184 protein-coding genes, 30 pseudogenes and 1 riboswitch (1 of these 215 cut by a window edge) are annotated in these 230,686 nt (G+C 54.2%); of the genes and pseudogenes, 100 read left to right on the top strand and 114 right to left on the bottom strand.

Annotation, left to right across the window (positions count from 1 at the left end):
- Window positions 1–85: 85 nt before the first annotated feature.
- The 3 genes from KDW_RS29095 (at window position 86) to KDW_RS29085 (ending at window position 2,566) form a co-directional block, all read left to right on the top strand.
- Entirely contained in the window at window positions 86–952 is an 867-nt protein-coding gene (locus tag KDW_RS29095; protein WP_151759405.1) for an inositol monophosphatase family protein, read from the top strand.
- Window positions 953–1,034: 82 nt separating this feature from the next.
- On the top strand, window positions 1,035–2,147 hold the full coding sequence (locus tag KDW_RS29090; RefSeq protein ID WP_162005721.1) for a L,D-transpeptidase: 1,113 nt from the start codon (window positions 1,035–1,037) through the stop codon (window positions 2,145–2,147).
- Between the two features lie 194 nt (window positions 2,148–2,341).
- Entirely contained in the window at window positions 2,342–2,566 is a 225-nt protein-coding gene (locus KDW_RS29085) for a hypothetical protein (protein ID WP_162005720.1), read from the top strand.
- A gap of 36 nt (window positions 2,567–2,602) precedes the next feature.
- Here KDW_RS29085 and KDW_RS29080 read toward each other — a convergent pair whose 3' ends face one another.
- Complete coding sequence (locus KDW_RS29080) at window positions 2,603–3,112, bottom strand: tetratricopeptide repeat protein (RefSeq protein WP_151759402.1); 510 nt, start codon at window positions 3,110–3,112, stop codon at window positions 2,603–2,605.
- A gap of 43 nt (window positions 3,113–3,155) precedes the next feature.
- Window positions 3,156–3,680, bottom strand: a complete 525-nt coding sequence (locus KDW_RS29075) for a DinB family protein (RefSeq protein ID WP_162005719.1) — start codon at window positions 3,678–3,680, stop codon at window positions 3,156–3,158.
- Between the two features lie 314 nt (window positions 3,681–3,994).
- Here KDW_RS29075 and KDW_RS29070 point away from each other — a divergent pair.
- Both KDW_RS29070 and KDW_RS29065 read left to right on the top strand, forming a co-directional pair.
- Window positions 3,995–4,732: pseudogene (locus KDW_RS29070) on the top strand (zinc ribbon domain-containing protein); the annotation flags it as partial.
- Window positions 4,733–4,764: 32 nt separating this feature from the next.
- Window positions 4,765–5,639 (top strand): annotated as a pseudogene (locus KDW_RS29065) (sigma-70 family RNA polymerase sigma factor).
- A 304-nt stretch (window positions 5,640–5,943) separates the two neighbouring features.
- Here the strand turns inward: KDW_RS29065 and KDW_RS29060 are convergent.
- The 4 genes from KDW_RS29060 to KDW_RS32070 all read right to left on the bottom strand — a co-directional run bounded on the left by KDW_RS29060 (window position 5,944) and on the right by KDW_RS32070 (window position 8,235).
- Window positions 5,944–6,693 (bottom strand): class I SAM-dependent methyltransferase, encoded by a 750-nt coding sequence (locus KDW_RS29060; RefSeq protein ID WP_151759399.1) that lies wholly within the window; start codon window positions 6,691–6,693, stop codon window positions 5,944–5,946.
- Between the two features lie 50 nt (window positions 6,694–6,743).
- Window positions 6,744–7,376, bottom strand: coding sequence for a tetratricopeptide repeat protein (locus tag KDW_RS29055; RefSeq protein WP_151759398.1), 633 nt, complete (start codon window positions 7,374–7,376; stop codon window positions 6,744–6,746).
- A gap of 60 nt (window positions 7,377–7,436) precedes the next feature.
- Window positions 7,437–7,751 (bottom strand): hypothetical protein, encoded by a 315-nt coding sequence (locus KDW_RS32075; protein WP_162005718.1) that lies wholly within the window; start codon window positions 7,749–7,751, stop codon window positions 7,437–7,439.
- Between the two features lie 118 nt (window positions 7,752–7,869).
- The gene (locus tag KDW_RS32070; protein ID WP_162005717.1) at window positions 7,870–8,235 is read right to left on the bottom strand and encodes a hypothetical protein; all 366 of its coding nucleotides are present in this window, start codon (window positions 8,233–8,235) and stop codon (window positions 7,870–7,872) included.
- A gap of 383 nt (window positions 8,236–8,618) precedes the next feature.
- On the opposite strand from KDW_RS32070, the gene KDW_RS32065 reads away from it, so the two are divergent.
- The 9 genes from KDW_RS32065 (at window position 8,619) to KDW_RS29015 (ending at window position 16,203) form a co-directional block, all read left to right on the top strand.
- Window positions 8,619–8,990, top strand: coding sequence for a hypothetical protein (locus KDW_RS32065; RefSeq protein WP_162005716.1), 372 nt, complete (start codon window positions 8,619–8,621; stop codon window positions 8,988–8,990).
- The gene (locus tag KDW_RS29040; protein ID WP_151759396.1) at window positions 8,914–9,537 is read left to right on the top strand and encodes a hypothetical protein; all 624 of its coding nucleotides are present in this window, start codon (window positions 8,914–8,916) and stop codon (window positions 9,535–9,537) included. Before KDW_RS32065 ends, KDW_RS29040 begins: the two co-directional genes overlap by 77 nt.
- 28 nt (window positions 9,538–9,565) lie before the next feature.
- Window positions 9,566–9,970 carry an NUDIX hydrolase gene (locus tag KDW_RS29035; RefSeq protein ID WP_151759395.1) on the top strand — a complete coding sequence of 135 codons (405 nt, stop codon included), beginning with the start codon at window positions 9,566–9,568 and terminating at the stop codon, window positions 9,968–9,970.
- A gap of 178 nt (window positions 9,971–10,148) precedes the next feature.
- Entirely contained in the window at window positions 10,149–10,355 is a 207-nt protein-coding gene (locus tag KDW_RS29030; protein WP_151759394.1) for a hypothetical protein, read from the top strand.
- Window positions 10,356–10,557: 202 nt separating this feature from the next.
- The gene (locus tag KDW_RS33350) at window positions 10,558–11,043 is read left to right on the top strand and encodes a phytochrome family protein (protein WP_198925664.1); all 486 of its coding nucleotides are present in this window, start codon (window positions 10,558–10,560) and stop codon (window positions 11,041–11,043) included.
- Window positions 11,043–11,381, top strand: a complete 339-nt coding sequence (locus KDW_RS33345; RefSeq protein WP_198925663.1) for a GAF domain-containing protein — start codon at window positions 11,043–11,045, stop codon at window positions 11,379–11,381. Before KDW_RS33350 ends, KDW_RS33345 begins: the two co-directional genes overlap by 1 nt.
- Entirely contained in the window at window positions 11,372–12,793 is a 1,422-nt protein-coding gene (locus KDW_RS33340) for an ATP-binding protein (protein ID WP_198925661.1), read from the top strand. The genes KDW_RS33345 and KDW_RS33340 overlap by 10 nt, the downstream gene beginning before the upstream one ends.
- A 1-nt stretch (window position 12,794) precedes the next feature.
- Window positions 12,795–13,250, top strand: coding sequence for a response regulator (locus KDW_RS29020; protein WP_151759393.1), 456 nt, complete (start codon window positions 12,795–12,797; stop codon window positions 13,248–13,250).
- 7 nt (window positions 13,251–13,257) lie between these two features.
- Complete coding sequence (locus tag KDW_RS29015; protein WP_162005715.1) at window positions 13,258–16,203, top strand: PAS domain S-box protein; 2,946 nt, start codon at window positions 13,258–13,260, stop codon at window positions 16,201–16,203.
- A 317-nt stretch (window positions 16,204–16,520) separates the two neighbouring features.
- Here KDW_RS29015 and KDW_RS29010 read toward each other — a convergent pair whose 3' ends face one another.
- Together KDW_RS29010 and KDW_RS29005 are read right to left on the bottom strand one after the other, a co-directional pair.
- Window positions 16,521–17,354 (bottom strand): PLL family lectin, encoded by an 834-nt coding sequence (locus KDW_RS29010; protein WP_162005714.1) that lies wholly within the window; start codon window positions 17,352–17,354, stop codon window positions 16,521–16,523.
- Complete coding sequence (locus KDW_RS29005; protein WP_198925659.1) at window positions 17,252–17,605, bottom strand: hypothetical protein; 354 nt, start codon at window positions 17,603–17,605, stop codon at window positions 17,252–17,254. Before KDW_RS29005 ends, KDW_RS29010 begins: the two co-directional genes overlap by 103 nt.
- A 297-nt stretch (window positions 17,606–17,902) precedes the next feature.
- On the opposite strand from KDW_RS29005, the gene KDW_RS29000 reads away from it, so the two are divergent.
- On the top strand, window positions 17,903–18,307 hold the full coding sequence (locus tag KDW_RS29000) for a hypothetical protein (protein ID WP_151759389.1): 405 nt from the start codon (window positions 17,903–17,905) through the stop codon (window positions 18,305–18,307).
- 250 nt (window positions 18,308–18,557) lie between these two features.
- Window positions 18,558–19,019: a hypothetical protein gene (locus tag KDW_RS28995; protein ID WP_151759388.1), complete on the top strand. Its 462-nt coding sequence runs from the start codon at window positions 18,558–18,560 to the stop codon at window positions 19,017–19,019.
- Window positions 19,020–19,031: 12 nt separating this feature from the next.
- Here the strand turns inward: KDW_RS28995 and KDW_RS28990 are convergent, their stop codons facing one another.
- From KDW_RS28990 to KDW_RS34530, 4 genes are all read right to left on the bottom strand, one after another.
- Window positions 19,032–19,295 carry a hypothetical protein gene (locus tag KDW_RS28990; protein ID WP_151759387.1) on the bottom strand — a complete coding sequence of 88 codons (264 nt, stop codon included), beginning with the start codon at window positions 19,293–19,295 and terminating at the stop codon, window positions 19,032–19,034.
- A 153-nt stretch (window positions 19,296–19,448) separates the two neighbouring features.
- Entirely contained in the window at window positions 19,449–19,805 is a 357-nt protein-coding gene (locus tag KDW_RS28985) for a transcriptional regulator (RefSeq protein WP_151759386.1), read from the bottom strand.
- Window positions 19,806–19,807: 2 nt separating this feature from the next.
- The gene (locus KDW_RS28980) at window positions 19,808–19,996 is read right to left on the bottom strand and encodes a hypothetical protein (RefSeq protein WP_151759385.1); all 189 of its coding nucleotides are present in this window, start codon (window positions 19,994–19,996) and stop codon (window positions 19,808–19,810) included.
- Window positions 19,996–20,166 (bottom strand): hypothetical protein, encoded by a 171-nt coding sequence (locus KDW_RS34530; protein ID WP_233097987.1) that lies wholly within the window; start codon window positions 20,164–20,166, stop codon window positions 19,996–19,998. Before KDW_RS34530 ends, KDW_RS28980 begins: the two co-directional genes overlap by 1 nt.
- 304 nt (window positions 20,167–20,470) lie before the next feature.
- On the opposite strand from KDW_RS34530, the gene KDW_RS28975 reads away from it, so the two are divergent.
- Entirely contained in the window at window positions 20,471–21,061 is a 591-nt protein-coding gene (locus KDW_RS28975) for a DUF11 domain-containing protein (RefSeq protein WP_151759384.1), read from the top strand.
- A 55-nt stretch (window positions 21,062–21,116) separates the two neighbouring features.
- On the opposite strand, the gene KDW_RS28970 is transcribed toward KDW_RS28975, so the two are convergent.
- The 3 genes from KDW_RS28970 to KDW_RS28960 all read right to left on the bottom strand — a co-directional run bounded on the left by KDW_RS28970 (window position 21,117) and on the right by KDW_RS28960 (window position 23,684).
- On the bottom strand, window positions 21,117–22,019 hold the full coding sequence (locus KDW_RS28970) for a DUF4097 family beta strand repeat-containing protein (RefSeq protein WP_151759383.1): 903 nt from the start codon (window positions 22,017–22,019) through the stop codon (window positions 21,117–21,119).
- Between the two features lie 216 nt (window positions 22,020–22,235).
- The gene (locus KDW_RS28965) at window positions 22,236–23,189 is read right to left on the bottom strand and encodes a DUF4097 family beta strand repeat-containing protein (protein ID WP_151759382.1); all 954 of its coding nucleotides are present in this window, start codon (window positions 23,187–23,189) and stop codon (window positions 22,236–22,238) included.
- Window positions 23,190–23,393: 204 nt separating this feature from the next.
- A complete protein-coding gene (locus KDW_RS28960) occupies window positions 23,394–23,684 on the bottom strand; it encodes a hypothetical protein (RefSeq protein ID WP_151759381.1) in 291 nt (96 codons plus the stop codon).
- A 362-nt stretch (window positions 23,685–24,046) separates the two neighbouring features.
- Here KDW_RS28960 and KDW_RS28955 point away from each other — a divergent pair, with 362 nt between their 5' ends.
- Together KDW_RS28955 and KDW_RS28950 are read left to right on the top strand one after the other, a co-directional pair.
- Complete coding sequence (locus KDW_RS28955; protein ID WP_151759380.1) at window positions 24,047–25,324, top strand: serine hydrolase domain-containing protein; 1,278 nt, start codon at window positions 24,047–24,049, stop codon at window positions 25,322–25,324.
- A 121-nt stretch (window positions 25,325–25,445) separates the two neighbouring features.
- Complete coding sequence (locus KDW_RS28950) at window positions 25,446–26,306, top strand: SDR family oxidoreductase (protein WP_198925657.1); 861 nt, start codon at window positions 25,446–25,448, stop codon at window positions 26,304–26,306.
- Here the strand turns inward: KDW_RS28950 and KDW_RS28945 are convergent.
- Together KDW_RS28945 and KDW_RS28940 are read right to left on the bottom strand one after the other, a co-directional pair.
- Window positions 26,283–26,564 carry a hypothetical protein gene (locus KDW_RS28945; RefSeq protein WP_151759379.1) on the bottom strand — a complete coding sequence of 94 codons (282 nt, stop codon included), beginning with the start codon at window positions 26,562–26,564 and terminating at the stop codon, window positions 26,283–26,285. The two genes, KDW_RS28950 and KDW_RS28945, sit on opposite strands and share 24 nt — an antisense overlap.
- Window positions 26,565–26,716: 152 nt before the next feature.
- Window positions 26,717–27,973 (bottom strand): MFS transporter, encoded by a 1,257-nt coding sequence (locus tag KDW_RS28940; RefSeq protein ID WP_151759378.1) that lies wholly within the window; start codon window positions 27,971–27,973, stop codon window positions 26,717–26,719.
- Window positions 27,974–28,163: 190 nt separating this feature from the next.
- On the opposite strand from KDW_RS28940, the gene KDW_RS28935 reads away from it, so the two are divergent.
- Window positions 28,164–28,460 (top strand): hypothetical protein, encoded by a 297-nt coding sequence (locus tag KDW_RS28935; RefSeq protein WP_233097986.1) that lies wholly within the window; start codon window positions 28,164–28,166, stop codon window positions 28,458–28,460.
- 56 nt (window positions 28,461–28,516) lie between these two features.
- Here the strand turns inward: KDW_RS28935 and KDW_RS28930 are convergent.
- Window positions 28,517–28,732, bottom strand: a pseudogene (locus tag KDW_RS28930) (ribbon-helix-helix domain-containing protein); the annotation flags it as partial.
- 130 nt (window positions 28,733–28,862) lie between these two features.
- Window positions 28,863–29,363 carry an ArsR/SmtB family transcription factor gene (locus tag KDW_RS28925; RefSeq protein ID WP_151759375.1) on the bottom strand — a complete coding sequence of 167 codons (501 nt, stop codon included), beginning with the start codon at window positions 29,361–29,363 and terminating at the stop codon, window positions 28,863–28,865.
- 265 nt (window positions 29,364–29,628) lie between these two features.
- Between KDW_RS28925 and KDW_RS28920 the strand changes: the two genes are divergently transcribed.
- Entirely contained in the window at window positions 29,629–30,186 is a 558-nt protein-coding gene (locus tag KDW_RS28920) for a YIP1 family protein (protein WP_162005713.1), read from the top strand.
- Window positions 30,187–30,296: 110 nt separating this feature from the next.
- Here KDW_RS28920 and KDW_RS33335 read toward each other — a convergent pair whose 3' ends face one another.
- The gene (locus KDW_RS33335) at window positions 30,297–32,168 is read right to left on the bottom strand and encodes a hypothetical protein (RefSeq protein ID WP_162005712.1); all 1,872 of its coding nucleotides are present in this window, start codon (window positions 32,166–32,168) and stop codon (window positions 30,297–30,299) included.
- 400 nt (window positions 32,169–32,568) lie between these two features.
- Between KDW_RS33335 and KDW_RS33330 the strand changes: the two are divergent.
- Window positions 32,569–33,523 (top strand): annotated as a pseudogene (locus KDW_RS33330) (LLM class F420-dependent oxidoreductase).
- Here KDW_RS33330 and KDW_RS28900 read toward each other — a convergent pair.
- Window positions 33,513–34,544, bottom strand: a complete 1,032-nt coding sequence (locus KDW_RS28900) for a Gfo/Idh/MocA family protein (protein ID WP_151759371.1) — start codon at window positions 34,542–34,544, stop codon at window positions 33,513–33,515. The pseudogene KDW_RS33330 and the gene KDW_RS28900 overlap by 11 nt on opposite strands.
- Before the next feature lie 38 nt (window positions 34,545–34,582).
- Window positions 34,583–35,380 carry an SDR family NAD(P)-dependent oxidoreductase gene (locus tag KDW_RS28895; protein ID WP_151759370.1) on the bottom strand — a complete coding sequence of 266 codons (798 nt, stop codon included), beginning with the start codon at window positions 35,378–35,380 and terminating at the stop codon, window positions 34,583–34,585.
- 195 nt (window positions 35,381–35,575) lie between these two features.
- Window positions 35,576–35,726: riboswitch (FMN riboswitch) on the top strand.
- 214 nt (window positions 35,727–35,940) lie between these two features.
- Here KDW_RS28895 and ribD point away from each other — a divergent pair.
- The 5 genes and pseudogenes from ribD (at window position 35,941) to KDW_RS28875 (ending at window position 39,535) form a co-directional block, all read left to right on the top strand.
- Window positions 35,941–37,086 (top strand): bifunctional diaminohydroxyphosphoribosylaminopyrimidine deaminase/5-amino-6-(5-phosphoribosylamino)uracil reductase RibD, encoded by a 1,146-nt coding sequence (gene ribD, locus KDW_RS28890; protein ID WP_233097985.1) that lies wholly within the window; start codon window positions 35,941–35,943, stop codon window positions 37,084–37,086.
- Between the two features lie 26 nt (window positions 37,087–37,112).
- Complete coding sequence (locus tag KDW_RS33325; protein ID WP_198925653.1) at window positions 37,113–37,628, top strand: 3,4-dihydroxy-2-butanone-4-phosphate synthase; 516 nt, start codon at window positions 37,113–37,115, stop codon at window positions 37,626–37,628.
- A pseudogene (gene ribA, locus KDW_RS36285) lies at window positions 37,588–38,375 on the top strand (GTP cyclohydrolase II). Before KDW_RS33325 ends, ribA begins: the two are co-directional and overlap by 41 nt.
- Before the next feature lie 36 nt (window positions 38,376–38,411).
- A pseudogene (gene ribH / locus KDW_RS36280) lies at window positions 38,412–38,893 on the top strand (6,7-dimethyl-8-ribityllumazine synthase).
- A gap of 27 nt (window positions 38,894–38,920) precedes the next feature.
- Entirely contained in the window at window positions 38,921–39,535 is a 615-nt protein-coding gene (locus tag KDW_RS28875) for a riboflavin synthase (RefSeq protein ID WP_151759368.1), read from the top strand.
- Window positions 39,536–39,782: 247 nt separating this feature from the next.
- On the opposite strand, the gene KDW_RS28870 is transcribed toward KDW_RS28875, so the two are convergent.
- Window positions 39,783–39,980 carry a hypothetical protein gene (locus tag KDW_RS28870; protein WP_151759367.1) on the bottom strand — a complete coding sequence of 66 codons (198 nt, stop codon included), beginning with the start codon at window positions 39,978–39,980 and terminating at the stop codon, window positions 39,783–39,785.
- A gap of 268 nt (window positions 39,981–40,248) precedes the next feature.
- Here KDW_RS28870 and KDW_RS28865 point away from each other — a divergent pair, with 268 nt between their 5' ends.
- From KDW_RS28865 to KDW_RS28855, 3 genes are all read left to right on the top strand, one after another.
- Window positions 40,249–41,025 (top strand): helix-turn-helix domain-containing protein, encoded by a 777-nt coding sequence (locus KDW_RS28865; protein ID WP_151759366.1) that lies wholly within the window; start codon window positions 40,249–40,251, stop codon window positions 41,023–41,025.
- Between the two features lie 23 nt (window positions 41,026–41,048).
- Window positions 41,049–42,509 carry a tetratricopeptide repeat protein gene (locus KDW_RS28860; protein WP_162005711.1) on the top strand — a complete coding sequence of 487 codons (1,461 nt, stop codon included), beginning with the start codon at window positions 41,049–41,051 and terminating at the stop codon, window positions 42,507–42,509.
- 347 nt (window positions 42,510–42,856) lie between these two features.
- A complete protein-coding gene (locus tag KDW_RS28855; RefSeq protein WP_162005710.1) occupies window positions 42,857–43,117 on the top strand; it encodes a hypothetical protein in 261 nt (86 codons plus the stop codon).
- Window positions 43,118–43,147: 30 nt separating this feature from the next.
- Here KDW_RS28855 and KDW_RS28850 read toward each other — a convergent pair whose 3' ends face one another.
- The 3 genes from KDW_RS28850 to KDW_RS28840 form a co-directional block, all read right to left on the bottom strand.
- Window positions 43,148–43,936 carry a class I SAM-dependent methyltransferase gene (locus KDW_RS28850; RefSeq protein WP_151759363.1) on the bottom strand — a complete coding sequence of 263 codons (789 nt, stop codon included), beginning with the start codon at window positions 43,934–43,936 and terminating at the stop codon, window positions 43,148–43,150.
- A gap of 706 nt (window positions 43,937–44,642) precedes the next feature.
- Window positions 44,643–45,539 carry a LamG domain-containing protein gene (locus tag KDW_RS28845; protein WP_151759362.1) on the bottom strand — a complete coding sequence of 299 codons (897 nt, stop codon included), beginning with the start codon at window positions 45,537–45,539 and terminating at the stop codon, window positions 44,643–44,645.
- A gap of 175 nt (window positions 45,540–45,714) precedes the next feature.
- On the bottom strand, window positions 45,715–46,320 hold the full coding sequence (locus KDW_RS28840; protein ID WP_162005709.1) for a TetR/AcrR family transcriptional regulator: 606 nt from the start codon (window positions 46,318–46,320) through the stop codon (window positions 45,715–45,717).
- 321 nt (window positions 46,321–46,641) lie between these two features.
- Here KDW_RS28840 and KDW_RS28835 point away from each other — a divergent pair, with 321 nt between their 5' ends.
- Complete coding sequence (locus tag KDW_RS28835) at window positions 46,642–47,538, top strand: ABC transporter ATP-binding protein (protein WP_151759360.1); 897 nt, start codon at window positions 46,642–46,644, stop codon at window positions 47,536–47,538.
- Between the two features lie 68 nt (window positions 47,539–47,606).
- On the top strand, window positions 47,607–48,437 hold the full coding sequence (locus tag KDW_RS28830) for an ABC transporter permease (RefSeq protein ID WP_151759359.1): 831 nt from the start codon (window positions 47,607–47,609) through the stop codon (window positions 48,435–48,437).
- On the opposite strand, the gene KDW_RS28825 is transcribed toward KDW_RS28830, so the two are convergent.
- From KDW_RS28825 to KDW_RS28815, 3 genes are all read right to left on the bottom strand, one after another.
- Window positions 48,427–48,708: a hypothetical protein gene (locus tag KDW_RS28825; protein ID WP_151759358.1), complete on the bottom strand. Its 282-nt coding sequence runs from the start codon at window positions 48,706–48,708 to the stop codon at window positions 48,427–48,429. The genes KDW_RS28830 and KDW_RS28825 overlap by 11 nt on opposite strands.
- An 18-nt stretch (window positions 48,709–48,726) precedes the next feature.
- The gene (locus KDW_RS28820; RefSeq protein ID WP_151759357.1) at window positions 48,727–49,896 is read right to left on the bottom strand and encodes an alpha/beta hydrolase family protein; all 1,170 of its coding nucleotides are present in this window, start codon (window positions 49,894–49,896) and stop codon (window positions 48,727–48,729) included.
- A gap of 209 nt (window positions 49,897–50,105) precedes the next feature.
- The gene (locus KDW_RS28815) at window positions 50,106–50,486 is read right to left on the bottom strand and encodes a hypothetical protein (RefSeq protein WP_151759356.1); all 381 of its coding nucleotides are present in this window, start codon (window positions 50,484–50,486) and stop codon (window positions 50,106–50,108) included.
- A 740-nt stretch (window positions 50,487–51,226) separates the two neighbouring features.
- Between KDW_RS28815 and trhA the strand changes: the two genes are divergently transcribed.
- Window positions 51,227–51,919, top strand: a complete 693-nt coding sequence (trhA, locus tag KDW_RS28810) for a PAQR family membrane homeostasis protein TrhA (RefSeq protein WP_151759355.1) — start codon at window positions 51,227–51,229, stop codon at window positions 51,917–51,919.
- Between the two features lie 57 nt (window positions 51,920–51,976).
- Window positions 51,977–52,213: a hypothetical protein gene (locus tag KDW_RS28805; protein ID WP_151759354.1), complete on the top strand. Its 237-nt coding sequence runs from the start codon at window positions 51,977–51,979 to the stop codon at window positions 52,211–52,213.
- Window positions 52,214–52,492: 279 nt separating this feature from the next.
- Here KDW_RS28805 and KDW_RS33315 read toward each other — a convergent pair whose 3' ends face one another.
- Window positions 52,493–53,581, bottom strand: coding sequence for an alpha-amylase family protein (locus tag KDW_RS33315; RefSeq protein ID WP_198925651.1), 1,089 nt, complete (start codon window positions 53,579–53,581; stop codon window positions 52,493–52,495).
- Window positions 53,582–53,619: 38 nt separating this feature from the next.
- On the bottom strand, window positions 53,620–54,591 hold the full coding sequence (locus tag KDW_RS33310) for an alpha-amylase family glycosyl hydrolase (RefSeq protein WP_198925649.1): 972 nt from the start codon (window positions 54,589–54,591) through the stop codon (window positions 53,620–53,622).
- Between the two features lie 291 nt (window positions 54,592–54,882).
- Between KDW_RS33310 and KDW_RS28795 the strand changes: the two genes are divergently transcribed.
- Both KDW_RS28795 and KDW_RS28785 read left to right on the top strand, forming a co-directional pair.
- Entirely contained in the window at window positions 54,883–56,004 is a 1,122-nt protein-coding gene (locus KDW_RS28795) for a S53 family peptidase (protein WP_151759353.1), read from the top strand.
- 416 nt (window positions 56,005–56,420) lie between these two features.
- Window positions 56,421–56,684: a hypothetical protein gene (locus KDW_RS28785; RefSeq protein WP_151759351.1), complete on the top strand. Its 264-nt coding sequence runs from the start codon at window positions 56,421–56,423 to the stop codon at window positions 56,682–56,684.
- Window positions 56,685–56,754: 70 nt separating this feature from the next.
- Here KDW_RS28785 and KDW_RS28780 read toward each other — a convergent pair whose 3' ends face one another.
- Window positions 56,755–57,357 (bottom strand): class I SAM-dependent methyltransferase, encoded by a 603-nt coding sequence (locus tag KDW_RS28780; protein WP_151759350.1) that lies wholly within the window; start codon window positions 57,355–57,357, stop codon window positions 56,755–56,757.
- Window positions 57,358–57,785: 428 nt separating this feature from the next.
- On the opposite strand from KDW_RS28780, the gene KDW_RS34515 reads away from it, so the two are divergent.
- From KDW_RS34515 to KDW_RS28770, 4 genes and pseudogenes are all read left to right on the top strand, one after another.
- Complete coding sequence (locus tag KDW_RS34515) at window positions 57,786–57,929, top strand: hypothetical protein (protein WP_233097981.1); 144 nt, start codon at window positions 57,786–57,788, stop codon at window positions 57,927–57,929.
- Window positions 57,926–58,335: pseudogene (locus KDW_RS34505) on the top strand (response regulator). Before KDW_RS34515 ends, KDW_RS34505 begins: the two are co-directional and overlap by 4 nt.
- A gap of 17 nt (window positions 58,336–58,352) precedes the next feature.
- On the top strand, window positions 58,353–59,030 hold the full coding sequence (locus tag KDW_RS34500) for a sensor histidine kinase (RefSeq protein WP_233097976.1): 678 nt from the start codon (window positions 58,353–58,355) through the stop codon (window positions 59,028–59,030).
- Between the two features lie 213 nt (window positions 59,031–59,243).
- Window positions 59,244–60,644, top strand: coding sequence for a glycosyltransferase 87 family protein (locus KDW_RS28770; protein ID WP_162005708.1), 1,401 nt, complete (start codon window positions 59,244–59,246; stop codon window positions 60,642–60,644).
- A gap of 151 nt (window positions 60,645–60,795) precedes the next feature.
- Here the strand turns inward: KDW_RS28770 and KDW_RS28765 are convergent, their stop codons facing one another.
- The gene (locus KDW_RS28765; protein ID WP_269822556.1) at window positions 60,796–61,413 is read right to left on the bottom strand and encodes a dienelactone hydrolase family protein; all 618 of its coding nucleotides are present in this window, start codon (window positions 61,411–61,413) and stop codon (window positions 60,796–60,798) included.
- 708 nt (window positions 61,414–62,121) lie between these two features.
- Here KDW_RS28765 and leuA point away from each other — a divergent pair.
- Window positions 62,122–63,808, top strand: a pseudogene (gene leuA, locus KDW_RS28760) (2-isopropylmalate synthase).
- A gap of 71 nt (window positions 63,809–63,879) precedes the next feature.
- Here leuA and KDW_RS28755 read toward each other — a convergent pair.
- Genes KDW_RS28755 through KDW_RS28745 form a run of 3 tightly spaced genes read right to left on the bottom strand, consistent with a single transcriptional unit; the run spans window position 63,880 to window position 65,782 of the window.
- Window positions 63,880–64,242, bottom strand: a complete 363-nt coding sequence (locus KDW_RS28755; RefSeq protein WP_151759347.1) for a response regulator — start codon at window positions 64,240–64,242, stop codon at window positions 63,880–63,882.
- Window positions 64,239–65,057 carry an RAD55 family ATPase gene (locus KDW_RS28750; protein WP_151759346.1) on the bottom strand — a complete coding sequence of 273 codons (819 nt, stop codon included), beginning with the start codon at window positions 65,055–65,057 and terminating at the stop codon, window positions 64,239–64,241. Before KDW_RS28750 ends, KDW_RS28755 begins: the two co-directional genes overlap by 4 nt.
- Window positions 65,042–65,782 (bottom strand): RAD55 family ATPase, encoded by a 741-nt coding sequence (locus KDW_RS28745; RefSeq protein WP_151759345.1) that lies wholly within the window; start codon window positions 65,780–65,782, stop codon window positions 65,042–65,044. The genes KDW_RS28750 and KDW_RS28745 overlap by 16 nt, the downstream gene beginning before the upstream one ends.
- 359 nt (window positions 65,783–66,141) lie before the next feature.
- On the opposite strand from KDW_RS28745, the gene KDW_RS28740 reads away from it, so the two are divergent.
- A complete protein-coding gene (locus KDW_RS28740) occupies window positions 66,142–67,152 on the top strand; it encodes an LLM class flavin-dependent oxidoreductase (protein ID WP_151759344.1) in 1,011 nt (336 codons plus the stop codon).
- Window positions 67,153–67,422: 270 nt separating this feature from the next.
- Here KDW_RS28740 and KDW_RS28735 read toward each other — a convergent pair whose 3' ends face one another.
- The 6 genes and pseudogenes from KDW_RS28735 to KDW_RS28715 all read right to left on the bottom strand — a co-directional run bounded on the left by KDW_RS28735 (window position 67,423) and on the right by KDW_RS28715 (window position 72,742).
- Window positions 67,423–68,628, bottom strand: a complete 1,206-nt coding sequence (locus KDW_RS28735) for a macrolide family glycosyltransferase (protein ID WP_151759343.1) — start codon at window positions 68,626–68,628, stop codon at window positions 67,423–67,425.
- Between the two features lie 35 nt (window positions 68,629–68,663).
- Window positions 68,664–68,792: pseudogene (locus KDW_RS36275) on the bottom strand (lanthionine synthetase LanC family protein); the annotation flags it as partial.
- Window positions 68,793–68,951: 159 nt separating this feature from the next.
- Window positions 68,952–70,028: pseudogene (gene lanM / locus KDW_RS28730) on the bottom strand (type 2 lanthipeptide synthetase LanM); the annotation flags it as partial.
- Window positions 70,025–71,179 carry a DUF4135 domain-containing protein gene (locus tag KDW_RS28725; RefSeq protein WP_151759341.1) on the bottom strand — a complete coding sequence of 385 codons (1,155 nt, stop codon included), beginning with the start codon at window positions 71,177–71,179 and terminating at the stop codon, window positions 70,025–70,027. The gene KDW_RS28725 and the pseudogene lanM, both read right to left, overlap by 4 nt.
- The gene (locus KDW_RS28720; protein ID WP_151759340.1) at window positions 71,158–71,877 is read right to left on the bottom strand and encodes a hypothetical protein; all 720 of its coding nucleotides are present in this window, start codon (window positions 71,875–71,877) and stop codon (window positions 71,158–71,160) included. The genes KDW_RS28725 and KDW_RS28720 overlap by 22 nt, the downstream gene beginning before the upstream one ends.
- 280 nt (window positions 71,878–72,157) lie before the next feature.
- Entirely contained in the window at window positions 72,158–72,742 is a 585-nt protein-coding gene (locus KDW_RS28715; protein ID WP_151759339.1) for a GNAT family N-acetyltransferase, read from the bottom strand.
- A 251-nt stretch (window positions 72,743–72,993) separates the two neighbouring features.
- Between KDW_RS28715 and KDW_RS28710 the strand changes: the two genes are divergently transcribed.
- A complete protein-coding gene (locus KDW_RS28710; protein WP_162005705.1) occupies window positions 72,994–73,509 on the top strand; it encodes an Rv0361 family membrane protein in 516 nt (171 codons plus the stop codon).
- A gap of 30 nt (window positions 73,510–73,539) precedes the next feature.
- On the opposite strand, the gene KDW_RS28705 is transcribed toward KDW_RS28710, so the two are convergent.
- Window positions 73,540–74,136, bottom strand: coding sequence for a cytidylate kinase-like family protein (locus KDW_RS28705; protein ID WP_151759337.1), 597 nt, complete (start codon window positions 74,134–74,136; stop codon window positions 73,540–73,542).
- Window positions 74,137–74,421: 285 nt separating this feature from the next.
- Here KDW_RS28705 and KDW_RS28700 point away from each other — a divergent pair, with 285 nt between their 5' ends.
- Both KDW_RS28700 and KDW_RS28695 read left to right on the top strand, forming a co-directional pair.
- The gene (locus tag KDW_RS28700) at window positions 74,422–75,102 is read left to right on the top strand and encodes a hypothetical protein (RefSeq protein ID WP_151759336.1); all 681 of its coding nucleotides are present in this window, start codon (window positions 74,422–74,424) and stop codon (window positions 75,100–75,102) included.
- Between the two features lie 153 nt (window positions 75,103–75,255).
- Window positions 75,256–75,519 (top strand): hypothetical protein, encoded by a 264-nt coding sequence (locus KDW_RS28695; RefSeq protein WP_151759335.1) that lies wholly within the window; start codon window positions 75,256–75,258, stop codon window positions 75,517–75,519.
- Window positions 75,520–76,120: 601 nt separating this feature from the next.
- On the opposite strand, the gene KDW_RS28690 is transcribed toward KDW_RS28695, so the two are convergent.
- The gene (locus tag KDW_RS28690; RefSeq protein WP_151759334.1) at window positions 76,121–76,996 is read right to left on the bottom strand and encodes an aminotransferase-like domain-containing protein; all 876 of its coding nucleotides are present in this window, start codon (window positions 76,994–76,996) and stop codon (window positions 76,121–76,123) included.
- A gap of 97 nt (window positions 76,997–77,093) precedes the next feature.
- Entirely contained in the window at window positions 77,094–77,411 is a 318-nt protein-coding gene (locus tag KDW_RS28685) for a hypothetical protein (protein WP_151759333.1), read from the bottom strand.
- Between the two features lie 779 nt (window positions 77,412–78,190).
- Between KDW_RS28685 and KDW_RS28680 the strand changes: the two genes are divergently transcribed.
- Window positions 78,191–79,102: a VOC family protein gene (locus KDW_RS28680; protein ID WP_198925647.1), complete on the top strand. Its 912-nt coding sequence runs from the start codon at window positions 78,191–78,193 to the stop codon at window positions 79,100–79,102.
- A 2-nt stretch (window positions 79,103–79,104) separates the two neighbouring features.
- Window positions 79,105–79,287 (top strand): hypothetical protein, encoded by a 183-nt coding sequence (locus KDW_RS33305; protein WP_198925645.1) that lies wholly within the window; start codon window positions 79,105–79,107, stop codon window positions 79,285–79,287.
- A gap of 70 nt (window positions 79,288–79,357) precedes the next feature.
- On the opposite strand, the gene KDW_RS28675 is transcribed toward KDW_RS33305, so the two are convergent.
- The 8 genes and pseudogenes from KDW_RS28675 to KDW_RS28640 all read right to left on the bottom strand — a co-directional run bounded on the left by KDW_RS28675 (window position 79,358) and on the right by KDW_RS28640 (window position 89,709).
- Entirely contained in the window at window positions 79,358–79,642 is a 285-nt protein-coding gene (locus KDW_RS28675) for a hypothetical protein (protein ID WP_151759332.1), read from the bottom strand.
- Between the two features lie 37 nt (window positions 79,643–79,679).
- On the bottom strand, window positions 79,680–79,907 hold the full coding sequence (locus tag KDW_RS28670; protein ID WP_151759331.1) for an MbtH family protein: 228 nt from the start codon (window positions 79,905–79,907) through the stop codon (window positions 79,680–79,682).
- Between the two features lie 617 nt (window positions 79,908–80,524).
- Window positions 80,525–80,773, bottom strand: a complete 249-nt coding sequence (locus tag KDW_RS34490; protein WP_233098024.1) for a PEP-utilizing enzyme — start codon at window positions 80,771–80,773, stop codon at window positions 80,525–80,527.
- Between the two features lie 1,434 nt (window positions 80,774–82,207).
- Window positions 82,208–83,135, bottom strand: a pseudogene (locus tag KDW_RS34485) (PEP/pyruvate-binding domain-containing protein); the annotation flags it as partial.
- A gap of 14 nt (window positions 83,136–83,149) precedes the next feature.
- A complete protein-coding gene (locus KDW_RS28660; protein WP_162005704.1) occupies window positions 83,150–83,890 on the bottom strand; it encodes a TetR/AcrR family transcriptional regulator in 741 nt (246 codons plus the stop codon).
- 223 nt (window positions 83,891–84,113) lie between these two features.
- The gene (locus KDW_RS28655; RefSeq protein WP_162005703.1) at window positions 84,114–85,019 is read right to left on the bottom strand and encodes a WD40/YVTN/BNR-like repeat-containing protein; all 906 of its coding nucleotides are present in this window, start codon (window positions 85,017–85,019) and stop codon (window positions 84,114–84,116) included.
- Window positions 85,020–86,122: 1,103 nt separating this feature from the next.
- Window positions 86,123–87,916, bottom strand: a complete 1,794-nt coding sequence (locus tag KDW_RS28645) for an ATP-binding cassette domain-containing protein (protein WP_151759327.1) — start codon at window positions 87,914–87,916, stop codon at window positions 86,123–86,125.
- Window positions 87,916–89,709 (bottom strand): ABC transporter ATP-binding protein, encoded by a 1,794-nt coding sequence (locus KDW_RS28640; RefSeq protein ID WP_151759326.1) that lies wholly within the window; start codon window positions 89,707–89,709, stop codon window positions 87,916–87,918. The genes KDW_RS28645 and KDW_RS28640 overlap by 1 nt, the downstream gene beginning before the upstream one ends.
- A 391-nt stretch (window positions 89,710–90,100) precedes the next feature.
- On the opposite strand from KDW_RS28640, the gene KDW_RS32055 reads away from it, so the two are divergent.
- Window positions 90,101–90,259, top strand: a complete 159-nt coding sequence (locus KDW_RS32055; RefSeq protein WP_162005702.1) for a hypothetical protein — start codon at window positions 90,101–90,103, stop codon at window positions 90,257–90,259.
- 249 nt (window positions 90,260–90,508) lie between these two features.
- On the opposite strand, the gene KDW_RS28635 is transcribed toward KDW_RS32055, so the two are convergent.
- The 3 genes from KDW_RS28635 to KDW_RS28625 form a co-directional block, all read right to left on the bottom strand.
- A complete protein-coding gene (locus KDW_RS28635) occupies window positions 90,509–91,309 on the bottom strand; it encodes a GNAT family N-acetyltransferase (RefSeq protein ID WP_151759325.1) in 801 nt (266 codons plus the stop codon).
- A 133-nt stretch (window positions 91,310–91,442) separates the two neighbouring features.
- The gene (locus KDW_RS28630) at window positions 91,443–93,215 is read right to left on the bottom strand and encodes a fatty acyl-AMP ligase (protein WP_198925643.1); all 1,773 of its coding nucleotides are present in this window, start codon (window positions 93,213–93,215) and stop codon (window positions 91,443–91,445) included.
- Between the two features lie 233 nt (window positions 93,216–93,448).
- Window positions 93,449–94,240, bottom strand: coding sequence for a helix-turn-helix transcriptional regulator (locus KDW_RS28625; RefSeq protein ID WP_151759324.1), 792 nt, complete (start codon window positions 94,238–94,240; stop codon window positions 93,449–93,451).
- A 399-nt stretch (window positions 94,241–94,639) separates the two neighbouring features.
- On the opposite strand from KDW_RS28625, the gene KDW_RS28620 reads away from it, so the two are divergent.
- Complete coding sequence (locus KDW_RS28620; RefSeq protein ID WP_151759323.1) at window positions 94,640–95,410, top strand: helix-turn-helix transcriptional regulator; 771 nt, start codon at window positions 94,640–94,642, stop codon at window positions 95,408–95,410.
- 415 nt (window positions 95,411–95,825) lie between these two features.
- Here the strand turns inward: KDW_RS28620 and KDW_RS35480 are convergent, their stop codons facing one another.
- The 22 genes and pseudogenes from KDW_RS35480 to KDW_RS28475 all read right to left on the bottom strand — a co-directional run bounded on the left by KDW_RS35480 (window position 95,826) and on the right by KDW_RS28475 (window position 140,557).
- Window positions 95,826–96,410 carry a thioesterase domain-containing protein gene (locus KDW_RS35480; protein WP_151759322.1) on the bottom strand — a complete coding sequence of 195 codons (585 nt, stop codon included), beginning with the start codon at window positions 96,408–96,410 and terminating at the stop codon, window positions 95,826–95,828.
- 5 nt (window positions 96,411–96,415) lie between these two features.
- Window positions 96,416–99,865 (bottom strand): non-ribosomal peptide synthetase, encoded by a 3,450-nt coding sequence (locus KDW_RS28610; protein ID WP_151759321.1) that lies wholly within the window; start codon window positions 99,863–99,865, stop codon window positions 96,416–96,418.
- Window positions 99,866–99,911: 46 nt separating this feature from the next.
- Entirely contained in the window at window positions 99,912–101,363 is a 1,452-nt protein-coding gene (locus tag KDW_RS28605) for a condensation domain-containing protein (protein ID WP_269822554.1), read from the bottom strand.
- A gap of 71 nt (window positions 101,364–101,434) precedes the next feature.
- Window positions 101,435–102,181 carry a non-ribosomal peptide synthetase gene (locus KDW_RS35475; RefSeq protein ID WP_269822543.1) on the bottom strand — a complete coding sequence of 249 codons (747 nt, stop codon included), beginning with the start codon at window positions 102,179–102,181 and terminating at the stop codon, window positions 101,435–101,437.
- The gene (locus tag KDW_RS34475; RefSeq protein WP_151759318.1) at window positions 102,094–104,856 is read right to left on the bottom strand and encodes a condensation domain-containing protein; all 2,763 of its coding nucleotides are present in this window, start codon (window positions 104,854–104,856) and stop codon (window positions 102,094–102,096) included. The genes KDW_RS35475 and KDW_RS34475 overlap by 88 nt, the downstream gene beginning before the upstream one ends.
- A pseudogene (locus KDW_RS36270) lies at window positions 104,787–110,926 on the bottom strand (amino acid adenylation domain-containing protein). The gene KDW_RS34475 and the pseudogene KDW_RS36270 overlap by 70 nt, the downstream one beginning before the upstream one ends.
- A gap of 148 nt (window positions 110,927–111,074) precedes the next feature.
- A pseudogene (locus KDW_RS35470) lies at window positions 111,075–115,208 on the bottom strand (non-ribosomal peptide synthetase).
- A gap of 48 nt (window positions 115,209–115,256) precedes the next feature.
- Window positions 115,257–117,490, bottom strand: a pseudogene (locus tag KDW_RS36265) (non-ribosomal peptide synthetase); the annotation flags it as partial.
- A 63-nt stretch (window positions 117,491–117,553) separates the two neighbouring features.
- Window positions 117,554–117,994 (bottom strand): annotated as a pseudogene (locus KDW_RS36260) (phosphopantetheine-binding protein); the annotation flags it as partial.
- 2 nt (window positions 117,995–117,996) lie between these two features.
- Window positions 117,997–119,133 carry an amino acid adenylation domain-containing protein gene (locus KDW_RS34460; protein WP_233098020.1) on the bottom strand — a complete coding sequence of 379 codons (1,137 nt, stop codon included), beginning with the start codon at window positions 119,131–119,133 and terminating at the stop codon, window positions 117,997–117,999.
- 206 nt (window positions 119,134–119,339) lie between these two features.
- A pseudogene (locus KDW_RS28540) lies at window positions 119,340–120,638 on the bottom strand (condensation domain-containing protein); the annotation flags it as partial.
- A 41-nt stretch (window positions 120,639–120,679) separates the two neighbouring features.
- A complete protein-coding gene (locus KDW_RS28535) occupies window positions 120,680–121,684 on the bottom strand; it encodes a TauD/TfdA family dioxygenase (protein ID WP_198925641.1) in 1,005 nt (334 codons plus the stop codon).
- 28 nt (window positions 121,685–121,712) lie between these two features.
- Window positions 121,713–122,222 (bottom strand): annotated as a pseudogene (locus KDW_RS28530) (condensation domain-containing protein); the annotation flags it as partial.
- A 55-nt stretch (window positions 122,223–122,277) separates the two neighbouring features.
- Window positions 122,278–123,350, bottom strand: a pseudogene (locus KDW_RS28520) (condensation domain-containing protein).
- Complete coding sequence (locus KDW_RS34455) at window positions 123,347–123,874, bottom strand: AMP-binding enzyme (protein ID WP_233098019.1); 528 nt, start codon at window positions 123,872–123,874, stop codon at window positions 123,347–123,349. Before KDW_RS34455 ends, KDW_RS28520 begins: the two are co-directional and overlap by 4 nt.
- Window positions 123,875–124,020: 146 nt before the next feature.
- Window positions 124,021–125,454 (bottom strand): annotated as a pseudogene (locus tag KDW_RS36255) (AMP-binding protein); the annotation flags it as partial.
- A gap of 27 nt (window positions 125,455–125,481) precedes the next feature.
- Window positions 125,482–126,195, bottom strand: a pseudogene (locus KDW_RS28500) (condensation domain-containing protein); the annotation flags it as partial.
- Window positions 126,093–126,374: a condensation domain-containing protein gene (locus KDW_RS36250; RefSeq protein WP_162005697.1), complete on the bottom strand. Its 282-nt coding sequence runs from the start codon at window positions 126,372–126,374 to the stop codon at window positions 126,093–126,095. The pseudogene KDW_RS28500 and the gene KDW_RS36250, both read right to left, overlap by 103 nt.
- Window positions 126,284–127,549, bottom strand: a complete 1,266-nt coding sequence (locus tag KDW_RS35455) for a condensation domain-containing protein (RefSeq protein WP_269822552.1) — start codon at window positions 127,547–127,549, stop codon at window positions 126,284–126,286. The genes KDW_RS36250 and KDW_RS35455 overlap by 91 nt, the downstream gene beginning before the upstream one ends.
- 5 nt (window positions 127,550–127,554) lie before the next feature.
- Window positions 127,555–128,058 (bottom strand): condensation domain-containing protein, encoded by a 504-nt coding sequence (locus KDW_RS35450; protein ID WP_151759298.1) that lies wholly within the window; start codon window positions 128,056–128,058, stop codon window positions 127,555–127,557.
- Window positions 128,055–134,609 (bottom strand): non-ribosomal peptide synthetase, encoded by a 6,555-nt coding sequence (locus tag KDW_RS28480; protein WP_151759297.1) that lies wholly within the window; start codon window positions 134,607–134,609, stop codon window positions 128,055–128,057. The genes KDW_RS35450 and KDW_RS28480 overlap by 4 nt, the downstream gene beginning before the upstream one ends.
- Window positions 134,531–140,557: a non-ribosomal peptide synthetase gene (locus KDW_RS28475; RefSeq protein ID WP_151759296.1), complete on the bottom strand. Its 6,027-nt coding sequence runs from the start codon at window positions 140,555–140,557 to the stop codon at window positions 134,531–134,533. The genes KDW_RS28480 and KDW_RS28475 overlap by 79 nt, the downstream gene beginning before the upstream one ends.
- A 1,028-nt stretch (window positions 140,558–141,585) precedes the next feature.
- Between KDW_RS28475 and KDW_RS28470 the strand changes: the two genes are divergently transcribed.
- Window positions 141,586–142,506: an AfsR/SARP family transcriptional regulator gene (locus KDW_RS28470; RefSeq protein WP_151759295.1), complete on the top strand. Its 921-nt coding sequence runs from the start codon at window positions 141,586–141,588 to the stop codon at window positions 142,504–142,506.
- A gap of 38 nt (window positions 142,507–142,544) precedes the next feature.
- A complete protein-coding gene (locus tag KDW_RS28465; RefSeq protein ID WP_233097963.1) occupies window positions 142,545–143,699 on the top strand; it encodes an AAA family ATPase in 1,155 nt (384 codons plus the stop codon).
- Here KDW_RS28465 and KDW_RS28460 read toward each other — a convergent pair.
- From KDW_RS28460 to KDW_RS28430, 7 genes and pseudogenes are all read right to left on the bottom strand, one after another.
- Window positions 143,696–143,956: a hypothetical protein gene (locus KDW_RS28460; RefSeq protein ID WP_198925639.1), complete on the bottom strand. Its 261-nt coding sequence runs from the start codon at window positions 143,954–143,956 to the stop codon at window positions 143,696–143,698. The genes KDW_RS28465 and KDW_RS28460 overlap by 4 nt on opposite strands.
- A 525-nt stretch (window positions 143,957–144,481) precedes the next feature.
- Window positions 144,482–145,478, bottom strand: a pseudogene (gene sbnA, locus KDW_RS28455) (2,3-diaminopropionate biosynthesis protein SbnA).
- A 7-nt stretch (window positions 145,479–145,485) separates the two neighbouring features.
- Complete coding sequence (locus tag KDW_RS28450) at window positions 145,486–145,872, bottom strand: 4'-phosphopantetheinyl transferase superfamily protein (RefSeq protein ID WP_233098016.1); 387 nt, start codon at window positions 145,870–145,872, stop codon at window positions 145,486–145,488.
- A gap of 68 nt (window positions 145,873–145,940) precedes the next feature.
- Window positions 145,941–146,276, bottom strand: a pseudogene (locus KDW_RS36245) (4'-phosphopantetheinyl transferase family protein); the annotation flags it as partial.
- A complete protein-coding gene (locus tag KDW_RS28440; protein ID WP_151759291.1) occupies window positions 146,273–147,076 on the bottom strand; it encodes a thioesterase II family protein in 804 nt (267 codons plus the stop codon). The pseudogene KDW_RS36245 and the gene KDW_RS28440, both read right to left, overlap by 4 nt.
- A gap of 276 nt (window positions 147,077–147,352) precedes the next feature.
- Window positions 147,353–148,423: an ornithine cyclodeaminase family protein gene (locus tag KDW_RS28435; protein ID WP_151759290.1), complete on the bottom strand. Its 1,071-nt coding sequence runs from the start codon at window positions 148,421–148,423 to the stop codon at window positions 147,353–147,355.
- Window positions 148,424–148,425: 2 nt separating this feature from the next.
- Window positions 148,426–148,995, bottom strand: a complete 570-nt coding sequence (locus KDW_RS28430; RefSeq protein WP_151759289.1) for a response regulator transcription factor — start codon at window positions 148,993–148,995, stop codon at window positions 148,426–148,428.
- 773 nt (window positions 148,996–149,768) lie between these two features.
- Between KDW_RS28430 and KDW_RS35445 the strand changes: the two genes are divergently transcribed.
- The 7 genes from KDW_RS35445 (at window position 149,769) to KDW_RS28395 (ending at window position 155,862) form a co-directional block, all read left to right on the top strand.
- Window positions 149,769–150,425, top strand: coding sequence for an MFS transporter (locus tag KDW_RS35445; protein ID WP_151759288.1), 657 nt, complete (start codon window positions 149,769–149,771; stop codon window positions 150,423–150,425).
- A complete protein-coding gene (locus KDW_RS35440; RefSeq protein ID WP_151759287.1) occupies window positions 150,400–151,116 on the top strand; it encodes an MFS transporter in 717 nt (238 codons plus the stop codon). The genes KDW_RS35445 and KDW_RS35440 overlap by 26 nt, the downstream gene beginning before the upstream one ends.
- A gap of 695 nt (window positions 151,117–151,811) precedes the next feature.
- Complete coding sequence (locus KDW_RS28415) at window positions 151,812–152,936, top strand: D-alanine--D-alanine ligase family protein (protein WP_151759286.1); 1,125 nt, start codon at window positions 151,812–151,814, stop codon at window positions 152,934–152,936.
- Window positions 152,937–153,645: 709 nt separating this feature from the next.
- Window positions 153,646–153,978, top strand: coding sequence for a hypothetical protein (locus tag KDW_RS28410; protein WP_151759285.1), 333 nt, complete (start codon window positions 153,646–153,648; stop codon window positions 153,976–153,978).
- A 355-nt stretch (window positions 153,979–154,333) separates the two neighbouring features.
- Window positions 154,334–154,906, top strand: coding sequence for a hypothetical protein (locus KDW_RS28405; RefSeq protein ID WP_151759284.1), 573 nt, complete (start codon window positions 154,334–154,336; stop codon window positions 154,904–154,906).
- Between the two features lie 316 nt (window positions 154,907–155,222).
- Window positions 155,223–155,441 (top strand): MbtH family protein, encoded by a 219-nt coding sequence (locus tag KDW_RS28400; protein ID WP_151759283.1) that lies wholly within the window; start codon window positions 155,223–155,225, stop codon window positions 155,439–155,441.
- Window positions 155,442–155,592: 151 nt separating this feature from the next.
- Window positions 155,593–155,862, top strand: coding sequence for a phosphopantetheine-binding protein (locus KDW_RS28395; protein WP_151759282.1), 270 nt, complete (start codon window positions 155,593–155,595; stop codon window positions 155,860–155,862).
- A 97-nt stretch (window positions 155,863–155,959) separates the two neighbouring features.
- On the opposite strand, the gene KDW_RS28390 is transcribed toward KDW_RS28395, so the two are convergent.
- Window positions 155,960–156,217 carry a hypothetical protein gene (locus tag KDW_RS28390; RefSeq protein ID WP_151759281.1) on the bottom strand — a complete coding sequence of 86 codons (258 nt, stop codon included), beginning with the start codon at window positions 156,215–156,217 and terminating at the stop codon, window positions 155,960–155,962.
- A gap of 348 nt (window positions 156,218–156,565) precedes the next feature.
- On the bottom strand, window positions 156,566–157,786 hold the full coding sequence (locus KDW_RS28385; protein ID WP_151758276.1) for an IS110 family RNA-guided transposase: 1,221 nt from the start codon (window positions 157,784–157,786) through the stop codon (window positions 156,566–156,568).
- A gap of 348 nt (window positions 157,787–158,134) precedes the next feature.
- On the opposite strand from KDW_RS28385, the gene KDW_RS28380 reads away from it, so the two are divergent.
- On the top strand, window positions 158,135–158,362 hold the full coding sequence (locus KDW_RS28380) for a hypothetical protein (RefSeq protein WP_151759280.1): 228 nt from the start codon (window positions 158,135–158,137) through the stop codon (window positions 158,360–158,362).
- A gap of 43 nt (window positions 158,363–158,405) precedes the next feature.
- On the opposite strand, the gene KDW_RS28375 is transcribed toward KDW_RS28380, so the two are convergent.
- A complete protein-coding gene (locus KDW_RS28375; protein WP_151759279.1) occupies window positions 158,406–160,208 on the bottom strand; it encodes an ABC transporter ATP-binding protein in 1,803 nt (600 codons plus the stop codon).
- Window positions 160,205–161,956 (bottom strand): ABC transporter ATP-binding protein, encoded by a 1,752-nt coding sequence (locus KDW_RS28370; protein WP_162005696.1) that lies wholly within the window; start codon window positions 161,954–161,956, stop codon window positions 160,205–160,207. The genes KDW_RS28375 and KDW_RS28370 overlap by 4 nt, the downstream gene beginning before the upstream one ends.
- A gap of 916 nt (window positions 161,957–162,872) precedes the next feature.
- Between KDW_RS28370 and KDW_RS28360 the strand changes: the two genes are divergently transcribed.
- From KDW_RS28360 to KDW_RS28300, 14 genes are all read left to right on the top strand, one after another.
- Window positions 162,873–163,886 (top strand): beta-ketoacyl [acyl carrier protein] synthase domain-containing protein, encoded by a 1,014-nt coding sequence (locus KDW_RS28360; protein WP_151759276.1) that lies wholly within the window; start codon window positions 162,873–162,875, stop codon window positions 163,884–163,886.
- Window positions 163,841–165,604 carry a ketoacyl-synthetase C-terminal extension domain-containing protein gene (locus KDW_RS35435; RefSeq protein WP_151759275.1) on the top strand — a complete coding sequence of 588 codons (1,764 nt, stop codon included), beginning with the start codon at window positions 163,841–163,843 and terminating at the stop codon, window positions 165,602–165,604. The genes KDW_RS28360 and KDW_RS35435 overlap by 46 nt, the downstream gene beginning before the upstream one ends.
- Complete coding sequence (locus KDW_RS28350; RefSeq protein ID WP_269822550.1) at window positions 165,601–168,903, top strand: non-ribosomal peptide synthetase; 3,303 nt, start codon at window positions 165,601–165,603, stop codon at window positions 168,901–168,903. Before KDW_RS35435 ends, KDW_RS28350 begins: the two co-directional genes overlap by 4 nt.
- Window positions 168,858–178,283 (top strand): non-ribosomal peptide synthetase, encoded by a 9,426-nt coding sequence (locus KDW_RS28345; RefSeq protein ID WP_307767769.1) that lies wholly within the window; start codon window positions 168,858–168,860, stop codon window positions 178,281–178,283. Before KDW_RS28350 ends, KDW_RS28345 begins: the two co-directional genes overlap by 46 nt.
- A 14-nt stretch (window positions 178,284–178,297) precedes the next feature.
- On the top strand, window positions 178,298–179,893 hold the full coding sequence (locus KDW_RS34430) for a condensation domain-containing protein (protein ID WP_151759272.1): 1,596 nt from the start codon (window positions 178,298–178,300) through the stop codon (window positions 179,891–179,893).
- The gene (locus tag KDW_RS28335; protein ID WP_233098013.1) at window positions 179,778–181,421 is read left to right on the top strand and encodes a condensation domain-containing protein; all 1,644 of its coding nucleotides are present in this window, start codon (window positions 179,778–179,780) and stop codon (window positions 181,419–181,421) included. The genes KDW_RS34430 and KDW_RS28335 overlap by 116 nt, the downstream gene beginning before the upstream one ends.
- A gap of 72 nt (window positions 181,422–181,493) precedes the next feature.
- Complete coding sequence (locus tag KDW_RS32050; protein WP_162005694.1) at window positions 181,494–181,649, top strand: hypothetical protein; 156 nt, start codon at window positions 181,494–181,496, stop codon at window positions 181,647–181,649.
- Window positions 181,646–182,548, top strand: coding sequence for a TauD/TfdA family dioxygenase (locus KDW_RS28330; protein WP_151759270.1), 903 nt, complete (start codon window positions 181,646–181,648; stop codon window positions 182,546–182,548). The genes KDW_RS32050 and KDW_RS28330 overlap by 4 nt, the downstream gene beginning before the upstream one ends.
- A 233-nt stretch (window positions 182,549–182,781) precedes the next feature.
- The gene (locus tag KDW_RS28325) at window positions 182,782–183,105 is read left to right on the top strand and encodes an RNA polymerase sigma factor (protein ID WP_151759269.1); all 324 of its coding nucleotides are present in this window, start codon (window positions 182,782–182,784) and stop codon (window positions 183,103–183,105) included.
- Window positions 183,106–183,121: 16 nt separating this feature from the next.
- Entirely contained in the window at window positions 183,122–183,832 is a 711-nt protein-coding gene (locus KDW_RS28320; RefSeq protein WP_151759268.1) for a hypothetical protein, read from the top strand.
- A complete protein-coding gene (locus KDW_RS28315) occupies window positions 183,832–184,038 on the top strand; it encodes a hypothetical protein (RefSeq protein WP_151759267.1) in 207 nt (68 codons plus the stop codon). The genes KDW_RS28320 and KDW_RS28315 overlap by 1 nt, the downstream gene beginning before the upstream one ends.
- Window positions 184,011–184,241, top strand: a complete 231-nt coding sequence (locus KDW_RS28310; RefSeq protein WP_151759266.1) for a hypothetical protein — start codon at window positions 184,011–184,013, stop codon at window positions 184,239–184,241. The genes KDW_RS28315 and KDW_RS28310 overlap by 28 nt, the downstream gene beginning before the upstream one ends.
- 23 nt (window positions 184,242–184,264) lie before the next feature.
- Window positions 184,265–184,615 carry a hypothetical protein gene (locus tag KDW_RS28305; RefSeq protein WP_151759265.1) on the top strand — a complete coding sequence of 117 codons (351 nt, stop codon included), beginning with the start codon at window positions 184,265–184,267 and terminating at the stop codon, window positions 184,613–184,615.
- Between the two features lie 106 nt (window positions 184,616–184,721).
- Window positions 184,722–185,624 carry an ABC transporter ATP-binding protein gene (locus tag KDW_RS28300; protein WP_151759264.1) on the top strand — a complete coding sequence of 301 codons (903 nt, stop codon included), beginning with the start codon at window positions 184,722–184,724 and terminating at the stop codon, window positions 185,622–185,624.
- Between the two features lie 86 nt (window positions 185,625–185,710).
- Here the strand turns inward: KDW_RS28300 and KDW_RS32045 are convergent, their stop codons facing one another.
- Entirely contained in the window at window positions 185,711–186,085 is a 375-nt protein-coding gene (locus KDW_RS32045) for a hypothetical protein (protein ID WP_162005693.1), read from the bottom strand.
- A gap of 422 nt (window positions 186,086–186,507) precedes the next feature.
- On the opposite strand from KDW_RS32045, the gene KDW_RS28285 reads away from it, so the two are divergent.
- The 6 genes from KDW_RS28285 to KDW_RS28265 all read left to right on the top strand — a co-directional run bounded on the left by KDW_RS28285 (window position 186,508) and on the right by KDW_RS28265 (window position 190,953).
- Entirely contained in the window at window positions 186,508–186,771 is a 264-nt protein-coding gene (locus KDW_RS28285) for a hypothetical protein (RefSeq protein WP_151759261.1), read from the top strand.
- A gap of 179 nt (window positions 186,772–186,950) precedes the next feature.
- A complete protein-coding gene (locus KDW_RS33300; protein WP_198925637.1) occupies window positions 186,951–187,316 on the top strand; it encodes an ATP-dependent Clp protease ATP-binding subunit in 366 nt (121 codons plus the stop codon).
- 14 nt (window positions 187,317–187,330) lie between these two features.
- Complete coding sequence (locus tag KDW_RS28280; RefSeq protein WP_198925635.1) at window positions 187,331–188,983, top strand: AAA family ATPase; 1,653 nt, start codon at window positions 187,331–187,333, stop codon at window positions 188,981–188,983.
- Between the two features lie 8 nt (window positions 188,984–188,991).
- The gene (locus KDW_RS28275) at window positions 188,992–189,915 is read left to right on the top strand and encodes an ABC transporter ATP-binding protein (RefSeq protein WP_151759260.1); all 924 of its coding nucleotides are present in this window, start codon (window positions 188,992–188,994) and stop codon (window positions 189,913–189,915) included.
- 64 nt (window positions 189,916–189,979) lie between these two features.
- A complete protein-coding gene (locus KDW_RS28270) occupies window positions 189,980–190,219 on the top strand; it encodes a hypothetical protein (RefSeq protein WP_151759259.1) in 240 nt (79 codons plus the stop codon).
- Window positions 190,216–190,953 (top strand): ABC transporter permease subunit, encoded by a 738-nt coding sequence (locus tag KDW_RS28265; RefSeq protein ID WP_151759258.1) that lies wholly within the window; start codon window positions 190,216–190,218, stop codon window positions 190,951–190,953. The genes KDW_RS28270 and KDW_RS28265 overlap by 4 nt, the downstream gene beginning before the upstream one ends.
- Before the next feature lie 179 nt (window positions 190,954–191,132).
- On the opposite strand, the gene KDW_RS28260 is transcribed toward KDW_RS28265, so the two are convergent.
- Window positions 191,133–191,729, bottom strand: a complete 597-nt coding sequence (locus tag KDW_RS28260; RefSeq protein ID WP_151759257.1) for a hypothetical protein — start codon at window positions 191,727–191,729, stop codon at window positions 191,133–191,135.
- A 164-nt stretch (window positions 191,730–191,893) separates the two neighbouring features.
- Between KDW_RS28260 and KDW_RS36240 the strand changes: the two are divergent.
- Both KDW_RS36240 and KDW_RS36235 read left to right on the top strand, forming a co-directional pair.
- Window positions 191,894–192,184: pseudogene (locus KDW_RS36240) on the top strand (glutamate--tRNA ligase family protein); the annotation flags it as partial.
- A 1-nt stretch (window position 192,185) separates the two neighbouring features.
- On the top strand, window positions 192,186–192,452 hold the full coding sequence (locus tag KDW_RS36235) for a hypothetical protein (RefSeq protein WP_371876291.1): 267 nt from the start codon (window positions 192,186–192,188) through the stop codon (window positions 192,450–192,452).
- Window positions 192,453–192,787: 335 nt separating this feature from the next.
- On the opposite strand, the gene KDW_RS32040 is transcribed toward KDW_RS36235, so the two are convergent.
- Window positions 192,788–192,946 carry a hypothetical protein gene (locus tag KDW_RS32040; RefSeq protein ID WP_162005692.1) on the bottom strand — a complete coding sequence of 53 codons (159 nt, stop codon included), beginning with the start codon at window positions 192,944–192,946 and terminating at the stop codon, window positions 192,788–192,790.
- A gap of 357 nt (window positions 192,947–193,303) precedes the next feature.
- Here KDW_RS32040 and KDW_RS28245 point away from each other — a divergent pair, with 357 nt between their 5' ends.
- The 3 genes from KDW_RS28245 (at window position 193,304) to KDW_RS28235 (ending at window position 195,009) form a co-directional block, all read left to right on the top strand.
- Window positions 193,304–193,498 (top strand): hypothetical protein, encoded by a 195-nt coding sequence (locus KDW_RS28245; RefSeq protein WP_151759254.1) that lies wholly within the window; start codon window positions 193,304–193,306, stop codon window positions 193,496–193,498.
- Window positions 193,499–193,741: 243 nt separating this feature from the next.
- The gene (locus KDW_RS28240; RefSeq protein WP_151759253.1) at window positions 193,742–194,488 is read left to right on the top strand and encodes a hypothetical protein; all 747 of its coding nucleotides are present in this window, start codon (window positions 193,742–193,744) and stop codon (window positions 194,486–194,488) included.
- Window positions 194,489–194,568: 80 nt separating this feature from the next.
- A complete protein-coding gene (locus KDW_RS28235) occupies window positions 194,569–195,009 on the top strand; it encodes a TolB-like translocation protein (protein WP_162005691.1) in 441 nt (146 codons plus the stop codon).
- Window positions 195,010–195,113: 104 nt separating this feature from the next.
- Here KDW_RS28235 and KDW_RS28230 read toward each other — a convergent pair.
- Window positions 195,114–196,592 (bottom strand): annotated as a pseudogene (locus tag KDW_RS28230) (aldehyde dehydrogenase family protein).
- Between the two features lie 123 nt (window positions 196,593–196,715).
- Window positions 196,716–197,528 carry a hypothetical protein gene (locus KDW_RS28225; RefSeq protein WP_151759251.1) on the bottom strand — a complete coding sequence of 271 codons (813 nt, stop codon included), beginning with the start codon at window positions 197,526–197,528 and terminating at the stop codon, window positions 196,716–196,718.
- A 489-nt stretch (window positions 197,529–198,017) separates the two neighbouring features.
- Between KDW_RS28225 and KDW_RS28220 the strand changes: the two genes are divergently transcribed.
- Window positions 198,018–199,064 carry a hypothetical protein gene (locus KDW_RS28220; protein ID WP_233097960.1) on the top strand — a complete coding sequence of 349 codons (1,047 nt, stop codon included), beginning with the start codon at window positions 198,018–198,020 and terminating at the stop codon, window positions 199,062–199,064.
- A gap of 43 nt (window positions 199,065–199,107) precedes the next feature.
- Here KDW_RS28220 and KDW_RS28215 read toward each other — a convergent pair whose 3' ends face one another.
- From KDW_RS28215 to KDW_RS28200, 4 genes and pseudogenes are all read right to left on the bottom strand, one after another.
- Window positions 199,108–199,326 carry a hypothetical protein gene (locus KDW_RS28215; RefSeq protein WP_151759250.1) on the bottom strand — a complete coding sequence of 73 codons (219 nt, stop codon included), beginning with the start codon at window positions 199,324–199,326 and terminating at the stop codon, window positions 199,108–199,110.
- 217 nt (window positions 199,327–199,543) lie between these two features.
- Window positions 199,544–200,047: a hypothetical protein gene (locus tag KDW_RS28210; protein WP_162005690.1), complete on the bottom strand. Its 504-nt coding sequence runs from the start codon at window positions 200,045–200,047 to the stop codon at window positions 199,544–199,546.
- A 26-nt stretch (window positions 200,048–200,073) separates the two neighbouring features.
- A pseudogene (locus tag KDW_RS36230) lies at window positions 200,074–200,220 on the bottom strand (zf-HC2 domain-containing protein); the annotation flags it as partial.
- Between the two features lie 64 nt (window positions 200,221–200,284).
- Window positions 200,285–200,884: an RNA polymerase sigma factor gene (locus KDW_RS28200; RefSeq protein WP_269822549.1), complete on the bottom strand. Its 600-nt coding sequence runs from the start codon at window positions 200,882–200,884 to the stop codon at window positions 200,285–200,287.
- 1,286 nt (window positions 200,885–202,170) lie between these two features.
- Here KDW_RS28200 and KDW_RS28195 point away from each other — a divergent pair.
- The 3 genes from KDW_RS28195 to KDW_RS28185 all read left to right on the top strand — a co-directional run bounded on the left by KDW_RS28195 (window position 202,171) and on the right by KDW_RS28185 (window position 203,825).
- A complete protein-coding gene (locus KDW_RS28195; protein ID WP_151759247.1) occupies window positions 202,171–202,959 on the top strand; it encodes a YncE family protein in 789 nt (262 codons plus the stop codon).
- Window positions 202,960–203,036: 77 nt separating this feature from the next.
- A complete protein-coding gene (locus KDW_RS28190) occupies window positions 203,037–203,573 on the top strand; it encodes a hypothetical protein (RefSeq protein ID WP_162005688.1) in 537 nt (178 codons plus the stop codon).
- A 36-nt stretch (window positions 203,574–203,609) separates the two neighbouring features.
- Window positions 203,610–203,825, top strand: a complete 216-nt coding sequence (locus KDW_RS28185) for a hypothetical protein (protein ID WP_151759245.1) — start codon at window positions 203,610–203,612, stop codon at window positions 203,823–203,825.
- Window positions 203,826–204,629: 804 nt separating this feature from the next.
- Here KDW_RS28185 and KDW_RS28180 read toward each other — a convergent pair.
- On the bottom strand, window positions 204,630–206,291 hold the full coding sequence (locus KDW_RS28180; RefSeq protein ID WP_151759244.1) for a restriction endonuclease: 1,662 nt from the start codon (window positions 206,289–206,291) through the stop codon (window positions 204,630–204,632).
- 332 nt (window positions 206,292–206,623) lie between these two features.
- Here KDW_RS28180 and KDW_RS28175 point away from each other — a divergent pair, with 332 nt between their 5' ends.
- The gene (locus KDW_RS28175) at window positions 206,624–207,214 is read left to right on the top strand and encodes an FAD-binding oxidoreductase (RefSeq protein WP_151759243.1); all 591 of its coding nucleotides are present in this window, start codon (window positions 206,624–206,626) and stop codon (window positions 207,212–207,214) included.
- A 154-nt stretch (window positions 207,215–207,368) separates the two neighbouring features.
- On the opposite strand, the gene KDW_RS28170 is transcribed toward KDW_RS28175, so the two are convergent.
- Window positions 207,369–207,560, bottom strand: coding sequence for a hypothetical protein (locus tag KDW_RS28170; protein WP_151759242.1), 192 nt, complete (start codon window positions 207,558–207,560; stop codon window positions 207,369–207,371).
- A gap of 327 nt (window positions 207,561–207,887) precedes the next feature.
- Between KDW_RS28170 and KDW_RS28165 the strand changes: the two genes are divergently transcribed.
- Window positions 207,888–208,544 (top strand): polysaccharide deacetylase family protein, encoded by a 657-nt coding sequence (locus KDW_RS28165; RefSeq protein ID WP_151759241.1) that lies wholly within the window; start codon window positions 207,888–207,890, stop codon window positions 208,542–208,544.
- A 149-nt stretch (window positions 208,545–208,693) separates the two neighbouring features.
- Here KDW_RS28165 and KDW_RS28160 read toward each other — a convergent pair whose 3' ends face one another.
- Together KDW_RS28160 and KDW_RS28155 are read right to left on the bottom strand one after the other, a co-directional pair.
- Window positions 208,694–209,332, bottom strand: a complete 639-nt coding sequence (locus KDW_RS28160) for a DUF1684 domain-containing protein (RefSeq protein ID WP_151759240.1) — start codon at window positions 209,330–209,332, stop codon at window positions 208,694–208,696.
- Window positions 209,333–209,519: 187 nt separating this feature from the next.
- Entirely contained in the window at window positions 209,520–210,110 is a 591-nt protein-coding gene (locus KDW_RS28155; protein ID WP_198925633.1) for an RNA polymerase sigma factor, read from the bottom strand.
- A 293-nt stretch (window positions 210,111–210,403) separates the two neighbouring features.
- Here KDW_RS28155 and KDW_RS28150 point away from each other — a divergent pair, with 293 nt between their 5' ends.
- From KDW_RS28150 to KDW_RS36220, 7 genes and pseudogenes are all read left to right on the top strand, one after another.
- Window positions 210,404–210,994 carry a rhodanese-like domain-containing protein gene (locus KDW_RS28150; protein ID WP_151759238.1) on the top strand — a complete coding sequence of 197 codons (591 nt, stop codon included), beginning with the start codon at window positions 210,404–210,406 and terminating at the stop codon, window positions 210,992–210,994.
- 38 nt (window positions 210,995–211,032) lie between these two features.
- Window positions 211,033–212,474: pseudogene (locus tag KDW_RS28145) on the top strand (rhodanese-like domain-containing protein).
- A gap of 90 nt (window positions 212,475–212,564) precedes the next feature.
- A complete protein-coding gene (locus tag KDW_RS28140) occupies window positions 212,565–213,335 on the top strand; it encodes a sulfite exporter TauE/SafE family protein (protein WP_151759237.1) in 771 nt (256 codons plus the stop codon).
- A 511-nt stretch (window positions 213,336–213,846) separates the two neighbouring features.
- Window positions 213,847–214,617, top strand: coding sequence for a hypothetical protein (locus KDW_RS28135; protein WP_151757620.1), 771 nt, complete (start codon window positions 213,847–213,849; stop codon window positions 214,615–214,617).
- Window positions 214,605–215,246 (top strand): hypothetical protein, encoded by a 642-nt coding sequence (locus tag KDW_RS28130; protein ID WP_233097816.1) that lies wholly within the window; start codon window positions 214,605–214,607, stop codon window positions 215,244–215,246. The genes KDW_RS28135 and KDW_RS28130 overlap by 13 nt, the downstream gene beginning before the upstream one ends.
- A gap of 309 nt (window positions 215,247–215,555) precedes the next feature.
- Window positions 215,556–216,415: pseudogene (locus KDW_RS36225) on the top strand (amidase); the annotation flags it as partial.
- Between the two features lie 96 nt (window positions 216,416–216,511).
- The gene (locus KDW_RS36220) at window positions 216,512–216,925 is read left to right on the top strand and encodes an amidase family protein (protein ID WP_371876290.1); all 414 of its coding nucleotides are present in this window, start codon (window positions 216,512–216,514) and stop codon (window positions 216,923–216,925) included.
- A gap of 125 nt (window positions 216,926–217,050) precedes the next feature.
- On the opposite strand, the gene KDW_RS28120 is transcribed toward KDW_RS36220, so the two are convergent.
- The gene (locus KDW_RS28120; protein ID WP_162005687.1) at window positions 217,051–217,203 is read right to left on the bottom strand and encodes a hypothetical protein; all 153 of its coding nucleotides are present in this window, start codon (window positions 217,201–217,203) and stop codon (window positions 217,051–217,053) included.
- Between the two features lie 138 nt (window positions 217,204–217,341).
- Window positions 217,342–218,478 carry an outer membrane protein assembly factor BamB family protein gene (locus KDW_RS28115; protein WP_162005686.1) on the bottom strand — a complete coding sequence of 379 codons (1,137 nt, stop codon included), beginning with the start codon at window positions 218,476–218,478 and terminating at the stop codon, window positions 217,342–217,344.
- Between the two features lie 506 nt (window positions 218,479–218,984).
- On the opposite strand from KDW_RS28115, the gene KDW_RS28110 reads away from it, so the two are divergent.
- On the top strand, window positions 218,985–219,239 hold the full coding sequence (locus KDW_RS28110; protein ID WP_151759234.1) for a sigma-70 family RNA polymerase sigma factor family protein: 255 nt from the start codon (window positions 218,985–218,987) through the stop codon (window positions 219,237–219,239).
- A 447-nt stretch (window positions 219,240–219,686) separates the two neighbouring features.
- Here the strand turns inward: KDW_RS28110 and KDW_RS28105 are convergent, their stop codons facing one another.
- From KDW_RS28105 to KDW_RS28075, 6 genes and pseudogenes are all read right to left on the bottom strand, one after another.
- Window positions 219,687–219,866, bottom strand: coding sequence for an HAD family hydrolase (locus tag KDW_RS28105; RefSeq protein ID WP_151759233.1), 180 nt, complete (start codon window positions 219,864–219,866; stop codon window positions 219,687–219,689).
- 56 nt (window positions 219,867–219,922) lie between these two features.
- Window positions 219,923–221,375, bottom strand: a pseudogene (locus tag KDW_RS28100) (RtcB family protein).
- Window positions 221,376–221,488: 113 nt separating this feature from the next.
- Complete coding sequence (locus KDW_RS28095) at window positions 221,489–222,511, bottom strand: RNA ligase (ATP) (protein ID WP_151759232.1); 1,023 nt, start codon at window positions 222,509–222,511, stop codon at window positions 221,489–221,491.
- A 244-nt stretch (window positions 222,512–222,755) separates the two neighbouring features.
- Window positions 222,756–223,174 (bottom strand): annotated as a pseudogene (locus tag KDW_RS35605) (archease).
- A 308-nt stretch (window positions 223,175–223,482) separates the two neighbouring features.
- Window positions 223,483–224,892: a pyridoxal-phosphate dependent enzyme gene (locus tag KDW_RS28080; RefSeq protein WP_233097956.1), complete on the bottom strand. Its 1,410-nt coding sequence runs from the start codon at window positions 224,890–224,892 to the stop codon at window positions 223,483–223,485.
- A 217-nt stretch (window positions 224,893–225,109) separates the two neighbouring features.
- On the bottom strand, window positions 225,110–226,000 hold the full coding sequence (locus KDW_RS28075; RefSeq protein WP_151759229.1) for a LysR family transcriptional regulator: 891 nt from the start codon (window positions 225,998–226,000) through the stop codon (window positions 225,110–225,112).
- 313 nt (window positions 226,001–226,313) lie between these two features.
- Between KDW_RS28075 and KDW_RS28070 the strand changes: the two are divergent.
- Window positions 226,314–226,981: pseudogene (locus tag KDW_RS28070) on the top strand (type 1 glutamine amidotransferase domain-containing protein).
- A 130-nt stretch (window positions 226,982–227,111) separates the two neighbouring features.
- Window positions 227,112–228,014, top strand: coding sequence for a DMT family transporter (locus tag KDW_RS28065; protein ID WP_151759228.1), 903 nt, complete (start codon window positions 227,112–227,114; stop codon window positions 228,012–228,014).
- Between the two features lie 142 nt (window positions 228,015–228,156).
- Here the strand turns inward: KDW_RS28065 and KDW_RS35425 are convergent, their stop codons facing one another.
- From KDW_RS35425 to KDW_RS28045, 4 genes are all read right to left on the bottom strand, one after another.
- Entirely contained in the window at window positions 228,157–228,834 is a 678-nt protein-coding gene (locus KDW_RS35425; RefSeq protein WP_269822541.1) for an MFS transporter, read from the bottom strand.
- Between the two features lie 19 nt (window positions 228,835–228,853).
- Entirely contained in the window at window positions 228,854–229,396 is a 543-nt protein-coding gene (locus KDW_RS35420) for an MFS transporter (protein WP_151759226.1), read from the bottom strand.
- A 307-nt stretch (window positions 229,397–229,703) separates the two neighbouring features.
- Window positions 229,704–230,009, bottom strand: a complete 306-nt coding sequence (locus KDW_RS28050) for a hypothetical protein (protein WP_151759225.1) — start codon at window positions 230,007–230,009, stop codon at window positions 229,704–229,706.
- A gap of 207 nt (window positions 230,010–230,216) precedes the next feature.
- On the bottom strand, window positions 230,217–230,686 hold the final stretch of the coding sequence (locus tag KDW_RS28045; RefSeq protein WP_162005683.1) for an SIS domain-containing protein. Its footprint extends 538 nt past the window's final position; only the last 470 of its 1,008 coding nucleotides appear in the window; the start codon falls outside the window, past its right edge; the stop codon is at window positions 230,217–230,219.

Below are 230,686 nucleotides of genomic sequence, written 5' to 3'. Positions count from 1 at the left end.
TCAGAGCGCCAACGCCGGTCAGTCTTTGCAGGTACCGCAGCAATGCTGAAACAATAGTGCAGCGAGAGTAAGGCAAAAAACAATTATGTTAGAACTTCTGGAACAGCTTTTTCGACAGGTACGAGCTTACACACAGGCAGAGCGCTATGATCGTAAGCAGGTCTATGCACGTTCCCAAAAGCATACGACCATGCAGTTTGACCGTGACGCTGAAGATCTGATCATCAATGGTCTGACCGAGAGCGGACTGGGCTTTGAGATTATCACAGAGGAACGCCCGACCTTCGCCACCTCCGAAAATCCACAATATCGGATTGTTGTCGACCCAATCGACGGCTCCACCAACGTCGAGCGGGGCGTCATGGTCGCCGCAGTCGCCCTGGCCGTCCTCCCGATCGATGCCGCGGTGATCCCGGAGAATGTGCAGTGGGCCCTGGTGGGAGAACTGTATACCGGAACCGTCTTCGAGGCCCAGAAGGGCGGCGGGGCTTTCCGCAACGGCCGGCGCTGTCAGGTCAGTAGTACCACGGCCATGAAAGACTGCGTAGCAGGACTCAACCTGGACGGGCGCAACGGCGATACGCTACGGGCCCTGCTGACCGAGAGCCCGCGCCTGGGCGTGGTGCGCCGCACCGGTAGCTCGGCCATCGATAGCGTCTATGTGGCCAGCGGCACTTACGACGCCTACATTGATATTGGCGACGAAATCACCGGCGAATCCTTCCTGGCCTCCGCCAGCATCGTTCTTGAAGCCGGAGGCATCGTCACCGACCACGAAGGCAAAGCCTTACGTCCTATCAACACACTCAATGACAAGTATTCCCTGTCCTGGCCGGTAGCCAGAAGCTCCATCAGGACATTCTGGCTAAAATCCAGCGCGGCAGCATGGCCTGAAAGGTGTGTAGGCTTGACAGTTATGTTGCAGGGTATATTATTATTAGTATATGTTTAGTCATCAATAAGTCCTTCCCTGTATGTATATGAGCAAGCAAGGATGTCTTTTCACTAATCATAATTTGCAAAGGATATTACATATGTATATCAAGCAAAACATTTCTAAAACCTCTATGCAACGATCACGGTTATCCTCCCTGCTCAGTGGATTGGTACTTTGCCTGGTGCTCAGCGGTTGTCAGATGGCTACTGAGACAAAAGCTGCGCCAATACCGACACCAACACCCACGCCGGCCATTAGCGCCAGCTTACAGCAACAGGGGACGCAGGAGCTTCAGTCGCTACAGCAATGGATCAACACCATGAAACAATATGGTGGACAGACGGATACTTATCAACAGCAATATAATAGCGACCAGCAAGCACTACAGAACGCCAGAACAGCCACCACCTACCAGGCCGCGTTAGACACCACCCGTGGCCATGTTGAAGATATCAAGATGCCCGCGATCAAGGTCGAGCAGCAGAGCCTGCAACAGCAACTCCAGACACAGGCCGCCGCCTGGGAGAAGGATCATCCACACCTCGACACCTTCAACAACACCACCTACAAAATGGGCTTTGAATACGACGACCAAACCGGCATCGGCACCTGGATCAAAGACGACGTTTCAGCCGCCAAAACCTTCGCCGACTACCAGCAGATCGTCGAAAACACCAAAATGTACCTCAACAACTTCAAGGCCATGACCCAGAACGCCGGCGACAAGACCGCGTACAACCAGCCTCACCAGGCCGACATGGACCTGATGAAAACCTACGGCAAGACCGATGGCCGTGTGCTGGTCGTCTCACTCGGCGAGCAATCCATGCGCGTCTACGACAAAGGCACCCTGATCAAATCCTTCCTGGTCACCACCGGCCAGCCCGACAAACCCACCCCTCCAGGAAGCTGGTGGGTCGAAAGTCACCAGACGCACATCACCTTTAAATCCATCGCCCCCAAAGGCGATAAATACTGGTATCCCGACACCCCCATCAACTACGCCATGCAATATCATAGCGACGGCTACTTTGTCCATGACAGCTGGTGGCGTGCCGAATACGGACCCAACACCCAGTTCCCGCACCAGGACGTCTCTGGCGACACCGCCGCCGACGTCGGCTCACACGGCTGCGTCAACATGTCCAAAGACGACGCCCACTGGGTCTATGACCACGTCCAACTCTTTACCGGCATCATCATCTACTAGTACCGGCAGCCTTCAAGGCCAATACGTTTCGGTGAAGCGCATTTGTGACCATAAAAAACATGGTGGAGAAAAGCAGCGGATCGTCCGTGGAGAGGGCGCCACACGCGGAGGCCGGCATGCGGCGTGATGGTGGAGCGAGGGGCTCAACGAACATCGCATGCCTGTGGCGCCTCCACCGAGACGGATCCTGTTTCGTGATCCTCTTCGAGAAGGTACGGGGAGGATCCACGCGCTCTCCAACCACGTTGCTGCGCGAGCAGGCGACGGCACACACGATCCCTGTAGGCGCCACAGCACTGCGAAGTCGTGCTTGCACGCTGGCCTGCGCAAACGCAGCAGTGCGGCCTCCGCGTGTGGCGCCCTCTCCACGTACACATGGCTTGCTGGTCACGTCGAATCTTCTCTCAACATATCGCTAAGTGAAAAGTATTAGCCTTCAAGGCTGCCGGTACACTTTATTCCCAGCTTTCGTCGAGGTGTTGGGTATAATAGAGCAGGCCGCGCTTGAAATATTGGAGTTTTTCGTCGGAGGTGGTTTCGAGCAGATTGGTCAGGACGATCTCCATGGCCTCTTTGTAGTTCTGGGTGTTGTAGAGGGCCATGGCCAGGAAGGTCTGGATGGCTCGGTTGGCAGGAAACTCTCTGGCACCCCGGCGCAATATTTCAATCGCTTTGTCATATTCCCCCATGGCCCGATAGGTGCTGCCCAGGCCCATTAAGCCCCGTTCAAGATCTGGTCCGCTCAGGCCCTGTTCAAAGGACCGCAGGTAGTAGCGAATGGCATCCTGTTCGAGTCCCATGTTGTCGTGGTTCACCGCGAGTTGATAGGTGATCTCGGCATTATCTGGATCGGCGGCACTCAGCTCTAACAGGCGCGTGCGGGCCTGCTCCAGGATCACCAGGTCCTGCCTGGCGCGTCCCTCTTCACGCAGTTGGATCGCTTCGTCTAATTGTTCTCGCGTCATTGCTATGTATCAATTCCTCTCTATACTGCTCGCTTATGCAAGTCTATTGCATGAGTTGTTCGATCCGGGCACAGTGTTCTTCTTCGTGGGAGACCAGGTCGCGCACAATGCTGAGCAGGGTCTGGGTGCCATAGGTTTCGTGCTGGCCGCTGCGCTGCCAGTCCTCGGCAAATAGCTGGCGTAGCACGGTGACAAACTCGATGCGGCGTAGCGTGAAGAGCGTCATCGACTGGTGGATGTCGCGCTGCAGATAGCGCGCCACCTCGGCCCAGCGCCGCTCGTCAAAGGAGACCAGTGGAGCATTGTCCCGGGATAGAAGCATATAGATACGCGTGGTGACTATGTCGTCCACGGCCCGCATGTGGGCAAAAATCTCCAGCACCGTCCACTCCCCCGCAGCCGGACGATACAGAAACTTGTCCCGCGGCTTATCGGTCATTGCCCGCACCAGTCGCTCCGGAATCGCCGCCATATGCTGTACCAGCGCCACAATCTCTTCCTGGTTATCGTACGCCATCGCCAAAGTCCCTTTCACAAGAACGCGTCCATGTCTACATGAAATAGCCATCGACGCCAACCCAAACATCCCGGCAATTGTACTGTACCCACCCGGAGAACGCAAGCGCTTATCTTACCCACTCTGCGGAAACAAACTGGTCAAGAAAAGTGGAACTGATCACAGACAAAGCGACACAGCTTGATTAAAATGTATAGTATAACTCTATGTATATTATTGGATAGACACACACATATAATCCATCTATAGAAATATGCATGTACAGGGGGGACGGTGGGAATGACAAAAAGTTCTGGCCAGCACTCGCTTGAAATCGATTGGTTGATGCCACAGACACGTGAGATCCTTTTTCATGCCGGCAAGAGGCCAGGCAGGCCGGGGCCGCCTCTATTCAATTGGAGCATCTCCTGCTAGGGGTGCTCGCTGAGGGCAGTAGCCATGAGGCAACGCTGCTAAAGAATTGTGGCTTAGATGTGGATACGCTGCGCGCCCATATCGATGCCGTCTATGCCAATACTCCTTTGTCCAGGGAAGATGATCCCCCACTCTCGCGCCAGGCCGAGGAGTGTGTGCAGAACGCCATCGCGATGATCACCTATTATCTGACCCGCCATCGCCCATCCGCCAAAGTCGCACCCAACCAACTCATCCTCAGCATCATCGCCCATCCCGGCAACCTGCGACTCCAGACGGCCTATCCCATCCGAGTCGCCACGCTACGCCAGCAGCTCATCGCCGACATGGAACCCGAATTCTTACGCCATAGTGATAAACTGCTGTTATCCCTACGCTCCCAACCTGCCAGAGCATCCCAGGAACGCCATACTGAGATCCATCATAAACACCATACCAGCCAGGAGAATGCAGTCGACAAAAGCGAGCTGACCTGTAGTGCCTGCCAGCAGCCTATCCAGGCCGCCTGGAAATATTGTGCTTATTGCGGCCACCAACCCGCCAAAATCTGTCCTCACTGCTCTGCCCCTCCGTGGCCGGGGCCAGATTCTGCATCGAGTGCGGCCATAAACTCAATTAAGGCACCCACGCTGTCACATCAACCAGGGCTGGCTCGTCACTACTATAACACAACAAATAGGGCCGATTGAGACCACACTATTTCAGCAAGGGAGCTTGTTTTATGGATAAAAGTATATCGAGCAAAGAACATGAATGGTTAGGCGAGCAGTTCGAGAGCCATCGAGGACATCTCCGGTCCGTGGCCTACCGCATGCTCGGCTCCTTGAGCGAGGCCGAGGACGCGGTACAGGAGTCGTGGCTGCGCCTCAGTCGCTCTGATACCAGCGAGATCGAGAACATCGGTGGATGGCTCACGACCGTGGTTGGACGCGTCTGCCTCGACATGCTGCGCTCCCGCAACTCGCGGCGCGAGGAACCCCTGGATGAGTATACGCCCGAGCCGACAACGAGCGCCGAGATCGATCCCGAGCAAGAAATACTGCTGGCCGACTCGGTCGGGCTGGCGCTGTTGGTGGTACTCAACACCCTGACTCCTGCTGAGCGGCTCGCCTTCGTGCTACACGATCTCTTTGCCATGCCATTCGAGGAGATCGCGCCCATCGTGGGACGCACCGCCACCACCACCCGGCAACTCGCCAGCCGCGCACGCCGCCGCGTACGGGGCACAGACACCGAACAGGACACCGATCTCACCCGGCAAGGTGAAGTAGTCAAAGCCTTCCTCGCCGCCTCACGAACCGGTAACTTCGACGCCCTGCTCGCGTCCTTGATCCAGATGTCGTGTTCCGCGTCAACCGTGCAACCAGGACCAGAGAGGTCCATGGTGCCACAGCCGTCGCCAAACAATTCTCAGGCCGTGCCCGAGAAGCACAGGTTGCACTCATAGATGGAGCCATCGGAGCCGTCGTAGCCCCACTTGGACATCTGGGACTCGTCTTCAAGATCACCATCACCCACAACAAAATAGCCGAAATCAACGTCATCATCGACCCCGAACAACTCAGCCAGCTCGAACTGGCAATACTCGAAGAGTAGCGGCAGGTCTTGTGCCCAATACGTTTCGCTTAAGCCCAGAGACGGTTTGATCCCTAGAGGAGATGAACGAAAGTAGGTTCGACCCTTTGGGTCGATTGGTTCCCTGCATACTATCCTTGCTTGACCATGAGTAAGCTATGCCATGTTAGGCAATGCGTTCGTGTGGGGGGAGACAATCGACCCAAAGGGTCGAACCTACCATTTGTATCTTTCTTGATCATTTTTGTATGCGTTGCTTCATGATCATGCCACCATTGTAGCCATTCCATCCATAACCGAAATGTATTAGGTCTTGTGCCTGCCGCTACGTGAGGGGGCGCAGGTGGGCGCGGAACTGCATCGCCTGAGAAAGCGGGACCCGGGCTGTCCAGGTGCCGGTATCATAATCGAGGGCCCCGCCAGCTTCTATATGCTCCAGGATCAGCCCTGTACCTTCGAGCAGCAGGCGCAGATCCTGGGGCGAATAGCAGCGCAGCGATTGGGTGACGCGCTCACCGGGCTCCTGAGGTGACCACCAGTGATCGAACAACCGGCATGCGTCGGCGTCAAAGTCATATTGGCGCACAAAGGTAGCGCGGGACATCTGACGACCCGCAGCCCTGGCCCAGTACCACGGTGTATTGATATCAATCAATGCTGTTCCAGTTGGAACAAGCCAGTCAGCAATACGCCGGAGGAGCACACGCTGATCCTCATCGCTGCCAACCCCAAAGCCATCCCAGTAGCAGACAAGATCAAAGGTCTCTGCAAGCGTCAGCGTATAAAAGCTTCCCTCAAGTACGCGTAGACTCCCAGGATCCGCCCGGGACGCCAGGCTGCGCGCATGGGCGGCGCTCCCGGGAACAAGCTCGATAGCCGTAACATCATGTCCACACTGCGCGGTCGCCTGCGCACTCTGACCACCACCGGCCCCAATCTCCAGCACCCGTCCCGGCTGTCCATCCAGAGCAGCCGAAATGATATGGGCCCGCTCACGATCCTGGTCCGCCATGGGACCACTATAGACACGCGCTAACTGATCTTGCCGAGCGTAAAAAGCTTCAATCCATTCCATTGTTTGATCATCCTTCCTCTGCTTAAAATCGACCGCAAAGTAGGCCAGATCTACGCGTTGACGGTGCCAACATCAACAGGACAGAGTGGGCCGACATTCGCGTGGTGGAGTGGAACCAGGGTCAGGTCATTATATCTAAAGGCTACGTGTTCGGTACCGTTGACATTCTGATACCAGAGCAGGTCATAATTCCCCTGAGGAATTCCTGTGAAGGTGAAATCTCCATTGGCGTTCATGTCCGTCTTCAGCGTGGTGTGGTCCCAGAGACTAAACATTTGATCACTGGTCATATGGCCACGCAGGCCCTTGACGAGCGACATGCGAGTAAAGTGCCGGTCTGGCACGTCGTTGACAAAATGGCCCGTGACATTTTGCGGCTGCTTCAACGCATTGTGGGCATTCTTGCCTTCGGTTGTATCAGCAAAGTCTTTGTCGAGCCGTTGATAGGTAGTCACCGCCATGCTGCACGCGTTGGTCAGTTGGTCCTTGCCAACATTCCAGAGGGACGTGGCATCCAATCCCTTCACTTCTTTCTGGCAGGCCGCATCACAATAGGAAAGCGTTAAGAGCTTGTCGAAGCTCTGCATGGCATCACTATATTTACCCTGCTGGAAATTCTGCTTGCCAATGGCTACCCTGGCCTGTACTTCACCTTGATGCGCCCGCTGCAACTGATCGGTCACAGTCGGGAAATCTGTGTAGACCGTCGTAAACCGGGTGAGGCCTGGGTATACAACCCGGCTTTATTCAGGGCCAGTCCCCATGAGGTGTAGGTGCGCGCTAACGCCTGACTGTCTGGTTTTTTTCTCGCCGGCCAGCGTATATTGATCGATCGCGTCGTGCCACTGCTCATGATTTTCAAAGTAGCTCCCCTGCAGCATATGCAGGTTGGGTTGAAGCACATAGGTGAGAAGTGAGCCAGCGAGCAGGACCACAATACAGAGAATCGAGACGATGCCGCGTGCCATGTTGGTGGAGAATGCGAGGCGGCCCCGCGTACGCCCGACCAGACGATCGGCAGGAGCAGTCCGATGATCAACGCGACGATACCAACCCATGCGGCACCGGCGGCCCAATCGCCTCCCCCCAGAAAAAAACAGATCGCTAAAACGATCACGATCAATACAATGCCACCGCTATATGCCCATAACGGCATTGGTCGCCCCATATTACTGGCTAGCGGCGAGGGAGCAGTATTATGCGCTGGTGGCGTCGGCCACTGATTGGCCGTCGTGTTCCCATAAGTATCAAAATACCCCCCTGTCGGTGGTGGGGGCGGCGGCGGCGCATAGCTCGCGCCAGACATATACGCTGGCGGAGGATAGTCTGCTCCCGATTGAGGAGGATAATTCGGCGGCGGCGGCGCATAGCTCGCTCCCGGCGCTCCCGCATAGGGCGGATAACCGGGCATATTCGGCGCTGGCGGATAGCCCTGCGGGGCAGACCCGCTCCCGATGAGCGCGATGGCATGGTGGGTCCATTATTATCTTTATTCATCTCAAATGGCGTTAATGGTTGTTCATTATCATGAGAAGAGTCCATTCCTGATAAAACCTCCATGTGATCGGATAAAAGAAAAGAAAAATACCTTTACGGGTGTATGACGTGTGCCTGAATAATGGGTAACGCTGCAAGGAAGTTCATCTTATCACATTCAAATTCATCTCTAATTGGTTATCATAACAGCTTACACAGAATTATAACTGTGAAATGGTTCACACTCTAAAAAAGTGTCACGAGCAACCATCCAGTGTCGCCCGACTTGCCTGATTGTGCGATACTTAAGAAGGTAAAGTGAGAAAGGATAGACTGAAAGATGGATCTTCAACTATTAATCAAGGATGAACTGCAACGCTGGAATAATCCTTATCCACTGGAACAGATTTTTCGGACGGCGGATCCAGCTGCGGTAGTGGAGCAGATCGATGCGTTCTGTGCGCGCGAGTTGGGTAGCGGATCGCGGATACGCTGTTTTATGCGCTCAGTATTGGCGTGGTCTGTGGTCTCCAGTTGCAGAATGGCACACAGATCGTGTTGAAGTTGCTGGTCCCACCGCCTCACTGGCACATTTGCAGGATGTGGTACGCGTCCAACACTATCTACTGTCCGAGGGCTATCCCAGCACGCGTCCAGTCTACGGCCTGCACGACTGCTGGATGGCGTGGCGCTGGTCGAGGAGTTCGATGATCAGGGTGAGTATCATGATGCCCATGAGCCACAGTGGCGGCAGAAGATGGCCGAGTTGCTGGCCTGGCAACTACAATTATTGCGCCAGCCGGACCGGATTGCTGGCATAGATGTACGGCATTTCGATTTCCGCCTGCACCCGGTACACTCTGGGGCAGGCCGCACAGCAATATCTTTGATTTCGAGGCCACCACACAGGGAGCCGAGTGGATCGACGAGCTCAATAGAGCGGCCCGAGCGATCATGGATCATGGTGCCGGCCAGTTACTGCTTGGTCACGTGGATTGGAGCGCCAAGCATATCCGCTATCTCGGACAGCGAGCCCACGTTGTCTATGACTGGGATAGTCTGAACCTGAACAAGGAACCGGTCCTGGTGGCCCATGCAGCCATGACCTTTACCTACATTCCCTTTTTGCCGGATGTCGCCGACTCACCAACCCGTGAGGAATCCCTGGCCTTTATCGCGGACTACGAGGTGGCCCGTGGCTCGGCCTTTAGCGCCGCCGAGCGACAGACGCTGGGAGCCGCCATGACCAGTACCATGGCCTATGGTGCCCGCTGCGAACACAGCCTGGCACCCACTGAGCGCAACTATCCAGCCGGCAGTCGCCGCGCTATCCTGGCCCACTACAAAAACGGATTTTTACACGCTTAACACAGCAAGACACGACAAGGATGCAACTATGTCACGAACACGCGGAGCCGCCGCAGTCTTACGCAACAACAATACAGAAATACTCCTCGTCCTGCACCACTGGCGCAAAGGCGGATCCTCATGGATCCTGCCAGGAGGTGGCCTGATGCCCGGCGAACATCCCAGTGATGCCGCGGTACGCGAGCTAGCCGAAGAGACCGGACTGCACGGCAGGTTGGTACGCTTCCTCTTCACCATCCCCTATGATATCGGCATCTCCTGGACCTATCTCGTCGAGGTCGAGCCAGATGCCCAGATCAGCCTGGGCCATGATCCCGAGGACATCAAATCCAAACACAAAATGCTCCAGGACGTAGCCTGGTTTCCCATCGCAGAGGTTGCCCACTATCCTGAGATCCAGAAAGTTATGCAGGCCCTGCAACACATGCCATAAAAATTGCGCTTTTTACCTGTCGCTGTACCAGGGTTGCAAAAAGCTGTTGTGAAAAAAAGCAGCGGATCGTCCGTCGAGAGGGCGCCACACGCGAGGCCGGCAGGCGGCGTGATGGTGGAGCGAGGGCTCAACGAGCAGCGCATGCCTGTGGCGCCTCCACCGCGACGGATCCTGTTTCGTGATCCTTTCCGCACCGGTACGGGGAGGATCCACGCGCTCTCCCACCACGTTGCTGCGCGAGCAGGCCACGGCACACACGATCCGTGGAGGCGCCACAGCACTGCGCGTCGTGCTTGCACGCTGGCCTGCGCAAACGCAGCAGGGCGGCCTCCGCGTGTGGCGCCCTCTCCACGTACATGACGCTACGCCATACAGTCACCATTGACGTTTTTGCGCGTTCTTTTTTTCTCATCCTTTTTCTATTTATCAGCTTGCTTGCTGCTCCTGACAGGGAATATACTCTAAACATATATCAACCAGCGCAAAACTCCGCCATTCAGGCTATGTATATGTATAGGAGGAAATTAGCGATAAGGGAACAGGTATATGCAAGAGCAACACGCGGCACTGGTGGCCGATCTGACTCAATGCGACCGGGAACCAATCCAGGTTCCCGGAGTATTCAACCACATGGGGTGTTACTGGTTCTACAAGAACCAGACTTTGTGATCCTTCAGGTCAGCGCAACAACACAAGAGATACTCGGTATAGCACCGGAAAGTCTGCTGCATGTTCCACTCAGCATTCTTCTCGATGCTGATCAGCTTATGTCATTCAAGGCCTCGCTTACCCGGGTAACGTTAGGAAATAGTCCACTCTATCTGTTTACGATGAAATTAAAGGGCCAGAAACACCTTTTTGATGGCATCGCTCACCGCAACAATGGTTTCCTCATTCTTGAACTAGAATGCGCGCCCGATGTCGCATCATTTCAGGCCAAACAACAATTTTCACCGGAGATTTTTCACTCTATCCAGTCAGCCTTCACCAGACTTCATCAGGCTGCGACGGTAAACGGTTATAGTCAGATGATCGCGGAGCATGTGCGTGACCTGACTGGCTTTGACCGGTAATGGTCTATCGCTTTGAGGAAGATGGCCACGGCATAGTAATCGCGGAAGACAAACGCGACGATCTGGAAACCTATCTACACCTGCATTATCCGGCCTCAGATATCCCACAGCAGGCGCGCCGCCTCTATCTGCTCAACTGGCTACGCCTGATTGTCGATGTCAACTATCAACCGGCCCCGATCATACCTGAGCTTAATCCTGCCACAGGCAAGATACTCGATATGAGCTATGCGGCATTGCGCAGCGTTTCACCCGTCCATGTCCAATACCTCAAGAACATGGGGGTCCAGGCCTCGATGTCGATCTCTATTGTGCGTAATGACCGGCTATGGGCCTGATCGCCTGTCATCATATGACGCCACACTTCGTGTCCTATGGTCTGAGATGTGCCTGCGAAATTCTCGGACGCGCCATGTCGCTACAACTGCCAAACGTGGAGGCGCAAGAAGATGCCAGCGAGATCATCCAGGCGCAAAAGGTACAGGCCACGCTGATTGAACTCCTCTCTGGCGAAGAAACATTGATTCACGGTTTGACCAGACATATGCCCACCGTGCTCGACCTTGTGCCCGCAGCGGGGGCCGCAATCTGTATTGACGAAGACACTCATCTGCTGGGGAAAACGCCACCGGCACTCGTCATCAAGAAAATCCTGGACTGGATTCTGAAGCAGCCAGAACGTGAAATATTCGCCACCAGTTCCCTCTCCCATCTTTATCCTGAAGCCAGGCCATGGCGAAAAGAGGCCAGTGGGGTTGTGGCCCTGCTCCTCTCAAAGTCCCACCGCCAGGCCATCCTCTGGTTCCGCCAGGAAGTCGTTCAAACCATCGAGTGGGCGGGCAATCCCGATAAACCCGTTAAGATAGATGGACAGGAAACCCTCACACCACGTAGCTCATTCGAGGCCTGGAAACAGACCGTGAAAGGCGTGGCCCATCCCTGGAAACGGAGTGAAGTGGATGCCGTCCACGACTTTCGCAATGCCTTGCTGCACGTCGTGCTGCGCAAATCTGAAGAACTGGCACGTGTCAACGCGGAACTTGAACAGAGTAATGCTCAATTAGATATTTTCGCCGATATTGCCTCGCACGACCTGAAAGAGCCACTGCGCGGCATCCACAACTACGCCCACTTCCTGATAGAGGACTATCCGATTGGCGTTCCATTGGATGAGGAAGGCATTGCCAAACTGCAAACATTGATCACCCTGACCCAACGGATGGAAGACCTGATTAACTCGTTGCTCCATTACTCACGACTGGGCCGGACCGAACTGGTGCTGCAGGAAACAGACCTCAACGAGGTCGTCCACCAGGCATTGGAGATGCTCCATCTACGGCTACGGGAAACCGAGACCCGCGTGAAGCTTCCCGCTCCACTGCCCGTGGTCTTCTGTAATCGCGTCTCTATGGGAGAAGTCTTTTATAACCTCTTAAGTAATGCGATGAAATACAATGACAAGGCCGAAAAATGCGTGGAAATTGGCGTCCTCCCCTCCAGGAAACCAGGCAAGGTCCCGCCAACCTTCTATGTGCAGGATAATGGCATCGGAATCTCACCCGAGTATTATGAGTCGATTTTCAGAATGTTCAAACGCCTGCATGGACGCAGCGAATATGGCGGTGGCACCGGAGTTGGACTGACCATTGTTAAAAAAATCGTTGAACGGCATGGGGGAAAAATCTGGCTGGAATCAGAGGAGGGAAAAGGCACGACCTTTTATTTCACTTTAAGTCCAGAGGTGAAATAATATGAGCCAGCACAACACAAAACATACCATCCTGGTAGCTGAAGACAGCGAGGAAGATTTCATCACCCTGACGCGCCTATTCAAGAAATCAGCCATGCCCTATCGCCTGTTCCGCTGTTCCAGGGGAGAGGAAATATTAGATTTCCTCTATCAGCGCAATGGCTATGCTGCCCCGGGAACAAGTATGACACCATCGCTGATCTTACTCGATCTCAATCTGATCGGACTGGATGGGCGCGTCGTACTCTCACGCATCAAAAGTGATCCATGTCTGAAACATATCCCGGTAGTCATTATCACCACGTCATCAAGTGCCCGAGAAATAGAGCGCTGTTATCAGGAGGGGGCCAGCGGTTATTTACTCAAACCAGTCAACCTGGACCACTATGCGGCCGCACTCAACAACCTGCTCAAGTATTGGTTTGAGACCGTCCAGTTGCCAGAAGCGAAAGTGTGAGGTATACATGTCAACAGCCGTCCGAACACGTACCGTATTATTGATCGAGGACAATCCTGAAGACCGGGCTATCATCCGGCGCTATTTGTCGCATGACCCCAAACAAACCTATACCCTCGTTGAGGTGAGCCGAGGTGAGGATGGCCTGCGTGCCTATCAAGAGACGCCACTGGATGTGATCCTGCTCGACTATTATCTGCCAGATATGGATGGGCGCGTATTTTTGGAAGCCCTGCAGCAAAAACAGAGCAGCGCCTTGCTCCCGGTCGTCGTGATCACAGGCCACAAAAGCGAAGACCTGGCTCTTGAATCACTGAGAAGGGGTGCCGTTGAATATATTACGAAAGATGGTCTGACGGCTGAATCCTTACGGCTGGCCCTGCATTCCGCCGTTGAGAAAGGCATACTCCATCACCAGGTCGAAAAAAAGCAGCAGGAACTAGAGCAGACAAATGCTCTACTCAGAGAACAACAGGCACAATTGTGTCTCGCGCTTGAAGCGGCGCACAAGCAAAAGCAGGCCTTCCAGATGATCGCAGAAAATTCACCGGACATCATTGCCCGCATTGACCACAATCTGCGCTACTGCTACGTCAATCCGGCCGCGACAACCATCACTGGCCTGACTGCAGCCGAATTTTCTGGCAAGAACAATCGCGAGCTAGGCATGCCTCCCACACAGGTCGAGGCCTGGGATACAGCCCTGAAGGCGGCCTTTGCGACCGGCGAGATACAAAGCATCGACTTCAATTGTCCTTCTCCCAATGGTCTACGCTGGTTCCAGGCCAAAATGGCCCCCGAACGCGACCAGACAGGAGAAGTGGTTTCCGTATTGACGGTAACGCGTGACGTGACAGATCTCTGGCAAGCCCAGGAGGATCTCCACCGTAGCGAGACACGCGCCCGCCACCTGCTGGAGTCCAATATCATCGGCGTCGCGGTCGCTCAGGGAAGAAAGATTATTGAGGCCAACGATGCCCTGCTCAATCTGATCGGTGCTCAGCGCGCTGAGCTCAATCAAGTTGGTATCGACTGGGTAGACATCACGCCAGTGGAATATAAGCCACTCTATGAGCAGGCGCTTCATGAGTTACAGACCCGCGGCGTCTGCACGCCCTTTGAGAAAGAATACATACACCGGGATGGTAGTCGGGTCCCGGTCCTGCTTGGGGCGGCCACCATCCAGCAGGATCCCTTGCAATGGGTCAGTTTCATGCTCGATCTCACGACACAAAAACAGGTAGAACATGAGCGTACACGCGCGCTGGCAGCATTCCAGGCACTGGCCGAGCACTCCCCGGACGTGATTACGCGCTTTGACGCAGCAACCTTCCGCTTACAATATGCCAATCCCGCCCTCGAACCCATCCTGGGCATACCGGTCAAGAGCATGATCGGCAAGAAATATTGGGATATAGATCTACCACGCGAGCTCTGCACATTCTTTGACCAGGCGCTGACAGAGGTCGTCACCACAGGCCAGCCAACGCAGATCACCTTCGATTTCCGCGACCGCTACTATCTGGCGCTCCTCGTTCCCGAGGAGGACGCAGCCCATCAGCTCAGTTCAGTTCTGGTCATCGGCCACGATATTACAGAGATGCAAGCAGAACATCAACAGACAGAGGAAGCCTTGCAGGCCCTGATTGCCGTGGCACAGGCACTGGTCGCCAGTCCTGAGCAGCCGAGCGAAAACGGCCCACAGGAAACACAGATGTGGGTGCATACGGCCCAACGGCTCCTCAACGTGATTTGCTGCACGTTTAACTGTACAGTAGCACTGATGATGGCACTTGTCCCTGGAATAGAGGTGATCGACAAGATCATTACCAGCGGCTTCGATCCAGCAACCGACCGCTTTCTCCAGGAAAAGATCTGCGGGCAACGCTTCTCGCAACGCTTCGAGGATGCCACGGTTCCGGCCCGCTTACGCACTGGTGAGGTCGTCGCCCTGGACGTCAGTCAGCCACCCTATCGTGAGCAACGGCTGCGCCACGATCTTTCCGCCAGCCTCTTTGTGCCGATGCGGCTTGGCCGGACGCTGGTAGGGGTAATAGTCCTCTACGCGGCCGAACAACTGCACGAATTCACCCCGGAGGAGCGCGTACAGGCCGCCGCCATGGGGAATCTCGCCGCCCTGCTGATTGAGCGCGAGCGCTTCTTCATCGCCCACGAGGAAGCACACGCACGCGAACTGGTAGCTCAGGAGGCGGCCCGACAGATGGACGCCTTTCTCGGCATCGTGAGCCACGAACTCAAAACTCCGCTCACATCCATCAAGGCCAATGTGCAGCTATCCATACGCCAGTTGCAGCGGCTGCATACACAGAGTGTGGACCAGAATCCGATAAAACCAGAGCCACTGGCGTCTATCCTGGAACTGCTGGAGCGAGCCAAACGGCAACTTGACAAGCAGAATCGCCTGGTGAACGACCTGCTCGACATCTCGCGCATCCAGGCGGATCGGCTGGAGTTGCAGGTAAGCCTGTGTGATATGGTCCAGGTCGTGCAAGAGGCCGTGGAAGATCAACGCATGCTCACGCCAGCGCGACAGATCGATCTACATACCTCCGATCTGGAACTGCCAGTCTTCGCCGATGCTGGCCGGCTGGCCCAGGTCGTCACCAACTATCTCACCAATGCCCTCAAGTATTCAGAGGCAGACATGCCGGTCGAGGTGCATCTCAGTATCGAGGGCCAGATGGCACGTGTAGCCGTGAGTGACCGTGGGCCTGGCCTGATGCCAGACCAGTTACAACACATCTGGGAACGCTTTTATCAGGTTGCCGGCATTACCGTCAAAAGTGGCTCAGGCATCGGCCTGGGACTCGGCCTGCATATCAGCAAACAACTCATCGAACGCCAGGGAGGACAGGTCGGCGTCGACAGCATCCCGGGCCAGGGCTCAACCTTCTGGCTCACCCTCCCACGCGCCTCGTCGTCGTCGCCGTAGCAACAGCCCTCGTGGCCAATACGTTTCACTTAAGCCAGGGACGGTTTGATCCCTAGAGGAGATGAACGAAAGTAGGTTCGACCCTTTGGGTCGATTGGTCCCCTGCATACTATCCTTGCTTGACCATGAGCAAGCTATGCCATGTTAGGCAATGCGTTCGTGTGGGGGGAGACAATCGACCCAAAGGGTCGAACCTACCATTTGTATCTCTCTTGATCATTTTTGCATGCGTTGCTTCATGATCATGCCACCATTGTAGCCATTCCATCCATAACCGAAACGTATTGGACCTCGTGGCTGCCGTTACGATAAAAAGGTTAAAAGAGGTTGAAGACGCCGCCGAGGGATTCCCAGCCATTGGACCAGTTGGAGCCGTTCCAGGCTTTATGGTACATGGCGTTGTCGGTTCCCAGTCCGAAGATGTCTAATCGATTGGATCCCCACGAGACGACTCTGGCAGGACTATTGAAGACACCACCCAGGCCTTCCCAGCCACTGCTCCAGTTGGAGCCGTTCCAGGCTTTATGGTACATGGCGTTGTTGGTACCCAGTCCGAAGATGTCCAGCCGATTGGGGCCCCAGGAGACGGCAGTGGGTTGACTATTGAAGACACCACCCAGATTCTCCCAGCCACTGGACCAGTTGGAGCCGTTCCAGGCTTTATGGTACATGGCATTGTTGGTGCCTAATCCGAAGATGTCTAACCGATTGGGGCCCCAGGAGGCCACGCTCGGAGCGCTGTTGAAGATGCCACCGAGCTTCTCCCAGCCACGGGTCCAATAGGAACCGGTCCAGGCTTTATGGTACATGGCATTGTCGGTTCCCAGTCCGAAGATGTCCAGCCGATTGGGGCCCCAGGAGACTACACTCGGTGGACTATTAAAGATGCCACCCAGGTTTTCCCAGCCATCCGTCCAGTAGGAGCCGTTCCAGGCTTTATGGTACATGGCGTTATCAGTACCCAGTCCAAAGATGTCCAATCGATTCGGGCCCCAGGAAACCGCACTCGGTGGACTATTAAAGACGCCACCCAGGCCTTCCCAACCACTCACGGAAGGAAACCATTGGGAGCCGTTCCAGGCTTTATGGTACAGACTATTATCGCTACCCAGGCCAAAGAGATCCAACCGATTCGGACCCCAGGAAGCCACACTTGGAATACTGCTAAAGACGCCACCAGACCCTCCCAACTACTGACAAAAGGCGACCAATGGGCACCGGTCCAGGTTTTATGATACATGGCATTATCAGTGCCGATACCAAAGACATCCAGGCGATTCGCGGCCCATGTTGAGGCCCCCGCACTGGAGGCGCGCGGATGCGCCGCAGCCAGAGCAATATCATCAAACACAGGTAAAGCATGGAGTGCCAGCATCGCACCAGCGACACCCGCCATCATCATACGCCGGGATATCTTATTACCTGTCAAGTTGAATAAAGACCAAAGGTGAGATTCATACTTTTCCATTAAAATCGAACCTCCTATATCAATACAAGTACATTTTTGTTCTTACTCTATCTTTATTGTACTGATACACCCAAGGAGGCATACTAATACTATCCGAGGCCAGACGAGCAACCAGCGGATCGATTTTCCTGGCCTGCTGGCAACGATAGCTCGGGAACAAATTGGTGGCGGAGAACGTCATTGATGGTAGAAGTAAGTGTTTTTTGAAAAACATGCAAGGAGTTCTCAATTATGCAGAAAAATTATCGCGGGCTTTTACTCAGCCTGCTCCTGCCAGGGCTTATCTTACTACTCAGCAGTTGTGGCAACCAGGCGCAGTCCACGCCTGCCGCTGCGGCACCAACGGCTACCAGTACACCAGCACTGGCCAAAAAAGTCGTACCCGCCCCGGATCAGATCCAGATCAAGATCACGCAAGCCGGCTCGAATGCGTTCCGACCAATGCTGCTGCTGGCAGACAAAGCACAGGTGCTGAAATTCTATGCACTGATTAAGACCTTGCCTGTCATGCCCGTTGGCCGGACATTGTGTGTACGCACCACCGGACCATCGTACCGCCTCGTGTTTCAACAGGGTGCCACAAAAGTAACCACGCTAAAAAGCCGATCGCTTTGGCTGCAAACCCGTCACCGTTGACAACGAGCAACGACCACGGGAATCCACCGATGAATTCTGGCAGCAAGTTGACCAGGCCATCCATAATGCCAAACCACAACCTCAAACCCAATCATAAAAAACCAACCAGACAAGCTATGCCGCCACCTTCCAGGCCCGAGGGTGGCGGCATTTCCATGGCCTGTGCGGAAACAACCCACGCTCTATGTGCGTCCTTTATCATGAAAATAGAGCAACATTTATCAGATAGATATAGAAGGAGTTCTCGGATATGAAACACAAACAGCGCACATTTCTCTTGAGCCTGCTCCTGCCAGCGCTCGCCCTGTTCCTCAGCAGTTGTGGCAACCAGGCAGAAGCAAGGCCGACCGCACAACCTGATCAGCTCCAGATCCAGATTATAGAAGTTGGTTCACACACGCCACACCCACTACTGACCTATAGCAACAAGCTCCAGGTCCAGAGGTTGTACACCCTGATTTATACCTTTCCGTACATGCCAGAGCACCAGCCATGTACCATGGAAATGGGACCATCATATCAACTCATTTTCAAACAACACGACTACCAACTCGTCACCATGAAAGCCGATCGCTATGGCTGCAAACCCATCACCATCGACCACGAAAAAAGAGCCGGCAAACCAATAGCCAGTTCTGGCGACTCCTCGATCAAGCCATCAACCACTCCCTCCCATACGACCATCCACACCCGTAGTACCGGCAGGTCTTGAGCCTAATACTTTTCACTTAGCGCTATGTTGAGAGAAGGTTCGACGTGACCAGCAAGCAAGGTGTACGTGGAGAGGGCGCCACACGCGGAGGCCGCCCTGCTGCGTTCGCGCAGGCCAGCGTGGGAGCACGACTCGCAGTGCTGTGGCGCCTCCAGGGATCGTGTGTGCCGTCGCCTGCTCGCTAGCAACGTGGTGGGAGAGCGCGTGGATCCTCCCCGTACCGGTGCGGAAAGGATCATGAAACAGGATCCGTCTCGGTGGAGGCGCCACAGGCATGCGCTGCTCGTTGAGCCCCTCGCTTCACCATCACGCCGCATGCCGGCCTCCGCGTGTGGCGCCCTCTCCACGGACGATCCGCTGCTTTTTTCACAACAGCTTTTGCAACCACAAAAGTGCTTCAACAAAACGTATTGGGCTCAAGACCTGCCGCTACGAGGGGTGGATGTGTTGTTGGAGGGTGGTTATGTGTTGCCAGTAGGCACTGAAGGCGGCTTTGCCGGTTGTGGTGAGACGGTAGCTGGTGGCCGGGATTTTGCCTTTGTAGTACTTGCGGATCTCAATGTAGCCGGCCTCTTCAAGCTGGCTGGCCTGACGGCTCAGGTTGCCTTTGGTGAGTCCGGTAGCCACACCTAGAAATTTAAAATCGGTTTCCTCGACGCGACTCAGGACGGCCAGGATCATGAGTCGCGCCGGTTCATGGATAATGCGATCAAGCTCTTGCACTGGCTGCAAGCCTGATTTGAGTTGTTCGGGATCCAGGGGAACACCTACCTCTGCTTCTTCCATCTTCAGACTTCTTTCCCTTCATCAGGTAGAGTCAGCTGGCGAAACTCGCGGTGCTCACGTATACCATAGACGATCATGGCGAGCGCGATTAAGGGGAAGAGCAGGGTTCCTCCGAACTGTTCAAGACTCTGGACCTTAAAACTGCCGCCAACACTATTGACGATACAGGCAACCAGCAAATAGATGCCCATCACAAACTCATCGTTCGTACGCAGGTAGCGCCAGGCAATCCAGGGGATAAACAGGATCGAAGCCAGAGCCAGGATCCAGTAGAAGGGCTGACTGTATAACTTTCCATGAAGATGGTCCAGCTACCGATCCGCTGGGCCCGCTGGATCGATTGGAGCTGCAACTCTTCCATTGTGATGGTAGCTTTCTCTTTAGCCGAAACCAGTTTACACTATAAACTCCATGCAAATATACACCGGTTCTCTGGCATTGTCAAACTTTCCTGGCGGGATAGGTTTGTGGAAAACAAACAACAGGGACGTGGAAAAATGTGCACTATATTGATGAATCATGCATGTACAACGGCTCTTGCCTCTGGTATAAAGAGATGTGACCATTGTGTCAGGCGATAGGAGAGAATGCCTTGAAAAATTCCAGGTCGGCACTTGCTTCTTTTCAGGTGGGCACTTCTCTCCTCACATCTGAAAGGAAAATCTATGCGAAATGTATTCGCTATCCGTCGAGGAAACGTAGGTATACAAAACCGCCCCCAGGCTATACTACGGGCGCTACTTTTCAGTCTCTTATTGTCAGGCGTGATGCTTGCCACTGTCTCGGCCCATCCGCAGGCGGCGACCAGACGGCATATCCTGCCTGCCGACCTGGTTATTCACTGGTCGGTGCCGCAGACATTCCAGATTTCACACGTTGGTGATACACTGCCGTTCAGTCTCATTGTCAGCAATCATGGCGACCAGCTCACGGGTCCAGTGCCCATCTGGATTACCGCAAAGATACCTGGCGGGCTCACCAATCTGCAAGTCAGGAGCAACAATAATGTCTGGCATACCACGTACACGACCAGTCACTTCACCACCATCGTCCGAGCCTACTACACCGGTATCCTTCCCTTGCGGGCAGGCCAAAGCCTTACTCCGCTTGTTATCACCGGCCGCTTCACCAATAATGCCGTACCTGACCTCACACTGCAGGCCACGGTGAGCAGTCCCGGCGACACCAATACAAAAAATAATAGCGATTCCTACACCATCGGAGTCGCACCACGCGCGATCAATCACCACCGCTAAGCCGCTACAACAAGATGGCGCCCGATGCCGGGCCGCCATCATCCTCATGATAGGTTCAGTCAGTATATTCGAGCTTGATATCACCTGTATTGGTATTGATGGTAAGATCAGGAGATGAGGCCGTGGTCGGTCCGCTGGGGGCCTGACTCACCTGTCCATTCACGGTATGCGCGGTTACCTTTGCTGGGGTTGAAGCGAGTAAACCAACATCGACATTGCCGCTATCAGTCGTAAAGGCATATGTTCCCTTTTCTGCCAGATTACCCTTAAAATGAATATCTCCACTCTTCGTCTGCAAACTCGAACCATTTTCAAAGCGGGCCTGATCCACAGTGATATCACCACTATCGGTATTGACATTGGCCTGAGCGGCAATATTATCAATCTCGACATTTCCACTCTTTGTCTGCAGAATCAGATGCTCATCGGCGGGTGCAGTGATATCAATTGTTTGATTACGGTGCTCGAACAGACCACCCCGCTGATCAACCTCGTTTAGCGTAATCGTGGTACCATCCGTGTCACCTTTAAACGTATCAGATCCAATGGAGGAGACACGCACAACGTTGCTGGTGCCAAAATGAACATGGATGTCCGCGCTCGTGGCATGCAGATTCACTGTCGTGCCTTTAAATTCCGTCACATATGAAGGTGCCTCTGAGTGCGGACTGAGGCGCGAAGAATAGTTATGATAGCCGAGCGCTCCCCCCAGAAACATGACGCCCAGAAACATGACGCCCAGCACGACTGCGATCCAGAGACCACGCCTGGAGCGTCGGCGCGGCCTGACGGACATGGGACGCAGCTTCTCGCCCTGCGTATGCGGATCATAGTGATAGCCCTGACTATAATCGGGCTGCTCGCGTGGATCATGGTTGACCTCTCTTTGGAGCGGAGGCTGCTCATACTGACCCACCGGTGGGCCATCCTCATGAAACTGAGATTGCTGCTGCGACATACTGGTCCTCCATAACCTGCCGTTATTATAGATAGAAATAAATATGCAAAATAATAAAAGCTAAAACAATACTTATACTCTATACGACTCATCAACAATGGTGTTGCAGAAGAGCCAGCGGGAGGAACTACCTGGCAAAACACAGATAGAAAACGAATAAGGGCAGAGACAACAAGAAGTGCAGTCAGGCCGTTTTTCAAAACGGCCCGCGCTCCATTATCTGGGACTTTTACCATCATACTCGACGTTGATGTCACCGCTGACAGTATTCACGGTGACATCGGGTGAAGCGGAATTCACGGCTCCACTATCACCTTTATGCACATCACCGCTCATAGTATCCGTGGTCACCTTTGCCGGGGTTGAAGCAGGTAAATGGAGCTGAACCGAGCCGCTGACGGTATTAAAATCGTACGTGCCGTGATTTTCCAGGGCACCATTAAAGTGGATATCGCCACTGGTCGTCTGCACACTGGAGCCATTGGCCAGCGTCACCTGATCAAGCTGGATATCACCATTTACAGCGGTAATATTGACTTTACCAGTCACGCCAGCAACCTCTACACTCCCACTGGTGGTCTCAATATTCATGCTCATGCTTGCAGGCATAGTGATATCAATATCTTTATTCCCATTCCCAAACAGATCTTGTCCTGAGCCTGTCTGTTCAAGCGTAATCGTGGTTCCATCCGAGCCGCCACTGAGAGGAGCGTTGCCACCGGAGTTGATTTGCACATTGCCGCTGTTGCCAGTATGGACATGGATGTTAGCGTCAATGGTGCGCAGGTCCAGCACGGTACCCTGATATTCCATCATCTTTGCAGGCGGAGGTCCTCCGGGTTTACCATCCATGTGGTAGGGACCAAAATGGGGGCCAAAATGGGGAGCTGAAATAGGTTCATGGCCATTGGCAGCGAAATGCGAGCTCATCATCCCCATAAACAAAATAAGGCCGATGACAATTGCCACCCACCACTTGCGCGAGGAGCTTTGGCGCGGCCTGGCTGCGGGCTGTAACTTCTCAGCCTGTGTGTGCGGATCATAGTAATAGCCCGGCTGTTCGCGTGGATCACGGTTGACCTCTCGCGGCATCGGAGGCTGATAGTACTGGGAACCATACGGATGCTCTGATGGGCCATCCTCATGAAACTGAGACTGTTGCTGAGACATACCGATCCTCCGTCATCAATCGCTATCATAAATAAGCTCTTATGCACGCCTTGAAAAAGTGGAACCGTTGACATGATTTATACGACTGACTATCGGCTATGTTACAAGAAGAGAAAGAAGGTTGATATATTCAGCAATAGCAGAATAGCGTAGATCACCAAAGAGGAGGAGATGGGCCGCCTTGAGAAACGGCCCACGCGGTGCTTAGAGGAGGCCGCCCTGGTCTGATGACTGGTTGCCATTGCCTGTGGCGGGACTGCCAGGATTGCCCAGGCCGCCCATGCGGTTAGCCGCCTCGGCTTCAAGCTGCTTCTGCAAACCATCCAGTATACCCGAGACCGCCTGTTTAGCTTCTGGAGTAAAGCGCTCGCCACCGGGAACGCGGCCGGCATATTGATCGATCACATCGCCAATATGGCCCTCAAGCTGCTGCCGTGCACCATGCAACGAATCACCAATAAAACCTTCTGTCTGTGGATTTCCTTGATTGTTCATCGTGTTTATTCGCTCCTTCAATAGCAAAGACGTTACTTGCCTTTAGCACGATTCGCAAGCAGAAACCGCTTCTAACAGAAAGAAGCCTATATTTTCAGTAGGTTCGATCCTTTGGGTCGAACCTACGCGTTTTCACATTTCTTGATCGTTTCAAATGAGGCCTATCTCTGGCCAGGCGACAATTTCGCCAACAGCATCCAGGGATTGAATTTACTCTTAACGTTATCATAGCACATGTTTCACTGCTTGCACATCGTCCAAATGAGCGATCTATTTTTACTGTCCAGGCAGTTATACTACGAAAGCAACCCTCGCATTCAAGCCAGCAAGATTATTTGTTCAAACACAGGAAAGGATTCGATATGCATACTGCCGAGATCGAAGCCCTGCTCACCGCCCACGTAGCTCCACATGAACCAGGCATGGCCGTAGCGCTGGTAAAAGATGGCCAGATTCTGTATCGCCAGGGCCACGGCTTAGCGAATCTGGAGTGGGAGCAGGCAGTGACGCCACAGACGGTCTTTGGACTAGGATCAGTCACCAAGCCTTTTACGGCCACACTGATTATGTTGCTGGAGCAGCAAGGCAAATTACGGCTTGATGCTCCCATCCAGACCTATCTGCCGGACTATCCACGCTATGAATATGAGGTCACCTTGACCCACCTGCTGACCCATACCTCTGGCATACCCAACTTCGTGACGCAGCCTGGCTTCTGGGAACATGGTGCTCACCTGCAATCTGTCGCGGAAATCGTAGCGAGCTTCCAGGATCTGCCACTGGAATTTGAGCCGGGCACCAGATATAGTTATTGCAATTCCGGGTATGTACTGCTGGGCTGCATCATTGAAAAAATCCTGGACCTGGACTATGGCCAGGCGCTGCAGAGCATGATTTTTGAGCCACTGGAGATGACACATTCCTCATATCTCCAACGAGAAGACATTATCCCATATCGAGCCGGCGGCTATGAACGCAATGCGCATGAATACCAGAATGCACCCTATATAGCTACGGCGGCCCATTACGCGGCGGGCGGCATCGGTTCAAGCCTGGATGATTTGTTGCTCTGGCAGCAGGCTCTGCGTGCAGGACGTTTGCTGGACCATCAACTGCAGGCACGCATGTATACCCCGCTCACCTTCAACAATGGCGAGCGTGAGAATTATGGGCTGGGCTGGGGCATCGGCAGTTATCGCGGCCACGCCTATCGCAGCCACGCCGGCGGAGTCCCAGGGTATTCCAGCTTCATCTGCTACTTTCCCCAGGACGATCTGAGCATCATCCTTCTCTCGAACCGTGGGGGCTTCAACTGCGCAGAAGTCGCCCGCCAGCTCACCAATCTGGTACTGGATCTGCCTCCGCTCGCCCGCACCACCGTTGAGCTATCGCCCGAGCGCTTCAAGACTATGGCCGGCACATATAGCGGGATGTTCGGTACGCTGGATATACAGCAGCAGGGACAGCAACTCTATCTTCAACAGTCAACCTTGCGTCCGCTGATCCCGATCAGTGAGAGCAGTTTCTATCTGGCCGAAGATCCCGATGTTGAGCTACACTTTGAGCAACCTGATGCCCATGGACATTATCGCCGCCTGCGTAAAATCCAACCTTTCTTCTGGTTCACCGTCACTCGCTAATGCCTGGAAAATCTGTCGCGTGGGAATAGAATCACCGGTCGGTTTGCTTATCATATAGGGATTTATCATGATTCTACGCTATCTATTTTCTATAGGACGCTCTACTTGAAAGGATTTACAAATGGCAAATACGAATATGCAGGGCAAGGTCTGCCTTGTCACCGGGGCTAACGGTGGCATTGGCAAGGTATCCGCGCTCGAACTGGCGAAGCTAGGCGCGACCGTGATCATGGTCTGCCGCAATCGCAGCAAAGGCGAGGAGGCCCAGGCCGAAATCAAGCGTATCAGCGGCAATCAGAACGTGGACCTGCTCACCGCGGACATGTCCTCGATCGCCTCGGTGCGCCAGCTCGCCCAGGAAGTCACAGCAAAATACCCACAGCTGCATGTCCTGCTCAATAATGCCGGCCGCATGAACAACAAACGCGAAGTCTCCGTGGACGGCATCGAGAGCACCCTGGCCAGCAACTATATTGGCCCATTTCTCCTCACAAATCTACTGCTCGACCTGCTCAAAGCCAGCGCACCCGCCCGCATCATCAATGTGAGTTCTACCGCCCACAAAATGGGCAAGATCAACTTCGATGATCTCCAGGCCGAGAAAAACTACCGTGGCTTCCCGGTCTATGGCAACAGCAAACTGGCCCTGACCCTCTTCACCTATGAACTGGCCCGTCGCCTGGAAGGTACTGGTGTCACCGTCAACAACCTGCATCCCGGCGTTATTGCTTCCGGCTTCTTCGGCACCGGCCTGCTGGGCCGCCTGGGCAGACTCGTCATGCTCACACCGGAACAGGGAGCCCAGACCTCGATCTATCTGGCCACCGCACCCGAAGTCACCACCGTCAACGGTAAATACTTCGAGAAAAGCAAGCAATCCACCTCCTCCAAAATCTCTAACGACGAGCAGCTCGGCAAACGCCTCTGGCAAGTCACCGAGGAACTGATCGCCCAGAAATCAAGCCAGACAGTCAACGCATAATCCCGACGTAGCGGCAGCCGTCAAGGCCAATACTTTTCGGTTAGCGAGACGTTGAGAGATGGTTCGACGTGACCAGCAAGCAAGGTGTACGTGGAGAGGGCGCCACACGCGGAGGCCGCACTGCGACGTTTGCGCAGGCCAGCGTGCAAGCACGACGCGCAGTGCTGTGGCGCCTACAGGGATCGTGTGGATCCTCCCCGTACCTTCTCGGAGAGGATCACGAAACAGGATCCGTCTCGGTGTAGGCGCCACAGGCATGCGCTGCTCGTTGAGCCCCTCGCTCCACCATCACGCCGCATGTCGGCCTCCGCGTGTGGCGCCCTCTCCACGGACGATCCGCTGCTTTTCTCCACCTATTTTTATGGCCACAAAAGCGCTTCAACGAAACATATTGGCCTTGAAGGCTGCCGCTACGCGAGGGCAAACCAGCCGATGAGGCCGGAGATTGAGATCAGGATGCCGCAGCTGATAAAGATGATGGGGACAGAAATAAATTGTCCCAGGTAGCCGGCGATGGCGATCGAGAGCAGGCTGGCTCCTGATGAGCTAATGTCGAGCAAGGATTGGGTTCGTCCGATCATTTCTCGCGGGGTGTTCGTGATAAAGATAGGACCAAAGCCGACCTGCAGCCCTCCCTGGGGGGCAAAGATGACAAAGGCCAGGATGATGGCGGTAATATACCAGCTCTGACAGGCATAGATGATGATACCAACGCCAAGCAGGAACAGGCTTCCGGCAAACAGCTGGCGCGCCTGCAGTTTCTTGGAGAAGAGGGCCGCCAACAATGTACCACCAAGCACACCGGCACCAGCAGCGGCCTCGATAAAGCCATAGATAGCTGGCGCCGCGTGCAGGTTTCGGTTGACAAAAACCACATCGAGCGCGTTAATAGCACCGCCACCAAGCATGGCCAGCGCCAGCATCAGGATCAGTGTGAGCAGGATGCGTGAGCCAAGCGCGAACTTGAGTCCCTCCACCAGCTCTTTCAGGACACTACCTGCTGTCGTGGCCGTCATATTTTCTGGCGTGGCTGCATAGGGATGCAGCACCTCACGCGGCGCTCGGATGTTGAAAATGCAGAGCGCGGAGACCAGATAGGACGCAGCATTGATGGCCAGCGCGAAAAATGGTCCAAAGGCAAAGTAGAGCGGAGCCGCCAGCGCAGGACCCAGAATCAGGGAGCTCGCGGAGACAGATTGACTGAGCGAAGAGGCCTGCATTAAGCCTTTTTCCGGCACAATTCCTTGCAGGAGCCCGGATTTGGCAGGCATAAAGAAGCGTCCAAAGCAACTCAGCAGGAAGACACTGCTATAGATCACCGGCAAACGCAGGTCGGCCGGTGCCAGTAAAGGCAGCAGCGCCAGCATGGTCCGACAAAGATCAGAGACCAGCATCGTGGTGCGCCGATTCCAGCGATCCACAAACACGCCAGCCAGGGGTCCCAGCACAAACATCGGAATACATTGGGCCAGCAAGACACCACTGACCGCAGTCGCCGACCTGGTCAGACTAAAGACCCAGATCAGCAAGGTCGTGCCATAGACAAAATCGCCGATATTAGAGATAGCCTGGCCACTAAACAGCCAGGCGAAATTGCGATTAACCCAAAATGGGAGTTTCTGTTCCTCATCCTGTGGCGTAACAGACCGAATATCCTCTGTGGTCATTGTATTCCCCTCCTATTGGGACGGCTATCCTTGATCAATCCATAACGACTGTTTGGCTCACAACACCTGAGTGCTCATGAAAGAGCACACAAGGGGTCGCCTCCTGGCAGGATCTATGGTATGCTTTGATCAGTTGGAAGCATTGCGATCTTCCAGAGCAAACATCATGATAACAAGCAAGGAAAGCATCATGACTGATATGCATTCAACGCTCAGACAGCCCAGCGCCTTTTTGCCAGTCGCTATGTCGCTGGTCGCCCTAACCCTGGTGCTGGGCAACATTGCACTCTTCGGTATTGCCCGTCAAGCCGATGAAGGCGCGGCAGCCCATATCTGGCAGCTCCTCATGGCGTTACAAATACCGATCATAGCCTTCTTCGCCATCAAGCATTTACCACGGCAGCCAAAGCAAGTGTCACTGGTCCTGGCGATCCAGATTCTTTGTGCCCTTATCGCTTGCGCTCCCGTTTTCTTGCTCAGACTATAGCTCCAGCCTAAAAATTCCACTGTTACTATTTGTCAGGACGGCTGCACCCATCTTTCCTATGAGAGTTTCGCTTCCAATACTTTGCGGACCGCGGGCGTAGCCTCGAGTTTGCCGATCAATTTCAGCTTCTCGATTGCTCGATCAGCCAGCTCTACTGATACGTCAGCAGCAATAAAGCAGCTCCCGACCACCAGGAGGTGCAAACGTTGTCCATCGGCCAGTATGTGCTCCAGATCCGCCTTATTATAGTGGACCACTCCGACGATAGACTTCGAGAGAACGGCATCACTCTGGGTGACTCGGTATAACTTTGCGCGGACTCCGCCACTTTTCTGCTCTGTTGTTCTAGCTGACTGGTAGACGGCACGGGATAGAGCATAAAGACGCTATGCAGGGTCTCGCCTACTTGATCGCGGCGTTGTTCATAGGGCGCAAGTAAGGCAAAGATCTGCTGATAGAGCTGCGTCTGTTCTTCATGGGTCGCATAGATCTCGACCTCAGCCAGCAAAACATTGGCCCGCTCATTCTTCTGCTCAACCGCCTGGCGCATGCCACGCAAGAAGCCATCCTTGACATCATCCAGCATCCCCCAAGCGCAGCCAGTAGATCATCGGGCGGAGTTGCCAGCAGGATCTCTGGCGGCACACGAAAGCTATGCGCAATCGGCTGATAATACTTTTCCAGAATCCCACCCTTCTCACGTGTCTCCACCAGTTGGACCAGGCCCACCTTCTCCAGCTCGCGCACATGATAATGTACCTTCGCCGGAGCCATCTCCAGATGATCCCCTAGCTGCTTGGTCGTCATCGGTCGATCACGCAAGATGCGTAAAATACTCACCCGCAACGCATCCGAGATCGCCCGCAACTGCTCCAGATTCTGGAGCTCATAAACTTCGTCCATATAACTATCCTTGATCGATTAAATTTTCTTGATCATGCAATAATAATAAATCATGCAATTCTTTTTTGTCAATAGCTGAAGCAGAAATATGCACGGTCTTTTTGACATTGCCTAGAAGTTGTCGAGAGGATGGCTTGACAATGAGCAGGAATCCCATTATATTTAAACCGGTTTATACTGTAAACTGGTTTAAATATAATGCAGAAAACGTAGCTACGATCAGATAGCTACGATGAAATTGCGAGTAACTGCAAGGAGCGCAAACATGGCAGAATCTTCTTATGAGTACGCTTCAAAACCAGGCTTTGGACAGGCTCTGGCTGCCCTGCCTGGTCAATATTTGAAAGTACTCACACACCCTGGAATCAACACCTTTGTGGCAGAAAAGAAGAAGGGCAGTTGGGGCATTGTCTGGTTTCAACTGCTACTGCTGGGTATACTCAACGCGTTAATTATAGGGGTCGCTTACGTTATAGCGCCATCCGACCTGAGTAGCGTCGCCAGATCAACAGGAATGAGTGTACAGGATCTGAAAAATGTGGTAGTTATCACGACCGCGATATTGGTTTTTGTGCTGACCCCCATCTCTTTTCTCCTGTCCGGTGGTGTTCTCTACCTGATTGCCAGGATAGTCGGCGGCAAGGGCACCTACCTGCAACAAATCTACGTCACTCTGCTCTTTGGAGTACCCCTGGTGCTCTTGAGCGCGCTACTCTACCTTATTCCTGCCACAAACACATGGCTACCATGGCTGCCACACCTCTATAGTGTGGTGCTGATGGTCCTGGCAATGATCGCGGTCCATAGCCGCAAGTTTGCGTAAAGCAGAAGCAAGCCAGCACACGTCTATCGTTCTACTACAGAAATGTGGCCTCTCAGTTCATGTCTGAGACGCCACATTTCTGTTAACTGGTCGAGTCGCAAAGCCCGATACTATGGATTCTTCGTGTCTGCATTGCCATGCAGGTTGATCTGGAAGTAGATCTCTTTGGTGAAATTGCCATAAACACCGTCGATAGTATCGCTGAGAGGATTGCCGCTTCTGGGTACAGTGAAGGTTGGAGAATGACAGAAGTCATCATCCGAGCAACCTGGCAGACTGGAGATATCAAGCTTGACCACAGGAGCAAGCTGCGTGCCATCAGTGTCGGTGTCACTACCAGGATAAATATTGAGCGTCTTACCATCTTCACTCATGGTGATCAGATAGAAGTGGCCCTTCGTATCCTGGGTGATACGCACTTTCTGACCATCGGTAATGTCCTGTTTCACGTCTTTGATGATCTTGCCACCAGCAATCACCACGTGATGTGGTCCATCATACAGGTTGTTGTAGAGGATATGGACACGATTATAACTATCGACATAGCTATCAGTGAGATAGGTTACATCGATATCATTATTATTCTGTGGCTGTACCTCAGCAACTTTGATTTCCTGCAGGACTGGATGCGACACATCTTTAATATAGAAATATTTGATGGCATTAAAGACATAGTTGAAGTTCCCCGATGCTGAGGGAAAATTCAGCTCGGTCCGCTTGACATCACGCATACCCACAATGGTCATATCATTGTGCTGGCCTGGAAAGAAGAAGGCATAGGTATAGCGATAATCGATATCGCTCTGATGGAAGGTCCACTGATGCGTCGTCACACAATAAAAGGACCACAAGAAGCTACCCGGCTTATCAGCAGCAGTCTGGAAGATAACTATGTTGCCTTTAGCATCAATACTGCTACCACTATAGCCCTGATCCTTGAGCCAGGAACCGGCTACGTTCTCGCTCTTAAAGGTCTTCCCGAGATCCGTTGAGATGAGATGGACAAGCGTCCCATTGGTCCCCGGCCAGGTAAACAGGTGCAATTCATCATGGGGTCCGCGCAAAATATTGATCGGCTCGGTTCCCGCATTACCGTGTTGCAGGTCCTCCCACGTAGCACTCGTCGTCCGGTGCAGCAGATGCCACTGCCGATTCTGCAGATTCTGGCCCGCATCGATAGTGACCGTAAAGAGATCACCGGTCGAGGTACGCACAAAGCGACTTTTCTGTACACCCCAGCTATTCGGTACATAGGTATCATTCTGTCCAAACGCCTGGTCGGTGACCTGTTCCAACCTTGTCAGGACAGGCGTCCCGGTCAGCGGCACCGGCGTCACGGTTGGGATCGGCGTTGGCGTACCTGTTTCTGTAGGGGTAACGGTTGGGGTAGCTGTGGGGGTCGGCGTTGGACTCTTCGTCGGTGCAGGAGTCGGAGTACTGGTAGCGGCAGGTGTTTTGGCCGCATTATTTTGAGTTGGCACAGGGGTTGGGGTTTCCTGACTGACTGGTGGGTTCATAGCCTGGGTATCTGTCGGCGATGCAGAAGTGTCGGGATAATCGGTTGAGGTCGGATAGGTTGTATCGGAAGGCGTCGATGTATTGCCGTCTGTTGGTGAGGTGGAAGGATCAGTAGTAGGAGTCGCGGTCTCGCTGGGTGGCTGCGTCGCCGACGTATCGGGCAGAGTAGCCTCGGGAGTAGGCAGCTCCCCACCAATATTGGCCTGCAGCCGTCGCGAGCTGGGCTGGCTGGCTTGCGCAGGCCGGACTTCACTATAGATAGAGGCCAGCGAAATCAGCAAGATCAGCAGCACCAGAAAAAAAGCGGCCATCCGTTCACGGTGTTTCCAGAATAGTGGAAAGGCCTGACGTATATTTTGTCGACTAAAAAGCTGCTTTTTGGATTGAAGGAAAGCCAAAAATCGCTTCGGTACCTGTAAAAGTTGAAGCCACGCCCTACGAATAATCAATAAAAGTGCTTTCAATGTATCAGTTTCCTTCCTTGGAGAACTTTCTTACTACTTCAATTCCATAGCGAATCTTTACCGCACAATACCCTTGCTTGCTTTTAAAAAAACCGCATAAAGCAAAAGAGTTTCTTATCCATTAAATACATTAATCTGATTATATGCCCTCAGAAGAATTCTTTCAACCTCCACATGTTTCCATTTTATTTGTAGCAACGCCGCCATGAGCACGATTATGCAATCCTTTAAGCTTAATTTTATTGTTATCCGTATTAAAATATTTTAGTGGGACTGGCAATAAGATACTCTGTGCGCCAGCATGACGAGCGCGTTTGCATTCTGATTGGAGATGGCGTAGGCTATAAAGATAAAAGATTGAATATTTTCTTTTTACAGTAGCGAAGGAGTTTCATTTACCATGGATTATGGGGTTATCGTTCCACAGGGATGGCGTATGGATCTGGTGGGGATCAGCGATCCGGTTGAGGCCTATGAGGCCATGACGCGCGTGGCGCAGGAGGCTGAGGCACAGGGCTATTATTCGATCTGGCTGTATGATCACTTTCATACGGTTCCGACGCCAACGCAAGAAGTAACCTTTGAATGCTGGACCAGCACGGCTGCCCTGGCTCGTGACACCAAACGGTACGCATTGGACAGATCGTGACCTGCAACAGCTATCGCAATCCGGCCCTGCTGGCCAAGATGGCCAGTACGGTGGATGTGCTCAGCCATGGTCGCCTGGACTTTGGCATTGGCGCGGGCTGGTATGAGCATGAGTATAAGGCCTATGGCTATGACTATCCTGATGCTCCGAGCGCCTGCGCATGCTGCGTGAGGCCCTCCAGATCATCCTGGCCATGTGGACCCAGGAAGAGGCTACCTTTGAGGGGAAACGCTACCAGGTCCGTGGGGCAATCAATCAGCCTAAGGGTGTCCAGAAGCCACATATTCCCCTGCTGATCGGTGGAAGCGGCGAGAAAGTCACGCTGAAACTGGTGGCGCAGTATGGTGATGCCTGTAACGTCGGTGGCGATATCGCCAACATCAAACACAAGCTGTCGGTCCTGAAAGACCACTGCGACGCACTGGGTCGGGACTACAACACGATCCGCCGCACCGCTATCGTCGACGCCTGCTCGATTGCCAGAACAGAGGAAGAGGCCATCGCCAAACTCACGGACAGTGAGCGTGCCAACCTCGACAACATGCGCAAATCCAGCCTGATTGGCACACCCGCCCAGATTCGTGAGCGCATCGCCGAATACGAAGAAGCAGGCATCCAGGAGCTGCTCATCCATTTCGTTGACGCCGCTACCAACCTGGAGTCCGTGCGTATGTTCGCCCAGGAATGCATGAACGTCACGAGATAATGTTGACCTTCTGGCCGCTTTCGGCGCTTTCAATAGCGCCGAAGACCATGGCCAGGCTTTTGATGTTGTCGGCGGCGCTGGTTTCGGGCCGGGTACCATTCTGGATACAGGTAAAGAATTCCCGAATCAGACCAGCGTGGCCGCCGACGTTCTGAGTTTCGTAGGCGGGGATGTCGATGTCCTGGTAGTCGGAGATGAAGCCGCCGGTGGCTTTGACGATCTGAGCCTGCTGCTGGCTTCCACCGTCCCAGCTAACACTCCCCCGCTGGCCAATGAAACGCCAATCACATTCCCAGGTAGTGGCGAGGCCGTTGGCACACCAGCTCCCACGATAGGTGTAGACAATCCCACCGGTCATCTCGAAGATAGCCATCGCGGAAGCATCGCGATCATACCAGGAGCCGCTGGGATTCCATTCATGGCAATAGATCGAGACAGGATCAGCCCCGGTTAGCAAGCGGGCCGCATCAAAGGTATGGATGGCCATATCCAGCAGCAAGACATGCTCCATATGCTCTCGGAAGCCGCCAAAATGGGCCCCGATGTAGAAATCGCTATTGACCGTCGTCAGTTCACCAATCTGTTGTGTGGATAGAAAATGTTGGATCCTGCGGATAGCCGGATCATAGCGCCGATTCTGGATCACCGCGAAGATCTTGCCTGCCTGCGTCGCGGCCGCCAGCATCTCGCGGGCGTGCACCATGGAATCGGCCAGCGGCTTCTCGCTGAGCACATGGCAACCATGCTTCAAGGCGGTCATCGTAATCTCGTAGTGGGCCTCGGGAATGGTACAGTTAAAGACCGCATCCACCTGTGTCTGCTGCAACACGCTGGCCAGATCGGTGCTGATAATGGCATCCTGCAACTGGAAATCCTGAGCCTTCTGGCGGGCCGCATCAGCAAAAATATCCACCAGGCCTACGATCTCGACCTCCCGCAACTCACGTACCGCCTGCAACCAGGCCGCGCTCATACCTCCACAACCCACCAGCACCGTGCGAATTTTATTCAGACTCCGCATACATCTTGATCCTTTTGTATATTTTCGCATTGGCAAAACTATAAGAAAATCAAAACAGAATTATCGGCTGTCAGCCCACCATCAATGACCAGTGAGGAACCGGTGACAAAGGCGGCTTCGTCGGAGGCCAGATAGAGCGCGGCATGGGCGATCTCGTCTGGATTACCCATGCGCCCGATTGGCTGGCGCGCATGCAGCTTGTCGCGTTCCTCGTCGCTGGTCGTGGGAAAGTTCTTTGCCAGGAAGCCCTCGACGAAGGGTGTGTGGACCGTGCCGGGACAGATGGCGTTGGCGCGGATGTGCTGCTGCGCAAAATCTATGGCGATCGAGCGCGTCAGGCTGATGACGGCTCCCTTGCTGGCGCTATAGGGTAGACGGCGATCGAGGGCGACCATGCCAGCGACCGAGGCAATGTTGACGAGCACCCCACCCTGCGGCTGCCGGGCCACCATCAGCCTGACAGCTTCACGCGCACACAGGAACACGCCTCGGGCGTTGACACTCATCACACGCTCCCAATCATCCAGGCTGGTCTCCAGAATATTGCCGACATGGCTGACGCCAGCATTGTTGACCAGAATGTCCAGGCAACCATGTTCCTGCACCACACGGGCAAAAACAGCCTGCACCTGAGCTTCGTCAGCGACATCAAGCTGGACCGCCTGGGCCCGGCCATCCTGTGCCGTAATCTCATTCACGACCCGCTGCGCCGCTGCTAACTGGATATCCGCGATAACGACATAGGCTCCCTGCCGGGCATAGAGCAGCGCAATCTCGCGGCCAATACCTGAACCGGCACCGGTCACCAGCGCAATTTTATGGTCTAAACGAAACATCGCATCCTCCCTGTGGCAAAACTTTTTCCTGTAAAAAAGGGGACTTATCGGACATGGGCATTGATGGCTCAACTGTTTTTTGTCAGTGTACCACATGCGAAATACGCCATAGCTGAAATACAGTTGCACGTTCCAGCATTTGAAAATACGAGTTGACAAACTGCTGTTTTTTCACTACTCTTTGTTATATACAATGATTGTCTTCGGGGCAGGGTGAGGAAATGGCTGAGTCTATTTCCAATTCCCGATCGGCGGTAAAGCCCGCGACCTTTTGTAGCGAGAGCTACATTGGTGGACCTGGGGAAGTTCCAGGGCCGACGGTATAGTCCGGATGGAGAAGACAAGACAGTAGAGGCGCTTTGCGCTCGCTTTGGGCCTCTTTTGATAGGTGTGACTGTTGCTATTGCTTGCCTGCAGGTAAGCATGTCTTTCTGCTATGCTGCGGCTGCCAGGAAGAGACCGTTGCCCCTACATGTCCTTCTCCCCTCCTGCCTTCTTTTTTACCCTTCCTGTCCCGTTGGCGTAGTGGTGCTGTTTCCAGCATAGCAAAGGATACGTCGGTGGATGATACAGAGGCAATGCAGCAGGCACTGTTGTGCGCAGCCCGGGTTGAAGGTCGAACCAGTCCTCGGCCCCCGGTAGGTGCGGTGGTTGTACGGGCGAACACAATCGTGGGCCAGGGCGCCACGGCTCCTCCTTATGGTCCTCATGCCGAGGTAGAAGCACTGCTAGCGGCAGGCTCGGCAGCGCAAGGGGCGACGCTCTATGTGTCGCTGGAGCCATGCTGCGTGACGATCCATACCCCACCCTGTACCGATGCCATTATCGCGGCCGGCATCAAGCGGGTCGTGATCGGCACCCTTGATCCAAATCCACAGATGAGTGGTCGTGGGCAGGCAAAGCTGCGGGCAGTCGGTATCGAAACCACCTGCCTGAACCTTGAGCAGGCCAGAGAGCTGGTGCGCCCCTTCGCGACCTTTATTACCCGACAACGCCCCTATGTAACGGCCAAGTGGGCAATGACCCTGGATGGCAAGCTTGCCAGCGGCCATGGAGATGCCCACTGGATCAGTGGATCGGAATCGCGGGCCTGGGTGCACGATCTACGCGATCGCGTGGATGCTATTATGATTGGTTCCCAGACCGCCTCACACGATGATCCACAGCTCACGGTCCGCCTCGCAGCATCACCGGGCGCGATCAGCAGGACCACACGCACTGGTCCGCTGCGTGTGGTAATGGCCACCCATGGTCAGTTGCCAGCCGGACTTCAACTTCTACAGGCCAGACTGGCCGGAGGCACCTGGTTTATCGTGGGCGATGACTGTACACCGGACCAGTATCACTGGCTGGAGGATTGTGGCGCGGGCGTGCATACGGTGGCCGTTGATGCGCAGGGACATGTTGATCTGGCGGCCGCCCTGCAACTACTGGCGCAACAGGGATATATGCATGTGCTGATCGAAGGCGGCTCACAGTTGCTCGGCAGTGCCTTTGATGCCCGCTGCGTTGATCGAGTCGCCGCCTTTATCGCACCCAAGATCATTGGAGGCGCAACCGCCCCACACCCGTTGGCGGCACCGGCCTGGGTGTCATGTCCAAAGCCTGGCAGCTTTCTGATCGTGAGACACACCTGTTTGGTGAGGATATCTTTATTACTGGTAATGTCCATTATACAGAAAAAAGTTAAATACACATACATATAAGACCCGGACAGCCGAGGAGTAGCAGCATGCATCATAAGCCAGAAACAACATTTTTCCATTATCTCTCAGTCCCTGAAGCCATTCAGACCGTACAGGCGGGCAAGCTGTTGTTGATATGTGATGATGAGGGGCGCGAAAATGAGGCCGACCTGTGTCTGCCGGCCCAGTTTGCCAGTCCAGAAAAGATCAATTTCCTGCTGCATGAGGCCTGTGGCCTGATCTGTGTGGCCATGGCCGGCGAGCTCCTGGATAGCTTGCGACTACCATTGATCGCCCATGAAGGCGAGCCATTACAGGGTACGGCCTTCACGGTTTCAGTCGATGCACGCCACGGCACCAGCACCGGCATCTCGGCTTCAGATCGCGCTCACACGATCCGTACGCTGGTAGATCCAACCAGCCGGCCCGAGGACCTGGCACGACCGGACATGTCTTTCCGCTGCGGGCGCGTCCCGGGGGTACGCTGGAGCGCGCGGGCATACGGAGGCGTCGGTGGACCTGATGCAGCTGGCCGGCCTGACGCCGGGAGCGGTAATCTGTGAGGTGCTGGATGAGGCCGGAAATGCGGCCCGTGGTGAGACCTTACGTGAGCTGGCGCGGCGCTGGGATATCGGGGTAATCTCGGTGGAGGCCATCGCCCGTTTCCGCCGTGAGCATCACGTCAGCCGCGTGGCTCAAACCAGGCTCCCCCTGCCAGAGGCCGAGTTCAACACCCTGGCCTATCAAGAGATCTCCACCGGCGAACAGTATCTCGCGCTCACGCTCGGGGATATCGAGGAAAAACAGGAGAAGCCACTGCTAGTCCGCCTGCATTCGGCCTGCGCCACCGGGATATCCTGGGCTCGCAGCGCTGCGATTGTCAGGCGCAACTCCATGCCTCCCTGAAAGCCATCGCCGCCGAGGGACGCGGCATCCTGCTCTATCTTCCCCATGAGGGACGTGGCATCGGACTGGCCGGCAAGCTGCAGGCCTATGCGCTCCAGGATCATGGCCTGGACACCATCGAGGCCAACGAGAAACTGGGATATCCAATTGATGCGCGCAACTATGCCTGCGCCATCGAGATCCTGCAGGACCTGCACATTAGCCATGTGCGCCTGCTCACCAATAGCCCAAAGAAGATTCAGGCGCTGACCGCCGCAGGTATTCGCGTGGAGCGCGTCCCGCTGGAGATCACGCCGACCAGCGACAATATTCGCTATCTGCAAACCAAGTCGCTGCGCATGGGACACCTGCTGAACGCGCAGGCACTCAAACAAACCTATCCAGAACACAGCACCCTTGTTTAAACATGTGGTTAGCACGAGCAAGAAAGTAAAAAGTAGATGCAAGCATCATTTTTAGGGACGCCAGCGCCCACCGAGCTGAATGGTAGTGGACTCAAAGTTGGCATTGTAGCGGCACGCTATAACTGGCCGGTCACCGGGGCCCTGCTGGCCCTGGCCTATGAAGAACTGGTCCGGCTGCATGTCGCGCCCGAGCAGATCGAGGTTGTACATGCGCCAGGAGCCTATGAGCTGGCTACAGTCGCCCAGGCCATGCTCAGCACGCCCCAGCGCTACGATGCCCTGATCTGCATCGGCTGCGTCATGAAGGGCGCCACCCGCCACGACATCCTCGTCGGAGACGCCGCCGCCCAGGGGGTCCAGCGCGTCGCCTCGACAGCGGGATCCCGATTATCTTTGGCGTCCTCTGCGCCGAGACCACCCAGCAGGCCGAGGAACGCATCCCACGCGGCACCGAGTTCGCCCAGGCCGCCGTAGAAATGGCCTGCACGATCCAGCAACTCAAATATCGCGATGCATAAAGAGAATATTGAAGGAGCAACCGAACGATGTTTACAGGTATTGTCGAAGAACAGGGCAGTTTATTAGCGCGTGAAGAGACCGGATTGGTCATCACGGCCCACCAGATATTACAGGATGTCGCGATCAAGGATAGCGTAGCTGTTGACGGTACCTGCCTGACCGTAACCGCCAAGGGCGAGGACTGGTTTCGCGTGGATACGATGCCCGAAACCCTGCGCCGCACCCGCCTTGGCAGCCTGCAACCCGGGGACAGCGTCAACCTGGAACGCTCCCTGCTCGCCAACGGTCGCATCGGCGGCCACATGGTCCAGGGGCACATCGAGGCCTGCGCCCCCATCCTGAGCACACAAGAAGATGGTATCGGGCTGGATGTCGTGATCGAACTCCCAGCAGAACTCCAGAGCTATGTCATCCCCAAAGGCTTTATCGCCCTCAACGGTGTCAGCCTGACCATCGTCGACGTCTGGACCGACCGCTTCTCCATTTCCCTCATCCCCTACACACGCCAGCAAACCAACCTCGGCCAGGCACACCCGGGTATGCTCCTCAATCTTGAAACCGATATCCTCGGCCGCTACGTCGCCCGCTTCCTGCAAACCGCACACCCACAACCGCTGGCAAACACAAACCCTGGCTACTGACAGGGCTTTCCAATTCTCGTTGCAAGCGGGGATGCAAGGGCGGCCAGCCCCTTGCCGGAGCGCGATGGCAGACATGCTGGGAGCATGTCAGTCCTCGCATCTCCTCCCTCTTCTCCCGCCGAAGGCGGGACAAAAAGAGAATTGGAAAGCCCTGGCTACTGATTAGTAGCCAGAGCCTCTGGATAGGAAGTATAATAATATAGAGCATAATTCATGTATATATAACGTTATTCGCGACAGCCAGACCTTACAATTCCAGTAACTTTTTCTGCAGCAAAGCTTTGCGCTTACTGGAGACTACAATATTGACAAGTTGCGACCGTGGCCGATGGTGCAATAAAGGATAGCGATCGACTAAACGATGGCCGATAAACTCCACCAGCAGATAGGCAACGCGCAAAACTAAAAGCAATATGTAGAGTATCATTACAAAAAACATTGGCATACGGTATTCTCCCACACGGTCGATTATCTCGGCCCACGGAACCCATCCCGCAGGTTCAAGCGGTCACATTATGGGTGGGCATAAATTGTTGTAAAACAATTTTTTCGTGCTACTATTGTATTGTATGTGGGCTATTTCTATCTGTCTAGAGAAAATTGTTACTATAATTGTAAATACTACACACCAGAGACTGAACAACTATTGGATAGTTTTAAAACAATTTTTTCATCGCTGATAACAAAAATCACCAGCTAGAAGGATAGAGCGTGTGGGCAGGAAAGATAATCCTATTAAGGTCGGTAATGAGCAAGAACAGGTGGTTGGCGCGTTCCTCAGAGAGCAACGGCAGCTCCAGAATGTGACACTTACCCAGATGGCGGCCAAAACTGGTTACTCAAAAACCTACTTGTCGGCCATCGAAAATGGCAATATTCGCGCCTCGCACAACGTGATCAAAGAATACACACGTCACCTCAACGTCGCCACAGAACAACTTCCTGGCAGTCTGGCCGTTCCAGCCGAGGTCGAGGATGAGCTCCAGGAGCGCCCCTGGAATGTGCCGTTTCAGCGCAATCCATTTTTTGTCGGTCGCAGCCAGACCCTGGAGCAGCTGCATAATCGGCTTTTTGGATCGCGGAAACTCTCCCATGTAGTAGCCATTACAGGTCTGGGCGGCATCGGGAAAACACAGTTCGTGACGGAATATGCCTATGCCTATCGGGCACAGTATCAAGGCGTCTTCTGGATCCGTGGCGATTCCAGCGAGGTCATGAGCGCGGACTTTACTTCGTTGCCGTTTACGACTGGCCTATTAACTGAGGGTGGGCAGACGGCGGATAGCACAAGCAATAACACAGGCCATTTCACCAAAAAGTGGTTCCGGCAGCATCCAACCTGTCTGCTCATTATTGATAACCTCGATGATGTCCAGGATCTGGCTACGCTGGCACGGCTGATTACCCAGCTAGGCGAGACACGCGTACTGATTACGTCACGACTCCAGATCCTCACACAGATCGCCAGATCTTTGAGCTGGACAACCTGAACAAGCAGGAGGGTACGCTGTTTTTGCTACGTCGCACCAATGTCCTGCCTCCCGATGGACAGCTGGCGGACGCTGAAACCGCTCAATGCCAGCTGGCCGCGGAAATCGCTCAGCTGATCGATGGGATTCCCCTGGCACTGGATCAGGCGGGCTCGTATATCGAGGAGACCGGCTGTGACCTGGGACACTATCTACGGCTTTTCAAGCAGCAACGCAGTCGTCTATTGAATCAGCGCGGTGGGTCCGCACTCGATCATCCAGAACCGACCGCCACCACCTGGAACCTGGCCTTCCAGAAGATCCAGCAACATAGCGAGGTCGCACGCGACCTGCTCTACCTCTGTGCCTTCCTGCATCCCGATGCCATTTACCGCGAGCTGATCCAGCAGGGTGCCCAGGCCCTCGGCTTTGCGCTCCGCAACTCCTTCAGCGATCCGGTCGCGCTGGATCAAGCCATCGCAGAATTACGCAAATACTCCATTCTGCGCAAGACCGACCACTCACATACACTCACCATCCACCGCCTCGTCCAGGACGTCATCAAGGAAAGCCTGCATCCCCTGTTACAGCACACCTGGGCGGAAAGTACGGTCCTGCTGATCAATGCCACCTTTCCAAACATCTCTGCCAGCGACTGGCTGCGCACACGGATCGTGGCGCGAAAATATTATGTTCATGCCCAGACAGCCCTGGATATCGCCAACAACTGGCAGCTTGATTTTCCCGAGGTCGCGCAACTCCTCAGCAAAGTCGGCAAATATCTGGAGGAGACCTCAGATTTTGAGGAAGCCGAGAAATGCTATCTACGCGCCATCGCCCTGGATGAGCAGCTAAACACGATTTCCGCGGACACCCTGACGCTGGATTACAATAATCTGGCCTCCCTGTATGAACACCAGGAAAAGTATCGCCAGGCCGAAGAATATTATAAAAAGGCCATCAGCTCGCGCCGTGACGAGATTACCAGCGACCGCTTCACGCCCGCGATCCTGGAAACCATCAGGAACTACACCACGTTCCTGATGAAATTCGAGCAACGCAAAAACGAGGCCAACAGACTGCGGGCACGCACCTCAAGCCAGATCAGCCAGAGCGTCCGCCGCATCACCATCAACGATGACCATCCGGATATCACCTATCATGGAAGCTGGGAAACACGCTCAGAGCAACAGGGACACAAATCTGGCGACTACGGCGGCAACACACACTACACCAATAGTGAAGGTGCCGCCTTCGAGTATGAGTTCACCGGCTTTGGCATCGCCATCCTCTCCGACACCGCCTCGGCTCAAGGCATTATCGACATCTATATTGATGATCGTTATGTACAACGCAAAGACACCAGTCAGGACCTTGAACAACAGCCCCAGACCATCATCTATCACCAGGATAATCTTGAGCCCGGCCCGCATAAGCTCAGCGGAGAAATCGTACGTGGCGCCTTCGCACTCGACGCACTCGTCATCTTCATCTACGATCAATAACCAACCTCATGTAGCGGCAGCCTTCACGGCTAATACTTTTCACTTAAGGGATTGAATGGCTGAAATGATAGCATGACGGTGAAGGAATACCTTCTCAAAGGATCAAGAGAGGTAAAACGTGTAGGTTCGACCCTTTGGGTCGAACCTACCTGTTCGCTTTTCTTGATCCTTTGAAGTCACTGGGCCTCTGATCGGCTCAGATGCTTTCGTCAATCTCGTCCAGAAAAAGGCTTAAGTGACCATAAAAATATGGTGGAGAAAAGCGGCGAATCATACGTCGAGTGGGCGCCACACGCGGAGGCCGGCATGCGGCGTGATGGTGGAGCGAGGGGCTCAACGAGCAGCGCATGCCTGTGGCGCCTCCACCGCGACGGATCCTGTGTCGTGATCCTCTTCGAGAAGGTACGGGAGGATCCACCCGCTCTCCCACCACGTTGCTGTGCGAGCAGGCCACGGCACACACGATCCCTGGAGGCGCCACAGCACTGCGAAGTCGTTCGTGCACGCTGGCCTGCGCAAACGCAGCAGGGCGGCCTCCGCGTGTGGCGCCCACTCGACGTACACATGGCTTGCTGGTCACGTCGAACCTTCTCTCAACGTCTCGCTAAGTGAAACGTATTGGCCTTCATGGCTGAAGGCTACGAGGCGATGAACAGGCCGGTTTCTTTGGTGATGTGGATTGAGCCGTGTTGAGCGAGTTCCTGATCGATCATGGTGCGCAGGGTGTCGAGCTGGTCTGCGGTGATGCTGCCAGGCGCAAAGCAGGAGAGGATGAAGGCGAGCAATGGCTCGGCTTCGGTTACCGAGAGGTTGTTCTCCATGCGCCGCAGCTCAACATGTGGGAACCAGGGTGCCAGTTGCTCGGTACCATTTTGCAGGCTAAAGGATATTGCACCAGCTGAGCCAAGGACGCCATTGAGCACGATGCCGGCACGCTCACAGAATTGTTTGATCTCACGCAGATGTTCGCTGCCATTGGTAACGGCATAGAAATGCCCATTCAGAGTGAGTACACGGCGTACCTCGGCAAAGGCGCGGGCAAGATCGGGGACGTGGTAGAGCATATGGTTGGCGATAACGGCATCGAAGGTATTATCCGCGAAAGGAATAGACTGGGCATCGACCACGGCATAATGGAAACGCTCCGTGCCCAGATTACGTCGGGTATCCTCCAACATACCCTCCGAGAAATCCGAGAGCGTGATCTGCCACTCGATCGGGATGTACACCAGATTCTTGCTCCACAATGGGCCAGGACCACTGCCGAGTTCCAGGATATTATATGGAGCCGGAATAACTAGCTGCTCAAAAATCCAGTGCTGCAAATTCCTGGGATTGGTGCTGAAGCGTTCGTGGAGCTGGATACGCGCATTGAGGCGCACGGAATCATTATACTGATTGCTCAATAAATACTGTTGATCAGACATGTGTGACAAAAGCGTAACCCGCCGCAAGCCGCTGTGGTTTAAACCCAGGCGGATAGGCGGGTTTCTCGTGGGCTTTAGCCCTTGCTTGTTGCATAGAATGCATGGTTGGATTATACTGCATAGGTGCAACGAAGGCACGACAGCACAGGCTGTACGGCCTTAGGAAGTGTTGCCAGGCAAAATCGTTCAAGAAAAGCCTCCCACTGATGCATGCATCAGTTTTCGAAAGAGAAAGGTGTTCACCCTTTCCAGGTCGCCAAACACCCGACGTTGGCTGCACACCCGTCGGGTACGGCATGAAACGGTGAACAGGCATGGCACCGCCCTTCAAGCGAGCAGATGTGTGGATCTGTGCTTGAGTGTATTCCTCACCCACTACGGTCTTCAACGAGTTGCCTCAACGAGGCACCGACTCAGGGGGCCGACTACGTAGGAGTGCAAGAAGCCGCCGCCCCTTCAGGGCGTGCGGAGTGTCACATAGATTGTTTGGACCCTGCTTTCTTCAAGATGGAAATCCACAATTACGCGTCTGGCGCGTAATTATCCAGATGCAATTATATCACCTCGCAATGCATCATCACACATGTTTTGCAAGCCGTTGACGTTGGCCGGGGCAATCGAGGGCATGCCGTGATCGCCTTGGGGCCAGATTATCATTGGTCGAGGCAATCGAGGGCATGCCTCGAACCTACGGGACACGGTGCCGTCACGGTTTAGGGGTGGCGGACGGCGTGGCTGTGGCCGTTTCCGTGGGAGTCTCGGTGTTGGGAGGTGTAGGCGTCAGGCCAGGCAGAGGATCAACGATGGATTGGACGTCCATGCTGAGAAATGAGGCCATGGCCTGATCTGATGACTGGCCGTTGTTAACAAAGAGCGCGACCTGGCCTTTGGTGTAATCATAGTCATCGGTGCTCGCGATCTCGGCTCCATTGACTTTGACGGTGATTCGAGGGCCGTTCATTACGACCTGGATATGATTTTCACGGCCAATGGGTTTCATCGACGGGATCTTGCTGATCCGGCTCAGCTCATCATTCTGCGGCAACTTATTGTCATCCAGATATTCTTTGTTGATGGTAATGGTGTTATTCCCAAAAATATCGATGCGATAATCATGGTCCAGATTGCTATCGCCGCGTAGATAGATGCCCATCTTGTCGTTTTTGTCGACCTGATCCAGTACATAGCTGAAATTAAGCACATAATCACCGATCTGGCCGACAGAGGGCACGTTCTCGATCAAGATTTTATGATCGCTGACAGCCAGTGTGAGCTTGTTGTCTGAGACAGCACGGATATAGCCAGAGGTACTCGAGATCGCCCAGCCGTTGTGATTATCAAGGAAATCTTCATGAAAAAGGGTGGTCGGTGTGGCGGTGGCCGTCACGGTGCTGCTGGCGGTGGCAGACGGTGTCACTGCTGGCGTGGTGGCAACACTGGTAACCGCTCTGGTTGCCGTTGCTCTCACGTGCGTATTCTCATCTCCATCTCCCCTGATTTTTTCAGCAAAAATGACACTACTACTTATGAGTACGAGTAGTAGTAAAGCCATCGAGACCAGAAGTTTTACATATCTCCTCTGGTACTTCTTTTCACTTCCCATAGCAATAAGGCGCTCCCTTGTTTCAATATATATAGTATAAACGAAGCTGTGAGCTTCGCGTTTCTTTTTGGCTCCTGTTGAGAATCTACGGACAGCATTGGTCCAGGGTATGCCAATGTGGACTTTAGTACGGTTCAGCTATTCTGCCTGGTACCTTAGCGATGCGGTAATGCGCTTAAAGCAGGTGGCCTGCCCCGTCTGGCATGTGCGCGACGACCTCTGGCGTGTGTAGCAGTCCTTCGGTGATGAATTGGCGATAGATGGTGATTACCTGCTGGACACTGAGTCGGCCATCGGGGCGGAACCAGGTGGCAACTTCGGTACACATAGCGATCATGGCATAGGATGCGATCTTGACATCGCTGCGGCGAAACACATCGCGCTCCATGCCATCCAGTAACAGTTCCTGGAGCAAGGCTTCATATTTGTCACGCAGGCCCAGGATATAGGGCCGGTGCTCTTCTTCCAGGGCCCGCATCTCAGTGTCAATAATAAAAAATTCCGCTTTGTAGGTCGTATGCAGACGGATATGGTTAGCGATGGCATCGTGCAGGCGTTGGAGAGGATCATCTGTCTCCTTCAAAATATATTCCAGACTGGTATTCAGACGCTGCATATGCGTCTCCATGATCTCGACCAGCAAGGCCTGCTTACTGGGATAATGATGATAAATACTCGCCGCCTGAATACCAGCGATGCGCGCGATGTCGCGTAAAGGGGCGGCATGATAGCCATATTGGGCAAAAAGTTGTACTGCTGCCGCTAAAATACTGTCACGCATGGAACGGCTCTCTGGCCGCATAAGCTCATTTCCTCGTTTCCATCAATCTGCTTACTATTGTAACAGAAATGCTGCAATCAATAAACGTTACCAGCGCCCCAATTTTTCTCATGGCCGCCGCCACCTGATCTCAGACCAACCTGACTTTTGGTAATCCTTGATCGTGTCTGAGATGCTGTTGGCGAAGAAATAGCTTTGTAGCTTATTGCCAGTTGTGCCTGACTCGCGTATTATGGGGAGAGCACATTCGCGGCAAAACCATGCGCTGGCAGATAATATATTCTCTACACAACTTTCGTATGAGGTAAAGAAAGAAGATTTATGGAAACTGAAATAGTTTTAGAGACGAATCAGCTGAAAAAACATTTTGGTGCGGTTAAGGCCGTCGAGGATGTTTCTTTGAGTGTAAAGCGAGCAGAGATCTTTGGCTTCCTGGGACCCAATGGTTCCGGCAAAACCACCACGATCAGTATGATCCTGGGCTTGATGCGTCCTACCGCAGGCGAGATCAAGATATTTGACGAGGTGGTCACACCTGAACAGAATAATGTGTTGCGCCGCGTGGGCATGATGGTAGGCTCACCGGCCCTGTTGCTTCCTTTCACCGCACGCCAGAATCTGGAAATGATGGCCACGATGCGTCCGGATTTGCCCGCCAGTCGCATCGATGAAACCTTAAAGCTGGTAGATCTCTATACCGTAGCGGACCGCAAAGCCAAAACCTTCTCGCTGGGTATGAAACAGCGCCTGGGTATCGCGCTGGCACTGCTCAATCAACCCGAACTGTTGATCCTGGATGAGCCAACCAATGGCATGGATCCTGCCGGTATGCTGGAGATTCGGCAGTTGTTGCGCTCGCTGGCGGAACAGGGCGTGACGATCTTCCTCAGTAGCCATTTGATGCATGAAGTGGAGCAGATCTGTGATCGCGTGGCGGTCGTGCAAAAAGGCAACCTGATCGCCCAGGGATCCATTGCGGAGCTCTTGAAAACAGATCCAATTGTATCTATCCACACCAATGACACTACAGCCACGGTCAAGATTCTCGAACAACTGGAAAATGCCCATTCGATCGAGACAAAGGAACAATTTGTCTATGTCCAGGGCGTGGCAAGCTCACTGGTCATCGAGAAGTTGGTTCAGGAACATGCCATACCAGAGGAGGTTTCGATTACAAAACCAGACCTGGAGAGCGTCTTCCTGACCTTAACGAAATAGTTTTTCTTGCAATTATTGATATCTATTGATCCATTGGTGACATTGGGTATAGAAAGAAAAAATAGCATATGTTCTATAACATCTTGCGTATGGAGTATCAGAAAAGCGTGCGACGTCCTTTCTTCTGGATCGAGATCGCCATTCTGGTCGTAGCAATCATACTGATCGTGGGCCTGCTCTTTATAGTGCAGGGGATATCTGAAACCACCAGAGGCGCGGCCCTGACCATCACCTGGCCACAGGGACCAGATTTCGGACTCGGCTGGCTGTCCTCGCTGGGAAAAATCCTGCTGATCATACTGGTCAGCGTGATGGTGGCCCGCGAGTTCAACTGGCGCACCATCCAGTTGTGGCTGAGCCAGGGCCTGCCACGACCAATGTTGATGGTAGCTAAATGGCTGATCCTGGTCGGCAATGCCCTGTTTATGACAGTGGTCGCGTTAGTAACTTCCAGTCTGGTGACTCTCATTTGCTCATACGCAATCCAGGGCACGTTGCATACAGAAAATCTTGATGTTGCACAGATACTGCTAAGCTATTTGCGCACATTCTATACATTATTACCCTATATCAGTCTGACCTTCTTGCTGGCCGTGCTCACGCGTTCGACGGCTGCAGCTATCAGCATCGGCCTGGTCTATTCACTGGTGATTGAATCCCTGGTTGCACAGATTGGTGGCCTGTTCAATGAGACTGTGGCGCGCATCATCGCCTATCTGCCCAGCGGGCTGGCTCAATCCATCGACACGTTAAACACCACGACGCAGACCGCCAATCCGTCCCCATTTGCGTCAACGCAGGCTTCGCCGACCGTGGCTGCGATTGGCATTGCGCTCTATACCCTGATCTTCCTCGGGCTGGCCATGTTCATCTTCCAGCGCCAGGACCTCACTCAGTAGCTTTCCTCAACGTCTGCTGGCGCAGCAGTACCAGCAGACGCGGGATCAGGAGGCTGGCCAGAATGGCGATCCAGAGGGCGGCGAAGGGTGCAAAGAGCCGTCCGAAGAGCCAGACACCCAGCCAGCCTCCCAGATACCCTGACCCACCACTGATAATCAATAGAAACGGCCAGGACGCTCTGGACCACGCTTGAGGTTGCAGGTGGGCGGCCAGACAGATGAGGCCGATAACCAGGCCGATGACAAGCCAGAGGGATGAAAGCATGAGCACGGGTGTGACGTCCTTTTCTTATGAAGCCGCATACAGCAAATCATTCAAGATACTAAAGAGATGCGTACCATCACCGATCAACTGACCAATATTGAGTCCTGAGCGCATCTCGACATGGTCAAAGATATGGAACTCGACATATTCATGGCTATGCTGCAGGCGCGTCAGTTCGATATCAAAGGCGCGAGTCTCGGTGACAGGCAGCGAGGCATCGTTGCGGTCGTGCAGCAAGAAGATCGGTGCATGAATGTCTTTGATGACGCGCCTGGGCGCTAGCTCGTCAAGCAACTGCTCCAGGTCAGGAGGCAGGGAACGCAACTCGTTATCGACTTGCGTCGGTGTATCGCCTTTCAATAAATGATAGACATCCTGAGCACCAATCGACATCGTGGCCAGTTCACTCGCACTCAGAGGCTGAGCTTTGGGAGCCAGAGCAGTTCGGATCATGTCTTGGTCGCTGGTGGAAAAGTTTTTGGTGGTCATATTGGTCAGGACCTCTATGGGTATGTCAATCGGCAGCCAGGACTCGCGCTTGCCATCGATAGTAATGCTCCTGCGACCAAAGGTCTGCAACAGAGTCCTGGTATCGAAATAGCCACCAAAGGCCGCCATATAGGCCACCTGATCCCGAATCCGCGCATCAGCAGATGCGAAACTGGTCAGCGGCACCCCGGCGCTAAAAGCAATCATGCCACTACGGCGTCCCTGCATACCTGGCAAGCTTTGAAGCTTCTCAAACGCCAGCACGGTCGCATCGGTATCCTGAACCGAAACATCATAGGCCATCAAGGTCGGAGTCGTCATACTCATCACCACCACTCCGGTACGCGCCAGAGCCTCCAGCAGATTGACCAGTTGCGGCACCTGACGATTATCCCCCACCCCCGGCACGACCAGCACCCCGCTGCGCGCACGTCCAAACACAGGCTCCGGACTATCCGGCGCATACACATCCAGATAGACCGGACCGCTGGACGCGGAGATCGTCAACTGACTATGCTTGATTGGCTCACCGCCGGCCACCAGAGCACCGGGCTGCGTCGCCGCAATCAACGCCGGCAGAATATATGCCGCACGCACCAGCGAACGTCCCCCCGGAAAAACCGAAGCACAAAATCCCAGTACAAATAACAGCAGCAACAGCGTCCGCGCCACCACCCACCGCTTCCGCAACCGCCGTCCACCCATAATGAATCCCTCCATTCGTCTTGTTCAGGGTCTCCCAAAGATTGATTACCACCAATACATATTAGATTATATGTACACCCAATCCCGCCACCCAAGGGTCATATGCCCCATCTTCCATCCTACTACCTACATGTATCGTAACGCAAAACAGGCACAACCAGTAGGTTTGGTCATGCCTGTTTATAAAAATTGTGCGGGACCAGGATCCATTATTTGTCGGGATCCATGTCATCCTCGTCCTTAATCAATCCCAGATAAACGCCCATCCAGCCGGCGATGAAGTGCGAGCGCCAGAGTCCTTGCTCGAATGCATTCAGGGTCGTGGGCACAAGATGCTCAATAATCATGGTAAATTGATTATCATCTAACGGTACAGGATTCAAGCATTCATGGTCCTCAAGAAATGTAAGGTGGGCACGAATACCGGTGCGGTAACCTTCCTCGACCGCGCTTTCATAAATCGTCTGCTCTGATAAACCAATCCGTATTCGTTTCCCAAATGGCAAGTCAGTTCCAGGCGAGTAAACCAGATCACCAATTTTTTCCAGTGGTGGTGGCGGAACTTCGTTAGGCCGTGAAGAGAAAGACATAGAGAACCTGCTTTCTGCATATGAATCGGTACGTACGATGTTACGAGGCAATACATTTTACATACTACCTGGTTAACGTAAGGTACGCCAATAAATTGAACCAATAGGTTTTTATGCTTCTATTTTTTAACAACAATATAATTAGCGCTCCCTTCCTTAGGAAAATAATTATCACATCAACCAACAGATCTATTTTACATTCAATCTATTCACAAAACAAATATCTCCACAGATCGACGATTTTTATTACTTTTTGGTCAGTTATTTTTGCGTTCTTTTTCGATAAAAAATACAAATATCTCTAGAAATTTAGAAAAAAATAGTCTCAAGTAGATACGCCATAGCACGAAAAGACTTGACTGGTTCTTTGCTTCGCGTGCTTGCGTCATTGCCTACTGGAGCGCTCCTGGCATGCAAAGCGCTGAGGCGGGTGGCTCCGTCGGGATGGGATTTTGACGCTGGATTGTTACTAATAGTGATATCCTTTTTTCATACGAAGCGTGAAATCACTGGCTCTCACTTCACCCAAATGCTGAGGTTGTTAGCTAGCAATAGTGCACTTTTTTAGAAATACCTATATAATGTAATTACTCTTCGCAGAAGCTACCTTTCAATCATGTGAACAACGTTCAGCATGCTCTTAAAAAGCAATCGTGAACGCCGCTCACTCGCGGCTAGCTTCGCTCACACGATTGAATGGCATGACTTTTTTTATATGACTAGCGAGTGGAAATAAAACAGTGAATAAACAAGATATAGCTGTGACTGAAAAAGTCCAACAAAAAATAAAGCCGCTATTACGAGGCTGGTTCCATGCCGCCGCCGCCGTGGCCGCTGTAGGTTTAACGCTGATGATGTGCTGGTATAGTCGCGCCGATCTACCACGCTTCATCTCGCTGCTGATCTTTGGACTAAGCATGATCGAGATGTATACGGTGAGCGCGATTTACCATATTGCCCACTGGGAACCGGCCAGACGCCGCATCTGGCGTGCCCTGGATCATGCCAATATCTTTGTGCTGATCGCTGGAACCTACACGCCCCTCTGCTTCAACATCCTGTCCGGATGGGTGCGCATCACCCTGCTCAGCGCCATCTGGATCCTGGCATTTGCGGGCATCATCTTCGCCCTGTTTCCCTATGCGTTACGCGTGCCCAAATGGTTCAGTGCCTCCATCTACATCCTGATGGGCTGGATCGCCATCCTGGCCATGCCAGCCTTCCTGGCCGTACTACCCTGGGCTTTCGTCATCACCATGATCGCGGGTGGACTCCTCTACACCATCGGAGCCATCGCCTACGCCACGCGCTGGCCCAACCCTTTCCCACGCGTCTTCGGCTACCACGAAATCTTCCACATCTTCGTCATCGCCGGTAGCGTCGCCTTCGCCTCCTGCGTCTGGATCTGGGCCCTCACCTTTCCCCGCCCGTAACGGCAGCCTTCATGGCTAATACGTTTCACTTAGCGATATGTTGAGAGATGGTTCGACGTGACCAGCAAGCAAGGTGTACGTCGAGAGGGCGCCACACGCGGAGGCCGCACTGCTGCGTTTGCGCAGGCCAGCGTGCACGAACGACGCGCAGTGCTGTGGCGCCTCCAGGGATCGTGTGTGCCGTGGCCTGCTCGCGCAGCAACGTGGTGGGAGAGCGCGTGGATCCTTATCGAAGAGGATCACGACACAGGATCCGTCGCGGTGGAGGCGCCACAGGCATGCGATGCGCTTTGAGCACCTCGCTCCACCATCACGCCGCATGCCGGCCTCCGCGTGTGGCGCCCTCTCCACGGACGATCCGCTGCTTTTCTCCACAACAGCTTTTGCAACCACCAAAGTGCTTAAACGAAACGTATTGGCCTTCATGGCTGTCGCCACGGTTTGTGCTTTCTTGCTTCGCCAACAAATATTCTGGGGTCCCGGTGCTCCCGGAGTTGGGTCTTCACATTCGCAAATCACACCAACCAGGGTACAGCCTGGAACACAAATGTCGTTCCAGACTGTACCCTGGTTTTATGCCTGCGCGGCGGGATCGCTGGCAAGGACGATGACGCTATGGGATGGCAGGCCGATGTGGCTGTCGCCGATGGTCGGGGCCTGCTCGCGGATCTGGATGTCTCCAGGGGCAGACTGAGCGGTGTCGATGACTTTTTTCCAGCAGCGACCTCTGGTGGGCTGGGGAATCTCAAAGTCGAGCTCAGCGGTGTCCATATTGAGCATGACGTGCAGGTCGGCATCGGCGCTGGCCTCGCCGGACCAGATGGTGAAGGCGAGTACGTGGGAGTTGGGATCATTCCAGCCCGGTTCGAGCAGGCGGCAACCGTGCCATTCGATGTCTTCTTTACCGGAACGGTCGGTGCTGCCGGTGAAGAAGCGCTCGCGCCGGACACCTGGATACTCTTTGCGGAATGCGATCATGGCTTTGACGAAGTGGAAGAGCTCGGACTGGCTTTCCAGCAGGTTCCAGTCAAACCAGGTCAGTGGATTATCCTGGCAGTAGGCGTTGTTGTTGCCTTGCTGAGTATGGCGCACTTCGTCTCCGGCCAGCAGCATCGGTACTCCCTGGGAGAGCAGCAGGATGGCGTAGAAGTTTTTGATCTGCCGCGCACGCAGGGCGTTAATGGCGGGATCCGTGGTCTCGCCCTCGACTCCATGGTTCCAACTCGTGTTATAGTTGAGTCCATCGCGATTATCTTCACCATTGGCCAGGTTGTGTTTCTCGTTATAGGAGACCAGGTCGTTGAGCGTGAAGCCGTCATGGCAGGTAATAAAATTGATCCCGTTGATCGGACGCTGGCCGGCCTCATAGAAGATATCCTGGCTGCCCGCGATACGCGACGCCACCGCCCCGATGATCCCACCATCGCCTTTGACAAAGCCACGGATCGTATCCCGATATTGTCCATTCCAGACCGCCCAGCGATAGCCGGGAAAATTGCCCACCTGATAGAGTCCAGCGGCATCCCAGGGCTCGGCGATGATTTTAGTGTCGGCCAGGATATCTGACAGTTCGATCCACCAGAGTACAGGCGCATAGTCCATCGGCTTGCCGTCGATGCCACGCGTCAGGATCGAGCCCTCGTCAAAGCGGAAGCCATCCACATGCATCTCCTGCACCCAGAACATCAAGCATTCGGTGATCAGTTTGGTGACAATGGATGATTGCAGTTAATGGTATTGCCGCACCCGGAATAATTCAGATAGGTGCGCTTGTCCTGCGGATCCAGGAAGTAGTAGATGCGATTGTCGATGCCTTTGAAGCTGATGGTCGGCTCGTTGTCGTCGCCCTCACCGCTATGGTTAAACACGACATCCAGGATCACCTCGATGCCCGCCTTATGCAGCGCCTTGACCATGTCGCGGAACTCGTCGATGTGGTGACGTCCCTCGACATCGACGCAATAGCCGGGATGGGGCGCGAAATGGCAGATCGGATCATAGCCCCAGTAGTTGGTCAGGGGCTCGCCGGTCAAAGGATTGGTGCGCGTGACGCCCGTGGGATCAAAGGCAAAGACGGGCATCAGTTCGACCGCCGTGATACCCAGTTCCTGCAAATACGGTATCTTCTCGATCAGCGCCGCGAAACTGCCTGGATGTTTGACTCCCGAGGACGTAGAGCGTGTGAAGCCGCCAACATGTAGCTCATAAATGATCGTCTCACTCATCGGCCGCATCAAGCAGCGATCACCCTCCCAATCATAATCCGAGATATCTATCACGGTACTACGCAGGGCGGTTGCCACATTATCCTCAGGACCAATCGCATCGCTACGCCGCCATAAATCGGTGGTAATGCCCCGGCAATACGGATCAATCAACACCTTGTTAAAGTTGAAACGATCACCCGTCTGCTCGGTCTGGTCCGCACCAAAGACACGATACGCATAGTACGCTCCACGCTTGAGTCCACGGACATAGACATGCCAGAAATGAAACGTACGATTCTTTATCTGGTCCAGCAGGATCGTCTGTATAGGAATAGTATCATCCCTATGCTCAAAAATGAGCAATTCGATATTGGTGGCATGTTCAGAAAAAATCGAGAAATTCACTCCCTCAGAGTCTGGCGTGGAACCTAATGGACGCGGCCGACCCGCTTCAACAGTATACATGGTGTTTTTTCCTTCTAGCGCGTAATTCCGTTCAATCGTGCAGGCACAGCAGCGTTCACGATTGCTTATCAGGAGTATGCTGACAATTATACTCCTACTAGTAATACATTACACCATTCGCATGAGTAGACAAATATTCATGAATCCACCATATAGCTGATGCCAGCGCGCATTTTTCCTTCTATACTCCAAAGAGATAGAACATCTGACACCCCACCATACATAAAAAAATCACTATATACGAAAACCTGCAAGGGTCGAACCTGCGTCACATCATGAGGGGAGTGGGTTATGAAAGCTATGCGCTGGCTGCTGGTTGGCTTGATTAGTCTGTTACTGGTCTATGGGAGCCTGGTACGTGAGTCACAGACAGCGTGGGCGGCTCTGCCTGCCCACGCGGCTCAACAGCTAGCAAAACACCCACCCACCCATGTTATTCCAGTGTACAATGAGGCGCTACCGGTGACACGAGGCTTGCCAGCCTGTTTACGGCGCATGATCCGACCGCGTTGCTATAGCCCGCAGCAGATTCGCCGCGCCTACCAGATCCAGCCCTTGCTGAATGCGGGTATCACCGGCAAAGGACAGACAATCGTCATCGTTGACTTCTTTCAGAGTCCCTCGGTCCGCAGTGATCTCCGGCTCTTCGACCAACTCTTCCACCTGCCAGAACCGCAGTTGACTATTTATGCACCCACAGGACTCACGCCATTTAATCGCAAAAGTAAGACCCAAAAGCTGGCGGCCATCGAGACCAGTCTGGATGTCGAGTGGGCCCACGCGATCGCTCCTGGGGCCGCGATTGCGCTGGTACTGAGCCGCTCAGAGGAGTACGAGGATGTCTATGCCGCCACAAAATTTGCGATCGAGCAGCACCTGGGCAGCGTCCTCTCACAGAGCTTTGGCCAGCCGGAATCCACGTTACCAATCGAGTTTGCCCGACAAGAGCATGAACTATTTGAAGAAGCACGCGCGCAAGGTATGTCTGTCTTTGCTTCATCCGGCGATCGCGGCACCTTATCGCCCATCTATGGTGGCATGCCCAGACGCGTAATCGCGATTGGACAGGGGGTAGAATATCCGGCCAGCGATCCGCTGGTGACCAGCGTTGGAGGCACCAGCCTGTTTCTTGATCCCGGCGGCAGCTATGCATACGAAAGCGTCTGGAGCAATCGCTCTGGCGCACCAGGAGGCGGTTTCAGCCACATCTTCGCCCGTCCCGACTACCAGGAGGGCATCACAGGCATCGGTAACACCAGAAGCGTCCCGGATGTCGCCTATGTCGGCGATCCCTCCACCGGAGTCCTGGTTGTGACCACCATCCTCACCGGTCGCCCAGCTACCTCCCTCTTGGAGGCACCAGCGCGGGCTCACCGCAATGGGCCGCCCTGGCCGCACTCGGCAACCAGCTAGTCGGCCATCCACTCGGCTTCCTGAATCCCGCCTCTACCGGCTCGGCCGTAGTGCCCGCTACCACAACCTCTTCCACGACATCACACGCGGCAACAACGCCTACATCCTCAAAGTCCGCCAACTCAGCTACGTCATCCCAGGATACCAGGCCACCTCCAACTGGGATCCCGCCACCGGCCTCGGCACCCCACGCGCCACGCCACTCCTGCAAGCCATGTACCGGCAGCGCTCGTCGCTGCGATCAGTTCCCGTACGAGGCGTACCGGCAGCGCTCGTCGCCAATACGTTTCGGTGAAGCACTTTTGTGGTTGCAAAAGCTGTTGTAAAAAAAAGCAGCGGATCGTCCGTCGAGTGGGCGCCACACGCGGAGGCCGGCATGCGGCGTGATCATGGAGCGAGGGCTCAACGAGCCTCGCATGCCTGTGGCGCCTCCACCGCGACGGATCCTGTGTCGTGATCCTCTTCGAGAAGGTGCGGGAGGATCCACGCGCTCTCCCACCACGTTGCTGCGCGAGCAGGCCACGGCACACACGATCCCTGGAGGCGCCACAGCACTGCGCGTCGTTCGTGCACGCTGGCCTGCGCAAACGCAGCAGTGCGGCCTCCGCGTGTGGCGCCCTCTCCACGTACACCTGGCTTGCTGGTCACGTCGAACCATCTCTCAACATATCGCTAAGTGAAAAGTATTAGCGCCTGTCGCTGCGATCAGTTCCCGTACGAGGCGTACCCGTCACGCGGGACGTCGGAGGGTCATGGATTGAAATGACCAGGCGGAATCTTGTAGGGGATGGATTTGAAGGAGACGATTTCAAAATAGGGCGCGACAGCCTGTTGCATGAATTCGTCGGTGTGGCGCGAGAAGTAGCGCGGCGGCTGATGCCAGTCTTTATCACTGATCCCTTCTTTTTCGATGCCACCATACACACCAAGGAAGAAGAGGCCACCGGGATGTAAGAGACCGCGTAGCTTCTCCAGGACGGCCGGGAGCGCGCTGGTTGGTACATGCAGCAGGCAATTTAAGGCGTAGAGGGCATCAAAGGACTCGGGCGGAAAATCCAGGCTCAGGAAATCCATCACATGGGCTTCCAGACCCTTCTCACGGCACAACGCAACCATCGCCGGAGAGAGGTCGGTGCTGATTACCTGCATACCATGCTGCTGAAAAAACAGGCTATCCTGTCCGGTGCCTGCACCCACTTCGAGCAGCCTGGATTTTCCCTCAAGCTGCAACAGATCGAGAAAGGACTGCCGCTCAGTAAGTTTCCAATCCTGCTTCCCTTCCTGATTTCGTTTGCTGGCACTCTCGCTATTGTAAGCTACTTTCAAATTCGCGATGGCTTGCTGGTAATCCATGTTCTTGATCTCACTCCTTGCTCACTGAAAAAGTAGAGTTTCTATTCCTTACGCACGTTAAAATTCAAATATATTTTACACTATATTATCTTACACTGTATCATGTGCAATTTTTTCATAAGCAACCTTTTGTGTAAAAGAAAGATCCAGGTAAGTCTGGTACTTTTGACCCAGATCAAAATGGATAAGTTTATGACTTTTTGCAGTTCAGACAGCGGCTTTTTTTCACTGTACATGTGTGTTTTACTGGATAATCGACCTGGTATACCACCTTTTAACTTAATTTGCCTGAAAAAAGAGCTGGTGACCGAATAGACAACCGGGGGCGATGCTCGTAAAATAGGCTATTGAAAGAGGATTATCCCACGAAACAAATTAATCATGGCTTTCGTATTAATATATAAACAGGTAGAATAGGTCTAGACATTATGGATGAAGAAAATAACAATTCACCAATCCTGATAGTGGACGATGATGCGGCCCTGTTACAGGCTCTTCCCCAGGTCGTAGACCTGCGTATGAAAAATGTTCAGGTGGTCACGACGGATTCGGCTCAACAGGCCTGGAAATGATCAGGGATAATGATTATGATGCGATTGTGAGCGATGTGAAGATGCCGGGCATGGATGGCATTGAGCTGCTTTCGCATATCCGCGAGCTGCGCCCGGATACCCCGTGCTGCTGATTACGGGCCACGGCGATCATGGTCTGGCGATTCGGGCGATTCGTGGTGGCGCGTACGATTATATTTTGAAGCCGATTGATCGGGATGCATTTGTGAATGCATTGCAGCGGGCCATTCAGACACGCCAGTTGAGCCGTAAAGTAATGGAGCAGCAGCTGGCACTGGCCCTGCATGCCAAGTCCCTGGAACGCCTGGTGGAGAAGCGCACCAAAGAACTGGTGGCCGCGAATGCCACCAAGGATAAATTTTTGGATATTGTTTCCAGGAACTCAAGTCTCCGCTCTCGAATTTAAAGGGCATGACCCAGCATATGCGTCACCAGCTTGAGCGTGGCGATGGGGTCACGGCGGTCCAGCAGGGCTTGCTCGATATGGAGCGCTCGATTACTCGCACCGAGGTACTGGTACAGGATCTCCTGGATACGTCGTTGATGGAGACCAATCTGTTTGCGCTCAGGCGTCAGCGTACCGATCTGGTGGAACTGTGCCGCAAGTTGCTGGATGATTATACGGCCCGCGCCGTACTTACACTCGTCAATGAAATGAAGGGTGCTCCCATCGAGGTAGAGGTGGATCGCGATCGCTTCTCGCAGGTCTTGATCAATCTGCTGTCAAATGCGCGTAAGTTCTCGAAACATGGGACCGCGATCACGGTGACGCTGCAACAATCTGGCTATGAGGTGATCGTCTCGATCCAGGATATGGGTATCGGCATCGCGGAAGAGTATCTCCCACATCTCTTTGAGCAATTCTATCGCGTGCCCGGTGTCGAGATCCAGAGCGGCTCGCGCACCGGCCTGGGGCTTGGCCTCTTTATCGCGCGCAAAATCGTTGAGCGCCATGGTGGCCACATGGAGGTACAGACCGTACTGGGTCAGGGCAGCGTCTTTAGTGTCGTGCTGCCAATCTATGTTGATCCTGACGCCACCGAGCAGCCTGATGTTCCCGCCAGCCTGCATACGCAAGCAGTCTGGACCATTACCCATTAAAATTTCTGGCTTTCCATTGAAGCATTACAAATGGCCCCCATACGGACTATGAGCCGTATGGGGCCATTTGCTGTCACATTTCGTGGCATTTTGCAGCTTGTTGTTCTGCTTAAGACACTTTATAATACACAGGATTGAATGGAATATGCTTACAAGAACCGTGAGATTGCTATCCTTTCATCAGCCGTAGCGACACAAAAGGATGACAGGCTATTGATACAGAAAAATACTATTTTTACTACATATGATAAAGCACAGAAATATTTTATCCACATCCAACATACATTACATCAACCTGGTAGCAAAAAGGGTATGTGGCTCTTATTATTGCTGACATTTCTCTTGTTTTGTGGGGCGGCCGCGCAGTGCTTTTATCCAACTACCGATCCGGCCCGCTATCAATGTGACGCCCTGGTCTTCTGGTTGGGAAGTTCTGCCACGCACTTACTACCGGCGGTCCAGTGTCAGTTTCTGCATCTCACCACGGCCCAGCAGGCCTTTCAGATGTTGCCACAGGAATATCCACCACTGACCCTACTCCTTTTTTCGTTACCGCTGCTGGCTCCCGTCGCCTTCTATCAGGTCGCGTTTGCCCTGCTGATGTCGCTCCTGGTGATCCTGGTCTATGCGCTCCTGCTACGCTATGGAATCCCGGGCGCGGCCATCGCCTTCCTCTTTTTCCTGATCATCGGAGCCTGCGCGCTGGTCCCGATGCGCTATGATCTGCTGCCAGCCGCACTGACACTGATGAGCCTGATCGCGGCCAGACGCGGTCGCTGGATGCTGGCATACATAGCCCTGGCCCTGGGTGTCCTGCTCAAAATTTATCCTATTCTCTTATTGCCAGCCCTCTTTATTGCCGAGCAGCAAAGCAAAGAACGCTTTTATCGGCCCGCAGATAGCTCGCTGGCCCAGATGCCACGCGACCTCTACCACACCCTGCGTGGCTGTACACGCTGGCAGTGGCGCAATTGCCTGCTCTTCTTTGTCATGATCATCGGCATCACCGGCAGCTTTGCCCTGCTGGACTTCAACAATGCGGTCGTCAGCCAGTTCGACTATTTTCTCAAGCGTCCCATCCAGATCGAATCGCCAGGAGCCTCCCTGCTCTGGCTGGCCCATCTTGGTGGCGTGAATTGGAGGATCGTCTACAACTTTGGCTCAATCAACATCTACACCGGACTCAACAACCTGATATCACCCACCTTCACCGTCCTCTTTCTGCTTGGTGTCCTCTATGTCTACTGGATGCAATGGCAGCAACGTCTCAACATCACCCGCACCATGATCGCCCTGACGCTTGTATTTATCAGCACCGGCAAAGTCTTCAGCCCCCAATACCTGATCTGGCTCATTCCGCTGCTGGCCTACGATGGAGCCTTCAACGCCATCTGGACCTATCTCTGGGGTGCCATCTGCCTGCTCACCACCGGCATCTACATCATCTTCTACTCCCAGATCCTGGATCCCCGGCACATCCAGTTACCCGCAGGCTTCTTCGAAGTCGTCACCATCCGCAACATCCTGCTCGCCACCCTCACCCTCGCCTACCTCTTCAACTGGTTTCAAGCCCGCCCACAACAAAAAGCAGAGCAAACCACGATCCCATCGTAGGTTCGACCCTCGCGGTCGATTACCTCGCGGTCGATTACCTCGCGGTCGATTACCTCGCGCCACATCTATTTTGCCCCGAAGGAGATCACGCTTCTTCGGGGCGATGGTGACAGTGAGGATGCCAATCGACCACGAGGGTCGAACCTACCGGTTACGCTTGTATATGGGCGGAAATGAAACGAAGGACGCGGTTCCAGGCGTCGGTGGAGGCTTCTGCGTAGTCGGTGGCTCGACGATCAAAGAAGCTGTGGGGCGCGCCGGGATAGCTGATGATCTCGTGCTCAACACCGCTCTGCTCCAGCTTCTGCTCGAAAGACTGCACCTGGTCATTAGGAATACCCTGGTCGGCGCCGCCAAACAGGCCCAGTACAGGATATTTGATCTGTCCAGCCCGGTCCAGGATGGTGCCTTCGCCGTTCAGGTTGCGTTTCATACCAGCATAGAAGCCGATGACACCGGCAAAGCCAAAGTCCTGCTGCGTACCACTGAGGAAGGAGAGCGTGCCACCCAGGCAGAAACCAACTGGAAACGTTGGTTTTTTGCCAGCCGGCGTGCTATACAGGTAGTCCTGGGCAGCCTTTGCATCGGCAAAGAAGCTCGGCAACTGTATCTGCTGCACATGTGGCATGTACTCAAATGAATCATCACGGGACGTTAAACCGGCTGTGCGGCCAAAGTAGTCGATCGCTACGGCCTGCATGCCGACTTCGGCGAAACGCAGCGCCAGCTCTTTATAAAATTGATGTAAGCCACGCACATCGGGATAGATGATGACCTGGGCCCTAAGGGCTGATCAGGATGGGCCGCGTAAGCCGCGAAACGCGTACCATCGGCCGAAGTCAACACGATATCCTCACCGCGCGCACTCCCTCCCTCACCAGGAGGCAACGGTGGACGCGCATTATCGTCATAACACATAAAAGATACATCCCTTTCTTTTATAGATATACTACCTATACACTATATCACCCGTCACACGACAACGTATAAAGGGGAACCAATCGAGCACAAGGCTCGAACCTACGGCGGGAATATGGCAATCAATCGACCACGAGGGGCGGGGAATATGGAAATTTTCGCTACTTTTTTTGGCCGACATGTGGTCTTTTTATCTTGTTGGGTATACAGGATGACTCGTCGCGCCCTCTTATATGGCACATTTATCCACATAAAGGGCAACAAGCGCATGAAATCAGGGTAACAGGCGCAAAGCCGCTGATTGCAGGGTGGTGGGCTATGCTATGATAGCAGACAATACATTCAGCGTGCTTGCAAAGCGATCCTGCTTAATTCATGTCGAGCCATCCCTTTGCGAGTTGCCGTCATATTGGCCCACCTTAAAAATATCCGCTCATGAGCATGAGCGGATACACAATATCGCTAAGTACAACGTATTGGTCACAAGGGCGTGCCGTTACAGCCGATGATGCATAAAAGGAGATTTTTGATGCTGATGAGTACGCAAACGCGTGGCGGTATGCAAAAAGGATCTATCTCAAAATATCGACCCTTTACGCCAATCGTGCTGCCAGATCGGCAGTGGCCATCGAAGATGATTACGACGGCGCCAATCTGGTGTAGTGTCGATCTACGCGATGGCAACCAGGCTCTTCCGATTCCGATGAGCGTGGAAGAGAAGCTTGAGATGTTTGATCTGCTGGTGGGTATTGGTTTTAAAGAGATTGAGGTTGGCTTTCCAGCGGCCTCGCAGACCGAGTTTGAGTTTATGCGCCGCCTGATCGAAGGAGATCGTGTGCCGGATGATGTGACGATTCAGGTGCTGGTGCAGGCGAAAGAGGATCTGATTACGCGCACGTTTGAGTCGCTGCGCGGAGCCAGAAAGGCGATTGTCCATCTATATAATTCGACTTCGGAACAACAACGGCGGATCGTCTTTGGGCTGGATAAGCCGGCGATCGTGGATATTGCGGTGCGCGGTGTACGCCAGGTCAAGGAACTGGTTGCGACCATACCAGAGACCGCGATTACGTTCCAATATTCTCCTGAAAGCTTTTCGCTGACCGAGCTTGATTTCGCGCTGGAGATCTGTGAGGCGGTGGTGGATATCTGGCAACCGACCCCTGAGCATAAGATTATTCTGAATTTGCCGACGACCGTTGAGGTCTCGACCCCGAATATCCATGCCGACCAGATCGAGTGGTTCTGTCGCCACCTGCGCGACCGTGAGTCCGCGATCATCAGTCTACATACGCATAATGATCGTGGTACCGCCGTGGCCTCGACTGAGATGGGCTTGCTTGCGGGCGCGGAGCGCGTTGAGGGGACGCTGTTTGGCAATGGTGAGCGCACCGGCAATGTTGATATCGTGACGCTGGCCCTCAATATGTATTCCCAGGGCGTTGATCCATGTCTGGACTTTGAGAACCTGCCGGCCATTCAGCAGATCTACGAGAAGTGCACGCGACTGACGGTTCCGATGCGCCAGCCCTATGCCGGCGAACTGGTCTTCACGGCCTTCTCCGGCTCGCACCAGGATGCCATCAACAAAGGCATGGCGGCACTGGAGCATTCCCGCAGCGAGCTCTGGGATGTGCCATATCTGCCAATTGATCCCAAGGACATTGGTCGCACCTACGAAGCGATTATCCGTATCAACTCGCAGTCCGGCAAGGGCGGCGTAGCGTATCTGATGGAGAGCGAGTTTGGCCTGCAACTGCCCAAGGCCATGCATATCGAGTTCGGCAAAGTCATCAAACAGCTGGCCGATGTACGTGGCTCCGAGATCCTTTCCAATGAGCTCTATACCGCGTTTGAGCAGGAATATCTGCTGCGCGGCGCTCCCTTCAAACTGGTGAGTTTCGAGGGCCGCACCGTGTTGAGTGCCAGTGGAAACGAGGCCCTGGAATGCGTGGCCACCATCGCTGTGGATACTGTCATCCATGAGATCCGGGCGAAAGGAAATGGACCAATCGACGCCTTTGTGCGCGCCCTCAATCAGCATCAACTGGCCAGTTTCTCTTTGAGCAACTATTCGGAGCACGCTCGGCGATGGCGCATCCACACAGGCGGTCGCCTATATCCAGTTGCAAACGCCGCAGGGACCCTTCTTTGGCGCAGCCATGGATACCAATATTGAGCTTGCCTCGATCAAGGCCGTCCTCTCTGCTCTCAACCGCTCCATGCAACCTGCCCCTGCCAATTAAGGCATCAGAACGACACCAAAAAACATGGCGAGCGTTGCGCTCGCCATGTTTTTTGGTGTCGTTCTGATGCCTTAAAGAGGAGCCTTCGTATATTGAGCCACCATATCCAGGACTTCATCAATATCGAAGGGTTTCGCAATCACCGCCACATATTTGCAATCATCCTGACGAAAAGATTTATGCACCGCCGTCATAAAAATCAAAGGAATCGAGCTAAAGCGCGGATTAGCGGTCATCCGCCGGCATAATTCTCGGCCATCCAGAATCGGCATCATGACATCACATAACACCAGATCTGGCTGTGCCTTCTCCATGCACTTCAAGCCTTCCTGTCCATTATTAGCAGTCATGACTTGATAGCCCTCCTCCAATAGGACATCATGCAATACTTCGATGATCGATACTTCATCATCAACCACTAAAATCATGCTCATTGGTGCTTCTCCTGCGAGGATGAAGTATCGTGGATAAATTGGCGCTGGCTCTTTGCCTCCTGTGGCTGAGCCACACCAGTCAGAATCGCCTCAGCACTATCAAACGTCGCCGCCACGTCCAGTCCTTGATCCGTAATCCGGAATTCACGTATCGAGGGATCATAACCGCTCTGGCGCATCTTGATAATGGAGATTAAGCGATAGAGCTGTGAGTACAGTTCGACATAACGCAAAAAGACAATATTCTCGACCAGGATCGCGATCTTGCTGATCCGTTCAGGGATTACAAGCGTGGGACTCAACAGATCGGCGAGCTCAATGGACCAGATGGTGGTAATGTCTAGATTACGCAAGGCCGTGAAAAGCGCGGTCAGGAAAAGCAGCAGGCGCTCCGGTGATGCGGACGTATTCTCAAAACCAACAACACCATCGATGAAGAGTCGACGCACCTTCTTCTCCCTCACCATCGCCAGGATCTGCTCACCAAGCACGTCGATGATATCCTCGGTCGGTGGCTGGGTCATAAAGGTAAGATTCTCTTTAACCACCGCGTCTTCCATGTCCAATCCCATCTGGGTCATACGCTGCTTCAACTGTGCTTCGGATTCATAGAAACCAAAGTAGAGTCCCGGTTCTCCTTGCTTTGCACCTGCATACAAAAAGTGCAAACCCAGCAGCGTCTTGCCCGTGCCGGGTGCGCCCAGCACGATCGTCGAGTTGCCAACCGGAATACCATTATTGAGCATTTCATCCAGGCGCGACACCCCAAAGGCCAGCCGCTCAGGCGGCTTCGCTGAGGTCAGTGTTGCAGGCAAAGGCCGGCTTTGCGACTTGAGCACGGCATCGATACGGGGATAGAATTCGATACCTGTGGTCGAAATGGCATACAGGTGACGACCTTCCAGAAAGCTACTGCCCGAAACTTATGCACCTGAAGCTCACGAATCCAGCGGGAATCGCTCAGATGTGAGGATAAATTGAATAAGCCATCCACCATCGTATGCTCGGGCTGATCATACGCCATTTTTTCATACTGCATGAGCAAAACAGTCGTACAACCAACTGCCTCGGTAATCACACTCAAGGAATGCAAGAACTCTTTCCGCTCACTCAGCGAGTTCGCGTTCTGCTCAATCGTGATCATACCATCAATGACCAGCAGGCTGGCCCGATGACGACGAACCTCCTTACGGATCAAGGTCAATAGAGCATCCAGGCCCTGCTGCTCCAGCGTGGAGTAGCCGCTGAGATAGGTAAGCTTATCGGCAATGGGTTCCGATGAGAAAAAGTCAAACGATTGCATATGAGACAGCATCCGGCTATGCGTCTCAGCTAAGACAGTCATATAAATAGCGCGGCCACCCGCAGCCACATGATTAAAACATAATTGGTTACCAAAAATTGTTTTGCCAGCACCAGGTGCACCCATAATAAGATAGGTTTCGCCTTTTAACAGACCACCATGTATAATCTGGTCAAATCCCGCGATCCCACTTGGTACACGTTCAATTCTGGCTAATTCATGATAATTTTCTGTCATCTACACACTCTCCCAATATAATTACGGGCCAGATACCAGAGGTCGTTTCAGCTTAGTATATTTATCATAAATTGAGCATATGTAATATAGTAACATACCCTTTCGTGGTTAATAATCAGTACGAAAAAAATCTTCAGCAGGTCTCACCAGTTTAAACGACACTCGTGGCGTGAGTTTCCCCGCAAGTGGGGTATCTTCCCCTGGACACATGAAGAAAAAATCTCTGTTCGCCCGACGAGCAAATTGTATGAAAAATCCAGCATATGAATAATTTTGGGTCCGCTACTGTTATGAATAAGAGAATGTATGCAAACTATTTTGTGCACATGGTACTCATGAAGCAAAAGGATACGATATAAATGACTCTCCCTATCTCTGTTCTGGATCTTTCTCCTGTCGATGCAGGTTCGAGCAGCGCGCAGGCGTTGCATAATACACTTGAACTGGCCCGTGTGGCGGATCGCCTGGGCTATAGCCGCTACTGGTTAGCGGAACACCATAATAGTACGATGACGGCGAGTGCCGCCCCGGAAATTATGATCGGACATGTGGCACAGGTCACCAAAAATATTCGCGTCGGCTCTGGCGGCGTGATGCTCCCGAACCATTCTCCCCTCAAGGTCGCCGAAAACTTCCAGTTGCTAGAGGCGCTGCATCCTGACCGCATCGACCTGGGACTTGGCCGCGCCCCCGGCACCGATCCCCGTACCGCGCTGGCACTGCGTCGCTCGCGCCAGGCCTTAAATGCCGATGATTTCCCTGAGCAACTGGGCGAACTCCTGGCCTTCTCAAACGCCGAGGATAATTTTCCGGTTGGCCATACGTTCCGCAACGTCAAAGCTATTCCGAGCAACATCAAATTACCCCCGCTCTGGCTCCTGGGTTCCAGCGACTTCAGCGCCCAGGCGGCCGCAGCCCTCGGCGTCGGATTTTCGTTTGCCCACCACATCAATCCCGGCTTCGCCATACCAGCGATCAAGTTGTATCGCGACCAGTTTGTGCCCTCAACCCAGTTGCAGGAACCCAGAGTCATCCTGACCACCGGCGTCATCTGTGCCGAAACCGACGAGCAAGCCAACGAGCTTGGAGCCGCCATGGCCCTGGCCTGGCTACGCCTGCGCACCGGACAGGCCGGGCCGCTGCCCAGTCCTGAAGAGGCCCGAAACCAGCAGTATAGCTACACCGAGCAGACCGTCATCGACGACACGCGCAGCCGCCAGATCGCCGGCCGTCCCGAAGTGGTACGTGAGAAACTCCTCAAACTGATCGAGCAGACCGGAGCCGACGAGTTGATGATCTCGATGATGATGTATGGCCACGAGAACCGCGTCAAAGCCCTCGAACTCCTCGCCGCCGCCTTCAACCTGTAGCGGCAGGCCCCCTTGAAAGACAATCGTGAACGCCGCTCACACGATTACAAGGTAGGGCTTGCGCCCAATACGTTTCGTTGAAGGAGAGAACCTCAACGGTATGGCGTGGCGTTGTGTACGTGGAGAGGGCGCCACACGCGGAGGCCGCACTGCTGCGTTTATGTGGAGCAACGGACTCGAAGCGTCCGCAGTGCTGTGGCGCCTACACCGCGACGGATCATATCTCGTGTGCCTGCTCGCACAGGCGGGTCGCAGGCGCAAGACATTCCGCTACGATGACGAAGAGGATGACATTGGGGCCAGTTCTCCGCGGGCATTCAATGAAAGGATGGCATCAACAGCTCTCTTATATCCTCCTTCGCTCTGGATACTACTGCGCATGGCCTGGATATTTTCCTCATAGTACGCGCGGCTATTGGTAATACGTTCAACAGCATCGCGCAACTGATCAACGGTCACGTTCTCGGGATTAAGAGCGATGCCCAGGCCAAATTTTTCGGCATTTTCTGCATTGATGGCCTGCTCCTCGATTTGTGGAATATAGATCACAGGCACGCCGGCCATGATGCTTTCAATCGTACTGTTCATGCCACCATGAGAGATGAAAATCGCGGTACGCTTCAGAAGCTCTAGCTGCGGGGCATAATTGACCACCAGGAAATTAGCGGGAACAGGTCCCAGGGCGAAGATAGTCGATTGACGACCGCGGGAGAGCACGACCTGCCAGCTGGTCTGAGCAAAGGCTTTCAGACAGGTTTTGAAGATGTCAGCGCGGTGGTTAAAGAGCGTGCCCAGAGCAATATAGAGCAGAGGACGACCGTCAAGAGCCTCAAAAGGGAAATCTCCGTTGCTGGCACGAGACTGGATTGAGGAGCCCACAAAGACATGGCGCTCATCAAAGGTCTGGGCATACGGCTGGAACTTGCGGGACATCATGTAAATATTGAGCGCTTCGTTGCCTGCAAAGACATCAAAGGGATCATCAGAGAGAGGCAGGGGCACATTGAGGAATTTACCGATCCTTGCGAATTGCGCGTAGAGAGGAGGCATAAAATATTTGGCCGAATCGTCTTTATCCTTGCCGCGCCAGATGTGGCTCTTATGCTGATGAATAGATTGCATCGAGAAATGTCTGTTATTGGCATAGGTACCACGAATGTTGATCGCTGGAATCTGCAAAGCCCTGGCAAATAGAGTTCCCCAGATGAAAAAGAAATCATAGATGATGAAATCCGTCTGCTCGGCGCGCAGGCTCTCGATGAGAATATTCGTACCACGCTCTTCATCTTCTAATGACAGCTTCCCAAAAAAGGGGAAGTCATGCCAGCGAGCGCCGGCCGCTTCAATGCTGTCTTTATGCTCACCCGTCATATAATAGTTGACGTGCTCACCACGTGAAACCAGTTCAGCCACCAAAGGTAGCGTGGGTAGCACATGTCCGTGGGCGGGAATACTGAAAAATGCGTATTTCGCCATCGTGTTTTTCTCTCCGTTTCTCTCGTGTGTGCTGATTAGCGTTGCGCTATTTTTGTGAAGGGAGGCGCTGCGACCAGGACAGATGGCACGCGTTCAGGTTCCGCGAGACGAAGCAACTCATAGCCTATGCCTGCCAGCCCGGTCATCAATCCAGGTGTTTCGATGCTTAATGCCGTGCTGCTCAATCGTGTGAGCGAAGTCGCCTGACTCGCTGTCACCTTTCTGCAATACTGATCAGCTTGCGCTTGTTGCGTTGTGGCGACTTCGCTAGCCGCGAGTGAGCGGCGTTCACGATTGCTTTTTAATGCCGTGGCAGTGAGCCAGCCATCGGTCTCGATGCTATCCAGGATGACGCCTCTAAAATAATTGAATTGTTCGTGGCACCATGCATCATCCAGGCTTTGTGTCGCGAGCAGCAACGTTTCGAGGTTTCCCAGATCGCCATGGCAGAGCGAGTGATTTCGTCCGAAGTGCGCCACCGTGGTTTTAAGTGCAACAGCTATCTCTGCGCGTATCTGCTCATCGTCGATATAGCGCAGGGAAGCAAGACGAGAAAGGGCGATGCCTGGTGCCCCATGGCACCAGGTTGCCTCCACTGACTCCTCTGCCTCCAGCAAGTCGGGCCAGTTCTGCGCCTGAGGCGAAAACACACTTCTTTCATAAGCCAGTGTCGCGAGTGCGAGCTTGTGAAAACGTTCCTCGCCACTGATGGCAGCGAGCGCGAAGAGACTGAGAGAGCAACCGGCTGTGCCATGTGACATTCCGGTGCGCGGCTCTACACCCACAGAACTTGTCCAGGCCAGCCCATCTTTGGCCGGGCGAGCATTCTCCAGCAGATGATCACCGCACATGCATGCAATACTCAGAATTTCTGCTTCCGGAAACACATGATATAAGCTCAATAAGCTGAGAATACATCCAGCAGATCCGCTCAGCAGATCGAACGCGGTATCTTTCTGAATCAGATCTGGTAGACGTTTAGCCAGCCGGTGAGCCTCAGTGAGCATACTATAATCATTCCAGATAGCGCCTAGATGCGAAAGCAGGTAGATAACAGATCCCAGACCTTCAAAAAGGCCCACGGCTTGCAGTGGCGCCTCGCAACGTACTACCTGCCGATACATCGTCAAATAGGCGGCTTCCACGACATCTGAATATTTTGTATTGCCGGTAATAATACCTAGATAGCTTAGAAAAAAGATAATGCCTGTATTCCCAGCATAGAGATCAGCCTTCGTTGCCGTAAGGAGCCACTGGTTTTCTGGAGTAAAGGTTGCCCCGATCCAGTTCACTCCTAGTGCATCACCTGTCGCGAGGGTACAGAGGCGATCTCCAATGCGACAGGCTACTGCCAGCAAGCGCTCACGCGTCACCTCTTTTCCCGCTGGAAGCGTAGCTATTGGATGTTTCCCAGAGGCAGTTCCTTCTCCATAAGCAAAGAGGAGAAAGACGCCTCGATAAACCAGTGTTGCCGCTCCAGGTCATCCTCATGCAGTCTGAGCACCGTCTGTTGCGCGATAGCTATGCCTGGTAGTTCAAAGAAATCGGTACCACTATCTGCTCTGCTGGAAAAAATGTCACAGGTGTCGGGGCGCGTAGTAAATAGAGGAATAGCACCAATCAGTAGTTCAGAGCGTTCACATACGACCAGCCGGGCGAGTTCAGGCTGTACTTTCACCGCTTGCCAGAGCTGATCAAAATAACGATCCCTCTCCAGCGCATCGCGCAGCAGATCAGGTTGGAAGCTTTCAGCAAGTAGCTGGCGATAGAAGTGTGTAGGACGAAAAGTACGACGTATTTCATCACGTTCAAAACGCGCCAGAGGACCATCAATAAAATCTTTACTCCTGGTCATTAAGAGGGTATACATGCGCTTAAAGCCTGCCACAAGGCTGGGTTGATACGCGAGCGCATCCCCATCAAGACCGGAGCCCTGTTGCCCATCCTTTGAAAATATCCCCATAGGCAACATACCAACGCGCATCACCGAAAACTGTAGCACATCCATCGATGCATCAAGATATATCGAATCTTTAGCACGCGCCTGAAAGAGCGTTTCCAGATCAAGTAAAAGAGGATGTTCGCCACTGGCGATCAGGTTCTCCTGCTGAAAATTGGTGGCATGAAGTGCATAGAGCAAGGCGAGCTGACCTCCTTGCCGCTCATAAAAGCGTTCTATCTCAGCCTGCGTCGTGCCCCCTGACACTTCAACATACTCGCGCCAGCCGTAGCCTTCACCAGGCAGGACTCTTACGGTCCTGAAAGAGGGTTGATAGCCCTGTTCATTCAGCCAGGTCAGCATTTCTTGAAAGTGCAGGTCAGTTTCCAGCGATCTTGACTTGTACAGGAGTCGCAGGCCAGAGCTGAAGCGCAACGTGATCGCACTACGCCCACCACTCGCTCCTGCCTGAGCCTCGATGAGCAGACCCGGATCTCTTTCCGGCGAGAAGGTTGTACAGAGCTGCTGCCAGTCAGAGCAAAGGTGACGCAAGAATTCCAGGGAGGTGTCCAGCCAGCGATTGATGATGATCATGATCTGGCGAGCCAGCACGGGTATTCTGCCATAAGCACCTGTAATGATTGCTTCTGACGCATCTGCTGGCTGAATTCTTGTAAGCGGTCTTCGGGTGTTTGTCCAGACAAGCGGCCATGCAAGTGCGCAACATTCAATTCAAGGACCAGCGTATGGTTGATGGCTTGAGAGAGCATCATGGTCAGGTCTGGCAAAAATAGGCTGGCGATGGTTTGAGGATCAAAAGGCAGATACGTGTACTCAGCATCCAGCGTGGCCACCCGACTCATAAAGCGGTCATGGGCATAGATACAAAAAATATTGAAGATAGGAATGAATGAATGTTGCGTTGCCAGTTGTGACTCATCTTCCATTCTGGAAACAGGGTCTACGCTGGCAAAGACTTCAGCCAGTTGCAACAGCCAATCGGGAGGTGGTGTCCGCTGTTGAACCGCTTCAATCGGCTCGCCAAGCAGTACAAGGAACTCTTCTTCAGTGAGTTGCTCGGCCGCCAGGCGTTGCGCAAAATTGACACCTTTGCTAAAAGCATCTTGCTCTTTCCATGCTTGTAATGTGCGCGCAGCGCGTTCTCTGTCACACGGCTCTGCTATCCTGGTGACCGAACATTGTGCTTGCAACGATGCCAGACGTTCCATCAATGTCATTGCATGATACCAGCATGGATTATCGAGCGCCAACGGAGAATTTTGTAGATGTTCCGGCGCAATCTCTTGCATAATTGACTCCTTGCATCAAACACCAGTACATTTAATACATTCAATGATTAAAATACATGTTATAATCCACTATCAATCTTATGGATTTTCATACTCCTGATATCATTTATTGTAACCAGTAGCCATGAAAAAACTATAGATAGGCCATAGTATTTTTTCTACGGTCATTACATGATAGCAGCATGGATTATCGCCCGCGAAACGAAACCTGCGCCGAGGAAAGATGGCCGTGTGTGCGTGCTGAAGCAAGGATATGCTGAAGGGAGAGGCTACCAGGTCTCTATGTGCTCGCCATTGCGTCGTTTTCCTGTACCGTGTTTGCCAATATTTTTACCATGCGCACATAGGGACGTTGATAGAGGGTGGTGTGTCGGGTAACCACATAGTGCAGGTGGGTATACAGATCTAATGCCGGCTTGTTCTCCTGCGCGACATTCAGCGCCATTTTAGGATAGTGGTGCTGGCGCGCCTGCTGCTCCGCAACGTATAGCAGGCGCGTACCGATGCCTTTGCGCCCCCATTTTTTGAGCACGGCAACCCCATCAATATACCACTCATCATCCTCCGCCTCGTTGACAAGCCAGTTTCCAGCGGCGGCATTGAGTCGTGCCTCATCGCGCCCACCAAAGCTCAAAACCAATCCAACCACTTCTGAAGCATATTCAGCGACCTGGATGTTTTGATAGCTAAAACGATTGCCGTCCTGACGGAAGAAGTCTTGCAAATGCTCGATAAAGCCGCCCTCGTGTTCAGCGGGCAGGGGATAGGTCAATTGTGTATGTGTATACGCAGAGGAAAGCAGGACCGCCGCGATCTCAGCGTCGGCCGGCTGTGCTGGCCTGGTCTGTAGTAAATCTTGCATCATTTCTCACTAAATGGTTGCCATCGCTATGTTTGATGGTCGGACAATCTGTACCTATCACTATATCACCCCATGCAGAAACAAGGTAGGTTCGACCCTCTTGATCTTTTCACACAAGGCGTCTTTCAGGGTGCGAGACCGGAGCCGGCGGGTATCATCATGGGAGAAATGGAGTTATCTATTTATTCATCTGTATTTATGCTAAGATATCCAAAACAGGCGTAAAAGCCGGGAAAATGTTAAAAGGAGAAATTATGTCGCAGATTGATCAGTCCGGGCAGCCAGTCGAAACGACAAATAATGTCGGGCAGAGTATTATTTCAAGTACGACAACGCGCAACACCAGACGCCGCCTCTGGTTTATGGCTATTATGGTGGTCGTATTACTTGTGGTGGTGGTGGGTGCGATTATTTTTATGACTCATGGTTCCAGCGATGATCCTCAGACAATAGTCGGAAACTATTATACTGCCCTGAAGAACAAAGATTATGATACGGCAATCAAATATATACAGGTAACAAATGCTCCCAATCCGAGTATGAATGTCACGACTGCCGGTGAATTGCAGACACAGGAACAGGCGTGGCAAGGCACCTATGCTGGCCCGATCCAAAAATACAAAATCAATAACCAGTCGATTAATGGCCAGTTCGCTTCGGTCAATGTCACCATCTCGCGCGGTACCACCTATACGATGGATGTCCAGCTGACGCAGATGAATGGCAAGTGGATGATCACTGGTGGCGGCGCACCGGGCTATCTCTATTAAGAGACACCAGCTTTCCCACATATTTATGCTTTACGCACCGGATGGATGGAAGAGGCTCTGGGCCTTGAGGTCCAGGGCCCGCAGGGCGAGTTCGGTTGAGCAGGGCAGGTCCAGGAATCCGGTATTGATCGTCAGGTCGTAGAGGTGCGCATCAGTAATCGAGCAGTGATGGAGCTCTTTGATACTCTCCTCACGTTCACGATCTTTTTTGTGGATCAGCTCTCTGGCGACGGCGGCATTCAGTCCTGCACGGTGCATCACTCGTTCAATACGCTTCGGGAGTGGAGCGACGACCCGTACGTGCAGGACATCGCGATAGCTGGCGAGCGTGAGCTGCGCACCACGACCGACAAACACGACATGGCCCAGTTCGCCGGCGGTTAGCAGGACCTGCTTGAGGGTCAGCCCATAGGTGATATCGTTGACGTTGAGGGCCGCTACATCATTCGGCAGTACCGGTGGCGAAAAATAGCTCATAGCTTCAAAGAGGCGCTGAGCAAAACCCTCCACCTGCTCGTCATGGATACAGGCCACCTCGGGACTCACCCCCAGCTTCTGAGCCACCAGCTGGACAATCTCGGCATCCAGCAACCGCCAGCCCAGGCGATCCGCCAGCCTCCTGGCTATGTCCCCTCCCCACTACCATACTCCCTGGACACGGTAATCGCACGCATTGAAGTTGGATGAAGATGCTGATTCATAGATTTTGCCTGCCTTCCTGCCGGTATGCACTCGCCAGCGTTACCATCATCTCACGTTTGGGCCACCAGAAAAGTTATCTGCGCCTCAACTGATCGCTCTCCGTGATAAGATAAAGACAACCTATATGTATAAGACGAATAAAGTAACGCCAACGCTGGCTTTTTGCATATACCAGAAAAAAATCATGTATATAAGAAGGACGTAGCTGAGATGTCACACCAACAACCCACGATGCTCCCTGCAAGCTGGCAGGAGATCGCCAACCGGCTTGCCAGTGCCACCGATCCGACTGGAGCACCGATCGATGCTGGCATTATGGAACTGGTGATCGCCCTCAATGTGCTCGGTGTCCAGACCAGTTCCTCGTGTGAAGGCCACATGGACCGAGGCTATGCCGCGCCGTGGGTGGATTTTCATGCTGTGGGAACCGAAGCAGTGCGTCGTCAGGCCTCGGAAGCCAATCGAGCCTTGCGCGAAGCCGAGGAGCAAGGAGCAGCAGCGGAGCACATTGAAAGGTTGACGCGCGAAGTATTTCGCCTCGCCAGCGCCGAGCAGGTCACCTATTACAAAGGAGCCTGGCTGGTCCATCAGGCCCTGGAGGCATTCTATGAGCAGCACCAGAGCCCTATGACCAGCAACTCTATCTGCACAGCGACAGCTTTGGCTACAGCCGCCTGCAACCGCACGGCATCGACTACCAGCCCCAGCGCCCCCGCGACCTCCAGGCAACCAAACTCACACAATACCAGCAGGAAATTCAGGCCTTTACCCATTTCCTCAAAACTATCTACCTATCCGCTCACCATTGACCGGTCCCTCTATAACAACCTTCCTTCACCCCAGCGACGGCAGGTCTTGAACCTGCGATCAGCGGACGTACGACCAAAGTAACGGCAGGTCTTGTGCCCAATACGTTTCGTTTAAGCACTTTTGTGGTTGCAAAAGCTGTTGTAAAAAAAGCAGCGGATCGTCCGTGGAGAGGGCGCCACACGCGGAGGCCAGCATGCGGCGTGATCGTGGAGCGAGGGGCTCAACGAGCATCGCATGCCTGTGGCGCCTACACCGAGACGGATCCTGTTTCGTGATCCTCTTCGAGAAGGTACGGGGAGGATCCACGCGCTCTCCCACCACGTTGCTAGCGAGCAGGCCACGGCACACACGATCCGTGTAGGCGCCACAGCACTGCGCGTCGTTCGAGCACGCTGGCCTGCGCAAACGCAGCAGGGCGGCCTCCGCGTGTGGCGCCCTCTCGACGTATACTTTGCTTGCTGGTCACGTCGAACCATCTCTCAACGTCTCGCTACGTGAAAAGTATTAGGGCTTGGGCCTGCTAGCACGCCTCCCAACGTAACGGCAGTCTTGTGCCTGCTAGCAATTCACGTACGAGTAAGCACCATCCAAAGGCGGGACATGCTATCATGACGACTACGTGTGTGAGGAACCTCTCAGAGGTGATCAGGTCGCAGGCTCAAGCCCTAATACTTTTCACGTAAGCCTTTTTCTGGACGAGATTGACGAAAGCATCTAAGCCGATCAGAGGCCCAGTGACTTCAAAGGATCAAGAAAAGCGAACAGGTAGGTTCGACCCTTTGGGTCGATTCGTGCCTGCATGATATCCGTGCTTGACCATGAGCAAGCCTCTTCACGCCTTGCTTCACCGCTTTTTCACTTGCGTGATCCTGCGGAGGTGAGGGTAGCGTGGAGGCACCCGAATCGACCCAAAGGGTCGAACCTACACTTTTTACCTCTCTTGATCTTTGAGAAGGTGTTCCTTCACCGCCATGCTATCATTTCAGCCATTCAATCCTTAAGTGAAAAGTATTAGGCTCAAGACCTGCCTTGCAATCGTGTGAGCGAAGCTAGCCGCGACTGAGCGGCGTTCACGATTGTCTTTCAAGGGCACCTGCCACTACGGTGAGGTGTGGGACCGGATGAACTGCTGAAAACGGGCAACGCCTGTTGCTATTTCCTGTTGGGTGACGGCACTAAAGGATAGGCGGACCTGGCGTTCGCGACCAGGCAGCAGGGTGAAAAATGAGAGGGGACATACAATGACATGGTATTCCTGGACACATTGTTGCAGGAGTTGCGGGGTCAACACAAATGGGAGCGTGACGGTCAGAAACAGGCCGCCATGTGGATAATTCCAGCTGACACGATCAGCCAGCACAGGATCACTGCCAAAGTGCTGCTCCAAACTCTGGAGCAATTGGTCCCGATTCGCACGGTAGTAGCGCTTCTTTTCTGTCAGCGAGCTCTTCAGCGAACAATCGTGTTCCAGCAGAAAACCACCAATCATGGCCTGCGTTACCGGTGAGGTATTGACGGATATCAGGCTTTTGACTTTGGAGAGCTCTTGCGCCAGGTATGGACCAGCCTCGCCGTCCTCGTTGGCGATCCTCTGGTCAGCCAGCATAAAGCCAACACGCAGGCCAGGAAAGAGTAGTTTGGAGAACGTCCCCAGATACACCACCACTCCCCATTGATCAAGTGCCTTCAGGGTCGGAAACGAATCGCCATCATAGGCCAGCATCCCATAGGGATTATCCTCAAAGATGAGCATGTTTTCCTCATGCGCGATACGCAACAAACGCTGGCGCTCAGCCAGCGGCAGACTGGTGCCCAGCGGATTATTGAAGTCCGGCACCAGATACAGCGCACGCGGCGTTTTCCCCTGCTCCTTGATGTGCTGGATCGCCTCCTGGAGCGCCTCCAGATCGATTCCTTCGTCCGCAGCTCCTACCGCATAGGTTTCGACACCGAGGATCGTGGCAATGCCAGTCATGCCATTATAGGCGGATCCGCAATCAACAAGACATCACGCGACCCATCAAAGAGCGCGGCCGCCAGAATAGTCATGGCTTCTTGCAGACCATTGGTAATCATGATCGCCTCTGGCTCAACCTGGATATTCTCGTCACGCGCCAGGAAACGCATACCAGTTGATTAATAATGCCATTGGTTTTACTATATTGCCCCAGTTTTTGTCGAATATGTACGGGCGCAAGCTGATCCGTTGCCTCAACACTGGCCACATAGCGACTCAACGCTTCCTGGCAACCTGCCACATCACAAAACTGGTCCGCCGGCCGACCAGGCGCAAAAGAGATAGCATCCGGATAACGCATCACAATCTCATTAAGGAAGTTCATCACATCAAGCGACTCATCACGCAACTTCACCGGTCGTGGTATCAACATATCTCTCGATTACCCTTCTATTCAGCAGTTCTAGTACTCTGTCAACGTTGATGACAAAGGCAGGGGTGCAGGGGATGCAATCCCCTGACTGGGTTCCAGGGCTGTGCCCTGGTCTCCCTCCCCCTCTCAGAATTCTAGTGCTCTGCCAACCTTGATGACAAAGGCAGGGGTGCAGGGGATGCAATCCCTGACTGGGTTCCAGGGCTGTGCCCTGGTCTCCCTTCCCCTCTCCCGCCCGCGTAGCGGGCGCACAACTCATCACACAAAGTTTGACAATGTACTAGTACCAGACATCATAGTATATAAGTATAAAGAACAAAATATTTTAAGCAATTCATTTAATACACGCTATTTATTTCTATTATCCAACTACATAAAATTAATAATGCAATAAATACTGGATAGAATTACTGCTTTTGAATATTACTTTTCTATTTTCACAGGATATAACTGCATATTTATTATTTTAATTTTTTTAGCTTGACAAGCTGATTCATTTCATTGTAATTTCTAATTAATGTATAGCTATCTTTAAATTTATTTTTCTTAAAAAATCCTTTTTTATTCAATCACAGGACTCACAGAAAAGCAACATAGATCAGCTGCTTTTCATCTATTTTATTCGTCAACAAGTTCTTTGAGAGAGGATTATTTGTGCACCCTCTTCTTTAAGGAAGCCATGGCAACAGGTTGGGATTACACTATTTTTTTGGCGGGCCTCAGTTCCAATCGCTGGAACTGGTTGATATAGCAGCAAAACCATTTGCAGGAGGATTACGATGCCAGTCATGCCTTCAGGAGAAGATCCAATTCAGTTGCAGGGAATTGATTATGTCGAGCTCTACGTTGGGAATGCACTCCAATCCGCGCATTTCTATCAGACTATTTTTGGTTTTACGCCGGTGGCCCATAGTGGTTTAGAAACAAATAGTCGTGATCGTAAATCCATCGTCATGAAGCAGGGCGAGTGTACGCTGGTGCTGACGGCACCACTCCAGGCCGATGGCCCGATTGCGGAGCATGTCCACCGCCATGGTGATGGACTCAAGGATATCGCTTTCCGTGTGGAGGATGTGGCGGCGGCTTTTGAAAAAGCGCTGGCGTTCGGAGCCCGCTCCGCGCTGCCCCCGACCGTCTTTCATGATCAATGGGGCACGATTACCAGAGCCACGGTTACCACTTATGGAGATACCACGCATTCTTTTATTCAACGCAATGATTTTACTGGTATCTTTCTACCAGATTACGCACCCCTGGAGAGGACTCCGGTCGCAACGGCTGGCTTTGCCTGCTTCGATCACTTTGCGGTCAGCCTGCCACGCGGCGAGGTCCAGACCTGGGTGGATTTTTATAAACGTGGCTTTGGCTTCGCGCAAATTCATGAAGAAGGTATTCAGACCGAATATAGCGCCATGAGCTCGATCGCCGTCCAGGATCCAGCCGAAAAGATCCGCTTTGTGTTGATTGAGCCCAAAGATGGAAAACGCCGCTCCCAGGTTGAGGAATTCCTGCAATTTTATGGCTCGCCCGGCGTACAACATATCGCCCTTGAGACCAGCGATATTATTGAAACCATCAGCGCGCTACGCAGCCGTGGACTCGGTCTGGTGACGGCGCCAGCGAGCTACTATGATCTACTCCCCAGCGGGTCGGACCTATCACAGAAAACATTAGCACGCTCCAGGATCTAAATGTGCTGGTCGATCGGGACGAATGGGGTTACCTGCTCCAAATATTTAGCCAGCCCGTGCAGGATCGTCCGACGCTCTTTATTGAGATTATCCAGCGTAAGAATGCCCGTGGTTTTGGCAGTGGCAATATTCAAGCCCTTTTCCATGCACTCGAACTCGAACAAGCCCGTCGCGGCAATCTCTAAGCAATAGAGAGGATATTACCGACTGGTAATATCCCCATTGAAAAAGAAGCAAGGCGTCAGGATACGCCCTTTAATGCGAGGTAGGGCTGGCGTCTACCTCTTCTTGAGAGGTGGCACGCAGATCGGCAGGAATCTCAAAGTGTAACTCGGACTGACAAAATGCTTGCCAGGCAGGTGTTACCTGATCAAATAAAGGTGACTTATCCTGGATCGGACTGAGGACAACCGTAAAATCATCCCAGATATAGCAGACCGTCTCATCGGTCAATGCACTATCGCCTTCCGGCTGCTGCTCAGTCCAGTCAGGATATGCACGCAATTCTTTGAGCTGATAGGCTTTACAGTATTGACGCATTGTGCCCCTTTCCTTTATGTATAGCCAGACAGGACAGTTAATTTTGCTTTGCAGCTTGCTCTTCCATATGTTTGCGCAGGCTTAAAGGTCGCATATCCGTCCACACCTCTTTAATATGGGCCAGACATTCACTCTTAGGTCCGCTTTTCCCGACTTCACGCCAGCCCAGAGGAAGCTCGCGATCAGCTGGCCAGATAGAATATTGTTCCTCATGATTGACAACCACGCTATAAATAGTGTTATCCTCTTGTTCGTCTCGTGCCATGAAAGATGCCTCCAACGTCTACACTAAAATCATTATCACCAATTTGCAATAAAAGCTTCAATAATAAGTCTTCTATTGCAAAAACCAATAAAAGCATAAGCTAAACCAGGACTTATTGTCAAGCCAAAAATATCCCAAAGGAATGCTCGAAGAAAGAGTGAAAAGCTGTAGCGGCAGGTCTCGGGCCCAATATTTTTCGTTTAACGAGTTTTGTGGCGGCGAAAGACGTTGTGGAGAAAAGCAGCGAATCATACGTGGAGAGGGCGCCACACGCGGAGGCCGGCATGCGGCGTGATCGTGGAGCGAGGTGCTCAACGAGCATCGCATGCCTGTGGCGCCTACACCGAGACGGATCCTGTTTCGTGATCCTCTTCGAGAAGGTACGGGGAGGATCCACGCGCTCACCCACCACGTTGCTGTGCGAGCAGGCCACGGCCACGGCACACACGATCCCTGTAGGCGCCACAGCACTGCGCGTCGTTCTTGCACGCTGGCCTGCGCAAACGCAGCAGTGCGGCCTCCGCGTGTGGCGCCTTCTCCACGTACACCTTTCTTGCTGGTCACGTCCAACCTTCTCTCAACGTAGCGCTAAACGAAAAGTATTAGGTCTCGGGCCGTTACGAGAGAATTTCGACGGTGCCCTGGCCGCCGTTGACGCGTACGAGGTCGCCGGTGTGCAGGCGCATGGTGGCGTTGCCACAGCCAACGACGGCGGGAATGCCGAGCTCGCGGGCAACGATGGCGGCATGTGAGAGGGGTGCGCCAACGTCGGTGACGACGGCGGCGGCGCGTGGGAAGAGCGGTGTCCAGCCGATATTGGTAACGATAGTCACCAGGATCTCGCCCGGTTGTAGCTCGTTGCCCATGTCCACGGTCGTGATGACGCGCACGCGGCCCTCGATGCTGCCTTCCGCACCGGGAAAGCCGGTGATCAGCTCGCTCGTGGATGCAGGTGTCTGGCCGCTGGCATCAAAGACATCACTGCGCCGTTGTGGGTCTGCCACCCAGCGCAAAGGATCAAAGTGGCCGCGAATGAGAGCAGGATAGGCAGGTAACGCGCTGTAGCGCTCGTAGGCAGTGCGGCGCGCTGGAATATGGGCCAGTGGAGCCTCGTCACCGGCCAGTACAGCCAGAATTTCATCCATCGACAACATGAATAGGGCCTCGCCCTGTCCACTCAGCTCGCCGGCCCGCAAGACAAACTCGCGCAACACCCAGAAGACCCGAATCACTTCCGAGCGCGCCGTTTCGCGATCGCGGAACACCACCATTGAGCGCTGAATACGGCGCTGCATCTTGACTGCCTTGCGCGGGTAACGTTGCTTGAAGCGCTCCCAGGCCGCCGTCTGAGCCTCCTGCTGACGCGTGAACAGCGTCTGGACATCCACTGGAGCTGCGCGCAAGCCGGCCAGCTGGTCATCAATCCAGGCAGGATCCTCGGCAGGCCGTGGGATTGAGACCTCGAATTCGTGTGGGCTACGGTGGCCATACTGGCGTATAAAGGTCGCACGATCAATCTCACCGCGTATCAACTGATCAAGTCCCACTAAGGGTCCCAGGCTCGCCAGGGGATTGGCGCCAGAGCTCAAGCCTGAAAGTAATACATTGGCATCGGTCTCACCCACCAGTTCACGCAGATCGCGCCGAACCATGTAGAGTCCGCTCCCATTCCCTTCCTGTCTGGTGGCAGCCTCCAGCATACTGCTGGCCTCGCGCAAAAAGGGCTCCAACTCGCTATGCCAGAGGGTAATCAGATCCACAGGATCGCTGCTGGCCCGGATGCGCGTCTTTAAAGTCTCACAGCGCGCCGCTGCCGTGGAGAAAAACTCGGGCATCTTGCGCATATTGGTTTTCACCCGTTGCTGGACGCGCAGCACGATGGGCAAGATGGACCGCACCAGATGCCAGCGCGACACCGGAATCAGTGGAATCTCCAGGCCCTCAGGAATATGGCCGAAAGCCTCTTCAATTGCCGCCTTAAAGCGCTTCTGGCCCGCGCCAAATTTCCTGGAGATGGTGGTTGTCAGGCTGATATTCATATAGAAGCGACCACCAATATTCCCGACCGGTTGATACTCACGAATGCCCGGTGCATACATCGGCGAGGTCGCCTCGGACATAAACACTTCGATCAACGACCAGGTACAGGGGGTCATCACGTCGGGCACTGCTTCACCCAGGTTGCCATTTGACCATAGATAATCAACCTTCAGGCTGTCATTCCACTCCTCGCACGGTGCATTGCTGCCACGTAGCGTGGTAATTGGACGCGCCTGCACAATAAAGAAGCGCTCAGCCTGGCGCGCCCACTCGATATCCATGGGCTGCGCATACAATTTCTCGATCTGGACACCGAGGCGCGTCAATTCAGCTACCTGCGGAGCCGTGAGCACCGCCTGCGTACACTGATCCTGCGGGACAGGTTCTTCGTGCGTGCCAGTTGGCGTGCGCACGGTCATCACATCCTTGGCCGTAATCTCCTGCTTGAGAATCGTCCCACTGGCCTTCTCCACCACAATCGTATCCGGCGTGACCAGTCCCCCCACGATCGCCTCGCCAGTCCCCAGGCTGCGTTGATCACAACCTGATTACTGCTACCAGTTACAGGATCCGCGGTAAAGAGGATGCCGGCGGCATCGGCCGCGACCAGTTCCTGCACCACCACCGCCAGACTCACGTCCTCGGACGCGATATGGTGACGCGCGCGATAGTCGATGGCCCGCGCCGTCCACAGCGAGGCCCAGCAGCGCTTCACAGCATCCAGTACCATTGCTGGCCCACGCATATTCAGATAGGTCTCCTGCTGACCGCAAACGACATATCCGGCAAGTCTTCAGCGGTCGCAGAGGAGCGTACCGCCACGGGCAACTCGTCTCCGCCCAGTTGCGCATAAGCCTGACGAATAGCCTCGGCAATATCGTCTGGCACCACACCCTGCTCGAAGAGCTGTGCAATCTGCCTGGATGCAGCTTCCAGCACGGCCGTATGATCGCCTGGCGAGGAGGAAGAAAGCGCGGAGACCGCGTCCATAATCGGCTCTTGTAAGCCGTTATGCTCAACAAAACGGCGATACGCCAGCGTGGTTATATGAAATCCAGGCGGCACCGGCAGACCAGCGGCCGCCAGTCGTGCCAGCGAAGCTCCTTTGCCGCCCACCTGCGCAAGCTGCGCGGCAGCAGCATCCAGGGCTAAAATAATGGCGGTCGCTTGCTCATTGTCCGAAGACATACTCTTCTGAAGAGTCATGATTCCACTTCTTTCTGAAATTGTGTCTGTGCCTTTTCTACTGCAAGATCCAGATAGTGCATAAAATTCTGAGAAATGGTTTGAAGTTCATCCGCAGGAACCGGGCGGTCTGCTTCAAGGGTGCGATGGACCGTCTCGGCCATCAGGTCCGCCAGTTCCTCATCGGAAAGCGTATATTCGTCTGGCATCAATGGCGCCACAAAGAAAAAACCCATAAAGATCGCGCTAAACATATATATTTGTGCGCGCAAGCTCAGATCAGTTCTGATCAGACCATAGTCGCGCAGCAATTCAAGATAGACATTGAAGCCCATCAGCTTCTCTACGTGGGCCGTACGGCTCTGCTCCCCCTGTGCCAGCTTTCCCAGCACATCAATATCGCGCATCAGGACAGCCTTCAGCAACGGACGCTGCATCAGGGCCAGCGCGGAATACTTGAGGATCCCGCGCAAGGTCGCACCTGCGGGATCCGCACTGATACGCTGGCGCAGATCCTCGGCCATCGCCAGCTTCTCGCGGCCGATCAACGCCCGAAACAGCTCCTCACGCGTCTTCCAGTGCAGATACATCGTCCCCTTCGCCACCCCGGCCTGCCTGGAAACATCATCAAGCGTCGTCTTCTGGAAGCCCCAGCGTAGAATCAAAGCCGCCGCCGCATCCAGAATACGCTCCGCCCGCTCACGCCTCCTGGACACCTCGGGCTCCCCCGCGCCCACTCCCCGAACCACCTTTGTCACCTGACTTCCTCCTCTATTTTCAAGGTTATGACTATTTAAGGTTATTCAGTCATATCCATGTATGCATTAAATATAATGTACCCGCCGCGAAAAGTCAAGAGAAGAGAACAGGCTGTCGGGGATCGGGCATATGGTCGTGGAGGGAGGCGATGGGAGGGGATCGTGGGGGACGTTCGCAGGCGCAAGACTTGCCGTTACGCATCCCCCACGCGGTCAGCCGGGTTTATTGTTGGGTGTAGGGGATTTTTTGCCACTCTTTTCCACCATCGGTGGTGTGCATGAGTGTCTGGTTGGCGATGCCCCAGCCATTGTTGGCGTCGATAAAGCTCAATGCGCCCAGGTGGTAGGGAGTATTGGAGGTATCGGTCCAGTGTTTTCCGCCATCGATGGTGCGATAGAATTTACCATTCTGGGTATCGGTTGCCCAGGCATGGAAGGTATCCATGACATAAGTATTTTCGGCCGCGATAGGGACAGGGGTAGTCTGAACCCAGTTCATGCCACTGTCCTCTGAACGATACAGGATCAACAGGTCTCCGTTCTGGGTTTTGATGACCACTGGTAAGAAGACCAGATTGCCAAAGAAGACCGGTGGCTGCGAGATATTCAAGCTCACGGTATACCCGCCCAACACATGCGGCAACGAGACAGTCTGCCAGTTCTGACCGCCATTTTGCGTCAGCAAGATCGAGGGAATAGTGTTGTCGCCGACCTCGCTCAGATTGCCGGTCGCAATACCGGTTTGCGCATCCCTGAAGGAGAGACCGGTCACATAACCCATGTTGAAACCGCTGTTATCCGTGTTCGAGGCGATTTTGGTCCAGTTCATGCCACCGTCGAGCGAGTGCCAGATGTCAATGACAGTGTGACCGGCACCAGGCGTACTGGAAGCCTCAAGCCAGCCCTGCTGGTCATTCACAAAGTGTGGAGTATCCACAATACCGACCAGTGGATCATTGATTTTCGCGCGATCCCAACTCTTGCCACCATTGTGGGTGCGCAAAATCGTGATACCCTGACCAGGTTGCTGCTGGTCAGGCGGGATCGCGATCCAGGCATCATGGTCATTACTAAAGGCCCCCTGGCAAACTGATTGAGTCCCGCATTCGCCGGCGACACATCCTTCCAATGCATGCCACCATCCACCGTCCGCAAAATAGAACTGGCAGTCAATGCCCAGCCAGTATGTTTGTCCAACATGCGAATCGCTTCAAGCGGCTGAGCAGCATTGGCGACTGCCGTACCGGACACGGTCGGAACCACGGTCCTCTTTACCACAGGAGTAGACGTGGCCGCTGCTGGCACTGAAGTAGAATCTGTGCTACCACAGGCCGCCAGCAAAGCTGTCAGCACGATAAAAAGAAATAAAGGGAGCGATGTCTTGCATACGAACTTCCTGTACGTATGTTTTCCTGACATCCATACCCTTCGATATGCATCCATGTTCGCTTCTTCTCTCCATATGATTATTCCTATACACACGAGGACACAAACGCGCTTTCACAATCTCAGGCGTTACAAATGAATTTCTTATTCATTATTATATACCAATGAAAGCATAAAATACCGCATTAACATTACATATGGTGATACAAACCACTACACTATAATTGCTTATGCAGAGATAAAAAACTAAAATATGAGCTCATTCACCAGCAGTAATTACGCAATAAAATCGACCAATGCTTAAAGCATAGTTTTTGTCTTGTTTTTCACAACTGCTAGCATATATTATTGTTATACAGAAATAGATGTATTAGCACACAGGGAATATACACAAAAACACTATACGCTTGTTGTATCTCTATTTCAAGCAAGCAAAAGAGGAGCATAAAAAGGAACACCTTCTCAAAGGATCAAGAGAGATAAAACGTGTAGGTTCGACCCTTTGGGTCGATTCGGTTGCCTCCACGATACCCTCACCTCCGCAGGATCACGCAAGTGAAAAAGCGGTGAAGCAAGGCGTGAAGAGGCTTGCTCATGGTCAAGCACGGATAGCATGCAGGCACGAATCGACCCAAAGGGTCGAACCTACCTGTTCGCTTTTCTTGATCCTTTGAAGTCACTGGGCCTCTGATCGGCTTAGATGCTTTCGTCAATCTCGTCCAGAAAAAGGCTTACGTGAAAAGTATTAGGCGCAAGACCTGCCGGTACATGGCGTTGCTTGCTCGGACGCCGACTGGTCGCTGCCTTTAAGGCTGCCGCTACGGGTCGCAGCGGCTAGCGCTGCCACTACGGCTGTTCATCTCCATAATCACCGCGCCAGAGGCGGCCCATTTCTTCGTTGGTGGCGAGTAGCTCGTCCAGGGTGCCTTCGGCGTCGATCTTACCATCTTTGAGCACAATGATATGGTCGGCACGTTGCAGAGCGGCACGGCGATGGGTGACGACCAGACAGGTGGCATCCTGACGCGCGAAACTGCGTTCCCAGAGGGCACGCTCGGTCTCGACGTCGAGGGCGCTGGAGAGGTCGTCGAAGACGAGTAGCTCGGGATCGCGCACATACATACGGGCGGCTGCAGCACGCTGTACCTGTCCTCCAGAGAGACGAATGCCTCGGGAGCCGATCAGGGTCGCTAATCCCTGCGGCATCTCCGCGACATCTTGTTCCATGACGGCGGCATGGAGCGCAGCGGCTAGATCGGTCTGCGCTGCGGGTATGCCTAGCAGGAGATTATTGCGTAGGGTGTCGCTGAACAGGCGCGGGATCTGCGCTGTGTAAGCACTGTAGGGCGGCTGGAAAAAGTTGGCCGGATCATCCACCTGCTGCTCGTTCCAGTAGATTTCGCCGGCATCCCTGGGCAGTAGACCGAGCAGGACCCGTAGCAGCGTGGTCTTGCCGGATCCAACGCGGCCGGTAATCACGGTGAAGGTGCCGCGTTTGAGTCGCAGGTCGATGGCGCGAATGCCGTTCTCGGTGCCTGGATACTGATAGGTGAGTCCCCGGACGGTCAGTTCCTGTAATTGATGGGCCGAGATTTTCTCGGTATGAACCAGGGCGGGAAGCTGTTCGCGCTCGTAGACTGGCGCGTGCTGTATCAACACGTGGGCTGACTCATCCGGGATCAGTTCGACCATGCGCTGAATAGAGACCTCCTGATACTTGTAGTCGCCCAGGAACATACCCCACTGCGCGGGCAGAGTGGTCGTAAACCAGAGGTAGTAGACGAAGAGCGCGAAATCTCCGACCGTGAAGCTTTTCGCCGCCATGGCCTGTCCCGCCAGGAGCAGGGTGATGCCGATGCCAAAGGTGACGGCGTTGGCGCTGATCGAGTCGAGCAGTTCACGGAACAATTGGGTGCGCACCATGGCCTTGCGGCGCTGATCATTGAGCGTGTGCAGGTGACGCAACACATGCTGCTCCGCATTGGCGACCTTGACAGCCTGGACCGCGCTGAAAAGCTCACCCAGAAAGCCGGTCACATTACCCGTGGCTTTGCGGCCTGCATCATAATAATGGTGGATGCGACCCCAGGCGATGCGGGCCGCGAGCAGCGTCACGGCCAGTGGCAGAAAAATGACCAGCGTGATCAGTAGATTGATGCGCGCCATAATGATGATCGCGATCAGGGCCGCAATGGTCTGTCCGATGATATAGGGTAGCCACATAGGAAAGTCGCAGGTCTCATCAATATCATTCTGGAAGCGATTAATCGCATCACCGGCCGCAACCGGAAAGGTTTTGGCTCCGGGCCGGCGCAGAATACTGGCGAACAGATTAAAGCTCAGCAAGGCACCGGTGGTATAGCGAAAGGTATAGTAGGCCCAGGTCTCACCAAAGGAGAGACTCAGCCGTACCAGTTCCGTTGAGACGTAGAGCGCGATCAAGCCCCACAGACTGACAGCAACCGGGGCCGCGCCAGTCAACGTATCAAAGACACTTTTCTCGATCAGTCCCGGTATGATCTGGAGCACAAAGAAGGTAATCCGAAAAAAGCCATAGGCCAGATAGGGCCAGGGACGATAGCTGATCAGACGCCAGTTAAAGAGCCACACTTTGATTCCACGATCCGCAGTCTGGGCCATCAGAGCACCTCCTTCATATTCTGAGCAACCACGTCGCTCTCCTGTGAATCAGTCGCCGGGTTCTCCAGTCCGGTCTGGAGCAGGCTGTAAAAACGTGAATGGGGATCGCTGGCCAGCGCGGCACGAGGTCCATACTCCACGACACGGCCCTCTTCCAGAAGCATAATCACATCGGCCCGCTGCACCGTTTGCAGGCGATGAGCAATCACAATACCGGTCCGCTGTTGCAGTAAGCGATCCACGGCCTGCTCCAATCGATGCTCGGTCGCTGGATCCAGACGTGACGAGGCTTCATCCAGCACCACCAGTCCTGGATCTTTCAAGAAGACACGCGCAAAGGCAAGCAACTGTCCCTCGCCCGCCGAGAGCGATTTTCCGCCGGCCGCCACATAGGTATCCAGTCCCTGCGGCTGCGCTTCCACCCAGCGCCATAGATCGAGTTCCCTCAGCACCTGCTCAATCTGCGCATCACTGATACTTTGCTTAAAGAAGGTGAGATTGTCGCGAATACTGGCATGAAAAAGCTGCACATCCTGCGTCACCATGCCCACGTGCTCGCGCAAAGCGGTCAGCGTCAGTTGACGAATATCCACGCCATCCAGGTTGATCGTGCCCTCCGTTGGATCATAGAGCCGGAAGAGCAGGCGGGCCAGGGTTGTCTTGCCGCTCCCCGTTCGTCCAAGCAGTCCCAGGACCTGCCCGGGCTGCAACTGAAACGAGATATCCTGCAGGATCGGCGTTTCCTGATCATAACTAAAGGAGACAGCCTGGAAGGCCACGGCCAGACTGCCCCTGGACAGGGCCGCACCCGGACCATCCTGGATCTGTGGCTCTATGTTCAATAAGGCCTCGACCCGCTCGATGCTCGCGGTAGCTTCCTGGAGATCCTTGACCTGCTCTCTGATAATCTCCAATGGCTGCGCTAGCATGCCGATATAGAAGACCAGCAGGTACGCGGTACCAATAGAGATCTGGTGCTGGCTATAGAGCCAGGCACCCAGGGCCAGGCCGAAGGTATAGCCGATGGCATACAGGGCATTGATACTGAAAACCGTCAGATTGCTCACCAACTGAGCCCCGACCGTCGTTTCCAGCATGCGCCGCATCAGTGTAAACAGGCGCTGGGTGACATATGGTACGGCCCCATTCGCACGAATATCCTCGGTACCGGTAATATGCTCTTCCAGGAAACCATAGTAGTCGGCGGTAACTTCGCGCTGGGCGGTCCAGCGTCTGACGGCGATGCCTTGAATAGTACGCAGGGCAAAGAACACCAGGACCGTGTAGAGCACAAATCCGATGCCGATGCGCCAATCCTCGCGCCACAATAGGACGAGCAGTCCCAGAATCAGCAGGCCGTTGCCGGCAACGTTGATCGTGAATTGAGAGAAGAAGTTGGCCTGCGCGGTCACATCATCATCGATGCGCTCGATCAGCTCACCGGGCGTATGCGTTTTATGAAACGGCATATCCAGTTGCAGACTATGCAGCGTCATGTCGGCGCGCAACGCATTGGTCGCGGTCCAGCCGATATTACTGGCCATGTAAGTTGAGACAAACGCAATGATGCGCTGCACTACAGACAGGACAATGAAAAGTCCGGCCGCGGTCAGCAGCAGCGGCAGCGCGCTCCCCGCCTGCGTCGCGTCAATCACACCACGAATAATCTGAGGATTAACCAGTTGCAAACCAATATTTATAAAGAGCAGAATCGTCAGCAAGAGGACACGTCCCCGCTGTGGCTTGAGATACGTCGTCAGCAAGCGCCAGTAGCGTCTAAACTGAGCATCCATACAGCTATTTTTCCTTTCGCTCAAGAGCGTTCCAGGTAATCTGGCAAACATGAGGACACACGGTATGCGTGTGCTTATGAGTAGTGGAGAACGGTGCTGCTGAACGGGAGGCATGCTGCTGCTGCGTGGAATAAGCAGGCAAGCAAAAAAAGCCCGATGAGGCTAAGTGGGCCAGTTATGAGAAGCGCAAAAAACAGCCATTGTCAGTTACAGGACACAGCGCACTTAGCGTAGCAACACCGTAGCTGTGGATGATAACATGATAAGTAATTCCCCCTATTAAAACAAGTTAAACAAAGCATAACCTGAACCGATCAAAAAATCAAGCCCCGTATGGTAGCGGCAGCGGCAAGCGCCAATACGTTTCGTTGAAGGAGAGAACCTCAACGGTATGGCGTGGCGTCGTGTACGTCGAGTGGGCGCCACACGCGGAGGCCGCACTGCTGCGTTTGCGCAGGCCAGCGTGCAAGCAGGACTCGCAGTGCTGTGGCGCCTACACCGCGACGGATCATATCTCGTGTGCCTGCTCGCACCGCAACGTGGTGGGTGAGAGCGTGGATCCTCCCGTACCTTCTCGAAGAGGATCACGACACAGGATCCGTCGCGGTGTAGGCGCCACAGGCATGCGATGCGCTTTGAGCACCTCGCTCCACGAGAACGCCGCATGTCGGCCTCCGCGTGTGGCGCCCTCTCCACGTATGATTCGCTGCTTTTCTCCACAACGTCTTTCGCCGCCACAAAACTCGTTAAACGAAAAGTATTGGCCTTTAAGGCTGCCGGTACGAGGCTTCCGGCCCGCCTAGAAGTGGATTTTCATGATGCGGTGGATGCTGATGAAGCCGGCTTTCTGGATGGCTTTCTGGGAGGCGAGATTGCTGACGTCGCAGGAGCAGATGGGCTTCAGGCCTTGTTGATAGGCGTGCTGCTTGAGTTGCGTGAGGGTGTAGCTGGCCAGGCCTTTGCCACGATAGGCACGCGCAACGACCATGCCGAGGTCGACGTAGGGGCGCTGGCTCTGGCTGGGTATATATTCACCGGCTGCCAGTATGGTGCCTTGCTCTGCTGCCAGCATAAATAGTTCCTGGCGCTGGATGCGTGTACGGAGAAAATCTGGTAGCCAGGCGACTGGCCCGTCGATATTGGCTTGATAAAAACTCAACATATGCTCCAGGTCGCTTTCTGTGGCTGGCCGGAAAATACAGTTACTAATGGCTGGCGTCAGGACAACATTGTGGTGATCCTGAAACAGATAGGCTTGGGCTTGCATGCTGCGCTGCAGATCAAGACAAAGAGAGAAATAGGCTGGCTCGATGGTGCTGGCCATAGCCTGCTGGATCTGATAGCTCTCGATCAGCCAGCGGAAGATCTCCTGGGCGCGCGACTGATAGGTTTCCCACAGGTGGAAGCGTAACAAACACTGGTCCGCGTCCAGGCAAAAATAGCCCACGCTCTGCTCCTGGTCCTGGATCTCCCAGAAGGTGGCTTGCGGGATGATCGCGCCTTCCCACATGCCATCCAGGGGGGCGATCAGGGTACGTAGATAGTCGGCGCTCAACTGTTGAATGCTGGCGGCTTGCTCAATCTGGCGACGTGTCAACATGGAAAATATATACCATCTTTCTCGCTTGAAAAACTCTGAGAGTACACTATAACAGAAAGAAGCGCTTCCTACAATTTCATAGGAAGCGCTTCTTGCTTATGATCCTATATAGAGCAGTTAGAGTATTGATTGATCAGGCTTTCCAGACGTTGAGTTCATTGGCCAGGAAGGCGGTGCGGCAGGCGCGGCGTTGGACTTTGCCACTGGATGTTTTGTGGATGCCGTTGATGCGCAGCAGGACAATTCTAGCGACGGTCAGATCATGGTAATCGGCGATCGCTCGACGGATGTTTCGGAGGATCTCCTGTCGAGCCTGGGCCAGGACCTCCGGGGAGTTGGTGTCCTCCTCGGAGAATTTATAGCGGTGATCGACCTCGGCCAGCACGACCAGGCGCTCTTCGTCGTCATACTCAACGGAAAAGGCCACACTACAGCCGGGACGGAGCGCTGGATGGCTCATCTCTACGGTCTGCTCAATATCCTGTGGATAGTAATTGCGTCCACCCAGGATAATCAGGTCTTTGAGACGGCCGGTGACAAAAAGATGTCCGTCCTGATAGGCACCAAGATCACCGGTGCGTAAGAAGGGTCCTTCGCCGGTAACCAGATGGGCCTGCATGGTGCGCGCGGTCTCTTCTGGCCGCTGCCAGTAGCCCTGAGCAACGCTGGGACCCGAGATCCAGATCTCGCCAACCTCTTCGGGCTTACAGGCTTCCAGGGTGTCGGGATTGACGATCACAATCTCGACATCTTTTGAGCGTACGGCGGCTCCACAGCCCACCAGTTGCTGGACATCGTCGATCGCGCCACTGGCAGGAACAATCAGGTTCTCTTCCAGGGCAGCGCGACTGATGTTCTTAATATAGGGTACGGCGTCCAGCGGCTCGCCACTGACCATCAAGGTATTTTCGGCCAGACCAAAGCCCGGCATAAAACTCGTGGGACGGAAGCCACAACTGGCAAAGGTTTTCGTAAAGCGATGCAGGGTCTCGGCGCGGATCGGCTCGGCTCCATTCAGCGCCACCTTCCAGGAACTCAGGTCCAGTTCTTCCATATCATTTGCCCCGATGCGGCGCAGACACAATTCATAGGCGAAGTTTGGCGCGCAGCTATAGGTACCTTTATACTCGGTGATGGCCTGGAGCCAGCGCAACGGCCGCTGGAGAAAATCAGCCGGGGTCATGAATACAGAGGGAATATTTCCATAGAGGGGCAATAGCATACCAGCAATCAAGCCCATATCATGAAAAATAGGCAGCCAGGATACACCGACCGAATTGGCGTCGATACCGAACTGGTCATGGAGCATTGAGAGGTTATGCAGTAGATTGTTGTGACTGACCATCACCCCTTTGGGTGTCGAGGTCGAGCCAGAAGTATATTGCAGGAAGGCCAGCGATTCGCCGTCAATCTCCGGTGCCACCCAGGCGTCGGCCGTCGACTCATCAATGCTATCGGTCGCCAACCATGTCAGGTGCGTCAGGCCCGCCACATTCGCGGTCCACTGCTGCACTTTATTCAAAACCGCCGATGTTGTTAATACGATTGAGGCGCTGGCATCCTCCACAATCGCCTGGATGCGTGGGAGGGCGCGTTGTGAATGAGGGGGATAGGCCGGGATGGCGGCGGCACCGGCATACAAACAGCCAAAGTAGCCCGCCATATAATCGATGCCCGAAGGATAGAGCAAAAGAACCTGCTTGCCCTCTCCACCATGGTGACGTAGTAGATTGCTAATCGCACGTGCTCTGGTATCCAGCTGCAAATAATTGATACTCTCACTCGCGGTATCGCCATAACGTAGAAAAGTATATGCAGCACTAAATGGATTTTCTCGTGCACGCAACTGTAGTAGGTCAACAATAGTATGTACTTCCACAGTTGTAGAAGTCATCGTCTGGCTCATGCTCAGCTCCTTACCCATGCAGTTTTGCAAGGTCAATAGCAAGATTAGACATGCAGATAAAGTCGTTTAGCGCAACACGCTAGAACTTTGTGCATTGTTGTACTATATGATTATAAGCGTTGCATGGGGCAGAGAGTATTATGTGGAAAGAGCATATTTTCACATGTGCCAGAGTAATTTTCGCGTCCGCACAATAGATTGGCATGATAGTATCTTTGCTACCATGCTAATCGTTAACGACGCGCGAAGCCCAGGACCTTCCGTTGCCTGGTTTGCAGTACCTGGATATGCTCAGGATCAAAGGCGGCCACAAAGGCTTTTCTGGCGGGCACCAGTGATTTATGCTCTAATTTTTCAAAGCCAATTTTGCTCACCAGCTTTTCGCCCGCACTCGAAGAGGTCACGGTATAGATCTTATCAAAGAGATAGCCATTACTGCGTAAGTGCAACAGCAGGTCCGCGAACCGCGAAACGAGAATGCCCGCATAGAGGGTGCGCAGATGGCGACTCAGCGCAGGATCAATGACCAGCACGTCAATATAGATCGTAAAAGGCTCAAGGCGTGGGAAGGGCAGGACATCGCTGACTTTGATATCACGCTCGATCTTCCTGCCCGTCAGGAGCTGGTCCAGCACCTCGTCAGTAAAATAAAACATCGAGATATAACCGACAACAGTTCCTTCAACTTTAAGAGAATGAAAGGTAAATTCATTTTTCTGCTGGAAAATAATACGTTCCGGCAATGGCGTAATGAAATTACGACCAAAGGCCCGCGAACCAATTTCTAATTCCTCAACCTGATCAGCGATCATCGAACGACTGAACGTAATGCCCTGGTCCTGCTCAAAGAGCATTTGCATCGACAACGCCAGGCCATCAATATCACGGCGCGGATAAACGCCCTGCTTCATGCCAGGCGGCACGACTTTTCGAATGAAACCCTGTTTCACTTTGCGGAAAAACATGGCTTTTGATAGCCCAAGCCGTTCTTGCGCTTCAGATGCTGTATAATACTGATCTGCCATGGCGTCAGCCTTTCTTGTCTTATGATTAACCACTCTAAATATAACATATCACCGAGACTTTGTAAACTTTTGCAATCCGCGAAAATTATAGTTACTCAAGAATCTTTTTGATAGCATTGGATCTCAGAGTACCGACTAATGTGCAATCTTGCCAGAAATAACATATAATACTTATGCAGAATACAGGTAAAATGTTCTGCATAAATAGCTTTTGATCTATAAAAAGAAGAGTTTTTCCTGTAATATTATAGAATACTTTTTTTTTTTTTTTTTTTTTTTTTTTTATAATTAATAGAGCTACGATATTATCTCTAATGTGTACAGCAAAGCCCATTCATGCTATATAATAAGGGTATCAGGAAACATTCCGGTTTATGCCTAAAGGAGTCATAGTTAGATATGCCCCAACAATACTACACTGCCTCGGAGGCACAGCAAAAACTAGGTTTTTCCCGAGCAGCATTCTTCCGTAAGGTCAAGCAAGGTACTATCCATAAGGTGGTACTTCCAGGAATGAAACAGGGGGTCTACCCCAAACGAGATATAGATGCGCTAGCCCTTTCTATGCAGACTGTTTTTGAACAATTTCAGGACATTACGTTCAGCGCTTCAAGCGCCGCTGATCAGCAAGAAGAGATGGAAATTGGGATTCGTGCCTTTGGCAAAGATTTCATTACGCCGCTTGCTGAGCGTATCGCTTTTCAGCAGAAATGCGAATTCACCTTTCATTCCCTAAAAGCGCATGGTAAAGTTGTTGGCTATTTCTCCCTATTTCGCTTTACAGATACGTTCCTGGACAAAATTTTGCACGGCGAGCAGGTCGAACGTAATATTACTATCCATGATTTTCTACCTTTTACCCGCCTTGAAAGTTTCAATCTCTATATAGATGTTCTCGCCATCGATCCCTTGCTTTCTCATCACCTGAGAAATCTTTATGCTGGACTCCTGGTTTCTCATCTCTTCCATTTGTTAGTATCACTCCAAAAAAATGGATACTTGATTGATAAGATCTACACTATTACTAGTACCAGAGAATCAGATAACCTCGCTGCCCGCGCAGGTTTCCAGAAAGTCCAGACCAGATCCCTGGCCCCAAACCGCGTCGTCTGGGAACTGCCGCTGGGTGAGAAACAGGTGCAACTCCTTTCTTCTTTCTGGCAGGGATAGTAGGGGGAAATCACGCGTACCGGCAGCGCTGGTCGCCAATACGTTTCGCTTAAGCCCAGGGACGGTTTGATCCCTAGAGGAGATGAACGAAAGGAGGTTCGACCCTTTGGGTCGATTGGTTCCCTGCATACTATCCTTGCTTGACCATGAGCAAGCTATGCCATGTTAGGCAATGCGTTCGTGTGGGGGAGACAATCGACCCAAAGGGTCGAACCTACCATTTGTATCTCTCTTGATCATTTTTGCATGGGTTGCTTCATGATCATGCCACCATTGTAGCAAACGCAGCAGGGCGGCCTCCGCGTGTGGCGCCCTCTCCACGTACACATGGCTTGCTGGTCACGTCGAACCTTCTCTCAACATAGCGCTAAGTGAAATGTATTAACGACCAGCGCTGCCGGTACGGCAGAATACCTCAGACGATCTGGACGCTCTGCGATTGGGTGCTCAGTTCCAGCGAGAGCAGGCGCGCAAGTTCGCGGACATATGGTTCATCGACCATCTCGCTATGCTTGCCTGGTACGACATGGGTCGTAATCTCTGCCTGGCACAGGCGCTCCCAGCCACCAGTCAGGGCATTGGGCTGCCCGGCAAACAACTCCAATACCTCACTTGAACGGAAGAAGGCCATGGGTCCGCTATACACGGCTGGTTGATACTGCTTGACCGCTAACAGGTTACGGCAGTTGATATACGCGATGCGCTTGAATTGCTCAAAGCCAGTATCGGCTGGCAGCAAATTCGTCTGTCTGGCTTGCTTCCAGGCCAGGGTCAGTTGCTCCTGTGGACTGGAACGCTGAAGATCCTCGTCACTGATTTGCAGGGCACCCTCTTCGCGCAGGATACTGGCCACCATCTGATCGTCGATCTGCTCAACCACAGCGTTGCAGGATCCTGCTTCTGCCTGGCAGGCAGGAGGCAGGCTACTATCGAGCAGGGCCAGCAGGGCCACGCTCTCTCCCTTGCGCATCAATTGCCGGGCAATCTCAAAGGCGACCACACCACCTAACGACCAGCCCCAATTTGATAGGGACCAGACGGCTGGACCTCCTGGATGGCCTGGACATACTGTGCGGCGATATCTTCTAAGCGCGAAGCCCCCAGTTCATACTCCGGCGACTGCAATCCATAGAAGGGCTGCTCGGTTCCCAGCGCCCGGGCAAACGCCTGATAGCGGAACACAGTTCCACCGGAAGGATGCACACAGAAGAACGGCAGGTGCTCGCCACGCGTTTGCAGCGGCACGATAATCGCGGACGACTCTTCCGCCACGCCCTGTCTCAGGACCCGGGCAAAGGCTCCCAGGGTCGGATGTTTGAATAAAGCGGATAATGCCAGGTCGCAGGCAAATTCTTTATGGATCAAGGACATCAAGCGGACCGCGATGATCGAGTTTCCTCCCAGCTCAAAGAAATCGTCCAGCACACCGATTATCGGCACATTGAGGATCTGGGACCAGATCGTAGCCAGGCGAATCTCCACATGATCACGGGGCCGGATATAGGTCTTTTCCGTGGGCTCGGACGCGCTGGCGGTGCTATTAATGGGTTCCTGGGCGCTGAGTTGCTTGCGATCAATCTTGCCATTTAAGGTTAAGGGCAAGGCGGCCAGTTGCACGATGCTATTGGGCAGCATATAGGCCGGCAGGCGCTCCTGCAGGAAGGACTTCAGTTCTTTTTCGGCCAGAATAGTGCCCTGGGTCGCGACCACATAGGCGGCGAGTTTTTGTTCGTCGGGCTGGACTTCTTGCAACAGGACCACGCCTTCCTGTACCAGTGGATGTCGCTGCAAAGCCTGCTCAATCTCACCGAGTTCCACGCGGAAACCACGGATCTTGACCTGCGTATCGGCGCGACCGACAAACTCGATCTTGCCATCGGCCCGATAGCGTGCCAGGTCGCCGGTGCGATAATAGCGCACGGACTCGTCCTCACCCCAACGCTTCAGGATAAACTTCTCCTGCGTCTGCTCCGGCTTATTGAGATAGCCCTGTGCCAGTCCTGCACCGGCCAGATACAGCTCACCCACCACGCCAACCGGCACCATATTTCCACCACGATTGAGGATCACAGCCGCGAGATTATCCAGCGGCTTACCAATCGGCACAATCCGCTCCTGTGGACCCTGCGCGATCTGCTCGACGTGGCCCAGACGGTTGTAGAGCGCCCCGATCGTGGATTCCGTGGGACCATAGTGGTTGATGATTTCGCAGGGAGCCTGCATTTCGATGAGCCGTGCGATCAGTGTGCGGCTCAAGGCCTCTCCACCCATAATCAACTGCTGGCGCGGCATCCACGTCGCGGCATCCACGTCCGCGTCGGTTGCCAGTAAGGCACTCAGATGCGATGGCACGATCTTCAGGACATCGATGGGCTGCTGCCGCAGATACTGGCGCCAGCGCGCAGCAGAGGTCGCAACCTCATAATCCAGAATATGCAGACAGCCGCCGGAGACCAGTGAGCCAAAGATCACCGTGTTACCCAGATCCGCCGCCAGTGTCGAGACGGTCGCGAACTGCCAGCCAGCCTGCCAGTCCAGGCGTTGCTGCAAACACTGAATATAATTGCTGACATTCGCATGCTGGATCAGCACACCTTTGGGATTACCGGTTGAGCCCGAGGTATAGATCACATAGGCCAGATCTGAGAGCTGGATCGCGGTCTGTACGTCCTCGGAGCTGGCGGGGGCATCCTGCTCCTGCAAGGCTTCGATGGACAGGGTCTCTACGGGATAATCCATAAAGAGCGAACTCAGATGCTGCTGCGTCAGCACAACCGTCACCCGGGCATCCTGCAACTGATAATTCAGGCGTTGGCGCGGCAACTGCGCATCCAGGGCCATGTAGGCACCACCCGCTTTGAGGATACCCAGCAGACCAACCAGCATCTCAACGGAGCGCTCCACGCAGAGTCCGACCACGCTATTATGCCCGACGCCCTGTGCCCGCAAGGCATGCGCGACCTGGTTCGCGCGGCGGTTCAGCTCGTCATAGGTCAGGGTATGCTCATTGTGCGTAACCGCATTGGCCGTGGGATTATGGGCCACCTGCTGCTCAAACAGATCAACCAGCGTCAGCGCTGGAAACTCGACACGCTCACCCTGGAATTGCGCACGTAGCTCTTGCTCCTGGCTGGGCTGCAGCAGGTGCAGCTTCTTGATCGGCTGGTTGGGATGGGACAGTGCATCCTCAAAGATGGTGCTGAAGGCCTGCGCAAGATCGCAGATCTGCTGCTGTGTAAAGCTGTTGGCCGCATAGTGTAGTTGCAGGTTCAGGCTGTCCGCCTCGTGCACTACCTCTAGCTTCAGACTAAACGGCTCGCTGCAGTGATAGCTGGCCCGCAACACAAACTGCACTGGCTCTCCCTGCTCGCCGTTATCATGACTATAGGATGCAATCCCCTGCTGATAGGTATACTGCAGTGGTAATTGCTGGCGCTGTGCCTGCTCTGGCCAGACAAAATAGCTTTGCTCTTCCAGCGCATTGGTATAGGTGCCCCCGATCTGGCGCACGACCTGCGCAAAGCTCTCCTCGGCATCAAGCACGGCTGGTAGCGGGACAAAGCGTGTGTAGAGTCCCAGGGCGGCGGCGAGCTCTTCATAGTTGCGTCCATCATTCCCTACCCCGACGATCAACTCTTCCTGATTGGTATAAGCGGACAGGCAAAGCGACCAGGCCGATAACAGGAGCTGCTCGGCTGGTGCCTGTAATTCCCGGGCCAGGGCTTCCAGTTTTGTGGTCAGTGCATCCGGAACGGAAATCTGATAGCTCGCGGGTCGAAAATCGGCGGCGTTGCTGGCACTGGCCCCTGGAATCGTCAGGCTATCCAGTGCGGTCAGGTCCAGGTGTTGCCAGAACTGGCTATGCTCTGCAGCATCTTCATCGGTGAGCAACTCGTTCTGCCAGGCCGACACGTCGATATATTGGAGCAGCTCATCCTCTTCCTGTTCGCTGTCAGCGGCAGGTGCCAGCAAGTAGTAATAGGCCTGCTGGATTTCGGCTGCCAGCAGCTGTAGCGTCTTACGGTCCGCACAGAAAGCTGGCAAGCTGATAATCAGGATATGCTGCCTGGCACTCAGGGTTAAGACATGGCATTGGAGAGCGGGCATCTGACCAATATCGGCTGGTTGGCTACGTAGCTGGCGCACGATATTGTCAATAAAGCCATGTTGATCAACCAGCGATAGCTGCTCAAGCATGATGATTTGATAGCCATAGTTCGGCGTATTCACCACCTGCATCGGCACATCCATACCTGGAAGGGCCGAGAATGCCGTGCGCAAAATTTCGTTGCGCTCAACCACGCGCGCAATCGCCTGCTGCAGCGTATCCAGCGCAACCGGACCATTCACTTCAAGGACGCTGACCGCATGATAGACCGCATTCTGCTGATAGAATTCCCATAAACGCGCCTGCTGGATAGACAATGGCGATGCGTGAAGTTGTGTTGATTCCATGGCAGTGTAAGCTCCTTCTTTATAATATATGACAGAAACCGTAGGTTTAAAGCTTTGTGCGATTGCCTTTAATGTTGCCTAATTTGCGCAGACTGGCTGGGCGGCGCTCTTGCTTGCTCGCTTCTACCTGCGGCTCAGGGGCTGGCTGGCTCTGTTTGGCTTCGGCGGGCAATGGGATTTCATGGATCTGGAGATCTGGTTGGGCGAGCGCGGCCTGCAGGTAGTGCTCAAAGGCGGTTACTAGCTGCTGCATGCTCACTGCGTCAAAGAGATCGGTGCTATAGGTGATTGAGCCGGCCATGCCTCCTTCCGCTGTCTCGGCCATGAAGACTGCAAAGTCGAACTTTGAGCTGGTGACTTCGTTGGCGACCGGTGAGATACTCAAGCTCTGCTCCTGCTCGTTGCCGGCGCTGGCGCTGGCGGAGCCACCCGGCACGTTCTGGAGCACAAAGAGCAGGTTGATCAGTGGCGTACGACCATAGCTCCGCTTGAGGTGCAGGCGATCCACCAGAACATCGTAGGGTAGCTCTTGATTGCTATAGGCTCCCAGTACATTCTCACGGACCCGGGCCACGGCCTGGCGGAAGGTTGGTTTTCCACTCAGGTCGGTGCGCAGCGCCAGCAAGTTGATAAAGAAGCCGATCAGTGCCTCGGTCTCCTGCCGTGTGCGGTTGGCGATGTCGGTGCCCACGACGATATCCTCGCTGCCCGTCTTGCGCGCCAGGACACACTTGAAGGCCGTCAGCAGGGTCATAAAGATGGTGGCGGATTCCTGCTGGCTGAACGTTTTCAGGGTCCTGGTTGTCTGCTCGGATAGCGTAAAGGTGTAGTTGCTGCCACGGTGACTGTTGACTTCGGGCCGTGGATGATCGGCCGGATATTCAAAGGACTGCGCACCCTGTAGGCGCTGTTTCCAGTAAGCCAGTTGCTCGCTAGCGGCGTCGCTCTGTAGCCATTGCCGCTGCCAGGCCGCGAAGTCGGCATATTGGATGGCCAGCTCGGGCAGGGGCGACGGTTGCTGCTGCACCCGCGCCTGATACAGGGCCTGGAGTTCCGCTGAGAAGATGCCAATCGACCAACCATCGGTGATGATATGGTGCATCACGACCAGGAACAGGTGCTGCTGCGGCTGCAACCGGACCAGCAGGATGCGCAAGAGGCAATCCTGCGCGATATTGAAGGCCCGACCGGCCTCGCGTGGCAGCAGTTCCCTGACGGCTTGCTGCTGCTGCTCGGCCTCCATAGCACTGAAATCCAGGCATGGGAGCGCAAAGTCCGTGACCGCAGGAGCGATGCGCTGGACGGCCTCGCCATCGATAGTCTGGAAGGTCGTGCGCAGGCTCTCATGCCGCCGCATGATCTCCTGGACACTCCAGCTCAGCGCCTCTTGATCCAGTTCACCATCCAGTTGCAGGAATAATGGAATATTCTGCGAGGTATCACCCGGATTCAACTGATCCAGGAACCAGAGGCGCTGCTGCGCAAAGGAGAGCGGCAGGTTCTGGTCCCGGGGTACAACGGTCAGGGTCGGCAGTTGCGCGGCTGGCTTGCCATACAGCTGGGACTCAATCAGGGCTGCCTGCTCCGCGATCGTCGGGCGGCGAAGATGCTGCGCAGGGACATCTCGATGTCGGCTTTGCGCAGGCGCGTCAGTAGTTGCGTCGCCAGCAGTGAGTGTCCACCGAGTTCAAAGAAGTTCGCATCCACACTAATCTGCTCACGGCCCAGCACCGCGCGCCAGTGTGCCAATAACTGCACCTCGGCGGCGCTGCGGGGCGCAACCATGGCTTGCTCGCCCGGCATATCCAGACTATCGGGTGCCGGCAGTGCCTTGCGATCAATTTTGCCATTGGGTGTCACCGGAAAGGACTCCAGCAGGACAAAACTGGATGGCAGCATGTATTCTGGCAACCGGGACCGCACCAGCTCGCGTAGCTCGCTGACGGCACCTGAAACCAGGTTGGCTCCCACCATATAGGCCACCAGGCGCTGGTCCCCCGGACGATCCTCGCGAACGATAACCAGACATTCCTGGACATCCTCATGATGATTAAGGACATCCTCGATCTCGCCCAGCTCGATGCGCAGGCCACGCAGCTTGACCTGATGGTCGATCCGGCCCAGGAACTCAATGGTGCCGTCCGGCAGATAGCGCGCCAGGTCACCGGTACGATAGAGTCGTGCGCCTGGAGTTCCGCTGAAGTGATCGGGGATAAATTTGCTTGCCGTCAGCTCTGGCATATCCAGATACCCCCAGGCCAGCCCAACACCGCCGATACACAGCTCGCCAGCCACACCGACCGGTACAGGCTGCAAGTTGCGATCCAGCAGATAGATCTGGAAGCGCGGGATCGGCTTACCGATGGGGGCCGGCCCGGCAACTGCGGTGTACACTCCATGATCGTGGCACAGATCGTACATTCGGTCGGCCCATAGCCATTATAGAAGCGCCGCTGCGCTGGATCTGTCCACCGTCGCATCAGCTCCTCGGAACAGGCCTCACCTACCACCACGATTTTTTTCAAGGCCGGTACATCGGCTGGATTAAGCTGTGTCAGCATCGATGGTGCTAACGTGACCATACTGATGCGCTGCCGCGCAATCAAGTCAACCAGTGTGTGCAGGGAAAGCAGTTCGTCGGCCTGCGCCAGACAGAGCGTCGCGCCCGTACAGAGCGAGCCGATGATATCCCAGACCGAGGCATCAAAGCTGATAGATGCGAACTGTAAGATGCGATCCGCAGTGGTCAGCGCGAAAGCCTCGCACTGGGCCTCCATCAGGTTAGCCAGTCCATAGTGTGGGACCAGCACGCCCTTGGGTTTACCGGTCGAGCCCGAGGTGAAGATGATATAGGCCAGATCATGAACACCTACGACCACATCCGGTGAAGTGGTTGGCTCCTGCGCAATGCGTGGGGCCAGTTCATGCAGGTGGAGCAGCTGGACCTGCTTGAATGGTAGCTTGCTGGCCAGCGCTGGCTGGCTCAGGATCAGCTGGATCTGCGCATTCTCAACCATGTATTCCAGGCGCTGGAACGGATAGGCAGGATCCAGGGTGACGTAGGCGGCTCCGGTTTTCAGGATAGCCAGGATACTTATAACCATCTCGAAGGAGCGCTCGACACAGACCCCGATGCGATCACCGCGCTTGATGCCTTGCTGCAACAGGTAGTGGGCCAGTTGATTGGCTTGCTGATCCAGTTGCTGATAACTCAGGCTCTGCGCGCCAAAGACCAGGGCTTCCTGCTGCGGTGTACGTGCTACCTGACGCTCAAAGAGCTGGTGCCAGCAGGCCGGTATATATGGACGCTCGGTCGCGTTCCAGTTCCGGACTATCTGTGCTTGCTCATCTTCTGAAAGCATCGTCAGCTGGCTGAGCCGCTGTGCAGGATTGCGCACCAGGCTGGCCAGCAGGTTCTGCCAGTGCGCGAACATGCGCTCAACGGTTACTTGCTCGAAGAGATCGGTATTATATTCGACCGCGCAACTAAAGCCCTGCGCGGTATCGGCCAGGACCAGACTCAGATCGAAGCGCGAGGTCTCGCCGGTGGCTTCAAGCGGCGTGATTGTCAGGCCATCCATGGCCTCGACGACGCGGTTGGTCTCGGTCCCACTCTGTACGCTAAAGAGCACCTGGAAGAGCGGCGTGCGGCTCTGGTCGCGTTCAGGCTGAACGGCCTCGACGATCTTCTCAAATGGTACATCTTTATACATGTAGGCATTCAAGGTCGTCTCACGGACCCGGCGCAGCAGCTCGCTAAAGCTGGGATCGCCAGAGAGATCGCTGCGCAACACCATGGTGTTGACAAAGAAACCGATCAGCTGTTCGAGTTCAACCTGATCACGGTTGGCGATTGGCGTACCGACGCTGATATCGTCCTGGCCGCTATAGCGTGCGAGCAGCGTCTGGAAGGAGGCCAGCAGGAGCATAAAGAGCGTGACGCCCTCTTGCTGACTGAGTTGTTTCAACTGCGTACTCAACTCGGCCGGCACCCGGGTCAGCAGGACGCGTCCATTCTGCGTCTGCTGCGCTGGTCGTGGATGGTCCAGCGGCAATTGCAGGACTTCCGCGCCCGCCAGCTGCGTTTTCCAGTACGCGAGCTGCGCCTCCAGGCGTTGGCCCTGCAACCAGTTGCGCTGCCACAGCGCGTAATCCGCATATTGTACCGGCAGGCTCGGCAGATTGGCATCCAGCTTTTCATGCTCGGCTTTGTAGAGCGTGGTCAGCTCACGCACAAAGATGCCCATCGACCAGCCATCCCAGACGATGTGGTGCACCGTCATTACCAGCACATACTCACTATCCGCCAACCAGAAGAGGCGCGCCCGGAACAGTGGTCCGCGCTCCAGCGAGAAGGACTGCTGGAGCTCGCGCTGGATCAGTCCGGCCAGTTCCTGCTCACACTCAGCACCGCGCAGACCGCGCAGATCCTGGTGGCGCAGACGGAAATTAGAGATCGGCAGGATAGCCTGGACCGGCTCACCATTATGGTTCTGGAAGATCGTGCGCAGCACCTCGTGGCGCACCACAATACGCTGTAGACTATGTTCCAGCGCCGTCACATCCAGCTCACCCTGCAACTTCAAGGCCAGCGGAATCGTGTAGGCACGGCTCCCCTCGGCCAGCTGGTCCAGCAACCAGAGGCGCTGCTGCGCGAACGAGAGCGGCAGCGCCTCATCACGAGACATAGCGACGAGCGGCGGCGGCAACAGGTCCTGCTCGCTGTGGAGCAGTTCCTGAATCAGTACGGCCTGCGCTTGAATGCTTGGAGCACTAAAGACGCTACGCATCGAGATCTGGACATTGAAGGTCGAGCGCAGACGCGCAATCAGCTGGTTGACCAGCAGGGAGTGACCACCGACCTCGAAGAAGTTGTCTTCGACGCCGACCTGCTGATAGCCTAATACCTCGCGCCAGATCGTCAGGATAATCTCTTCAAAGCTATTGCGTGGGGCCTGCACAGTGCGGGCCTGGGCCTCCGCAGTCGCCACGGGGCCGGTAGATTATTGCGATCAACCTTGCCATTGGGTGTCAGTGGTAAGGCTTCCAGCAGGACACAGGTATTAGGGACCATATATTCGGGCAGGGCCGCACGTAAGTAGGCGCGCAGCTCGGCCAGAGCTGGTGCCGTGCCGGGCTCGGGCACCACATAACCAACCAGTTGCTGGTTGCCGGCCGCGACCTGATAGACAATCACCGCACAGGACTGCACCGCTGGATGCTGTGCCAGCACCGTCTCGATCTCGCCCAGCTCGATCCGATGTCCACGCAGCTTGACCTGGCGATCGGTCCGACCCAGGCATTCAAGCTTGCCGGCGCTATTCCAGTGGGCCAGATCGCCGGTGCGATACATACGCGCACCGGGAACAGTACTGAAAGGATCGGGCAGGAATCTTTCTGCGGTCAGGTCTGCGCGATGGCGATAACCCCAGGCCAGTCCATCTCCGGCGATATATAATTCACCGACCACACCGACCGGTGTCGGGACAAACTGAGGATTGAGCACATAGGTCTGGGTATTAGCGATCGGCTGACCAATCAGGATCGGCTGGCCGGCTTCGATCTGCTCAAGTGTGGACCAGATGGTGGTCTCGGTCGGTCCATACATATTCCACAGGCTCGCGCCACGCTCAAGCAAGGGCTGGACGATCTCCTGGGGTAGTACCTCGCCACCGCAGAGCATTTTGAGTTCTGCGCTCTCATCACCCGACCAGCCACTCGCCAGCAGCATACGCCACGTGGCGGGAGTCGCCTGCATCAGGGTTGGTCGCACCTGCTCAAGCTGCTGGACCAGCTCGGCCCCGTTCGTAGCAACCGCACGGCTGACCACAAAGACCTGCGCACCCAGCGTCAGAGGTAGCAATAGTTCGAGCACCGCGATGTCAAAAGAGAGTGACGTAACAGCCAGGATACGATCATCGGCACTCATGCCTGGACGCTGTGCGATGCTGGCAAAAAAGTTGACCACCGACTGATGCGGCAGGATCGTGCCCTTGGGTTTGCCGGTTGAGCCCGAGGTATAGATGATATAGGCCGGCTGCTGTGGATAAAAATCCAGCTCAGGATTGCCCACGGTCATGGCCAGATCAAGCTCTTCCAGGCAAACGACCTGCGCTTGATGGGCCGGTAAGCTATCCACCAGCCAGGGCTGTGACACGATCACCTGCACCTGACTATCCTCCAGCATATACGCCACCCGCTCCTGGGGATAATCAGGATCAATCGGCACATAGGCCGCGCCCGTCTTGAGGATACCCAGCAAGGCCACCAGCATTTCAGCGGAACGCTCCATACAGTGTCCGACGAGCATACCAGGACCAACCCCCAGTCCCTGGAGGTGCCGGGCCAGTACATTGGCCTGCTGGTTGGCTTCGCGATATGAGAGCTGTGTGTTGGCAAAATGGATCGCCGGAGCATCGGGAGTGCGCTCGGCCTGCTCTTCAAAGAGCTGATGGATACCTTTGTCCCGTGCATACGGCTGTTCCGTGGCGTTCCAGCTGCGCACCAACAGGTGCTGTTCCTGCTCGGATAGCACATTGTGGGCCTGGTACGCGGCCGTGGCATCACTGGCGATGGCGTTTAAGGTCTGCACATAGTAGCCTGCAATGCGCTGGAGCTGTCTGGTCGTGAAGGTCTCGCCATTGCTTTGCAGGGACAGCCGGATCTGATCTGAAATCGGATCCACCATCACATTGGTGCTCAGAGCGAAATTGTTACGCTCAAAGCCATGTTGTCCTAGCACCTTCATATCCGCCGCCGAGGAAGCAACCAGGTCTTTATAGACATGGAAATGCGTATAGTTGAACATCACATCAAAGAGCGCGCTGCCCCCATGACGGCGCTGGATCTCTGCCAGTGGATACCAGCGATGCGCCAGCAACTCCTGTTCCTGCTTGAAGACCGCCTGAATCAGGTCCTGCCAGCTCCCAGTGCCAGCCTGGAAGCGTAAGGGCAAGGTATTCAGGAACAGCCCAGGATGCGCTCGCTGTCCGTGGTTTCAGGGCGACCATTGGAGACCAGACCGGTGATAATATCGGCCTGTCCGCTTAGGGCGGTCAGCACCGCGAGATGGGCCGTCAAGAGGATACTCTTAGAGGGAACCGTCAGGCGTTGCGCCAGTTTGCGCAATTGCCGCGCCGTCTCGGTATCCAGGGCCAACGTGAACTGGGGGACATCCTCTTCTTCCGGCTCGGTCGAGGACCAGACCGGAAGCGGCGTCACGCTATAGTTGGCCAGCTTCTCCTGCCAGTACAGATGCTCGTCGGCGGCGGCTAGCTGCGTGCGCTCCAGGGCCACGAAATCATGATAGGAATGCGTGACCGGCTCAATCAGATTGTCCTGCTGGCCCTGTAGGAGCTTGAGATAGACCGTAAAGACTTCCGTCACAAACGAGGCCACGCTCCATCCATCCAGGATAGCGTGGTGGCAGGTCAGCGAGAACTGGAAGGATTTGTCACCGCGCAGGTGAATGGTCACACGGATCAAAGGAGCTTCAGCCAGGTTAAGTACCTGCTGCTTATCCTCTTCAATCCAGCGCAGCAGCTCCTCGCGCTGCTCCATCTCGGTCATGGCGCTAATGTCATGGATCAGGAAAGGCACCTGCACCTGCTTGTGGACGAGCTGCAAGAACTCGCTATAGCTATTGATATCAAACGAGGTGCGCAGTACTGGATGCTCGGCAGCTAACAACTGGATCGCCTGCTGGAAATACTCCGCGTTAAACTCGGCCTCCAGATGATAGCTGGTGATATCGTGGTACATGCCATTGTCGGCATTGAGCTGGCCATGATAGACCATGCCGGCCTGCATTAAGGCCAGTGGATAGGCATCTTCCACGTCTGCCGGCAGCTTCTGACGATCTTTCTCAGAGAGCAAGCCAAACGGCAAGACGGTCGCCTGCACGATAACCTGCGGCTTCTGCGTCTGCAGGTGCGCGGCCAGGGCAGCGATGGTCTGATATTGAAACAGCTCCTGCAGGCTAAAATAGAGCTCCTGCTCCTTCGCCTTCGCCACGATCTGGATACTGCGAATCGAGTCGCCGCCCAGGGTAAAGAAGTTGGCATGCACACCAATCTTGTCGCGCTGCAGCACCTCGCTCCAGATCGCGGCCAGTTGCGCTTCCAGCGGCGTGCGCGGAGCCACATACTCAAGTTCCAATTGCGCCAGACTACTCTCAGGCTCTGGTAAGGCCCGACGATCCAGTTTGCCATTGGCCGTCAGCGGCAGTTCATTCAGGAAGATGAAGAGCGACGGCAGCATATAATCGGGCAGATCGGCCTGCAGTTGCCGGCGCAGCGATCCTGTCTCCCAGTCCGAGCCTTCTTGCTGCACCAGATAGCCAACCAGGCGCCTGACACCCTGGGCATCTGCAAAAACCTGTACTGTACAGGCCTGGATGCCTGTCAGTTTGAGCAACTGACTCTCGATCTCCCCTAACTCGATGCGGAAACCACGGATCTTGACCTGCTGATCGACGCGGCCCAGATATTCCAGCTCGCCGGTAGCGAGGTAGCGTACCAGGTCACCGGTCTGATAGAGGCGCTGCTTCTCGCTGGTAAACGGTGACTGGATAAAGCGCTGCGCCGTCAGGTCTGCGCGGTTGAGATAGCCAGCGGCCAGGCCCGCGCCGCCCACATAGAGTTGACCCGCCACCCCGATCGGCACCGGCTGCAGGCTGTTATTGAGCACATAGAGCTGTAAGTCCGGGATAGCGCGACCAATCATGCTCCCACGGCCCTGCTCCACATCCTCCCAGCGAATACGGCGATAGGTCACGTGGACCGTGGTCTCGGTGATGCCATACATATTGATCAACTGCGGCTGCTCGTCACCGTGGCGCTGTAGCCAGGGGCGCAGGCGACTCAGTTCAAGGGCCTCACCACCAAAGATCACGGCCCGTAAGGCCAGCGTCGCCTCGGTCGAAGAAGAATCAAAGGCGGCCTCCACCTGCTGCAACTGCTCAAAGGCCGAGGGCGTCTGGTTCAGCACCGTGACCTGCTCATTCAGGAGCAGTTGATAGAAGGCCGCCGGTGTGCGACTGGTCTCATAGGAGACGACTACCAGCTTGCCACCATGCAGCAACGCGCCCAGATTTCCCAGACCGAGAAATCGAAGGCATAGGAATGGAACAGTGTCCACACGTCCTGCTGATCAAAGGAGAACCAGTGCTCGGTACCGGAGAAGAGGCGCTGCACATTCTCATGCGGGATACAGACGCCCTTGGGTTTGCCGGTCGAGCCCGAGGTGTAGATTACATACGCCAGGTCCTGCAGTGCATTGAGGTGCTCGGGATTCTGCGTGCTCTCGTGGGCAAAGCTGTCTGCAGCTTGATCTAACAGGAACAACTGCACGTCTGGCCGCTCGGCGAAGAGATGCGTATATGCCTGCTCGGTTACGATGCGCTGGACACCGGCATCGGCCAGCATAAAGCGCAGGCGATCAGCGGGATAGGTTGGGTCCAGTGGCAGGTAGGCCCGCCGGCTTTGAGGATACCCAGGACGCCGACCAGTAAGCGCACAGAACGATCCATGCTCAATCCGACCAGTTGATTGGGTCCGACGCCATCTCGACGCAAGGCATGCGCCAGTTGATTGGCCTCGGCATTCAGTTGCGCATAGGTCAGGCTGTGCTGCTCATCGGCTACCGCGATAGCCTGGGGATTGAGTACCACCTGCCGCTCAAAGCTCTCGATCAGCGTCGCCGTGACCGGGAATTGCTGCTGTGGCTCGTTCCAGTCAACCAGCAGTTGCTGGCGCTCCTGCGCACTCAGGAAAGTGAGTTCCTGGACCGGTACATCGGGTCGGGCGGTCAGGGCTGCGAGCAGGCGCTGCCAGTGACCAAGCATGCGCTCGATGGTAGCGGCATCAAAGAGATCGGTATTATATTCCAGGTCAAAGGTCAGTCCCAGCGGGGATTCAGAGGCCGCCATACTCAAGTCGAACTTGGCGCTCTTATGCTCGCTCTCCAATGCCTCGATCTGGATGTCGGTCCAGCTTTGCTGTTTGGATGGCAGGTTTTGCAGCACAAAGAGTACCTGGAAGAGCGGTGAGCGGCTGCGGTCGCGCTCGGGTTGCAGGATATCCACCAGTTTTTCAAAGGGGATATCCTGATGGGCATAGGCTCCCAACGCGACTTCTTTGACCCGGCGCAGGACTTCGCGGAAGTCGGGGTTGCCGGAAAGATCGCTGCGCAGGACCAGCGTATTGATGAAGAAACCGATCAGGCCCTCAAGCTGGGCCTGCGTACGATTGGCGATCGGCGTGCCCACGCTGATGTCTTCCTGACCACTATAGTGGCTGAGCAGGACCTGCCAGGCGGCCAGCAGGGTCATAAACAGCGTGCTGCCTTCGCGCTGGCTGAACAGTTTCAGTGTCTGGCTCAGTTCGCGTGAGATGACCAGGCGTTGGCTGGACCCGCGATAGGTCTGGACTGCTGGCCGTGAGCGGTCGGTTGGCAGGGCCAGTGGCTCGGCCCCACCCAGTTGCTTTTTCCAGTAATCCAGTTGCACATTCAGTACGTCGCCCTGCAACCAGTTGCGCTGCCAGAGCGCGTAGTCCGCATATTGTAGTGGCAACTCTGGCAAGGGTGAGGGCTGTCCGGCCACGATAGCAGGATAGAGCTGACCGATTTCATTGGTCAGGACACCCATCGACCAGCCATCCGAGATACTATGGTGCAGCGTCAGCAACAGGATCGCGTCCTGCTTGGAGACGAGCAGCAAGCGAGCGCGGAACAAGGGACCCTGTTCCAGATCAAAGGGCTGCTGTGCCTCCTGCTCGATCAAGGGCTGCACCTGATCCTGGTCAGCCACCGGGACAATCGAGAACAGGAAGCTCTCGACTGGATCAATGTGCTGGTAGGCCGAGCCGGCACGCGCAACAAAGCGCGTGCGCAGGCTCTCATGCCGACGGACAACCTCGCGCAGTGTCTGCTCAAGAGCAGACACATTGAACGCGCCACGTAAACGTAAAGCCAGCGGGACATTATAGGCAGTACTCCCAGGCTCTAATTGATCAAGAAACCAGAGACGCTGCTGCGCAAACGAGAGTGGTGCCGGAACATCATCTTTACGGCGCATCAGGACCGGATAGGCCGCCGTATTCTCACGCTTCTCCGCAATATTCTTCAGAAAAAGCTTGCGCTTCTCTGGCGAAAGCGTTGCGATACGCTGAGCTAGACCAGACATAATTCATCACTCCTCTTATGATACTCAGGCATTGTGCTCAAGAAAGTACTGCTCGACTTCCTGTTCGGAAAGCTGCTCGATCTCTGCCAGCATCGCCGCTGCCTCGGCATCGACGGCCTCGTCATCCACGGCAAAGGTTTGCAGATGCTGCGCGAAGTCTGCCAGCACAGGTTTCTCAAAGAGATCCCGTAACGGTATATCCAGTTGGAGCAACTCGCGCAGGTGCGAGAGCAACTGGGTGGCGAGCAAAGAGTGTCCACCGATCTCAAAGAAATTGTCATAGATGCTGACCGCTTCCAGACCCAGTACCTCTTTCCACAGATCCACCACAATCTCTTCGACCGGATCACGCGGAGCCACAAACTCGCGTGTACCCTGGCTGGCGGCTTTATCCGGTGCCGGGAGCGCCCGGCGATCCAGTTTGCCGTTGGCCGTCAGCGGTAGTTCCGGCAAGGTAATAAACAGCGCTGGCAGCATGTAGTCCGGCAGGACCGCCTGGAGCTGCCGCCGTAGCACACCGGTCTCCCAGGCCGAATCCTCTTCCTGCACCAGATAGCCAATCAGGCGCTTCCCACCCTGGGCATCGGCCGCGACCTGTACCGTACAGGCCTGGATGCCTGGTAGCTTGAGCAACTGGTTCTCGATCTCCCCTAACTCGATGCGGAAACCGCGAATCTTGACCTGCTGGTCCATACGGCCCAGATATTCCAGCTCGCCATCCGCACGATAGCGCACCATATCACCGGTCTGGTAGAGGCGCTGCTTCTCACTGGTAAATGGCGATTGGATAAAGCGCTGCGCCGTCAGGTCAGCGCGATTGAGATAACCAGAAGCCAGGCCCGCGCCACCGACATAGAGCTGACCCGCCACACCAATCGGGACCGGCTGCAGAGCACTATTGAGCACATAGAGCTGTAAGTCCGGGATGGCGCGACCGATCACGCTGGCCCGGCCCTGCTCCACATCCTCCCAGCGAATACGGCGATAGGTGACGTGGACGGTGGTTTCGGTGATACCATACATATTGATCAACTGTGGCTGCTCATCGCCGTGACGCTGCAGCCAGGGGCGCAGGCGACTCAGATCCAGCGCCTCACCACCAAAGATCACAAACCGTAAGGCCAGGGCTGAATTGATCATCGGCTCAAAGGTCGCATCGACCTGCTGTAACTGCTCAAAGGCCGAGGGCGTCTGGTTCAGCACCGTGACCTGCTCGCGCAACAGCAGCTGGTACAGAGCCGAAGGAGTGCGGCTGGTCTCGTAGGAAACGACTACCAGCTTGCCACCATACAGCAACGCGCCCAGATTTCCCAGACCGAGAAGTCAAAGGCATAGGAGTGGAACAGCGTCCATACATCCTGGTCGTTGAAGGAGTAGAACTGCTCGGTACTAGCAAACAGGCGCTGCACATTGGCGTGCGAAATGCTCACGCCTTTGGGTGTACCCGTCGACCCCGAGGTATAGATCACATAGGCCCGATCCTCTGGTGCATTGATATGCTCCAGATTCTGCATCGATTCCTGCGCAAACGTGTTCTCCTGCTCATCAAGTAAGAACAGGTGCAGTTCTGGCTGCTTGGCAAAGATCGCTGTATACGCTGGCTCGGTCACGATGCGCTGGACACCGGCATCGGTCAGCATAAAGTGCAGGCGCTCGGCCGGATAGGTCGGGTCCAGTGGGAGATAGGCCCACCGGCTTTGAGGATCGCCAGCAGGCCAACCAGGGTCTGCACGGAACGATCCACACAGAGGCCAACCAGCTGGTTGGGTCCGACGCCCTCACGGCGTAGCGCATGCGCCAGCTGGTTCGCCTGCGCATTCAACTGTGCATAGGTCAGGCTACGCTGCTCATCAGCCACCGCGATGGACTGTGGATACTTTTCGGCCTGCTGCTCAAAGCTCTGTACCAGCGTCGCCGTGACCGGATAGACCAGTTGCGGCTCGTTCCAATCGACCAGCTGCTGCTGGCGCTCCTGAGCACTGAGCAGAGCAAACTCCTGGATCGGTGTCTCGGGCTGGATCACGATCGCGGTCAGCAGGCGCTGCCAGTGAGCGGCCAGGCGCTCGATGGTCTCGGGCGCAAACAGATCGCTGTTGTATTCAAATTCGCACAGCAGATTCTGGTTCGTATCCAGCACCGTCAGGCTCAACTCAAACTTGGCTGTCTTCGCTTCAGCACCTGGTAGCTCGACCTCCAGTCCTGGCAGGGTCAGGTTCTGTTGCGTCACATGCTGCACACCAAACAGCGACTGGAAGAGCGGCGAGCGGCTGCGATCGCGCTCAGGTTGCAGGATCTCCACCAGCTTCTCAAATGGCACATCCTGGCGCGCATAGGCTTCCAGCGCCACGTCTTTGACCCGGCCCAGGACCTCACGGAAGTCCGGATTACCGGAGAGATCACTGCGCAGGACCAGGGTGTTGACGAAGAAACCGATCAGGCCCTCGATCTGCTCCTGGGTACGGTTGGCGATCGGGGTGCCCACGCTGATATCTTCCTGGCCACTACTATAGTGACTGAGCAGCACCTGCCAGGCCGCCAGCAAGGTCATGAAGAGCGTGGTGCCTTCGCGCTGGCCCAGCTGCTTGATCGCGTTACTCAGCTCACTCGATAGCTCAATCCGCCGCTGCGCCCCGTTGTAGGTCTGCACGACTGGACGCGGATAGTCTGTCAGCAGGGCCAGCGGTTCAGCACCGCTTAATTGCTGCTTCCAGTAGGCTAACTGCGCATCCAGGACCTCACCCTGCAGCCATTGGCGCTGCCAGAGCGCATAGTCCGCGTATTGCAGCGGCAGTTCACTCAGCGCAAAAGGCTGTCCATTGACATAGGCCGTATAGAGCTGGCTCAGTTCACGCGTCAGGATGCCGAGCGACCAGCCATCGGCAATACTATGGTGCAGGGTCAGCAGCAAGAGTGCTTCCTGAGCCGAGACCTGCAACAAACGAGCGCGGAACAGGGGTCCCTGCTCCAGATCAAACGGCTGTCGTGCCTCCTCTTCGATCAAGTCCTGTAACTGCTGGCCAGGCTCGACCGGCTCCAGGGCCAGCGTAAAGCTCTCGCAGGGATCGATCTGCTGGCGGGCCTCGCCATTGACCGAGACAAAGCGTGTGCGCAGGCTCTCATGCCGGCGTACGATCTCACGCACGGTCTGCTGGAGCGCCGTCACGTTCAGCGCGCCCCGGAGATGTAAGGCCAGCGGAATATTATAGGCAATATTCCCGGGTTCCAACTGCTCCAGGAACCAGAGCCGCTGCTGCGCGAACGAGAGCGGGGCCAGCTCATGGGGTCCAGCTTCGATGACAGGAACGACCGCCTGGTCGCTACGCTGATCCTGCACATAATGGGCCAGCTGAGCGATTGTCGGCGCTTCAAACAACACGCGCAACGGGATATCCACGTTCATCAGATTGCGGATGCGCGAGACCAGCTGCGTGGCCAGCAAGGAATGTCCACCAACCTCAAAGAAATTATCATGGATCGTAATCTGCTGGCGGCCCAGCACCTGTTGCCAGATCTCCAATAAGAGCTCCTGGACAGGATTGGTCGGAGCGGCCAGCAAGGTTACGGTCGCGTCGCTCTGCTCATCCTCCACCGCAGGCAGGGCCCGGCGATCAACTTTGCCATTGGCGTTCAACGGCAGTCTATCCAGGAAGATCACATGCTGGGGAACCATATATTCCGGCAGCTTCTCGCGTAAGAAGGCTTTCAGCTCGGCACTGGTAATGCTGGCCCCGGCCTGCTGGACCACATAAGCCACCAGGAATTTATCCAGCTCACGCGTCTGCACCACCACCATATGGTCCGTGATGGCGGGATGTTGCGCCAGCACCACTTCAACCTCACCAGGCTCAATGCGGAACCCGCGAATCTTGACCTGGAAGTCACGGCGACCAACAAATTCCAGGCTCCCATCATCCAGGTGCCGAACCCGATCACCCGTGCGATACAAGCGTCCACCTGGTTCCTGGCCAAAGGGATCCGGGATAAAGCGCTCGGCACTCATCTCAGGCTGATTGAGGTAGCCGCGAGCCAGGCCATCACCACCGGTATACAGCTCGCCGACAATGCCCTGCGGTACGACCTGCAAATGCTCATCCAGCACATAGACCCGGGTATTGGCAATCGGATAGCCAATCGAAACGCTCTCACCGGGCTCCTCATACTGCATGGGATAACAGGTGGTGAAGGTGTATTCTCGGTCGGACCATATCCATTGATCAACACGCTCTCGGGCGCATGGCGTAGTAGATGCCTTACATGTGGCACCGAAAGGATATCGCCACCGGAGAGCACATATTTCATCTGCGCCAGCGCCTCAACATGCTCATCGACCATCTGGTGGAACAGGCCAGCCGTCAGCCAGAGGATACTGATCTGCTCGTCCAGCAGGATCTGGGCCAGTTCAGCCAGCGATGGTCTGGCCACTGGCAACAGGACCAGCTTCGCGCCATTGAGCAGGCTCCCCCAGATCTCTAAGGTCGAGGCATCAAACGAATTGGACGAGAGCTGCAGGAAGGTCTCATCGGCACTGAAGGGCAGATAGTTGGTGTTTTTGACCAGGCGCACCACCGCACGATGCGGCACCGCCACTCCCTTGGGTTTACCGGTCGAGCCCGAGGTGTAGACCGCATAGGCCAGTTGATTGGCCACCACCGCGATGTCTGGATTCTTCTCACTATATGCGGGAACCAGGCACTCTTTCAGCGTCAACACGGTCGGGCCCACATCTGGCAACCGAGTAGCAAAATCGCTACTGGTCAGTACAACCTTAGCCTGCGCATCATCCAACAGCAGCGTAATGCGCTCCTGGGGATAGGCAGGATCCAGCGGCAGGTAGGCCCCACCGGCTTTGAGGATACCCAGCATGCCCACGATCATGGCCGGTGTGCGCTCGGTATAGAGACCAACCAGCTCATCAGCCTGGACACCATGGGCGCGGAGCGCGTGCGCGACCTGATTGGCATGCGCGTTCAGCTCCGCATAGGTCAGTTCAACATCCTGCCACTTCAAAGCGATGGCGCGTGGATGCAGCCGCACCTGCTCAACAAACAGCTGCTGGATACTGGCTTCGCGTGGATACTCGACCGTCAGGCCACTCCACTCATCCACCAGCATACTTTTTTCCTGCGCAGGCAGTAATGAAAGATCGGCTAAAGCGGTGGTTGGATCAGCCACGATCGAGGCCAGCAAGGTCTGCCAGTGCTGTAAGAGCCGCTCGATGGTCTGGTCCTTAAAGAGATCGATATTATATTCAAACCAGCAGACCAGCTCGGAGTCATCCTGGGTGGCAATCAAGCTCAGATCAAACTTGGTGGTCTCATGGACCAGTTCGACGGTATCGACCGTCAGATCAAAGAGCTGTTCCTGCTCGCCCTGCTGGACATTTTGCAGACTGAACAATACCTGGAACAGCGGTGAACGACTGGGATCACGCTCGGGCTGCAGGACTTCGACCAGCTTCTCAAATGGCACGTCTTGATGACTGTAGGCGTCCAGGGCGACCTGGCGTACACGCTGTAGGAGCTGAGTGAAGGCGGGATTCCCAGCCAGATCGCTACGCAGCACCAGGGTATTGACGAAGAAGCCGAGCAGGGCTTCGATCTCGGTGGAGGTACGGTTAGCGATCGGGGTGCCCACACTGATGTCGGTCTGGCCTGCATAGCGGCTGAGCAACACCTGGAAGGCTGCCAGCAAGGTCATAAACATGGTCACGCCTTCGCGCTGGCTGAGAAGTTCCAGTTCCTTTTGCAGCTCGGCCGAAATGACGATGCGCTGGCGGGCCCGCGATAGCTCTGTATAGCAGGCCGCGAAAAATCGGTCGGCAGTTCCAGCGTGGCGGCTGAGCCAAGCTGCTGCTGCCAGTAGGCCAGCTGACGATCCAGCACCTCGCCCTGCAACCAGTTGCGCTGCCAGACCGCGAAGTCCGCATACTGTACGGGCAGCTCGGCCAGTGGGGACGCCTGATCCTGATGAAAGGCGCGATAGAGCGTATTCAGCTCACCCAGGAAGACCGTGGTGGACCAACCATCCCAGGCCAGGTGATGCACGTTGACGAACAGGACATAATCCTGCGCGCCACAACGGATAATCTGGCTGCGGAACAAAAGCTCATGCTCAAGATCAAATGGCTTCTGGATCTCAGCCTGTAAGTGCTGCAGCAGGCGCGCCTCATCACTGGTCAGATCCACATGCTGCACCTGGAAGGCCGCAACATCCTGCACGATCGGCAGTGGCTGTCCCGCCTGATCGGCAAAGATGGTTCGCAGGACCTCATGGCGGCGCACGATCTCCCGCAGGCTCTGTTCGAGGGCACGCACATCTACCGTCCCATGCAGGCGCAGCACCTGTGGGATGGTATAGGCGGTACTCTCAGGCTCCAGCTGCTGCAGGAACCACAGGCGCTGCTGCGCGAACGAGAGCTGTGTCTTTTCTTCCGCAGGCACCGGAACCAGGGGCTGCAGGACCGTCCCATGGACCTCGCGCAGCGCGCCCTCAACGTACTGGGCCAGTCGGGCAATCACAGGACGATCGAAGAGTACGTTCAGCGTGATCTCGATTTTCAACGCGGTACGCAGGCGTGCAACCAGCTGGGTCGCGAGCAGTGAATGGCCACCGATCTCAAAGAAGTTATCATAGAGTGAGACACGCGGCCGATGCAGGACCTTACACCAGATATCAGCGATCAATTGCTCGATTGGTGTGCGCGGAGCCACATAGGCTTCCTGTTCCTGGCTCTCGACACTACCCGGTACCGGCAGGGCATGGCGATTGATCTTACCGTTTGAGGTCAGGGGCAGGCTATCCAGCACCACGATATGCGTCGGCAGCATGTAGGTCGGCAGTTGCTGCTGCAGGAAGGTCTTCAGTTCAGCGATACTCAGCTGCTCGCTCGCTCGCGCCACCACATAGGCCACCAGCTGTTTATCACCGGCCGTATCCTCACGCACAATCACCACATTCTCACGCACCGCTGGATACTGGCTGACAGCGACCTCGATCTCCCCGAGCTCGATGCGGAAACCACGGATCTTGACCTGATGGTCGATGCGCCCGATGTATTCCAGCACCCCATCCGTACGATAGCGCACGATATCGCCAGTCTTATACAGGCGCCCCCGGCCTGCTGGCCAAAGGCATTGGGGATAAAGCGCTCGGCCGTTAAACCCGGACGATTGAGGTAGCCGCGTGCGACGCCATCACCACCGATATACAGCTCACCGGGTACACCAGCCGGTACGGGCTGCAGGCGCTCATCCAGCACATACAGCTGGGTATTGGCAATCGGCGTACCGATCGGTAATGCGGTGGACAGCTCGGCCGCCTGCGGGACATCATAGATACAGCAGCCAACCACGGTCTCGGTTGGTCCATATTCATTGATCAGGCGTGTCTGCGGCGCGAACTCACGCCAGGGTGCGACCTGATCTTTGAGCAGGGCCTCACCACCGATGACCAGGGCGTTGGTCGAGGCGGCGAACTCCTCGGGCTGCAGAACCTGATTCAGCATCTCCAGGTGGGCCGGCGTAATCTTGATCAGGCTATAGTGGTGGCCCTGCTTCATCGTCTCGGCCAGGGTCTCGATGTTCTGTGCTTCAGGCACCAGGGTGACGCCACGGCCACTGATCAGGGGCAGAAACAGGCTGGTCACGGTCAGGTCAAAGGCCAGTGACGAGTGGACCGGTGCGCCATTGCCGCTCTCAAGCGCATAAAATTGCTGCGCCCAGCTCAGATAGTTGGTCAGGCCACCCAGCGTAATCATCGCGCCTTTCGGCTTTCCCGTGGAACCAGAGGTATAGATCACATAGGCCAGATTGGCCGGCGTGGTAGTAACCTCCAGGTTCTCGCTGGCACCGGCAGCAATCGCCTCCTGCTGCTCATCCAGCAGCAAGAGCGGTGTGACCTGTGGCAACTGTGCCGCCAGCGCGCTGGTGGTCACTAAGAGTCCTGCCTGCGCATCCTCGACGATAAAGCGCAAACGCTCCTCCGGATAGGTCGGGTCCAGCGGCAGATAGGCGGCGCCGGCCTTGAGGATAGCCAGGATACTGACCAGCATCTCGTTGTTGCGTGGCAGGCAGATGGCAACCAGGCTTTCCGCGCCAATGCCCCGTCCACGCAGGAAGGCCGCCAGCCGATTAGCCGCGCATTGACCTCCGCATAGCGTAACTGCTGCTCCTGATCCTGGACGGCCACGGCTTCAGGAGTACGCTCGGCCTGCAACTCAAACAAGCGCGCCACTCCGGTCGCGACTGGATACTTGCGCGCGGTCGCGTTCCAGGTTGTCAAGAGCTGTTCCTGCTCGGCTGCACTGAGCAGTGAAAGAATACCAATCGAGGACTGCGGTGCTTTGATGGCATGTTCCAGCAGGGTCAGGTATTGCGCGGACAGGCGCTCAATATCCGAGGCGGCGAAGTACGCGGTATTATAGTGCCATTGCAGGGTCAGCTTTCCAGCGTTCTCGATTACCGAGAGCTTGATTTTGCCGGGCACGCTATAGACAATACTCGTGCTTAACGCGAAGCTGACATCCGAGCCGCCAGGCGTGGGCTGCTGGCTGATGGCGGCAAAGCTATATGGTAGCGCGGCATTGGCATGCTCATACGCAAAATAGTGCTGCATCTCTTCAGCTTCGGTACGCGAAAGCTGAGTGACCTGCAGCACATCGACAAAGTTCTGGCGATCATAGAGGTGGGCCACCAGCGGAACATAGCGTGTAACCGGACCAGGCACCTCGGCCAGTTCTTCATAGATGCGTCCATTGACCGCCAGACCAACCTGGACCGCACTTTTACCGGTCAGACGCCACAGCAGGATAGCCCAGGCGCTGAACAGGCTATGCTCAACCGTACTCTGCTGGCTGGCCGCGAAGTGCTCAAGCCGGGTATAGAGCGTGGAGGAAACTGCGTCCTGGCGCACCTGCGTCGCAGAAACCACGTGCTCCACATCCGGCTTGCGCTCACCTGGCAAGGACAGCTCGGCCAGATCAGCAGCCTTGCGCTTCTGCCAGTACTGCTTGCCAGCCTCGCTCTCCTCTTCCTCTAATAGCTCGTTCTGCCATTCAGAAACCTGCAAGTACTGCACCAGCTCTTCTTCATCATCGGAACAAGCATCGGAGCCAGCATAGCCCTGAGCCAGCTCTTTGACAAATTGCTGCAGCGTCGTCTGATCCGCATTCAGCGCATGGAAGGTCACAACCAGGGCCGCTTTGTTCTCTCCTAAAGAAACATAGTTGAGATGGACCAGTGGTCCCTGTTCCAGATTGAACTCACGCTGGCGCTCTTGCTGCAACAAGAGTGCCAGTTCCGCTTCCTGAGCCGCCGCGGACAGCGATGAGAGATCATGGCTGTTCCAGCTATAGAGCGCCTGCTCCGCGAGCACCTGGATCGGCATCGAGGTACCGGGCAGCAGGACAAAGGTGGTGCGGAAGATCTCATGGCGCAGCATAATCTGCTCACAGGCCGCTTTGAGCTGCTCACTGACAATACTGCCAGTGAGCTCAACAACGGCCTGTGCATAAAAACGGTCGCTCTGCTGAGAGAGCCACAGATAATTCTGTTGTGGTGAAAGGCGATAGCCTTCAATTGTTTTTTGCACGTGCTTTTTCCTCGCCAGACACTATAAGTCGTTTAAACTCATCATGCCGCCCATCGCGACGTAGAGCTTACGTGGACCTTTAAAGGATTGCGCGCATGGGCCATCAGCATGTTGTCGAGCATGATGATGTCGCCCTGCTGCCAGGGAAAACTCAATTCGTTGCGCTCATAGACGGCGCAGATATGCTCCATCACGTCGTCAGCAATCGGGCTACCATCGCCCAGGTAGCAGCAGCGTGGCAGGTCGTCTTCAGCAAAGAGCTCATACAGCGAGGCACGCACATCGGGATCCAGACAGGCGGTATGCCAGTGGGTCGCCTGGTTCCACCAGAGTTTCTCGCCGGTCTTAGGATGCGTCAGGACGGCCGGGCGAATCTGGAAGGTCTTGAGGCGGTCATTGTCTTTCCACTCAAACTCGATGTGCTCACGGCGGCAGTAGGCCTCGATCTCGCTCTTCTCTTTGGTGCGGAACACCGTCTGCCAATTCAGGCCCAGGCCAGTCCCATAGTTGCGCACATACATAACATTCTTGCGCTCAAACTCCTCGACCACCTCCGGCCGGATCTGCTGGTAGATCGTGCGGCTATCCGCGATTGGAGTCTCACCGCCGCGATCGGCTGGTCGGCCACAATAAAACCAGATCTTGACCGGCCAGGTGGCATTAAAGGAATTCTCGTTGTGCCAGAGCAGCTTTTTCTCAGGCGGATAGAAGACCGGCGTATAAACGTTGCCGCTGATCTCCTCGCGTGGATGCTCGCCGTTCTCACTATACAGGTCGTCACACAGCTTGCTGGCCAATTCTTCAAAGACCAGCGGACTGGCAATCTTAAAGCCACGGAAGAGGATCGCCCCATGCTTGAGGAGTTGTTCCTCAAGCATAGCGGCATTGTTCTGCGCCCAGGCCACCAGATCAACCGAGCTGTCGACCGGCTTAATGACCAGGGGAGATAGCCCTTCCCGCTCTGGAAGTGATCCCAGGTTGACCAGTTGGGCTGGCTGTGTCACAACTTTGGGCTTAATATTTTTAAACTTGTTCAGAGCACTCATAACGGTTGTATCTCCTTCTCAAAAAAAGCTAATCGATTTTGGCAGAAATGGCTTTGGGCTTAGCGCCTTTAAACTTGTTCCTGGCAGACTGAGCACGCTGCTTCTGAGCCTGCTCTTGCTGCTCGCGCTCGGCGAGCGTGAACATTTCCAGTGTGGAGATATGAGCATCGGGATTGTTCAGGATACTCAGGACCAGCACTTTAAAGTGTTCGGCCAGGCGGATCATGGTCGAGGCATCGAACAGGTCGGTATTATAGGTGATGAGGCCGTGCAAGCCGCTTTCAGCCGGTGTGATCTGTAAGATGACATCGAGCTTGGAGCTGATGGCTTCGGGTTTCATCACCGAGACATTGATATCGTCCAGGACCTGACTACCACTGGCAGGCAGGTTTTGCAGTAAGAATTTGACCTGGAAGAACGGTGCAAGATTGGTACCCCGGCCCGGACGAATTTCTTCGACCAGCTTCTCAAAGGGCACATCCTGATGCACATAGGCTTGCAGACACATAGTGCGGTTCTGCCGCAGCAGCTCGCGGAACGTGGGCTCCCGGAGAGATCCGAGCGCAACACCAGCTGGTTGATAAAGAACCCGATCAGGTCCTCGACCTCGGCCTGGTTACGGCCCGCGACATCGTACCCAGTACAATGTCGTCCTGCTGGCTATAGCGCTGGAGGACCAGCTGGAACACGCTCAGCAGGGTCATGAACAGGGTCGCTCCCTCTTGCTGGCTGAGGGCCTGGAGCGCTTCAGCGACCGCTGACGGCAGAGAGAACTGATAGGCCGCACCATTACTGGTTGGCACCGCCGGCCGGGCCGATCGGTTGGCAGTTGCAGAGAGGTAAAGCCACTCAGCTGCTGCTTCCAGTAGTTCAGGTGATAATCCATCAGATCGCCGTGCAACCAGCTGCGCTCCCAGAGCGCGACATCGGCATATTGGATCGCCAGGTTGCTGAGCGGTGAGGGCTTGCCATGACTATAGGCGTGGTAGAGCACACTCAACTCGCGTAACAGCACACCCATGGACCAGCCATCGGAAACAATGTGGTGCATGGTCAACAGGAGCACAAACTCGCTTTCCTGCTCATCCAGCGCCTCACTGCCACTGGACTCACTGGCGGTAGACTGGAGTCTGGGATCACTACAACGGACCAGCGTGGCGCGCATCAACGGTGCTTCCGTCAGATCAAAGGGCCGTTGTGCATCTTCCAGCGCCAGTTGCTTGATCAGCGTATCGCGGGCACTGGCTACCAGTTCGCTGATATTCAACTGCCGGACCTGGAAGGTGTCGGCGCTATGGATGATCTGCACCGGCTGCTCATCCTGGACCACAAAGCTGGTGCGTAAGATTTCGTGCCGGTTGACAATCTCCTGCAGGCTGCGGACCAGCGCCTCGGCATTCAGATCACCGCTCAGGCGCAGGGCCAGCGGAATATTATAGGCCGCATTGGCAGGCTCCATCTGGTCGATGAACCAGAGCCGCTGCTGCGCGAACGAGAGCGGGATAGCGCTCTCACGCGACATCGGCACCAGAGGTGGGGTGGCCACATGCTGGTTCTCGCGCTGGAGTTGCGCGATCTGCGCCGCCATCGCAGCCACCGTCGGCGCTTCAAAGAGACTCTTGAGCGGGATCTCGATCTGGAACTCGGCACGAATGCGCGAGATCAAGCGTGTCGCCAGCAGTGAGTGTCCACCAGTTCAAAGAAGTTATCATGAGCATGCACCTGCTTGAGCGAGAGCACGTCGCGCCAGATGTTGGCCAGCAACTCCTCCAGCGGACTCAACGCCGCCGCGTACTGGTCGTCCGTGCGCTCGTCCTGCTCCTCAGGAGCCGGCAGGGCGCGGCGATCAATCTTGCCATTGCTGGTCAGCGGCATGGCTGGCAGCAGCACAAAGGCCGTTGGCAGCATGTAGTCCGGCAACTGCTGGCGCAAGAACTGCTTGAGCTCGTCAATCGCGGGCGTCTCGGCAGCCGAGGTACAGACCACATATGCCACCAGGCGCTGCTGCGTCGGTACATCCTCACGGACCAGCACCACATTTTCCTGGATCGCCGTGTGCTGCTGGAGCGCAGCCTCGATCTCACCCAGCTCGATGCGGAAACCCCGGACCTTGACCTGATAATCGACGCGACCGACAAACTCGACCGTTCCGTCAGGCAGGTAGCGCGCCAGGTCACCGGTGCGATACATACGCTCACCGGGAACCCCACTGAAAGGATTCGGCATAAACGTGCTGGCCGTACGCTGTGGATCCAGCAGGTAGCCACGTCCAACCCCGGTACCACTGATGTATAGCTGGGCCGCGACTCCGATCGGAACCGGCTGGAAGCTTCATCCAGGATATAGAGGCTGGTATTGGCCAGGGCTTTACCGATCGGCATCACACTGACATGTGCCGCCGGTGGCTCATCGACAACCAGGTGTGTCACATCGTCCGAGCACTCGGTAGGACCATAAGCATTGACCAGGGGCAGATGGCTGTTCTGGCACCAGCGGCGGCAGAGATCCGCCGGCAGTGCCTCACCTGTGGCCACCAGCCAGCGCAGGCTGCGCAGCTGCGCATTCAGGCGCTCCGTAGGGATCATCTCGACCATGGCGCGTAACAGTGACGGCACCACCTCCAGGATCGAGATGTGCTCCTGGGCCACCGCCTGCACCAGATTCTCAGGATCATGGGCGATCTCGTCAGGCAGGATATGGACCCGCGAGCCGCTGAGCAGACCGGCGAAGATCTGCCAGACCGAGATATCGAAGCAGTGCGAAGCCGTCTGCGCGATACGGTCGTATTCCGTGATGTCTAGCTCCTCGATCTTGATGAAGAGATGGTTGAGCATCCCCTTTTGTGTGACCATCACCCCCTTAGGTTTGCCGGTCGAGCCCGAGGTATAGATCACATAGGCCAGGCGCTGATTATCCGCATCATCGGGCAGCAGCAGCGTACTCTCCTGCGCGAAGTCCTGCCAGGTGGGATTCAGACACAGCGTCTGGATCGTACTGATCGGGAGCTGATCACGCAGGTGGGCATAGGTCAGCAGGACCCGTGGCTGCGCGTCCTGGAGAATGGTTTCCAGGCGACCTTTCGGTGTGGCCAGATCCAGCGGCAGATAGGCTCCACCGGCCTGGAAGATCGCCAGCATGCCGATCACCATCTCGATGGAGCGCGGCATATACAGTCCAACCAGCACGTCAGGACCAACACCCAGGCGGCGCAGGCGATGCGCGAGCTGTGTGGCCCGTTCCTGCAACTGTCCATAGGTCAGTCGCGTCTGGCCACAGACCAGGGCGACCGTGGTGGGATAGCGGTTGGCGTGGTTGGCGATCAACTGGTGCAGTGACGTATCCAGTTGATACGGCACCTGTGTCTGGTTCAGCTTCCCGACGATATGCTCGACTTCACGATTGGTCAGTAGTGGCAGTTCGGCCACTACCGCCTCGGGCTTCGCCAGTATACCTTCAAGCAGCGTTTGCAGATGGTGCAACAGACCGGCAGCCGCCTCGTTTGAGAAGCTGTTGTGGGTATAGCTCAGCTGGAACAGGATCTGCTGATGCGGCAGGACCTCCAGCATCAATGGATAATTGGTCTGCTCGACCGTATGGTTGAACTGGACACTGAGCTGCTGCTGGCCATCGGCGCTCTCTTTGAGACTGGTATCCACCGGATAATTCTCAAAGACAAAGAGGCTTTCAAACAAGCTGGTCCCACGCGGGACCTCACTCCAGCTCTGCACACTGACCAGCGGGCTGTATTCATAGGGTCCAACCTCTACTGATGCTGCTGCAACTGCTGCAGGAGTTCGCTAACCGGGGTGGTCCGGAGAAGCTGGCGCGCACGGGCAGGGTGTTGATAAAGAGACCAACCATGCGCTCGATATCCGGCACCGCCGCGGCACGTCCGGCGACCGTGGCCCGAAGACCACATCTGACTCACCGCTATAGCGGCTCAGCAGAATCGCCCAGGCTCCCTGGACCAGCGTGTTCAGCGTAAGCTGCTGCTGCCGTCCCAGGCGCTGCAGTCCCTGTGTTACCTCCTCTGACAGCTCCAGCTGGCATTTGCCATAGCTGACTTCGCGTACTGCCGACTGCGCTTTCTCAACCGCGATCGAGGTTGGAGCCATAAAGCCGCTCAGCTTCTCGCGCCAGAACGCCTCAGCCTTCGCCATATCCTGCTGCTGCAACCAGAGGATGTAATCCTGGTACGAGCGCACCTTCCCCAGGACCGGCTGGCGCTGCTGATCAGTGGCCTGATAGCAGGCAAACAAGTCTTTCAGGAGCAATGGAATACTCCAGCCGTCCAGCAAGAGATGGTGATAAGTCCAGACCACCTGGTAGTGGTCCTCGGACAATTGACAGAGGAGCAGGCGCAGCAACGGTGCCTGGGAGAGCGTGAAGCCCTGGAAGCGATCGGTCTTCAGATACTCGGCCAATTTTGCTTGCTGCTCTTCCACCGAGTCAGCCTGCCAGTCCACACTGATGACTGGAATCTCTGCCGTGCGCGACACAACCTGCAACGGCTCCTGTAGTCCCTCCAGATAAAGCCAGTGCGCAGGACACCATGGCGGGCGCTGACCTGCTGCCAGGCCTGCACAAAAGCCTCCACATTCAATGGACCATCAATGCTAAAGCAGGTCTGGATAATATGGTCGCCGCCGACTGGCTCATAGAGACTATGGAACAGCAGACCCTGCTGCAAGGGCGACAGCGATAGACCGACTCGACATTGCGGTTATTCCCCAGCAAGCGATCAATCTGCTCCTGGGTCATGCAGGCCAGCGGGAAGTCCGATGGCGTATAGCCGCTATTCTGCAGATCCTGACACAGGACAATGATCTGTCGCACGCGCTGGATAAAGTTGTTAGCCAGGCGCTCGATGGTTTTGGCCTCGTGGTGCGCCGTGCTATATGCCCAGTCGATGGCGAAACCGCCATCCACGATACTGGCCGTAATATCCAGCAGATGGACGCGCAAGTTGTTCTCATACTGCGACATGCCACTGGACTCAGCGGCCTCGCCGAAGATGCCGTCAGACTGGATGACCTGGTCAAACTGGCCCAGGTAGTTAAAGCTCAGCTGCGCACATGGCAGCGTGCGCAGCTGCTCCAGGGTCGCACGTTGCTCCGCTGGCAAACTCTCGTCCGGTTGATACAGGTAGCGCAGCGCCCATAGCCAATGCCGGAACGTGGCACCTGGCGCAACTGCTCTTTGATCAGCTTCAAAGCGGTCAGCGGTTGCGTCGCGCCCTGTGCCGCAGGTCCAGCAGCAGTGGATATAAGCTGGTGAACCAGCCACCGAGCGGGATAGATCCATGCCGGGCTGCAGATACTCGCGTCCATGGCTCTCCAGATTGACGAACAGGGCCCGGTTGCCGCTCCATGGTAAGAGGGTCAGTGCCAGCGCCGTCAACAACACATCATTGATCTGCGTGTGGAAGGCCGGTGGCACATCCTCCAGCAGTGCCCGCGTCTCTTCCCTGTTCAAGGCCTGCCGCACATGCTCCACCGAGGAAGCGGTATTCGCGCCCGTTTGATGGTCGGTCGGCAGATTATGGAAGAGATGGTCGGTCTGCGCCAGCCAGTAAGGGAGTTGTTTGACCACCTCCTCTGATTGCGCATAGCTCTGGAGTTGTCCCGCCCACTGCTGGAAGGCCGTGGTCTTAGCGGCCAGCTTAACCGCCTGGTTCTGCACTAATTGACTATAGGCCACCTGGATATCTTCCAGCAGCACGCGCCAGGAGACACCATCCACTAACAGGTGATGGATCACCAGTAAGAGACGCGATGGCTGCTCGGCCCCCAGATCAAACCAGACCGCCTTCCAGACCGGACCATGGAACAGGTTGAGCGCGGCCTGGGCGTCCCGGGCGTGCAGCTCAATCAGATCCTGTAAGTCCTGACCACTATATTCAGAAACATCGATCCTATCGAAGACAGGAGCCGGGCCGACTCGGGTGCAGCGATGGTCTGTAGCCAGTGTCCATCGCGATAGCTAAAGCGTGTGCGCAGGCCATCATGGTGGAGCGGTAGATGGGCCAGCGCCTGCTGCAGTAGATCCACCTGGATATCCGGGCGTACACTGAGCATGAAGGCCTGGTTCCAATGGTTCGGATCGACCAGCTGCTGCTCAAAGAACCAGTGCTGGATCGGTGTCAACACCACGTCGCCACTGATCGGTCCCTGCTCTATCTCGTTGACCGCGATACTGCCCGCACTCGCCAGCACCCTTGCCAGTCCAGCGATGGTCTGGTGTTCAAAGATGTCGCGTGGCGTGAGCTGTAAGCCCAGTTCACGAGCCCGTGACACGATCTGCAGACTCAGGATCGAGTCACCACCGATCTCGAAGAAGTTATCATCCGTACTGATCGGCTGCTCGGTACTCAAGACCTGGTCCAGAGCTGTAGCAGGATCTCTTCTTCCTGGTTGCGCGGAGCAATGATGTCACGGGCCATGCTCTCCTGATGCTGATCAGGCGTTGGCAGAGCCTTGCGATCAACTTTACCGTTAGGTGTCAGCGGCAGCGCCTCCAGGGGCAGGAAAAAGGCCGGAATCATATAAGCCGGCAGGTATTCCTGGAGATAGTGCCGTAAGCCATCGACATCAGCGGTACCAACCACATAGGCCAGGATGCGCTTAGTGCCGTTGGACTCCTCCTGCACCGTGACCACCACGTCTTTAACGTCGCGATGGCGCTGCAGGCAGTTCTCGATCTCACCCAGCTCGATGCGGAAGCCGCGAATCTTGACCTGATGGTCAACACGGCCGATGAAGTCGAGGTCGCCATCAGCACGATAGCGCACCACGTCACCGGTGCGATACATCCGCGCTCCAGGTGTCGGACCAAAAGGATTCGGGATAAAGCGCTCGGCCGTCAGCTCGCCGCGTCCATAGTAGCCGCGTGCCAGGCCCTCACCGCTCAGGTAGAGCTCGCCGCGTACCCCCAATGGTACCGGTTGCAGATAGGGATCCAGCACATAGACCTGGGTACCACTCAGTGGCCGCCCGATGGTCAGGTAGTTGGAATTGACCAGCGTATAGGTTGAGTAGGTGGTATCTTCTGACGGACCATACAGGTTGTAAATGTTCTGGATGTCCGTCGTCTGCTCTAGCTGCTGTACCACCGTCAGCGGCAGCGCCTCACCACACATATTGATGGTCAGCACGCCATCCGGAAAGGCCCGTTGCCGGACCAGTTCGGCCGCCGCCGATGGGACGGTATTGACCAGCGTTACCTGGTCACGATAGGGATGCTGCGCCAGCTCCATGGCGTTCTCGGCGATGATCACGGTACCACCAACATTCAAGGTGACAAAGATCTCGAAGATCGAGAGGTCAAAGCAGATCGAGGTACTCGCCAGCACTCCCTTGAGTTCAGCCTCTGTATAGGTCTGCCGGGACCACTCGACGAAGCTGGTCGCGCTGGCATGCGTGACCATTACCCCCTTCGGTCGGCCGGTTGAACCCGAGGTGTAGATGACATAAGCCAGGTTGGCCTTCGTCATCGGTACATCAGGAGCGCTGACTGGTTCCTCGGACCACAAGGCGCTGTCGCGATCACTACACAATACCGCGATGCCCGGGAGCGCGATCTGCTCCTGCAACGAGGTCTGGGTCAGCAAGAGCTCCATCTGCGCATCCGCCTGGATGAAGTGCAGCCGCTCCACCGGATAATTAGGGTCCAGTGGCACATAGGCGGCTCCGGCCTTGAGGATGGCCAGCATACCCACCAGCAGCGACACCCCACGCTCCAGACACAGGCCAACTTTACTCTCTGGCCCGATACCCAGTCCACGCAGATAGTGGGCCAGCTGATTGGACTGCTGCTCTAACTCCTGATAGCTCATGCTCTCCGACACCGACAATAAAGCGGTGTTGTGTGGCGTCTGCTGTGCCTGGCTACTGATGCCACTGTGGAGCGTTTCAATGCTTACAACGGGCAGCGCCGGACCCTGCCAGCTATCAAACAGGGACTGCTCACGCTCGGTGAGCAAGCGATAGCGACCAATCGGATGTTGTGGATCAGCCACAATCGCCGCCAGCAACTGCTGGAAGTGCGCGCTCAAGCGTTCGATGGTCTCAGGCTTGAATAGCTCGGTACTATATTCAAAGGATGCGCTCAGGCCCTGGCTGGTCTCAGCCGCCGTCAGGGTCAGATCAAACTTGGCCGTGTGGGTCTCGATATCAACTACACTCATCTCTATATCCGAGATACTCTCTGCTGTAAAGGGCACATTCTGGAGCATGAAGAGCACCTGGAAGATCGGCGAGGTACTCAGGTCACGCGTGGCCTGGACCGCATCGACCATCAGATCAAATGGCACATCCTGATGCGCATAGGCATTCAATGTGGTCTCGCGTACCGACTGGAGCAGATTGCGGAAAGACCACTCCCCATCCAGTTGTGTGCGCAGCGGCAAGGTATTGATAAAGAAACCGACCAGCGACTCCAACTCACGCTGCGAACGATGCGCCGACACCGTGCCGACCACAATATCGTTCTGCTGACTATAGCGAGCCAGCAAGAGCTGGAAGGCCGAGAGCAGCGTCATGAATAGGGTCGCGCCCTCCTGGCGACTGATGCGCTGGAGTCCAGCCAGAATCTCTGGCGAGACCACGAAAGCCTGCTTCGCACCCTGGCGCGTCATCACCGCCGGTCGCGCATAGTCGGTAGGCAGATTCAACGGCTCAAGGTGGGAAAGATTGTCCTTCCAGTATTGCACCTGCGTCTGCATAGCAGCTTTCTGCAGCCAGTTGCGCTGCCAGAGCGCGTAGTCCGCATACTGCAGGGTCAGTTCTGGCAAGGGAGCCACACTGTTCTGGTTCAGGGCCATATACAGTGTCGTCAACTCCTGCACCAGAATACCGACCGACCAGCCATCGGAGATAATATGGTGCATATTCAGCACCAGGATATGCTCCTGTGGCGAGAGCGCGATCAACAAGGTGCGGAACAACGGTCCCTGCTCTAAATCGAAGGGCCGCTGGAGCTCGACCTGCGCCAGTTCCAGCGCCTGCGCCTCTACATCCAGATCCTCTTGCGGCAGGATGGTCAGCAGCGGAAGCGTGAAGCGGGTCGCCGGGGCGATCTGCTGGACCGGTTGATTATTGACGGTGGTAAAGGTCGTGCGCAGGCTCTCCTGGCGGCGTACAATCTCGGTCAGCGCATTTTCGAGTAGCTTCACCTGGATCTCGCCCTTGAGCCGGATCACCACCGGGAGCGAGTAGGCCACGCTCTCGGAGTCCATGTGGTGCAGGAACCAGAGGCGCTGCTGCTCAAAGGAAAGCGGGATATGCTGTGGTCGCTGCTCAACCGCGACCAGTTCCGGTGCCAGTGTGTGCGCCTGACTACGGCGTAGCTGCTCGAACAACACGGCCTGCTCGGCGATGGTCGGGGCATCAAAGAGCGTACGCAGCGGTATCTCAAGCTGGAAGGCCGTGCGCAGGCGTGAGACCAGTTGCGAAGCCAGCAGCGAGTGACCACCGATCGCGAAGAAGTTATCCTCGACGCTGATGCGCTCACGCTCCAGCACCTCACTCCAGCAGGACAGCACCACCTCTTCGTTCAGGGTCCGTGGGGCCACGAAGCTCACGGCAGTATCTTCCACGAGATCCAGGACGAGCAGGGCCTTGCGATCAATTTTGCCATTGGGCAGCGTTGGCAGCGCGGGCAGGAAGACGAAGTGCGAAGGGACCATGTATTCTGGCAACGTCTGCCGCGCCAGTTCACGCATCTCCTGACTGCTCACCTGCTCTGACTCGACCGCCAGATAGGCCACCAGTTTCTTGTTACTGGCCGTATCGCCATGGACCAGCACGACATTCTCACGTACCGCCTCATGCTGGTTCAGGACATTCTCGATCTCACCCAGTTCGACGCGGAAGCCACGGATCTTAACCTGATCGTCGGTACGGCCCAGGATCTTGATCTCGCCGGTCGGTAGATAGCGTACCAGGTCACCGGTCTTATACATACGTGAACCTGGCAGTGGGCTCCAGGGATCCGGCACAAAGCGCTCAGCGGTCAGGGCTGAGCGCTTAAGATAACCGCGACTCACACCGGCCCCGCCGATATACAGCTCACCGGATACCCCGATCGGCACCGGCTGCGCGGCCGCATCCAGCACATAAGCATAGGTATTGGCGATCGGGCCACCGATGGCGATGTCCTGCGTATCCAGGCGACACTTTCCGAGCGTACACAGCACAGTCGTCTCGGTGGGACCATACTCATTCACGAACCGCCCCTGGCCGATCCAGCGTTCCAGCAGATCAAGTGTCCAGCGATCACCGCCAGTAATCACCGTTTTGAGCTGCGGCAAATTATCGTTCGGCAAGGCCTGCAGCACCGATGGCGGGAAACGTCCCGAGGTAACTTCGTAGCTTTGCAGCAGTTCATGCAGGGCCTCACCAGGGATCATCACATCCGTAGGCACCAGACAGAGGCGCGCCCCACTGGTCAGGGTCGAGAAGATGTCGGCAATCGAGACATCAAAGTTAAGCGACATATATTGCAGGACCCGATGCTCCGAGGTCAGGTTATAGACTGGCTTCAAGGCATGCACGAGATTGCGCAGGTTGCCATGTTCAACCATCACCCCTTTAGGCAGACCAGTCGAGCCCGAGGTATAGATCACATAGGCCAGATCCCGTGACTGCGTCACACACTCGGGATTCTCCGAACTATAAGAAGAGATTTCCGCCCATGAGCTATCCAGGTTCACAAAGACCGTCCCCATGTAGGTTCGACCCTCGGGGTCGTTTGGTGCCCCCATGTAGGTTCGACCCTCGGGATCGTTTGGTGCCTTGCACAACACCACCGAGACCTGCGAATCATTGATCATGAAGGCCAGGCGATCCGCGGGATAAGATGGATCCAGGGGTAGGTAGGCACCACCGGCTTTGATGACACCCATAAGCGCGACCAGGGCCTCCAGTGAGCGCTCGATACTGATACCCACCAGCGTGTCTGGTCCGACCTGATGCCGAGCCTGCAGATAGTGCGCGACCCGGTTAGCGCGCTCATTCAATTCCTGATAGCTCATGGTCTGCTCGCGATAGGCCAGCGCGATTTCCTGCGGCTGGCGGCTGACCTGCTGCTCAAACAATTGCTGCACGCTCGCCGTGGATGGTAGAGGCGCATTGGTCTGGTTCCAGCTGGCCTGCAAGCGTAGCTCGTGTGCTGGCAGAACCGAGATCTGCTTCAGGCGCTGCTCAGGCTGCGCGACAATCGTGGCCAACAGGGTCTGCCAGTGCTGTAAGAAGCGCTGGATGGTGGACTCCGCGAACAGATCCGTGCTGTATTCCACCACACAGTTGAGCTGCTGATCAATTTCTGCCACCGAGAGCGTCAGATCAAACTTGGAGGTGCATTTCTCGTTCTCAACGGGCGTCACCACCAGATTGGCCGGTGTATGCTGTGAGCCCGCCGCATGTTGGTAGACAAACATCACCTGGAACAGAGGCGCGTGGTTCTTCTCACGCTCAGGCTGCAAGGTCTCGACCAGTTTCTCAAAGGGCAGATCCTGGTGCGCATAGGCATTCAACGTGGTCTCGCGTACCTGCTGCAAGAAATCCCGGAAGCTGGGATTGCTGCTGAGATCGTTGCGGATCACCAGCGTATTGACGAAGAAACCGATCAGGTTCTCGATCTCGCTCTGACCACGGTTCGCCACCGGTGTCCCCACGCTGATATCTGACTGCTGTGTATATTTGGCGAGCAGGACCTGGAAGGCTGCCATCAGTGTCATGTATGTGGTGACACCGGCCTGCTGACTGAGGCGCTGGATGCCCTGATATAATGCCTGGGGAACCACTACTTCCTGGCGTAGACCCTGACCAGAGGCCATGGCGGGCCGTGGGAAATCAGTCGGCAGTTCCAGCGGCTCGACACCTGCCAGTTGCTGGCTCCAGTACGCGAGCTGATTTTCCAGGACCTCGCCGCGTAACCAGTTGCGCTGCCAGAGCGCGTAGTCCGCATATTGTACCCGCAAGGCAGGCAAGCGCACGGACTTGCCTGCGACGTTGGCGCTATAGAGGGCGAAGAACTCACGCTCGAACACGCTCATCGACCAGCCATCCCAGGTAATGTGATGGACCGTCATGAAGAAGACATGCTCGGTAGCCGCAAGCTTGATACAGCCAGCGCGCAGCAAAGGACCCGTGGCCAGATTAAAGGGCCGCTGCACCTCTTGCTGGACAGTCTCCTGTACAAAGGCTTCCTGCTCCTGCTGGGATTTCTGGCTGATATCCACAACCGTAAGATTGAGTTGCAGTTCCGGTGCAATTTTCTGCACCGCCTGTCCATTCTGTGTGACAAAGGTGGTGCGCAGGCTTTCGTGGCGCTGCACAATGGTTTGCAGGCTCTCTTCCAACGCCGTCAGGTTCAGGTCACCCTGGATATGCAGCACGAGCGGGCTATTATAGGCCGCGCTATCTGGCTCTAGTTGATCCAGGAACCAGAGGCGCTGCTGTGCAAAGGAGAGAGGCAGATGCTCGCGCTCCTCCACCGCGCTGATCACCGGCGGCTGGTGTTTACGGCCTGCCTCCTCGATCCAGCGCGCCTGCTCGGCAACGGTTGGATATTCAAACAGGCAGCGCAGGGGCATATCGACGTGCAGAACCTGGCGAATACGTGTCAACAGGGTGGTGGCTAAGAGCGAGTGGCCGCCCAGTTCAAAGAATGAAGTATGGACACTCACATGCTGGACATCCAGCACCTGGCTCCACAGCTCGGCCAGCGCCACCTCGATGGGACTACTTGCCGCCACAAACGAGTTGTCCGCCACCGTGAATTGTGGCTCCGGCAAGGCTTTATAATCGACTTTGCCGTTGGCGGTCAGTGGCAGTGTCTCCAGGATCATGAAGACCGATGGCAACATGTATTCGGGCAGATGTTGTGCCAGGAAATCCTTGAGGACGGCGAGGTCACAGACCACCCCGGCTTCACCAGCAGATAGGCCACAAGCTGCTTCTGGCCCGCCGGCGTCGTCGCGACCGTGACCACGCTCTCTTCCAGGTCTGGATACTGCGCCAGCACCGTCCCGATCTCACCCAATTCGATGCGGAAGCCACGCACCTTGATCTGATCATCAGCGCGACCCTGGAACTCGATCTGGCCATCGTGCAAAAAACGCACCAGGTCGCCAGTCCGATATAAGCGTTTACCGGTTGCTTGCTGATCATAGGGATCAGGCACAAAGCGCTCGGCGGTCAGATCGGCGCGGCCCTGGTAGCCACGACCGACACCGGCACCACCAATATACAGCTCACCAACCACGCCGACCGGCACTTTCTGCAGATGCTGATCCAGCACATAGACACTGCTATGCGCCACCGCTCGTCCGATGCTCGGCACGCGCAGGCTGCCCAGATCCTGTTCCTCGACCACGCCAGCCGTAGCCAGGACCGTGGCCTCGGTCGGACCATAATGGTTGACCAGCGTAAATGGTGTATTGGCCTGGGGGCGACGCTGTAAAGCATCGCCACCGGTCAGCAGGAAGCGCAGGGTACTATCCTCGGGCTTCTGGGCCAGCAACTGTTCCGCTAATGGGGTCGGCAGGAAGCTGATCGTAATCGCCTGCTCGTTCAACCAGCGCTGCAACAGCTCAGGTGAGAGGCGCGTCTGCTCGTCAGGCACAAACAGGCTGGCACCAGCCGTCAGATAGGGCCAGACTTCCCAGACACAGGCGTCGAAGGCCACACCGGCCAGTTGCGTCGCCCGGTCATCAGGAGTCACCGCATAGCTCTGCTGATGCCAGTGCACCAGGTTCAGCAGGTTCTCCTGCGTGATCTGCACACCCTTTGGACGACCAGTTGAGCCCGACGTATAGATCATATACGCCAGATTGTCCGGTCCGGCCACGACCGCTGGATTACTGGTCGCATAATCAACCAGTTCGGACCACTGCGTATCCAGGTTCCACACCAGCATGCCCTCTACTGAGACCAGAGCGGCCAGTGAGGATTCCGTCAACACAATCTGCGCTCCGGCATCCTGGAGCATATAATTAATGCGCTCGGCAGGATAGACAGGGTCGATCGGCAGGTAGGCCCCGCCAGCCTTCAGAACCGCCAGCAGCGCGACAAACATCTCGGTCGAGCGTGGCAGGCAAACGCCAACCACCTGCTCAGGACCAACGTGCTGCGCCTGCAAGAAATGGGCCAGTAGATTGGCACGTATATTCAGTTGTTCATAGGTCAGTTCCGCCTCAACGGTGCGCACAGCCAGCGCCTGTGGACGCTGAGCCGCCTGCTGCTCGACATATTCCTGGGTCAGCAGCGTCACCTGGAAAGGCGCTTTCACCTCATTCCAGCCGGTCAACTTCTCCTGATTTTCCTGGGACAACAGAGGCAGGCCGCCAATCGGTCGATTGGGATCAGTGACAATGCTATTGAGCAGGACCTCGAACTGGGCCACAAACTGCTCGATGGTCACGGTATCAAACAGATCGGTATTATAGATCAGCGTGCCCTGGAGATTCTCAGCGGTCTCCCACATATGCAGTTCCAGATCCACCTTGGTGGTGGCGTCCAGCGTATTGACCGGAGTAAGCACCAGGCCAGGTAGATTAAGTTCCGCCGCCGGGGTATTCTGCAGGCTAAAGCTCACCTGGAAAAGTGGATTTACACTGAGATTGCGATCTGGATGCAGTTCCTCGACGATCTTTTCAAATGGTAGATCCTGATGCGTAAAGGCCCGCAAGGCGGTCTCACGCACCTGCTTGAGCAGCTCGACAAAGGTTGGATTACTGGAGAGATCGCTGCGCAGAACCAGCATGTTGACAAAGAAGCCGATCAGGCCCTCGATCTCGGCGCGATTCCGATTGGCAATCGGCGAGCCAACACTGATATCATCCTGACCGCTATAGCGCGCCAGTAAAACCTGGAAGCCAGCCAGCAGGGTCATGAAGAGGGTCGAGCCAGAGTTACGACTCAGGTCCTGCAACTTCTCCTGCAATTCACCATTGAAAGTAAAAGGGAAATGGCGTGCATGACCACTCGGCAACGCTGAGCGTGGACGATCGGTCGGCAGGTCCAGCGTCTCGACGTTCTGCAACTGCTGCTTCCAGTAATTGAGATGGGCATCCAGCACACCACCCTGGAGATACTCCTGCTGCCAGGCGGCAAAGTCAGCATATTGGATCGGCAACGCGGCCAACTCGGCCTGCTCGCCCTTGATGCTCGCCGTATACAGATCGGACAACTCGGAGAGGAAGATGGAATTCGACCAGGCATCCGAAACGATGTGGTGCATGGTCAACACCAGAATATGCTCTTCCGCCTCTAATTTGAAGAGCTGTACGCGCAGCAAGGGTCCCGTGACCAGATCGAAAGGCTGATCCACACACTCACGGATCAAGCGCGTCAGGGTCTGATCCTCTTCGACATTCTGGACACCAACCGCATCGAGCACTGTGAAGACTGGTAGGCTCAATGGCGCGGAGTCATGGATAACCTGCGTGGTCTGACCATTGAGCGTCGCAAAGGTGGTGCGTAGACTCTCATGGCGGCGGATAATCTCATTCAGGCTGAACTCAAGCGCCGGGACATGCAAGCTGCCAGTCAGGCGCAGGGCGATATGCTTGTTATAGGCAATCGTGCCTGGATTCAACTGCTCCAGGAACCAGAGGCGCTGCTGCGCAAACGAGAGCGGCAAGACCTGATCGCGTGGGATAGCCTGGATCTCCGGCGTCTGGTTGATACCTGGCTCGCCAACGGCCTGCAACATCAAATCATTGACGCGCCGGGCCAGGCCCGCGACCGTAGGCTCCTCAAACAACTTCAGGATCGGGATCTCGATACCGACCGTGGTACGCATGCGCGAGATAATCTGGGTGGCGAGCAGTGAGTGTCCACCGAGGGCAAAGAAGTTATCGAAGATGCCCACGCGCCTGACATTCAAAACCTCCGACCAGATCCCGGCCAGCAACTCCTCAACCGGATTACGCGGAGCCACATAGAGGTCCGTTACCACCGGCAAGGCTTCTTCAGGTTCTGGCAGGCGGCGGCGATCGATTTTACCATTGGGGGTCAGTGGCAACGAGGCCAGCACCACCACCGCCGTCGGCACCATATAGGCCGGCAGACGATCCTGGACAAAGGAGACCAGTAGCGCGCTATCCACCTCAGCCGAGGCATGCTTCAGCACCACATAGGCCACCAGGCGCTGCTCCCCGACCAGATCCTCGCGCAAGAGCACGACGCTCTCCTCAACCTGCTCATGCTCACGCAACACCTGCTCAATCTCGCCCAGTTCGACGCGATAGCCGCGCACTTTAACCTGCGAGTCGGCACGACCCAGGAACTCAATCTTGCCATCGCTGCCATAGCGCGCCAGATCACCAGTGCGATAGAAGCGCTGCTGCGGCTGCGGCGCCCAACCCAGCTCGACAAATTTCGCCGCGGTCAACTCGGGCTGATTCAGATATCCCTGCGCCACGCCCGCGCCCGCGATATACAGCTCGCCAGCCACACCAACCGGCACCAGTTGACCACCGTTATTCACAATCACTACATTGATATTATTCAATGGAAGACCCAGCGGCAGGACCGCTTTATCGGCGCGCTTCCACTCCGACTGGACAGGTCCCAGTACGTTGACCAGGACACCCACGGTGGTTTCGGTCGGACCATAGTGGTTGATGACCTCACAGGTCGCGCCACTCTCAGCCAGGCGCGCCAGCAGCGTACCCGTCAAAGACTCACCACCCAGGATCAATTGCTTGCGCGGCAGGATCTCCAGTCCGTTGTCGCTGGCTGCCAGCAGCGCATTCAAGTGCGAAGGCACAATTTTCAGTACATCAATGGGATGGCTGCGCACATACTCAGACCAGAGCTGAGCCGAAGTCACCGTTTCGTAGTCCAGGATATGCAGACAGCCGCCGGAGACCAGCGACCCAAAGATCACCGTGTTCCCGAGGTCGGCCGCCAGCGTCGAGACCGTGGCGAACTGCCAGCCAGCCTGCCAGTTCAACTGCTGCTGCAAGGACTGAATATAGTTGCTGACATTCTGCTGCGTCAGCAAGACACCCTTGGGTGTACCCGTTGAACCAGAGGTATAGATCACATAGGCCAGATCGGTCGGATTGAGCGCCACCTGCGGGTTCGCTACAACCTGTGAGTTCTGCGAGTTCTGGTAGGCCTCAACCGGCAACACCTCGACCTCGAAGTCCGTAAAGAGGTCCTGCGAAAACACCTGGGACACCACAACCTGTACCCCGGTATCTTTCAGTTGATAGCCCAGGCGTTGCGCCGGAAGTTGCGGATCCAGGGCCACATAGGCACCGCCCGCCTTCAAGATAGCCAGCAGACCAACCACGGTCTCGATCGAGCGCGAGGCACACAGACCAACCAGCACATTCGGAGCCACGCCACGCTTCTGCAAGGCTACCGCCAGGCGGTTCGCCCAGCCATTGACCTCAGCATAGGTCAATGTTTCGTGGTTGCTGGTCAGCGCAGGCCACTCGGGATGTAGCGCCACCTGCTGCTCGAATAACTCTACCAGCGTTCCATGTGCAAACACTGTACGTGGGCCACTGAACTGCTGGACAATGCTGACTTCTTCTTCAGCGGTAAACAGGGCCAGTCGCTGGACCTCGCTGTTCTGGCCGTTAAGGGCATTGTGGAACAGCGTCAGGAAAGAGGAAGCAAATTGCTCGACCTGTGACACGGTATAGGCATTCGCATCAAAATGGAAACGTACTTGCAGGCCAGCCTGCTGCTCCAGCACCTCCAGCTTCAGCACAAACGGCTCGGAATGGCTACTGACAATATTCGTCAGCTCAAACACGACCGTGGTATCCTCAACGTTCTGGACGCGTGGCAGATAGGCAAAATGCGTCGGGAACGTGACGCGCTGCTGCGTATTCAGCTTATCCCAGGAAAAATACAGTTGACGCTGCTCCGCTTCAGTCGCGGTCAGATCCACCTGCCGCACCAGTTGCGCGAAGGTCGAGCTCTGATCAACAAAGGTCGTAAAGGGCAGGACCCGTGTATAGAGGCCGAGCGCCCCCTGAAGCTCTTCATAGCTGCGGCCAGTGTATGCGACACCCGTAACAAGCTCTTCTTGATTGGTCAGGCGCGCCAGGAACAATTGCCAGCCAGCCAGCAGGATATTTTCCGGGGCTACCTCCAGTTGCTGCGAGGCCGCCTGTAGTTCTGTGTACAGCGCAGGTGAGAAAGCAAAATCATATATCTGAGGAGTAAATGTGGCGCTGGTCTGTTTGGAAGAAACCTGACTACCAGGCAATGAGAAAACTTCAAGAGCCGACAGTTGTACATGCTGCCAGAAAGAACAATGCTCCTCCGCCTCATCCTCCTCAAACAACTCATTCTGCCAGGCAGCCACGTCCGCGTACTGGAGTGGCTCCTCTTCAGAGCTCACGCTCCCGGAAAGGCAGGCCTGATATTCCTGCGCCAGCTCACTGCTAAACGCCTGCAAGCCAGCGGCATCCGCGCACAGAGCCGGCAGCTGCACCAGCAAATACTGCTGACCAGTCGTCACAAAATCGAGCAACTGCACCGCCAGCAGCGGGCCCTGCTCCAGATCAACACCCTGCTGAAGAGAAGGAAGCAAAGACTGAAGATACGCCTGCTGCTCCGCGACTGCCAGCGACTCAGTAATCTCCGTCTGCCGCCAGCTAAACTCAGGACTTCCCACAATCTGCATTGGAAAATCCATACCGGGCAGGGAACGAAACACCGTATGTAAGATCTCATGTCGTTCAACAAGCTGCTGTACAGCACGCTGCACCAACGGAGCCTGAAGCGAACCATTCAACGAAATCACACCTTGTACCAGGTACGCATTCTGGTTCTCCTGAGAGAAAGGCCAGAGACGTGTTTGCTGCAAGGAGAGGCGCGAACCTCGTAATGATACCTCCATATTACCAATCCATTCCTTTACTTTTCAAGCAGAATGAGGACATAATGCATAAAAACAACACCTATTTCTCATGCCCATCAATCAATCGAGGGATCTTCAACGTTTCCATTTGTACATACAAGAAGAGTAGCCAATCCGGGCACAGAATACGTTCCCTCCAATGCGTATTTTTTCTGCATTTATCAGGGAATGCCCACATTTTCAGCGATCCCTCGTACCGGCAGCCTTAAAGGCCAATACGTTTCACTTAAGGATTGAATGGCTGAAATGATAGCATGACGGTGAAGGAACACCTTCTCAAAGGATCAAGAGAGGTAAAACGTGTAGGTTCGACCCTTTGGGTCGATTCGGGTGCCTCCACGCTACCCTCACCTCCGCAGGATCACGCAAGTGAAAAAGCGGTGAAGCAAGGCGTGAAGAGGCTTGCTCATGGTCAAGCAAGGATAGCATGCAGGCACGAATCGACCCAAAGGGTCGAACCTACCTGTTCGCTTTTCTTGCTCCTTTGAAGTCACTGGGCCTCTGATCGGCTTAGATGCTTTCGTCAATCTCGTCCAGAAAAAGGCTAACCGAAAAGTATTAGCCTTTAAGGCCAATACTTTTCGGTTAGCGAGACGTTGAGAGATGGTTCGACGTGACCAGTAAGCAAGGTGTGGCGCCCTCTCCACGGACGATCCGCTGCTTTTCTCCACCTATTTTATGGCCACAAAAGCGCTTCAACGAAAAATATTGGCCTTAAAGGCTGCCGGTACGAGGATGATGCGTGCTCATACGGGGAACTGGTCGCTGCGACCAGCGCTGCCGGTACAGAGGCAAGGGACGGTTTTTGGTGCGTCCCTTGCCGGGTGGTGGGGCCAGGCGATCTGGAGGGCGGGCTGTTTAACTCATTTAAACTATACGTCTTTGCGCATCCTCACGCCTCCTCTTTTAGTGGCATAAAAAATACGTCAGACAAGGCATGCATTGAAGTACAAGTATAGGTACGCTATGTAGAGATCTGTCTTATTATCGGAAAGGAGAAAGATGCTATGCGTCTCACACCGTATGTGATGGAGAAAACCACGCTACATGATGGTCTCCATCTTTCATTACTTGGTTCGCCAGAGGTCACGAATGCAGGTGAAAGCATGCATTTTTCTTCTTCGCGCAAAGCCCTGGCCTTGCTGGTCTATCTGGTCGTTGAAGGCCAGGTGCAATCACGCAAAAAGCTGGCGGAACTCCTCTGGCCTGAAAGCGATGCAATCCATGCCAGGGCGGCCCTACGCATTACATTATTAGAACTACGAAAAATTTTAGAGGGTATGGAACATCCTACTTTAATAATCGATCGCAATACACTCGGCATCAATGTTCAGGCTGGCGTCACCTCCGATCTTCAGGCGGTGCAGACCTCACTACATATCATCAAAACGCTGGCCAATAATCCCCAGGTCGGGACCGAAGAGATCCGCATCCAGCTCCTGGCCAATCTGCATACGGCGGTCAAGCATTATCGTGGTAGCTTCCTGGACGGGTTTTCGCTACGTGACTCAGCGACCTTTGATGACTGGGTACGCTATCAACGCGACTACTGGCACCAGAGTATGCATATGGTCTTTGAGCAGCTGGCACAGCTCCATGAGCGGGCCGGTGAGCTCAAGCAGGCCATCGAGATCGTCTCGCGCTGGCTGATCCTGGATCCTTTCAATGAGGCCGCCTGCCGACAGTTGATGAGCTTACAGGCCGCGGTCGGTAATCGGGTCGCGGCCCTGCAAACCTTTGACCACTATCGGGGGCTGCTCATGGACGAAATTGGAGCCGAGCCATCCTCCGTCACGTTTGCCCTGAAAGAACGCATCCGTGCCTCGGCTCCTCCAGCTGAACGCCAGACAAAGAAAGTCGTGCGGGTCGCTACCTCCTCTCCACAGCTACCGCCCTTTGTCGGGCGGGCCGGGAATACAATACACTGATCGAAAGCTTCTATAGTGCCCAGAGCGGCAGGCCCCAGGTGATTACGCTGGAAGGAGCCTCCGGCTCTGGTAAGACGCGGCTGGGCACTGAATTTTTACAGTGGTGCTCCGTACAAAACGCGACGATACTGCAGGGCCATGCCTTTGAGGGCAGTAGTACGCTACCATTCCAACCACTGATTGACGCACTACGAGTACGGATCGAACAGGAGAACGCGCCCGACGATCTGCTCCCGGATGTCTGGCTGGCCGAACTCAGCCGCCTGCTCCCAGAACTACGTGAACGCTATCCAGACCTGGTAGTACCGCATAACGAAGACGCGATCATCCGCACCCAGATCTTTGAAGCCGTCGCCCGACTCTGCCATGCGCTCTCGCGCCAGCGCGTCCTAGTCCTGTTCCTGGATGATCTCCACTGGGCCAACCCGGATCTGCTCGGCGGCATCTACTATCTGATCCAGCGCTGGCAGCAGTCCTGTAGCGCAATTATGGTTATCCTCTCCTTTCGTCCTGATCAAGAAAACAACGCCGCCACCTCGCTCACGGACTGGAGTAAAAAGCTGCGTCGCTTGATGCCTTCCGTGGTCCATCAGCCGCTCCAGCCATTTCTAGCATCCGACATTCTCTATTTACTGCAATCCCTGACCGCGACCATTCAGGAGGAAACCCTCTTTTCGTTTGCGCTGCCAGCGGAGACCAGCGCTGAGCACCTGGATGTCCTGGCCGAAAAACTCTATGCATTGACCAATGGCCATGTCCTCTACACCATCGAGACCATTAAAAGCCTGATCGAGCAGAAAGCCTTTTCGTCCTTGCAAAAGCTGCTGCATACGCACGAGAAGATCAGCGACCTCGTGCAGGATATGCTGCCCGCCAGTATCCAGGAACACATCCTGCTCTGTCTCAAGCAGAGCACGCCAGCCGCCCAGGCCCTGGCCATGGCGATCGCCATTCAGGGGCCAGATGCCAGCTTTGAGCAACTCTGCGGGACCGCGAAGCTGAGCGAGAATGAGTCGCTGGCAGCCTTAGACGAGTTGCAGGACCTGGCCCTGCTGCGCCAGAATACCGAACAGGATGAACATCCTTATCGCTATCTGTTCACCTATAGCAAGACCAGCGAGATCCTGAAGGCGACGGCGAGCAAGACGCGCTACCAACTGATGTTGAGCCGCACCCGGAGCGCGGCCAGCTAGACCGTCAGCGGCGAGATCTCCATCACCATATTAGTAATGGTGTGCAGATTCTGAAACACCGCCGGCACCATCTTGTCCGGTGGCACATCCAGCCCATAGGTCTCATGAATAAAGGCCACCAGATGCGCGATCTCCAACGAATTGATAAAACCCCAATCTAAGAGCGGTGTATATTCATCAATCTCCTCATCGATCCCATCCAGGACCCGATAGGTGAAGTAATCCTTGAGCTGTGTATAGACCTGAGCTCGATCCATGGTAAAACTCGACTTTCTTTGCTATCTGTAAGACACAACAGATTCGACCCTTGCAAACAATACATTGTACCGGCAGCGCTCGTCGCTAATACGTTTCACGTAAGCCTTTTTCTGGACGAGATTGACGAAAGCATCTAAGTCGATCAGAGGCCCGGTGACTTCAAAGGATCAAGAAAAGCGAACAGGTAGGTTCGACCCTTTGGGTCGATTCGTGCCTGCATGATATCCGTACTTGACCATGAGCAAGCCTCTTCACGCCTTGCTTCACCGCTTTTTCACTTGCGTGATCCTGCGGAGGTGAGGGTATCGTGGAGGCAACCAAATCGACCCAAAGGGTCGAACCTACACGTTTTACCTTTCTTGATCCTTTGAGAAGGTGTTCCTTCACCGTCATGCTATCATTTCAGCCATTCAATCCTTAAGGGAAACGTATTAGCGCTGGTCGCAGCGACCAGCGCTGCCGGTACGCCACACCGTCCGCCGACCATTGCTTAAGCGAAAAGTATCGACCACCAGGGCCGAACCCTACGAGATCAATGCCATATCTAATTCCAGGGATGCCACAGGGGTCTCTACGCTGGGGGTGACGCGCTCCAACCATTGATCGTTATAGACCAGATCCAGGTAGCGCTCACCACGATCCGGGAGCACGGTCATGATGCGGGACATGGGTGGGAAGGTCGGCAATAGTTTATAGAGGGCGGCAATCACTGCGCCCGAGGAGCCGCCGGCGAAGATGCCTTCACGCGCCAGCAGTGTGCGACAACCCAGGGCAGCCTCATAGTCATTGACGTGCACGACCTCGTCTATCTCATCGCGGCTGAGCAGTTCCGGCACGCGGCTCGAACCGATGCCTGGAATCTCACGTGGTCCGGGTGCCTGACCAAAGATGATTGAGCCCACGGCATCTACCGCGATCACGCGGATATTGGGAAAATCTTTGCGCAGACGGCGCGCGATCCCCAGAATGGTGCCGGTAGTGCTGACGGCCAGAATGACATAATCGACGGGTGAATCAAGCTGGGCCACCATCTCTTCGCCGGTGCCATAATAATGTGCCTGCCAGTTCAACTGGTTGGCATACTGGTTGATCCAGTAGCCATGGGGAGTCGTTTGCAGCAATTGCTGGACGCGGGCGATACGGGTCTTGAGATAGCCACCCTGATCATCCCTGCTCTGGACCATATCGATGTTCGCGCCCATCAAGCGCAGAATCTTCAGGTTCGTTGGCGAGATCTTCGGATCCACCACACAGGTCAGCTTGAGACCATACGAACGGGCCACCATCGCCAGGGCGATGCCGAGGTTGCCGGAAGTACTCTCAATGATATGGGTCGAGCTGGTAATGGTTTTCTCGCGCAACCCTTTCTCGATAATATAGCGTGCCGGCCGATCTTTGACGCTCCCCCGGGATTCAAAAACTCTAATTTGGCGATCACGCTCAAATCGGATTGTGGGAAGAGACGATCAAGATAGACCAGGGGTGTCGTACCACGCACTGGGTAATGGATGAGTAAATCATAAAGACATTATTCTCCTTCTGCTTGCCATTGCCATAATTCAATCAGACTGTCAGTATTCGCTGCACTACTTTCAACAACCAGGGCGGCCTTATAGTGCCGGGCATAGACTGGCGGCAGCACAACATTATGCAGTCGCCAGCGCTGCATCTCCTCTGGTTTTCCCTGGACGGCCAGCAATTCGGCCTCCTCACCAGGTAGCAAGGTCACATCGAACTGATCAAGGGGCTGTGATAAGCCATTTCCGAGAGCTTTAACATACGCCTCTTTGCGTGTCCAACAGCAAAAAAAGGCTTCGGTGCGTACGTTTTCCGGTAAGAGCGAGCGCAACATCTTGCGCTCATAGAGCGAGAAAAAGTTATCCGCGATCTGGTCGGCGTCAGCGAGATAGCGCATGTGCTCGACATCCACGCCCAGCTCACGATTAAGCGCCACCGCGTACAGGCAACCCCATTGGAATGGGAGACATTAAAATTGAGAATGTCATTGCCGCGTAACTGTAAAAGCGCCGGCTTGCCATGCGTGCCATAACAAAATTGCAGCTGCTGCGGCTCAAGTCCGATATAGCGTCCGAGCACATTGCGGAGCACGCCACGGCCAACAATAAAATGCTGGCGATCACGCTCAAAGTAGAAACGCCTGGCACGAGCGCGCTCCTCGGTCGAGAGTGTCTGGTAGAGCTGCTCAACCACCGCCTTTGGCTGTTCCAGCGGCGTATACCAGAGATGGATCTCGTTGCCAGCGAGCTGCGGCACAGCTGGTGGTGAACGCCAGACATCCTGATAAAAGGCTGTAATCATGAGGCAAGTCCTCGCGCGACGCCACAACGCTGGCAGGCACTATCCTGGCTCAGCAACTTCTGGCTGATAAATTTTGTTAGATGGCCACGATGCTGATGCAGGAAGAAATGATCGCCATAAAAGAAGCGCCGGCAGAAATGTCCGGATGTCTGTTCATGCCAGCCTTCCAGGGCAGCACGCGGCACATCCTCATCCTGTAAGCCGCCAAAGGCGACGATCGGGCAGCTAAGTTTCTCCTGAACCTCACAGGAATAGGTTTCGCACAGTTCAAAATCCGCACGCAAGAGAGGCAGGAATAACTCTAAGAGTTCCGCGCTTTGCAACACCTCATCCGGCGTCCCGTTTAATTCACGCACCTCGCAAATAAACTCGGGCGTCGACAAGGTATGCAAGGTCTTGCGTTCGCTCGGCAGCTGTGGGGCACGATGACCGGAAACAAAGAGATACTCAGGTTCCAGGGCCAGCTGATTACGAAGAGCACGGGCCAGCTCAAAACTGATTAACGAGCCCATGCTATGACCAAAGAACGCAAAAGGCACATCCAGATATGGCTTGAGGACAGGTACAAGCGCCTCCACCAGCTGGTTAAGATTCGTAAAGGGACGCTCCGCGAAACGGTTTTCACGTCCTGGAAGTTGCACGGCGCACACCTCAATCTGCGCAGGCAGCTCAGCGGCCCAGCGATTATAGATAGAGGCCCCGCCGCCCGCATAGGGCAAACAGAACAGGCGAACACGCGTATCGTGCCGCGGCTGTTGCGGAAAAGAAAGCCACGCTTTACCCTTCGGCTGAGATGACATAGAGTCCGCCTTTCATTGCTGCATAGTCATCTTGTTCTCATGCAAAAAAACTACTATCTATTGAGCAAACATCTCATCCTGATTGACAGGATCGAACTTTGTGTCGTTGGTCTCATGATAGCGAACCTGGCGTTAGACAAAGCGTTAGCGGAAGTGTTAGAAACAGCAAAACGCAAAAAACCCTTTTGCTTAAAAAGCCAAAAGGGTTGCCGTTCAATTGTATGAGCGAAGAAGAAGAAGGCCGATCAATGTAACAGGCCGTGGAACAACACGTGCTTAAAAGTCGAGCTGCGTACCCAGACCCAGTTCCTGCGCATGGCGATAGACTTGAGAAGCCAGGCCAATGTCCTCGATGGACAGGCCAAAAGGATTTACCAGAATAATATCATTGGCCCGTTCGCGGCCCGTTCGCCGTCCAAGCACGAGATCGCCAATCTGCGCATCTATCTTACGCTGATCCGGACCGGCTACCGTCTCGGTATCATCTGGAGCAATGATTTGACCGGCGCGATACATGCGTCCAATCAAGCGGCGAGGATCATTTTTTACCAGCGACCAATCATCAACGATGACTTTGTCAGCCTTGAAGACAATTTCGGGCAGCGCATCATCCAGCGAGACATTGACCAGGATCGCGCCCGGCTTGAGCCAGTTGTACTGAATATAGCCGGTGGTGGTGGTGGTGGCCGGCACAATTAATTCTGCTTGCTCAATAGCCTGCTGCGCACTCTCGGCCAGGGATAATTCGACCTCATGTTTCTGCAAGAGCGGCAGAAGATTCTCACGGCAGGTGTGGACGCGCTCAGGCACGAAATCAAACATCAAGATCCGGCGCAACTGTGGCAGACGCTGCACGAAGAGCGCGATATGGGCCTCAGCCAGCACGCCAGCACCGATCACAGCCAGGGTCGTAATCGGATCCTCACCCTGACAGAGCTCCACCGACAACGCCGAAACGCTGGCCGTACGCAAACTGGAAATATAGGCGGCCTCCATAATACACTGAATGCGCGCCGTCATCGTATCAAACAAGAGGGTCACGCCACTGGCACGTGGGAGATTACGCTGTGGATTACTGGGATTAGCATTAATAATCTTGGTACCAGCAATATTCAGGTCACCACCCAGATAGCTCGGCATATTCAAGCTGCGCAGCCCCTCTTTTTCCTGATTCTGCCAGCCCAGATATGCCTCATCCGGTAACAGTGTTTGATTGGATGCATGTAAGCGAAAAACCTGGCGCATCACCGCAACACTATCAATCGACTGGCAGGCTTCAATCACCTCAGCCCGCTTCAAATACAGAAATGATGATTGCTTCGCCACGTTCATGCTTGAAGAGTTCATGCTTAAAGATCCTTCTTTTCGTCTTTCGACATTAAATCATCAAAAAGTGAGAGTATACCGATATGGTAAGCAGCCAGCAGCGCATCGCGCTCATTATGCACGCCCAGACGCTCATAAATATGCTGACGATGCTTATTCACGGTCGCCGGCGCGATACACAGTTTTTCCGCAATCTCCTCCTGTCCCAGGCCACGGAACATCAGTTTCAGCACCTCAGTCTCGCGCTTGGTCAGGGGCTCATAGACCTGATAGTCAATATGCTGACACTGACTATGGAGGAACGTTGATTGCTCTAAAGTATACAGCATCCAGCTACAGGATTGCGCAAGCAACTGGGCAACCACCAGAGGTAGCGCCGGTTGATCGGTATTAAAGGGATCCACCGCAATATGCAGCGCCCCATACACCGTCTGCCCAAACTGCACCGGCAAAGTCATCGCCACCTGATGAAAATCCCCAGGAAGCCTGGTCTCGCGCTCTTTCTCCTTGCGCAAGGAAAGCTGGGCGCGATTCTTCGTTACATAGCGCACCTCCTGACAGAGTCGAGACACAGCCCCTTGATCTGCTGACACAGGATTTGTCCTAATGAAAGAATATGAATAACTGTATGTATATCATCAATAGATGTATTAAGAACATCAGAAGACATGCTCATCTCGTTAAGAGGAGAAAGCTGTGTCATAAAATTCCCCGATGTGGCTCTGATTTGCATCGACTTCTCCGTTTTTTATATCAATGTAAACGCCGCAAAAGTTTTGTCTCTATTGATATACAGTATTTCAAATGGTTTGTCAAGTATACAAGATATCAAGTTTATCAAAAGTCTCAAAAGTCTCACATATTAGTATAAGAGTGTTTGCTTCCCACTCTCATCGTGGGAACATGCAGCTAAGCCGCACTCGGGCACTAAAGCGCCCATACTTCTTTTATTATGTGGTGTCAAAAAAATGCGCAAAAGCGCATTTTTTTGACACCACATAATAAAATCCTTGTTCGCACCGCAGGTGCGAAAAATCATGCAGAGAAAATGGAGTACACGAGAATCAAACACTATGGCATGGGAAAGTATCAAAAGTCTCATATGTTGGTAAAGGGAAAGGAAACGCTATCAAAAAGCCATAAAAATTGACAGTTCCACTTATCTATGGTAATTTATAGTGGAATATAAAGATTAACACAAAAGAAACAAATGACCTTGCAAACTTGTGCAGATCAAAAAACCATCTTTATCCCTCCTTGATTCTTCCTACTCCCATGATTAATCAACTCTTCACTCTTACCTGCATAATCGGTAGGTTCGGGGCATGCCCCCGATTGGTTCCACCATGAGAAAAGGAAAGCTATAATGGATCAGGCATTGCAAACAGCAGATGCGCCAATAGAAAAGGCGCCAGTACAGCCCCGGCGTATTACCTGGTATATTTTTGGGGTTATGTTTGGCATTAATCTATTGAATTATTTGGATCGCTATATTTTCTCCAGTATCGCCAGCACAGTAGCGAAGGATCTCCATTTTGGCCTGGATGGCATCGGCTTTATTGCCTCGGCCTTTCTGATTGTGTATACCGTGTTCACGCTGCCCCTGGGATTTCTCGCGGATAGCGTTTCTAAGAAGCGCATGATTGCTTTTTGTACAATCCTCTGGAGCACAAGTACCGTTTTTTCGGCCCTGGCAGGAAATTTCCTTTCGCTATTCTTTACCCGTATGCTCCTCGGCATCGGCGAGGCGGGCTATTATCCTGCTGGAACAGCCCTGCTCAGTCAAAATTTTCCGCCCTCGAAATGGGGAAAAGTTTTGAGCTGGTGGAATGTCGGGGCGACTGTTGGTTTGATGACGGGCTTCATTCTAGGTGGTATGATTGTCAGTAGCTTTCCGCAGGGCTGGCGTTATGCTTTTGTGATCAGCAGCATTCCCGGCTTGCTTCTGGGCATACTGACCTGGAAATTTCCGGGTCGCGAACCCGAGACCAAAAAAACTGAACCTCACTCCCCAGACGCTTAAGCAGGCCGGTCAGGAAACACTGGCGCGCATCGCCAGCCTGATCCGTATTCGCAGCTTCGTCATGCTCACTGTGATGCAAATCTTTGCCTTCTTCTTCCTGGGTGTGACCGTGATCTTCATGCCAACCTACCTGCAACAAAAGGACGCCTTTCATATGGGTGCAGCCACGGCAGGACTCTACGCGGGCCTGATGGTGGTCGTCGCTGGAGTCGCCGGGACGGTATTGGGAGGTATAGTGGCCGATAGCTGGCACAAACGCTTTGCGGGAGCCCATATCTTCATTTGTGGCGTAGGCTTTTTCCTGGGTGCCATATTTTTCGCGCTGGCCATGCTGAGCCGAGACTTCATGATATTCAGTCTATTTCTCTTTCTCACCCTCTTCTGCGTCAACATCTACAATGGTCCAGCGGCCGCCGCCACCCAGCAGATAGTCTCACCAGGCCTGCGTGCTTCGGCCCTGGCCCTCTCGCTGGTGATTGCGCACTTCTTCGGCGACGCCTTCGCCCCCTCGATCGTCGGCACCGTCACCAGCTACCTTGACCCCACCCACGGCCAGCACTTCTTCCTCAACAACGCCGGCCAGGACCTGCGCCTGAGCCTGCTCGCGTTCTGTCCCCTCGCCCTCCTCCTCGCCGGCCTCGTAGGCATGTGGGGCGCCCGCTTCTCCGCCGCCGACCAAAAACACCCATAACGGCTACGACCAGTCGTAACGGCAGGTCTTGTGCCTAATACTTTTCGGTTAGCGAGACGTTGAGAGATGGTTCGACGTGACCAGCAAGCCAGGTGTACGTGGAGAGGGCGCCACAAAAGCTGTTGTGAAAAAAGCAGCGGATCGTACGTGGAGAGGGCGCATCATACAGTTGAGGTTATCTCCTTCAACGAAACGTATTGGCCCTGGTGGCCAATACGTTTCACGTAAGCCTTTTTCTGGACGAGATTGACGAAAGCATCTAAGCCGATCAGAGGCCCAGTGACTTCAAAGGATCAAGAAAAGCGAACCTACACGTGCTACCTCTCTTGATCCTTTGGGAAGGTGTTCCTTCACCGTCATGCTATCATTTCAGCCATTCAATCCTTAAGGAAAAAGTATTAGCCACCAGGGCTGCCGCTACGGTACCTTTTTTTGGTCACAAGATGAGACTTTTGATACTTTTGAGACTATAGGTATTTTTGGTACAAATTGCAACCAAAAACCCTTGACAGACTTTGTCATGGTTCAGTATAATCATTACACATACTGCTGATACAGGTAATTCTTCTGATTCAGTCAGTGAGATTGATCTAACGCATTATTATTTATAGTCTCTCGTCAAAGAGAAAAAACAGAACAGACGACGATTGTCTCCATGGGTTCTTTTATTCTTCAGATTAAGGAAGGCCTGAAGTATGACGAAAAAACTCTCTATTGGCATTCTCTTCGGTGGCCGCTCTTCTGAGCATGAAGCCTCACTTGCATCGGCAGCTTCTGTTCTCAAGCATTTAAAGCAGGATAAGTTCGATCTGGTGCCGATAGGTATTACGCAAACAGGTCAATGGATGACACAAACCACGCCATACGAGTTGCAACAGCAAATGGCAGTTACGACACAGATCATCGATGCAGACATGCAGGAGTCGACACAGCATACCATAGTAGTTGATACGCCTGCCCCCTCTTCGCCACTCATGCAACATCCGCTTTCTTCTGTTGCACCGAAAGTCGATGTGATTTTTCCCTTGCTCCATGGCACCTATGGTGAAGATGGAAAGCTCCAGGGCTTGCTGGAAATGATTGGTATTCCCTATGTTGGTTGCGGCGTACTTGGAGGAGCCATCAGCATGGATAAGGAAAAGACAAAGCAGATACTGCGCGCTGCAGGTCTACCTGTGGTTGATTATAAATCGTATCGACGCGCTGAACTGGAACGCAATCCCGAGAAGGTCCTGGATGATATCGAGAAAAACTTCGACTATCCATGCTTTGTCAAGCCATCGAATGGCGGCTCCAGCATCGGTGTCAGTAAAGTTCGGTCGCGTGAAGAACTGCGCCAGGCAGCCTATCTGGCCGCGAATTATGATCATAAGATCTTGATCGAAAAAGCCATCGAGTGCCGGGAGGTCGAATGCGCGATCTTAGGCAATGAAGACCTGCAGGCCTCCGTGGTCGGTGAAGTCATTATCCGCGACGAATGCGATTTCTATGACTATCACGCCAAATACGTCGAGCCTTCCACCAAAATCATTCCCGCCCTTATTTCTGATGACCTGGCCCTTGAGATTCAAGAACAATCGATCAAAGCATTTCGCGCCCTGGACTTAACCAGCCTGGCTCGCTTTGATTTCTTTCTGGAAAAAGATACACACAATATTTACATCAACGAAGTCAATACACTCCCAAGCTTCACCGAAGACTGCATGTATCCTAAACTCTGTGAAGCCAGCGGCCTCGCCTATCCAGATCTACTAGAACGCCTGATTGAACTCGCCGTCGAATCCTATGAAGATCGCCAGCGCAATAGCTCATCATCCTAAAAGCACTCATGCATATTTTATTTCGCACCTGTGATGCTAACTTCTGCCAGCGTATGCTTCCCTCTACGCTGGCAGAAGTTAGCATCATAATATTCCCCCCGTAGCGGCAGCCTTCACGGCCAATACGTTTCACGTAAGCCTTTTTTTGGACGAGATTGACGAAACAGGTAGGTTCGACCCTTTGGGTCGATTGGTGCCTGCATGATATCCTCCTTTTCCCATGATCAAGCCTCTTCACACCTCGCTTTTTCGCTCTGGCGGTCATGACCTTGCTTGGCGAGGGTATCGTAGAGGCAACCAATCGACCCAAAGGGTCGAACCTACGCGTTTTACCTCTCCTGGTCCTTTGAGATGAGGTTGATTGAAGGCCATGGCACCATGTCACCAATCACATCCTTAAGGGAAACGTATTGGCTACGGGGCCGCAAGAATGGACGGACTTTACGTTTTTTGGGATGAAGGCGGTTGCAAAGGGCGGTTGTAAACACTTGATTGCTTATGAGACAATGGGGTTAATAAAAAGGTGTGACATATATGTAAAAAAAATACACTTGTGTGCGCATGCAAAATAATCGTTATTTATATATGCTTATATTAGTAGAGCTAAAATACGTGGTGAAAAAACAGGAGGAATCTCGTGATAAAGGTCATACAATCAGAGTCTATGACCGCTCTTATTTATAGATTCCACTAGCAAGGATTGAACGCTATGCGAATAATACACTGGGACAAAAAACGCAAATTCCCAACGGAGGCCATACTCCCCGACTGGAGGAAATGGGCTAAACAGCATGGGTATCTGTTAGATTCTACTGTTCCACTGACCTATGGCAAAATGAGCATTCTTTTTGAGATTTATAAACATCCCGATACGCGTAGCAAAGAAACATATTTACTGTATCATCCTCCGATTGGAGCCGCCGCCAATACTGAAATATTATGTATTTTACCTGATAACATCATGCTCCAGCAGATCCTGGAGGCGGAAAAGCAAATGGCCATCTCTGTGATGAAGCTGATCCAGCAAGATGAGCAGTCCTAAGTTTCTATATTTCTTTTGGGTGGGCCTGGGAAGACAATCGAGGCCCAGAGCGTAGCAGTTGCAAAGAGGATTTATTGGTGTGAGAGCGCAACTGGTGCGCTCTGTTTTTTTGCCACGTAAAACTAAAAATATATCCTGCTTCCATAATCGATTAGCGCATTGTATGCTTTATTTATAATTCACACGACGGCGATAGGTTTGCCGTCGCATCGGGGGATTCGCTCGACAGTGGACTGGTCGCAACCGCGAAGGCGGCCGCTACGCCGGGCTACATGACAGGAGGTAAGAGGTTGCCAGATATGCCGATAAAAGAGATTTCCTTTGGGAGTCGAGCAGGGACGATCAGCAGGCGGAGATGGAGATTGGGATTCGCTGTTTTGGCGATACGTATATTACTCCGCTGGCGGAACGGCTGCGCTTTCAGGAGAAGAATAAGTATACCTTTCATTGCTTAAAGGTGGATCAGCAGGTGGTCGGCTATTTTTCTTTATTTCGCTTTACGCCTGATTTGCAGGACCGTTTGCTGTGTGGTACGTCCATTGAGCGCGATATACGTCCTGAGGATGTGCTGCCGTTCTCTCAGCATGAGCCGTTCGATATCTATGTGGATGTGATCGTGGTTGATCCGGCGCTGCCCCTGCACCTGCGTAATCTTTATGCGGGCCTCCTGATTATGTACTATACCGAGCTGATCTTGCAGCTGGCGGACGATGGGTATGCGATTGAGCGCATCTATGCGGTCACCACAACGCCTGAAGGCGCGAACCTGACACGGCGACTGGGTATGCAGCCGATGGAGCAGAAGTCGCAGCTTCCTGAGCGCCTGGCCTGGGCCTGTAATTTCAAGCAGGAGGGCGATCAAATTTACCGCAAGCTCAAAGAAAGGCTCGCCCGCTACCAGAGCAAAGTTGCCCACCAGGATGCATAAAAGCAGCTTAAATTCAGCACAATTTGTACGCCCCATAGAGTAGAAGAAATAAGCCAGCCAGACCATGGCTAAAACGCCTTTTGCGAGTAAACTTCAACTATGAAGAGAGTACAGAATGGTCAGGGATGTGAGAGATAATTGAAGATAAGCGGCGGTCACTATATCCCCACTCTATGTGTGGGCCGATCAGGAGTATATACTCCTGACTGCGTTATAGCTTCAAGACACGTCCTATGATTGACTCTCTGGTTCATCGTTTTTTTACTGCTGACCAGCAGCAAAGCTAGAATTAACAAGCGGAAGGAGTTCACTCGCAATGAGCCGTGAGCAAAATGAAGACACCACCGTCTATCGTGTGGTCGTCAATCATGAAGAGCAATATTCCATCTGGCCTGATTACCTCCCTATTCCCCTTGGCTGGAGTGATACCGGTAAAAATGGCTTAAAAGATGAGTGTCTGGCCTATGTGAAGGAAGTCTGGACAGATATGCGTCCGCTGAGCTTGCGCCAGAAAATGGAAACATCCGCACGCTAAATATTGCTTGCCTATACCATAAGAAGACAAACCTTTGCGCTGTCCGACAAAATTTGATACGGCTCTTTCAAGGTCCAAATCTGCTCTATTTAGAGACACACAACCAGGACCCACGAAAGAGCCGATCAACTTGTAGAGGAGCAAAAGAGATATGCAGCAGACCCAAACGGTGTCGCAATTACACTATTCATTCAGTGTCCAGGACATACAACAGATCCTGATTGACCTGGTAAGTGCTGAACTCAACCTCAAAGGTATTCAGGGACGTCACAATTTCTTTGACCTGGGCTGTAAATCGCTCACCATCCGTACACTCCAGATGCAATTGCAGCAACAACTCAACTGCACCATCCCAATCATAACCTTCTATATGCACCCAACCATAGAAATGCTCGCCCAACACCTGTACCGGCAGCCTTGACGGCTAATACTTTTCACTTAAGGATTGAATGGCTGAAATGATAGCATGACGGTGAAGGAACACCTTCTCAAAAGAAGTCACTGGGCCTCTGATCGGCTTAGATGCTTTCGTCAATCTCGTCCAGAAAAAGGCTTAAGTAAAACGTATTAGCCCTGGTCGCTGCGGCCTGCCGGCGTACGAGCATGTCCCTGGAAACGATGACCCATCCTCTCTTCGTGTTGCTGGCTTGATCGCAGCGACCAGCGCTGCCGGTACGACTGATCGCAGCGACAAGCGCCAATACGTTTCGGTGAAGCGCTTTTGTGACCATAAAAAACAGAGAAAAGCAGCGAATCATACGTGGAGAGGGCGCCACACGCGAGACGCTCTCTGTCAAGGGGGCCAAAAAAGACCTTTTCAGCTCATATCCCGAAGGCTTTTTGAGCACAGACTGACCCAGTGCCCTGATGCTGGGTGTGCAACCAGCACACCCAGATGATGAGACAGGGTACGGTCGTTCAATGGGTGAGGCTCGTTTCGCTTTTGACTCGCCGTGGTCTCAAGCCCGCTGCTCTTCCCCCTTGACTCCACGGGCGCCAGAGGCTCTCCCATTGAAGCAAAGAGTTGCTGTATCGGTTCCAATCGCGGATCTCTGGGTGCTCCGCTGTCGCGTGCTGCCGTGATCTGCACGGCATGCCGTGCAGATCACGGCAGCACGCACCGCTCAGGCGGCCGCTGGCGCATGGCGAGCCTGGGCTTGTACAAACGTGTCCTCCTGATAGGTCTCTTTCTTGCGCCGCATCGCCCAGATAATCCGAAGCCATGTATTGGCCAGCCCCCGAAAAATGGTCGCACTCTTTTTGCCTTGCTTCTTTTTCTGGTCATGATACGCTCGCGCCCAACTGATGTTCTTGCAACTCTCTGCCGCCAACAGATACACTGTAGCGCGAAGCGTTTTGCTACACGCTTGGCGTTGCACTACATAGCGACTGTTGCCGCTTTGTTTGGTGACTGGAGCGGTGCCTGCGAGTTGTTGCGCGACGGCGACAGTGGCTTCATGAGGGTCAATGACCGCCAACTCCGCCAGCAACCGCGGGCCCAATCGCTTGCCAGAATTGGGGAGGCTCGCGAAGACCTCATATTCATCTTGCTGCTGATAGAGCTCCTCAATGGCCAGATCATAGTCATGGATCTGCGCCATGAGGGTGTGCAGTTGGGCGACCAGCGTTTGCGCCAGTCGGGATTTGGCATGCACCACCGCCGCGCTCGCCTCCAGGTGCGGTTGTTGAAGCAGTGGCCAGACCCGTTGCGCACACGGTAGGGGATGAGGATGGCGTGCCTGTTTGAAGATCTGGGTCAGCTCCTCTACGCTTGCCTGACGTGCCTGCTCAGGAGTCGGATAGGCGACGATGAAAGCGAGCAAACTTTTCTGCAACGTGGTCCCCTTGTCAAAGGCGTCGAGGACCACCGGGTAGTACGCTTTCAAGCACGCGCGGAGTTGATTCGCCAGACGCGTCTGCGCTCCAATCAATCCCTGCTGATCACGCACCAACAGTTGCAGTTCCTGCAACCCCTGCTCTGGCAGATGCAGGGGCCTCAAATCACGCCAATCACTGCGGGCGATTTTGGCCAGGGTGTAGGCATCAAGCAGGTCGGATTTGGCGCCGGAGACGGGACGCCAGCGATCAACCGTTTTAGGATTGATAGGATACGGGACAAAATTGGCCTTCAGCAAAGCGGTCACGAGTAAATTGGTCTTGGTTTCCAGCACACAGATCATCTCATCTTGATGATCGGGGCCAGTAAGTGCGCGTAAGCGCGTAATCAAGGAGGCAACTCCTGCGGCAGTATGGTCAATCCGTAGGCGCAGGCACAGCGCTCCTTCATGGTCGAGGACGACCACATCATGATGGGTGTCAGCCCAATCGATACCAGTAAACCACATAGCAATGCTCCTTTGAAATGAAAGGGAACGCTCCAAGGCGGATCGAGCCTTCTACTGGCGCTCGAAGCGCAACGCTCTCGTGTGATTACGACCTTGGAAAGCACCTGGAAATACAGGTCTCGCGTTGGCAGTCTCTTCGCGAAGAAGAGCCGCGGGCCGGCAGGGTATTTTCCAGGTGGAGTCCCGTTGCTTCACTCTATCGCATCATCCTTTCTGCTGTCCAAGTGAAGCATTCAGTACTCATGCCAAAAGTATAACGTAGAAGGCCGGCATGCGGCATGATCGTGGAGCGAGGGCTCAACGAGCAGCGCATGCCTGTGGCGCCTACACCGAGACGGATCCTGTTTCGTGATCCTCTTCGAGAAGGTACGGGGAGGATCCACGCGCTCTCCCACCACGTTGCGGCGCGAGCAGGCGACGGCACCCACGATCCCTGTAGGCGCCACAGCACTGCGCGTCGTGCTTGCACGCTGGCCTGCGCAAACGCAGCAGTGCGGCCTCCGCGTGTGGCGCCCTCTCCACGTACACCTGGCTTGCTGGTCACGTCGAACCATCTCTCAACATATCGCTAAGTGAAAAGTATTAGCCTTGACGGCTGCCGATACAGGTGTTGCTTGTATCAGGCCAACAATTCTTCCATTCCCTCCTCAAAATCCTCGGAGGTTACGGCTTCTTCGGAGCCGGACCAGAGGTTGCGCATTTCAGGGCAGTTCTGTAAGAGTGTGTGCAGGGTTCCCTGAGCTTCGACACGGCCGTTTTTGAGCACGAGAATATGGTCGGCGCGCCTGAAGGCTTCTTTGCGGTGCGAGACGACCAGGCAGGTGTAGCGCCTCTGTTTGCTGAGGCGTTCCCAGAGGAGCTGTTCGGTCTCTACGTCCAAAGCACTGGAAAGATCGTCGAAGACAAGCAGGTCGCTCTGACGGGCAAACATGCGGGCGGCGGCCGTACGTTGCTGCTGACCACCAGAAAGCTTCACGCCACGCAGCCCAATATTGGTGTCCAACCCCTGCTCAAAGGTCTTGATATCGTCCTCCAGGATGGCTTGATAGAGGATATGTTGCAGTTCCTGCGCATCCTCTGGCTGTCCCAGCAGGATATTGTCACGGACGGTTTCACTGAAGAGGCGCGGCACCTGGGCCGTATAGGCGCAGCGTGGCGGGACAAGCCATGCCGCTGGATCCTGGATGGCTTTGTTGTTCCAGTACATTTCGCCGCCTGTCTGAGGCAGGAGTCCCAGCAGGGTACGCAGAAAGGTTGTTTTGCCGGACCCGATACGGCCGGTGATCACGATAAAAGCACCTGGCTCAATCTGGAGATCAATGCCCTCGATGCCGTGGGTGGTGTCAGGATACTGATAGGAGAGATTGTGGATACGCAAGGACTGAAAGCGGTCCTCGGGCCGCTTCACGATCTGGGGTACGGCGGGAATCTCTCCCTTTAAGTGCAGCGGGGCCGCTTCAACCAGGGCGGCTGGTGGCTGCTGGATCAAGGCCAGCATACGCTCAAAGGAGACGCCGGCCTGCTTATAGAAGGCCAGACAGAGACCGATGGCCTGGGGGATCTGCGTGGCGAAAATTAGATAGGACATGAAGAGGGCAAAATCGCCAACGGTAAAGGTTCCGGCCAGCAAGGGCCGGGCAATAAACATCAGGATCAGGCCCATGCTGATATAGATCAAATTACCGGAAATGGCCTCCAGGATCGAGGTGAAGAGGCGCTCGCTAACCGAGACTTGCTGCCTTTTCGCGTTGAGTTCCTGAAAATGGTCCATGACCGTGGATTGGGCATTGGCCACATGGATCGCCTGCACCGAGTGGCAGATCTCACCAATGATGCGGGTCACATTCCCGGTGGCGGTCCGGCTCAGGATGCGATACTGGCGCACCTTGTTCGAGACCAGCACCATCATCCCCGTCACGATCAATGGCGGCAGGAAGGTCAGGAGCGTCACGCTGATATTGATCGAGAACATAATCGAGAGGGCCAGCGAGGTCGAGATAAGCATGGCCGCCGTTTGCAGGACCATGGCCATGAACCGCACGATCTCATCCACATCATCACGGAAACGATTAATCACGCCACTGGCTGCATCCGTGAGTTGCGCGGCCCCCGGCAGGCTCAGGATATGCACAAACAGGTTGCGCCGCAATAGAATGGTAATGGCGAAGCGCAGCGTGGTCTGTGTCAGGATCGCCAGGACCATAAAGATCACGCTACTCAGTCGCGTCACCAGCAAGAGGACAATGATACTCCAGACATTCAGGCCGAGCAGCATATGTCCGGTCAGGCTATCAATAAAGCCTTGAATGAAGAGTCCTTCCCCGAGCATGGTCAGGAGAAAAAAGAGCTGCAACAGTCCGGCCCAGACATAGAGCCAGGGCTGCAACTTCATGAGACGCAGGGCATATTGCCAGGTTTTCATGCCAGTACCTCCTCTTGATGGGTGGCAAACAAGTGGGCGATACGCGAATCACGATCCTGTCGCAAGCTCGCGAGCAAGCCCTGCTCTTCAATCTGCCCATCCTTGAGCAGCAGCACCTGATCGGCACGCTCAAGCGTCGCCAGGCGGTGCGCGATAATAATGCCCGTCCGATTCGTCAGCAGGCGATCAATGGCGCGCTCGATTTTCTGTTCCGTAATCGGATCCAGCCGCGACGAGGCTTCGTCCAGGATCACGATCTGCGGATCTTTTAAGAAGACGCGACACAGTGCCAGCAACTGCGCTTCCCCGGCGGACAGGCCCTGCGAGCTCTGCAGCGGTGTATCCAGTCCTTGTGGTAAGCTGTGATACCAATCCAGCAGACCAATCTGACCCAAAACCTCAAGGATGGTTTGATCCTCAATGCTGCGATTAAAGAAGGTCAGGTTGTCCCGCACCGAGGCATGGAAGAACTGGATGTCCTGGGTCACCAGTCCGACGCTATCGCGTAGCGTGTGCAGTGGAACCGAGGCGATGGGAGTGGTGCCAAAGCGGATCTGTCCCTGCGTTGGATCATATAAGCGCAAGAGCAGGCGAGCCAGCGTGCTTTTGCCACAGCCAGTACGCCCCATCACCGCCAGTATCTTGCCAGCTGGTACCTGCAACGACAGCCCTTGCAGTGCCTTACGTTCAGGCGTATAGCTGAACGACACATCCTCAAATGTGATCGGCAGTGGTCCGGCCGCGAACGAGCCCGAGGAACTTTCCGGCAACAGACTGCTCGTCTCCAATAAGTCACGCACCCGCGACAGGCCAGCATTCGCCATCTGCAACTCATCCAGCTGCGAAGTAATCTGCTGCACCGGTCGTTCTAACAAAAGCATATACTGATAGAGCAGATAGACACCACCAAGAGTAATGACCCGCTGCTGATAAAGATACGCGCCCAGCGCAAAGGTCAGCACATAGCCCATGGTAAAACAGATCACGGTCGTAGCACCAAGCGTCGAGCCCAGCAAGCCAGCTTTTTTCTCCAGCTTATAGCTCTTCTGTAACGCCTGATAAAAACGATGCATCACATAGCCGGTCGCCGAGGAAGAAAGGATATCTTCCCGACCATTCAAGCGCTCCTCCAAAAAGCCAAAGAAGGTCGCACTGGCCTGCCGCGCCACCTTCCAATGCGGGATCGCGATATTGCGCACCTTACCCAGCGCAAAGAGCGTCACCAGCGAAAAGAGCGTAAAGACGACACCAAGGCGCCAATCGGTCAGCGCCAGCAACACCAGGGTACAGACCAGCAGGATAGCGTTGCTGATCACGCGTAAGATCAGTTGCGAAAAGAAATTCGCCAGCGTACTCACATCGCCATCAATGCGCTCAATCAGCTCGCCCGGCGTATGTGCATTATGGAACGACATATCCAGATCCAGACAATGTTGCAGCAGATCCGCCCGCAAGCGATTTGTCGCACTCCAGCTTAACCGCTCACTTAAATACGTACTCCACACATTCACCCCCATCGCCACCACCACACTAACCAGATACAAACCGGCCATCACCAGCAAGATCGTCAACATACTTTTCTGCTGAGCGGCATCAATATAAAAGCGCAAGACCTGGGCCGGTGCCAGCGCCACCACACTACTCAGAAGTAGCAACACAGCCAGCAATAATAATTGAGCGCTCTGTGGGCGCAGATAACGCTGAAAGATTCTGCGATAAAAGCCCTTTGCAATTTGTTGCTTAGCCAACCTTCCAGACTCCTTTCCTATTCCTCGTACCGGTGTAGCGGCAGGCCTCGCGCCTGCGATCTGTTCATCGTACGCACAAGCCCCTCCCGTATCGGAGGCGCTTGCCGCTGCCCTTACTCCACGTATGAGTAAACCACCTGTGAGTAAACCACCTGTGAGTAAACCATCTGTGAGTAAACCATCTGTGAGTAAACCATCTGTCTGCTCGTACGTGGGAAGGTCGCGGCCATGAAGGCTAATACATTTCACGTAAGTGCTTTTGTAACAATAAAAACATTGTGTACAAAAGCAGCGGATCGTACGTCGAGTGGGCGCCACACGCGGAGGCCGGCATGCGGCGTGATCGTGGAGCGAGGTGCTCAACGAGCATCGCATGCCTGTGGCGCCTACACCGAGACGGATCGTGTTTCGTGATCCTCTCCGAGAAGGTACGGGGATAATCCACGCGCTCTCCCGCCACGTGGCTGCGCGAGCAGGCCACGCCACACACGATCCATGTCGGCGCCACAATCCTCCACATACGATCAGGCCACGCCACACGCGATCCGTCTCCGTGTAGGCGCCACAGCACTGCTGGTCGTTCTTGCACGTTGCCCTGCGGAAACGCAGCAGTGCGGCCTCCGCGTGTGGCGCTCACTCGACGTACGATCAGGCACACGAAACACGATGGCGTGTTTGAGGCACATGGCTTGCGTGAACCGGTCGCAGCGACGAGCGCTGCCGCTACTCGATAGTAAGCTTTGTTCCGTTAGATGCGCTGTTAATTCTAGTGTTAACTCTGATATGGTCCAAAACGGGCAGCAACTTAACGCTCAAAATAACGTTCGCACTAACGGGGTGGGCAGTATTCTTACTGCATAAAGAAGATTTGAAAGTTGCCTGCTTCTGCATAAGAGGTAGGGGAGTGATACGTTTTATGAGTACAAAGCCTGGCCCAAATAAAGAACCGATTGCAGTCATCGGTATGGGGCTGCGTTTCCCAGGTGCGAACAATCCACAAGAATTTTGGCATTTGTTACGCCAGGGGCGGGATATGGTACGTGAAGTGCCTGCTGACCGCTGGGATCTCGACCGCCTCTATGATGCAGATGTCAACAAGCCGGGAAAAATCTCGACCCGCTGGGGGAGTTTCCTGGATCAGATTGATCAGTTTGATTGGAAAGCTTTTCGCATCTCACCACGCGAAGCTAAATATCTGGATCCACAGCAGCGCCTGCTGCTGGAAATTGTCTGGGAGGCCCTTGAAGATGCTGGCATGCCTTTTGAGGAGATTGCGGGTAGCAATACCAGCGTGACCATTGGTCAGGTCTGGAATGATTATCTGCGTATGCAGACCAAAAACTGGTCTAAACTGGATAGCTATAGCGGTATCGGCGGTATGCCTTCATTCGCCAGTAACCGCGTCTCGTATGTCTTTGATCTGCAGGGTCCGAGTGTCACCCTGGATGCCGCCTGCACCTCATCCATGGCCAGCATCTATTATGCCTGCCAGAGCCTGTGGTCCGGTGAGGCCTCGCTGGCGATTGCCGGTGGCGTCGAACTGATGATCTCACCTGAGAGCTCGATCATGATGTCTAAAGCCGGCCTGCTCTCACCCACGGGACATAGCCGCACCTTTGATGCCGAGGCCGATGGCTTTGTGCGCGGCGAGGGCGCGGGCGTGGTAATCCTGAAGCCGCTCTCACAGGTCCAGCCGTCCGAGCGCGTCTACGCCCTGCTCACCGGGATCGCCCTCAACCATAATGGCCATAATGAATGGATCATGGCCTCGAATCCTGCGGCCCAGGAAGCGGTGATCAAGCATGCCCATCAGCAGGCGGGCATTGATCCTAATGATATCGACTATATCGAGCTGCATAGCGCCGGCCAGCCAAGGGCGATCCATTGGAGGCACAGGTGCTGGGCAAACTCTGGGGCGAGGGCCGACTAGAGGATCAGCCCTGCCGTGTTGGCTCGCTCAAAACCAACCTGGGCCATCTTGGTGCCGCATCCGGGATCGCTGGACTGATGAAGGTCGCGCTCTCGCTGCACCATCGTGAACTCTTCCCGATGCTTAATCTGAATAAGGTCCATGCAGGCATTGATCTGGCAGCCAGTGGACTAACAGCGCAGACCTCTCTGGAGAAATGGCCGGAGAAAGATGGTGCGCCGCTGGCGGCTATCACGTCGACCGGACTCTCTGGCAGCAATGCGCATGCTGTACTACAAGCAATGCCCGAGCATGATATGCCTTATTTTGACTATAAAAATACGAGCTATCTTCTGCCCATCTCAGCCCATACACCCGAAGCCTTACAACAAGCCACACGCAACTACGCACAGTTTCTGGCCGCACCGGCTCACCCCACTATCCATAATCTCTGCGCCAGCGCGAGCATTACACGTAGTCACCGACTCTATCGAAGTGTCTTCCAGGGACAGACAATCGCGGAACTCTCCAACCAGATAGAGGCTGCGCTGTCCACAGGATCCACTTTTTCGCAAGGGCACATTACTATGCATACGCACACCCCGCTCCGTGTCGCCTTTGCAGCAGACATAGAGACCAGCGAAAACTGGGCAACCTGCTGCAAACATCTCTTAGCCGAACCAGCCTTCTTCGCCCTGATCAGCGAATGCGACCACATCCTGGACGAAGCCCTCAGCTGGTCGCTGATGACGTATCTGGATGATGCCCATCAGGAACAACGTCTATCCGAGCCAGCAATCAAGCAGATCGGTAATCTGGTCCTGGTCCTGGGATTGGCCAGACTCTGGATCCAGTGGGGTATTGTTCCTGAGGCACTGATTACTGAGGACATGGTACTGGCACAGGCCATCAGCAATCTCGCCGCTCAGCTTCCACTCAAGCAGGTCTTTGTACAACTCCTGCAACAACGCGTTCCTGAACTCCAGCTTGAGAGCCTGGACAGTAGCGACATCGCGCCACTGCTGTTACCAATCTTTAGCTGCGATAATGCCGAGGCGCTCCACGCCATGGATTGTACCCTGATCCTTGAGCTCGGTACAACGAACGAACAGACGCCAGAAAAACTACAAGAAATCCCCTGGTTGACGGTCTTGCAGAGTGGTGAGCCGAAGACCTATCGCGCAGAACTGCTGGCAACCCTGGGCTACTGTTATCAGCACGGTGCCGCTGTGGATTGGCGACAGGTCTATAGCGCCCCCTTCCGCATGGTCAATCTGCCAACCTATGCCTGGCAACGCAAACGCACCTGGCTTGACTGGTTGAGCGTCGAAGAGATCAGTACGGCCCCCGAAGAAAAGTATCGAACCGCCGTCGTTGAAACCAGCAGTCCAGTAAGCGCTACAGCTGAGCCCGCCACGCTACGCCAGCAACTCGCCGAACTGGCAGCTGGCGATAGAACAGCCTTCCTCTTATCCCATTTCAGCACCACCATCATGCAGCTGCTGGAGCTTGAGTCCAATCCACAGCTACAACGAGAGGACACCATTTTCGCGCTTGGACTCGATTCGGTCACCATTACCCAGTTGCTCAACCATCTACAGCAGCAGCTGGGGTGCGCGTTACCGTTCACCCTGCTCTTCAATAACCAGACCCTGGGCACGGTCATCGCTGAGCTCCTGTCGATTATTGACCGGCCAGCAACCGAAAAGAGTATGCAGATCGCGCACCAGCCAGCCTGACAGTACAGTCGGAGGCTTCCGCGCTCTCATTCGCGCAGCAGCGCCTGTGGTTCCTGGAGCAGTTGGCGCCAGGATCAAATGTCTACAACGAGCATTGTGCCCTGCGCATTCGTGGACCCCTACAGATTGAGGCCCTGGCCAAAAGTATCAATGAGCTGCGTAGCCGCCATGAGATGCTGAGCGTCCAATTCGGCCAGCGCGGCGACGCTCCCGTTCAGCAGTGGCAGCCAGAGGCTGGCGTCAAGCTGGAACATGTCAGTGTGACCAGTTTACCAGCAAGCGAACGTGAAGCGGCAGCCCTGGGACTGGCCCAACAGATGCTCTGCCAGCCCTTCGACCTGGAACAGGGTCCACTGGCGCGCTTCGGCCTGTTCGAGCTCAACAACACAGACTTTATGCTACTGATCGTTTTCCACCATATCGCGGCCGATGGCTGGTCCCTGGGTGTGCTGTATCAGGAACTTGAAGAGCTGTATGCTGCCTTCGCAGCCGGCAAGGCCAGTCCGCTCGGTGCCTTGCCGATCCGCTATACTGATTTCGTGAGCTGGCAAAGCGCCTGGCTCAAAGATGACGTGCTGGCCACGCAGCAAGCGTACTGGAACCAGCAACTGGCGGGCGCGCCGGCCGCGCTTGAACTACCAACCGACTATCTACGGCCAGCGGTGCTGCGCAATGAGGGCAAGCATCACTTCTTCAGCATCTCACCCGCACTGACCGGGCGCATCCGCGCCTTGAGCAAGCAGTCCGGGGTCACGCCGTTTATGACCCTGTTGATGAACCTGCAGCTCTTGCTGGCACGCTACAGCGGCCAGGACGATATCCTGATCGGGACCTCACTGGCCAATCGCTCCTTGCCCGAACTGGAAAATGTCGTCGGTCTCTTCCTGAACAATGTGGTGCTGCGTGGACGCCTGCAGGGCAATCCTACGGTCACCGAATTGCTCAGCCGCACCCGGCAGACAGTACTGGAGGCCTTTGAGCATAAGGAGATGCCGTTTGAACAATTGCTGCAAAGCCTGCATATTCAGCGCGACCTCAGCCGCTCGCCACTCTTCCAGGTCCTCTTTGTCCTGCAGGATAAAGCCTGGTTTGACCTCAAGTTAGCGGGCCTGGAGGTTGAGGCCTTCGAGCTCGAAAGCAATATCGCCAAATTTGATCTCTATCTCTCACTGGTCGATCGTGAAACCGATCTGTATGGTTCGCTGGAATATAATACGCAGCTGTTCAAGCCTGAGACGATTGAGCGTATGGTCGAGCATTTCATCATGCTGCTAGAGGCGGTCACCGCACAGCCTGAGCAGCCCGTGCATGCCTTATCCATGCTCACCAGACAGGAACAGCAGACCATGCTCAGCGACTGGAACCAGACGCAGCAAGCGTTCGCGCTTGAGCAGACGATCCCGAACCTGATTGCCCGCCAGGCGGCCCGCCATCCGGATGCGCTGGCACTGATCGATCAGAAGAAAGAATTGACCTATACCCAACTGCAGTCGCGGGCACAGTGGCTGGCCGGCCTGCTCCAGGGCAACGACATTGGTCCCGGTCACCTGGTTGGACTCTACCTGCCGCGTTCCGTGGATATGGTGGTCGGGATCCTGGCAACCTGGATGGTTGGCAGTGCTTACATCCCTCTGGATACCTTTATGCCCAGGGAGCGGCTCGCCACGATCCTGGATGAGGCGCAGCCGGCGCTGATCCTCACGACCCGGGAACTACAGGAAAAGCTGCCACCAACCAGCGCCAGCATCCTCTGTCTGGATACCAACTGGCTGGCTCTGGCCCTGGCGCAACCGGCCTTTGAGCCCGTGGAACATGATCCGCAGCAACTCGCCTATGTCATCTACACGTCGGGCTCAACCGGTCGCCCCAAAGGCGTGATGATTCATCAGCAGGGTATGCTCAATCATCTTTATATCAAAGTCCAGGATCTGCAACTCAAACAGAGCGATCGCATCGCCCAGACCGCCTCGCACTGCTTCGATATCTCGATCTGGCAGTTCTTCGCTGGTCTGATCACTGGTAGCCAGGTACATATCCTGTCCGATGAGGTTGCCCATGATCAGACCCGGCTCTTGCAGGCGGTACAGGACAAACAGATCAGTATCCTGGAAATCGTGCCTTCGCTCTTGCGCGCCATGCTGGAAACGAGTAGCGAGGCCGAACTCCAGGCAACCACGCGCAGCCTGCGCTGGATGCTGGTCACCGGAGAAGCACTGCCCACGGAACTCAGTCAGCGCTGGTGGCAGGCCAATCCAGGTGTGCCCTTGCTCAATGCCTATGGTCCTACCGAGTGTTCCGATGATGTGACCCATTTCGCCATCACGTCCCGACCCGAGACCACCCTGACAATTATGCCTATCGGTCAGGCACTGGCAAATACCCGGCTCTATGTGCTGGATGCCTACTTGCAGCCGGTGCCGGTCGGAGTCGCGGGACAGTTGTTCATCGGCGGCACGGGTGTCGGCCACGGCTACCTGGGGAATCCACAGCGTACCGCGCAGACCTTTATCCCGGATCACTTGAGCGGCGAGCCGGGCCAGCGCCTCTATGCTACCGGCGACCTGGTACGCTTCCTGACGGATGGCGTGATCGACTTCATTGGTCGCATCGACCATCAGGTCAAGATCCGTGGTTTCCGGATCGAGCTAGAGGAGATCGAAGCGGTCCTGCAGCAACATCCCGCCATCCGTGAAAATGTCACGCTGGTCTATGAGGATGTGCCGGGCAATCAGCAGATCGTCGCGTATGTGGTCGCTGCTGGCGAGGAGCTGCCGGACAGAGAAGAGCTACAGAACTTCCTGCGCACCAAACTCCCGGCCTATATGGTTCCGACCCTGTTCGTGACCCTGCCGGCGCTGCCCTTGAGCTCCAATGGCAAGATCGATCGCCGCGTCCTACCCGCACCGGTCATCGAGGAGGTCAAGCTTCAGGAAGAACAGTTGCCACATACAGAGATGGAACAGGCGCTGGCCGAGATCTGGCAGAAGCTGCTCGGACGTATCTCGATCGGTCGCCACGAAAACTTCTTTGAGATCGGCGGCCACTCGCTACTGGCCACGCAGTTGATCACGCGCATCCGCCAGCAACTGCAGGTCGAAGTACCGCTGCGCGACATCTTCCAGGCCCCGACGCTGGCCGCGCTGGCAACCCTGGTCGAGGCTTATGAGCAGGTCGAGAAGGGCTATCGCTTACCCGATATCACGCCCGCGACCCGCGATATCCTGTTGCCACTCTCGTATTCACAGCAGCGGCTCTGGTTCCTGGATCAGCTGGCCATGATAGCTCCACCTATAACCTGAGTACCGCGCTACGTCTGCATGGCGCGGTCAATGTCGGTGGACTTGAGCATAGCCTGAAAGAGATCGTGCTGCGCCATGAGTCCCTGCGCACCGTCTTCCGCTCGATTGAGGGCCGACCGATCCAGGTCATCCTGCCGCAGATCGCGCTGCAACTCGAACCGGTTGATCTGACCCATGTCGCGCCCGAGCTCCAGGCCCAGGCCTTTGAGCAATTCGCCCGGGAACATGTCCAGCAGCCCTTCGATCTGGTGCATGGTCCCTTGATCCGCGCCCATCTCGTACAACTGAATACCGATAGCTACATCTTCCTGCTGACAATCCATCACATTATCTCGGATGGCTGGTCGCTGGGTGTGTTTCTGCGCGAACTGGGCACGCTCTACAATGCCTATGTGGCGGACCAGCAGGCGCTCCTGCCAGAACTGCAGATCCAATATGCAGACTTCGCGGTCTGGCAGCGCAAGTGGATGGATAATACGGTGCTGGAATCACAGCTCCAGTACTGGAAGCAGCAGCTGGCGACCGTACCAACGCAGTTGAATCTCCCAACTGATCATCCACGGCCAGCCGAACAGACCTTCAAGGGCTCGCAGCTTGACTTTGTGCTCCCATTAGAACTGCTCCAGCAGCTGCAGGACCTGAGCCAGCGCGAAGGCGTCACGCTCTACATGACCCTGCTGGCAGCCTGGAAAGTCCTGCTGTACAGATATAGCAACCAGGAGCAGATCGCGGTCGGCACCGGGATAGCCAATCGCGACCGGGGCGAGACCGAGAACCTGATCGGTTTCTTTGTCAATACCCTGGTCATGTACTCGGATCTCTCGGGCAATCCCAGCTTCCAGCACTTCTTGCACAATGTACAACGCATCTGTCTGGATGCCTATGCGAACCAGCATGTGCCTTTCGAGCAGGTCGTGGATGCGGTCCAGCCTGAACGCAGCCTGGGTGTCACGCCACTCTTCCAGGTCATGTTTGTGCTGCAGAATGCACCGCTCTCAACCTCGGCCCTGCAGGACATCGAACTTGAACTGCTCCCGGTCAATACTGGTATCTCCAAGTTTGATCTCACGCTCTTCCTGACGGAGACCGCGCACGGCCTGGCTGCTAGCCTGGAATATAACAGCACCATCTTCGAGCAGGCCACGATTGCGCGCATGGCGGAACATTATCAGACCCTGCTGGAAAGTATTGTGCAGGATATCAAGCAGCCCCTGATGGCGCTCTCGCTGCTGACCGCTACAGCTGAGCAGCAGATTGTGGTGGATTGGAACGCGACCCGCAGCGACTATCCACGCGAGGCCAGTGTGCCGACCCTGTTTGCCGAGCAGGTCGCCAGGACACCCGACGCGGTCGCGCTCCGCTATGGGCAGCGTGAGATGAGCTATCAACAGCTCAATGCCCGCGCCAATCAGCTGGCCCACTACCTGCAAGACAGAGGCGTCGGGCGCGAGACTCTGGTGGGATTAAGCATGGAGCGCTCCTTTGAGATGCTGGTCAGTATCCTGGCTATCCTCAAAGCCGGCGGTGCCTATGTGCCGCTGGATCCCAGTTATCCACAGGATCGCCTGGCCTACATGCTTGAAGATACGCGCATCTCTTTGATCCTGACGCAGCGCAAGTTCGGGGAGCAGTTGCCAACCAGTGAGCAGCATACGCTCATTTATGTAGCCGAAGACGCACAGATTGAGCACTACTCGACTGAGAATCCTCAGACCGAGATTGATCCAACCCAGCTCGCCTACATTATGTATACATCCGGTTCAACTGGTCGGCCTAAAGGTGTCAGTGTCATGCATCGAGCGATTGTACGCCTGGTGCGCAACACCAACTTCGCCAGCTTTACAGCTAATGATACCTTCCTGCACCTGGCCCCCAGCTCGTTCGACGCCTCAACCCTGGAACTCTGGGGCAGCCTGCTCAACGGTGGCCGCCTGGTCCTCTTCCCGGTCCAGACACCTTCACTGGATGAGCTGGCGCAGGTCCTGCGCGACGAGCAGATCAGCGTCCTGTGGTTGACGGCTGGCCTCTTCCATCAGATGGTCGAGCATCAGCTGCCCGCGCTGGCTGGCGTCCGCTACCTGCTGGCCGGTGGTGATGTACTCTCGGTGCCCCAGGTACAGAAGGTGCTACAGCAGCCGGGCCACGGTACCCTGATCAACGGCTATGGTCCAACCGAGAACACTACCTTCACCTGCTGCTATCCCATGAACCACATAGAGCAGGTCGGCGCCACGGTGCCAATTGGTTATCCGATCGGCAACACCAAAGTCCATCTGCTGGATACCTTTATGCGGCCAGTGCCGGTGGGCATTCCAGGTGAGCTCTATACCGGTGGCGACGGCCTGGCACGCGGCTACCATCAGCAACCAGAACTGACCGCTGAGCGCTTCGTGCCAGATCCATTCAGTACAGAGCCCGGTGGCCGCCTGTACAAAACCGGCGACCTGGCCGTGTATCGCCAGGATGGCAGCATTGAGTTCGTCGGGCGCAGCGATAATCAGGTCAAGATCCGTGGTTTCCGTATCGAGCTGGGCGAGATCGAGACCGCACTCCTGCAGCATCCTGAGATCACCGATGGCACCGTCATTGTCCAGACCGACGACAACGGCACCAAACGACTCCTGGCCTATGTGGTAGCCCGCAACAGTAGCAAGCGTCCAAGCGGACCAGAGCTGCGCAGCTATCTCAAGTCCTCGCTGCCCGACTATATGGTGCCCGCCAGCATTACCCTGATGGATGAATTGCCCCTGACCAGCAATGGCAAAATTGATCGCCGCGCCCTGCCAGCGCCCGATTATACGCGGCACATTACCGCCAGCGCGAAACCTGTCCAGGAGCCACGCAGCGACATCGAACAGCGCCTGCTCGACATCTGGCGTCAGGTCTTGAACTTCCCGGACATCGGTGTTAACGACAACTTCTTTGGTTCCGGCGGCGACTCGATTCTGAGCATTCAAATCGTGGCTAAAGCCAACCAGGAAGGTCTGGCGCTGCATCCACAGCACTTCTTCCAGTATCCAACCGTCGCAGAGATGGCTGCTGTACTGGTTGAGCAGCAGGCTCCGCAGGACAGCAACCAGGCCGCGGTGATTGAGCAGCAGTTGCTCGACATCTGGCAACAGGTGCTGAACTTCCCGGATATCGGTGTTAATGACAACTTCTTTGGTTGCGGTGGCGACTCGATCCTGAGTATCCAGATCGTGGCTAAAGCCAACCAGCAGGGATTGGCGCTGCATCCGCAGCACTTCTTCCAGCACCAGACTATCGCGGAAATGGCCGCGATGCTGGCCGAGCAGGATACGCAGCAGCTGGCGGTCGCCGCCGAACAGGAGCAGGTTGAGGGTGAGGTGCCGCTGACCGCGATCCAGCACTGGTTCTTTGACCTGGATCTCCCTGAGCGCCAGCACTGGAACCAGGCAACCTTGCTTGAGATGCGCCAGCGCATCCAGCCGGAGATGGTGCAGCAGGCCTTAGAGCATGTGCTACGCCAGCATGATGCTCTGCGTATGCGCTTTGAGCAGCACGAAGGCCGCTGGCAGCAGCACATCAGCAAGCACGAAGGACCACAGACACTACCGTTCAAAGTCGTCAATCTGGCAACATACAGCCATGAGGAGCAAGTTCAGGCGATCTACACGCATACCGACGAGGCCGAGCGCAGCCTGGATCTCCAGCATGGACCACTGCTGCAAGTCGTCTACTTTGATCTGGGACCCGCTGAAACGGTACGCCTGTTCGTCGCCATCCATCACCTGGTCGTCGATGGCGTCTCCTGGCGCGTGCTGCTGGAGGATCTACAGAACCTGTGCATCCAATTGCATAACCAGCAGACACCACAGCTACCGCCCAGAACCGTTTCGTTCCGCCAGTGGTCCCAGCAGGTCATTGACTTTACGGCCAGACCGGCCTTCCAGGAACCGGAACTGGCCTACTGGCGCGAGCAGGGTCAGCGCTTCCAGGTAGAGCTGCCGGTTGATTATGAGCAGGGAGCCAACGTCTTCTCGTCCGAGTCCACGGTCCTGGTGAAGCTGACGAAAAAAGAGACGCACACCCTGTTGCATGAAGTCCAGAACGTCTACCATACGCAGATCAACGATATCCTCCTGACTGCGCTGGCCCTGACCTTAAACCTGTGGAATAACCGCGAGGAGATCACGATCAGCCTGGAGGGCCATGGACGCGACGACATGTTCGGCCTGGATAGCTCACGCACGGTCGGCTGGTTCACCAGCTTCTATCCGGTACACTTCAATCTGAAGGATTGTCAATCGCTCTCCTGCGCCATCAAGTCGATCAAAGAGCAGCTACGCAGCGTCCCCAATCACGGCATTGGCTATAGCATGCTGCGCTACCTGGCCGACGATAGCGTGAAAAATGAGCTGGCCAGCTGGCCCAAACCTGCCCTCAGCTTTAACTACATGGGCCAGTTTGATCAGATCTTCTCAGAGGAACAGCTCTTTATGCCGGCCGCCGAGGACTTTGGTCCAGGCTATAGCGAACAGGGCCAGCGCCCACACCTGCTTGAGGTCGCCAGCCGTATCCACGGTGGACAGCTACAATTTGAATGGAACTATAGTCGCAACTGCCATGATGAAGAGACCATCAAAGAGATCGCGTCCGAGTTCATCTATGCCCTGCAAGAGATCCTGGCTCATTGCCAGGAAGCGGATGCCGGCGGCTTTACGCCCTCGGATTTCCCGATGGCGAGCCTGACCCTGCAGCAACTCGATCAGCAGATCGATATGCACCGCCAGGTCGAAGACATCTATCCGCTGACACCATTGCAGCATGGACTGCTCTTCCACTCGCTGTATGAGCCTGGCACCGGCGACTACGTCATCCAGGTCGGCATGACCTTTGAGCAAGGCTTCAACGAGCCAGCTTTCCGCAAGGCCTGGGATTATGTGATCCAGCGCTACAGCATTCTGCGCACCAGTTTCATCTGGGAAGGTCTGTCTGAGGCGCAGCAGGTGGTCTATAAGGACATCTTCATCCCGACGATTCAACAGGATTGGCGGCACATGAGCGCGGAGCAGCAGCAAGAACAGCTGGCCCTGTACCGTGAGGAAGATCGCTTGCAGGAATTCCAGATCGCGCATGCTCCGCTGATGCGGCTCTTTATTGCCCGCCTCGGTGATGAGAAATATGCGGTCCTCTGGAGTTATCACCACCTGCTGCTGGATGGCTGGAGCCTGCCACTGGTAATGGAATATCTCTTTGAGAGCTATATGGCCCTCTCGCAGCAACGGGAGCCACAGGCAAGGAGTCAGACACCATACCGCGAGTACATTCGCTGGCTACAACTACAGGATAAACCCAGAGCCGAGCAGTTCTGGCGTCAGGTCCTCAATGGCTTTACGACCCCGACCCCTCTGGGATTCGATCTGAAGCCCGCAGAGGAGCAGGAGCCAGGCTATAACGAGCTGAGTGTGTATCTGCCAGCCGAGCAAACACAGGCACTGACCATGCTGGCACGCCAGCAGCAGGTAACCGTCAATACATTGGTACAGGCCGCCTGGTCCCTGTTACTACACCACTATAGCGGTGAAGACGACATCATCTTTGGCGCGGTCACCTCCGGACGGACGGCTACGCTCAAAGAGATCGAGAACATGGTCGGGCTGTTCATCAATACCGTACCGGTACGCGTGCAGATCAAGCCAGACATCAGCGTCAACGACTGGTTCCATCAACTGCACAAACAGCAGACCGAGAGCAACCAGTTTGCCTACAGTCCACTCTCGCAGATCCAGGGCTGGAGCGAGATCGAACGCGGCACACAGCTCTTTGAGAGCCTGCTGGTCTTTGAGAACTATCCACTCGATGAGGCGGCGATCAGTGGTCAGGATGTCAACATTGCGCGTACGATCCAGAGCATCCAGGTCATCGAGCAGACCAGCTATCCGCTGACCCTGGCGATCACGCCGGGCAAGCGCCTGCAAATCAAGGCGCTCTACAACCGGGAACGCATCACGGCATCCGCGTTGAATGATATGCTCAGCCAGTTCCAGCAGATCTTGCGCAGCTTCATCGAACAGCCCGGCGAGATCGTCTCCCAGGTACGGGTCTGGTCGGAGCAAGATTACCAGCGGATCCAGGCCAGCATCAACCGCAGCGTCCAGGCGTTTCCGGCCGCGCAGACCCTGCATGGGATCTTCGAGAGCCAGGTCGCACGTGATCCATTCGCGATCGCGGCGGTGTGTGAGCATGCGACGCTCAACTATGGTGAGCTGAACAAGCGCGCCAACCAGATCGCGCGCTATCTGCGCCAGATCGGCGTCGGACCCGAGGTGCACGTGGGCCTGTGTGTGGAGCGCTCGCTGGAATTGTTGATCGGCGTGCTCGCCATCCTCAAAGCCGGTGGCACCTATGTTCCGCTGGACCCGACCTATCCGCCCGAGCGCCTGGCATATATCCTGGAGGATGCCGAGATCTCAGTCCTGCTGACGCAACAACATCTGAAGGATAATCTGCCCACGATCAGCGAGTATGTGATCGGCCTGGATGCCATCGAGCCACTGCTCTCGCTGGAGCCCGGCGAGAACCTCGTCAACCTGGTACAGCCCGAAAATGGTGCCTATATTATTTATACCTCCGGCTCGACCGGAAAACCGAAAGGGGTCGTGGTCAGCCACGCCAATGTGGTCCGCCTGTTCAGTGCTACCGAGCAGGAATACCACTTCGACCAGCACGACGTGTGGACGCTGTTCCACTCCTATGCCTTCGACTTCTCGGTCTGGGAGATCTGGGGACCATTGCTGTATGGTGGCAAGCTGGTGGTGATTCCTTTCTGGATCAGTCGCTCGCCAGAGCTGTTCTATCAGTTACTGCACACCCATAAGGTCACGGTGTTGAATCAAACACCATCAGCCTTTAACCAGCTGATCCAGATCGAGCATACTGTCGAAAACCGCAGGCCACTGGCTTTGCGCCTGGTGATCTTTGGTGGTGAGGCCCTGGAGCTCCAGAGTCTCCGGCCCTGGTTTGATGTCCACGGCGATCAGCAACCACAGCTGATCAATATGTATGGCATCACCGAGACCACGGTCCACGTCACCTATCGCCGTATCCAGGCCAACGACCTGCTTGAGGGCACCGGCAGCCTGATCGGGGTTCCGATCAGCGACCTGCACGTGCTGATCATGGATCAGTATGGGCGGCCGCTACCAACCGGGGTGGCCGGTGAGATGTATGTGGGTGGCGCTGGCCTGGCGCGAGGCTACCTGAATCGACCCGAGTTGACGGCCCAGCGCTTTGTGCCCCATCCATTCAGCGCCGAACCCGGCGCACGGCTCTATCGCTCCGGCGACCTGGCCCGCCGCCTGCCGAACGGGGATCTCGAATACCTTGGCCGTATCGATCACCAGGTCAAGATTCGCGGCTTCCGCATCGAGCTCGGCGAGATCGAGGCCGCCATCGGTAGCCATAGCGCGGTCCATGAAAATGTCGTCCTGGCTCGCGAGAGTCGCGCCGGCAGCAAGCAACTGGTCGGCTACGTTGTCCTGCGTCCGACAAGCAGCCTGACACAGGAGGAACTCCAGACCTATCTGCAGGAGAAGTTGCCGCACTATATGGTGCCAACCACGGTCGTGTTCCTGCCGGAACTGCCGCTAAACCATAACGGTAAAGTCAATCGCCGCGCCCTACCGGAACCGGAAAGCCTCTATCAGGACGATGCGAAGCGCTATGTAGCACCGCAAAATGAGGTACAGGAAACCCTGGCAAAGATCTGGGCCGACGTGCTACGCGTCGAGCGCGTGGGGATCCAGGATAACTTCTTTGCCCTGGGTGGAGATTCAATCCTGAGTATCCAGATCATCGGTCGCGCCAGCCAGCTTGGCCTGCGCCTGACGCCCAAACTGATCTTTCAGTACCAGACCATCGAGCAGTTATGCGCGGTCGTCGAATATGCACCGACGATCCAGGCCCAGCAGAGCGCCGTCACTGGCGAGGTGGCCTTAACACCAATCCAGCACTGGTTCTTTGAGCAGCAGCAACCGCAGCCGCAGCACTGGAATCAATCCATGCTCGTCTCAGTCCTGCAGCCGATCAATGCCAGCTATCTATGCGCAGCCCTGGAGAGTCTGCTGGAGCATCACGACGCGCTCCGCCTGCGCTTCACGCAAGCCAAGGGTGGATGGAGACAGGAGAATGAGGATAGTGGCGAAGCCGTGGCTTTCCACCATATCAACCTGACCCAAACATCCACGGAGAACCAGCGGCGCAAGATGCTGGAATGCGAGGCCGAGCTCCAGGGTAGCCTGAATCTCGCGCAGGGACCACTCATGCAGGTCGCCTACTTCCAGCTAAACAATCCAGCCATGCCGGACCAGCTACTGCTCGTGATCCATCACCTGGTGGTCGATGGCTTCTCATGGAGGGTCCTGCTGGAGGATCTGCAGACCGCTTATCAGCACTATAGTCAGGGACAGCCACTGGATCTACCAAAGAAGACCACCTCGTTCCAAGCCTGGGCCAGCCACCTGGTCGACTATGCCCGGTCCGAACAGGCCCGCCAGGAGGCGGCATACTGGACCCAGGAGATCCAGACCAGCCAGCCGGGCATTCCAATCGATTATCCAGAGCAGCGCCAGCAGAACAGCATCGGGTCCGCCGAGCATATCGAGCTCACCTTGCCCGAAGCCGAGACCCAGGTTCTGCTAGAGGTGTTGCCAGAGCTCTATAACACGCAGATGAACGATGTGCTCCTGACCGCGCTGGCCCAGGTCCTGACCCGCTGGAGCCAGACCGACGCGGTCCTGATTGAGCTTGAGGGCCATGGCCGTGAAGACCTCTTCGCGGACGTTGACCTCTCACGCACCATCGGCTGGTTCACCTCCATCTTCCCGGTCCAGTTGCGGAGCGCGGCTGGTATGAGCCTGCTGGAACAGCTCAAGCACAATAAAGAGCACCTGCGCAGCATTCCCAATCATGGTGTTGGCTACGGTATCCTACGCTACCTCAGCCAGGACCAGGAGTTGGTGCAGGCCTTACAACCTGCCGAACAGCCACAGGTGGTCTTCAACTACCTGGGCCAGTTTGAAACGCCGGTCGCGGCCGAGGGTGCGCTCTTCGCGGACCTCAAGCCGTCGCCTGGACCAACCCAGCATGAGTCTGGCTCGCGCAACCATCTGCTCGCCATCAATAGTCTCGTCCAGGCCAGGCAGCTCGTCATATCCTGGGAATTCAATCCCGCTATCCATAAGCGTACGACCATTCAGTCCCTGGCAAGCGAGTATATCCAGGCCCTGCAGGACCTGGCTGCGCTTGCCCACGCGCCCCAAACGGATCTGATCTACACACCATCCGATTTTCCGGATCTGGCAGTCGATCAGGACGAGTTAGATTTTCTACTCTCTGAGATCGATCTGGGTGAATAGGAGAATACAACAGTATGAACAAGAAGCTTGTTGAGTCTATGTATATGCTCTCACCAGCACAGCAGGGGATGTTTTATGAAACAGCCCAGAATGCTGGTTCGGGCCTGCATATCGAACAGTTTGTCTGCACCCTGGAGGGAGATCTCAAGCCAGAGCTCTTCGTCCAGGCCTGGCAACTCGTGACCCGGCACTACGCTATCCTGCGCACGGCCTTTGTCTGGGGTTCCCAGAACGAGCCGGTCCAGGTCGTGATGCGCCAGGTCGAGGTGCCACTGCAGTATGAGGATTGGCGCGCCAGTTCACCAGAGGAACAGGCCAGCAAGCTGGAAACCTTCCTCCAGCAGGATCGGGCCAACGGCTTTAAGCTGGCCCGGCCACCCTTGATGCGCCTGGCCCTCTTCCAGACTGGTCCCAGCACCCATGAGTTCGTCTGGACCCATCACCATATCCTGATGGACGGTTGGTGCTGCTCGCTGGTCCAGAAGGATTTCTTGCTCTGCTATGAGGCCCTGAGCACAGGACAGAGCTACCAGCCGGTGGCGCACCGTCCGTATCGGGACTACATTACCTGGCTCAAGCAGCAGGATGAGAGCAAGGCCGAGCAGTTCTGGCGCAAAAGCTTGCAGGGGATCCATCAGCCAACCCCGCTGGGCACGGTCGCGCAGGATCATAGCGCGGAAGTGGCCATAGAGGGCTTTGGCACCACGGCAACCATGCTGAGCGCGGAAGTCAGCGAGCACCTGCAAAACCTGGTCCGTCAGCAGCGCCTGACGCTCAATACACTGTTCCAGGGCGTCTGGGCACTGGTGTTGAGCCGCTATAGCCAGCAGTCCGATGTCCTCTTCGGCATCACCGTCTCCGGACGCCCGCCGGAACTGATCGGGATCGAGCAGATGGTCGGACTCTGTATCAACACCTTGCCAGTACGGGTCGCCCTGGAGGCCGAGCAGCCACTCTGGTCCTGGCTCCAACAGCTACAGGCCTACAACCTTGAGCTACGCCAGTTTGAATATATCTCTGGCGGCAAAGTCCATCAATGGAGCGAGATCCAGGGCGGCATGCCACTCTATGAGAGCCTGCTGGTCGTGGAGAACTATCCGGTCGATAACTCGATTCTACAAAAAGATGAGCAGCTACTGGCCGTCAACAATATCCGCTCGATTGGTGCTCAGACCAGGTTTCCGCTGACCCTGCTGGTCATACCTGGCAAAGAGGTCGAGCTTCGCTGCGTCTTTGAGAAGCAGCGCCTCGATGAGCTGACGGTGCGCACGATCCAGAGCCACTTCGCCCAGATCCTGAACGCCATTGCTCAGGACAGCCAGAGAAGTATCACAGCACTGCAGCAGCGGATTCCAGTCCAGGAGATCCCGCAGATCCGGCCGGCGCTCGCGCAGCAGCAGCAGCGTGAGGCAGAGGTGCTGGCCACGGAGGAGCGCGCACCACTTGAAGCCCGCTTGCTCGCCATCTGGCAGGAGGTGCTTGGGAAAAAGCGACCTGAGCATCCAGGACAATTTCTTCAAGCTGGGGGGACACTCACTGCTGGCAACGCAGGTCGTGGCCCGTATTCGCCAGGTTGTCCAGATCGAGGTGCCACTGCGTGCCCTGTTTGAAGCCCCGACCATCAGCGCGTTAGCCCAATACATCGGCAAGCTTCAGCAGAATACAAACTGCCAGCCAGAAGAGCTAAAGCCGGCCTTACGGACCATAGCCCATACCGGACCAATGCAACTCTCGTTTGCCCAGCAGCGCCTCTGGTTTGCCCAGGTCCTGGCTCCGGAGAGCTCGTCGTATAACAGTCCGGTCTTTGCCCGTATGCACGGCAAGCTGGATCGAGCGATCCTGCAGCGCGCACTCGACGAAATCGTCCGTCGTCACGAGGTCCTGCGCACCATCTATCGCGAAGTCGATGGACAACCCATCCAGCTGGTCATGCCGGCCGAGCCACAGGCGCTGCCCTACATTGACCTGCGCACATTCCCGCAAGATCAGCGCGAACAAAAGGCACTGGAATTCGCCACCCAGGAAGGACAACATCTCTTCAACCTGGAACAGAGTCCATTGATCCGTACCGTACTACTACAGCTAGAGGAGGATGAGTATGTACTGTTAACCAATGTGCACCATATCGCCTTCGATGCCTGGTCGGCCGGCATCTTCTTACGCGAACTGCTGACGCTCTATGAAGCGTATAGCAATGAGAAACCCTCGCCATTAGCGGAACTACCGGCCCAGTATGCTGACTTCGCGCTCTGGCAGCGCTCATGGCTACAGGGCAAGGAGCAGGAACGCCTGGTCAAGTACTGGCAGGAACAGCTCCGTGGTGCAAAGGCCCTGGAGCTGGTCACCGATCGGCCACGGCCCGCCATTGCCGACTTTGTCGGGGCCGCGCAGCCCTTCGCTTTTCCGGACGAGCTCAGCCAGCAGTTGCAGGCCCTGAGTCAGCAAGAGGGCGTGACCCTGTTTATGACCCTGCTTGCGGCCTTCAATATCCTGCTCTATCGCATGACCAACCAGGAAGATATCGTGCTGGGTACAGATATCGCCAACCGCACGCTCAGCGAAACCGAGCTGATGATCGGCTTCTTCGTCAACCTGCTGGCCATGCGCACCAACCTTGGCGGCAAACCCGGCTTCCAGGAAGTCCTCAAACGGGTACGACAGATGGTACTGGATGCCTATGCACACCAGGACCTGCCCTTCGAGAAACTGGTTGATGCGCTGCACCTGGAGCGTAACCAGAACTACACACCGCTGATCCGTGGACTCTTTGTGATGCAGAACATCCCGCTCGTCTATGATCAGGCCACCGGCATCACGCTGAGTCCCTTCCAGGGCAACCTGGTCACAGCCAAATTCGACTTCGTGATCTTCCTGTTTGAAACCGAGCAAGGCTTGCAGGGATCGGTCAACTACAGTACCGCGCTCTTCAATCCCGAAACGATCACCAACCTGATGCAGCGCTTTGAAGTCCTGCTCCACAGCATCGTCGCCAACCCACAGGCCCAGATCGAGGCCCTCGAATACCAGACCGAGCAGGAAAAGGCCAGCAAATTAAACCAGAAACAATCCCAGAATAAATCCTTACGCAGCAAATTAAAAATCGCCCGCCGCGAAGAAATTTCCGTGCCCACCAATTAAATTGGTCCGTGGCTTCGATATATTGTTTTTTTCTGTTACATTTTGCGATTCATGATGAAAGGGTATACAACCATGGCATCTACAATGGGACCAAAAGCAAGCTTGAAAAAAGGTATTCAGCGCAAACGTGAAGAGCTTGATTTGTCGGCAATGCGTCTGACCAATGAGAGCTATTTTAGCCCGGACAATACGCTGCCGCTGATCATTCAGCCTGCGATGGAGGGGTGAATCTGGCGAACTGGGCCAGCAATAACCTGGGCTATATTCGTGAGCAGCTGGCCAAACATGGCGGTATCCTGTTCCGCAATTTCCATATCGATAGCCCGGCCAAATTTGAAAATTTCGCCAAGGCCATCGGGACCGAGCTGTTTGATGAGTATGGCGACCTGCCACGTGAGGATCCCGGCAGTAAGGTCTATGGCTCAACACCATATCCCGCCGACAAATCGATCCTCTTCCATAACGAGAGCTCACATATGCATCGCTGGCCGATGAAGATCTTTTTCTATTGCGTCAAGCCGGCGGAAAAAGGTGGCGCGACCCCGATCATCGATTGCCGCAAGATCTATAACGAGCTGGATCCGGCGATCATTAAAAAGATGAGCGAGAAGAAGTTGCTGTATGTGCGCAACTTTGTGACTGGACTCGATGTGAGCTGGCAGCAGTTCTTCCAGACCTCGAATCGGGCGGCGGTCGAAGCTTATTGTAAGCGTGCCGGCATTGAATATGAGTGGAAAGAGAACGACCAGCTCTCGACACGCCAGCTGTGTAACGCCGTCTCACGCCATCCACACACCGGCGAGATGCTCTTCTTCAACCAGGTCCAGCTGCACCACATTTCCTGTCTGGATGCCTCCACACGCGACTCGATGCTGGCCATGTTCGACGAAAAGGACCTGCCCCGCAACGTCTACTACGGCGATGGCAGCCCTATTGAAAGTTCCGTCATGGACGAGATCAATACATTGTTTGATCGCTTAGCCGTACGCTTCCAGTGGCAGGCAACAGATGTCATCATGCTCGATAACATGATGGTCTCGCATTCACGCGATCCCTTTGAGGGCACCCGCAAAATCATGGTCGCCATGGCTGAAATCGTCTCGCAGGACGAAATGCCCACAATATAATAAAAATGCCAGTAAAGCTTATTACTTCTTGCAGGTAGTAAAAGTACGCAATAGACAGCATGACAGAGGCATTAAATACCGTTACACTGAGAACGTGACAAAGAATGTGTGATTAAACATTCTTATGTATATTAATAAAGGTGGAACGGTACACTCACAGTACTGATTTTATTGCAGATATGCTGAGATAATGCCTTTGTCTCGCTCTCCATCAAGTAAAGGAGAACCTTGCAATGAATCCAATCAAGACTGTAGATATCATGCAATTAACCAACGATTTTGAGAAAACCTTCGTTGAAATTGAGCACGTGTACCGTCCACGCTTCCAGAATGTTGTGTATTGCCTGATTGGTAACACGCAGGCCACCGAAGAGATTTTGAATGAGATTTTTAGCCGCGCCTACAACATGCTTGGTCAATGCTCAGCCATCCAATTGAAGCGCATCAACGTTGACCAATGGCTCTGTACGCTGGCCTTGAACGTCACCAATACCTGGCTCTCAACACACGCGAACCTGATATACGACACCACATCTTTGTCATCATTAGCATCTTAGTCTGGAGGAAACAACATTGTTTACTCGCGTATCATATGAGCTGCGCGTCATGGGGAAACGGATCATCTGGGTCCCCATCGCGCTCGCGGCGGGCTTTATCGCCTTTGCCTTTTTGCTACACTTCATGGGAGTAAAAATGGAACGTTTCATTTCATCAGGATTTGAAATGTTTCTACCCATTATCACAGGCGTGATCGTAGCAACATCGGCCACCCAGGATCCAGCCCTGGAGATCCAGTTGACCATGCCACGGAAATATCATAATACGTCAATCTTCCGCCTGGCCGTGATTGTCCTCTGGTCGATCGCCATTGGCCTGCTGGTTGCGATCATCCCAAGCGTTCTGCATCTGACATTTTTGCCCGATCAACTGAAAAAGAGCAGCCCCGTATTCCAGTTCCTGGGCTTGCAGTATTCCTGGATTGCCACCACCATCTGGTTCGTCGCCGTCGCCCTGGTCGCATCACTCTTAACCAGGAACCGCTCGGCCAGTAGTGCCATCCTGGGAGCAATCTGGATCGTACAGGTCCTGTTCATGGCTCACCTGGTCGAAACCACCAGCTGGTTGCAGCCACTGTTCCTGTTCCCAACCATTGTAGCGCCACAAATTAACTTCTGGACAACCAATCGCCTGGAAGTACTGTTGACCGGTCTGGTACTCCTCCCGGTAGGCTGGTGGCTTCTCCACAATACAGAAGGATTATTGAAAGGTGCGAGTGAAGAATAATGGCTGACACACTGAGTGTACTCCGAGGCGCCTGCGCCTACGAGTTCAAAATGCAGTTTAAACGTCCGACCGTCTGGATTGCCATGATCCTGGTTGAGCTCTTCATGCTGGGTATCATGACCCGGGTGCCAGAATTCAACAATGTGCTGGTCATCTCAAACAATTCCCGATCCTGCGCGTGGTGGTCTACTGGACCGACCTGCTGAATTATATTTTGCCGGTCGCCTTCGGTATCCTGCTGGCCGATCGTCTGCAAAGAGACAAACGTACACGCGTCGATGAGATATTTACCTCCACGCCCAGCTCACATACAGCCCGACTCTATGGGAAATTCCTGGGCGCGACCATCGCGACCGCGCTCCCGATTCTCTTACTCTTCGTGTTGGCATCGGCGTCATCGTCGCGCTGACCGGTAACGCCGTGGCAATCCCCATGGCCCTGGCCACCTTTGCCACCGTCGTTATTCCAGGACTCATCTTTGTGGGAGCCTTCTCGGTGAGCGTGCCCGCCTTTATCTGGGGTCCACTCTACCAGATCGGCTTTGTCGGCTACTGGTTCTGGGGCAATCTCTATCAGCCCAAAGGCATTCCAACCATCAGTACAACCATCCTGACACCAGCCGGCGGCTACATGAGCCTGGGCTTCTTCGGCACCAGCATCTTCCCGGTCGCCAAATCCAACGCCTTCCAGGGCATTGAAAGTATGCTGCTCCTGATCGCGCTGGCACTGCTGGTCATTCTGGTGGTCAGCAAATTACAACAATGGCGCCAGGCCAAAATGTAAGACAGATCCGCGCTTGCTTTTTACGACAGGTGTGCGAAACACGCCACACTTTTTACAGTACACATTCAGCCATCAGCAAAAGATAGAACAGAAGGAGAAACAGAGAGTGGAGATTCATATCAAAGATCTAGAAAAAGTCTATCGCGGTAATGTCCACGCCTTGAACGGCCTGACCCTGGATATCCCTAATGGTATGTTTGGTCTGCTTGGACCCAATGGTGCCGGTAAGACCACCCTGATGCGTATCCTGGCCGGTATCCTGCATGGCACCTCTGGCGAGCTCTATGTGGGCGAACACAACGGCATGACCCCACAGGGCCGTACCGAGATCAAACGCTTGCTCGGCTATCTACCACAGGACCTGGGAGTCTACCCGGACCTGAGTGCCCGTGAGTTCCTGGATTACATCGGTATCCTGAAAGGCCTGAGCGACAAAAAAGCTCGCCATCAGCGCGTAGAGGAGCTCCTGGAGCTGGTCGCGCTGAAACAGGTCGCCAACCGCAAACTCAAAACCTACTCGGGTGGTATGAAACGCCGCGCCGGCATCGCCCAGGCACTCTTAAACGATCCCAAGTTCCTGATCGTCGACGAGCCCACCGCTGGCCTGGATCCAGAGGAGCGCATCCGCTTCCGTAACCTGCTCTCCAGCCTTGGAGGCAACCGTGTCGTATTGCTCTCGACCCATATCGTCGAAGACATCGCCCAGACCTGCCAGAATATCGCCATGATGCGCAGCGGCCAGGTCATCTTCAAAGGCACACTCAATGGCCTGATCAAAGAAACCCAGAACAAAGTCTGGCACATCACCACCAGTGGTCCATTGCAACAGGACAACCAGGGCTTCGTGATCGTCTCAAGCATGAACATGGGCGCGAACATGCAGTACAGAATTGTCGGCACGCCACCGGCCAACATGTCCGCCACACCCGTCGAGCCCAATCTCGAAGACGGCTACGTCTGGTTAATGCACGCACCCAATCACCAGCCAAGCCTCGCTACCGCCAACTAATCTCTGTTGCAGCCGCAAGCGCGGCCGGTACGGTTCCATATCCAGGATGTTAGCCACTAACATCCTGGATTATTTCGCGGGCCAGGCTATGTTAGTCCTGACTCTTTTCGTCCAGAGGATAATGCTCGATCGCGACATAGGTCAGAGTATCCCAGGCGTTGTGGATACCGACGAAGAGCAGCAAATATCATTACCGCGCCAATACAAAACAGGGACGGCATCGGATAGCTGGAAAGCAAAAGCCCGGCAACGATGAGTGCGGTATAAGAAATAAATGGAATGGTCACATGCCAGAGCCAATCTTCCATGACCGGCTCATAGGTATTCTGACGGATTGTTCGCCGTAACACGACGACCGCATAGCCAACGCCTGCCAGACCACAGAGGTCGATGACAAAGCCAGCAGTCCAGAGTTCCTGCCAAGGGCACTGAGCGTGGCGGCGATAAAGAGCGCGGCACAAAAATGCACCACGTTGGGTGTGCCGAAGGCCGCGAGTGATCCGCTCGATCTTTGTGAGCGCAAGCCTGCGATCAACGTAACCACTATGAACATTAATCCAGTCAACGCCGCCGCAGCGGACCCAATGATCACATAAAAATTTGCCCAGCTAGCCAGCGGTGACGCCATAGCCGCTTGCATCATAGAGTTCCCTTTCAACCAATAAGACAGATAAGAAGACGCTGCTATGCCTCGGATAAAAACAATTCAGTATAACACAAACATGATGAAGGCCCCCATGAAGGCCAATACGTTTCGTTTAAGCATTTTTGTGGTTGCAAAAGCTGTTGTGGAAAAAAGCAGCGGATCATCCGTGGAGAGGGCGCCACACGCGGAGGCCGGCATGCGGCGTGATGGTGGAGCGAGGGGCTCAACGAGCATCGCATGCCTGTGGCGCCTACACCGCGACGGATCCTGTTTCGTGATCCTTTCCGCACCGGTACGGGGAGTATCCACGCGCTCTCCCACCACGTTGCTAGCGAGCAGGCGACGGCACACACGATCCCTGTAGGCGCCACAGCACTGCGAGTCGTTCTTGCACGCTGGCCTGCGCAAACGCAGCAGGGCGGCCTCCGCGTGTGGCGCCCTCTCCACGTACACCTTGCTTGCTGGTCACGTCGAACCATCTCTCAACGCCTCGCTAAGTAAAAAGTATTACCCATGAAGGCTGCCGCTACGGACGAGATGCTTTTAACGCTGCAATTAACGCTCGGGCAAACGCTGGGATGAGTATGATTGCATCAAAATGACCGTTACATTTTTTCTTACCTATTGTGATGCATTTACAGTAGGTGCGAGAAGCAGAAAAAGAAAGGAGCCTGGAAGCTATGAAATGTGAACGTTGTCAGATCAATCTAGCACGGGTTCGCATTGACCATGCCAATAATGGACAGGCAGCATCCAGTTTTCTCTGCTCGTTTTGTCTGAGAGAGTTGATTAGCCAGGGCAATACAGCGGATGCATTTCCACTTAATGATACACATAATGCTTCCAGTCCAGTCCACGAAAAAGAGCAGATGCCTAAGATTGAGCCGCCGAAGGCACCCAGTAGCACGCCGACCCTGGATCACTATGGCCGCGACCTGACCCTGGAAGCCGCAAAGGGCAAGCTGGATCCCACGGTCCAGCGCGATCATATTTTGCGCCGCCTGATCACGGTCCTGGGCGACGGCAGAAAAATAATCCGGTCCTGATCGGGGAGCCGGGCGTGGGTAAGACGGCGATTGTCGAGGGACTGGCGCACAGGATCCAGCAAGGGGATGTGCCGGTGACGCTGCAGAATAAACGTATTATCTCGCTCTCGATGGGTAGCCTGCTGGCGGGCTCGTCGCTCCGTGGTCAGTTTGAGCAACGCTTAAAGATGTTGATTGATGAAGTGCAACGTTCACCTGAAATCATTATTTTTATTGATGAGCTCCATACCGTCATCAACACCGGCGCGGCGAGGGGCGCTGGGTGCCGCCGATATTATGAAGCCGGCCCTGGCCCGTGGCGAGCTGCGCTGTATCGGGGCCACGACCTGAAAGAATATCGCCAGGATGTCGAGAAAGATCCGGCGCTGGAACGGCGTTTCCAGCCGATCCTGGTCGATGAGCCATCGGTCGAAGAGGCCACCGCCATGCTGCAGACCCTGCGCCCACACTATGAAGCCTTCCATAAAGTCTCGATCACCGATGAGGCCATTCAGGGCGCGGTCAAACTCTCTAATCGCTATATCGCTGATCGCTTCTTGCCCGATAAAGCTATCGATGTTATGGATGAAGCATGTTCGATGCTGCATCTGGACCAGCTTGAGCAGGCAACAACACATATTCAGGCCACGGTTACGCTTGAGCATGTGGCACGCATCGTTGCTTTATGGGCCAACATTCCCGTCAATCAGATCCTCAAAAATGAGCACCACCACCTACACAGCCTGGAAGCCGATCTACACAAATACGTGATTGGTCAGGACGAAGCCGTCGCGGCGGTCAGTAATGCGATTCGGCGCTCCTATACCGGCTTAAAGGATCAGAATCGTCCCATCGGCTCATTCCTCTTCCTGGGCCAGACCGGGGTTGGCAAGACCGAGATGGCCAAAGCGCTGGCAATCGAGCTCTTTGGTTCCGAGGAGCGCCTGATCAGGATGGATATGTCGGAATATAGTGAGCAGCATTCGGTCGCACGCCTCTTCGGGAGTCCACCTGGCTATGTGGGCTATGAGCAGGCCGGCCAGCTCACCGAGCAGATTCGACGCCGTCCCTATAGTATCATACTCTTTGACGAGATCGAGAAAGCTCATCCCAATGTCTTCAATGCCCTGCTCCAGATCTTTGATGATGGCCGCCTGACCGATGGCCACGGACGCACCATCGATTTTAAAAACACCATCTTGATCATGACCAGCAACGTCGGCAGCAATGTACTCAAACGCGGCGTCTCCCTGGGTTTCCAGGCCAAAAACAAAGAGCTCACCCAGGAAGAAAACTATCCACCCCAGGTGGCCGAAGCCCTCAAGCAACACTTCAGTCCAGAGTTCTTGAATCGCATCGACCAAATTATCCTCTTCCAATCCTTACAATCCCAGGAACTCTATCAAATCGTGAATCTGCTGCTGAACCAGGTCAGAGCACGCCTGCAAGAACTGGACATTGAGCTGGTGATCAGCGACGACGTCCCGGACTTCCTGCTGGCCAAAGGCTTCCATCCCGAATATGGGGCCCGGCCGCTGCGCAGGACCATTCAGGTCTATATCGATAATGCGCTGGCCAATGCCTTGATTACCGGCGAGATTATGCGCGGACAAACGGCGGTCTTGCTGGTCGAGAACCAGAAAATCGTGGTGAGTTCCTTTGTCGCCACGCAATTGCAACTCAGCTAAAAGGACAGATGATGACACAGGATTACATCTTAGAAGCGCAGCATTTAAAGAAATATTATGGTAGCGCCCATTCGGTCGAAGATGTCTCGCTACAGGTCGAGCATGGCGAGATCCTGGGCTTTCTCGGACCCAACGGTGCCGGCAAATCCACCACGATCGGTATGCTGCTGGGCCTGATCTATCCGACCTCTGGCCGCATCTACCTGATGGGAGAAGAGGTCACGCCACTGCATACGCAGCCGCTGCAAAAGGTCGGGGCGCTGGTGGAGTTTCCAACCTTTATGCCCAATCTCTCGGCACGCGCCAATCTGAAACAACTGGCCCTGCTCTATCCACATCTGCCAGCCACACATGTGGATAAGATCCTTGAGCTGGTGGGATTAAACCACACGGACAAAAAAAAGGCCAAACATTTCTCGACCGGTATGAAGCAACGACTGGGCGTGGCCATCGCGCTCTTCAATGAACCCGGACTCTTGATCCTGGATGAGCCAACCAATGGCCTGGATCCTGCCGGCATCCATGAGTTACGTACGCTGCTACACACGCTCAAAGCCCGGGGCGTCACCATTATCCTGAGCAGCCACTTGCTGCACGAAGTTGAGCTGATCTGTGACCGTGTCGCCGTCATCCAGCAAGGCCGCGTGGTCAAACAGGGATCGATCAAGGAACTGACCAGCCAGGGCAGCGAAACGGTACGCCTGACCTTTGCGCAGCCAGCCCAGGCCGCGCAGGCGCTGCGTGGCAACCGCAGGCTACGCATCACACAGATCAAGGACAACGCCATCGACATCCAGGGCATCACCAGCGAAGAAGCCATCCTCTATCTGGTCCAGCAACAACTGGTACCCAAAGAAGTACACATCGTGCGGCCCGACCTGGAAAGTATCTTCCTGGAATTAACGGAACAGCCACAATCCACCACGGCATAACACGACCTGTAGGTTCGATCCTTGCGATCGATTACCTCGGCCACCGATAAAGAAAGGCTACAGAATGTTTTGGAATATCGTCCGGCTGGAAATGAGTAAGACCTATCAGCGGCTACTCCCATGGATCTGTCTGGGGGTGGTGGCGCTGATAGTGCTGGCGATCAGCACCGCTCTTTTCCTCTATAATATGCTCGTTCCCGGCTACCACAATACATCGTCCCTGACGTGGCCCGGATCCTTTGTGTTCGGACTCAACTTTGCGCTGGCAATTCGGCCTGGAACTCCTATGGTACCTATGCTTTGATTATTATTACTGGCATTGTCTTTGCGCAGGAATATTCGTGGGGCACCTTGCGACTCTGGCTCAGCAAAGGCATCGCACGCACCCAACTCTTTGTCGCCAAGGGTGTGCTGGCCATCTTCACGGTCCTGCTGATCGTCGGCGTCTGCCTGCTCAGTGTCGCACTGCTGAGCCTGTTCTTCTCCATCCAGCTACAACATAAAGTCCATCTGGAACAACTGGATGTCCTGCAACTGCTGCTGGCTTATCTGCGCACCATCTACGCCCTGCTGCCCTATGCGGCCCTGACCTTGCTGCTGGTCGTGCTGACGCGCTCGGGTATTATCGCCGTAGGTGGCGCGATCGCCTTCAGTACCATTTTCGAGGGACTGCTGAAATCGCTCGCGCCACGCCTGGGATCTGGCTTTATGCACATCGTGTTTTATCTCCCATCCGGCCTGGCCAGCACCTTGAGTAGTCAGAATTTTGCGCTGGCCATCTGCCGACCACGACAAGCTCATACCAGCCCTCACAGGCGCTCGCCGTGCTTGGGATCGCGCTCTACACACTCCTCTTCTTCACCCTGGCCCTCTGGAAGTTCCGCAAGCAAGATATGGCCAAGATGTAGGCCAGACTACTCGGCCGGCGATGAAGATATCGCCGCCGGTCGCGTAGTCTCATTGGAGGCCAGTGGAAAGGTGAGAGTGACAGTGGGTATAGAGGGAGTATTCGAAGGTGTCTTATGTTGCATAGCCTAGCAGGGGGAGATGTGAATACTATTGGAAAAAAGTGAGAAAATTCCACGCCCCGTGAGGGGGGCGTGACATCTGGCTCACCAAGAAATTCTGCTACCAGGAATGCGAAACGATCCTCAGGAGTTGTCGAGATATCGTCCATATTTTTATCCTTCCTGTAATAACCTGAGTCAGGAAACTATTTAGCCTTGCTGAAACCATTCAATATTGCCGCAACGAGTACAGGTATAGGTATCCGCCTCGGGACTCGTCCAGTCCAGGTGGAGTAAGGTTGCGCTACGGCTACTTAAGAGCGTAGTGCTACGCTCAAAATGCGCATGATTGCAACGTGTGCAATGCAACTCATGATCAGCCACCGTGACCGTTTCTCCGCCCTCGCCATCTGCGGCATTGAGGAACCACTGCATAAACCCACAACTGGTACAGATGTAGTTAAGAGCGGCTGGATTACCCCAATCCGTATTGAACATCGTGGTCGCTTTGTCGCTCAGTAAAGTCTCGCGCGAGATAAGCTTTTCTTCCTGGCACAAAGGACAAATCAGAGGCTGCTCATCCTGCCAGACCAGACTTTCTCCCTGCATCCCGATCGCCTTATCAAGAAACCACAATATATGCAGGCAATTGAAACAGATGTGCATGTCCGCCGTCGGATTAGTCCAATCCAGACCGAGATAGGTTTTTGTACGTGAACTTAGCAGACTATGACTTTGCTTAAAAATGTTTTGCGCACAGATCGGGCACACCAATTCCGACTCTTGATATTTTCCATCCTGAGACATATAAGAAATTCCTTTTTCTAGAGAGTTTTTGAAGCTATTAAGTAATATACGCGTATCATGGGGAATATGAGACAAACATCAGAACCATCTGGAGAATACCTCGTCCACTGCGTTTTCGCGGGGATGGGGTAAAAACGTCCACGAGCGGGAAGGCGAACAGGGACATGCACACTGATAGCTGGCTGGCTATCGCTCGTGGGGCGACTTTCGCAGCCATAAAAGCTGCCGTTACGCCTCTGGCCCGCTCCGGATCTTTTATCGTGCCACCTGTCATCTCCGTACGCTTCGCCATGCCAACGGAGGGTGAGACAATTGTCCATGACCAATTGCGCGGTACAATCACGTTCCGCAAGGCCGATATCGACGACGCTATTCTGCTCAAATCGAATGGCCTGCCCACATATCACCTGGCACATATCGTAGATGATCATCTGATGAAAATCACCCATCTGATCCATACCCCGGATCGTCCTGCGACGCACACACGATCTACTCGCCAACCTGACCACCTGGGAACAAACAATAATAGAAGAGCAGCTGCGAGCGTTAATGGCAGAGTTAGCCCTCAAACCAAGACAACTCTTCGGCACGGTCCGCGTCGCCTTAAGCGGTCGCAAAGCCACGCCGCCACTCTTCCCAATGATCGAGATACTGCAACGGCAACGCACTCTGAACCGACTTGAGCGCGCACTGATCAGCCATCACGGCCAACAGAGTCCTTAAGCGCATCCTGGTCGCTCCGTTGGGGTTCAGTGAGCAGGTCTCTCAGCGTAACGGCAGGGCCCCATGAAAGACAATCGTGAACGCCGCTCAGTCGCGGCTAGCTGCGCTCACACGATTGCAAGGTAGGGCTTGAGCCCCATACGTTTCGGTAAAGCGCTTTTGTGACCATAAAAAACAGCGAATCATACGTGGAGAGGGCGCCACACGCGGAGGCCGGCATGCGGCGTGATCATGGAGCGAGGGGCACAAAGAGCATCGCATGCCTGTGGCGCCTACACCGAGACGGATCCTGTGTCGTGATCCTCTTCGAGAAGGTACGGGGAGGATCCACGCGCTCACCCACCACGTTGCGGTGTGAGCAGGCAACGGCACGGCACACACGATCCCTGGAGGCGCCACAGCACTGCGCGTCGTTCGAGTACGCTGGCCTGCGCAAACGCAGCAGTGCGGCCTCCGCGTGTGGCGCCCTCTCCACGTACACGACGCCACGCCATACTGTTGAGGTTATCTCCTTCAACGAAACGTATTGGGTCTTACGCCTGCAATCTGGTCACGTACGAGTAGGCACCACCCAGACGCGAAACACGCTTTTATACGCTCGCCTCACTACGATCACATGTGTGAGGAACATTTCATATGTGGACGGTCCGCAGGCTCAAGCCCTACCTTGCAATCGTATGAGCGCAGCTAGCCGCGACTGAGCGGCGTTCACGATTGTCTTTCATGGGGCCCTGCCGTTACGCTGAGAAGCGGCTCGCGGTTCTCCGGCGTCTCAGTCGCCGAAGCCGCTAAGTGAAACGTATTGGCATTCACGGCTGCCGGTACAATCATGCCAGGATGTGAGCGTTTTTGTGCGTCTTCAAAGCGTCACCATTCCCGCGCTGACAATCAGTGGCTGGTATGATCTCTTTCTACTCAATGACCTGTACCACTATGATCCGCATAATCCAGTCCCGACCAGAGGCGGAAAGAACATTGATCCAAAGCAGCAAGGGAATCCAGGACCATTCGATCAGCGCGAGATCGAGGATGAGCGCGAAAGGTAGGAATTTTCGGCTTAAAAATGCTCGATAGCATGGAGATGGTGTGCAGATGATGCGCAGATGGTGTGGGAATTGAGCACAGGAAAGGGCATACTTAAGGCATATGCCTTTCTGTTTATCAAGGAGAAAAATATGTTCCCTAAATCTGTACGCCAATCACTTGCCTGTTTTTTTCTTCTGCTTATGGCTCTGCTGATCACTGCTTGTGATTACCAGGTAACAAGGGGTGCTGCAGGAATTGTAACTATGGGGGTGACGACGCAAACAAACTGCCCGGGACAGGGACGTGGACGAGCGGCAGTCATGCCGCCGCTCACTATTCTGGAGCATCCGGGGGTGGTCTATCTGTGGTGGTACAACACACATGCGACTGTGCGCAAATATGATACGCTCACCGGCGAGAATCATGATCTGTTTACCACGCATAGTGGCAACGCCAACGTGACAGCGAATGTCTCACCCGATGGCCACTGGATTATTATTAACGAACTCACAGATGCGGGCGTGACGGCCATTGAACTCGTTAATGTCAATGGTTCATATAAACAAACCGTGTACTGCTCACAACGAAATAGTTCCCTCAGCGGGGTACTACTTTCTCCCGACCAGCATTCCCTGATTTTTAACGAACAAAATCAACATAAACAGACAGATACATTGAATATCCTGGATATGACCACCGGAAAAGTACGGACAGTGCTTTCATCACTGCAACCTGGTTATCCAGGTGCTCCGGCACCACAGCAAGCGGTAGGTGGAACACCAGCACAAGCCAGTAGTCAGCAGCCAGCAGTTGAACCTCGCTATGCGAGTCAGTTTATGCCACAGCCTGGATTGCCTCCCATGAAAATGTATATTCCTCTCAAATGGATAAGCAATAGCAGCCTCTACTTAATGGGCACATCTATGTTACCATCCAGTGCCCAATGCCCCAAAATCTCTACCAATTACTCGATATCCACAAGCCTGTCGCTCAACAGCATACGAATGTGAAATCGCTCACGGCATCACTGAAACAATTCAGTTGCGAGGACTATGATATAACACCCGATCATAAACATCTGGTTTGTAGTGTGAACCCCCTCACGGGCGGAGATACCACGATACCAGCGGTCAAGATAAAACCTGTGAGCGGTGGAGCATTGCATACGCTATTCACGGCGCCACTGAACAGCCAGGTGCTCGCACGTGCACCGCGGGGCCAGATAATCCTGTTCACGGTAAACAACGATACGACCCATGTCGCGCAACTCTATCGGATCAATACGGATGGGACCGCGCTGAAACTGCTCACGAGCGCAAAGGCATCATATTACACGTATGATAACTATGGAGACAATAGTTACTTGCCGTGGACGAATGTGTCTCATGATGGCAAGCACTATGCCATTCTAAAGGGTACCAACCACACAATATCACTGGTGATTGGCAATATAGATGGAGGATCACCCACAACCATAGCTGTTTCGGACAATCTCATACTAACGCACATTGTTGGATGGACCACAGCCTAGCAAACGCTTGTCTGCTAGCCAATCCACCCAATTCGCTTCAAGAGCAATACAATGGCCAGGCTGCATAACTTACAGCCTGGCCCATCCAATGAATATGTGAAAGATCAGAGACCAATCGTGACAGCTTTGACCTCGGTATAGTTGTTCAATACCTCATGACCCATCTCACGGCCCAACCACTTTGTTTATAGCCGCCAAATGGTAAGGCCGCATCAAAGACACTATAGCAGTTGACCCACACCGTACCAGCGCGCAGCAAGCGTGCCAGTTTATGGGCCTGACTGATATCCTGGTCCAGATGCCTGCGGCCAGACCATAGATCGTATCATTGGCGAGCGCGGCGATTTCCTCCAGATCATCAAACGGCTGAGCCACCACCACCGGACCAAAGATCTCTTCGCGTACGATCTTCATATCCTTATTCGTATCCACAAGCACGGTTGGCTCAACGAAGTAGCCACGATCGCCGCGCCGCTGTCCGCCAGCGATGGGCCTGGCTCCTTCCTCGATACCTGCCTGGAGATAACCGGTGACACGAGCAAGTTGTTCATCAGAGACGAGAGGTCCCATCTGGGTCGCGGGATCAAAACCATGACCGATTTTGATCTTCTTCGCCTTTGCAGCCACACCCTCAACAACCTCATCGAAGACATTCTTCTGAATATAGAGCCGTGAACCGGCGCTACAGACTTCTCCCTGGTTGAAAAAGATAGCGTTGGCGGCACCAGAGATGGCAGTGCGCATCTCGGTATCCCCAAAAACGATATTGGGTGATTTGCCACCTAATTCCAGGGAAACTTTTTTCAGGTTTCCTGCGGCCGCCTTAAGGATCAACCGCCCGACTTCGGTAGAACCGGTGAAAGCAACCTTATCGACATCGTTATGCGCCGCCAGGGCAGCCCCGGCAGTCTCACCATAGCCTGGAACGATATTGACCACACCAGCCGGGAAACCGGCTTCGAGCACAAGCTCGCCCAGACGTAAGGCAGTGAGCGGCGTCTGTTCGGCCGGCTTCAAGATAACGGTACAACCAACGGCCAGCGCGGCACCCATTTTCCAGGCCGCCATCAAGAGAGGAAAGTTCCAGGGAATAATCTGTCCCACCACGCCAACCGGCTCACGCAGGGTGTAAGAAAAGTAGTTACCGGGCATGGGGATAGTATTGCCCTCAAGCTTGGTGGCCCAGCCTGACATATAGCGAAAATGGTCAATGGCCAGCGGCACATCACCGGCACGAGCCACGGAAAGAGGTTTACCATTATCAAGCGATTCGAGTTGCGCGAACTCCTCGCGTGCTTCTCGATCAAGTCAGCCAGGCGATACATAAGCTGTCCACGTTTTGAGGGGGACATCTTACGCCAGGGACCACTCTCAAAAGCTTTACGCGCCGCACGCACAGCACGATCAATATCCTCTTTATCGCCCTCAGCCACCTGCGCCATCACCTCACCGGTCGCAGGATTATACACCGAAAATGTTTTGCCTGAAGCGGCCTCCACCCATTGTCCATCGATAAGCATTTTTCTGGGTTGTGCAAGGAACTGACTCACTTCAGGGGAGATTTTGATTTCTGCATCGGAAATAGCCATACAAGTACCTTTCTACGTACGTATGTGATCGGACAACACTGTCCCTCACATAGTATAGCACCTGAGAACCTACAAATGATAAGAGAAGGGACTGCAGCGTACCGGCAGCGTTTGCAATTAATAAAAAAACTCATCTATTCCTATTGGGATAGAACAGTCCCAGCCGGGTATACCAGAGCAGTGGCTGAGTGCCATACTGACCATGATTACGATAATTGGTGCCAGTAGACCGACGACGGATAACCAGAGTCCCCAATTTGCTCGTGTTCTTCTGGTAGATGATCGGCGACCGAAGATAGATATGACCAGACCAACCAGCGCAAATGGTGGACTGAAGAGATAGAGCATGCCGACAAAGAAAAAACTGATCATGCCAAAGACATAGCCAACGGTTGCCAATACTGCATACGGATCTTGTACGCCTTGCTGCTCACCGGAGTTTGCCCTGAACGCCTGGATGCTCATGGTAAAAACCATGATCATGATCGGCACGGTCATACCATCGAAAAAGAGACGAAGGGCAAATGGCTTACTTAAGAAGATCACTTGATACAGCATCTCTATTATTGAGATGCTCACAAGTATAGCTATGGCATACAAAAGTGTCAATTTAGGAGGAGCGGGTGTGATCCAGCGGGGGAGAGCCAGCGGTATTCCTGACGCCTGAGCACGGCTGCTGCGTACGGTAAGCCTGGTGAGATAGCCAAGACCAAGCAACCAGATAAGAAACCAGAACACAACAAATGCAATCTGAGCAACACGATGAGGCATATCAGGGAGAGCGAATGGTGGGTATGGGAACGGAAAGACGATCTGAAAAATCAACGGACTCAACATCAACGGGCCACAGATACCAAAAAAAATAAGGATGGTACGTAGGATGGTGGTACGTGCTTGTGGGGTGATTGGAATATCCTGCCATGAATACATACGGGGAACTCCTTCAGGAATGTTTACTCATCGGATAATGTGAAGAGGACCTGATATTCAGCATGTAAAACGCTGTGGTCCCTCTTCTGGCACCACAACAATGGCAAGTCAGGTAGGATGAGCTTATTCAGAGCAAGTATACCAAAAAAAGATAGAAGTGGATAGATCGCGTAATTCCCATTTGCCTCTTAGATTGGTTTAGTTTTTTTTCGGCTATCAATAATTATGAGATGACGGCTTACATAAGAAGTTAGAGAAGATTCCTGATATAGGATAACTTGAATTGTAATAAAAAAGGATGTCTCATTATAGATTTTCAAGCATCAAAGAATACTTTTAACCAGTCTTGCAGAGGATTGAATTAAAGTAGAAATCCAATGAACTGAAAATGAATAACCATCTTTATACTTATAACTATATTTACAACCAATGTAGTAAATAAAATTGCACTCGACTTATTTTCCCTAAAAAATGAGGAGAAGCCCTGCAATGAAACGATCCCATTTTATTTTTGTGAGCACGCTGGCCTTAGTAACCGCGATCGCGCTCACCCTCGCGAGTTTTGTCACGCCTGTTAGTGCAAGCCCAAACACTGATGTCCTCCACTCTATCCACAGTATGAAAGTTAAAAAAACCTGTACGAATTGCGCCAGTGCCAGTGGTAACAATCTTAGTTACCATGGTGGCACCGGTGGCACAGGCGTCGAAACTGGCGCGGACAAAGTCTATCTGATCTACTGGGGATCACAGTGGAACAGCAATGATCCCTCCGGTGAAGCAGCCATCCAGCAAAGATTCTTCAACGGCGTCGGCGGTTCAAGCTGGAACAACTCGGTAACGCAATACTGTCAGGGCGTCGCCACTGGAACTATTACCTGTGGTTCCGCAGGCACGCATGCCACCAACCCCAGCGGTGTACTCGCCGGCGTCTGGTATGACAATGCATCCGCGGCTCCTAGCAAACCCACTCAGGCAAAACTTGCCAGCGAAGCAACCAAAGCAGCAGCCCACTTCGGCAACACAACCGCGGCTTCGAATACCAAGGTTCAGTATGTGATCAATACCGCGACGCACAATAGCGCGTCTGGTTTCGGAACACAATACTGCGCCTGGCACAGTTCGACAAGCACAAGCTACGGCAACATCGCCTACACCAACATGCCCTATATTACGGATGCAGGCTCAAGCTGCGGCGCCAACTTCGTGAACGCAGGTAGCGCGGGCCTGACCGACGGCATCACCATTGTCGGTGGTCATGAGTTCGCTGAGACCGAAACAGACATCTACCCCAGCACTGGTTGGATCGATGGCAGTGGAGCTGAGAACGGAGACAAATGCGCCTGGATCAGTTCCGGTCAGGGTGCATCAGCCAATATCTCCCTGAGCACCGGTACCTTCGCAGTCCAGTCGCTCTGGAGCAATGCATTCAACGGCAACACTGGTGGTGTGTGCTTTCCTACTAATTCTCACATTACCATAAGTTGCCTGGAGGGATCGCCAATGCCGGCGATCCCTCTTTCTTTTATGTCCTCCTGAAAACGATCTTCTTATTGCTGCTTCATAGCTGTATTCTTGCTATTTATTGTTTATCGCCCTGCCTTAGCAGTTGCCTTCGCCACTGCCGTCCCTGTCTTTCACGGATAAAGGCCCGGACACTTGGACAGGGAGGCACATTTGAGCTTTTCTCGGCCCATTGAAGGTATTCTGCTTGCGTAATCACCTTGATTGAGTCTCCCAGACGCAGGTAAAGGTGCGCTGCTTTGGCATGGCTCGAAGTTGCGGTCTGGAAATATGCCACACCAATCTTTTCTCCAGAAGGCCGAACCAGGTTATATCTGGTAGATTGTTCTGATCAACAACATACCATCCTCCAGCGACACTCGGCTCCCAGTAAAATTGCTTCAGTAGGTTCAGGTGCCAGGTAGTAGTTTTCTGTGCAGAAATCCCCTGAATAACAAGGGTTTGACCAACGCGATTCAGATATGCTACCTGTAGAACGCCTACGTGAAACGCTCCTAATTTTCCGAATGATTGGATGTGGTAGCGACATGGATGGTGCTCCCAGGATGTGAAGGAAGAAGAGAAATGACCTCAATATGAGGAACTTCTGCTGCTTGCGCAGAGCGAAATGCATAGTACAGGCGAAATCCTTGTGCCGTACCTTCAATGGTCTTGATTGCAAAGATATCTGAGCCATTCCGCACCACGGTCTGCTTTTCATCCACTACCCAAAAGTTAGGAGCGGCGGCGTTCATCTGAGTGGTTGGTGAATTATTGAATATTGTAGTCTGGGTAAGTTGGGGCAACAGCGCAACCACAAGCACGAGTACACAGAGTGCGGCAACCAGCATTCCGATTGCTCTGAGGTATGGTCGTTTCGTGACATTTTTCTGTCCCGACACCGTCGCTGCCCGTTGTGGTCTTGCGCCCAATGGCTCCAATACATCCTTCGCATCTGCACTGGTGTGGTCGTGGGCAATGGCGGTCAGGATCAACTGGCTGAAAGAGGGTAAAGACATTTGCGCTGCATATGCGCCGCGCTCTTTCAGGATAGAATTCCATGTGTGTTCAGCAGGATACGAAGACGCGGGATATCTACCAACCATTGTTGACATTCAGCACAATATACGATGTGCTGCTCAAGCTGTTCTTTTTCGCGTTCATCCAACTCATCAGTACCATAAGCATCAAGCCAGGTAACAAATTTGCTATGCTCCTCCCATGTATATCTTGAGGTTCTTTCTCATTAATCAGACTCATGATATTTCCTCTCGCTTTTCTATGCTGACATAAACAGAGCGGAGCGTATGCAGGCCTCTGCTGATACGCTTACGGGCGGCTTCCTTGCTTATATGGAATCTTTCAGCTATTTCTGCATAAGTTTCATCCAGGACAAAACGGAGTACAATACATGCGATATCTTCTTCAGAAAGACTTTTGAACACGCGCTGAAGGAGTTCGCGAGCAATGTAACTCTCTTCAATTGCCGTAGCATCCATGGCAATTCGTGGTAGGAGATTCCTGGACAGTTGTAATGCCGCCTGATGATGACGCTCATGTTTCTTAAGGAACGAGAGTGCTTTATTGGTGGCAATTTGATAAAGCCAGGGAGCCAGTGGATGTTGATCAATATAGTCTTGCTGTTCAAGTACTGCATCAGCCTTTTTTCCTGGTGCATATTGTTTAGGAGGAATCCAGCGGGGTAGTGCATAATATGCGGCGATAAAGGTCTCTTGCCCAATGTCATGAGCGTTCTCCCAACCACCAAGCAAAGCGGACACATACGTGAGGATTGGACGTTCATACGCCCCGACCAATGCGGCAAAAGCATCTTGATCCCTTTTGCCGCTTGATATATCAATAATAGCTCTTCATTTCCTGATGAGATAGGTATCATCTTCATCCTCATCCGGGAACCGAGATGCTGACATACAAACTTTTCTATCCTCTATTGCGGTCGAAGAAGACTCATTTGTAGCGCATCACATTCCACATTTCCTTACAAAGATTTTGGATATCCACTCAGAATAACTCACAAAAGAAACAAAAAGCGGACAATGATTCATGCATTACGTATATGTGTTTGACTCACCGTCCTTTAGGGGGAACCGAGATGCAGGGGCTGTCGGCGGCTGATGCGCTCAATCCTATTGAGAAGCATCCCAGCGTAACGGCAGGTCTTGCGCCTGCGATCTGGTCACGTACGAGTAGGCACCATCCAGACGCGGAACACGCTTTTATGCACTCGCCTCACCACAATCACATGTGTGAGGAACATTTCATACGTGGACGGTCCGCAGGCACAAGCCCTACCTTGCAATCGTGTGAGCGCAGCTAGCCGCGGACTGAGCGGACGTTCACGATTGTCTTTCAAAGGGCCCTACCTTGCAATCGTGTGAGCGCAGCTAGCCGCGACTGAGCGGCGTTCACGATTGTCTTTCAAAGGGCCCTACCTTGCAATCGTGTGAGCGCAGCTAGCCGCGACTGAGCGGCGTTCACGATTGTCTTTCAAAGGGCCCTACCTTGCAATCGTGTGAGCGCAGCTAGCCGCGACTGAGCGGCGTTCACGATTGTCTTTCAAAGGGCCCTACCTTGCAATCGTGTGAGCGCAGCTAGCCGCGACTGAGCGGCGTTCACGATTGTCTTTCAAAGGGCCCTACCTTGCAATCGTGTGAGCGCAGCTAGCCGCGACTGAGCGGCGTTCACGATTGTCTTTCAAAGGCCCTGCCGTTACGTTCGGAAACGTGCTCACTGAACCCCAACGGAGCGACCAGGATGCGCTTACGTTGAAAGTATTGGCCCTTGCCCCCACTTCCCTCTAAAGGACGGTGGCCAATTCCCGAGAGATTTTTTACCGATTATAGCTCAAAAAAACTAAAAAAATATATCATTAATTAAAAAATCAATAATGCTATTAAACACATTCTTGATTCATGATAATTTATAAAAATCTAAAACACAATAAACACTAAAAAATTGTCAATCACACAGGAGATTTCCAAGGCTACATAGATCATTTTGAACTCGTGAAAGCATAAATAGTGTGCAAATGATGAGAAGATGGTGCGTAGATGATGTGTCAATAGAGCACGGTACAGCTCATAATTGAGGTAGACACTTTTATGTTTATCGAGGAGGAAAAATGATACGACCTAAATCTATGCGCCTATCCTTTTTCAGTTTATTCCTTATGCTTATGGCTTCACTGTTCGCCGCATGTGGCAATCTGCCAACCACAACCGCAGCCGGATCTACAGCCATGCTCACAGCCAGAGCTACCCCAACCCCTATCCCGGTGAAGACACAGCAAAGTTGTCCGGCCAATGGCAATGGACGCGCAGCTGTGATGCCGGCGCTCACGACGCCTCAACATCAGAGCGTGGCTTACCTCTGGCAGGACAATACCCATGTTACATTAAGCAAATATGATACGAAAACACATAATAAGCAGAATTTACTAACATTTTCTATGGCACATGATTATGTAGCAGCAAATGTCTCACCAGATGGCCACTGGATTATTGTGAACCAGTCAACCGATGGGCAAACGGATGCACTCAAGCTCATCCGTGTAGATGGTAAGTATACGCAAACGCTCTACTGTGCAAAGGGTAATAATGATCTAAGCGGCGTGCTTCTTTCTCCCGACCAGCATTACCTGGTCTTTAACGAGCGCGATATAAATACCATGACCGATACCCTGAAGCTACTGGACCTGAGCACGGGCAAAATACGGGTTGTGCTGTCATCACAGCAACCCGGCTATCCTGGTGCAACGACACAGCAGCAAGCCAGTCGCCAGCAACCACAGGTCCAAATGAGCTTTGCCAGCCAGTTGATGCCGCTATCTGGACCACCTCCGATGACGATTTATATTCCCCTCAAATGGCGAGCAACAGCAGCCTCTACTTACTCGGCATGCCTATGGTAGCAGGCAGTGGCTTTCTACCTCACATTCTCTACCAATTACTGGATATCCACAAGTCTGTCGCTCAGCAGAGTAGCAATGTGAAATCATTCGCGGCACAACAGAACCAGAGCGAATGCCAGAGCTACCAGAGCTATGATATAAGCACTGACCAGACCAAACTCATTTGTAGTGTCAATCCTGTCATGGGCCCAAATACGATAGTGCCAGCCATCAAGGTAAAACCTATTAGCAGTGGATCATGGCATACGATCTTCACCGCGCCATTGAGTAGCCAGGTGCTGGCACGCGCCTCACGCGGTCAAATGATCCTGTTCACGGTCAACGACGTTGCCACCCATGTGGCGCAACTCTATCGCATCAATACGGATGGCACTCAGTTGAAACTGCTCACAAGCGCACCGGCAGCAGAATACTCTTTTGATAGTTATGGCGCAGGCAACAATAGCTACTTACCGTGGACAAATGTTTCGCACGACGGCAAGTACTATGCCATTCTGCAAACCACAAATAGCAAAGATTCTCTCATTATTGGCAATATACATGGAGGATCAGCCACTACCATGCCTGTCGCGAACAACTTCCAGGCAAACATCGTTGGCTGGACCGCTGCATAAGGTCGATCGAAACGTCAAACATATAGCTGTACCTGAATGCCTGCACTGAATACGAACCATGCACAATGGTCGCTATTCGGTGCAGGCTTCTGTTTGCAGTTTCCTATTGGTGCTCTGTTAGCGGGTATCGTAGGAACCATCATCGGCCTGCGACCGACGCTCCTGATCGGAGTGGTTGGCATCCAACCTGGCTTTATCGTGCTCCTCCTATCACCTGTGATTCGCGTAACTGATACCGCAAAAAGTATGTAATCACCCTTTTCACGCATACAATGATACAGGGATAATTGATCCATCGTCCATCTACTCTGGCAAAATCTCAATGCCGCCCTGATTAACGGGCGGCGTTGAGACTTTCTTTAACACCCCTTATACAATAATTTAGAGATCTACTTGTGGATCTTTCCAACTGTCTGGAATACCTTTTGACGCACCTTCATTCTGCATCGTTCCATAGAGCTCGCGTACTGAACTTACACCAACGGTATTTAATGAATGCTGAAGATGGTAGCAACAAGCAAAATTTCACTATTGTTCATATGTGATAGCACTTCTTGCTAGTATAGCGGACATAAAGCCAATATAGAATACACAGAGGTGTGTCTAGAAAAAATAGGACTTGAGTGGTTATAGTTAAAACTGTTAGGAAGTTATCAGACAAAGGCCCTATCGTTGCCCGACTTGGCAACAATGATAATCCTTTAAGCTGGCAATGTTTCAAACAAGAAAAATTTTTAGGAAATATAACGACCGACTATTATGGTACAAGCGTAAGTGTCACACAATTGGATCAATACTGCAAAAACCAAGGTTACAATAAAGCAGAAGCCTACGACAAAACAAGTGTCTATGGCTGGCGATGTTTTACCTCAGCTTTTTGCCGTATTCTATCTCTCCAAGAAGCAGGAAGAGCTCACAGAATAAATTTTGATGAGCAGCAAAAATCAGGCAGATCTCCACTATGTAGAGATCTGCTACTATCCATTTACACTTATCATTTGACGTCCACAATGGGCATCATGGGGGTCAGCCAATATAACCCCTTACACAATTCCTTTAGAGATCTACTTGTGGATCGTTCCAACTCTCAGGAATCTGAATTTTCGCTTCTATATCTGCATGTTCTTTCAGTAAATACAGCAGATTACTCCCGCTCAACAATTCCAGCGGCTTCCCATCAGCAAATTCATAGGATGCCTTACCATAGCCACTTGTGGTTACAAGAATACCTTTGGATGCACCTTCATTCTGCATGGTTCCATAGAGATCGCGTACTGAACTTACACCAACAGTATTTTTGTAACGCTTGGCCTGAATAACCACTTTGCCTCCAAAAATAGGGCGGGGATCATATGCAACACAATCCACACCTCCATCACGGGAAGCTTGCGTTTGCCGTGTCTCCAGACCCATTTTCTGAAACAGATTCGTAATGAGAGACTCAAATTCCGAAGGCGTAAGTTCCATCAAATTTGGCCGTTGATCAAGTCCAGAGAGCACATCCTCTTCTTCAATAAAACGGGGATCTACCATTTTAAATTCTAGAACAGGTCTTACTGGAGCAAGTTCAGATGGACTTTTCGAGAGCGAGGCATTGAGAACAGCCAGACAAGCCTGCGGATCCACCTGGTGTAAATTCAGTTCGGTAAAGACGTCCCGACTGGTACGAACTGTAATCAGACAGGTGCGGATTGAACGGCCTGTGCCTTTATCAACACTGGCAACGTACCCATTGAAAACAAGCGTGTCTAGCAGTTCTGTACGATCTGCCTTAAATAATTCGTGCAGCGTTCGCAGTGTAACCTGCGCAATCACTGATGCATATAAAGATTTACGCTGTGCTGGCGGGCGGGCTGTTTCCGTAATACTATCGCGGGCCTTAACATATTTATATAGTGCAACCTCAGGGACAACCTCAAATAGTGGAAGATCATATTCAATGACAAGTTGTTTAGACTCAGGAACATACGCAAGCTTTATATCTTGAGGAAAATCTTCAGGATATATACTTGAATTAAGTATCATCGAAAAATAAGCAATGACAGCCTGAGGAACACCTGATTGAATCTCATGCTGTAGTGTATCAATCTCTTCATGTTGTATGGCAATTTTCTGGCGCTCCAGAATGATCTGTTGATCGTATTTTGCTCTGGCTTCAGCGAGTGCTTGTTGTCGTACGTTTTCGCGAGCAGAATACTCGGCTAAATGAGTTTTATATGCTTCCTGAGCCTTTGCAACCTCCTGAGCATGTTTTTCTTTAGCTCCGGGTAGCAATTTTTGTAGCATAGTTAGTTCCGGAACAGTATATATATAGGGCGGTGGTGGTACTTCTGCCACAGCTATTGATCCAGGATCGAAGGGAGGGAAAGCAGGAGTTTGTTTCAAGGACTGGACATCTACATATGGATCGACACTAAGTGCATCTAATAAAAGATGTTCAAGCGCGGCTTTTCGTTGCTCTAATTGCTCATTCTGTAATTGAACCTGAGCGATCCTTGACTCTGTATAGAGCCGAGCCTGTTCTTTCTGCCCGGCTGCTTTAGCACGCTCATAATCTTTTCTGGCCTTTTCAGCATCTTTAGCAGCTTTCGTTTGTGCACTTTCCATGGCACGCACTTGAGCCTTACGTTTTTTTTTCTGCCTCTCGTTGTGATTGCACCATAACACGCAAGAGAGAACTCCGCCGTGGCATATTTTTCTCCTTCGACTCATTAACATTACTATTTAATTGTTTATACATGCTAAATTCTGTTTATTATAAAGCATGAAATAGTATCCAACAAGATCAAGAGATGCACAAAATCAGAGAAGGAATGGGGAAATAAACTATCCAAACATATTTTATTTTCCGTTCGACTCTATCTCAGTATTTTTTTCTGATTCTTATGATATACGCGGTATTATAACTCTTCTGATGATAAACGTGCCATGGCAAACCGCGCCTCGAATGTCGTACCCTGGAGAAATAGCAACCATCACGTAGAGATAGCATTGTAGTTCTTGAGCTTCTTTGGACACTGTATGATCCGGAACAGTTTCGCCTCAAGAAGATGTGTGCCATTGTATGGTGCTACACGGGCGCGCCAGAGCAAGCCGACGCACAGTTCCAACCGATTCGCGCCAGCATTCCACCAGCCGTAGATTTCGCCGGACCAATTCCATGGCCGGCGCTGCAAACGCTCTTCGACGCACTCTACCCGAAGGGCTTACAGTGGTATTGGAAGACCGACTTCTTTACCGACTTGAATGATCAGGCCATCGAACAGCATCTGAAGCATAGCGCGCAACTACCGACGATGCTCTCAACCATGCATATCTACCCGATAAACGGAGCAGTCCATAATGTTGGTATGAGCGAGACCGCATTCAGCTTTCGTGACGCCAACTTCGCCGAGGTCATCGTCGGAGTCGATCCCAGTCCGGCCAACAACGAACGCATGATCCAGTGGGCCAAAAACTACTGGACGGCACTTCATCCCTATTCAGCGGGTGGAGGCTATGTCAACATGATGATGGACGAAGGCACCGACCACGTACAGGCCGCCTATCGCGGCAACTATGCACGCCTGGCCCAGATCAAAGCCACATATGATCCGGGCAATCTGTTCCGCATGAATCAAAACGTCAAACCAACTACATGATGTGCCCGAGAACCCTTTGATAGTATCAGCAGGATGCTGCTGATACTATCAAAAATAATCAAACCTGAATTATGAACTACAAGTGGATTCACCTGAGATCTGGCCTAATTGGGCGACAAGATATGAATGGACTTATATGAAATGAGATATAAAGCTAGTAAACCATCATAAATGGTTTACTTATTCCTGCAGCAACAAGACCCACGCCACGGTGACCGTTGTTGCCACCGACCAGAACGGTCAGCAGGCTACGTCGGATCCGGTGACGGTGACGATAACCAACCCGCATCAGGAGGACAACAATAATTAATGCCCCGGCTCCTTTTTGCAAGCAGTGTGAGTACATGAGCTTAATGTCGCTGACCTTGCTTCATGAGCAACCACGCGGTATATTTGAATGGACAAATCTCTCCCACGTTGGGCGTTGAATTGGCAATATACATTAGCTGAGGGACCTATTTTGACCTCTCCGTAGCAGCAACAGGACTGCGTAACCAACTCCGCTTTTTTATTCCTGTTCTTGCAAAAAGTTGTGCCGCACCCTACAGTTTTCGTTCCAATAAAAACAACCATATCGAAAGGGAGAAATCGTGCGAGAGGTGTAAGCGAAATTCCTTCAGTTCCTCTCTGGAGGGCCAGAGGAGGATTAGCAGGAGAAAAATTGGAGGGGACGATGAGACAACATCTGTATCTACTCTTCATTATCGGGTTACTCTCCAGCGCAATGGTCCTGGGCATTGCTTTGTTTCAGACACATCCTTCTGCCATGGCACACTCCCCCCACGTTGCTTTGACATTCGACGACGGACCACAGCCCACATTTACCCCGCAGGTCCTCAATGTGCTTCAGTTGTATCATGTGCAAGCCACGTTTTTTTGCATTGGAAGCCAGGTTAGGAAGTATCCGGGTATCGTACGACAAACGTATCAGGATGGAGATGTCGTCGGCAACCATACGTGGAGTCATCCTAATCTGACACGGCTTTCTCCGGATGAGATTCGCAGCCAAATCAGATCCGCTTCCACAGTGATTCAACAGGTAACAGGTAGAGCTCCGACGCTCTTCCGACCACCCTATGACGCCACCAATGCAACGGTGGGGAGAATAGCAGCTCAACTGGGACTGGTTCAGACCGAATGGACGATTGATGCCCGTGATTGGCAACGTCCTGGAGTTGCCGCGATCGTCAGCACCGTTCTCCACAGTGCGCGCAATGGGAGTATCATCATATTGCACGACGGCGGAGGGGATCGATCACAAACAGTCCAAGCCTTGCCCCTGATCATCAAAGGGCTTCGACAGCGTGGTTTCACCTTTATAGTCCTGTAGGAATCCCGCTGCACCCCCAAACATCTCCCCTCCTGCTGCCGGATAAATGTTCACAAATTATGCTGGTATAAAAAAGCTGCTGATACTATCAAAAATAATCAAACCTGGCCATCGAGCGCTGAGTATGGAGCCGCCTGAGATGAGGATTGTTACTTATAATTTTTCTCGCCCGCTGGAATAGGTACATCAAGGCGGTTCTCGGCAGGGGACAGAGGGCAGACCCAGCGATCATTATAAGAGCAGGAAGGATTATACGCATAATTGAAATCGAGGATGATCTGTTTTTCATCCCGGGCATTCGTGAAAGGAACGGGATCACTACCCTTAATCGTATCGAAGAGATAGCGCCCAGAGCCATACGTTTCCGATGTATAGGTGGCATCACGAAAAGGAAGAAACAGACCACCACCATATATATTAAGCCAGTATACAGATAACTCCACAGGCTCCTCACCAACCGTAAAGCGTACCAATCCAACGGTAGTCATGGTCATCACTTCACGGGCATCCATTGCGATCTGTTGCTGAATTGGCTCAACATCAGTATCAATAGTCACGGCAAAACGCATAGCAGGATTATAGGGAAAGTAGCGCAAGCCATGAAAATGACGACGCTGTTCCTCGTCAAGAGCGGATTGAGAATGCGTCAAGAAAAGCTGATCTTTGCTCTCCCGAAAACGTCGTAGAACGACTTCAGCATCCTCGCCGGCGCATAATGCCCTGTTACGCTCACGATAAGAGGCAGCCACTTGTGATCGGTAATCGTACAGTGCCAGGTAGTTGGACATCAAATTCTCCTCAACTAAAAACGTTTCACGATACGTGCCACTGCATTATATGCCACTGCATTATATGCCACTGCATTATATGCCACTGCATTATATGCCACTGCATTATATGCCACTGCATTATATGCCACTGCATTATAAAGGAACAATCAAGGGTCGTAGGTTTGTGGGAGGACGCTGGATAGCTTTATTGGTACGCTGCAAGCAACGTTTGTAACGCCTGACGTGCGCGGTAGAGGCGAACCTTCAAGGCTGACTCTGTGATGTCCAACTTTGCTGCGGCCGCTTTTGTACTGAGACCGTCAACATGACGAAGGATAAATGCCTCACGCAGGGTGTCAGGCAGTTGCGTCAATGCTTCACGAATCGCGGCCCGAACTTCCGCATCCAGGATTGCCTCATCGGGAGTGTGTGTTTCATCGATCAGTGTCATCATATCATCAGTGTACTCACCATCTTTTCCAGCGGTAAGGGGAAGCGTTTCTGGTGTATGGCGGCGAAGTTTCATCAGCGCGGCATTAGTCACAATGCGATAGAGCCAGGTGTTGAGGCTACTTTTTCCTTCAAAGCTCGCGATATGACTGCATGCCTGGATAAAACTCTCCTGGAGAACCTCTTCCGCTTCTACATCATCATTGACCAGCCGCCGCGCCAGGAGATAGAGCCGATGCGCGAAGCGCTTGAGCATACAGGTACAGGCCATTTTCTCATTCCGCCGCAACCCTTCCAGCAACTCTTCTTCATTTTTATAGACATCGATATTAATATCCCAGGGCATGTGCATAGAGCGTTTCCTCATTCTGTGCTGTATCTATCCTCTTGGTATCAACTGGTGAGCATCAAGGGGTCAGTGTTTCTGCTTATTCTTATCCTAGCATAGCATTGCTATAAAGAAAAGATAGATCCAACCCAAATCTGAATGTAACCGATTGAAAGCACCCTGCATCAAAGCAAATAGAACGGAAAGTAACCCGGCTATCCAGAGGTTAAGTTCCATAACGAAGAGAAGAGGAGAGAGAAAATCTCTCTCATTATTCATAAAAACGATACAGAAAATTGGAGAAACGATACATGGCCTTGGGAAATAAAACACTTGGACGCACCATTGAGGTACGTGATGTTGAGGAACTGTTACACGATGGAAATGCAGTAAAAATCATTGATGTGCGCACACCTGCCGAATACCAATCAATGCATATTCCCGGAAGTTATAACGTACCGCTAGATCAGCTTCCTGAGCATAAAACAGAATTAGCGAATGCCATCTCGGTACCAGTGGTCCTTGTCTGCCGCAGTGGGGCACGCGCCGAGCAGGCGGCGAAGGTCTTTGACACCACCAGTTTAGAGCAATTTCATGTGTTGCGCGGAGGCATCACTGCCTGGGAACAAGCACAGAAGCCCGTGAACCGTGGGCCGCAGATCTGGAGTATGGAGCGACAGGTACGTGGCGTGGCCGGATCACTGGTCCTGCTGAGTGTGCTGGGCTCCCTGTTTGTCTGGAAGCCACTGGCCCTGCTGGCAGGCTTTGTGGGTGGTGGATTAGCCTATTCTGCCCTGACGGATACCTGTGGGATGGCAATGGTACTCAGCAAGCTTCCCTACAATCGTTCCGTGAGTTGTGATGTACGAGACGTGGTGAAACAGTTAAACGCTTCAGCATAACGTAAAGATTGGTCTTGAAAGAAGAGGAGAAGAGAGAAATGCTTCTACGTACCTTGTATGATGAGTCATTAGCCCAGGCGAGCTACGTTGTCGGGTGTCAGGCCACGGGTGAGGCGCTAATCATTGATCCGAATCGCTCCCTTGATCAATATATCGAACTGGTAGAGAGGAAGGGGTTGCGCATCACGGCCGTAACAGAGACGCATATCCATGCGGATTTCGTCTCGGGAGCACGTGAGTTGGCCCGGCGAACGGGTGCACAACTCTACCTTTCTGATATGGGGCCTGCTGAGTGGAAATACAGCTATGCAGCGGAGGCTGGAGCGATATTGCTGAAGGATAAGGATACCTTTAAAGTTGGCAATATTCTGGTCCAGGCGTTGCATACGCCGGGCCATACTCCGGAGCATTTGTCCTTTCTGATCACAGATACCGCCGGGGCAAATGAGCCGATTGGTCTGTTTACTGGTGATTTTCTCTTTGTGGGAGATGTTGGTCGTCCTGACCTGTTAGAGCGTGCAGCAGGTGTGCAAGGAACCATGGAAGATGGTGCTCGTCAGTTGTTCCGTTCCATTCAGGTGGCCCGTGAACTACCCGACTACTTGCAAATCTGGCCCGGTCATGGCGCGGGCAGTGCCTGTGGCCGTGCCCTGGGTGCGATTCCGCAGACGACCATAGGGTATGAGCGACGTTTTAACTGGGCCTTCGCGATCAAAGACGAGGAAGCATTTGTCCAGGCTATCTTAGAGGGACAACCTGAGCCCCCCTTCTACTTTGCGCAGATGAAGCGGGTCAACAGAGTTGGTCCTGCACTGCTTGGTGAGTTATCAACGCCACCCGTAGAAACAATCGAGCAGTTGAAGGCGCAACTGGCTGATCACGTGAGAGTGATCGATACTCGGCCGGCCGATGCGTATGCGGCGGGATATATTCCCGGTACCATAAATATCCCACTCAATGGCTCATTTCTCTCCTGGACAGGCTGGCTGCTATCATATGAGCACCCGTTTGTCCTGATCGCTGATCAAACAGAGGTGATTGAAGCGCAACGAAAGTTGAGCCTGATCGGGCTAGAACAGATTGCGGGCTATCTCCCAGTGGCGGTAATCCAGCAGTGGAAAGAGGCGGGATTACCACTGGAGCACCTGCACAAAATGGATGCGGTCTCAGTGCGCCAGCGCATCGAACAGGGAAACCTACCTGTGCTTGATGTCCGTGGGGCCAGCGAATACGAAGCAGGACACCTGAAAGGTGCGCTTAATATCCCCCTGGATACCTGGAGCAGCGGTTGCAAGAGGTTCCAGCGCAACAGGAGTTTGTCGTGCATTGTCAGGCTGGTAGTCGTTCAGCTATCGCCGCCAGTATCCTGGCCGCGCATGGTTTCAGCCAGCACATTGATATGGCAGGTGGTTTTGCCGCCTGGGAGAAGGCAGGCCTGCCTGTAGAAAAAGAGCGTCCAGTCACAGCAGGACAGCACTAGTATCTACCGATCCGGAGGTGAAACGAGAGGCCGGGGTATGCCCTGTGGCCTCGCCGTTTACCCGGGTATGAGAAGAAGAAAAAGGAAAACATGGACCCATTGTCATTATTGCTGATACTTGTGCTTGGCGCTCTGATTGGTCTGGCGCTCGGCGCCTTAGGAGGTGGCGGCTCGATCCTCACCATTCCTATTCTGGTCTATATTCTAAGGTTGGACACCCATACGGCAGTGACGGCTTCACTGGTGATTGTTGGTATGAATGCTCTGTTTGGTATGGTCCTTCATTACCGGGCCGGACATGTGCGAATAAAGAAATCGCTGCTCTTCGGGGCCTATGGCCTGGTTGCCTCTTATATTGGCGCCCGTCTCTCCTCGCTCCTCCCTGGTCCGGTGCTGCTCATGCTCTTTGGCTTATTGATGTTGGTTATTGCCCTCATGATGCTGCGCCCGAAGAAGCCAATACAGGAAGGAAGACAGCAATCCTGGTGGATGACATTGCTTGGCGGACTCGGGGTTGGATTTTTGACCGGCTTTCTTGGGGTTGGCGGCGGTTTTTTACTTGTGCCGGCACTGGTCTTATTCCTGGGCATGACGATGCAAGATGCGGTAGGATCTTCCTTACTGGTCATCGCGATAAATAGCGTCGCAGGTTTGCTTGGCCACCTGAATAGCGGCCCACTTCCCTGGCTAGAAATCATCATCTTCGCCGCGGCCGGTTTGATTGGATTACTGGCAGGAACCAGCCTGACGAAAAAAATTCCCGCTCAGCGCCTGAGCCAGCTTTTTGCGGCCTTTGTACTGGTGCTGGCAATCGTCGTACTGAGCATCAACATCCCGGCGGTACTGCACTATTTCTCATGATGAAAGGGCCTGGTAGCCGCCGCCGCAAAGATCGGCGGCGGCCTTAGCGGCTTCATTGTCATGTTTTATAGAGGAAGAAGTAAAACCTGCCCTGATTAAGGTTGCCTATTAACAAACTCTGTTGCGTTGCAATACGGCCTGGCTGTGCGTGCCCCCACAGGATCCAACCATCTGCGGCATTAACCCCGATCAATTTTCCTCCCTCCTCCCCTGCTATCACCGCAGAACAGTGTCGTGGCATTGAGCACTGGCTTACTCCGCATACGATGCTTGTGACGGGGTACATGCGGATACGAGAGGAACCTTCCATGCACGCACAAAAAGAGCAAGATTGGAGAATTTTTTTCTGTGCATTGGCAGTAGATATGAGTCATCCCGAATTTTTGAGGAACATTTCTAGCCGGAAAGAAAGAGAGAAAACCGGAAAAGTAAGAACTAGGCAAAGAGGGGTCTCCTGAGTTAAACTGTTAAAAATTCAACTGACAGCAAAAAACCAGGAGGCCCCCAACTCATGCCATTTCAGTATGACATACTTCAACCCGAGGAACAAGATGCGCAGAGAGCATCACAGGAATTAGCTCAATTGCTTGAAGAATTTCTTATGCCACTTTTGATTGTGCTTGATAGGCTGATAGATAAGAGGTTAGTGCGAACGTTAGTACAGGTATGCGTTGCAATTATTCGTTTCAGAAATAACAAGCAGGGACTACTTTTGAGTGAATTAGGTTCCTACCTCGATGGATATGCGCAGCAATCAAAAACAGCGACTGCTGGAACGAAGAGAGTGGGAAACCTGCTTCGCTCCATAAAATGGAATTTTTTGCAGATAGATCACTATTTACTAGAAGAAGCTGATAAAGAGGTGACACGTATGAGAGAACAAGGGAAAAGGATTATTTGCCCTTGGGATGAGAGTGTCATAGAAAAAGCAGAAAGCGAGAAATTAGAAGGAATCTGTCCAGTAACTTCTAGTAAAGCGAAAAGATTGCAGCGCTCAAAAAAAGGCCTGGTCTTTAATTTTCCACCAAAGAAAGCGATTACAGTGGCAGGAATGCAGTGGACAGCAGCATTGATCATAGGAATGGAAGGAAGGGTAAAAGTAGCAGTGATGAGCTGGTGGACTACCAGAGGTGATGATGCGACAAAGTTAAGAGAACAACAAGAAAAGTTATTGAGAAAAGTTGTTCGGAAATGGGGGATCAGCTCCTTCACATATTTGATCGTGGAGCAGCATCAGGCCCTTGGATACAAGTGTTACAGAAATTACGTGTGCGTTTTGTGATTCGCTGGAAAAAAGGGCATTTCTTTTTCAATGAGAAAGGGGAAAAGAAGAAATTATGGCAGATTGGATTACATAAAAAGTATTTATCTCATAAAGAAATACGTGATAGCCATACTGGTGAAAAGATGCCTTGTGATGTTTGGTGGGCGCCGATATGGCATGAGCAATACGAGTATCAACTTTATCTCGTAAAAGTTCGCGTGAATAAGAAAGTCTGGTATCTGGTAACTAATGAGCGTATTCGAACTGCAGAGCAGGCTTGGGAGATTGTTTTTGCTTATCGGAGACGTTGGCAAATAGAACTCGTATTCCGCTATGGAAAGAGTGAGCTGGCGATGGAGAGTCCGCGTTTGTACGCGATGGAAAACCGACTCAAGCTGTTAGGTATCGTGACACTTGTTTATGCTTTTCTCCTCCATTTACTCACTCCTATCCACGGGGATCTTGTTGAAATGATCTTGCATTTGAAGTGCAAAAGAACCGGAAAGCGATGCAAAAAAGCTATTGCACCGCTTTACCGCTTACGTTGGGCGATCAGCCGTCTGTGGGACGACTATCGTCCAAGCCTTGGCTACCTTTTGGCTCCCAATATCCAGACATTACAGTCTTTGTCAGATAAAAGGTGTTAGAAAAGCATCCCGAAAATTCGGGATGACTCATACACACGGAAGGAGAACACGATGGGAGCGGGAGGGGAAATGATGTGTGTTGTGCGGACAGATGACACGAACGAGTAATCGTGGCACGGCAAGCCACGTCATCCCGGTGAAACCTCAAAATTGGACCCATGTATTTCTTTTCGGCGTATTATGATGACCAAGCGACCAGGAGTTGACGCTCTCATACAGGCGGGCGAACGCCTCAATAGGAAAATGGCAGAGTGAACTCGGCTCCTCTTTCAATCTGTTGAATTCAGAAACACAAACCGGAGCTATCACATGAATCTTGTTTTCTCCAGTACCACCCAGTTGGCTGCCGCCATCCGGGCAGGTCATGTTTCAGCCACAGAAGTACTGCAAGCGCATTTGGCGCAGATTGATGCACATAATCCCACGGTGAACGCCGTCATTACGCTTGATGCCGAGCATGCATATGAACAAGCGAGGAAAGCAGATGAAGCCCTGGCTCGTGGTGAGCATTGGGGGCCGCTGCATGGCGTCCCCTTTACATTGAAAGATGCTCATGCGACAGCGGGCATGCGCACCACCACCGGGTTCCCACCACTGGTCAACTACGTACCCAGGAGGATAGTACCGTTACCGCACGCATCAGAGCGGCAGGCGGTATTCTCATGGGGAAAACGAACGTGGCTATGATGCTGGCCGATTACCAATCCGCAAATCCCATCTTTGGCCGCACCAATAATCCCTGGAATGTCGAGCGCACGCCGGGCGGTTCCAGTGGCGGAGCGGCAGCGGCGCTGGCTGCTGGGATGACTCCGTTTGACATTGGCACTGACCTGTCGGCTTCGATCCGCATTCCAGCACATTTTTGTGGTGTGTTTGGTCTGAAGCCCACTGAACAGCGTGTCCCCCTCACCGGTCTGATTCCTGGTCTTCCGGGGCCCCGACCTATACGCATCATGTCCTGCATCGGGCCAATGGCGCGGACCGTCGAGGATCTGGCACAGCTGTACGCGATCATTGCCGGGCCAGATGGACGGGATACCGAAGTAGCGCCGGTACCAGTTGAAGAGGTACCACAGTTGACACTCAAGAACCTGCGGATTGCCTTCGCGCCAACGTTTCCAGGCATTCCGGCCACGGCGGAGATCCGTACGGCGGTAGAAGAGCTGGCGAAGCAGCTCGCACCGCTGTGTGCAGCGGTGGAAGAAGCGACACTGCCACAGGTGGATTTCAACCAGGAAGGAGCAAGAGCTGGGACATTGATCGGTATGATGACAGGAGCATTCCAGCCGGAAGAGCAGGAACGGCCCACCACTCTGGCCCACTACCTGGAGGCACTGCATTTCCGCGATCAGTCTATTCTCGCCTGGGAGCGCTTCTTTGAAACGTGGGATATACTGCTGTGCCCCCCCTCAATGGTAACAGCGTTTCCGCACTGCGAACCAGCATCACCGCTACACGTTGACGGCCAGGATGTCAACTACTATCTGACCGCCGCCCATGGCACCGTCTTCAATTACACCGGCCACCCGGCAGTCGTGCTGCCGTATAAACAGGATCGTGATGGTTTGCCCATCGGGATACAGATCGTCGGAAAACGTTGGAGTGAAGCGAGCCTGCTGGCGATAGCAAAAGCCCTCACGGAAGTAACCGGAGCATTCCAACGACCACCGGGCTACTAACACCAGTCGCTCCAAAACAACGTGTCGTCATCCCATTGCATCGTCAAGAGAGATGGGCCAACCGTTGAAGTGCGCGAGAGTCTGCGTGGCTCTCGCGCACTTCAACGCACCAGCAGGATAACTCCCTACTTCATTGCTGTACCCAACAACAATTCTGCTGGTGCCACGATCCCCTGCGATCCCTCAAATGGACGCACAGCTTGTTGTACTTCCTCCTGCACGCGCTGCCTTGACACTGGATCAAGCTGTTGCAGGGCCTCCTTGAACGGGGTCCCCACCAGGTGGTGAGCACCTCGAAATGGAGCGGCCCGCAATTTTGAACAGATCAATGCCTTCGACAGCGGGTGTAACCATCAGTATCCTTCCGACAAGGGGGGGTCTACAGGACGCAATTTACATACTTCAGCGGCCCCTGGTCATGAGGCGAACATCGGACTATTCTCAAAATTCGCCCGAACGCTCATAATTGGCTCAGACCAGTAACAACGATCAGTGGTTTTTTGCGCTCCTGTGGAGGTTGGACTATTGTCGCAAGAAGTGTCACGCCAGAGGCTCTGGCCATCACTCATACGGAGCGCGGATAGTTTGAGCCCTCCTGTTTTATTGAGGAGGAAGTAAAACTTGCCCTGATTGAGGTTTCCTACTAACAAACTCGGTTTCGCTGCAATAGCGCTCTGCCACAGGATCCGACCATCTGCTGCATTGAGTGAGATCAATTTTGCTTCCCCATCTCCTACTATGCTCTTTTGTAGCACAGCCAGCAGAGATGTTTGATCAGCGTACACCGCAATGCCCTGATTCTGATACGGCCATCTCAGGGTAGTTTTACCCGTCGCGAGGGAAACTGCGGTGATTCCCCAACTATCACCGCAGAACAATGTCGTGGCAGTGAGCACTGGCTTACCCGTATATGTTTCTGATGACGGGGTACATGCGGATACGAGAGGAACCTTCCATGCAAGCTGTCCATTTTCAAGATGAAGGGCGATGAGGTGGTTGCCATCGGAAGATTGAGCGATTACGAGGCCCGATCCTATAATCCTGGTATACGTCTTGAGAAGGTTACTCTGCCAGAGGACCTTTCCGGTGAGAACGTCAAGTGCACAAAGAGGTAGTGATACATTGAGCGAGTCAGCACAATTTGTGAGTAGGTAGCGTCTGTCATGATAACGGCTAAGTTGAAAATTATATAAAGGCGATTGAGAATACCATAGCAGCGCGCCATCGCTACGCCGCATAGCCTCATGAGCAGTGATGATGAGGTCATCGATGCCATGTATGAGCGTGGTAGAGGTAATGGTTGTCGTCTTACACCAGAGCTCGCTGTTCGTCAACAGGTCTCTGGCGCAGAGTTGGTGTGCGCTCTTGGTTGGGTCTTTAATAGTGTAGAAGGTATGCCCGAAGAGCGATCCAGGGTGAGCCATTTCATCATTCGGCAGATGATAGGCGTTCAGAAGAGTGCCGTCGCTACTCCGAATCCAACAAATATCAGTGAAAATAGGGCTAGAGGTTCGCGCGAATATGCTCCTGCGAGGTTGCGGTTGCGTGATCATAAGAGGTATCGCTGCTGGCCATGTGTATGCCAGAGGATCATGAGGGGGATGCGCCATAGTTGAAGTACATGTGGGCTGCAATGTTCTATGTAGAGACTGATAAACTTGCGTGTAAACAAGAGTACAGACACTGCAGCATGCTACCAGGGAAGCAATAAGAATGGAACAAATTATTATTAATATAACATTATGCTTTCTTCTGGGTGGAGGCACATACATCGCTTTTCCCTCACTCTTAAATCAAAATCCCTTTGTGAATACTACGCAGATTACGCAAGTAATCTCTCGACTTACACCTTCCCTTTTGTATCCAGCTCTATTTAAAGTCTGGTTTCCACATTACTGGTGAGATTTTTACCTTTGAGCGTGCTTGAACGTGTCAAAGAGCAAAACCTGCATAGGATTGATAATATCAATACCACCAATCAATGACGATCGTACCCTTTCAAGAGAATCGTCGCCGGATTGAGGCAGGGGATGCCCGCCATCCTGATCAACGCTAAGGCATGACGGTATTCTGGTTGTGGTTTGATGCGGTGCTCCTACTCGCCAGACTGTTTATCGCACTCATGCACAAAGTGCCAGCGAACCACACACTCTCCATCGAAGAGATCAATGGTGCGCCAGCACTTCTATGCCACATCGATGCACAACTCAACTGGGTCTTAGCCCTTGAGCTACGCGGTAATAGCATCGTAGGACTACGCAGCATCCTCAATCCCGACAAGCTAGCATTCCTACAACACCAACTGGAAACGTAGCCGTGAAGGCTAATACGTTTCACGTAAGCCTTTTTCTGGACGAGATTGACGAAAGCATCTGAGCCGATCAGAGGCCCAGTGACTTCAAAGGATCAAGAAAAGCGAACAGGTAGGTTCGACCCTTTGGGTCGATTCGTGCCTGCATAATATCCGTGCTTGACCATGAGCAAAGCCTCTTCACGCCTTGCTTCACCGCTTTTTCACTTGCCTGATCCTGCGGAGGTGAGGGTATCGTGGAGGCAACCGAATCGACCCAAAGGGTCGAACTACACGTTTTTCCTCTCTTGATCCTTTGAGAAGGTGTTCCTTCACCGTCATGCTATCATTTCAGCCATTCAATCCTTAAGTGAAACGTATTGGCCGTGAAGGCAGCCGCTACAATAGGAGCGCCTGCAGGTCTGGGATGGCTTGCTCGTTATGCTGGAATTGAATGGCTTGCATGCCAACCTAGCGGGCGGCGACGACAAACGGCATGCGATCATCGATAAACAGGCATGCTTCAACTGGCACGTCCAGACGCCGGGCGGCCAGTTGATAGATCTCAGGTCGTGGTTTATGCAGGAGTTCTTCAGCTGAAATGATGATCAGATCTACCACTTGATCCAGTTGAAATTGTTGTGTGACCAACTTACGTACAGACGAATTTCACTTATATGTGAGTGAAATTCGTCGCGGGCGGTGATTTACCCTTTGACAACCACAATCGGCTTCAAACGTACGACCAGACTTGCTAATCCAGCGTTGTGGACAACGTTAACAACTTGCTGAGCATCTTTATAGGCCTGGGGCGCCTCTTCTGCCAATAAATTCTTACTGTGGGCGCGGATGGTCACGCCTTTACTTTCGAGCTGCTGGATCAACTCCCTGGCGCCTACGGCCTTTTTGGCGGCGGTACGGCTCATGCGGCGTCCAGCACCGTGGCAGCAGGAGCCGAAGCTCTGTTGCATGGAGTTGGGACCACCCACCAGCATAAAGGAGTAACGTCCCATGTCGCCGGGAATCAAGACCGGCTGGCCAACACTGCGATACTTTTCAGGGATAGCCGGGTGGCCAGCCGGAAAGGCCCGGGTAGCTCCCTTACGGTGGACACAGACTTTCCTGAGCTGACCATCAATCTCGTACTCCTCGATCTTGGCGATGTTATGGCAAACATCATAGACCAACGGCATATCTTTCGCTTTGGCTTTACGGCCGAAGACGGTCTTGAAGGCCTGACGCACGCCATCCATCAACAGCTGGCGATTAGCCCAGGCAAAGTTCGCACCACACGCCATCGCCCCCAGGTAGTCCTGTCCCTCCTTTGACTGGATCGGCAGGCAGGCCAGCTGGCGATCAACCAGATTATAACCATAGTCCCGCTGCTTCGACTCAGCTAGCTTGATGTAGTCTTCGGCCACTTGATGTCCCATTCCCTTGAGCCGCAGTGCAGAGTCACGACAATCTGACCTTTGCGGCCGATGCCCATGGCGTCCGCAGCGTCTTGATTGTAGATATGATCGACCATCTGGACCTCACAGAAATGATTGCCGGATCCCAGACTTCCAAGTTGCTTGCGACCCCGTTGGATCGCATGCTTACTCACCGCGCTGGGATCAGCACCTTCCAGGCAGCCACGCTCTTCCGTCATGTCTATATCTTCAGCAAAACCATAGCCTTCATCGACGGCCCACTTTGCACCCTGGACCATCACGTCGTGCATTTCCTGTTCCGTGAGCTGGCGCATACCATCCGTCCCAACTCCCGAAGGCAAATTCTCAAACAAACGATCAGCCAATTCCACCACTCGCCTTTGACCTGATCGTATTGCAAGTCGGTGGCGAGCAGGCGGACACCGCAGTTGATGTCGAAGCCGATGCCACCCGGGGAGACAACACCTGTTTCAGCGTCGGTGGCGGCCACACCACCCACGGGGAAGCCATAGCCCCAGTGGATGTCGGGCATACCAAGCGAGTATCCGACGATGCCGGGCAGACTGGCGACGTTGGCGACCTGCTGGAGCGCGTTGTCATTTAAGATCATCTGGATCAGTTCGTCGTCGGCATAGATCATGCCAGGCACATGCATGGTGTCACTGTAGCGCCGGGGAATCAACCAGCGGTTGCCGTCAAGGCGCTCTAAAGGAATATTCGTACCCAAACTGTTTTTTCTCCTCAATGTATATAGGAAACAAGGCTCCCGATGCGCTGGCTCCCCCTCTTCCGGCTTCGGATATGGAGGAGAAGAACAGGCGCACCGGCAGCGCTTATTTATTATTGGTCGGTGTAATCTGTTTTTGTGCCAAACAGGTAGCTGTCACTGACATATTTCAAAATGACGCGGCCGGTTTTCGGATGGATGCGCTCGACCTGTGGCCGCACCACGAGCCCTTCGCGGATATGGGCATCGTCTGTCAGTAGTAAGGTTTTGCCTTCGCTATAGCTTTTCACGGTCGACAGATCAAAAGGTATCATGGCCACAACTGGTACGGTCTCGACACCATATTGCTGGCAGAGAGCCACAAAGTCGGGCCAGTTATGGTAGTGACCGTCAACCATCAGGTCAAAGGCGCGGAATCCCAGGCTGCCAGCTTTATGCCCATAGTGAAAGGACTGAATCTTGCTCCCATAGACCTCACCAAACAGGATCACCTGCCGATAGCTTTTGCCGAGCTCTTCGAGTAAGGTGCGCACTGGCTCCAGGGCCAGCGGAGACCAGTAGATGCTGCTGGCAAAAGCGTCCTCAGCGGGCCGCTTACGCCGCACCATTTTCGAGCCGGCCATCAGCTCACCCTCGATCAGAGCAACCCTACATTGCGTGCCGTGGACCTTCTCGCTCAGGAAGACGGGCTCACCATCCTCAAAAATGTCCGGATAGTTGCGCATATTCTCGATCTCGGTATAGGCCACGAACAGCGGGTGCTGCTGCTCGGCATCACCAGGACCAGGCCGCACCGGTGGCTCGTATTTCGTGGCCCCATAATGCTCGGCCACGTTCAAGCCTATTTCCCAGTTCTCATCATCGGGCCGGACAGCCAGCCCAAAGGATGGCTCACCCCGCAGTTTGGCACAGCGGATGCGCTGCTTCGATAAGTAGCGCGTAACGCCGAAGTGCTCACTGGTCTCAAGTGGCAGGACCGTATCAATTAGAAAATAGACAATCTTGTCCCCTTCCTGATACTCGCCCTTTTTAACCACTAACTGCCAACCCAGCACCTGGGCCAGTTCCAGGGCATCAGCGTTACTATGTGGTGTAAGTTTTTCAATTACCGTCACAGGTACAATCAGACTACTCATAGCATTCCCTCGCTTTCCAGTGTCTGTTATTTGTAAAAATCAGCCTAAAAAATTCCAGCATGATAGAAGAGCATGGAGATATAATCCAAAAACCATGCATATAAAGAAGTTCCGGGTCGGATTGTGATCGGTTAGAAGTGATGAGAAACGCACAATACTGGCTGCCAATCAAGCAACCTGCTATGCAATCGTGTAGGCATAGTTAATCCAGGATGGGCGGCATTCACGATTGTCTTTTTACGCGCTAGATATCAAAGATGATCCGGGCCTGATAGCCATCGGCTATGTGGGTGATGGCGGCCTCATGCCAGGTGACGGCTTTGATCGCGCTGCTCAGGTCGTGGCGCTGGCGGTCATATACTTCGCCTTCGGCCCGACCTCGGACTTGCGTTTCGCTGATCGCTTCAATGGTGAAGGCGCGAAAGAGGAGATAATCAGTATCGAAGAGAAAGATCAGTTCGTTGAGCCAGGCGATAAGCAAGGAGATGGGATCATGTCCTCAACGCTGATCTGGCGGCTAGTTGTGATACGTAACTGTTCGGGAGCAACCATCAAACTCTCCATGCCTTCGGCGGCATGTATAAAGAGCTCTTCAAGCGTAGACCCGTAGGCGTGTATCCCTATGTCCGCGGTATGTTCGAATACTTCATAAGGCTTTCGCATTATCAAAATGCTGCGTGGGCATTATATGCTCCAGGCAGCGAACTACGACGACCTGCAACCTCTGCATATCGATACGCATATCCACTTGCTTGCATAATTACCCTGCCTTTCATTAACTAAAGTATTCATGACACTATTTCAGAATACGCAATTATTTGCTATTTGTCAATACATAAATGACCTGATTCCGCACAATTTAGCTGCTCACGCAAAAACTCGTCGCAAAGCTCTATCATGCTCATAGTTTGCCAATAAAAAAGGGATACAGGAGCGGTAGCCCTGTATCCCTGGGAAAGCGCCTCGGATTTTTATGCGTGGGTCTTCTGGTGAGCCCAGAATTCGAGGAGGTCGCTTTTGGTGACGATACCTTCGAGGACGTCGTCACGCATGACGGCGACGGCGGAGGTGCAGTCGTTGAAGACATGGTAGGCGTCTTTGGTGGCGGTATGCGCATCCAGGATTGGGAAGGCGTCGCCCTGGATCTCGCCAACGGCACAGGTGTCGAGTGGCTCACCACTGGCCAGACGGCGCAGCAGCAGATCTTCGGTCAGGCTGCCGATCATGCGGCCATTTTCCATGACCGGGGTCTGGCTGATACCATAGCGGCGCAGCAGTTCTACGGCGTCGGCGACGGAATCGCTGGGCAGGACACTGACGACGAGTGGCATGCTGCGGGTATGCGTGCGGCGATAGGTCAGCACATCAGCCAGGGATGGCTGGTCGCTTTCAGCCTGCACGAGCAGATCATTCTCACGCATCCAGGTCTCATTGTACTGCTTGCTGAGGTAGCCACGGCCGGTATCCGGTAGTAGGATCACCACAACATCATTGGCGGTCAGGCGTTTCGCGTAGGTCAGACCTGCACCCAGGGCGGTACCGCCCGAGCCACCAGTCAGGATACCCTCTTCACGCGCCAGACGCTGTGCCCAGTGGAACGAAGCGCGATCATCGATGCGGATCACATCATCCACCAGATCAGGATTATAGTTGCGTGGGAACATATCCATGCCGATACCTTCCACCTTATAGGGCTTAGGGCTATCGCCAGAATAGACTGATCCCGGAGGATCCGCACCAATAATCTGGATCTTCGGATTGACCTCTTTCAAGTAACGCGCAGTACCAGAAATAGTGCCGCCGGTACCAATGCCAGCCACAAAGGCCGTCACTTTACCAGCCGTAGCACGCCAGATCTCGGGTCCGGTCGAAGCATAGTGGGTCGCTGGATTAGCTGGATTAGAATACTGGTCAGGACAACAGGCCCCGGGAATCTCATCGGCGAGTCGGTAGGCGACATTTTTGTAGTAATCAGGTGAGTCGTGGGTTGCACTACTCGGACAGATCACCACCTCCGCCCCATAGGCGCGCAGCAGGCTACGCTTCTCTTCACTCGCCTTGTCCGTCATGACAAAAATACAGTGGTAGCCCTTGATCGCCGCAGCAATCGCCAGACCATGTCCTGTATTACCACTGGTTGGCTCAACAATAGTACCACCGGGCCGCAGCAGGCCCTGTTGCTCGCAGTATGCAATCAGGTTGGGTCCAATACGATCCTTGACACTACCGCCTGGATTCATCATTTCCATCTTAACCAGGACAAGTGGGGGAACGTCGCTAGCAATCCGATTGAGACGTACGAGAGGGGTATTCCCGATCGCGTCGAGTACAGTTGGGAAATACTGCATATCTCCCATCGCAGGTTCTGTTGTTTCTTTCACTGATAATTGCCTCTTTGAGGTTGTATTCCTGATGAGTATGCAAGCAGCCACACAAACCAGGCAGATCGGTCCTGTGCGGCCCATTGCATAAAACTCTGGTGGTTTCCGATGTCACAAGTCTGCATTGGGATAACCCATCAGGTGCTAATGCATTGAGCATGTAATCTAGCTCATAGTATAGCACATGTCCTTTTCAGCGTCCCTGGCTAAAGCTACTTTATTCATTGTGCAACAGCTGGCGCAGCTGTTTGATTTTGGCGTCGCTACGGTCAACTTTGCGATAGGCCAGCCATAATTCGTTGGTGACTTTGTGGGCGGGCTCCCATAAAAGCTGTAGCTTTCCTGCGGCTATATGCTCATGGCAGAGATAATTCGGTAGAATACTGATGCCTGCGCCGGACTCGATTATCTGGGCAATAATGTGGAGGTCGGGTACAACAAAGGTGGCTTGAAATCCTGGTCGCTTGTTAAAGCACTGTAACCAGAAGCGACGAATAATCGGCAACTCGGCTCCATAACTGATCCATTTTTGTGTTGTGAGCCACTGCTCTATTACTGTCAGTTGCTCTATTTCTGATACAGTTGTATCAATTGTGGGTGGGACAAGATCGGGTGGTCCGACGAGACGAAAGTGTTCTTCAGCGAGCTTATGATATTCTACTTCGCGTGATGCGATCTGCTGGGCAGCAAGCACAACGTCGAGCTGGCCACGCTCCAGGTCTTCGATCAGGATGCGTGTGTCGTTGAATTGCATAATTAGACGATAGGGTAGTTGCATAAATTGGGGTAAGGCTACGGCCGAAAAATATTCGCGTGGTGCGCCACAACGCAGGACCGGAAACTCAACCCGGGCGCTCTGGATCTCCTGCGATACCTGCTCTAAGGTCTCTAGCGCCTGGACGACCTGGCTGTATAGTTGCTTGCCACGCGTGGTCGGAACCATATGCCGTGGTGCACGGGTAAACAGGGACTCACCAATCAGGTTTTCCAGTGCGGAGAGATGTTGCGTTACAGCGGGCTGGGTCAAAAAAAGCGTGCGCGCCGCTGCCGAGACGGTTCCAGCCCGGTAGACAGCCAGAAAACTACGGTACCATTCTAAATTTGCCATAAATATTTTTATACCTGACTACAGATTTTCTATTTGTATTATAGCTGACCGCGTTTTACAATGACAAGGAAGCAGGAACAGGGCTTTCCAATTCTCTTTTTGTCCCGCCTTCGGCGGGAGAAGAGGGAGGAGATGCGAGGACTGACATGCTCCCAGCATGTCTGCCATCGCGCTCCGGCAAGGAGCTGGCCGCCCTTGCATCCCCGCTTGCAACGAGAATTGGAAAGCCCTGAGCAGGAAGCAAACATTTGAGAAAGTGTAAGTCGACCTGGCACAAAAAAATACTCTCATTTATGAATAAGGAGTTAGATATATGAGTACAGCAAAACGCGTCTTAATTGTAGTGACAAGTCACGATCGCATCGACGAAAACCATCCTACCGGATTATGGTTCGAGGAGTTCGCGACCCCCTATCAGGAGTTCATCGCGCAGGGATTTGAGGTTGTCGTTGCCAGCCCACGCGGTGGCAATATTCCGATAGATCCAACCAGTGAACCAAAGCCAGAAGAGGCCGCAAAGGCTGCACAGGCCCGTGGCGTTTTGCGCAACACCCTGCCACTGAACGAAATCGCGGGAGCAGCCAAATTTGACGCCATCTTCCTGCCTGGCGGTCATGGCACCATGTTTGATCTGCCTGACAACACCAAACTACAGCAGCTCCTGGGCGAGTTCGCCGGCGAAAACAAAGTCGTCGCCGCCGTCTGCCATGGTCCGCCGGTCTCGTCAATGCACGTCTGGCCGATGGCACCCCACTCGTCGCAGGCAAAACCATCACCGCCTTCACCGACGACGAGGAGCGCGAAGTCAAATTAGACAGTGCCATGCCTTTCTTACTGGAGAGCCGCCTGCGCGAACTGGGTGGAAAATTCGTCGTGAAGCCAAACTGGGCCGACCATGTCGAGAGTGACGGAAAATTGATCACCGGCCAGAATCCACAGTCCAGCGCCAGCGTCGCCAAAGCTGTAATCGCTGCACTATAAATCTCACGGAAGGTCAACCTTCCCCTTAAGAGGAGTCAGGAGTATAATAGCTATTCCTGACTCCTCTTCTATATGTAGACGACAGGTTTCTTCCACTTTGTTTTGCCCATTCGCCAATGAAGGAAAAAGCATGCTCCAACGCTTCCGCTGGCTCTCGGATAGTATCCTTTTAGGGATTGCTGCAATCTGGGGAATGACATTTGTGCTGGTCCAGGATGCTATTGTGACCTTGCCCCCCTTCTCATTTCTGGCGATCCGCTTTGGCGTGGCCGTGCTGCTGTTGCTGCCATTGCTGCGTCGACAACCACCAGCGATCAGCGAGAGAGCAAAACATCGATCAGCGAGAATATGGATTGGCGGCAGCGTGATTGGCGGCTTTCTCTTTATGGGTTATGCGCTCCAGACCTTCAGTCTGCTCTACACTACATCCGGCAAATCAGGCTTCCTGACCGGACTCTCCGTCACACTGGTCCCGCTGCTCTCCTGGCTTGTGCTGCACACACGACCATCACGGATCTCATTGATCGGCGTGGGCTGTGCCACCATAGGGCTCTACTTATTAGCCTTTGTCGATATAAGCACCATCAATCCTGGTGATATCCTGGCCTTTCTGTGTGCCATCGGCTTTGGCTTGCAGGTCGTGTATACCGACAAGTTTTCTGATGGGCAGTCAGCCAGCCAGCTCGCTATCCTGCAACTGGCAACCGTCGCCATTCTGAGCCTGATCGCGGCCCTTCTTTTTGAGCCCTGGCAACACATCGTCCAGAGTAGGATCCTGCTGCAACCGAATGTCATCATCGCCCTGGTCATCACCGCCATCTTCGCAACCGCTATCGCCTACCTGGCCCAGACGCATATCCAGAAATACACCACCCCGACCCGCGTCGCCTTGATCTTTGCCAGCGAACCCGTCTTTGCCGCCCTCGCCGACTACTTCTGGCACGGCACCTCCCTCGGACCACGCGCCCTCATCGGCTGCATCCTCATCCTCGGCGGCACCCTGCTCACCGAACCCCCATACCCCAAACAGTAGGTTCGGCCCTTGCGGCCGATTGGTACCCTTCATGATATCCTCGCTTGACCATGAGCAAGCTGTGACGTGGTGGGCAATGCGTTATCTCGGGGGTCAGGAAATCGACCGCAAGGGTCGAACCTACTATATTTCTCGCTCAACACTACTCATGCTTCAATTTTCCGTCCAGCTTGCGTAGCTTTGGTGATAATAAGCCACCAAATCCGGCCAGAATACAGGCGATGCCAGATATACCGATGATGATTGAAGGTGATAGATAGGTTAAGAGAAAACCACCGATCATGGTTCCAAGGGGAGCCGCAGCAGTCGTAATCGCCAGGCGCGCACCAAATACCTGCCCCCGCATCGCTGGCGGGATCAGGCGTTGCAATAGCGATGTTTCAATGGGGGTATAAGGAGCCCAGGAACATGCACCCAGGGCCATACACAGCAGAGCGATAGGCAGAGAATGGCTCACCATCAGAGGAAGAAGAAATCCACCCCAGAGAATCGCGATGAGCGGCTGGGTCATTCCTGGTCGGAAACGTGTAGCCACAAAACCTGTCAGCAACGCCCCTACTACCGCCCCTACCCCGAAGCCGGTCCATAGCAATCCATAACCCTCAGCACCAGTATGCAGGATCCTTTCACTATAGAGTGGCAGCGCGGCTTCGAGGGGGCCGTACGAGAAAAAAAAGATAAAGGATAAACCCGTGAGCAGCAAAATTTCTTGCTGGCGAAAGATCAACTGAAAGCCTGCCGACCACTTCTTCTTGATCAGAGCGGCTTCTTTGAGTATGTGCAAAGGCATGGGAGGAAGCGAAAAAATGAACAGGCCCATAATAAGGAAACTTGCGGCATCAATCAATAAAGCCCAGGGCGCTCCTACCCGGTAACCACAATCCCCGCAAGAGCTGGACCAAGCAAAGCCGCAAATTGCAGGCTGGTTGAAGATAGAGCATTGGCCCGCTCAAGGCATCTTCTGCGACGAGATGAGGCAGGATCACACGAATCCCCGCTCCAGTAGCCGGGGCTAGCGCACCCGCAAGTACAGCCAGCACATAGATATGCCACAACTGCAAAACGCCCAACAGATACAGGCTGGGAATAGCCCCAATCAACAGCGCACGAACGCAGTTATCTATCCCAATGACCAGACGTGGCTGCCATTGATCCAATAATGCTCCCAACAGCGGCCCGGTAAGCATAGCAGGAAGTTGAAAGCACAAAATAACCAGGCTAACAGCAATCCCAGATCCCGTGAGTTGCAAAACAAACCACAGAAGGGCAATCAGCGTAAACTGATCACCCAGATAGGAAATACTCAGTCCCAGCCATAAACGTAGAAATGGACCAGAACGTAGTGGGCTACGATCCATTGCAATCTTAAAAGCACTAAACACAAAAATCCCTTTAAATAGCAGGTTGAAGGCCTGACAAGCAGTGCAACTAAATTTTTTGCAGTTGTGTCACGTTAGTCAGTGGAAAACGCTAGATGAAGTATAGCAGAAGCTGGCTTTGCGCAAACTGTCCGAACGACCAGCGCTTATGCCGCTACATGGCGTTGCTTACTCATACGCGAAGAGGTTGCAGCGGCAAGCGCCAATACTTTTCGGTGAAGCGCTTTTGTGACCATAAAAAACATGGTGGAGAAAAGCAGCGAATCATACGTGGAGAGGACGCCACGCCATACCGTTGAGGTTCTCTCCTTCAACGAAACGTATTGGCGGCAAGCGCCAATACGTTTCGTTTAGCGCTACGTTGAGAGATGGTTCGACGTGACCAGCAAGCCATGTGTACGTGGAGAGGGCGCCACACGCGGAGGCCGCCCTGCTGCGTTTGCGCAGGCCAGCGTGCAAGAATGATGCGCAGTGCTGTGGCGCCTACAGGGATCGTGGGTGCCGTGCCGTTGCCTGCTCGCACCGCAACGTGGTAGAAGAGCGCGTGGATCCTCCCCGTACCTTCTCGAAGAGGATCACAAACCATGATTCGTCTCGGTGTAGGCGCCACAGGCATGCGATGCTCTTTGAGCCCTCGCTCCACCATCACGCCGCATGCCGGCCTCCGCGTGTGGCGCCCTCTCCACGTACGATCCGCTGCTTTTCTCCACAACATCGTTCACAGCCACAAACGCGCTTCACCGAAACGTATTGGCGGCAAGCGCTGCCGGTACGACGAGAGGCTTGCTCATACGTGGACTGGTCGCAGCCGTGAAGGCTGCTGCTACAAGCTATAGCTGGCCATTATGGTGGTCCAGGGCTCCTGGTCGGTGTGGATGGCGTCGGGATTGGTGTGGCGGATGCGGGCGATCTCGGCGGTGAGGCGCTGGAGTGGGACGATGGCGACAAATGGACGCAGCAGGGTATCTACAGAAGCGAAACGTAGGTCGTCCTGGAACCCGGTGCCGCAGGTAAAGGTGGCCACGTCCAGGCTTTTCAGGGCTGTACGAAGTTCACGGGTCCGGCCAGCGTCGTCGAGGCTGGAAGTAATCAACACGGCCCCCATACCAGCGCGCAGCGCGGCGGGCGGTCCATGCAGGGCGTTCTCGGTCTCTATGCCTTCGGCCCACTGGTAGGTTCCTTCTTTGATTTTCAAGGCGGCCTCGGCGGCGGTGATGGCGTCGATGCCCATACCCGCCAGCAGGATCGGCTCACGTCCGGCGAGTTGCTCGGCAATAGCGACTGGAGCAGGTT

The organism is Dictyobacter vulcani (assembly GCF_008974265.1).
GTDB lineage: Bacteria > Chloroflexota > Ktedonobacteria > Ktedonobacterales > Ktedonobacteraceae > Dictyobacter > Dictyobacter vulcani.
Note: the sequence above shows the minus strand (reverse complement) of the source record. Positions and strands in the feature narration are given on the sequence as shown.

Coding starts and splice junctions, on each gene's coding strand:
- KDW_RS28285 (WP_151759261.1), top strand. CDS start 186,508: ATGCCTGTGGCGCCTACACCGCGACGGATCCTGTTTCGTGATCCTTTC.
- KDW_RS28385 (WP_151758276.1), bottom strand. CDS start 157,786: ATGTGGTTTACTGGTATCGATTGGGCTGACACCCATCATGATGTGGTC.
- KDW_RS34455 (WP_233098019.1), bottom strand. CDS start 123,874: ATGTATCGCACCGGTGACCTGGCGCGCTACCTGCCTGACGGAACGGTC.
- KDW_RS29005 (WP_198925659.1), bottom strand. CDS start 17,605: ATGATGATGGCGGGTGTCGCTGGTGCGATGCTGGCACTCCATGCTTTA.
- KDW_RS28955 (WP_151759380.1), top strand. CDS start 24,047: ATGCATACTGCCGAGATCGAAGCCCTGCTCACCGCCCACGTAGCTCCA.
- KDW_RS28625 (WP_151759324.1), bottom strand. CDS start 94,240: ATGGCAGATCAGTATTATACAGCATCTGAAGCGCAAGAACGGCTTGGG.
- KDW_RS28710 (WP_162005705.1), top strand. CDS start 72,994: ATGTCGCAGATTGATCAGTCCGGGCAGCCAGTCGAAACGACAAATAAT.
- KDW_RS34530 (WP_233097987.1), bottom strand. CDS start 20,166: ATGGAAGAGTTGCAGCTCCAATCGATCCAGCGGGCCCAGCGGATCGGT.
- KDW_RS28170 (WP_151759242.1), bottom strand. CDS start 207,560: ATGTACTCACACTGCTTGCAAAAAGGAGCCGGGGCATTAATTATTGTT.
- KDW_RS28360 (WP_151759276.1), top strand. CDS start 162,873: ATGAGTACAAAGCCTGGCCCAAATAAAGAACCGATTGCAGTCATCGGT.
- KDW_RS28315 (WP_151759267.1), top strand. CDS start 183,832: ATGGCTGACACACTGAGTGTACTCCGAGGCGCCTGCGCCTACGAGTTC.
- KDW_RS33325 (WP_198925653.1), top strand. CDS start 37,113: ATGCATCATAAGCCAGAAACAACATTTTTCCATTATCTCTCAGTCCCT.
- KDW_RS28405 (WP_151759284.1), top strand. CDS start 154,334: ATGGAGATTGGGATTCGCTGTTTTGGCGATACGTATATTACTCCGCTG.
- KDW_RS33300 (WP_198925637.1), top strand. CDS start 186,951: ATGAAATGTGAACGTTGTCAGATCAATCTAGCACGGGTTCGCATTGAC.
- KDW_RS28160 (WP_151759240.1), bottom strand. CDS start 209,332: ATGTCCAACTACCTGGCACTGTACGATTACCGATCACAAGTGGCTGCC.
- KDW_RS28945 (WP_151759379.1), bottom strand. CDS start 26,564: ATGCCTGTGGCGCCTACACCGAGACGGATCCTGTTTCGTGATCCTCTC.
- KDW_RS28450 (WP_233098016.1), bottom strand. CDS start 145,872: ATGCGCTATCTCGCTGACGCCGACCAGATCGCGGATAACTTTTTCTCG.
- KDW_RS28755 (WP_151759347.1), bottom strand. CDS start 64,242: ATGAGCATGATTTTAGTGGTTGATGATGAAGTATCGATCATCGAAGTA.
- KDW_RS28820 (WP_151759357.1), bottom strand. CDS start 49,896: ATGGGTGGACGGCGGTTGCGGAAGCGGTGGGTGGTGGCGCGGACGCTG.
- KDW_RS28375 (WP_151759279.1), bottom strand. CDS start 160,208: ATGAAAACCTGGCAATATGCCCTGCGTCTCATGAAGTTGCAGCCCTGG.
- KDW_RS32040 (WP_162005692.1), bottom strand. CDS start 192,946: ATGGCGTGGCGTCGTGTACGTGGAGAGGGCGCCACACGCGGAGGCCGC.
- KDW_RS28785 (WP_151759351.1), top strand. CDS start 56,421: ATGCCTGTGGCGCCTCCACCGCGACGGATCCTGTGTCGTGATCCTCTT.
- KDW_RS28875 (WP_151759368.1), top strand. CDS start 38,921: ATGTTTACAGGTATTGTCGAAGAACAGGGCAGTTTATTAGCGCGTGAA.
- KDW_RS28670 (WP_151759331.1), bottom strand. CDS start 79,907: ATGGCACGAGACGAACAAGAGGATAACACTATTTATAGCGTGGTTGTC.
- KDW_RS28740 (WP_151759344.1), top strand. CDS start 66,142: ATGACTCTCCCTATCTCTGTTCTGGATCTTTCTCCTGTCGATGCAGGT.
- KDW_RS35425 (WP_269822541.1), bottom strand. CDS start 228,834: ATGGGCCTGTTCATTTTTTCGCTTCCTCCCATGCCTTTGCACATACTC.
- KDW_RS28980 (WP_151759385.1), bottom strand. CDS start 19,996: ATGGGCATCTATTTGCTGGTTGCCTGTATCGTCAATAGTGTTGGCGGC.
- KDW_RS28680 (WP_198925647.1), top strand. CDS start 78,191: ATGCCAGTCATGCCTTCAGGAGAAGATCCAATTCAGTTGCAGGGAATT.
- KDW_RS28115 (WP_162005686.1), bottom strand. CDS start 218,478: ATGATCACGCAACCGCAACCTCGCAGGAGCATATTCGCGCGAACCTCT.
- KDW_RS28620 (WP_151759323.1), top strand. CDS start 94,640: ATGCCCCAACAATACTACACTGCCTCGGAGGCACAGCAAAAACTAGGT.
- KDW_RS28180 (WP_151759244.1), bottom strand. CDS start 206,291: ATGTTAATGAGTCGAAGGAGAAAAATATGCCACGGCGGAGTTCTCTCT.
- KDW_RS28700 (WP_151759336.1), top strand. CDS start 74,422: ATGTCACACCAACAACCCACGATGCTCCCTGCAAGCTGGCAGGAGATC.
- KDW_RS28990 (WP_151759387.1), bottom strand. CDS start 19,295: ATGCCTGTGGCGCCTCCACCGAGACGGATCCTGTTTCATGATCCTTTC.
- KDW_RS28995 (WP_151759388.1), top strand. CDS start 18,558: ATGAAACACAAACAGCGCACATTTCTCTTGAGCCTGCTCCTGCCAGCG.
- KDW_RS29075 (WP_162005719.1), bottom strand. CDS start 3,680: ATGGCTATTTCATGTAGACATGGACGCGTTCTTGTGAAAGGGACTTTG.
- KDW_RS28855 (WP_162005710.1), top strand. CDS start 42,857: ATGCCTGTGGCGCCTCCACCGCGACGGATCCTGTGTCGTGATCCTCTT.
- KDW_RS33340 (WP_198925661.1), top strand. CDS start 11,372: ATGGGCCTGATCGCCTGTCATCATATGACGCCACACTTCGTGTCCTAT.
- KDW_RS28935 (WP_233097986.1), top strand. CDS start 28,164: ATGACTGATATGCATTCAACGCTCAGACAGCCCAGCGCCTTTTTGCCA.
- KDW_RS29060 (WP_151759399.1), bottom strand. CDS start 6,693: ATGGAATGGATTGAAGCTTTTTACGCTCGGCAAGATCAGTTAGCGCGT.
- KDW_RS28735 (WP_151759343.1), bottom strand. CDS start 68,628: ATGGCGAAATACGCATTTTTCAGTATTCCCGCCCACGGACATGTGCTA.
- KDW_RS28630 (WP_198925643.1), bottom strand. CDS start 93,215: ATGAGCCAGACGATGACTTCTACAACTGTGGAAGTACATACTATTGTT.
- KDW_RS28435 (WP_151759290.1), bottom strand. CDS start 148,423: ATGAACTCTTCAAGCATGAACGTGGCGAAGCAATCATCATTTCTGTAT.
- KDW_RS28415 (WP_151759286.1), top strand. CDS start 151,812: ATGACGAAAAAACTCTCTATTGGCATTCTCTTCGGTGGCCGCTCTTCT.
- KDW_RS28920 (WP_162005713.1), top strand. CDS start 29,629: ATGGCAGAATCTTCTTATGAGTACGCTTCAAAACCAGGCTTTGGACAG.
- KDW_RS28260 (WP_151759257.1), bottom strand. CDS start 191,729: ATGTCTCAGGATGGAAAATATCAAGAGTCGGAATTGGTGTGCCCGATC.
- KDW_RS28135 (WP_151757620.1), top strand. CDS start 213,847: ATGCCATTTCAGTATGACATACTTCAACCCGAGGAACAAGATGCGCAG.
- KDW_RS28325 (WP_151759269.1), top strand. CDS start 182,782: ATGAATCCAATCAAGACTGTAGATATCATGCAATTAACCAACGATTTT.
- KDW_RS28685 (WP_151759333.1), bottom strand. CDS start 77,411: ATGTTGATACCACGACCGGTGAAGTTGCGTGATGAGTCGCTTGATGTG.
- KDW_RS28970 (WP_151759383.1), bottom strand. CDS start 22,019: ATGTCGCAGCAGCAATCTCAGTTTCATGAGGATGGCCCACCGGTGGGT.
- KDW_RS28140 (WP_151759237.1), top strand. CDS start 212,565: ATGGACCCATTGTCATTATTGCTGATACTTGTGCTTGGCGCTCTGATT.
- KDW_RS28110 (WP_151759234.1), top strand. CDS start 218,985: ATGACGGTATTCTGGTTGTGGTTTGATGCGGTGCTCCTACTCGCCAGA.
- KDW_RS28645 (WP_151759327.1), bottom strand. CDS start 87,916: ATGGCCCAGACTGCGGATCGTGGAATCAAAGTGTGGCTCTTTAACTGG.
- KDW_RS33310 (WP_198925649.1), bottom strand. CDS start 54,591: ATGTATACTGTTGAAGCGGGTCGGCCGCGTCCATTAGGTTCCACGCCA.
- KDW_RS28240 (WP_151759253.1), top strand. CDS start 193,742: ATGGGGGTGACGACGCAAACAAACTGCCCGGGACAGGGACGTGGACGA.
- KDW_RS28075 (WP_151759229.1), bottom strand. CDS start 226,000: ATGGCAAATTTAGAATGGTACCGTAGTTTTCTGGCTGTCTACCGGGCT.
- KDW_RS28275 (WP_151759260.1), top strand. CDS start 188,992: ATGATGACACAGGATTACATCTTAGAAGCGCAGCATTTAAAGAAATAT.
- KDW_RS28900 (WP_151759371.1), bottom strand. CDS start 34,544: ATGCGGAGTCTGAATAAAATTCGCACGGTGCTGGTGGGTTGTGGAGGT.
- KDW_RS28220 (WP_233097960.1), top strand. CDS start 198,018: ATGAAACGATCCCATTTTATTTTTGTGAGCACGCTGGCCTTAGTAACC.
- KDW_RS28095 (WP_151759232.1), bottom strand. CDS start 222,511: ATGAGTAGTCTGATTGTACCTGTGACGGTAATTGAAAAACTTACACCA.
- KDW_RS32070 (WP_162005717.1), bottom strand. CDS start 8,235: ATGGACTCTTCTCATGATAATGAACAACCATTAACGCCATTTGAGATG.
- KDW_RS28925 (WP_151759375.1), bottom strand. CDS start 29,363: ATGGACGAAGTTTATGAGCTCCAGAATCTGGAGCAGTTGCGGGCGATC.
- KDW_RS28400 (WP_151759283.1), top strand. CDS start 155,223: ATGAGCCGTGAGCAAAATGAAGACACCACCGTCTATCGTGTGGTCGTC.
- KDW_RS28690 (WP_151759334.1), bottom strand. CDS start 76,996: ATGACTGGCATTGCCACGATCCTCGGTGTCGAAACCTATGCGGTAGGA.
- KDW_RS28635 (WP_151759325.1), bottom strand. CDS start 91,309: ATGTTGACACGTCGCCAGATTGAGCAAGCCGCCAGCATTCAACAGTTG.
- KDW_RS34515 (WP_233097981.1), top strand. CDS start 57,786: ATGGATGAAGAAAATAACAATTCACCAATCCTGATAGTGGACGATGAT.
- KDW_RS28715 (WP_151759339.1), bottom strand. CDS start 72,742: ATGATGCAAGATTTACTACAGACCAGGCCAGCACAGCCGGCCGACGCT.
- KDW_RS33350 (WP_198925664.1), top strand. CDS start 10,558: ATGCGACCGGGAACCAATCCAGGTTCCCGGAGTATTCAACCACATGGG.
- KDW_RS29000 (WP_151759389.1), top strand. CDS start 17,903: ATGCAGAAAAATTATCGCGGGCTTTTACTCAGCCTGCTCCTGCCAGGG.
- KDW_RS29090 (WP_162005721.1), top strand. CDS start 1,035: ATGTATATCAAGCAAAACATTTCTAAAACCTCTATGCAACGATCACGG.
- KDW_RS28165 (WP_151759241.1), top strand. CDS start 207,888: ATGAGACAACATCTGTATCTACTCTTCATTATCGGGTTACTCTCCAGC.
- KDW_RS28675 (WP_151759332.1), bottom strand. CDS start 79,642: ATGCGTCAATACTGTAAAGCCTATCAGCTCAAAGAATTGCGTGCATAT.
- KDW_RS29080 (WP_151759402.1), bottom strand. CDS start 3,112: ATGACGCGAGAACAATTAGACGAAGCGATCCAACTGCGTGAAGAGGGA.
- KDW_RS34490 (WP_233098024.1), bottom strand. CDS start 80,773: ATGGGCAACGAGCTACAACCGGGCGAGATCCTGGTGACTATCGTTACC.
- KDW_RS28440 (WP_151759291.1), bottom strand. CDS start 147,076: ATGTCATCTCAGCCGAAGGGTAAAGCGTGGCTTTCTTTTCCGCAACAG.
- KDW_RS28065 (WP_151759228.1), top strand. CDS start 227,112: ATGCTCCAACGCTTCCGCTGGCTCTCGGATAGTATCCTTTTAGGGATT.
- KDW_RS32075 (WP_162005718.1), bottom strand. CDS start 7,751: ATGGGTTGGTATCGTCGCGTTGATCATCGGACTGCTCCTGCCGATCGT.
- KDW_RS28410 (WP_151759285.1), top strand. CDS start 153,646: ATGCGAATAATACACTGGGACAAAAAACGCAAATTCCCAACGGAGGCC.
- KDW_RS28985 (WP_151759386.1), bottom strand. CDS start 19,805: ATGGAAGAAGCAGAGGTAGGTGTTCCCCTGGATCCCGAACAACTCAAA.
- KDW_RS28640 (WP_151759326.1), bottom strand. CDS start 89,709: ATGGATGCTCAGTTTAGACGCTACTGGCGCTTGCTGACGACGTATCTC.
- KDW_RS28175 (WP_151759243.1), top strand. CDS start 206,624: ATGTGTGCCATTGTATGGTGCTACACGGGCGCGCCAGAGCAAGCCGAC.
- KDW_RS28780 (WP_151759350.1), bottom strand. CDS start 57,357: ATGGATTACCAGCAAGCCATCGCGAATTTGAAAGTAGCTTACAATAGC.
- KDW_RS28720 (WP_151759340.1), bottom strand. CDS start 71,877: ATGCAAGAGATTGCGCCGGAACATCTACAAAATTCTCCGTTGGCGCTC.
- KDW_RS28470 (WP_151759295.1), top strand. CDS start 141,586: ATGCGTCTCACACCGTATGTGATGGAGAAAACCACGCTACATGATGGT.
- KDW_RS28695 (WP_151759335.1), top strand. CDS start 75,256: ATGCCTGTGGCGCCTACACCGAGACGGATCCTGTTTCGTGATCCTCTT.
- KDW_RS28610 (WP_151759321.1), bottom strand. CDS start 99,865: ATGGAATCAACACAACTTCACGCATCGCCATTGTCTATCCAGCAGGCG.
- KDW_RS32055 (WP_162005702.1), top strand. CDS start 90,101: ATGGCGTGGCGTCGTGTACGTCGAGTGGGCGCCACACGCGGAGGCCGC.
- KDW_RS28270 (WP_151759259.1), top strand. CDS start 189,980: ATGTTTTGGAATATCGTCCGGCTGGAAATGAGTAAGACCTATCAGCGG.
- KDW_RS28895 (WP_151759370.1), bottom strand. CDS start 35,380: ATGTTTCGTTTAGACCATAAAATTGCGCTGGTGACCGGTGCCGGTTCA.
- KDW_RS28460 (WP_198925639.1), bottom strand. CDS start 143,956: ATGGATCGAGCTCAGGTCTATACACAGCTCAAGGATTACTTCACCTAT.
- KDW_RS28535 (WP_198925641.1), bottom strand. CDS start 121,684: ATGAGTGCTCTGAACAAGTTTAAAAATATTAAGCCCAAAGTTGTGACA.
- KDW_RS28305 (WP_151759265.1), top strand. CDS start 184,265: ATGGCCCTGGCCACCTTTGCCACCGTCGTTATTCCAGGACTCATCTTT.
- KDW_RS28210 (WP_162005690.1), bottom strand. CDS start 200,047: ATGTCTTTACCCTCTTTCAGCCAGTTGATCCTGACCGCCATTGCCCAC.
- KDW_RS28815 (WP_151759356.1), bottom strand. CDS start 50,486: ATGTCTTTCTCTTCACGGCCTAACGAAGTTCCGCCACCACCACTGGAA.
- KDW_RS28795 (WP_151759353.1), top strand. CDS start 54,883: ATGAAAGCTATGCGCTGGCTGCTGGTTGGCTTGATTAGTCTGTTACTG.
- KDW_RS36220 (WP_371876290.1), top strand. CDS start 216,512: ATGATGACAGGAGCATTCCAGCCGGAAGAGCAGGAACGGCCCACCACT.
- KDW_RS28850 (WP_151759363.1), bottom strand. CDS start 43,936: ATGTCTGATCAACAGTATTTATTGAGCAATCAGTATAATGATTCCGTG.
- KDW_RS28745 (WP_151759345.1), bottom strand. CDS start 65,782: ATGACAGAAAATTATCATGAATTAGCCAGAATTGAACGTGTACCAAGT.
- KDW_RS28150 (WP_151759238.1), top strand. CDS start 210,404: ATGGCCTTGGGAAATAAAACACTTGGACGCACCATTGAGGTACGTGAT.
- KDW_RS28195 (WP_151759247.1), top strand. CDS start 202,171: ATGATACGACCTAAATCTATGCGCCTATCCTTTTTCAGTTTATTCCTT.
- KDW_RS32065 (WP_162005716.1), top strand. CDS start 8,619: ATGCGTTCTGTGCGCGCGAGTTGGGTAGCGGATCGCGGATACGCTGTT.
- KDW_RS28185 (WP_151759245.1), top strand. CDS start 203,610: ATGCCTGCACTGAATACGAACCATGCACAATGGTCGCTATTCGGTGCA.
- KDW_RS34430 (WP_151759272.1), top strand. CDS start 178,298: ATGAACAAGAAGCTTGTTGAGTCTATGTATATGCTCTCACCAGCACAG.
- KDW_RS35445 (WP_151759288.1), top strand. CDS start 149,769: ATGGATCAGGCATTGCAAACAGCAGATGCGCCAATAGAAAAGGCGCCA.
- KDW_RS28830 (WP_151759359.1), top strand. CDS start 47,607: ATGTTCTATAACATCTTGCGTATGGAGTATCAGAAAAGCGTGCGACGT.
- KDW_RS29015 (WP_162005715.1), top strand. CDS start 13,258: ATGTCAACAGCCGTCCGAACACGTACCGTATTATTGATCGAGGACAAT.
- KDW_RS34500 (WP_233097976.1), top strand. CDS start 58,353: ATGCGTCACCAGCTTGAGCGTGGCGATGGGGTCACGGCGGTCCAGCAG.
- KDW_RS28050 (WP_151759225.1), bottom strand. CDS start 230,009: ATGCCTGTGGCGCCTACACCGAGACGAATCATGGTTTGTGATCCTCTT.
- KDW_RS28835 (WP_151759360.1), top strand. CDS start 46,642: ATGGAAACTGAAATAGTTTTAGAGACGAATCAGCTGAAAAAACATTTT.
- KDW_RS28845 (WP_151759362.1), bottom strand. CDS start 45,539: ATGGGAAGTGAAAAGAAGTACCAGAGGAGATATGTAAAACTTCTGGTC.
- KDW_RS29035 (WP_151759395.1), top strand. CDS start 9,566: ATGTCACGAACACGCGGAGCCGCCGCAGTCTTACGCAACAACAATACA.
- KDW_RS28840 (WP_162005709.1), bottom strand. CDS start 46,320: ATGCGTGACAGTATTTTAGCGGCAGCAGTACAACTTTTTGCCCAATAT.
- KDW_RS33345 (WP_198925663.1), top strand. CDS start 11,043: ATGGTCTATCGCTTTGAGGAAGATGGCCACGGCATAGTAATCGCGGAA.
- KDW_RS28975 (WP_151759384.1), top strand. CDS start 20,471: ATGCGAAATGTATTCGCTATCCGTCGAGGAAACGTAGGTATACAAAAC.
- KDW_RS28395 (WP_151759282.1), top strand. CDS start 155,593: ATGCAGCAGACCCAAACGGTGTCGCAATTACACTATTCATTCAGTGTC.
- KDW_RS29020 (WP_151759393.1), top strand. CDS start 12,795: ATGAGCCAGCACAACACAAAACATACCATCCTGGTAGCTGAAGACAGC.
- KDW_RS28155 (WP_198925633.1), bottom strand. CDS start 210,110: ATGCCCTGGGATATTAATATCGATGTCTATAAAAATGAAGAAGAGTTG.
- KDW_RS28950 (WP_198925657.1), top strand. CDS start 25,446: ATGGCAAATACGAATATGCAGGGCAAGGTCTGCCTTGTCACCGGGGCT.
- KDW_RS29095 (WP_151759405.1), top strand. CDS start 86: ATGTTAGAACTTCTGGAACAGCTTTTTCGACAGGTACGAGCTTACACA.
- KDW_RS28870 (WP_151759367.1), bottom strand. CDS start 39,980: ATGCCAATGTTTTTTGTAATGATACTCTACATATTGCTTTTAGTTTTG.
- KDW_RS28940 (WP_151759378.1), bottom strand. CDS start 27,973: ATGACCACAGAGGATATTCGGTCTGTTACGCCACAGGATGAGGAACAG.
- KDW_RS28965 (WP_151759382.1), bottom strand. CDS start 23,189: ATGTCTCAGCAACAGTCTCAGTTTCATGAGGATGGCCCATCAGAGCAT.
- KDW_RS32050 (WP_162005694.1), top strand. CDS start 181,494: ATGGCATCTACAATGGGACCAAAAGCAAGCTTGAAAAAAGGTATTCAG.
- KDW_RS28225 (WP_151759251.1), bottom strand. CDS start 197,528: ATGTATTCATGGCAGGATATTCCAATCACCCCACAAGCACGTACCACC.
- KDW_RS28960 (WP_151759381.1), bottom strand. CDS start 23,684: ATGAACAATCAAGGAAATCCACAGACAGAAGGTTTTATTGGTGATTCG.
- KDW_RS28475 (WP_151759296.1), bottom strand. CDS start 140,557: ATGGAGGTATCATTACGAGGTTCGCGCCTCTCCTTGCAGCAAACACGT.